Source organism: Bordetella tumbae (assembly GCF_054780995.1).
On record NZ_BAAGVG010000018.1, the window covers coordinates 1 to 230,686 of the forward strand.

The window sequence follows — 230,686 nt, forward strand, 5'->3', positions numbered from 1 at the left end:
TGGTCAACGTGACCAATCGTACCCACGTTCACGTGCGGCTTGGTACGTTCAAACTTGCCTTTTGCCATGGCTGACTCCTGACCTGGATTGAAGCTTCTGACTAAGAAGAGAAGAAAAAATTTGTGGTGCCCATGACGCGGATCGAACGCGTGACCTCTCCCTTACCAAGGGAGTGCTCTACCACTGAGCCACATGGGCAGCTTGGAGCGGGTGAAGGGAATCGAACCCTCGTCGTAAGCTTGGAAGGCTTCTGCTCTACCATTGAGCTACACCCGCGGGCTACCTTTCACCACTCTTCCCACATTTGCTACACCCTGCCACGTGATTAAACACAAACAGCAGGGCTTTACATCAAGAATCCAGGCAGCCCGCCTGGATTCAGAATATGGGTCTCTGGTGGAGGAGATTGGATTCGAACCAATGTAGGCGCAAGGCCAACAGATTTACAGTCTGCCCCCTTTAACCACTCGGGCACCCCTCCAGCGGAGAACTTGAGATTATGGACACTTTTAAATTGAAAGTCAAATACGACGAGGGTTTTTTCGTATATCCGAGGATTTTTTTGCCGCCGAGCCGCCCCAGGACAGAACTGACGTTCTTGGAGAGCAGCAAACCCAAGGCGTAGCGTGGGCTTAAAGCGAGCCTGGGAGCGTCGCGCCCGTGGATGCTCAGTACCGGTCGAAAAACTCTTGCAGCTGGTCCGGATTTGCAGAAATCAACAGGCCCAGCATCAATAAGATACGAGCTTTCTGAGGGCTGAGTTCGCCAGCAGCAATAAAACCTGCGGCATCATCATCGACCTCGACATTGCGCCCCACTCGACCGCTGCCTGCTCGGGTGGCACGGACAACGGCCACGCCTTGAGCGGCAGCGCGCTGTAAGGCGCGCATTGCTACATCGGTCGCATTGCCGTCGCCAACGCCAGCCAACACCAGGCCTTGCGCCTTCGTGGCGAGGAAGTCGATTACATCGCTGCCCATGTCCACGCCCGCATGGACAACGTCGACGCGAGGCCACACCACGGCATTGAGCATTTCAATCGAAAACTCGCTTGCGGTGCCGTACACCGTCTCGTTGCGGGAGAAAAACTGAGCGTACGCACCGCGCATCACCCCCGCCCTGCCCCGATTCGGCGAAGCAAAGGCATTCACCCCCGCACACGCAACCTTTTGAACCTCGCGGGCATAGTGAATGTCCTCGTTCATCACTACCAGCGGACCGCGCCCACGCGCCGCTTCACATCCAGCCAGGGCCACCGCGTGGAACAAATTCGCAGGCCCATCAGCGCCTGGCGCCGTAGCGGGACGCATTGCGCCAACGAGTACCAAGGGTTTGTCGTGCCGAATCACCAGGCTGAGAAAATAGGCGGTTTCCTCCAGCGTATCTGTTCCATGAGTGACGACGATACCGTCAACGGCCGGGTCCTGGCATAGACTTTCGATACGCTGGGCCAGTTTTGCCCAGACGGCGTGGGTCATATTTTGGCTGCCCACGCTGGCAACCTGCTCTGCCTGTATGTCCGCCAACTGGGCCAAGCCAGGTACGGCGTCCAATAATTGCTCTACCGCTAAAGCGCCGGCACGATAGGCATGCGAAGCCGTGTCGGCCTGAGCGCCGGCAATCGTCCCCCCTGTCGCCAATACCGCGATGACCGGCAAACGGCGTTCAGGCATCCAGGACTCCGGACAGCCCTTGACGCTCCAGCAGAGAATTCAGGTGTTCCCAACCGTGAAAATCGATGACGAGTTGGCCTTTTTCACGCGCTCCGACTTTCAGCGCCACGCGCGTACCCAATTGGTCGGAGAGCGCTTCTTCGAGCCGTGTCACATCGCGCGAGGCGCCGTTGCCTTTTTTCCGAGCAGAGACATCGACGTCTTTGGCTGCTTTCGCGACGAGTTTTTCGGCTTCGCGTACGGACAGGCGCTTGGCAATAATGAGGTTGGCCAGTTGAATCTGCATCGCGGCCTCGACCGCCAACAACGCGCGGGCATGCCCCATATCAATGTCGCCGGCCAACAGCATGGTTTGCACCGGCGCGGCCAGGTTCATCAGGCGCAGCAAGTTGCTAGTCGCGGAACGCGAACGGCCGATAGCCGTCGCGGCTTGCTCGTGGGTGAGACCGAATTCATCGAGCAAACGGCGTACGCCGTGGGCTTCTTCGAGCGGGTTGAGGTCTTCGCGCTGAATGTTTTCGATGAGCGCCATTACGGCGGCATTCTCATCGGCGACCTCGCGCACCAGGACCGGGACTTCTTTCAAGCCCGCCAATTGGGCCGCACGAAAACGCCGTTCGCCCGCGATGATTTCGTAATGCCCCGGGTCGTCGCTGAGCGCGCGCACCAGGATCGGTTGCATGATCCCTTGCGCGCGAATGGACTCAGCCAATTCGTTCAACGCGCCTTCATCCATGCGGGTACGCGGTTGATACTTGCCCGCGCGCATTTTGCCAACGAGCAATGTCGTCGGAGGTCCCTCTACCTGCTTGACGACTTCAGTCGTCTTTTTGGCGAAGGTATCGATCGCGGGCCCATCTGCGCCGAGCAGAGCGTCCAGCCCGCGACCCAGACCTTTGGGTTTTTTGGTGGCCATGTCGAAAAATCCTTTTTACAACTTGCTATGCCTGCTGTGGATATCTTGTACGCTGCATAGATGGCGCGAGTTCAAGCATGTCCTTGACGCGCAAACGGGAACAATACGCCCGATCACCACCATCTTGAACGTGTGGATAACCCCAGCACGGCATGATGAGTAGCCATGAAAAGATCAATCCATGGCTTCGACGCGTTTGACCATCTCGGCGCCGAAAGAAATATAAGCTTGAGCGCCACGTGAGGCCTTGTCATACACCACCCCCGGCAAACCATAACTGGGGGCCTCGGCAAGACGTACGTTGCGCGGAATCACCGTAGTGAATACTTTATCCCCAAAATGGGATTCCAGCTGTGCGGAAACTTGTTGTTGTAAAGTCATCCGCGGATCGAACATCACGCGCAGCAAACCGATAAAGCTCAGGTCTTCGTTGATGTTGCGATGCACACGCTTGATGGTATTGACCAAGTCGGAGAGGCCTTCGAGAGCAAAATACTCGCACTGCATCGGAATGATCACGCCATGCGCAGCGGCAAGGCCGTTCAAGGTCAACAAGGACAGAGTCGGCGGACAATCGATCAACACAAAATCATATTGCGACGCGACGGCGCCAATTGCTGCTTTCAACTGCCGCTCGCGAGCCTCCATGTTGACAAGATCGATCTCGGCACCAGACAGCTCGCGGTTAGCGGGCAGCACGTCGTAGCCGCCCGCATCGGAACGCACGCGGGATTGTTCAATCGATGCATCACCGATCAACACATCGTATAGCGTGGATTGCAGCGTGCTCTTGTCGATGCCGCTGCCCATGGTCGCATTGCCTTGTGGATCCAGATCTATCAACAGCACCCGTTTGCCATGTGTGGCCAAGCCCGCGGCCAGGTTGATGGCTGTCGTGGTTTTGCCCACGCCACCCTTTTGGTTGGCGATACAAAACACGCGCGTAGGACGTGTGCTAGACGTTTTGGTGTTCATAGAGTTCCTTGACTACGACGCATCCAGATCAGGCAGCGTTGTGCATCCAGCTGAGGCACCTGCAGCGCCTGGATATGTTCGACGTGCCATTCGCCCTGTTGATGCAAGGCTTGAATTTCATCTTCGGGGACCTTCCCCTTCATGCCAACGAGGGTACCATCGTTGCGCACGTGGCGGCCCGCCAGTGACGCAAAATCGTTAAGAGAAGCAAATGCACGCGAGATGACGATATCGCATTGCGCGGGCTCGAGGGTTTCGACGCGTCCGTGTATGGCGCGTAAATTGGGAAGAGACAACACGCCCGACATCTGACGCACAAACGCCATTTTCTTTTCCACGGCATCCACGCAGCTGACCTGCCATGCAGGCAACATGATCGCTAATACAACGCCAGGCAGGCCGCCGCCCGAACCGATGTCGTACACCGTGGTCGGCACGGCAGGATCGAACGTGCGGGCCAATGGGTTGACGACACTAAGGCTATCGAGCAAATGCTGCACCAGCATTTGTTCGGGGTCGCGAATCGCGGTCAGGTTGTAGGTGCGATTCCAACGCTGCATTTGTGCCAGATACGTCAGCAATTGATCCGTTTGTGCAGCATTAACCGGCAAGCCGAGGCTATCGCAGGCTTGCGTCAGGCGCTGTGCCAAATTGGCCTCAGACGCGGGGCTCATGCGGCTTGTTTGCGCGTGCCGTAATGCAGGCGCTTTAGGTGGATAAGCAATAGTGAGATTGCTGCAGGCGTGACACCGGAAATGCGCGCAGCTTGCCCGATCGTTTCCGGGCGGTGCGTTTTGAGTTTCTGGCGAACTTCGAACGACAGGCTGCTGACAGCGTCGTAATTCATATCCGTCGGGATACGTTGCTGTTCGTGCGACAAGTGCTTTTGCACCTCGTCCTGTTGTCGCGCGATATAGCCCGCGTACTTGACTTGTATTTCGACTTGTTCGGCCAGGATGTCATCGTCTGACACGCCAGGGCCGGCCAACAATGAACCATCGATATTACGGGCCGCCATGAGCGTGGCATAAGACACGGTAGGTCGCTTTAACAAATCTGATAGTGAGTACTCACGTTCAATTGCTTTGCCTAGCAGCGGCTCTGCCGCCTCGGCAGGGAAATTGCGCGGAGTGACCCAGGTAGATTTCAATCGTTCGATTTCTGCGGCTACTGCATCGCGCTTGCGGCTGAATGCATCCCAGCGGACATCATCGACTAAGCCTAATTTGCGGCCGATTTCAGTCAACCGCAGATCTGCGTTGTCTTCGCGCAAACTCAAACGATATTCAGCGCGAGAGGTAAACATGCGATAAGGCTCTGTCACACCTCGCGTCACGAGATCGTCGACCAACACGCCTAAATATGCTTCGTCACGACGAGGCGTCCACTGCTCTCGTTCTAATGATTGCAGTGCCGCATTCGCACCCGCTAATAGACCTTGTGCAGCAGCTTCTTCGTAACCCGTCGTGCCGTTGATTTGCCCTGCAAAATACAGGCCGGCGATGGCTTTGGTTTCCAGCGTTGACTTCAATCCGCGGGGGTCGAAGTAGTCGTACTCGATCGCATAACCGGGACGCAGAATGTGTGCATTTTCCAGCCCGGGCAAGGAATGGATCAAATCCCATTGGACATCAAATGGCAGGCTGGTGGATACGCCATTGGGGTAGACCTCGTGGGTATCCAGGCCCTCGGGCTCCAGGAAAACCTGGTGCGATGCCTTGTCGGCAAAGCGATGGATTTTGTCTTCGATGGATGGACAGTAACGCGGTCCTACCCCCTCGATGACGCCACTGTACATGGGCGAGCGATCGAGTCCCGCACGGATGATGTCGTGCGTACGGGAATTGGTGTGCGTGATCCAGCACGGCAGCTGACGCGGGTGCATGGACGTGTTGCCCAAAAAGGAGAACACGGGAATCGGATCGAGGTCGCCAGGTTGCTCTTCGAGAACGCTGTAGTCGATGGTGCGGCCGTCGATGCGAGGAGGCGTTCCGGTTTTCAACCGTCCTTGGGGGAGCTTCAGTTCTTTTAACCGTTGGCCCAAGGAGATCGCAGGGGGATCACCGGCACGGCCACCGGAGTAGTTTTCCATGCCTACATGAATCAGGCCATTGAGGAACGTACCGGCTGTCAGGACGACGCTGCGGGCGCGGAACTTCAACCCGATCTGGGTGACGGCACCTACGACTCGATCACCCTCGACCATGAGGTCGTCGACGGCCTGTTGGAACAGCCACAGGTTGGGTTGATTTTCTAAGCGATGACGAATGGCTTTGCGGTACAGCACCCGATCGGCTTGCGCTCTGGTTGCGCGTACGGCGGGGCCTTTTGAACCATTCAAAATACGGAACTGAATCCCCGCCTCGTCAGTAGCGATGGCCATCGCTCCGCCCAGAGCATCGACCTCTTTGACCAAGTGTCCTTTGCCTATTCCACCGATCGACGGGTTGCAGGACATTTGACCAAGGGTCTCGATGTTGTGGGTCAACAATAGCGTCTTGGCGCCAATGCGGGCAGCTGCCAACGCAGCCTCGGTGCCGGCATGGCCGCCGCCGACGACTATCACGTCAAATTCGCTGGGGTAATTCATGATGGGGGGATGGGAGAAAGAGCTTGTTGGGCTCCATTATAAAGGGGACCTTGGGGATGTTTCACGTGAAACATGAGGGGAAGTTGCAACGGGTGGCATCTTTTCGGGTTTTAGGCTGTTGGGTGTTGTGTTTCACGTGAAACGTTGAGGGGGCGTCGCTGCTATGGGGCGAATAAGTTCTGTTGGCGGTGAGGTGGGGTACTAGTGAGGGAGGGGCTTCACGTGGTCGGTCGGCCGCCTACGCGTCCGACACCGCTTCGTCAACCTCGTCGCTGCGCTCCTTCGGTTTCCCTCGCTCGACCACGAGGCGCCCCTCCCTCACTAGTACCCCACCTCACCTCACGGAATCTTGGATCGCTGCATTGCTGGGACGACTGTCTTGCTTAGGCTTCGTGGTGAAGCATATTGGCAAAGAGGAAGGTCTTGCAGGGCTGTTATCAGCGGGCGCCTACGGGCGCGCCCACTGATAACAATCGGGAGTCGATTGGTTGAGATATGGGGTGATGGTGAGTTTTGGGGAATGTTTCACGTGGAACATATGGGTCGGAGAGCCGCAGGGGTGTTGGGACAATCGAGGGAAAGGATCTTCTTTGCTATCGATTCTCCATGAACAGCTCTGGGGTCATGATTCAGTCTTCGACACTATCTCGCAGATGCTGGCTCACAGACATAATGTGTACCCTCCGTGCGAGAGATATTTGCAGCGAAACTCGGATGAACTAGGGGTACAGCGCACTCCTCGCAACTCACGCCATCTAGAAATAAGGTAATGTTTCACGTGGAACATAGGTTGGCTATGCCCCGGACCCGGTGGATCCCAAAATGCCCTTAGGTTTTATCGAAGACTCGGCCTTCAAGTGGGGGGCCTCTGTTTCACGTGGAACATTGCCTAGGTCCGGCGAACTTCAAGGCGTAGAGATGAGCTCTATCACGACAAAAATATCGAGTTCTAAGACCTGGTGACTCATATGAGTCATACACAGTGCTCGGTGCCATCGGTATGCCTCTAACGGTACAGTGGGCCAAAACCACATGGCAATCTACGACAGAGCCTAAGTGGGAAGGCAACTTGCCCGTGCCAACAGACACTTGTCAAAAGGATGCCTCCCTCTGGGCCAGCAGATACTGTGGCACTTTTCGCCCAACCCCCAACTAACCAATGAGCTGGATGAAAAATACCTCGCCGTAACTCCCGGATTCACTCGAGACGAGCACCCCGGCAGAGGGACTTATGCCTATATCCGACCCTAAATAAGTCGACAGATCGATTAATACCAGTCCTAGCCGTTACGAAGCGGCGCGCTAATTTCCTATGACCACCGCCAGGCAACGCCTTTCGCAAGGTTACTGAGCGGAATCAAGGAACTCTCCAACGGCTCTAGTGAGCTCATTGAGCTCCTGTTTCACGTGGAACAATGCGCGATAACGGTGATCGAATGTCGCAGTACACCTTCCGTTGGGAAGGAATGTGAACCTTGTCAGCTCTTTGACTCCTTATTGACGCTTCATCCTGACCTCGGATAGCCGACTGTTAACAACGAAAACGGCGCGCTACAGCACATCGAGTAAACGACGATGCGACAGCGACTGATACGCCGCACGACCACAATTAATCTGAGCTAAGCACCCCCGGGGCCAAGCAAGACTCCCATACCCCACATACGAGAGAGACTATCTACGCGCTATCCCCCTCCCAAACGCGCACTGCCGTCACTCCCCAATCCCCTTTCTCGACACCCAATCCCGACCAGGAGCCACTTAAGCTGCACAGAACCGAGTATCAGCCTCGCACAAGCCAGCCCTATCCCTGGCCGAAATACCTCCCTCAAAGCCCTACTCAGCACATGCCTGAGTCTCTAGCCTGGGGCTCTGCCTGGTCCTTGCCCAGTTCCTTGCCCAGTTCCTTGCCCAGTTCCTTGCCCAGTTCCTTGCCCAGCCTTTTTCCCAGCCTTTTGTCTAACCCGTCGTCTAGTCTCTGCCAGCCCCTTACGCACCTCCTTGCTTCGGCCTCTTACCCCGAGCCGCCGCCTTCCTACTCTCCTACCAGAGCTCATCTAATTAGCTGTTCTAGATCCGCACCTCAAAAAAAGCATCATCCCCTGAACTCTCCAATCGCTACGGTTGGGCGCGCCCGTAGGTGCCCAACCGTAGCAACCCTGTAAGACATTCTTCCGTGCCTCACCCTCTCCTACGAAGCCTAAGCAAGACAGTCGTCCCGCCGCTGTGGAAATACGAGATAACGCGAGTTGAGCGGGGGTAGAAGCCGTGTGGGGGCGCCTCGTGAACGAGCGAGGGAAACCGAAGGAGCGCAGCGACGAGGTTGACGAAGCGGTGTCGGACGCGCAGGCGTCCGACCGGCCACGTGAAGCCCCCACACGGCTTCTACCCCCGCTCAACGCCAAAAGAACTCTTATCCACAGCCAGCACCCCCCTTACTCCCCCAGAGCCTGCCAAACCAACCTATCCACACCCTGCCTCCCAAAACCACACTCACCAAACGTTATCCACAAACCCTCCACCCACAAGAAGCCCCCACCACTCACGCCCTGTTTCACCTGAAACTTGCCACCACAACTTGTCCACAAACTCCAACCTCCACGTTCAGCCCGCCTTATCAACCCAGTGGATATCTTTGCGACATCAAAGAATAAAAAAGCCGAGTTGAATAACTCGGCCCCTTATTCGAAAACAACCTCTCATCAAAACACCCGACCCATCGTTCCGGCACTGATAATCACAAATCTATCCACAAATAATCTCGCCCCTTATAAAGCCCAAAACCACACAGAAACCCCCCAAATAACCCCTGGGGATATCTTTGTGAACAACTGAGCTTTCGGCGCCCGAATCCTCGGCACACAAGCACAGAAAATATTGATTCTGATGGAACCTTTCCTGCGAACTCGTCACAGGCTTGCCGCCTTAAGCCTTGAAAAACCACGAAAAAATGCCTGAGCTCGGATAAACAGAATAACAATCAGCCTCGATAGCTTGAGCACTATGGGCCAAGATATCTATATAGTATTTCTGTGCAAAACCCAGGTTTCACGCCACCGAGGCGCCCTCTAGCCCGAAACTCGCCCCACCGCCAGATGCGAGCCTTATCCACAAACTTATTCCCAACATTATCCACAGGGTGACATTTACCCCGTTATCCCTGCCGGTCAGATTGCGAGCGCATCAAGTTCACACATACAAATGCGACAACGCCCCGGAGCCATACAGCCACGGGGCGTTGCAGCCAGGTAGAACCTGGCTCACGGGAAAAGCGGGATTTCCCGAATTAAAGCGGGCGAATTTCGGCCGCTTGAGGTCCTTTCGGACCATCCTTGACTTCGAACTCCACTTCCTGGCCTTCGTTCAGGCTGCGATAACCGCGTCCCTGAATGGCCGAGAAATGTGCGAATACGTCCGTACCGCCGGCGTCCGGCGTAATAAAGCCGAAACCCTTATCGGCGTTGAACCATTTGACTTTGCCCTTCTGAACCATTTGTGTAGCGTCCCGATAATAAAAATGAATGCTAGTGAATCAAGGACGCCGACTAGAAATAGGCTCGTACAACGCTTGAATCAACTGCGAGACTTAGCATACTCACGCATCTTTGACGAAACAAATAGTTGTTTACCCGTATGTCGCATTTTTTCCATATCTGCTTTGAGGCAATATATCGGTCATAAATCGGGACTAATCAAAACCGCATTCTCGAGTTAATGGGATACTTGCCCGTTCGCTTTTTATTTCACCCCTAGCTGCATTATTGCCATGATCCGATCCAAACTGCCTGATGTGGGCACCACCATTTTCACCGTCATGAGCCGTTTGGCTATCGAACATCAAGCCATTAATCTCGGACAGGGTTTTCCTGATTTTGACCCGGATGCCCGTTTATGTGATTTGGTATCGCGTGCCATGGCCGCAGGACATAATCAGTACCCCTATATGCCTGGGGTAGCACCATTGCGCCAGGCCATTGCGGAAAAGACCCTGGCCCTTTATGGTCACCGCTACGATCCGGAAACCGAGATTACCGTCACGAGCGGTGCCACTGAGGCCCTGATGGCCACCGTATTGGCGGCGGTCAACAGCGGTGATGAAGTCGTTGTCATCGAGCCCTGCTATGACTCGTACTTGCCAGCTATCCGTCTGGCCGGCGGCACGGCCGTACCGGTGCCCTTGCGTGCACCAACTGAGGCAGACCCGTATTACCGCATTGACTGGCAACGCGTGCGCGATGCGATCACGTCCCGCACCCGGTTGTTGATGTTGAATTTCCCGCACAACCCCACAGGCGTCGTGCTCGAGGAAAGCGATCTGGATGCCCTCGAGAGCATTGTTCGAGATACCGGTATCTTGCTGCTATCAGACGAAGTCTATGAACACATCGTGTTCGACGGAAAACCGCACGCCAGCCTGGCCACTCGGCCGTTGCTGGCGGAACATGCGTTTGTCATTTCCTCGTTTGGCAAGACCTATCACACCACGGGCTGGAAGATCGGCTATTGCTGCGCCCCGCGTCAACTCAGTGCCGAGTTGCGCAAAGTCCACCAATTCATGGTCTTTACCGTGTCGTCGCCCATGCAGTTTGCATTGGCGGAATTCATGCAGGATCCCAAGCCCTATACCGAACTGCCATCGTTTTACCAAGCCAAACGGGACCGGTTGACCGCCGGGCTGGCCAATACCCGCTTCAGACCTTTGCCCAGCCCCGGGACATTTTTCATGTTGGCCGACTACAGCGAGATCTCCAGGCAATCCGAGGCAGACTTCGCTCGAGATCTGACGGTGCAACACGGCGTCACCGTCATCCCGCTATCTGCCTTTTATCAACATCCCGACGCAGAGGCCTCTAATCACCACCTGGTGCGTTTTTGTTTCGCCAAGAAGGACGCAACCCTAGATCAGGCGATTGAACGCTTAGCGGGCGTTTAAATCGGTTTAGCCGCCATTGGCAAAGTGGCGGATGTGGCGATGGTTATATCGCCGCCCAAAATAAATGGGGTCGGAAGACACAGTGCCTTCCGACCCCATTTTACTTCCCGCGTCAGGCGCTGGCTTGTTCTACCTTGCGGCGCTCACGCAATTTGCGTAGCGACTGCGGAACCACCACCACAGCAATCGCGGCAATCCACAGGCCGATCGACACGGGGCTTTGATACAGCACGGCCACATCGCCGTTCGTGATCGACAACGCACGGCGCAGGTTCTGTTCCATCATGTCGCCGAGGACGACCCCGAGGACCAATGGCGCCATGGGCACGCCGAACTTGCGCAAGAAATAACCAATCGTACCGATACCGACCACCATCAACAGGTCAAACGTACCGGAGTTGATCGCATAGACACCGATGAAGCTGATGCTGAGGATACCTGGCACCATCAGCCAACCAGGTACGGACAGTACCTTGGAGAACACACGAACCATCGGTACGTTCATCACGAACAACAGGACGTTCGCAATGAACAACGAAGCAATCAGGCCCCACACCAGCTCGGGCTTGGTATCGAACAATACCGGGCCCGGCGTGATGTTGTAGAGCGTCAGCGCGCCCATCATGACGGCCGTCGTACCCGATCCCGGAACACCCAGCGTCAACATCGGCACAAAAGAACCAATCGCCGACGCCGTCGCGGCGGATTCCGGTGCAACCAGTCCACGCATATCGCCTTTGCCAAACTTGGCATTGGGATCTTTGCTTTCGATGATGCGTTTTTCCTGGGAGTAAGCCACGGCTGCGGCAACGCTGGCGCCAGCGCCAGGCAATACCCCTACGCCGAACCCTACCAGCGAGCTGCGCACGATGCTCCACCACGTGAACGCCAACTCTTTCAGGTTGAATAGCTTGCGACCGCTGGACTTGACCTCGACGCTGTGTCCGGCCACGACCTTTTCCAGCATCTCCAGCATCTCGGCCACGGCAAACAGCGCGATCACCACCACCACGAAGTCGATACCATCGGCCAGGTGCACCGAATCGAAGGTGTAGCGATACACACCCGAGTTGGAATCCACGCCGATCACTGCAATGCCCAAACCTATCATCGCAGCCAGTACGCCCTTGATGGGTTGTTTACCCAACAGACTCGTCAGGCAGCAGAACGCGAAAACCATCAGCACAAAGTATTCGGCAGGACCAAACGCCAATGCCCACTTGGCCAGCATCGGGGCCAGCAAAATGATGCCCGTCACGGACACGATCGCGCCGACAAACGCCGAACATGCAGACAACGACAATGCGACGTTAGCCAATCCTTGACGCGCCAGTGGATAACCATCCAATGTCGTCATGATGGCGCTGGCTTCGCCAGGCACATTCAACAGAATCGATGTAATACGTCCGCCGTATTCGGCTCCGACATACACCGCGGCCAGCAGGATCAAAGCGGTTTCAGGCGGCAGGTTCATCGCGAATGCAATCGGAATGAGCATGGCCACGCCGTTGATAGGACCCAGGCCTGGCAAGACCCCCACCATCGTGCCGATAAAAGAACCGATCGCCGCAACCAACAGATTTGTCAGCGAAAATGCGACGCCAAAACCAATGGATAAATGATCGACGATGCCGCTCATAGCAGATCTCCCAGCAGACCGGCGGGCAAGACAACATCCAGCGCTCTGTCAAACAAGAAAAAGAAGAAAACGCCCATAATCACGCCGCCGGTCACGCATTTCAGCCACGCGCCGCCAAACAAGCGGCCAACGTAAACCGTCATCAACGCGGTCGCAATGATGAAGCCCAACCACTGAAACAGAAACGCATAAGCCGCCGCGCCCAACACCATCAACGCAATACGCGAATTGGCGCCGGGAGGATTCCCCTCGACGGGGTTGCCGCCCTTGATTGCCAGACGCAGCCCGCACAACCCGATCATCAAGGCGATCAGCATCGGGAAGGCGCGCGGCCCGACAGGCTCGTAAGCGAAAGGTGCTTCGATACCCCAGCCGGCCCATGTCATGAAGGCAGCCAAGAGCAGGGCACAAATGCCCAGAGTTCGATCAGTCATGATCTCTTGTCCTGAAATCGGCGCGCCGGGGTTCACGCGGTGCATGCATGGCGACCAAGGCGGCGCAAAACAGGGCGTCGGATGCTGACGCCCCCAAAAAAGGTCGCCACGCTACGCCCTCGGCTTGCTGCTGCCTCGGGCGCTTGGCGGCAAAACCTACAAATTGCGTTTTACTTTTTGATCAGGCCGAAGCTATCAGCCAGCTCTTGGTATTTTTGTACTTGTTCTTTGACGTAGGCATCGAGCTCAGGCCCCGTCTTTTGGAACGGAAACAAGCCCTGTTGATCGCGCAGCTTGGCGTATTCCGGCGCGGCCATCGTCTTGTTGAAAGCATCGACCCAGAACTGGTAGTCCTTGTCCGAGACTTTCGGACCGACATAGAAGCCACGGATGATGGGCCAGGTAATGTCGTAGCCCTGCTCTTTCGCCGTAGGAACAGTATTGAGTTTGCCAGGCAAACGTTCGTCGTTAAACACCGCCAGCACGCGGATCGGCGCACCGCCTTCGAGCATGGTGAAAGCCTCGGCAGCGTCACCCATGTATGCCTGAATATGGCCGCCGCGCAATGCCGTTACGGCTTCGCCACCGCCTTCGAAGGCAACGAAACGCATTTTGCGGAAATCCACACCCGCGGCTTTGGCTGTCAGGGCGGCTTTCATCCAATCCTGGCTGCCTACCGTACCGCCTGCGCCCAGCACGATCTTGGTCGGATCCTGCTTGAAGGCTTCCATCAGGCTCTTCAGATCTTTGTAGGGGGAGTCATCGCGCACCACGGCCACGCCGTAGTCGGTACCGATGCCTGCCAACCAACGCACGTCATTGACGTTGTACTTGCCGAACTTGCCTTGCGCCAGGTTCAACAGCGAACCGCCCGAGAACGCCACGATGCTGCCAGGCTCGTCAGGATGTTGTGCAACGATGTTGTTGTACGCCACCGCGCCAATGCCGCCGGGCATGTAGACAATCCGCATGGCGGATTTCAGTGCGCCGCTTTGCTTGAGGCCTTCGGTGGCCAAACGGCAGGTCAGGTCAAAGCCGCCGCCAGGCTGAGCGGGAGCAATACATTCGGGCCGACGGGGTTCGTCGGCAGCGTGGGCAGTTGCCATACCCAAAGCCAGGGCACATGCCCCAAATGCTGCGGCCAGGCGGGCTTTCAGAAAGAGTTGCATCTTGCGGTCTCCGTGAATCGCTTTTTAGATGTCATCGTGAGCCGACCATGCCCACAAAACGGGACCATGGCCAACGGATCGCAACCGTACTCAATCCGGCCTTTCCGGAACCTTTCAATTTCCCGCAATTTCGTGCCGCAGTGCAGCATTCGGGAACGAACCTAGGGTAAACACTAATGCCGCACGCAGTCCTGGCTGCGGTTGCCGGTTCTCCAGCACGAATCGGCCACCATGAATTTCCACAATCGTTCCGACGATAGCCAACCCCAAACCGGCCCCAGGCTTGTTTTTGCCGGCGGCACCACGGCGGAAACGTACGCTGGCTTGGGAAATGTCTGCTGATGACATGCCTGGCCCGGAGTCTTCAACGGTCACCCGGGCATAGCGCTCGTCCGCGTAGACCCGTACGGTGACCTGGCTTGCGGGTGCCGTATAGCGGATTGCGTTGTCCACCAGATTGCTGAGGGCTTCACGCAGCAACCAATCAACACCTTGGATGCGAACGGGCAGACTCGAGGCCTCAAGTCCCAGATCAAGGTGGCGTGCTCGTGCAGCGGGCAGCAATGTGCGAATGACGTTCTGGGCGATATCCACCAGGTCGACGTCTTCGGGGACCAAGCCGGCTTCGCTCAGCGACGCATTTTTGGCGCGTGCCAGCGCCAGCATCTGGTTCGTGGTGCGCACCGCTCGATCCAGGCCCTCTTGCATGGCAAGCAGCGCTGTACGTATTTCGGTCGGGTCGGTTTCCCGCAGTGCATAAGCCGTCTGGGTCCGCAAAACGGACAAGGGCGTGCGCAATTGGTGCGAAGCGTCGTCCAGGAACTGCCGCTGGACCCTCGCCTGAGCCGTAAAACGGCTCATGTGCAGATTTACGGCATCGACCAAGGGGGCGACCTCACTTGGGATGTCCGGCGCGTCTACGGGGCTTAAATCGTCTGCTGAGCGCTTTTCCACATCCTGGCGTAACCGCTCGAGAGGACGCACCGCCCGAAAAACGCTCCAGACCACCACCAGCACCACAATCAGTATCACCACGATGTCGCGCTCGAGCGCACGTAATAACGACTGATTCAGAAAATTTTCACGGGTTTCCAGTGATTCGGCAACCTGCACGATGACCCGGCCACCGCGGTTGTTGTACAGCGGGGGATCCATCGGCCGGGCCAAGGCCGCGACACGCAACGATAGGCCTTGGTATTGCGCGTCAAAAAACTGCGGTTGCCCTGAAATCAAGGGCTTGCCCGGCAAAGGCAGGTCCTGGTTGCCGATTTCTGCCAAACCGTCTTCCGTGGCAATGCGGTAATACACGTTGCCGTTGGCAGTGAGCTCGAAAAATTCGAGCATCAAATACGGCTGCTCGAGACTTAGTCCACCGCTGGCTGTGGATATGTTGTGATCGATAGAACGCAGTGCTCCCGCAAGGGCACGGTCATATGCCTGATCCACCTGGTTGCGCAGTTGATAATTTGACAGCCACAAAGCTATCAACATGATGAAAACCAGGGCCGGAATCAGCCACCACAACAACAATGATTTCAGGGTGCGATGGCGAGGCCTAAGTTTCAAGAATCGCCTCCAGGCAGTATCCCATTCCTCTCAGCGTCACAATTTGCACGCCCGTATCGGCGAGTTTTTTTCGCAGCCTGTGTACAAGTACTTCGATGGCTTCCAGGTTGATATCTGAGTCATCTGTCTGAATGCGATCCAGGATTTGCTGTTTGTTGATCGGTTCGCCACTGCGTTGGATAAGTACGCGCAGCACAGCATGTTCACGGGGCGATAACTGTAACGGCTGACCGCGCACGGTAAATCGCTGTGCAGAAGTATCCAGCACCAGATCACCCAGTGCCAGCCGCGGATGTTCCCGCCCACGGCTGCGGCGGATCAACGCGATCAATCGTGCTTCGAGCTCCTCGAGCACAAAGGGCTTGGGCAAAAAATCATCGGCCCCCTCATGCAAGGTATCGACACGTTCGGCCAGAGAGTCGCGTGCAGTCAGTACCAGAACAGGAGTCCGGTCGTCGCGAGCCCGGATTTTCGCCAGCAGGGTATGGCCGTCCATACCGGGCAAGCCCAAATCCAAAATGACTGCATCGAACTCTTCCACAGCCAATCGTCTTTCGGCCACCAGGCCATCGTCAGCCCATTCAACAACAAAACCGGCATGCCGGGCCAGGCTGCGGGATAACCACCGAGCCAATTCGGATTCGTCTTCTATGAGGAGGATACGCATAGCTTATTTTTGCACCGCTTGGGCCTGGTGGGAGTGCATGTTTGTTTTTCTCTTTTCTTTTTCTTTATATAAAGACTAATGATTAATAGAGTCTGTGGATAACTGCATCAACTCAAAAAAGCCATTCTATTTCATGAGCTTGTAGCGGTTTTTGGCTGTGTAGCAGTTCTGTTTAGCGCTGCGGACCAAGTTGAACAACTTTTTGGTCCCGGCCAAAAAAGCCGGTTTGTTCAATTTACGTCCACACGCTGTGCACAGTCCTGCTTTCTAGAGGTTATCCACAGGGCGTTTTTGGGTCGAATGGGCTTCTGTGGATATGGTGTGAATACTTACTTTCACGAATTCTTGGCCACTAAAAAATTCAAGCGCAAGAATGAGATGTCTTGCGCTTGAATTCGGGTTTACAGTGAAATCCATTGCTTTGAATGGCGCTTTTTCCAGGTGAATCATGTCGAATTCGGCAGACCCATGCGATACAGGCTCATACACGACTGACCAGGCGCGTTGGCTGGCAGTACAGAACCGGGACCCCGTGGCGGATGCATATTTCGTCTATGCCGTACGCACCACTGGGGTGTATTGCCGGCCCAGTAGTTCGGCGCGTTTGCCGCGCCGTGAGAACGTGCTGTTTTTTGATACGCCCGAAGCAGCCGAAGCGGCAGGTTTTCGCCCCAGCCGGCGAGCAAGCGCAGATCGCACTACGGCCGCCAGCCGTAGGGCAGAACTCGTTGCCCAAGCCTGTCGCCAGATAGAACTAGCGGAAACACCTCCTAAGCTGGAAGCGTTGGCCATGCAGGCTGGTGTCAGCGTTTTTCACTTTCATCGCTTGTTCAAGGCTGAAACCGGCCTCAGTCCAAAGGCTTATGCGGACGCGCTTCGTGCCAGGCGACTACGCGACGAATTGGCGGGCGCGCCAACCATCACCCAGGCCATTTACGATGCTGGATTCAATTCCAATAGCCGTTTCTACGCAGCATCCGACCATCTGTTGGGGATGCGCCCCAAAGACTATAAGTCTGGCGGAGCCAATACAGGCATACGTTTTGCCGTTGGTGAATGCTCACTTGGGGCTATCCTGGTGGCTCGTAGCCAGCGAGGCATCTGCGCGATCTGGCTGGGCGACGACCCTGACCAATTGGTACGGGATCTGCAGGACCGTTTTCCATTTGCCCAAATAAGCGGCGATGACCCTGTGTTTGAACAGTGGGTAGCGCAAGTGGTGGGATTGGTAGAAGCACCCAGCCTGGGGTTGAATTTGCCGCTTGATGTTCGTGGAACGGCATTTCAACAACGTGTTTGGCAAGCGCTGCGGGACCTCGTGCCGGGCGCTACGGTGAGCTATGCGGAAATCGCCGAGCGTATCGGCGCTCCCAAGGCTGTGCGCGCGGTGGCGCAGGCGTGTGGCGCCAATCAATTGGCCGTGGCAATTCCCTGCCACCGTGTCGTCAGACGTGATGGGGACATTTCGGGATATCGCTGGGGCGTGGCGCGCAAGCGTGAACTGTTGCATCGCGAATCGCAGACGGCTGAAATAGGCGAATGAAGCCGGCTATTTCAGTTTTTATGTTCTAGACGAAAGCAGATACACTGCCCGCCTCTTTCGCTGACAGCACACCATGACGCCTTCAGAATTTTTCGTGGGTCTAGACGGGTTGCCCACATTGCGAGATCGCCTGCCTACCCGGGTGATCGCGAGCCTGTTGTTTTCTCTGGTCGTGGTCTTGATGTTGTTAGCGTGGATGCTGTCGCTATCGCGCGGGCTGGAACGCGCCGATGCTGCGACGAAAGAGATAGGCAATCTGCGCATGATGGCAAATCAAATTGCTATCGCGCTCATCCGCCCCGATGCGGACCAACATGCCGCATTGGATCAAGCGTTGCATGTGCAAGATCAGGCTCTAATGCTCTTGGCCAGCGGGAGCCCCTCCAAACCGCTACGATTGCCGTATGTCGCACATATTCGCGAGCAACTGACCACCGTTTCCCGACTATGGACCCAACATCTCAAACCGGCTGTTGCCGAGGCTGAAAAAAACGGCGAGACGAATACTTATCTGGACAGCCTGCCGGCGTTCATGACAGAGACAGATCGGCTGGCAGGCATGATTGAAATGGACAACGACAAGAAAAGAACGCTGCTGCGTTTTTTTCAAGGCGTCATTGCAGTGATTGGCAGTGTCGGTACGGGTCTGGCTATTTATCTGTTGTACGTCTGGATCATCCAACCGATGCTGCGTTTGCGGGAAGGGTTGCATCGGTTGACGGCGGGACAGTTCAATACGCGATTACCCGTTAAAACACGTGATGAATTCGGCGTGCTGGCCCACGGGTTCAACTTGATGGCAGACAAGTTGGAGCATCTGTACCTGGAGCTGGAAAACGGCGTACGCACCAAAACCGCCGAACTCGAAAAGCGCAATCGCGAGATTGCCTCTTTGTATGTCGTGACGGCCTTTCTGAACCTGCCTAACGACATCGAGTCAATTTGCCAGGGTTTCTTGCAACGGGTAATCAGAGAGTTTGCTGCTGCCGGCGGAACGGTCCGCCTGATTGAACGGCCCAACGAGCATGCACATGTGGTTGTGTCCGAGGGTATTGCCTCAGACGGCGACGAACTTGTGTCCGACACGATCAGCGCGCATGCCGACTTGGCGGTTTATCGCACTGATGCGCGAAGTATTGCGACGTTTCACATCATCGCCCGTGACGAGAACCTGGGATCGTTTACGTTGTACTTTGACGCTGAGCGCGAGTTGCTGCCCAGTGAAACTCAATTGTTGGAGACCCTCGGTCAACATCTGGGCGTTGCCTTGGATAATCGCCGCCTGGAGGCCAAAGCCCGGCAATTGGCAGTGATTCGTGAGCGCAGTCTGATGGCGCAGGGCTTGCACGACAGTATTGCGCAGGGTCTGAATTTTCTGAAGCTGCAATTGCAATTGCTCGAAGACGCCATGCAGCGCGCAGATTACGCAGATCTGCAGCAGATCGTGCCGTTGCTACGCACTGGAGTCGATGAAAGTTATCAGGATGTGCGTGAGCTGTTGGTGAACTTTCGTACCAAGCTCGATCAGGTCGAATTGTCGGTTGCCATCGAAGATACGATCGAACGATTTAAACGGCAGACCGGCATTGTGATCGATCTGGATACGCAGTACAAACGGGGACGTCCGTTATCGCCCGAGCAACAGTTGCAAGTATTGTTCATCTTGCAAGAAGCCTTATCGAACGTTCGCAAACATGCTCAGGCGGACCACGTGCACGTGACATTACGCAATGCCTGTGATTTTGCAATGAATATTGCCGACAATGGCGTAGGCTTTCTTATGGATGATATCCATCACGGTGACGAAAATCACATTGGATTGAATATCATGCGTGAGAGAGCTGCGCGGTTGCATGCTGAGCTGGAGATCTCATCCCAACCGGGAGCAGGAACCACCGTGCGGCTGGTATTGCCGCATTCCGAACGTTCAGTGGTCTGAATCTGCGACATTATGACTATCCGTATTATCTTGATTGACGATCATGCCCTGTTTCGATCGGGCGTGCGATTGCTTTTGCAACGGCAGCCCGATTTCGATGTCGTCGCAGAGGCGGCCGATGGCATCGAGGGAGTCAAGCGCGCCAAAGCGTTTCAGCCCAACGTGATTCTGCTCGATCTGAATATGCCTGGGCTGTCGGGTTTGGAAACGCTGAAGCTATTGGTCCAGGATGTGCCAGATGCTGCCGTGCTGATACTGACCGTATCCGAAGAAGCAGACGAACTGGCGCAGGCGTTGCGGGATGGTGCGCGTGGTTTTTTAATCAAAAATATTGATGCCACCACATTGGTGGCTGCCATTCGGCAGGCAGCCGAAGGTAAATTGGTGCATACGGGCGAAGCGTCCGGTCAACCGGACAAGGGGATTTCATGGCAGTAGAAGGCGACGCAAGCGAACTGGCCAAGGTGGTCGTGCTGCTGGGCGCGGCAGTCGTGGCGGTACCGATCTTTAGGCGTTTGGGTTTAGGATCGGTCTTGGGCTATCTGGCAGCCGGCCTGGTGATCGGTCCGTTTGGCCTGGGTCTGTTTCGGGATCCCCACACGATATTGCACACGGCTGAATTAGGCGTCGTGATGTTTCTGTTCATCATCGGTCTGGAGATGCGTCCATCGCACTTGTGGGGGCTGCGCAATGAGATATTTGGTCTGGGCAGTCTGCAGGTATTGATTTGCGGCTTGCTGTTGACAGGCGTAGGGGTCGCGTTCGGGTTTCCGCTGGCCGTGGCGTTCATCAGTGCCATGGGGTTTGTCTTGACCTCTACCGCCATCGTGATGCAGTTGCTCGGTGAGCGTGGTGATATCGCAAAACCTCGTGGGCAAAAAATCGTCTCCATCCTGCTACTGGAAGATTTACTGATCGTGCCATTGCTGGCATTGGTGGCGTTTATTGCGCCGCCCGGTGCGCATCAAGAAGTCGCGACAGCCGAATCGCGCTGGATCGATATCGGGATAGGGGTTGGTTCCGTCGCGGCATTGGTCGTCGCGGGCATATGGTTGTTGAATCCGCTGTTTCGCTTGCTGGCGCGTGCCAAAGCTCGAGAGGTCATGACCGCGGCGGCATTGCTCGTGGTGCTGGGCGCTGCATTGCTGATGCAATGGGGTGGCCTATCCATGGCGATGGGGGCATTTCTCGCCGGCGTCTTGTTGTCGGAATCGACTTTCCGTCATCAACTGGAAGCGGATATCGAACCTTTCCGCGGCCTGCTGCTAGGTCTGTTTTTCCTGGGTGTGGGCATGTCGCTGGACCTCACGGTCGTGGCGCAGAATGCCCCGCTGATCGTGGCCGGGGTGCTGTCCATGATGCTGGTCAAAGCATTGTGTATTTATTGGACCGCGCGATTGGCTAAAAGCACTCGTGCAGAGGCAATAGATCGCGCCATATTGATGGCACAAGGGGGCGAATTTGCTTTTGTCTTGTTTGCCGCCGCATTGGCCAATGGTGTCATCGATCCCATCGTCAATGCCAATATGACGGCCATCGTGGTGCTGTCGATGGCGCTGACGCCGTTGGTGGTGTTGATCCACAAACGCTGGATGCCGCGTACGAATCTATCCACTGACGATCTGGAGGCGCCAGAGGACCAGATCGGGAATGCCCTGGTGATCGGGTTTGGCCGTGTGGGACAAATTGCCAGCCAACATATGTTGGCGATGGGGGCTGAAATCACCATCATCGACAATGACCCGGAAATGATACGTAGCGCCGCCACGTTCGGGTTCAAGGTGTATTACGGTGACGGCACGCGTACCGATGTATTGCATGCTGCTGGAGCAAAGAACGCGCAAGCGATCTTGATCTGCGCGGACGGCAAGGACACGGTGACACAAATGGTCGAACGCATCAAGGCCATGTGTCCGCATTCTGTGGTGTTGGCGCGTGCTTTTGATCGTGAGCACGCACTGGATCTGCATAAAGTGGATGTAGATTTTCAGGTCCGCGAAACGTTTGAGTCTGCAATGGTGTTGGGCAGGCAGGCCACGCAGGCTTTGGGCGCGACACCTGAAGCCGCAGAAGAAATTGCGGATGAAATCCGTAAACGCGATGCCGAACGTTTCCAACTGGAAGTCAACGGCGGACTATTCGCAGGGCGTGCTTTATTGCTGAATAATCAGTCCAAAGAGTCGACACATTGAATGCACTGGCGATCGTGATCCACGGTGGTTCAGCGTAACGCCAACAACGCGATGATCACGATCGCCAGCATCAGGCTCAGGCCTTTCCAGAACGCCAGCGGATTGCGTTCAAGCAAAGGGACATACGTGTTGTCGATGCTGGCATGCGGGTGTTGCAAGGCATAGACGAACTCTGACAATTCCTGATAACGCGATTGTGGGTCGGGGTGGACTGCTTTGCTGAGAACGCGATCTACCCAGGTGGGAATGGCGCGGTGCTCGTCCAGCGCGGAGTCATACCGTAAATAGCGTTGTGCCGCGCGCGTCCGGGTTTTGGCGATTTGTGTGCCGTAGGGTAGACGGCCCGTCAGCATTTGATAAGTAATCACACCCAGGGAATAAATGTCGGAAACTGTCGAGCCGGACTCTCCCACAAAGTATTCAGGCGCAGTGTATTGAGCAGTACCCAATATGTGAGGCGTATCGTTGAGCGTGGCGATTTCCGCGATACCGGCAACCTGCGTCGAACCGAAATCAATGATTCGGGCGGTGTCCTGTTCGTCGATGAGTATGTTTTCAGGACGCAGATCCTGATGCACCATTTCCTGCCGATGAAAGGCCTGCAGGCCTTTGGCGATCTGTTCAACGATGTGGATAACTTGTTCGAGCGCGGGTTCGGGGTGGTTTGCCATCCATTGCGTCAACGTGATGCCGTGCAGATATTCACAGACGGTATACAGGTGTTGACGCGGATGCGTTTGTGGCCAGGCTTTGACCACGTGGCGGCTATCGATACGCCGGGCGATCCATTCCTCCATCAGCAGCCGTTCCAGATAAACGGGATCGTGACGCAAGTCTAACGAGGGTATCTTGATGGCGACGTGGTTTTCGGTATCGAGATCTATGGCACGATAGACGTGGCTGCGGCTGCTGGCGTGTAACTCTTCAATGATGCGAAAGCCCTCGAATAGCATGCCTGCCGTCAATAGAGGCGGACAGGGCAAGGTCCTGGCCTGAGAAGCCATTTCGCTGGCATCGGCCGCGGGCAGCGCATCTATCCGTACGATTTGGACCGTCAAGTTATCCACACTGCCGCAGGCATAGGCGAGTTCTGCCAGCGCTTGGGCAGCGTTATCCAGGGCATCGGGGTGGGTCGTGATGGCGTTGATGATGTTGTCGCTGTGGATATGTTCGTAGACACCATCTGTGGCCAGGACAAACACATCCCCTATTTCGAGACGCTGTGTGTGATAGTCGATCTCCACATGGGGAGACATGCCGAGTGCACGGCTGAGATAGCTCTTGTCGTGTGCGACCCAGATTCGATGATCCTCTGTGAGTTGTTCGACGGCGCCATGGCGCAAGCGAAGAATACGAGCATCGCCGATATGAAATAGATGCGCGGTTGTGGATTTCAGTATCAGTACGCTCATCGCGCATACGTAGCCGCGATCCTGATCGTGACGATGCTGACTTTGACGCGTCTGTGCATGCAGCCAGGCGTTCGATGCGTGTAAAACGCGCTGGGCGGATTTTTTGACAGACCAGGTTTCCGGTGTGCAGTAGTAGTCTTCGATGAAACTGGAGACAGCGGTTTCGCTGGCGATATGGCTGACGTCGCTGCTGCTGATGCCATCGGCCAGAGCGACCGCAATGCCCTTGGTGTGCAGCAAGGGCCGATCCGGAATACAGAGGCTGTGGAAATCCTGGTTACCGGATTTGCGGCCACGATCCGAATATTGGCCTGTCGTCACCTGCAATTGGGTGACGGCAGGACCTGTGTTCGCGCGATCCATGGGCGGTGAGCCGGTATCTTTGACGATGACGCGATTATCGGTATTGCGATCAATCAAAACGGCGTTTGGGGGCGGTTCTCATGTGGGTGGTGTATAGCGTCAGCCCAGTCAACGAAATCCCGCCGACCAGGTTACCCAGCACCACCGGAATTTCGTTCCAGATCAGATAATCCATGACAGAGAAATTTCCACCCAGGATCAACGCTGATGGGAACAAGAACATGTTGACCACCGAGTGTTCGAAACCCATATAGAAAAACAGCATGATGGGCATCCACATGGCGATGACCTTGCCGCTGACGCTGGTAGAGATCATGGCGCCAACCACGCCCAGCGACACCATCCAGTTGCACAGGATCCCACGGATGAAAATCGTCAACATGCCGGCCGCGCCGTATTCCTTGTAGCCCAGTGTGCGGTTTTCACCGATGTGCGAGATGACTTCACCGACCTTACCGGCAGGAATGGAAAACCCATAAGTAAAAATAATGGCCATGAGGACGGCGACGGTCAGTGCGCCGATGAAGTTGCCAATGAAGACGACGCCCCAGTGTTTCAGGATGACGCCGGGAGTCACCCCGGGACGCTTTTCCAACCAAGCCAGCGGGGTGAGCATGAAGACGCCCGTCAGCAGATCGAATCCCATTAAATACAACATGCAAAAGCCCACGGGAAACATGGCAGCTCCCAGCAGGGGAGAACCGGTTTGCACATTGATCGTCACGGCGAATACCGCAGCAATGGCGAGGATGGCGCCTGCCATGCAGGCGCGGATCAAGGCGTCGCGCGTTGCCATGTAGATCTTCGATTCGCCTGCATCCACCATCTTGGTGACGAACTCTGAAGGAGCCAGATAGGACATATTGGTTTCCTGTAGCGGACAAACGGATTCTGTCGTTTAAGAAGCATGCTCGGACCGCAAAGGCCAAGGTGCTATTGCTTGGGATAGGAACAAGCCGTGATGCCAAACGGTATTCGGCGTCAGAGATCAAGCAACAAGCGTGCCAGTGCGACGGAATTCATCCCGGCTATCGAAGAACCAATGTCACAAAAGACCTTGTCTGAAGGCATTCCTCAATGTGGTGCGCAGGACCACAAATGGTGCATCACGATGCACCGATGTGAGGCGAGTTCGGGACTGCACCCAGATGAGCGAGGAGGCTTCGCATCGGCGCAGACAATTCGCGCCAGTCCCGAAAGCACGCACACAGCTGCCGGCACGCCCAGTCTTCGGCTAGCACGACGGTGCGATAGTCGTGTTTGCGACGATAGCGTTGCGCAATCGTCTGCGGAACGATGCCCATGCCGACACCATGAGCCACCATCTCGCAGAGCCCCTCAAAGGTTTTCATACGGATCCGCAGGTTCAGGGGTTTACCTGCCGCCTGGGCATATTGGTTGATGTGGTCTTGCAGTGCGTTGCCTGGAGCCAGTCCGACAAAAGATTCATGCAGAATGTCCGTCAAGCGGAGATTGCGCTGGTGTGCCAGGCGATGTCCGGCAGGCATGATCAGAACGAGGTGGTCTTTTGCGATGGGTTGCCGTTGCAGGCCGGGGGCGTCTACGGCGTCGGATACGATGCCCGCCTCGGCGAGACCGGCAGTAATGGCGGTGATGATTTCGGTGCTGGTGCGTTCTTTCAGGTCGATATGCAATCGAGGACGTGCGGCGAGCCAGGGGGCGAGCCGTGGTGGCAGGAATTCGGTGAGCGCGGCCGTGTTGGCATAGAGATGCAAGGTGCCGCGCGCGCCTGTGGAAAAGTCTTTCAGCTCGGTTTTGAGCAGATTTTGTTGGCGCAGGATCAGGCGGGCGTGATGAGCCAGCGCTTCGCCTGCTTCGGTGGTGATCACACCGCGTGAATGGCGCTGCAGCAAGGGGACCTCCGCATCGGCCTCTATGTTGCGCAGCCGTTCACTGGCAGAGGCCAGCGCCAGATTGGCGTGTGCGGCGCCTCGGGTAATGCTGCCCGCATCCACGATGCAAAGGAATAGATGAAGATCCGCCAGATCGAGCCGCATGGTGTCTCCTGCTGTCTTTTTGCCTTCGGATAATCCGAAGGCAAGTACCCGAAAACCGCATTGTGCCAAGTTGCGAGTGAGACTCCAATAGGAGCATGAATGAATCTGCGAATTTCTATTTTTGGTTCACGTTGACCTTTTTGGCGGCTGGGCTGGTCAAGGGTGTTACAGGCATGGGACTGCCTACCGTAGCGATGGGCTTGTTGGGCACCGTTATGCCGCCTGCGGCAGCCGCCGCGATATTGGTCATCCCATCATTTGTGACCAATGTCTGGCAATTATTGTCCGGTCCGGCAACGGCACGCTTGCTGCGCCGGTTGTGGCCGATGATGCTGGCGATTGTGGTGGGGACAGTGGGCGGCGCTGCGCTATTGGTGCGGGTCGACCCATTGTGGTCCGCATTCTCTCTGGGTGTGGCGTTGATCGTCTATGCGTTATACGCCCTGCTCGGCCCTGCCCTGTCTGTCTCTGTGCGGGCAGAACCCTGGTTGTCGCCCGTGATCGGCGTTGTAACGGGAGCGATTACCGGCGCGACCGGAGTGTTCGTCATGCCGGCGGTGCCCTATTTACAGGCACTTGGTTTGGATAAAGACGAATTGGTTCAGGCCCTGGGGCTGTCCTTCACCGTGTCCACCATGGCTTTGGCGGCTGGCCTGATGGTGCATGGCGCATTTCATCTGAACCAACTCGGGGTTTCCACGTTGGCGATCGTTCCGGCGCTGATAGGCATGTGGGCTGGGCAGAAAGTTCGGGCACGGATCAGTCCCAAGCGGTTTAAACAATGCTTCTTGATGTTCTTGGCGGTGCTGGGGTTCGAGTTGGCATCGCGGCCGTTCTTTTGATCGGTGACATGCGGTTTGCGCCGTGATCTGCTAAGTCTAATTTTCGACAAGGAGATTTCCATGATCTCAGTATCGTTTCTCAATCGGACTGCACGTGACAGCCGATCGCGTCGAGTCCACGCGTTGATGCAATGGTGCTTGGCGGCGAGTCTCGCCTTGTACGCCGGAACGCACGCGCAAGCGGCCGAGCATACATCCGTTACACCAGAGCAGGCCTACCAGCTCGCCCTGGAAGCTAGGAGTGTGGGGGATTACCCTGCGATGTTGATATTGCTGCGACAAGCAGGCTATGCCGGAGACCTGCCTGCCCAGGAAATGTTAGCTAGCGTGTTGTTGGCGGGACCGGTGTTGTATGGGGATTCGATTTCGGGCGGTCTGTGTGAGGCGATTCATTGGAGCCGGCGGGCCACCGAGCAAGGCAGCGCGGTGGCAAAGCATCAGGACATGATCTTGAACGGTTTACGCGATCTCCCGCTGCAGCGGGAGATTTGTTTCGCCAGGGAAAGGTAGCCGAGCCCGCGATGGAGAGCGAGATTCGATTCGACCGGCCGGAAAGGCGAATCACTTTCCAATACAAAAACTGGAAAAAATCTCACCTAACAAATCATCGCTGGTAAACCGTCCCGTAATACTGCTCAGGCTGTCATGCGCCAGGCGCAACTCCTCGGCGAACAAATCCAATACGCGGTCATCCTGGGCCGCGTGTTCGGTGGCAGTGGTCAAGTGTTCGGCCGCGTCCTGTAATGCGCGTACGTGGCGTTCTCGGGCCAACCAGGGGGATTCTGCGCCGGGGTTCCAGCCGGCCAAGGCCAGCAGCTTGTCGCGTAGCGCGTCCAGCCCTACCCCTTCGCGGGCAGAGATACCTAACTGCTGAGGGCCCGCCACGAAAGGCGTATCGAGCAGGTCCACCTTGTTGAATACCGTCAACAAGGGTGTGCGTGCCGGCAGGCGGGCGACGATTTGCGCGTCGAGTTCGTCGGCCGGTTGGGTTGCATCCTGCAAATGCAGGATGACGTCGGCGCGTTCGATTTCTTTCCAGGTGCGGGCGATGCCGATGCTCTCGACGGTGTCGTCGGTCTCGCGCAGGCCGGCCGTATCGACGATGTGCAGGGGCACGCCATCGATATGGATTTCCTGCACGACCTTGTCGCGGGTGGTGCCGGCGATCGGCGTGACGATGGCGATGTCGTCGCCGGCCAACGCGTTGAGCAGGCTGGACTTGCCCACATTGGGCTTGCCCGCCAGTACGACGTGCAGCCCTTCGCGCAGGATGACGCCTTGGCGCGCCTGCGCGATCAATGTGGCGAGGTCTGCCGCCAGCGCCTCCAGCGTGGGACGTGCCTGGTATTTCTCTAGAAAATCGATTTCCTCTTCGGGGAAATCCAGTGTGGCTTCGACCAGCATGCGCAGGTGAATGATCCGATCCGATAGTGCATTGACCTGCGCCGAGAATTCCCCTGACAGCGAGGCCATGGCGCCGCGCGCCGCGGCTACTGATGAGGCATCAATCAAATCGGCAACAGCCTCGGCCTGGGCCAGATCCATGCGATCGTTCAGAAAGGCGCGGCGAGTGAATTCGCCAGGCTCGGCCAAACGCACGCCCATGTCCGCGCCCGCCTGCAGGCAGCGATCGAGGATGCGCCGCAATACGGCCGGCCCGCCGTGGCCTTGCAGCTCCAGTACGTCCTCGCCCGTATAAGACTGGGGAGCGCGGAAATAGATAGCAATGCCTTCGTCCAGGTGTTCGCCGGTTTCTGCGGTGAAGGGCAAATAATGGGCGTGACGCGGTGTGAGTTCGCGGTTGAACAGGCGGCGTGCCAGGGCCGATAAATCGGGGCCGGAAACCCGGACAACGCCAATGCCGCCGCGGCCTGGCGCGGTGGCGATGGCAGCGATGGGGACCTGTGTGGATAAGGACATGGGGGGATTCATTCAAGACGGCAATAAGGGAATATAACTGTTGCGCACGCGCCTGTTTGCTGGTTAATGTGCCCTAGGCAGTCCAACCTACAGCACAGGCTAGGGAGAGCACGATGGCGTCACATTGGTTACGTTTATTGGCGGGCGGGACATTGACGGCTGTAATGGCACTGGGGGCGATGAGTTCCGCTGTTGCGCGCGATCTGGTGGTGGCACTCAAGACCGAGCCCAGCTCGATGGATCCGCAATACCATGCGTTGACGCCCAATACGCAGATCTCTCAAACGCTGTTCGATCCTCTGGTGCGCTCGGATTCCAAGCTGCAGCCGATCCCTGCTTTGGCAGAGTCCTGGACGGTAGACGGGAACGTCTGGACCTTCAAGCTGCGCCCGAACGTCAAGTTCTCGGACGGCTCGCCGTTTACGGCCGACGATGTCGTGTTTAGCTATGATCGCATCCCAAAGGTTCCGAATAGTCCGTCGCCGTTTACTTTGTATTTGGGCTCGGTGGCCAAGACCGAAGCGGTGGATCCGCTGACGCTGCGCATCACGACGAAGTCACCTGCGCCAAATCTGCTGATCAACTTGGCGCAGTTGCCGATTCTGTCCAAGACGGCGGCATCCGGACCCGCTCCCGAAGGTAAAACCACGACAGAACTCAACGGCGGCAACGGGCTGGCGGGGACGGGCCCTTATAAATTCGTGTCGTGGAAGCGTGGTGCTGAGCTGGTCTTCGCCCGCAATGAAAATTACTGGGGCCCTGCGCCTGCATGGGATCGGGTGATCTATCGCCCGATGTCCAACGCGGCGGGCCGGGTGGCGGCGTTGTTGGCCGGGGATGTGGACTTGATCGAAGATCCTCCAACGGATGATCTGGCCAATCTGAAAAAGAACAAGAAGCTGTACATCGAAGAAACGCCATCGGTGCGCGTGATGTATGTGGCGATGGATCAATTCGCCGAACCTACGCCGGGCATCCCGGGCCTGCAGAAAAATCCGCTGAAAGACAAGCGTGTGCGCGAGGCGCTGTCGCTGGCCATCAATCGCGATGCCATCGTCGATCGCGTGATGGGCGGTGTGGCCAAGGCCGCGGGCAATATGCTGCCCTATCCCATGTTCGGTTCGTCTAAAGAGCATGCCGAGGCGCCGAAGGCGGATGTAGAGAAAGCCAAGGCCCTGTTGAAAGAGGCCGGTTATCCCGATGGGTTTGCGATCACCTTGGGTGCGCCGTCGGGCCGCTACGTGAATGACTCCAAGGTCGCGCAGGCCGTGGCGTCCATGTGGTCGCGCATTGGCGTCAAAACCAACGTCGAAGCCTTGGCGCCCTCGGTGTTTTTCAAGAAGCGCGACAGCTATGAATTCAGCGCCTATCTGGCGGGCTGGTCGGTAACCAGTGGCGAGATGTTGAACCCCTTGGCCTCGTTGCTGATGACGCGTAATCCCGATGCGGGCGAGGGTACGACCAACCGCGGGCGTTACTCGAACCCGGAGATGGATAAGTTGGCGCGTGAGGCCGCCGGGACGATGGATGACGCCAAGCGTTCGGCATTACTGCAACAGGCCAGCAATATGGCGATGGATGACTATGCCCTGCTGCCCTTGCACTTTGAGCTGTCCGTATGGGCGATGAAGGACGATGTCCGTTACCAGGGCCGGCCGGATCAGACTACCTTGGTGCAATACGCGACCGTAAAGAAGTAAGCCAGGAGTCGCATCGACGTGCTGGCCACTATTATTCGCAGGCTGTTGCAGACGCTGATCGTGCTGCTGGTCATGTCGGCGTTGGTGTTCACCGGGATTTATCTGGTGGGCGATCCGATTTCGATGTTGGCCAGCCCCGAGGCGACCGATGCGCAGCGTGAAGCAATCCGCGTATCGCTGGGCTTGGACAAGCCGTTGTGGATGCAGTATCTGGTGTTCATCGGTCATGCTGTGCAGGGCAATTTTGGCAATAGCTTTTTGACGGGCGAGCCGGCGATGCGCCTGATCCTGGAGCGCATGCCGGCCACGCTCGAGCTGGCCTGTGTGGCCATGCTGATGTCTGTGCTGATCGGTGTGCCACTAGGCATCGTCGCGGGCTTGCGGCCCAAGGCGGTAGGTTCTCGCGCCATCATGACGGGCTCGGTGCTGGGATTTTCCCTGCCTAATTTCTGGGTCGGCTTGATGTTGATCATGCTCTTTGCCGTCACGCTGGGGTGGCTGCCGGCGAGCGGGCGCGGCGACACGGTGTCGGTGTTGGGCGTGCCGCTGAGCGTGTTGACGCTGGATGGATGGGCGAGCCTGATCTTGCCGGCGTCCACGATTGCATTGGCCAAATGCGCCATGATTGTGCGCGTCACACGGGCGGCCACGCGCGAGGCGCTGCCCATGGACTACATCAAGTTTGCGCGTGCCAAAGGGCTCGCGGAAAAGCGTGTGCTAGGCGTGCATTTGCTCAAGAACATCCTGATTCCGATCGTCACCGTTGCGGGGCTGGAGTTTGGGCAGGTCGTGGCGTTTGCTGTCGTGACAGAAACGGTATTTTCCTGGCCAGGCATGGGCAAGCTGCTGATTGATTCCATCATCAATCTGGATCGCCCTGTGGTGGTGGCCTATCTGATGTTGATTGTATTTTTCCTGGTTATCCTGAATCTGGTGGTGGACATTATCTATACCGTGCTGGATCCGCGCGTACGTCTGGAGCGTCGAACATGACGACGCCGGTTTCCCCTGTCGAGACAACGACAACATCTGCGCCCGTCGCGCGGGTGGAAACGCCGCTGCGCCGGTTTCTGGCGGACTTCTGTGCCAGTAAATTGGCGCTGTTCGGCGTCGTGCTGCTGCTGTTGACGGTAGGCGCAGCGATATTCGCGCCATGGATCGCACCGCAGAATCCCTTTGATATTGCCACGTTGGATATCCTCGATTCCAAATTGCCGCCCGGCAGCGTGAGTGGCGATGGCAGCATGACCTATTGGTTGGGTACCGACGGTCAGGCGCGGGATGTGTTCTCGGCGATTCTGTATGGCATGCGCACGAGCCTGATGGTCGGTTCGATTTCCGTGCTGGCGGCATTTGCGATCGGCGCTACGGTCGGCTTGATCGCTGCATACTTTGGCGGCCGCATCGATGCATTCTTGATGCGGGCTGTGGATATCCAGTTGTCGTTTCCGGCGATTCTGGTGGCCTTGATTTTGCTGGCTATCCTGGGCAAGGGTGTGGATAAGGTCATCATTGCGCTGGTGGTGGTGCAGTGGGCCTACTTTGCACGCGCAGCGCGCGGAGCCGCGCTGGTCGAACGCGGCAAGGAATATGTCGAGGCCGCCCGTTGCATGTCATTGGGTTGGGGGCGCGTGTTGTTTCGCCACGTGTTGCCCAACTGCATGCCGCCGCTCATTGTGATTGCGACGATCGATTTGGCGCATGCCATTGCCCTGGAAGCCACGCTGTCGTTTCTGGGCGTAGGCGTGCCGGTGACGGAACCCTCGCTGGGGATGTTGATTTCCAATGGCTTTGAATATCTGCTGTCGGGACTGTATTGGATTTCTTTCTTTCCCGGCATCGCCCTGGCCATTGCGATTATCGGCATCAATCTGGTGGGCGATCATCTGCGTGATGTATTGAATCCGCATAACGCGGCTTGAGCAGCGGACGACTATGAGCTCTCAAACGACCATTGACCATCGCGATAGTGCTCCCATAGCGGCCCCTGTGAGTGCTGCGAACCGTGACGGCAGGACGGTGTTGGAGGTGCGTGGACTGAAAACGCATTTCTTCACCCGCGCGGGAGTGGTCAAGGCCGTCGACGGTGTGGATCTGTCGGTGGGAGCGGGTGAGATTCTGGGATTGGTCGGGGAGTCCGGTTCGGGCAAGAGCATCACGGGTTTTTCCTTGTTGGGTCTGGTTGATGCGCCTGGCCGGGTCGTCGAAGGCGAGATCCGTTTCAACGGCGAAGACTTGCGTCAGGCATCGGCACAACGCTGGCGCGAGCTGCGCGGCAACGATATCGCGATGATCTTTCAAGATCCGATGATGACGCTGAATCCCGTATTGCGCGTAGATACGCAGATGATAGAAACGGTGCTGGCGCATCGGCGCGTCAGCCGCACGCAAGCACAGGCCCGTGCATTGGAGGTCTTGACCAAAGTCGGCATCCCCTCGCCTCAGGAACGATTGCGTGCCTATCCTCATCAATTGTCGGGCGGTATGCGGCAGCGGGTGGCGATCGCGATTGCGTTGTTGAATGAGCCTCGCCTGATTATCGCGGACGAGCCGACCACCGCACTGGATGTGACGATTCAAGGACAGATCCTGTATGAGATGCAGAAGCTGTGCCGCGAGACGGGGACAGGACTGATCTGGATTACTCACGATCTGGCCGTCGTGGCAGGATTGGCAGACCGTGTGGCGGTCATGTATGCGGGCCGTGTCGTAGAAACCGGAACGACCGAGGCCGTGATCAGCCATGCCCTGCACCCCTATACGCATGGCTTGATTGCGTCTATCCCCACACCGAACACGCGCGGCCAGCCCCTGGACCCGATACCTGGCATGACGCCCTCGTTATTGAATCTGCCGCAAGGCTGTGCCTTTCGCACGCGCTGTCATCGCGCGACCGATGCCTGTACGCAGGCGCCCGAGGCGGTGGAACATCGGCCCGGGCATTGGGCACGTTGCTGGCATGCAGGAGAACGCTAGTGCAGACTGTTGAACTCGTGCCACCGGATTCCAGCGTGTCTGTCGCCAATACCGTGCCTATTTTGTCGTTGCGGCAGGTCGAGCAGCACTTTGTCCAGCCGGTCGACCTGGCGGGCCGTATTGCGAACTTGTTTGGCGCAGGCCTGAAAACGCTGGTGGTACAGGCGGTCGCTGGGGTGGATCTGGATGTTTATCCAGGCGAGGTGATCGGCATCGTGGGCGAGTCCGGCTGCGGTAAGTCGACCTTGGGCCGGATGGTGGCGGGAATTTTGCGGCCGACAGGGGGACAGATCGATTACCAGGGAACCCCTGTGACGCAGATGTCGGCGGCGCAACGGCGTGCGTACGAATTAAGCGTGCAGATGATTTTTCAGGATCCGTACGCCTCGTTGAACCCCCGTATGCGGGTGGTCGACATCATCGGCGAGGCACCTGTGGCGCATGGCCTGATCCGCTCGGGAGAGAAGGCCAGCTATGTCGCGGGCCTGATGAGCCAGGTGGGGCTGGACCCGACTTATGCTCAGCGTTATCCACACCAGTTTTCCGGAGGACAGCGCCAGCGTATCGGCATTGCGCGGGCGTTGGCGTTAAAGCCGTCGGTGATCGTGTGTGACGAGGCCGTGGCGGCCCTGGATGTGTCGATTCAAGCCCAGGTGTTGAATCTGTTCGCCCAATTGCGCCACGAGCTGGATTTGACCTATCTGTTTATCAGCCATAATCTGAGTGTGGTGAGCCATATCTCGGATCGCGTGGCCATTATGTATCTGGGGCGTATCGTCGAGATTGCTTCGACCGACGCGGTGTTTTCCCGGGCGAATCACCCCTATACGCAGGCGTTGCTGAAAGAACTGCCGGATTTGCGGCCCGGCCGGCGCGATTACCGGCCGATCAAGGGCGAACTACCCTCGCCGCTGGCGCCTCCGGCTGGGTGCGCCTTTCATCCCCGGTGCCCGCATGCGATGCCGCGTTGCAGCACGGAGCGGCCGCTGTTGCGTGCGGTGGCGCCAGGTCACGCCAGCGCCTGCCATTTGAATGACGCGCCAGCGGGCCATTTGCCGTCGGGATGATGGCTGGCCTCCGGTCGCAGTATGCCCGCCGTGCTGAAAATTTGATATCGGATGCGGATTCCTACGGGATCTAACCCCTTTTATTTTGTTTACCTTCTGCCATGAAAACTCTAGACGAAATCGAACGTGCCCATGCTGACCTGACCGCTTTGCGACGTGATATCCATGCGCATCCGGAATTGGCTTTCCAGGAAACGCGGACCTCGGCACTGGTTGCCGAGCGCCTGCGCAGCTTTGGGATCGAGGTGCATACGGGCTTGGGCAAAACGGGTCTGGTGGGCGTGCTGAAATCAGGCAACAGCGGCAAGACATTGGGGTTGCGCGCCGATATGGACGCCTTGCCGATGCCGGAGCACAACCGCTTTGAGCATAAATCGACGATCGCAGGCCGCATGCATGGCTGTGGCCACGATGGGCATACGACGATGTTGCTGGGAGCGGCGGAGTATTTGTCCAAGCATCGTAATTTCGACGGCACGGTACATTTTATTTTTCAGCCGGCCGAAGAAGGCGGCAACGCCGGCGCGCGCGCCATGATGGAAGACGGTCTTTTTGACCGTTTTCCGTGTGACGCCGTGTTTGGTTTGCACAATATGCCGGGCATGCCGGTCAATCAGTTCGGTTTTCGCAGCGGACCGGCCATGGCGTCGAGCAACCGCTGGGATATCACGATCCGTGGGGTGGGCGGCCATGCCGCACAGCCGCATAACGCGGTAGATCCCATCATCATCGCGGCCGACATGGTGCACGCTTTGCAGACCTTGATTTCGCGCAGCAAGGATCCTTTGGAATCGGCGGTGCTGACGATCACGCAGATTCACGCCGGAGACGCGTATAACGTAATCCCCGGCGATGCCGTATTGCGGGGCACCGTGCGCACCTATACCGTGGATGTGCTCGACAAAATCGAAGACGGAATGCGCCGCATCGCGACGACGCTGCCCCAGGTATATGGCGCCACCGGCGAGCTGGATTTCGTGCGCGCATATCCGCCGCTGGTGAATTGGGAAAAAGAAACCAAGTTTGCCGCAGACCTCGCACGCGAGGTGTTTGGCGACGAGCAGGTCAACTGCGATATTCCGGCGTTCATGGGCGCCGAGGATTTTTCTTTTTATCTGGAAAAAGTCCCGGGCTGCTACCTGTTTCTAGGCAATGGCGATGGGGACCACCGGATCGCCAGCTATCACGGCATGGGTCCATGCCAGTTGCATAACCCCAACTACGACTTTAACGATGCATTGCTGCCGGTCGGTGCAACGTATTGGGTCAAGCTGGTCGAGAAATTTTTGGCAAAGGCATAAGTTAATAACTCCAAACCCATATGACAAAGTGATCTGATTAAACTCCGATAACGTCGTTTGGGTTTGAATAAGCCTTTTGCATAATGGATTGCTCTGAATACCGGAGCAATCCATGTCTACACGTAGCAACGCGGCACGCCTTGATGAAGTCGACGACGCTGCGCAGGCATTCGAGGTTCGGCCTCTGCCCGGCGGGATCGGCGCGGAGATCGTTGGCATTGATCTAGGCTGCACGCTGAACGCCAGCGACTTTGCGCGTGTGCATCGCGCCCATCTGGATCACCATCTGGTGGTGTTTCGCGATCAACGCATTACTCCCCAGCAGCACATCGATTTCAGCCGCCGTTTTGGCAAGCTGATGATTCATGTACTGCATCAGTTTCACTTGTCCGGGCATCCCGAGATCCTGATCGTCTCGAACATCGTCGAAGACGGCAAACCGGTGGGCTTGGGTGATGCCGGCAAATACTGGCATTCCGATATCTCGTACAAGCCGCTGCCCAGCCTGGGCTCGCTGCTGCATGCGCAAGAGTTGCCGTCCGAGGGCGGCGATACGCTCTTTGCCGATATGCACGTGGCCTACGACTCGCTGCCTGCGCACTTGCGCGACGCTATCGATGGCCGTCAAGCGGTGCATTCGTATCTGGCCAAGTACGGCCAGATGCAGAAAGAGGCAAATTGGCGACCGACGCTCAGCCCAGAGCAGCTCGCACAGGTCAAGGAAGTCGCGCATCCCGTAGTGCGTACGCATCCTGAAACGGGGCGCAAAGCGCTATTCGTCAGCGAAGGCTTCACTACCCGCATCGAGGGGCTGCCTGAGGACGAAAGCCAACAGATCCTGGCAGAACTCTTTGCCCACAGCGTCAAGCCCGAACATATTTATCGCCATCAGTGGCGCGAACATGATCTGGTGTTCTGGGATAACCGGTCGCTGATCCATTTGGCGGCAGGCACCCCGACGCATCTGCGCCGCAAACTCTACCGAACCACTATTGAAGGCGACACGCCGTTCTGACCATGGCCATGACTCATATTCTTAAACAACGTGTGGGCCGCGCCGTCGGTGCAGGCTTGCTTGCCGTCGCGATCGCGATCATGGCGCTCGTTTCGCCCACGCCTGCGGTGGCGGAAGAAGGCCGCCTGCGGATTGCCGAGCAGTATGGCGTGGTGTATTTGCTGTTGAATGTCGCACGTGATCAGCAACTGATTGAGAAGCACGGCAAGGCAGCCGGTGTAGACATCAAAGTCGATTGGGTCAAATTATCGGGCGGTGCGGCGGTCAACGATGCACTGCTCTCGGGCGGTGTGGATATTGCTGCAGCGGGCGTGGGTCCGTTGCTGACGATCTGGGATCGCACGCATGGCCGGCAGAACGTCAAGGGCGTGGCGTCGCTGGGTAATTTTCCGTATTACCTGGTGTCGAACAACCCGGCCGTAAAAACTATCGCAGACTTTACCGACAAGGACCGTATCGCGGTCCCCGCGGTGGGTGTGTCAGTGCAATCGCGAGTCTTGCAGCTGGCTTCGGCCAAGCAATGGGGTAATGACCAATACGCCAAGCTGGATGCGATCTCGGTCGCCGTGCCACATCCTGATGCGACGGCGGCCATCATCTCCGGCGGAACGGAGATCTCTGCCCATTTTGGCAATCCGCCTTTTCAAGACCAGGAGCTGGCTGAAAATCCGAAGGCGCATATCGTGCTGAACTCATACGACGTATTGGGCGGCCCGGCATCATCAACAGTGTTGTTCGCTACGGAAAAATTCCGCAACGACAGCCCCAAGACGTATCGTGCCTTTCTGCAAGCTTTGCAAGAGGCAGCGACGTACGTGACGGCTCACCCTCAAGAGGCGGCCGACACCTATATCCGTGTCACGGGTGCCAAGCTGGATCGCGATTTCCTGATCAAGGTCATTACCAATCCCGACGTGAAATTCACGCTGCAGCCGAACAATACGCTGGGCCTGGCAAAGTTCATGCATCAGATCGGTGCGATCAAGAATGCGCCTGTGAGCTGGCGTGATTATTTCTTCGAAGATCCCGCCATTGGCGAGGGAAGCTGAATGTCTACCGCCCACGCTCCGTTGCTGCAGGTTCGCGATCTGACGCTGGAATACAAGACGCCGCAGCGCCGCGTGCGCGCTACGCACGAAGTCAGTTTCGATGTGTATGACGGCGATCGCTACATTTTGCTGGGCGCATCGGGGTGTGGGAAATCGACATTGCTCAAGGCGATTGCTGGCTTTGTACCGCCTGCAGCCGGACAGATATTGCTGGATGGCAAGGCTGTCTCTGGTCCGGGACCTGATCGCATCGTTGTGTTCCAGGAGTTCGATCAATTACCTCCCTGGAAGACGGTGTTGCACAACGTCGCGTTTCCGTTGGTCGCCACGCGCAAACTGGGCCGCGCAGAGGCGCGCGAGCGCGCGTTGCATTACTTGGACAAGGTAGGTTTGACGGCGTTTGCCGATGCCTATCCGCATACGCTGTCGGGCGGGATGAAGCAGCGCGTGGCCATTGCCCGTGCGCTGGCCATGCAGCCGCGTGTTCTGTTGATGGATGAACCCTTTGCTGCGCTCGATGCGTTGACGCGCCGCAAGATGCAAGAAGAACTGCAGGGACTCTGGGAAGAAGCAAATTTCACGCTGTTGTTCGTGACGCACTCCATCGAAGAAGCGCTGGTGCTGGGCAATCGGATACTGCTGTTGTCACCGCATCCGGGGCGCGTGCGCGCGGAACTGAACGCCCATCAATTTGCGTTGCATAGCCAAGGTTCGGCGGCATTTCAAACAGCCACGAGGCGTATTCACGATTTGTTGTTTGATGTGCCCTCACCTCAGCATGCCGAGCATCAAGCGCAGCGGCGTGCCGCTTGATCCACGAGGTGGTGTCGGCGGGTTGTCGGTTGCGAGGCGTCGCATCCCAGCGCTGATGGGCCTCGCGCCTTTATTGGATAAAAGGAATCTGCCATGACGCTTCGTGCGGATGGCGCCGTGGTGCGCCCCGAAGTTGAATATGTCTTGCCTCCTCTGCCGGGTTTAACGGCAGAAACCCCCCTGTCCTGGTTTGAGCGGCTGCGACAACATGCGGCGTTTCGCAAGACGCTGATCTTATTGGTGTTGGCCTTGGTATGGGAGGCTGCTGCGCGCTATACCGACAATGATTTGCTGTTGCCAGGCGCGTGGCAGACGGCTCAGGCCTTTGCACAGGGCATGATCGATGGTGAGTTGCCGGCCCGTGCGTTTCAATCGCTGGCCGTGCTTTTAAAGGGCTATGTTGCAGGCATTGTGTTGGCATTCCTGCTGACCACGTTGGCCGTGTCGACGCGCGTTGGACGGGATATCTTGTCGACCCTGACGGCCATGTTTAATCCTTTGCCTGCGATTGCCTTGCTGCCTCTGGCCTTGTTGTGGTTTGGCCTGGGCGAAGGCAGCCTGGTGTTCGTGCTGATTCATTCCGTGCTGTGGGCGCTGGCATTGAATATTTATTCGGGATTTCAGGCGGTGCCAGAAACCTTGCGCATGGCCGGGCGCAATTATGGCCTGAAGGGACCGAGGTATGTCCTGGGTATTCTGATTCCTGCGGCGCTGCCTGCGATTCTGGCTGGATTGCGCATCGGTTGGGCCTTTGCCTGGCGCACGCTGATTGCGGCGGAACTGGTGTTTGGTGCTTCTAGCGGCAAAGGCGGACTGGGCTGGTACATATTCCAGAACCGCAATGAGCTCTATACCGATCGCGTGTTTGCGGGCTTGGCCGCGGTGGTACTGATAGGGCTGGCCGTGGAGAATCTCGTGTTCAATACGTTGGAACGCGTCACGGTACGGCGTTGGGGCATGCAACGCTAGATCAATCAGTTTGCGGACGCCCCAGGCATGCGATTTGCTGTGGGCAGTCATGATTGAGCACAATACTATCCCGGGAGTAAGCTGCCGTACCAACCCGGGAAAATTTCATGCAAGCACTACTGAAGCAGGAAAAACTGCTGCTGCTGGCTGTCGTCGCCGTGGTTATTGCCTACGCGGCAGGCGACCGCTTGACCGTTCACGGCGCTATCACTGCTGCCGTCGCGACGGCACTGTTGGTGATAGCCATCATTTGCGCATCGCAGCGGGTGGCCTTTCATGCCGAGCAACTGGCGCATCGACTCGGCGACCCATATGGGACGATGGTGCTGACGTTGTCGGCCGTGTTGGTCGAGGTGGTTGTACTGGGTATTGTGATGTCGCACGACACCTCGCCCACCTTGGTACGCGACACCATCTATGCGGCGGTCATGCTCGATATCAACGGCATTCTCGGCCTGGCGGCGCTGATGGGCGGCATCAAGCATGGCGAACAGTCATACAACGACGACTCGGGCCGCGTCTATACCGTGATGATACTCACGGCCATGGCGATTTCCATGATCGTGCCCGAGTTCGTTCCGCGCGATCGCTGGCATCTTTATTCCGGCTTTACGATTTTCATCATGATCATGCTGTATGCGGTGTTTCTGCGTATGCAGACGGGACCGCACAGTTATTTTTTCAGTTATGCCTATCCCGAAAAACGGCGTCGAGCAGCTACGCCGCCGTCTCGTGGCCCCGATACGTTATGGTCGGTGGGGTTGTTGGTGGTAGGTGTGGTGATCATCGGCGCCCTGTCGGAGGTCATGGCCCAGTCGCTGAATGTCTCGCTCGAACATGTCGATGTTCCGCCGGCGTTTCCTGCCCTCGTGGTCGCGCTGATCTCGGCCAGCCCGGAAATTCTGACTGCGTTGCGGGCGGCATTGGCCAATCGCATGCAGTCGGTCGTGAACATCGCCCTGGGGGCGTCGTTGTCGACGGTCATTCTTACCGTGCCGCTGATGGAAGCGCTGGCGCTCTATACCGGCCAACCCTTCGAGATGGCCATGACGCCGATCCAGACCATGATGGTGCTGGTTACGCTGGTGGTGACCGCCATCAATCTGAACGACGGCCAGACCAATGCCATCGAAGGCATGACGCATTTCGCTTTATTCGCTACGTTCTTGATGCTGTCCGCCTTGGGTTTGTAGCAGAAACCTTGGCGGGCTCCGGTTTTCCCTCACTGCAGAGGAGCATGCCATGAACCACAAAATCAATAAGGCGCGACAGCGTGATACCGCGGCCGATCGTTTAACGGGCAGCACCGCGGCTCGAGAGCATAGACATCAGCAGACCGGATCCTCTCAATCGAGGATGGCCCGCCTGTTCGATCATTTCGCCAGCGCCGTTGCCCGGGCCACGGGTTCTCCCCTGGCCTTTGGCTGCGCTGTATTGATCATTCTGTTGTGGGCGCTGGCTGGCCCGTGGACCGGGTTTTCCGAAGTGTGGCAATTGGTCGTCAATACGGGCACGACCATCATTACTTTTCTGATGGTCTTTTTGATCCAGCAGAATCAGAACAAGGATAGCCGTGCCTTACACGTCAAGCTGGATGAGTTGCTGATGGCGCTAAAGGGTGCCAGCGACCAATTGGTCGATATCGAGGACATGGAAGAAGACGAAATCAACGAGATTGCCGAACGGTATCGCCGGCTGGCCATGGCCGCGCGCAAGCTCAAGGATTCGAAATAATGCGGGCTCATGACAAAAGCCCCCGGTGCTGGGCAGCAACGCGGGGGCTTTCGCCTGGCGACGCCGGACGTTAGCGGCTGGCCGCCTCAGCGGCTTTGCGCTCGATACCGCGCGTAATAGTCCACTGCTGTGCGATCGACAGCGTGTTGTTGACGCACCAGTACAACACCAGGCCCGCCGGGAAGAAGAACATCATCCCGCCGAACACCAGAGGCATGATCATCATGACCTTGGCCTGGATGGGATCCGGCGGCGTGGGGTTCAGCCTGATCTGCAGGAACATCGTAGCCATCATCACTGCCGGCAGGATGAAGTACGGATCACGTACCGACAGGTCATGTACCCACATGATCCACGGCGCACCGCGCATTTCGACGCTGGCCAACAGCACCCAGTACAAGGCGATGAACACCGGGATCTGTACCACCATGGGCAGGCAGCCGCCCAAGGGGTTGATCTTTTCGGTGCGATACATCTCCATCATGGCCTGATTGAGTTTCTGGCGATCGTCGCCAAACTTTTCTTTCAGGGCCTGCAGACGGGGCGCGACTTGTTTCATCCGTGCCATCGAGCGGTAGCTGGCAGCGGCCAGCGGGAAGAACACCGCTTTGATGATGACGGTCAGCGCGACGATGGCCCAGCCCCAGTTGCCCAGCAGGCCGTGCAGCCAGGTCAACAGCGAGAACAGCGGCTTGGCGATGATGCTCAGCCAGCCATAGTCGACCACTGTGTCGAGTCCGGGCGCCAGCGCGGCCATGGCTTTTTGGTCCTGAGGACCGACCCACAGGTGCGAGTCGACCTGGGTCGTCGCGCCGGGCTGCACCGTACCGACGGCTTCGATGCTGCGGGCCGCGTACAGGTTGGGTTGGACCTGCAGCAGTTCGTTCGTACGGGCCTTGCCTTCCGGCGGAATCCAGGCGGTGGCAAAGTAATGCTGAACAATCGCCAGCCAGCCATTGTCGGCCTGCTTGATATAGGTGCCCTTTTGTTTGGCGATATCCGAGAAGGTGACTTTTTGGAATTTGTCTTGTTCGGAGTAGACCGCGACGCCAGTGAACGTGTGATAGAAACTGGAGGTATCGGCCGGATCATTGCCGTCGCGCTCGAGCTGCAGGTACAGCGAAGGCGCCAGCGCCTGGCCCGAGACGTTGTTCAGGGCATGCTGGACGTCAATGTCGTAGCGGCCGCGGTGCAGCGTATAGGTCTTGGTGACTTTCAGGCCACCGGATTCGGCCTCGAAGGAGACGTTCAGGGCATCGCCCGACAGCTCGCGCTCGGTGGAGGTCAGACGGAACGGTGTCTGGTGATTGGGGAAGCTTTCGCCATTGGGCGCGCCCACCAAGCCGGACTGCACGACGTAGGTCAGCTCGGGAGAGCGATCGAGCAGCACGGTGGGCTTGTTGGGTTGGCCCGCGGTCGGGTATTTCAGCAACTCGGCACGGACCAGCTGGGCGCCTGCCGTATCGAAAGTCAGACGCAGCACGTCCGTCGTAATGACGACCTGCTCCGCGCGGGCGGGAGCCTGTGCTGGCGTTGCGCCGGGAACCGTGCTGGGCGCAGCGGCAGCAGGCGCGTTGGGCACCGACGGTGTCGCAGCCTGTCCGTTGGCACCGGCTTGCGCGCCGTTGGTGGATGATTCTGCGCTGGAGGAAGCGGGAGGCGTCCCGAAAAGCGACGGTTTGCCGCTATGGACTTGCCAGTTGTTCCACAGAAGCAACAGCGAGAAGGAAAAAATCATCCACAGGATGGTTCGTCGGATATCCATGGTGCCTACGGTAGGTATGCGGGCCGGCCAAAATCGGAGCGGCAAACCCGCAAGTTTAGCGTCAATTGGGATCAGTGCGGCGATGATGCGCGCAGCATGAGGCCCCATCGGGGTGATGCGAAGGCGGTACCGGGTCGTGTCCGCCTGGTGACCAAGGGTGACAGCGGCCAATACGGCGCGCCGCTAACCATAGACCACGCCAGGCACCATGTTGTTCAATCGCCTGGATTGCATAAGCCGAACAGGTCGGCGTGAACCGGCATTGCCGCCCCAGCCAGGGGCTGAGAAAAAAGCGGTAAAACCGGATGGGCGCAATGAGCAGGGCTTTGAGCATGGCGTCATTCCCGTGGCTTGAGGCGAGCAAAGTGAGCGTCCACTTCGGCGCGAGCCAGCCGTTTTAGTGCCGTCAAGGACATGGGTGCCACCTTGCTGTGCAAACGCAACACGTAGTCCTGGGGGGGCAGCTGCAGCCGGCGATGCCGGAAGGCCTCGCGAATGACCCGCTTGAGCGCGTTGCGCGTCGACGCATGCGCGGCGAAGCGCTTGGCGATGACCATGCCCAGACGTGCCTGAGCCGCTTGACCCGTGGGCAAGCCACTGGGCGCGGCGGCACTGAGAATGAAGAAAGCCCCTCGGGCCAGCCGTCGGCCTTTCAGGCCGATAGCAAACTCAGAGGGGCGATGCAGCCGCGCCTCTGGAGGAAGCGTGGCGCGCGGCATGAACAACCAGCGGTCGATGCGAGAAACGCAACAGACCCGGTGCTGACCTTAGACGGCCAGACGCTTGCGGCCCTTGGCGCGGCGAGCGTTCAGCACGGCACGGCCGCCGCGGGTTTTCATGCGCACGCGAAAGCCGTGGGTACGCTTGCGGCGGGTAACTGAAGGTTGGTAGGTGCGTTTCATGGACGATCCACAAAAAGAACAAGAGTCAGAAGGGACCTGCCCGACGGGTTCCTGGCCAGTGCATTGTGCGTTGGCCTACATAGTGGCTAAGGGGCGCGGGGCCTCTCAGGCGTAGTAGTAAAAGAACCTTCTGACAGACAGAATTCGGAAAAGCCCATCATTTCAGCAAGTTTTCTCTGCTTTGTCAAACAGTTACGGCAAAGGAGCCGTGAAGGGACCAGAATAGCCTGTGGATAACCTGCCCCTAACCAAGGTAGAATCGAGGTTTGAATAAGAGCGACATGAAAGAATTCTGGCAGACCTGCGTCAGTCGTCTAGAGCAGGAACTCCCCCCTCAGCAAATCAGCGCCTGGATACGGCCGCTGGTACCGCTTGCGTACGACGAAACGCAGGCAGTGTTGCGCGTAGCCGCTCCCAACCGCTTCAAGCTGGATTGGGTGCGCAAGAACTTTTCTCACCAGATCGAGGCATTGGCCGCTGAATGGTTTCAGCGGCCGGTACAGGTGGCGTTCGAGTTGCCCGCCAATGGCGCTGCAGCCCGTATTCCGACGGCCCCACGGGCGCCGGTACCCAGCGCCGCACCGCCGGGTCCAGTCGCGGTCGGCGCCGCGCTTGCCGCGGCGGCGCCGCCAGCCCCAGCGGCTGTTGCGCCTGTTCCTGCAGCACCCGCAGTCAATGTGGCAGCGGCGATGCAGGCTGATGCCGCTGGCGTGGTGTACGAACGTTCGCGCCTGAACACCGATTTGACCTTTGAAAACTTTGTCACCGGCAAGGCCAACCAATTGGCCCGCGCGGCGGCATTGCAGGTGGCTGAAAATCCCGGCATTTCCTATAACCCGCTGTTTTTGTACGGTGGCGTGGGGCTGGGCAAGACTCACCTCATTCACTCCATTGGCAACGCCATGGTGGCGGCGGGCACGGGTGTGCGCGTGCGCTACGTCCATGCGGACCAATATGTGTCTGATGTGGTCAAGGCCTATCAGCGCAAGGCGTTTGACGACTTCAAGCGCTATTACCACTCGCTGGACCTGCTGCTGATCGACGATATTCAGTTTTTCTCGGGCAAAAGCCGCACGCAGGAAGAATTCTTTTATGCGTTCGAGGCGATGGTGGCGCAGCGCAAGCAGATCATCATCACCAGCGACACCTACCCTAAAGAACTCGCTGGTATCGACAGCCGTTTGATTTCGCGTTTTGATTCCGGCCTGACGGTGGCGATCGAGCCGCCCGAGCTGGAAATGCGCGTGGCCATTCTGCTGCGCAAGGCCGAATCCGAAGGCGTGCCGATGCCCGAAGAGGTCGCCTTCTTTATCGCCAAACACTTGCGCAGCAACGTGCGTGAGCTCGAAGGCGCCCTGCGCAAGGTCCTGGCCTACGCCCGTTTTCACGGGCGCGATGTGGTATCGGTCGATGTGTGCAAAGAAGCGCTTAAAGACCTGTTGTCCGTATCGAATGGCCAGATCACGGTGGAAAATATCCAGAAAACCGTGGCGGATTTCTACAAAATCAAGGTCGCCGACATGTATTCGAAACGGCGGCCGGCCAATATTGCTTTGCCCCGTCAGGTCGCGATGTACCTGGCCAAGGAGCTAACCCAAAAGAGCCTGCCCGAAATCGGCGATCTATTCGGCGGCCGCGATCACACGACCGTGCTGCACGCAGTACGCAAGATCTCTGATGCCCGCGCCAAGCAGGCAGAGCTGAACCATACCCTGCACGTGTTGGAACAAACTCTAAAAGGATGAACATGCAACTCGTACAAACCACGCGCGATGCATTGCTGAAACCGCTGTCGACAGTGGCGGGAATCGTCGAAAGACGCCATACCCTGCCCATCCTCGCGAACATCCTCATGCGCAAAGAGGGCAGCAAGGTTGCTTTCATTGCCACCGATCTTGAAGTGCAAATCACCACGCACGCGGATTTTGGTGTGGGCGAGGATAACGAGTCCACGACGGTGGCCGCGCGTAAGCTGCTGGACATCCTGAAGGCGCTGCCCGATACGGGCGAGGTAAAACTGGCATTGGCCAGCAACAAGCTGTCGGTGCAATCGGCAAAGAGCCGTTTTGCTTTGCAAACGCTGGCTGCCAGCGAGTTTCCTACCGTGGCTCAACCTGAGAAATGGGATGTGTCGCTGACGCTGCCGCAACGCACCTTGCGTCATTTGCTGAACATGGTGCACTTTGCCATGGCGCAGCAGGACATCCGCTATTACCTGAACGGCATGTTGCTGGTGTTTGAAGCCGGCTGCGTACGTGCTGTGGCGACCGATGGCCACCGTCTGGCGCATTGCGCGACCGAGGCCGAAGGCATTGCCCAACGTCACGAAGTCATCGTGCCGCGCAAGACTGTGCTGGAAATGCAGCGCTTGCTCGAGGACTCGGACGAGCCGGTATCCATCGACGTGGCGCCGGGCCAGATTCGTTTCCGTTTCGGCGAAGTCGAACTCGTGTCCAAGCTGGTCGAGGGCAAGTTCCCCGATTTCACGCGCGTGATCCCATCGAACTACACGCGCCAGTTCCTCATCAGCCGCGAGGCGCTGCAAGGCAGCTTGCAACGTGCCGCGATTTTGACGACGGACAAGTTCAAGGGCGTGCGCCTGCAGTTGGCGCAAAACCTGATGAAGATTTCTTCTTCCAACGCGGAACAAGAAGAAGCCCAGGAAGAACTCGATATCGATTACGGCCATGAGCCCTTGGATGTCGGTTTCAACGTCAGCTACTTGTTGGACGTGTTGTCCAACGTCAAGGCTGAAAACATTCAGTGGTCGGTGATGCCGGATGCCAATGCATCGGCGTTGCTCACCCTGCCCGATGACGACCAGTTCAAGTACGTCGTCATGCCCATGCGGATTTAATTTTTGCCCATGGGTTGATGCCGTGGGGGCGTGTAGCTCTACCGTCCGCCGCGCTCTGGCCGTGAGGCCGTTTTTTGAAGTGTTAGCGATATAAACATGTCAGATCAGCAGAACAGCAATCCCGAGAACACCGGCTATGGCGCCGATTCGATCAAGATGCTCAAAGGGCTGGAGGCCGTACGCAAACGCCCGGGCATGTACATCGGCGATACCTCCGACGGCACGGGCTTGCATCATATGGTGTTCGAGGTGGTGGACAACGCCATTGACGAAGCCTTGGCGGGTTATTGCGACGACATCGTGGTGACCATCCATACGGATAACTCGATTTCCGTCTCTGATAACGGTCGTGGCATTCCTACCGACGTCCATAAGGACGATGAGTTCGGCCGCAGCGCTGCCGAAATCGTCATGACCGAATTGCACGCGGGCGGTAAGTTCGACCAGAACTCGTACAAAGTGTCCGGCGGCCTGCACGGTGTGGGTGTGTCGTGCGTGAACGCCTTGTCCGAGTGGTTGCGATTGACGATTCGCCGCAATGGCGAAGTGCATCAGATGGAGTTTCGCCAAGGTGAGCGCGTCGCGCCCCTGGCGGTGACCGGTACGACCGACAAGCGTGGAACGGAAGTCCGTTTCCTGGCCGATCCGATCATCTTCAACAACATCGAATATCACTACGAGATCCTGTCCAAGCGCTTGCGCGAGTTGTCGTTCCTGAATAACGGGGTGAAGATCCGTTTGGTCGACCAGCGCCAGGGCAAAGAGGAAAACTTCGCGTTTTCCGGCGGGGTGCGTGGCTTTGTGGAATACATCAATCGTTCCAAGACGGTGTTGCATCCGAACGTATTCGCGGTGAGCGCCGAGTCCAGCGCCGGTGGCGTGCCGGTGACTGTCGAGGTCGCCATGCAATGGAACGATTCGTATAGCGAAACCGTGTTGTGCTTTACCAATAACATCCCCCAGCGCGATGGCGGTACCCATATGACGGGTCTGCGCGCGGCCATGACGCGCATCATCAACAAGTACATCGCCGACAACGAGCTGGCCAAGAAAGCCAAGGTCGACACCTCGGGCGATGATATGCGCGAAGGCCTGGCTTGCGTGTTGTCGGTCAAGGTGCCCGAGCCCAAGTTCAGCAGCCAGACCAAAGACAAGCTCGTGTCCAGCGAAGTCCGCCCTGCCGTCGAAGACGCGGTGGCGCGTACGCTGGAGAGCTGGTTGTTGGAAAACCCCAATGACGCAAAAGCCCTCTGCGCCAAGATCGTCGAGGCTGCACGTGCTCGCGAGGCTGCCCGCAAAGCGCGTGAAATGACGCGCCGCAAGAGTGTGCTTGAGGGCGCCGGCCTACCCGGCAAGCTCGCCGATTGCCAGGAAAAAGACCCCGCATTGTGCGAGCTGTACATCGTCGAGGGTGACTCGGCAGGCGGCTCGGCCAAGCAAGGCCGCGACCGTAAATTCCAGGCTATCCTGCCGCTGCGCGGCAAGGTGTTGAACGTGGAAAAAGCGCGCTTTGACCGCCTGATCGCCAGCGAACAGATCGCGACCTTGATCACGGCATTGGGCACCAGCATCGGGCCGGATTTCAATGCGGAAAAGCTGCGCTATCACCGTCTCATCATCATGACTGACGCGGACGTTGACGGTGCGCACATTCGTACGCTGTTGTTGACGCTCTTGTATCGTCAGATGCCCGAGCTGCTTGAGCGCGGTTATGTGTACATCGCGCAGCCGCCGCTCTACAAGGTCAAGGTCGGCCGCGAAGAGCGTTATCTGAAAGACGACCAGGAAGAAGCGCAATTCATGCTGCAGCTGGCGTTGAAAGACGCGCAGCTAACGCCCTCGCAAGACGCCGCGCCTATCACCGGAGAGGCCCTGGCTGAACTCGCACGTCAATACGTGTTGGCCGATGCGGTGATCGCGCGCTTGTCGCGCCTGTTCGATGTGGATGCCTTGTCGGCGATGGCCGAAGGCGTGGAAATCGATTTGTCCTCGGCTGATGCCGCTAACGCATCGGCACAACGTTTGACCGAAGCATTGCGTGGCGCCGTCGCAGGCAACGGTGTGGAAGTCGTCGCCGAGTTCGACGAAGCGCACGAGCAATACCGTCTGATGGTGCGTCGCATGCATCACGGTAATGTGCGGGTCAGCGTCATCGATGCGGACTTTGTGCAGGGCGCGGATTATGCAGTGCTGGCCAAGTCGGCCAAGACCTTCATGGGCTTGATCGGCGCGGGCGCACTGGTAGCGCGTGGCGAAGGCGACAAACGCAAAGAGCAATTCGTGTCGGATTTCCGCGAGGTCATGCAATGGCTGCGCAGCGAGGCCGAGCGCGGTATTTCGAAGCAGCGCTATAAAGGCCTGGGCGAGATGAACCCCGAGCAATTGTGGGAAACCACGATGGATCCCAAAGTCCGTCGTTTGCTGCGTGTGAAGATCGAAGACGCGATCGCGGCCGACGAGGTGTTTACGACCTTGATGGGCGACGATGTCGAACCGCGTCGTGCGTTCATTGAAACGCATGCGTTGTCGGCATCGAATATTGACGCTTGATGCTCTAGGGTCTTGTGGGGCGTCAGATTTGTCTCGGATGACCTAGATTTTTCGATGAGGGGCTGCTGAATGAGGCAGCCCTTTATTTCTTTAGAGGGCCTGCAGTACCGCGTCGGCCTGTGGGTATCCAGCACTTCGGCCTAAGCGCCTTGCTGGCGCATGTCTGTGATCTGGGTCGAGATGTGCAAGTGGATTAACGGGCTTCGCGGCATGACTTCCTCTCGGCTCATCCGGCCGACCGGACTCATCTAAAATCGATCTTTATGCCATATGCGCTCAATTTTACGAGCATATAGCCCCTACGGCATCTTTTGCTGTACAGTGCATCTTAAATCGAACTGTAAGGGGCTTATAGGTGATTTCCCGATCATGAAAATCTCTCAATCCTCTACGATTTCTCCCGAGCTGGCCGAGCAATCAAGGCATGTCGGACATCTATTGGCTCGGCTGCGCTTGGCTCGGCACATTAAGCAGGCGGATGCTGCGTTGCGCGCGGGTCTTTCCCGCAATACAGCCTATCGTCTGGAAAAAGGCGATCCAGGCCTAGCATTCGGACAGATTCTCCGGTACCTGGATGCAATCTCTCCCGGTGCTACCCTGGCCGACCTTTTGGCCGAGTCTGACCCGGCGCTCAAATCGCTTGCGTCCCGCGAGGCTACGCGTCGCGTTCGCGATCTACCTTCTTCTGAGCTGGCAAAGCTCGACTTCTAAGGACTATTTCAGATGGCCAAAGACCGGGAAGTCGTCGCCTTTGCCTATTTGGATGAAGGTTGGGCGCCATGTGGGCTGTTAACCATGACGGAGGAAGGTTCGACTCTGCTTGCCTCGCGCTTCTCCTATGGGACCAGGTATCTCGACAGACTAAATGCTGTGGAGGTAGACCCTGTGAGCTTGGGTTTGCACGGTGACTCAGTCAAAGGCAAAGTCCTGTTGCCCGTGAACGAGTTAACCAGCTTTGGCGGCATTAGAGATGCAGCGCCAGACTCTTGGGGACGGCGCGTTATAGAGGCCAAACTTAAGGTACCCGCAAACAGCTTGCGCGAGTCCGACTATCTCCTCCATGCCGGCAGCAACAGGGTGGGTGCCCTCGATGTACGACTGACGAGAGACTCGGAGCCCGCAGAGGGTTCGACTGGTGGTGTCCACGAGTTGGAGCATCTGCTGGACGCCGCAGAGCGAATTGACGAAGGTCTGCCAGTACCGGCCCATCTCGAGCAAATTTTCATTCAAGGTACAGCGTTGGGCGGCGCGAGGCCAAAAGCTACAGTGAGAGATGAATCGGGTCGTTTGATGTTGGCGAAGTTCGCTACGAGGAAAGACTCCTTTGACATTCCTGCTGTCGAGACCGCGACATTGCGGTTGGCTGGGGCGGCGGGCCTCCGCGTGCCGGCGGTACAGACGCAGATGCTGGGTGATCGACGAATTATGATGATCCGCAGATTCGACCGGTATTGGCTCGACAAGGGAGTCATGCCGGACGGCGAGACTGACCTCACTCTGGCGCCGAAGGCCGGTCGTTCCGAGCGTCGGATGGCATTCGTAAGCGGTCTGACGCTAGTCGGATGTGATGAGTCGGAGTCCAATGCAAAGGCATACTCGGACTTGGCTGCGGCAGTACGAAAATATTGTCACCCAACGGTGATCCGCCAGGACAGTGAGGAGTTATTCAAACGCATGGTGTTCAACGTTATGGTGAACAACGATGACGACCACCTGCGCAATCATGGGTTTATTTGGGATCCGACTCTGTCAGGATGGCGCCTTAGTCCTTTGTATGATGTACTGCCTAGACCGTCGCTTGCCACCGATAGATACCTGCATCTGGGAGTCGGGCCTGACGGTCGAATTTCAACGGTCGACAACGCCTTGGCGGGTGCTGGTCAGTTCTCCATCAACCCGGCTCGTGCGGGTCAATTGGTCGCGGAGGTGTGGGCCGTCGTTCGGGAATGGAAGGTGGCCTTCGACGAGTTTGGCGTGAGCTCGCAGGATATCGAGAAAGTCGCGCCAGCATTCCGGCACATTGATGACATAAGCAGTGTGGAAGCTCGTAAATTGATTGGATGATTCGATCCTTCTATGTAAGTCCAGAGGCAAATGCACCCCACAGACGAGAACGCTGTCGATGAAAATCTAGTGCTTTCTCCGTAACACTAGATTCCGTGAAAAGAGCCGCTGACAGCGGCTTTTTATCGTCAGTTGTTCGCATATCGCTGTAGATCTGCCGCTTGATCCCAGCGGCCTGACATCGCTTTATAGAGGGCGATGCTTGAACGCACGGCATTGATCTGGCTTTCAGCCGCGATGTCTTGTGCGTCCAGTTGTTCGCGTTGGGCATCGAGGACTTCGAATAAACCCAGGGTGCCGCTCTGGTACATGCGTTGAGCGAGATGTTCTGCTTTGTTGCGCTGTTGTACAGCGGCCTGCAGCGTTTGCAGTTCGTCTCTATTTCTATTCAAGCGTACGAGGGCGTTTTCTGTTTCCTCTAACGCACCCAGCACGGTTTGTTGATAATTGGCCAGCGCCTCGGCAGCACCCGCCTCGCTGGCAGCGATGCGGGCGCGCACGCGGCCGATGTCGAGAAATGACCAATCTACGCCCAGAAAAACATTGCTGGTCGCTGTGCTGGCGTTAAACAGATTATGTCCGCTCAAGGCGAAACTGCCTAACAGACCTCCGAGCGATAAACGCGGAAAGAGATCGGCAGTGGCAATGCCGATGCGGGCGGTGGCCGCGTGCAGACGTGCTTCCGCCGCGGCAATATCAGGCCGGCGGCGCAGCAATTCGGCAGGTGTGCCTGGATCCAGCATGGACGGTACTTGTGGCAAGGGCCGTACCGCGTCCAGGTGTGCAATGAGGCTCTCTGGGGACTCGCCCAGCAACACTGCAAGCCGGTGCTGCAGCACGGATATTTGTGCCTGCAACGCGGGCAGGCGCGCCAGCGTGCTTTGTAATTGCGCCTGTGCGCGACTTTGGTCCAGGTCTGTGCCCATTCCGGCATGTAGCCGGCGATCTACCAGACGTGCCGTATCGCGTTGGTTCTGCGCGTGCGACAGCGCGATCTGCATGCGCAGTTGTGTACCGCGCAGCTGTGTATAGGTATCTGCGACTTGAGCGGCGATGACGACTTGCAATGCGGCCAAGTCGGCTTGGGTCATCTGTTGCTGCGCCTGCTGTGCCTCTACCGTACGCCGTACGCGGCCATACAGATCCAATTCCCAACTTGCCTGAATCTGGGCGTTGTAGTTGCGTGCAGAGCGCGGCTGACCAGGGCTGAGTTGGTCCTCACTGAGTTTTTGCTGAGCGGCTTCGCCGTTCATGGTCACCGTGGGAAAACGATCCAGCCGGGCCTCGTTCAACATGGCATCGGCGCCTTGCAAGCGGGCGAAGGCTGCATGCAAGTCGCGATTGCCGGTCAAGGCTTGTTGCACGAGAGCGGTCAGCTGCTCGTCGCCGAACTGAGTCCAGAAGTCCGCGTCGCGCACATCGAAGACGGGTAAGTGCAAGCTGCCGGATGGTTTGACGTCGCCGGCCTCGTAGCGTGCGAACTGCGCCGAGGTGGGCACGGAGGCCGCCGGGCTATGGAAGTCCGGCCCCACTGCGCAGCCCGTTACGATGAGACTGCACGCGACGGCCAGGCTGCGCAGCGTTAGGGACTTAGCCATGAGCTTGCTCCGGTGATTCTGGATGATGGCGTTGGGTTGCTGCGCCTGGCGTGGCGGCATTGTCGTGCGGCCTGAGCTGAGTGCCGCTGAGTTTGCGTAGCGTGACATAGAACACGGGGGTGAGAAACAGACCAAAGAGCGTTACGCCCAGCATGCCGGAGAACACGGTGATGCCTGTCGCCGCGCGAACCTCGGCGCCTGCGCCTTGCCCGATCAGCAACGGCACTGCGCCAGCGATAAAGGCAATGGAGGTCATGACGATGGGGCGCAGGCGCAAGCGGCAGGCAGTGCGGGCGGCATCCCAGATACTGGCGCCCTGCATTTCCAGTTCACGCGCGAACTCCACGATCAAGATGGCGTTCTTGCACGCCAATCCCATGAGGACGACCAGGCCGACTTGCACAAAGATGTTGTTGTCGCCCCCAGATAACCACACACCGAAAAGCGCTGCGCAGATGCACACAGGGACAATGAGGATGACAGCCAGCGGCATGGTCCAGCTCTCGTATAGTGCGGCGAGTACGAGAAAGACCAGCATCACCGCCAGCGCGAATACGACGGCCGCCGCATCGCTTTGTTCAACCTGTTGATAACTCATTTCTGTCCACGCCAGCTCAATGCCGCGCGGTAATGTCCTCTGCGCAATGTCTTGCAGCTTGGCCAGGACTTCAGCCGAAGACAGGACCCGCGGATCGGCGTCTCCTATCAGGTCCGCCGCAGGAAAACCGTTGTATCGCATGACCGGATCGGGGCCGTAGGCGGGAACCACGGTCACCATGGACGCGATCGGCACCATTTGCCCATCGCTGTTGCGCGTTTGCAGTTTGCCGATGTCTTCGGCGGTCTGACGGTAGTCGGCATCGGCTTGCAGCATCACGCGATAGACGCGCCCGAAAGCGTTGAAGTCGTTGACGTAGACGGACCCCAGATACGTCTGCAACGTTTGAAAGAGATCGTTGAGCGCTACGCCTTGTGCTTTCGCTTTGGTGCGATCGACTTTGACTTCCAGTTGAGGGATGTTGGATTGATAGGCGCTAACGGGGTAGCTCATGCCTGGCGTTTTGACGATCTCGGCTTGAAAGGCATTCATCGCCTGTTGCAAAGCCGCGTAACCCAGGCCTGCGCGGTCCTCCAGAAACAAGGAGTAGCCCGATCCATTGCCCAGGCCTTGTATGGGAGGCGGCATGAGCGCGTAACCGAAGCCGCCTTCCATTCCTGCCAATGCACTGTTGAGTTCTGCACTGATCTCCGTGGCGTCACGGCTGCGCTCGCCAAATGGTTTTAGGGTGACATAGGCGCTGGTCAGATTCGGGGTGTTGGTGGTTTGCAGGGCGTTCAGACCTGCGAATGCCGAGACGGATTGCACACCGTCTATTTGAAATGCGCGACGCGTGAGTTCTTGCGTGACTTCGTCGGTGCGGCGCAACGAGGCACCTTCGGGTAGCTTGGCGCCTGCAAACAGGTAAAGCTTGTCCTGCATCGGGATGAACCCGCCGGGCACGCTATTAAAAAGTACCGCTGTGCCTGCGAGCAGCGCGATGTATACGGCAAATACGATCCCTCGTTTTTTGAACGAACGGCCAACCGTGTGCTCATAGGCCTGCGCGCTGCGGTCAAACCCGCGGTTGAAGCGTTTGAAGAACCAACCCAGACTCCAGTCTATGACGCGCGCCAGTCGATCCTTGCGTGCGCCGTGGCCTTGCAGCAGCTTTGCGGCCAATGCTGGCGACAGCGTGAGAGAGTTGATGGCGGAGATCACGGTGGAGATCGCAATCGTGACTGCAAACTGTTTGTAGAACTGCCCAGTGATGCCGTCCAGAAAGGCCATCGGTACAAATACGGCGCACAGTACCAACGCAATGGCGATGATCGGACCGGACACTTCTTTCATCGCCAGGTGGGCTGCATCGCGCGGGCTGTGACCCTTTTCGATAAATCGTTCTACGTTTTCCACGACAACGATGGCGTCGTCGACAACGATACCGATGGCCAGGACCAGACCGAACAAGGTCAACGTATTGATGGAATAGCCGAGCAGCAGCAGCCACGCGAATGTGCCTACGATAGACACGGGCACGGCCAACAGTGGGATGATCGATGCGCGCCATGTCTGCAAAAACACGATGACGACCAACACGACCAGGATGACTGCCTCTATCAGGGTATGCTGAACCGCCGTGATGGATTCGCGTACGAACACGGTGGGGTCCCACAGGTATTCGAACGAGGCCGCCTGGGGCAGATCGCGAGATAAGCGATCCAAGGTCTGGTACACCTCTTCTGCCACCTTCAGGGCATTGGCGCCGGGCGTGAGGAAGATACCAATTGCGGCCATATTCTGGCCATTCAACGAGGCGCGCAAGGTGTAGTCGCTCGCGCCCAGCTCGATGCGAGCTACATCTGACAGACGCACGACTTGTCCGTCTGCGCCGGTTTTCAGAATGATGTCGCCGAATTCGTGTTCGGTTTTCAATCGGCCTTGCACGTTGATGGACAGGAGTTTGTCCGTGTTCTTGGTGCTGGGCTCTGCGCCGAGCTGGCCGGCAGAGACCTGCACGTTTTGCTCGCGTACGGCGGCAATCACTTCGCTTGCGGTGAGTTGCCGGGCAGCGATTTTGTCGGGGTCCAACCACACACGCATTGCATAATCGCCCGAGCCATAGACGCCGACATCGCCAACACCCTGGATACGAGCGAGCTCATCTTTGACTTTGAGCGTGATGTAGTTGCGCAGGTACAGGGTATCCAGGCGTTCATCGGTAGAGGCCAATCCCACATACATCAGCGGCGTTGCCGTCTGTTTTTGTGTCGTGATACCGAACTGGCGTACTTCTTCTGGCAGGCGGCTTTGCGCCTGGCTGACGCGGTTTTGTACGCGTACGGTGGCATCGTCGGGATCAGTGCCGGGGCGAAAGGTGGAGACTACTTGCAAGGTGCCGTCCGACGCCGCGACGGACTTCATATACATCAGCCCTTCTACACCGTTGATGGCTTCTTCTAACGGTACGGCGACGGATTCGGCGATTTCTTTGGGATTGGCGCCCGGATAGGTGGCGCGCACGACGACGCTGGGTGGGACGACTTCGGGATATTCGCCAGAGGGCAGCAGCGGGATGGCAATCAAGCCCACGGCGAACATGATGATGGACAACACGATCGCAAAGATCGGCCGATCGATGAAGAATTTTGAGAAATCCATGGCGGCCTCGATTTACGGCCGATGCACGGCGGCGGTTTGTTCTGTGTACGGCGTAACGTCTAACTGCGCGACGGAGTTTCGCGTTTGATCTCGATCTGTCGAAGCGGGTTTTTCTGGCTCTTTGTCGTTGCGTGTGGTGGGCGCCAGTGGCATGCCTGGGTAGTAGATCCGCTGCATGCCTGCGACGACCACTTGGTCTCCCGGCTGGAGTCCTGATTCCACAATGCGCCGGCCCTCGAACAGACGGCCCAGTTGCAGTTCGCGACGTTCAGCGCGGTTGCCCTGACCCACCACGTAGGCATATTTGCGGTCTTGGTCCGTCAAGACGGCTTTGTCGTCGATCAGGATGGCGTTGGATCTGGCAGGGCTCTGCATCTGTACACGTGCAAACATGCCGGGCGTGAACAGGCCCCGAGGATTGGGAAGGGTGGCGCGCACGCGGAGGGTGCCGGTCTGCGGATCGAGGCGGTTATCGGTAAAGCTCACCGCGCCTTGGTGCGGAAAATGATCTTCGTTTGCCAGGCCGATCCGTACGAGTGTGGCGTTTGTGCCGCGATTGCCGGCCGTGCGGGCGATCTGTTTATTACGCAACAGACTTTGCTCGTCCGCATCGAAATAAACATAAACGGGATCCTGTGACACCAGTGTGGTCAGGACGCTCGTATTGGCCTGTGCCAGATTGCCGGCCGTCAGCATTGCACGACCGACCATACCGTCGATCGGCGCGCGTACTACGGTAAAGTCCAGGTCCAGCTGCGCGGTGGCAAGGGCCGCCTCTGCGGCCTGTACGTTGGCGAGGGCCTGCGCCAAGGTGCTGGCACGGTTGTCCGCTTCTTCTGCGGAGATCGCCCGATCCGGTAATAGCGCACGGGCACGCTTGTCCTGTGTGCGGGCCAAGGCCGCCGCCGCTTTGGCGTGCTGCAGCTGTGCCTGGGCGCTGGCAAGCGCGGCCTGATAGGGTCTTGCGTCGATCGTGAACAAGAGTTGGCCTTTGCGTACCGGCTGCCCATCCTGGAAGTTCACGGCGTCAATGTAGCCGCTGACGCGGGGGCGGATCTCCACGCTTTCCATGGCGGCAATGCGGCCGTTGAACGTGTCCCATTGTTGTATTTGACGTTGTTCCACGGGTTCGACGGTTACCTGGGCGGGGGGAGGTTCCGCGGCCTGCTCCTTGCCTCCGGCAGCCTGTTCGCAAGCGCTCAAGCCCAATAGTGCGGCCATGGTCATGGCCGCTGTACCCAGTCGCATAAACCAGCGCTGGCTGATCGTCGATGTCATCTTCACATTCCAGGAATGAGCGTGGCCGCAACGGCCACACGGGGCAAGGCGCCCCGATTTACTCGTTGAAGGAATGTATTTTCAAAGTTAAAGTCAACTTTAAGTCAAGTGACAAAATGGAGTTTGCGACATGGACGAGCGGGATGATGCCTTGCTTCCAATAGGGTTTATCGCGCAGCGCAGCGGGGTCAATGCCTCGGCCCTGCGCTATTACGAATCGCTCGGCCTGATCGAGTCCACTCGCAGCGGATCCGGTCATCGCCGCTATCGCCGCTCGACGCTGCGGCGAGTGGCCTATATCGTGTTTGCCCAGCGATTGGGGTTTCAACTGGACGAAATCGCTGCGCAGCTCGACGGGCTACCCAAACATCATGCTCCTACCGGTGAAGAATGGAGCCGTCTCTCGCCTGTCTGGATCAGCCGCGTGGACGAGCGCATACGGGAGCTGAAGCAATTGCGCCGCAACCTCGAGTCCTGCATAGGATGCGGTTGCTTGTCGATGAAGGTCTGCAATGTGTTCAACCGCGCCGACTGTATTGGCCGCAAGGGACCGGGGCCCAGATTGTGGTTGGGTGACCAGTTGACGCCTGCTGGTGATGAGGCGTGAAGCCGTTGCGAATCGTCGGTAGCGCACCGCCCGAGGGTTCCCGCCGGGCGGTGCAATAAGCTGATTATTTCGCCTGCGTCAGCGTGTTGTAGCTGGTGATCAGGTTGCGATAGTCAGGAATGTGGTTCGAGAACAATTCGGCCAGGCCTTCGATGTCGTTGCGCCAGTCGCGATGCAGTTCGCATGCTGCGCCGAACCAGGTCATCAGCTGGGCGCCCGCGGCGCTCATGCGGTCCCAGGCGGCATCGCGGGTGAGCGGGTTAAAGGTCCCGGATGCATCGGTGATGACGAATACTTCGAAGCCTTCTTCCAGGGCTGACAGCGCAGGGAATGCGACGCAGACTTCGGTGACGACGCCGGCGATGATCAGTTGCTTTTTACCGGTGGCCTTGATGGCTTTGACGAAGTCTTCGTTGTCCCAGGCGTTGATTTGGCCGGGACGCGCAATGTATGGGGCATCGGGAAACTGGGCCTTCAGTTCGGGTACGAGCGGGCCGTTCGGGCCGGTCTCGAAGCTGGTGGTCAGAATCGTGGGCAGTTCGAAATACTTGGCCATGTCGGCCAAGGCCAGCACGTTGTTCTTGAATTTGTCAGGGTCGATGTCGCGTACCAGGGACAGCAGACCGGCTTGGTGGTCTACCAGCAAAACGGCAGCGTTGTTCTTGTCCAGACGGGTGTAGGGTTTGGTCATGATGGTCTCCAATGGCACTCAGGTGGCGCCCGGGTGGGCAGGGTCAAGCATGGCTCGCATGGGCGAGGGGGAGGCGATGCACGCCGTCGGATCGAGGACGGCGCGCATCGGTCAAGACTAATGCGTCATCTGGCCAAAACGGCCCCGGTTGAAATCGTCGATGGCCTGACGGATTTCGGCGTCGCTATTCATGACGAAGGGACCGTAGCCCACGATGGGCTCGTCGATCGGTTCGCCGCTGAGCAGCAGCAGCGTGGCGTCGTTATTGGCCTCGACCTGGACTTGGGTGCCATCGCGCTCGAGATGGACCAGCTGCGCTTCGCGAACGATTTCAGCGCCGTTGACCATCACTGTGCCGCGCAGCACCACCAACGCCAGGGTGTGGCCTTCTGGTACGTCAAACGTCGCGACACCTTGCTGGTTCAGACGCACATCCCAGACATTCATGGGGGTATGGGTCTGTGCCGGGCCGCGATGGCCATCGAATTCGCCTGCAATGACACGGACCTGGCCTGCACCGTCGGGCAGCGCTACCGAGGGAATGTCGCGATTCAACAGGGTTTGATAGCCTGGCGCGGACATTTTGTCGCGTGCTGGCAGATTGACCCAGAGTTGCACCATTTCCAGTGCGCCACCTTGGCGGGTGAACGCTTCGGAATGAAATTCCTCGTGCAGAATGCCGCCGGCCGCCGTCATCCATTGAACGTCGCCCGGACCGATGTGGCCGCCGGCGCCGGTGGAGTCGCGGTGGTCGACTTCGCCCTGGTACACGATGGTGACGGTTTCAAAGCCGCGATGCGGATGCTGGCCTACGCCACGGGGACGGGCGGCTGGCGCGAATTGCGCCGGGCCGGCGTAGTCCAGCAGCAGAAACGGGCTGAGATGCTTGCCGTGGCTGTCGTAGCCGAACATCGAACGAACCGGAAAGCCGTCGCCAACCCAGTGGGGACGCGGAGCGCTGTAAACGCCGAGGACTTTCTTCATCATCTTTCTCCAGTGCCGGCTGCGAGCTATGTGTCGCAGCGCCATGACTAGAACTATAGATTCGGGACAATTTTGGCGGTAGTAGGCAAAATTCGTTATCACTGTTCTATTATGAGAACACTGGGCCAGGAGTGAGGAGCCACCATGCAGGATTTGAACGATCTCTATTACTTTGTACAGGTGGTGGATTACGGGGGCTTTGCACCCGCCGGACGTGCACTGGGCGTGCCCAAGTCCAAACTGAGCCGGCGTATTGCTTTGTTGGAAGCCAGGCTGGATACGCGATTGCTGATGCGTACGACCCGCCATTTTGCGGTGACGGAGATCGGTCAGACGTTCTATACCCATTGCAAAGCGATGCTGGTCGAGGCGGAGGCAGCGCAGGAAGCCGTGGCGCTCACGCAGGCCGAGCCGCGCGGTACGGTCCGGGTGACTTGTCCCGTGGCGCTGTTGGACGCGCAGGTGGCCGAGATGCTGGCGGCTTTTATGGTGCAGTATCCCCTGGTCCAGATTCACCTGGAGGAAACGAATCGCCGTGTGGATGTGGTAGCCGAAGGCATCGATGTCGCGATCCGCGTGCGGCCGCCACCATTGGAAGACAGCGATCTGATCATGCGGGTGTTTTGCGAGCGGGGGCAGTGCCTGGTCGCCAGCCCGGCGCTGCTGCAGCGTGTCGGCAAGCCCGCCGCGCCTGCGGATCTGACGAATCTGCCCAGCCTGGGGCTGGGTTTACCGCAGAGCGAGCATGTGTGGAATTTATTCGGGCCGAATGGTGCACATGCCGCCATCCGTCATCAACCACGCTTGATTACGCGCGGCATGCTGGCGCTGCGGGCTGCAGCGGTAGCAGGCGTGGGAATTGTGCAATTGCCCACCATGTTGCTGCGCGGGCAATTCGAGCGCGGCGAGCTGGTGACGATATTGCCTGATTGGGCGCCACGCCGCGAGATCGTGCACGCGGTGTTCGCTTCCAGGCGTGGGCAACTGCCGGCGGTCAGGGCGCTGATCGATTTCATGGCCGATCATTTTGCGGTGTTGCCTGACGATTGATCTTTGCCCGCCGTGGCTTGGTGAATCCAGATCGGGGGCGATTGCCGGCTACAGCTGTTCAAAGCGGACGTAGCGTTTGTCGGCGTAGATGCGTTCGGTAATCAGCTCACGTACGAGAGCAGCGGGCGGGCCGCGGCGCAGCCATTCCAGCATGTGATCGACCTGATCAGGGCTGCCTTGCACCATGGCTTGTACGGTGCCGTCTTCCATGTTTTGCACCCATCCGGTGACACCCAGCATATGGGCGCGGCGCACGGTGGCGTGCCGGTAGCCCACGCCTTGTACGACCCCCTTGATGATGGCGTGTACGGTTTCGTGTTGAGGGACTTGCATGAGAATCCTTTGATACCTGGTTGATCTGGTGTCGAGGCTGCGGGAGCGACGCGTATACTTTCGGAGCCCTCTATTTTGCAATAGTGTCCTATGACCCAGAATCTTGCCAAGATGACCTGCATCGAAGACCTGCGTGTATTGGCGCAGAAACGCGTGCCACGCATGTTCTATGACTATGCCGATTCGGGGGCATGGACCGAGAGCACGTATCGTGCCAACGAAACTGATTTTCAGAAAATCAAGCTGCGCCAGCGGGTCGCCGTCAATATGGAAGGCCGTTCATTGCGCACCACGATGGCGGGCGCCGATGCCATCATGCCGGTGGCGATCGCGCCTACGGGCTTGACAGGCATGCAGCACGCGGACGGCGAAATGCTGGCGGCGCAGGCGGCGGCCGAGTTCGGTGTGCCTTTTACGCTGTCGACGATGAGCATCTGCTCGCTCGAAGACGTGGCGCGCGCGACGGGCAAGCCGTTCTGGTTTCAGTTGTATGTGATGCGTGATCGCGATTTTGTCGGGAATCTGATTGATCGCGCCAAGGCGGCGAATTGCTCGGCGCTAGTGTTGACGCTGGATTTGCAGATCATGGGGCAGCGCCACAAAGATATTCGCAATGGTCTGTCGACGCCGCCCAAGCCGACCTTGGCGAATCTGATCAACCTGGCGACCAAACCGCGCTGGTGCCTGGGAATGCTGGGCACGCCACGCCGTACGTTCGGCAATATCGTTGGTCATGCCAAAGGCGTCGCCGATATGTCGTCGCTCGCGTCGTGGACGGCAGAGCAATTTGACCCTTGCTTGAGCTGGGACGATGTCGAGTGGATCAAGCAGCGCTGGGGCGGGAAACTGATTCTGAAAGGCGTGCTGGACGTTGAGGATGCGCGTTTGGCCGCCGATAGCGGCGCTGACGCATTGATTGTCAGTAATCATGGCGGGCGTCAATTGGATGGCGCGATGTCGTCAATCGCGGCGTTGCCCGCTATTGCGGAGGCGGTGGGATCACGGATCGAGGTCTGGATGGACGGCGGCATTCGATCGGGCCAGGATGTGCTGAAGGCCGTGTCCCTGGGCGCGAGCGGCACCATGATCGGGCGTGCTTTTTTGTATGGCCTGGGGGCATATGGAAAAGCGGGCGTGACCCGCGCCCTGGAAATCCTCTACAAGGAGCTGGACGTGACGATGGCGCTGTGCGGGCGCAAGTCGTTGACGCCGGGCGATCGAAGCATGTTGCTGCCGGGGACGTATCCCACGTAGCACCCTCCAGGCCTCGCAAAACCGCAAAATCTGCAAATGGGTCCTCGTTACAGTGCAAGCACTGGAGAACGAATGAAAGCCAAAACCCGCATTCATTACGCCAAGCGGCTGGAACCCGTGTTGCAGTGGTTGGCGTCGCATCCTGATGCGACGCCGGACTTGTACCTGCTGGCCGACTTGGCGTGCCTGTCGCCTTATCATTTTCACCGTGTCTATCGCGCGTTGATGGGGGAGACGGTGAACGCCACGATGTCGCGCTTGCGTATGCATCGTGCGTCGACAGATCTCGCGGGGGACCGGTCCATGCAGCAGGTGGCGCAACGTGCGGGATATACATCGCAAGCGGCGTTCAACCGGGCTTTCGGGACAACGTTCGGCGTACCGCCGGGGCGTTACCGGCATGCGCGCTCCAGGCCCTTTAATCCTCAGGAGCTTGGTATGTATCCCACTAGCATCGAAACTTTCGCGGGCGCATCGTTGGCAACGCTGGCACATCATGGCGATTATCAACACATCGGAACCACGTTCGATCGCCTGTTCTTGTTGGCGTCCAGCCGGGAGCTGATCGAGCCCGCGACACGGTCGTTTGGCGTGTATTTCGACGATCCGCAACAGGTGCCGGCTGATCAGTTACGCGCGCTAGCGGGTTTTACGTTGCCCGATGGGGCGGTCGTGGATGCGGTGTTTGAACCATTTGCGTTGCCTGCCACGCGTTGCGCCGTATTGGAATATACGGGACCGTACAGTGAGCTGGAGTCGGCGTATAACTGGTTATTCGGGCAATGGCTGCCGGATAGCGGCTACGAAACGCGGGATTTTCCCATGTGGGAAGAATACGTCAATGATCCGAAGACAACCCCTGCTTCGGATCTAAAAACGCGTATTTATTTGCCGCTCGCCTGAGTCGGTGAGTGGCCGGCCGGGGGCAGTGGCGCGTCGTTGAGTTTGATGGTGAAGCGCCCATCGAGCATGGTTTGCTGGCGAGCCTCTACGCGAGCGATCAGTGCGCTGGGGACTTTGTCTTGAAAGGTCCCTAGCGGCGCCAGCATCGCGCCCTGATAGCGCATTTGCGAGTATTTGCCGTAGTCGTCTGCTTTGAACGTGCCTCGCCTGACCATGGTCAACGCGCGTTCGATGGTGGGTACCATGTCCCATATGGCCGATGCGACAACGGTATCGGGATATTGAGCCTGCATATCCACGGTGTTACTGATGATCAGCTTGCCGCGTTGTTCGGCAGCCTCGGCTGCGCCGACATGTTCTGCGTAAAGGACATCGGCACCCTGGTCGATTTGAGCAAAGGCCGCTTGTTTGGCTTTGAGTGGATCAAAGCGTGAGTGGATGAACGTGACGAGAAATTTTGCGTCAGGGTTGATTTCGCGTACGCCGTCCATAAAGGCATGCAACAAACGGTTGATACCCGGGATGGGGTCGCAGGCAACCAGGCCGATGGTGCCGGATTGGCTCATGCCGCCGGCAATCATGCCGGCCAGATAGACGGGTTCCTGGATGTAGTTATTGAAAACCGAGAGGTTGGGTTGCTGTGGACGGTTGGTCGAGCCGACCAGGAATGCGATATTTGGATAGTCTTTGGCAACCCGATATATGCCGGACTCGCCTGCGAAGGCTTCACCGATGATGAGTTGTACGCCCTGCTGGGCGTATTTGCGCATTGTTGCCTCGTACTTTTCGGGAACGACGTTTTCCGAATAGAGGTAGTCGATCTCACCGCGCGACCGCGCCAGCACCAATGCTGTGTGCACGCGTGATACCCAAGGCTGCACTATCGGAACGGTGTAGACGGCGGCGACCTTGATCTTGACGCCGGTTTGCGCCTGGAGTTTTCCTGCTATCAGGATCGCGCCCACGGCTGCGCCGAGCTGCAGTAGCGCGCGTCGTCGGGTTTGTTCGGTTGTTGGCAAAGAAGCACCAATAGTCATGGGTGAGGTTCCTGATCGCCCAGTAACATTGCGGCATAAGATCGCACCATGCGCATAAGTCACGCAGTGCAACATGACGGGCTGGCGCTGTCGTGTGTCGTTACTGCGCGTAGCGATGATTATAGGCAGCTTGTGCCCGGTGTGAGGCCTGCATGGGTGCATAATTTCAGATTACGCGCCCGGCCTGAAGCGGTGCGCAGCATTCACTGGAGAAACACATGAGATTGTTGTTCCTAGGCGCGGGCGGTACTGGCGGCTATTTCGGCGGGCGAGCCGCACAAGCGGGCGCCGATGTGACGTTTCTGGTACGAGAGGCGCGCGCCCAAAAGCTGCGGGCAGAGGGGTTGAAAATCGAAAGTCCGCGTGGCGATGCCGTCGTGCAGCCGCAGTTGGTCACGGCGGACGAATTGACCGCGGCCTATGACGTGGTGGTGGTCAGCTGCAAGGCTTATGACCTGACCAGTGCGATCGAGGCAATTCGCCCTGCGGTCGGGCCGGATACGGCGATCTTGCCGATCATGAATGGGGTGCTGCAATACGATGCCCTGGACGCGGCGTTTGGCGCATCGCGCGTATTGGGCGGGCTCTGTCAGATCAATGCGACGCTGGGGGCGCAGGGTCAGGTCAAGCATCTGGGACAACATGCAGTGTTTGTGTATGGCGAACGCGCCGGCGAGCCGCGCAGTGCGCGTTGTACTGCACTGGAGGCCGCATTGGCCGATGCGGCGTTCACCAGCCGACTGAGTGCGGAGATACAGCAGGACGTTTGGGAAAAGTACGTTTTCCTGACCACCATGGCGTCGGCGACGTGTTTGATGCGCGGGCCTATCGGACAGATCGCGTCGACGGATTCGGGAGAGGACATTCTGCGCAGCTTGCTCGGGGAATGCCAGCAGGTGGCTGCGGCGTCCGGGCATGCCGTGCGTGCCGAGGCGGACGAGTCGGCACTGAAGATCCTGACGGACCGCCAGTCACCCATGACGGCATCCATGTTCCGCGACCTGAGCTTGAATGGCCCGGTCGAGGCCGATCACATCATTGGCGATATGGTGCGGCGTGCTGGCGTATTGCAGCTGGACGTGCCGTATCTGCGAGTGGCTTATACCCATCTGCAGGTCTATCAGGCACAGCGCGCAGCGAGCGTGTAGGCTGCGCGGGCCTGGGCGGCGTGGGGTGTGGACACCGATAAGGTAACCGATGAAGAAGATCTATCTGGCGGGTTTTGATGTGTTTCGTGCGGACTCGCTGGCTCACGGTGCATGGTTGAAACAGCAATGCCGCCAGCATGGCTTTGAGGGGTCGTACCCCCTGGATAACCAGGCGCCGGCCGATCTCTCGGGACGGGCTTTGGCACAGTGGATTTATGAGGCCAATGTCGTGCTGATTCGCCAGGCCGATGCGGTGATGGCGAATCTGAATGCGTTTCGCGGCGCCGAACCCGATTCGGGGACGGCGTTTGAGGTCGGCTATGCCACGGCGCTGGCCAAGCCGGTATGGGCCTATGTGGATGAGGCGGATTCGTTGGTACAGCGCCTGGCTGTGGCGCAACGTAATGATCCGCCGCGCCATGTTGATCGCGACGGCTATACCGTCGAGGATTTTGGCCTGAATCTGAATCTGATGCTGGCCTGCAGTGCGACGGTGGTCGTAGGGGATGCAGCGCAGTGCCTGGCTCGCATGGCGCAGGCACTGCGTGATACAGAGGGCGCCTGACGGATCAGACGCAGGCGCATCTCAGGCAGCGACAGCATCCGGCGCTGTTGCGCTTGCCTGCTCCAATTGACGGCGATGATCGGCCAGCTCGGCAATGGTCAAGGCGACCAGGCCATGTTCCGCTGCGTAGCGTGCGATGGCCGGGCCCCGCATCATGGTGCCGTCGGGATTCATCAGTTCGCACAGTACGGCGGCCGGACGCATACCTGCCAGCACGGCGAGATCGACCGAGCCTTCGGTGTGTCCGCGCCGTGTCAGCACGCCACCGGGCTGCGCACGCAAGGGAAACACATGGCCGGGGCTGACGATGTCTTCGGCCTGCGCGCCGGAGGCGATCGCGGCCCGGATGGTGGTGACGCGGTCGGCGGCCGAGACGCCTGTGGACACGCCATTGCGGGCCTCGATGGACACGGTAAAGGCGGTGCTGAACCGGCTTTCGTTGCGCGTCACCATGGGAGGCAGTTGCAACTGGTCCAAGGTTTCATCAGTCAGGCACAGGCAGACGATGCCGCTGCAGTCGCGGATCAGCTGTGCCATGATGGGGACAGTGAGCTTGTCGGCAGCGACGATCAGGTCGGCCTCGTTTTCGCGATCGAAGTCGTCCATCAAGATGACGGGACGGCCCAGGCGCAGATGATGCAACGCCCGCGTCAGCCGCGTCTGGAATGGCTGCGCGTAGAGATCGGGAGGGGAATACGGTGAGGCAGGGATACCGGCGCTGTGGCTGGTGGGAGTTGCGGTAGAAGTGACACTAGACATTGAAACGCTCTCGCAGAAAAGGTGGCGAAAAACGTTTCAGGGCACATGATAGCCATCTTTGCCCGTACAACGGCCAAGCAGCACGCGACGGCCTATGGCCGAGACGAATTGCCCGCGATTGGGTGGGTTCAGCTGGCACATCTTCTCTCATCCGGACTGTGACCGTCGGCTCTGGAATTGCACCAGATCTGCTGACCCCGGCTGCCATGAGACAGACCGGGCGCTCGCGGGCTCGCCAAGTGTGGCTTACCGCCGGTGGGGAGTTTCGCCCCGCCCTGAAGACGTACTGCTATGCCGCAACACGCGGCACGAAGGACATTGTACGCCTAGTCCGAGGAGGCCTGATTTTCCAGGTCCTTTTTGTCTTTTTTGTTTTTCTTTTTCTTTGTCTTGACCGCCAGCATGGTGCCGCGGCAGGTCGGCGCCCCGCACAGGCAAAGATAAGCTGCCTTGAGCTTTTTGGTGATCTTGTCCTCGAGCACCAGGCCGTAGTCGTAGAACAGCTCTTCGCCACGCGCGATATCGCGCAGTGCCGTGATGAAGACACGTTTGCCGCCTGCGCTTTCCTGCGATTCGCAGTTGGGCTCGCAGGCGTGGTTGATCCAGCGTGCATCATTACCATTGTCGCCGCCATCGATCACGCGGCCCGAGCTCAGCGAAAAGAAGAACGTGTGGAACGGATCGTCGGGATTCGTAGGATGACGGCGATCGGCTTCCTTGGCGCTGATGCGTGCGCCTTGGTATTCGATGATCTGGGTACCGGCGGGGATCTTGCGGGCAGCAAAGACACCATTGCCGTGCAGCTTGGAGCGGCGCACGACGTGCCAGGGCTTGGGGGATTCTGCAGTGGTCATGAAGGCAAAGCCAGGTAGCGGGCCAGCGGGGATTATAGGTGCAATGGATGACAGTCCCTAGGCAATGCGTTTTGCCATATCCGCGTGGCCCTTGGAGGGCAAGCGCATTGGGCAAGGCAACGCGTTCTGCGCAGGCATCATGTGGTGATCTCGGTATTCAACGGCAACTGCGTTTCCTTCAGCCGGCGCAGTACGAAACAGGACTTGCTATGGCGAATGCCTGGAATGCGATAAAGCTGTTCGCGCAATAGCCGTTCATAGTCGCGCGTGTCGCGCACGGCGATGCGGATGTAGTAGTCATAGTCGCCCGATACGAGAAAGGCCTCCAGGACCTCGGGAATCTGCGCCAGCGCGCGGCCAAATTCGTAAAGGGTTTCTTCGCTGTGGCTTTCCAGCGTGATGTGCACGATAACGGTATCCATGAAGCCGAGACTGGCGGGATCCAGGTCCACCGTATAGCCGCGAATGACGCCCGCAGACTCCATGCGTTTGATGCGATTCCAACAGGGCGTCGAAGACAGGCCGACCTCGGCGCCGATCTCGTTGAGGCTGGCGCGGGCGTTCTGCTGTAAGGCCCTCAAAATGGCAAGATCAAATTTGTCTAGTTTCATTTTCCGGGTTTCCTTAAAAACAAAGATTAATTTACTGGAAAATCCCGGAATTTGGAGAAAATAAGAGAAATCTTCTGGGCGGAAAGGCATAAGATATCCACTATGAACGATCGACTCCACGCCAGCGCCCTCGCCGCCTTGAACTCCGATACCCGCCCCGCCCGCAACGGGGCGCAAATTTTGCTCGACACGCTGATTGCTCGTGGTGTCGATACCGTGTTCGGTTATCCGGGGGGCGCCGTACTGCCGCTTTACGATGCGCTGTACGCCGAGCCGCGCTTGCGTCACGTGCTGGTGCGCCATGAGCAGGCGGCGGTCCATGCTGCTGAAGGCTATGCACGCACCACCGGCCGGCCCGGCGTGGTGTTTGTGACCTCGGGTCCGGGGATGGCGAACACGACATCCGGTTTGCTGGACGCCATGTGCGATTCGATCCCGGTGTTGTGCATCAGCGGCCAAGTAGCGACCACCGCAATTGGCACGGACGCTTTCCAAGAGTGCGACGCCATGGGGATCTCGCGCTCTGTGACCAAGTGGAATACCCAGATTCGCACCGTCGACAACGTGGCCGACGTGGTCGGGCGCGCCTTTGATCTGACACGCCAGGGACGGCCGGGGCCTGTGCTCGTGGATTTTCCGAAAGACGTGCAGTTGACCCCGTTACCCTCATCACCAGAGACCGCAGAGCCCTCAGAAGGCTCGCGTGTCGCCGCATTGCGCGCGCGCCGGCAGGCGGGCAAAGCCCCGTTGAAACTGCCGCAGACCGCGGTGCGCCGTGCTGCGGCCCTGATCGCACAGGCGCGTCGCCCGGTTTTTTATGGTGGCGGCGGCCTGATCAACTCTGGCCCGCAGTCCTGCCAGGCATTCACCGACCTCGTGCGTCACACAGGGGCGCCCTGCACGCTGACGTTGATGGGCCTGGGGGCGTTTCCTGCATCGGACCCGCAATTCGTGGGCATGCTCGGCATGCACGGCACGCTAGAGGCCAACATGGCCATGCACGAAGCCGACCTGGTGGTATGCATCGGAGCACGCTTTGATGACCGCATCACCGGCAAACTCGCTGAGTTTTGCCCCCATGCCCGCAAGATCCATATCGACATCGATCCTGCATCCATCAACAAGGTGGTGCGCGTCGACGTTGCTCTTGTTGGCGATTGCCTACCTTTGATCGATGCGCTGCGCAGTGCGCTGAACGAGCATCCCTTGCCGGCCGCGAGACTGACGGATTGGTGGCGGCGGATCGACACATGGCGCGCGAAAGATTGCCTGGCCTATTCGTCCACGCCGGAAGCGATCTTGCCGCAGCAGTTGATGCAGCAGTTGAACACTGCGTTGGCCAGCCACGATGCGATCGTTTCCACCGATGTGGGCCAGCACCAGATGTGGGCCGCGCAGTATCTACGTTTCGACAAGCCGAATCGTTGGCTGACCTCGGGCGGTGCTGGGACGATGGGCTATGGGCTGCCGGCTGCGATCGGGGCGCAGGTCGCGCATCCAGATAAAACGGTGGTGTGTGTCAGTGGCGATGCTTCGGTGTTGATGAACATCCAGGAGTTATCCACAGCCATGCAGCATGACACACGTGTGAAGGTCGTGTTGTGCAATAACGGCTATATGGGGATGGTGCGTCAATGGCAGGAATTGATTCACGGTGGACGTTATAGCCACAGCTACAACGCATCTCTGCCCGATTTCGTTGCGCTTGCCAAAGCGTTTGGCTGGGGAGCGGCGCGAGTGGATGATCCGGCGCAGTTGGATGAGGCGTTGGCGCAATGTCTGGCGCATCCTGGACCGTACTTCTTGGACGTTGCGGTGGCTGCGCAGGAGAACTGTTTTCCCATGATGCCTGCTGGTGAGGGGCATCATCGGATGATGTTGGCTGAAGGGGTTTGGTATGAGGATGACAGTGTTTGATGGCGTAGGTTTTCGCTGTTAACACGTCGCGGCCGGTTGCCATGGGCCACGCTGGCCTAATCGCCGCGACTCGGCCCATGACCAGGGGCCTCGGCCCGCTTCGCGGGCTAAATCGCGGCTCAAAAGGCCAGCGTGGCCCATGGCAACCGGCCGCGACTCACAGTGATGGCATGCCACCGCAATCCCCCACCGCAACCCTGCCGTCATTCAGATCACGCCATCAAAGCATCCGTAACCTGCAGACATTGCGAGCCGGTGTTCGTCGCGTATAGGCGCTGCTGGCCCGTAGAGCCCGCCGAACCTGCCTTGTCAGGCGGGGGGCAGTCGGCTGGGCATGTCTGAGTGGAGCGCAGCGGAGCGAGTTTGCCCAGCCGCCCCGCCTGACGAGGCAGGTGAAGGGAAGTCTGGCCGCGCAGGCGGCCAGACCGGGCGATAGGGCCGGCAGCGCCTATACGCGACGAACACCGGCGCCTAAAGAACTCAGTACGATGAATTGATCCGAACTCAGTGCGATGAGTCGATCCCATGGGCAACGGTAAAAATCTCAACTCACCCGCACTGACAACACCACCACCTATCAATCGTGCTTAATAGAAATCGTCTTCAGCACCGTAAACCCATACAGCGCCTCAAAGCCCTTCTCACGCCCATGCCCGCTGGCCTTGACACCACCGAACGGCAGTTCGATGCCGCCCCCCGCTCCGTAGTTGTTGATAAAGACCTGCCCACTGCGCACCTTGCGCGCGATCCGCAGTTGGCGCGCACCATCGCGAGTCCAGATGCTGGCGGCCAGGCCATATTCCGTGGCGTTGGCAATACGCACTGCATCGGCCTCGTCATCGAACGGCATGGCCGCCAACACCGGACCGAAGACTTCCTCTTGTGCCAGACGATGATCGACCGGCACATCGCGCAGCAGCGTCGGAGCCTGGTAGTAGCCTTCAGCGGGCGCACCATCGGCGACTTTGCCCTGTGCGGCGGTAGCGATGCCGTCTTGCGCGGCAGCTTTGAGAAAGCCCTGTACGCGTTCCTGCTGCGTTTTACGGATCAACGGACCGCAATCCAAGTCCATCGTGGCGGGACCCGTACGCAGCGCCGAAAACGCCTGAGACAAGCGTTCGAGCACACGGTCGTAGGCACTGCGTTCGATCAGCAGACGACTGCCTGCCGAACACGTTTGTCCCGAGTTCTGTACGATGGCATTCACAGCCACGGGAATCAATGCATCGATATCCGCATCGCCGAACACGATCTGCGGTGACTTGCCACCCAGCTCCAGCGTCACCGGAACGTGGCGTTCGGCAGCGACCTGGGTGACCAGCACGCCGATGCGAGGCGAGCCCGTGAACGAGATGTGGTCAATGCCGGGGTGACGCGTCAACGCATCGCCTGCCTCATGACCGTAGCCCGTGACGATATTGATTGCACCCGGCGGGAACCCCACGTCCGCTGCTAGCTCGGCCAAGCGCAGCAGCGACAGGCAAGCGTCTTCGGCGGGCTTGACGACGCAGGCATTGCCCGCTGCCAGCGCACCGCCTACACTGCGGCCGAAAATCTGCAGCGGGTAGTTCCACGGGACCACGTGGCCAGTCACGCCATGCGGCTCGCGCAGCGTCAGGACCGTGTAGCCGTTTTGATAGGGCAAGGTTTCACCGTGCAGCTTGTCCGCCGCGCCACCGTAGTATTCGAAATAGCGCGCCACGGCCGTGACGTCGGCGCGGGCTTGTTTGGTGGGCTTGCCGCAATCGCGCGATTCGATCTCGGTCAGTTCGTCGATGTGATCGAGGATTTTCAGCGACAGTTTCAACATCAGCCGGCCGCGTTCGGCCGCGGTGAGTTTGCCCCAGGCGCCTTCGTCGTAGGCCTTGCGCGCCGCGCGCACGGCGACGTCGATGTCGGCCGCATTACCGCGTGGGATGGCCTCGTATTCCTGCCCCGTAGAGGGATCGATGACGGGAATGGTTTCGCCCGAGAGACCGGGTACGGAACGGTTATCAATGAAATGCTGCTTCATGCCTGAGAACCTCTAGTGTGTCGTTGCAGAAAATGCCGGCGGGGTGGGCGCCGGGCAGCTAAAACAAGATGGAAAAACCCCCGTCCACCGCCAGCACCTGGCCGTTGATGTACGAGGCTGCAGGCGATGCCAGGAATACGGCAGCGCCGGCGATTTCTTCGGGTTGGCCCCAGCGTCCGGTCGGGTTGCGGGCACAGATGCGTTCGTTGATCGCAGGGTCCGCCACCATGGCGGCATTGGTTTCGGTGGCGAACGTTCCGGGCGCGATGGCGTTGCTGGTGATGCCCATCGGGCCGAACTCGACGGCCAGCGCGCGCATCATGCCGGTCAGGCCTTGCTTGGCCGCAGGGTAGACGGCGTCCCCGGGGCGTGCCAATTCGCCCACCACGGATGTGATGGTGATGAGACGGCCTGAACCTTGGCGCACCATGCGTTCGGCGGCGAGTTTGGCCAGCACCATGCCAGCGACCAGATCGGTGTCGATCAGGGTACGAATTTCCGCTGCGGTAATGGCTTGCAGTGTCTTGCGGTTACGGGCCCCGACGTTGTTGACCAGGATGTCCAGGCGGCCATGTTCACGGTCGATGCGGTCGAATGCGCGGGCGACGGCGTCGTCGTCAGATACATCAAATGGGAGAGCCGATGCGGCCAGGCCTTGTCCGCGCAGCGTATGCGCCGCGGCCTCGGTGGCGTCGGCGCTGCGGCCATTGATGAGGACATGCGCACCGCTACCGGCCATGGCGCGTGCCATGCACAGGCCCAGGCCACGCGCGGATCCCGTGATCAGGGCGACGTGGCCGGCCAGGGAAAAGCGCTGTAGATAAGCTTGCGAGGCAGTCGGGGTATTCATGGCTGGATATCAATCAATCGCGGAACTCGGGCGCCCAATGCAACAGTCTGCGCTCAATCCACGTTACAGCATAGACTAACGCAATACCGACGAGGGAAAGCAAGGTGACTGCGGCAAACATGTCGGTCGCGTTCAGCGTGGCCAAGGCGGTGACCATCAGATAGCCCATGCCGGTGGTGGATCCAACGAATTCGGCCAGTACGACGCCGATGAGTGCGAAGCTGATGGCGTTGGGCAGCGCGGCAAAGGTCCAGGCGGCGGCCGTGGGGACACGTACGCGCCACAGGATCTGGCGCGGCGAGCCGCCCAGCGTGCGGCAGAAATCGACGAGTTCGCGTTCGACGCTGCGTCCCCCTTTGTAGGTGTTGAAGAACACCAGAAAGAACACCACGAACCACGACGTCACGACTTTGGATGCCAGGCCCAATCCGAAAAACATGGTGATCAGGGGAACAAAGGCAATGCGCGGCATGGAATTGAATGCCACGATAAAGGGGTTGAAAACATCCGCCAGCATGCGGCTGCGGCTGAGCACCATGCCTACGAGGAATCCGCTGCCCACGCCGACGACTAGGCCTACCAGGGTGGCTTGCAGGGTCAGCCACAAGTGCGGCCAGACGGAACGAGGGCCGGGTTGCACCCATTCCCACAGCCGCACGGCGATGCGCGAGGGTTGGCTGATGAAAAATGGGTCAAAGATGGTGTTCTGCGCGAACCAGGGGATACGGGTCAGGATTTCCCAACCCCCGATGATGATGGCCAGGATCAGGATTTGCCACGCAGTGATGCGCAGCCGGCGTTGTACCTGAGCCCGCCGGTCTTCGCGCAGTTGGTCTTGCAGGGTGGAAACGTCGGAAGCAGTCATGGATATCAGAGCGGTCAGGCAGCCGTACGGAATTGCTCGCCCAGCACGCTCCAGAGGCTTTGCACGTGGGAGACGAACTGCGGGGTTTCACGCAGCACAAAAACATCGCGCGGATGCGGAATCTGAATGCGTTCATCGAGCAGGACACGGCTCGGCGGCCCCGACAGCACGATGACGCGATCCGAGAGCGTGATGGCTTCGTCGAGATCGTGGGTGACCATGACGACGGTTTGGCCGAGCTTGCGCCAGATCTCGATGAGCTCGCGATGCAAATGCGTTTTGGTGTGCGTATCCAAGGCGCCGAAGGGCTCGTCGAGCAACAGGATACGAGGCTCGACGGCCAGGCTCATCAAGAGCGCGACGCGACGGCGCATGCCGCCGGACAATTGATGAGGATAGGCTTGCGCGAAAGCACTGAGGTGGCCCAGTTCGAGCAGCTCGGCGACGCGGCGGTCGATTTGTGCGGCGGGCATGCCCAGGAATTTCAAGCCTAGCGCGACATTTTTACGCACGTTGTACCAGGGCAGCAGCGTGTCTTTTTGAAAGATATAGCCCAGGGCGGGCGGTACCTGCCCATTGACGGGTGCGCCCGCCACCCGGATGCTGCCGGTGGTGGGGGCGAGGAAGCCCGCCATCATGTTGAGCAAGGTGCTTTTGCCGCAACCAGACGGCCCGACGATAGAGACGAATTCGCCTTCGGCAATGGATAGCGATACGTTGCCCACCGCATGTACGGTGCCGCCGCGCGCCTGGTAGGCTTTACCGACCTCGTTGAGTTCGATCATCGGCGATTCAAGACGCCTTGCGGGCCTGTTGGACGAATGACATGTCGACGCAGGTCGCGTAGGGGACTTTTTTCATTTCCTCGTTCGAGAACTGGCGTCCGTCGCCCATGATGGCCGCCATCCGGTTGTAGGCGTCTTCGGTGATGAGGTTGTCTTTCAGAAAGACGGTTTCCTTGTAGATGCCCAGCGTTTTTTCGATGGCGGGACGGGGAAAGGCGGCCAGGTAGTCGTCATAGATCGCGTCTGTGACGGCCTGAGCGCTGTTGGCGGTGATGAAGTCCTGCGCCTTGACCAGCGCCGTCACAAAGGCTTGTACGACTTCGGGGCGCTTTTGAATGGTGTCCTGCAGGGTCAGGGCGGCGATGCCCGGGACATCGCCTCCCATGAAGGCATTCCATGAGGCTTCGGTGGTGGCGTCGAAAATCGGTACGCCCCACCCTTCGGCCTGCGCCTGTTCCATCATGGACATGGTCGCCATGCTGGCCGATATCGAGCCGGTTTTCAGGGCGCCCAGCATCGTGGCCAGGTCCCCCAGCGGACGGATGTCGACCTGGTCGGCGATGCCTGCCTGTTGCATCAGATAAACGGCCATGAGCCAGGTGCTGGATTGCGGCTGCGTCGCGCCCACGCGTTTGCCTGCCAGGTCTTTCAGGGTCTTGATTTTGCCGCTGTCGAAATCCTCGCGCCGTACGATGACATTGGCGTAGGTGAGTTTGCGGTCAAAGCCAAAGACCAGGCTGGCGGGCTTGCCGGCCAGCGTCAAGGCCGGGGCGGCGGTCGCAGCCGTGGCGCCAAAGAGGATCTGTCCTGCCGCCAGCATCTGCATGGTGCGGGGACCGCTTTGCGAGTTCAGGTATTCGACCTCCAGGCCGCCTTCGCCAAAATAGCCTTTCTTGAAGGCGACGTAAGCGGCGGCGAAGAAAGGATCAATGCTGCCCAGGCCAAACGCGGCCTCGCCGAGTGCGGTCCGGCCCAACGCCGGCGCGCCGAGCAGACTCGTTCCCGCAAGCGCGGCGGAGCAGGCAAGAAAATGGCGGCGGGTGTAAGAACCCGATTTCAAGGGAGAGCGCTGCATTGTCGTCCTGAAATGTTGTAGTGACACGGCTGTTTGAGGACAACGATACTGCAAATGCGCAAAGACCGTGGTGGACCACGGTCTTTGCGGGACGGGAAACGCGTTATCGGGTGTGGATAACTTGTTTCCCGCGGAATTGACCTGCGGAGAGTGCGCGAGCGCGCCCTTAGCCGGTCGTCTTGCTTGCGGCTTTTTTGGCTGCCGTTTTCTTGGCCGCGGCCTTTTTGGGGGCGGCTTTTTTCGCTGCGGTCTTCGTTGCGGTTTTGGTCGCCGTCTTGCCGGCAGTTTTACCCGCCGCCTTGGCCGGCGCGCGGCCGGGTTTGGCGGCGCGGGGCTCGAACTCAAAGCCGGTTTTGCCATCGGGTTGGCGCACCAGGAACGCCTTGAACTTGCGGTTCGTGCGGCTGGAGACAAATCCCTCGAGCAAATCAGTGCGGCCGTCGGTCAGCAGCTTGTGCATTTGATCCCGTGAGATCTCTTGCTGCAAGATGATTTTGCCCGAACGGAAATCGCAAGTCTTGTCGGGACCGACCGATTTCTCGCACACATAGCTCAGGCCATGTTCGAACACGCGCGAGTTGCATTTGGGGCAGTTGCCCACCGGCGTATGGCCCGAAAAGTCGACGGCCTCGTTGTCTTCTTCGTCCTTTTGGCCGAAGTCGAATTCGAGTTTGTATTCGTCGCTGATACGCAGGATGGCGGCAAAAGGCCGGCCCATTTTGCTGATGAAGCCTTGCAAGGGGCCGATCTCGCGTTTGGCGAGCAGCTCTTCGACTTCGGGCAGCTCAAAGGTGCGGCCGCCAGGATGCTTGCCGATAGAGAACTCACACTGGGTGCAAGCGTAACGGCGGTAGTTTTCCTTGACGACGCCGCCGCATTTCGGGCACGGGGTTTTCAGGGTGGCATAGTCGCCAGGCACCGTATCGCGCTCGTATTCTTTGGCACGCTTGACGATGACCTGGGTCATCTGCGCGATCTCGCGCATAAAGGCCTCGCGGCCCAATCCGCCCTGCTCGATCTGCTTGAGCTTGTGTTCCCATTCGCCGGTGAGTTCGGGCGAGGTCAATTCCGTGACGTCCAGTCCGGACAGCAGCGTCATCAATTGGCGGGCTTTGGCGGTGGGCACCAGGTCGCGGCCCTCGCGGCGCAGGTAACTCTCGCTCAACAGGCCTTCGATGATGCCTGCCCGGGTGGCCGGCGTGCCCAGGCCGCGCTCGGACATGGCCTCGCGCAGCTCTTCGTCGTCCACCAGTTTGCCGGCGCCTTCCATGGCGGACAGCAGTGTGGCTTCGTTGTAGCGGGCCGGCGGTTTGGTCGATAGACCGATTGCCTCGACGTCTTCGGTACGGACGGTTTCGTTGTCGGCAACGGGAACCAGGTTGGCGTCTTCGCCCTGGGCTTCTTTGCCATAAACGGCCAGCCAGCCCGGCGCGACCAGGACTTTGCCCTCGGTCTTGAAGCGATGGCCCTGGACTTCGGTGATACGGGTGGTGACGCGGTACTCGGCCGCGGGGAAAAACACGGCCAGGAAACGTTTGAGCACCAGGTCGTACAGCTTGCCTTCGGCCTCGCTGAGATCATGCGGGATCTGCAGCGTGGGGATGATGGCAAAGTGATCCGACACCTTTTTATTGTCGAAAATTCGGCGGTTGGGCTTGATCCAGTTTTGCGTGACCACGGTGCCGGCGTGGCGCGACAGCTGTCCCACCGCGTTGGAACCGCCCTTGGCCAGAGCTTGCATGGTGTCGCGTACGGTGCCTAGGTAGTCTTCGGGCAGATAGCGCGAATCGGTACGCGGGTAGGTCAAGGCTTTGTGGCGTTCGTACAGCGTCTGCGCCAGCGCCAGGGTGGTTTTGGCCGAGAAGCCGAAACGGCCGTTGGCCTCACGCTGCAACGACGTCAGGTCGTACAGGGCCGGCGACATCTGGGTCGAGGGTTTGGATTCCTCGGTGACGGTGCCTGGCTGCTCGCGGCAAGCCGCTACGACGCTCTGGGCGGCGGCCTGTGACCAGAGGCGCGATTCGCGTTTTTCGGGGTCGCGTTCGTCTTTCTTGAAGTCCGGATCGATCCAGCGGCCCTGATAGAGCCCCGCAGCGGCGACAAAGGTGGCGTGGACTTCCCAGTAGTCGCGCGGCACGAAGCTGCGGATGCGTTCCTCGCGCTCGGCGACGATGGCCAGCGTGGGGGTCTGCACACGGCCCACGGGGGTTTTGAAGAAGCCGCCGTCCTTGCTGTTGAAGGCCGTCATGGCGCGGGTGCCATTGATGCCCACCAGCCAGTCGGCCTCGGCGCGCGAGCGCGCGGCGGCCTCCAGCGGCTTGAGCTGGGTGTCGTCGCGCAGGTTCGAAAAGGCCTCGCGAATGGCGGCCTGGGTCATAGACTGCAGCCAGAGCCGTTTAATGGGCTTTTTGACCCCGGCGTACTGGATGATGTAGCGAAAGATCAGTTCGCCCTCACGCCCGGCGTCACAGGCGTTGATGAGGCTGTCCACGTCCTTTCGCTTGGCCAGCTTGACCAGTAGTTTGAGGCGTTCGGCCGATTTCTTGTCGGCAGGGCCGAGTTCGAATTCAGGCGGAATGACGGGCAGGTGCGTGAAGCTCCATTTTCCCTTGACGGGATCATTGGGCGCGACCAAGCCCAGCAAATGTCCGATACTGGAGGCCAGTACGTAACGTTCGCTTTCAAAATAATCACCCTCGCGCGCGAAGCCTCCGAGGGCGCGGGAAATATCAAGGGCGACCGAGGGTTTCTCGGCAATAATCAGCGTTTTGCTCATGGGTATCCATTGGCGGTAGACCCGCCGGTGTAGCGCGGATAATACGAGGGGAGATTCGCCGCATGCAAGTCAAGCCGGAAATTAAGGTGGGATCGGAATTGCACGCTTGGCGTCAATTTTTGTCTCGCGGCACCCTGTGGCTGGGCATTTGGCTGCTCGGGAGTGCGGTAATTTGCGGGGTGGCGGCCAATTGGGAGGCGCTCTCGAAAACCCAGCGTTTTGCGGGGGCGCAGGTCTTGTTGGCCGTCTGCGTGGTGGCGGCCGCCTGGCTGGGGTGGCGGCTGCGTGCGGCTGACGGCGCCCGCCGATATGGGCCCGATGCCCTGCTGGCGCTCGCGGGGTTGCTGCTGGGTGCGCTTTTGGCCTTGCTGGGGCAGACATATCAGACGGGGGCCGATACCTGGGAGCTTTTCGCCTGGTGGGGAGTATTGCTGCTGCCCTGGGCGCTGGTGGCCATGAGTCAGGCGGTTTGGCTGCTGTGGCTGGTGGTCGTCAATGTTGCCATGGTGCTCTACGTGCAAGAGGGCAGTATGTTTCTGTGGATCCTGGTGCCTGCCCAGCAGATGTTGGCCGTGGCGGTCGTGAATCTGCTGTTCCTGGCCGGCTGGGAGGCCGCCAGCTGGCGCTGGCGCGCCAGTACGGTACTGGGACCCAGGGTGCTCGTAGCATGGGCTGTCGGCCTGCTCGGGATCGCGATGTTTTTTGATTACGCTCCTCTGTACGGACTCGGGTCCAGTGCGGGGTTGCTCTGGATCCTGACAACGCTGGGACTCGGCTACTACTATCAACATGTGCGCCGCGACCTGGTTATTTTGGCTCTGCTGGCAGCGGGCGTTATCGGGATGTCGCTACGGGTCGTCGGCGAGTTGCTGGTGGAGATCGCCAATGACTCCTGGGCTGCATTGCCCCTGGCAGCCTTGCTGATAGGCGAGGCCGTGATTGCGGCCGGCTGGTTGCGCCGTCTGGCGGCACGGCCGGCACCAGTGTGGCCGCCGGCGAGAGCCGCGGTTAACGATGCTGCGTCACCGGGTCAGGCGGCGACAGCGGCAAGTCATCTGCAAAAAAGCGAATCGGCGGAGGACGCCGCGCAGAGGGCCGGGACACCAGGGGCTGACGACGCCGGTCATGATGCCGGTGCGGCAGCGAGTGATGCTCGCGCGGCAAGTATCAAGGTCGAGCGAGACGTCGGCATTCAGCATCAGGCGAATCCTCCCTGGTATGTGCAAGGGTTGTTGGCCTTGAGCGCATGGCTGGCGACGCTGTTGCTGCTCTTGTTTTTGCTGGCGTCTGAGCTGATTGTCTCGGGAACGGGGGCGAAGATTACCGGGGTGGTGTTGTGCGCGCTGGCTGTGGGCGGATTGCGTGTTCCGGCGGGACTGTTCTGGCGGCAGTGTCTGACGGCGTTGGGATTTGCGGGCCAGTTGTTGGTGCTGTTCGGCCTGCTCTATCCCGATTCGTCTTCCTATTTTGAGTCCGGCACGTGGTTCTATGTTCTTGTGCTGGGGGCCGTGGTGTATGCCTTGGGCGCCGAGACGCTGTTGCGTTTCTTGAGCGCGGGCATGATGGCCACCGCGCTGGCGGGATTGATCGTGCAGTATCTCGTGCCCGGGTTTTTGCAGTCTGACCGGATGTGGGATTGGCTGGACTACGAGGCCATCGGCGCGACGAGGGTGTGGCTGCCTGTGGCAGTGGCCGGTGCCTGGACGGCGGCGATTGCGTTTTACCTGAGTTACGCCCCCGCGTTGGGGCTGTTTCGCGTGCAGCCGGGCACGATGCCGGGATCGCTTGGTAGCACGGTCGAAGCTTCCGTTCATGACGCCGTGCCCGACAGGGATATCGTGTCTTTCGAGGCACCGGTGCACGCCAGGTTCGAGGCCTTGAAGCCGTTGGCTTGGGCTTTCGCATTGGCAGTGCAGACCATGGTGTGGCTGGCGGGCGGCGTGTCATTGATGCGATTGCCCGCCTTGTGGCGCGCAGACGCGTTTGTGGCGCTGATCATGGTTCTGGGCGTACTGCTGCCGGTGGCGTGCGCGTGGGCGGTGCTGTGGCCGCGCCGTCGTGCGTTGACCTCGGGTGTGGTGTGGGGTGTGCCGCTGGGGCTGTTGGCGTTGGCGTTATTTTGGCTGCCCAGCCCTGGTGTGGCGTTCGCATTGGCCTGGATGTTGCTGGGTTTCGGGTTGCGTGAACCGCGCTTGACGATGGTGGGCGGCCTCAGCTTGCTGGTGTATCTGTTGGTGTACTACTACCAATTGGAAATTCCGCTGCTGGATAAGGCATTCTGGCTGGGCGGCGCCGCATTACTGTTGTTTGTCCTGCGTGCGTTGGTGTATCTGGTGCCTCGCTGGATGAAGACGATTGAATTGCCTGCGGCGACGCGGCCTGCTCCTGTGACATCGGCGTTGCGCTGGCGTACGGCGGTGGTGTTGGGTGGGCTGATCCTGGTGCTGGCCGTGGTCAACCACACGATTTGGCAACGAGAGAACTTGCTCACTCAGGGGCGAGTGGTCGTTCTTCAGTTGGCGCCGGTCGATCCGCGTTCGTTGATGCAGGGCGACTACATGGCGTTGAATTTTGCGGTGGGTGATCAGCTGAGGCCCAGTTTCGATTCCGAGGAGGCCGCCCAGCAGCCCACCGATGGTTATGTGGTGTTAGTGCCGGATGGCGATGGCGTGGCGCGATGGGTACGGACGCAAGCCGATGCACAACCTGTGACGGGCGACGAAATTGCATTGCGCTATCGCATCCGCGATCGCGACGTGCGGATTGTCACGAACGCGTATTTCTTTCCGGAAGGCCAGGCCGATCGCTATGCGCGGGCGCGTTACGGCGAAATACGGGTGGGAGACGACGGGACAGGGTTGTTGGTGCGTATGCTGGGCGAAGATCGTCAGCCGTTGTAGGGAAAGCGCTGGGCCCATTGCGGGATCGCTTGGGCGAGGAGCATTTCCGGTGTGCTTGCGGCGATGGGGGCGAAGCCCAGCGCCTGCCAAGCCTGCGTCAGCATCGCCAAAGGCTGTGCCGTATCCAGCGGCGCGGCGCCATTCTGTTTGGACAATTTCAGGCCGCTGTCGGGATCGGTGATCAACGGCACATGCATGACGCGCGGGGGTTCGGCGCCCAACAGCCGAGCCAGGATGCGTTGGCGGGCGGTGGAACTGAGCAGGTCCGCGCCGCGCACGATATCGGTGACGCCTTGCTCTGCATCGTCCACCACGACGGCCAGTTGATACGCCCACAGGCCATCCGCACGGCGCAGGACGAAATCGCCCACTGCCTGTGCGACATTCTGCTGCTGAGGGCCCAGCCAGCGGTCGACAAAGGTCTCGATGCCTTCGGGGACACGTAACCGCCAGGCACGCGCCTGACGGCCTGGTGGCAGGCCATGACGGCAGGTTCCGGGATAGGGGCGTTCGCCGTCTAGTGCCGGCAAGGTTCCGCGCAATGCGGAGTCCGCAATTTCCCGGCGCGTGCAGCCGCAACCATAGACCAGTCCTCGCGCTGTCAGCGCGTCAAAGGCCTGTTGATAAGTGCTGTTGCGCTGAGATTGCCACAGGATATCCCCATCCCAATGCAGGCCCATGGCGCGCAGTTGGCTCATGATGGTCTGTGCGGCGCCGGGGACGGTGCGAGGCGTGTCGACGTCTTCGATACGCAGCAGCCAGCGCCCGGCCTGGGCGCGTGCGTCCAGCCAGCTGGCCAAGGCGGCGACTAGCGAGCCCAGGTGCAGGGGCCCGCTGGGGCTGGGGGCAAAGCGGCCGACGTAGTGCACGGCTCAGTGGAGCCGGCGTGCACCGTCGTCGTCGAGCAGCTCTTCCAGGACAAGGTTGTCGATGTCGGCTTCCTGGCTCCAGAGCACCATCAGGGCGATGATTTTGATCTTGGCCAGAGGTACCGGGGTTTCGGGGGCCGCCAATGCACGGTCGATGACGATTTCTCGCAAGGGGGCGGGCAGAACGCCGGCCGATTCGAGAAAGGCGATGAAGCCGATGGACTCGGACCCCAGTTGCCGGTATTCGGAATCAGCGTAGATGCGCGTGCCGGTGCTGGGCACCTGGGCCAGATCAACGCAGCGTTCGGTGGTTTCGGCCAGACCGTATAGCCAACCCAGGGCGTCGTCTATGTCGTCGTGCTCGAAGCCGGCCGCGGCAAGGCGTTTGGCCAGGATGTCAGCCGCGGGACAGGCTTGCGGCGTGTAGTAGTTTTCGAACAAATAAACGAGGATATCGAACATATGGCGCAAAGTAGTGCCTGTTTGCCCAGTCGGCCCGCATATCGGCAAACCAGCAAACGTGAATTTAAATGTACGCTGAATTGTCATTGGGGGCAACTTGGGGGGCTGCTGGCCATGGTGGGTGCGCGGAGGCGTTTCTTTATTGCCACGGTATGTCGCCAAGGCGGGGATTGGGTATTGCTCCCGGTGGAGTTCTTTAGGCGCCGGGGTCCGTTGTGTAAAGGCCGCACCGGCCCTATCACGCGGGCTCGGCCCCATGACCAGGGGGCCTCGGTCCCTGCGGGACTTCCCCGCGCTCAACGGGCCGGTGCGGCCTTTACACAACGGACCCCGGCTCGCAACGGTTGCTTGCCATGGTTGATTGGGCCAGGGGTGACTGTTCGTGCCGGGATCTTGCGTTGCGATTGATGAGAGTGGCGAGGGATGGTGGCCGAGGTTACGTGGCGGGGAGTGCCTTATCTGTTTTTTCGGCCTTCAACTGCGCCAGTTGGCGAATGAATACCGGGATGCAGACGGCCAAACCGACGAGGCCACTGGTGAAGCCCGGAATAATGGTCAGCAGTGCACCGATGGTGCATAGCCAACGTTCCCACGATTTCATGCTGACCAGCATGTAGCGCGAAAAGGCAGCGGACAGCAATACCAGGCCGATCATGCAGCCGATCAGCGTTTCCAGGAAGGCAAACCACGTGAAGCCTTGCACCGAGATCAGCAGCGACGGGGAAAAGACGAATACAAAGGGCACGATCAGTTTGGTAATGCCCAGCCTGAAGGCGGTGACGCTTGTTCGCAACGGATCACTGCCCGCCATGCCCGCCGCGGCATAGGCGGCGAGCGCGACGGGCGGAGTGATGTCTGCCAGGATGCCGAAATAGAACACGAAGAAGTGCGCGGCAATCGGTTGGACACCCAGTTGCACCAGGATGGGCGCGGCGATGGCAACCATGATGAGGTAGTTGGCGGTGGTGGGTACACCGCAGCCCATCAGCACGCACACAATGCCGGTCATGACGAGGGCGGCCATCAAGGTCAGGGTTTGTGCCGACGCCAGGAATTCCGGAATGACGGTATGCAGCCCGCCCGAGATGAACTGGGCTGCCGAGATCACGATGTACGACACCTTGAAGCCCACGCCCGTCAGGGTGACGACGCCGATGACCAGGCCTACTGTGCCGGCGGCCGCACCGACGGCCAACGCGTATTTGGCGCCGGTTTCGAAGGAGTCGTACAGGTCCCGCCATTTCAGGCGTTGGAGCGGGTTGAGCAGGCCTACCAGGATGCAGCCTGTGATGCCGGCGAACGCGGCCAGATAAGGGGTGCGGCCGCTGGCCAGTACCGAGATCAGGGCGATGAGTGGCAGCAGGGTTGGCCACCGGCGTTTGAACGAGTCGCGCAGATTGGGCATTTCGTCTTCGCGCAGGCCGCGCAGCCCCTCGCGCTTGGCCTCGAAGTGCACCTGCATGAACATGCCGAAGAAATACAAAAAGGCCGGGCAGATACCGGCCATGATGATCTGTTGATAAGGGATGTCCAGGAATTCGATCATCAGGAAAGCCGCGGCCCCCATGATGGGCGGCGTGATCTGGCCGCCGGTGCTGGATGCGGCTTCGACGCCTGCGGCGAAGTGGCGCGGGTAGCCGATACGGATCATGGCCGGGATGGTTAGCGATCCCACCGTGACGGCATTGGCGACAGACGAGCCCGACAGCATGCCGAACATGGCCGAGCCAAAGACGGAAACTTTGGCTGGGCCTCCGGCATAACGGCCGGCGATGGTCGAGGCGACATCCAGGAATAATTGTCCCAGGCCGATACGGCTGGCCAGCACACCGAACAGCACAAAGTGAAAAACGTAGGTGGCGACCACGCCTACGGCGACGCCATAAATGCCCTGGCTGGTCAGGTACATGTGGTTGACGATCTGCGGCCAGGTATTGCCGGCGTGCTTGAGCAGGCCGGGAAACCAGGGCCCGAATGCGGCGTAGGCGAGAAAGACCAGTGCAATGATGGGCAGGGGCCAACCCATGGCGCGGCGCGTGCCTTCCAGCAGGCCGATGATCAAGACCGAACCCATGAATACGTCCATGGGCAGTGGATTGCCGACGCGGAACGCCAGGTCCTCGAAGATGTACGGGATATACAGCACACTGAAGGCCAGCACGATGGCGATGATCCAGTCGTACAACGGCACGCCGCCCGGCGATAGCAGCGTCGAACGGGGCTCGCGCTGATAATGCGATTTGCTGAAACCGAACACCAGGAAAATCAGGCTCAGTACAAAGGCCAGGTGCACGCCTCGGTGCGTGGCCTCGCGCAGCAGGCCAAAGCCCGCCGTGTAATAGTGAAATATCGATAGCGATACGAGCAGGACCGACACGATCGCGGTGGCGGTTTTGGCCAGTGGCCGGAAGCGGATTTCGGAGTCGAATTTTTCCGCGAGTTGCTGGGTTTTATCGTGATCGATTTCCATCGCCAGGCCTATCAAAAGAAACGCAGCGCGCCGGGGTGCGTCCCGGCGCGCTGAGGGGGGTACTGCAAGCGATACGGCTTACTTCAGCAGGCCGGCTTCTTTGTAGAACTTCTCGGCGCCCGGATGGAACGGGATGCCGGCGCCTTTGACGGCGTTTTCCTTGGTGATCAGCTTGCCTTTGGCGTGACCGTTGTCGAGCACTTTACGGGTTTCCGCGCTGTAGAGAGCTTTGGTGATGTCGTAGATGGTCTCGTCGGACAGTTTGGCGGACGTCACCATTTGCGCATTGACGGAGATGGTCTTGATCTCGCCCACACCCTGGTACATGCCGGCGGCGATGGTGTCGGGCGTGAAGAACTCTTGTTCGCTGCGCAGTTTGTCGATCTCGGGGCCGACCAGAGGGACGAGTTCGATGCCTGCGCCGCTGGAAGCCAGTTCGGCAATCGCACCGGCGGGGGCGCCGCCCACAAAGAAGAACGCGTCCAGGCCGCCGTCGCGGATCTTGTCGCCGGCTTGGTTCGGTTTCAGGTACTCGGCTTTGATGTCCTTGTCGGTCATCCCGTAGGCGCCGAGAATCAGGCGAACGTCTACCAGGGTGCCGGAGCCGGGCTCGTCCATCGAGACACGCTTGCCGCGCAGATCGGCGACGGACTTGATGCCCGAACCCTTGTGTGCGACCAGGTGGATGCTTTCGGGATAGAGGGTAGCGATCAAGCGTAGATTTTCAGCCTTGGGTTTGCCGTCGAACGTGCCTGTGCCGGTGTAGGCCCAGTAGGCGACGTCAGATTGCGTGAAGCCGGCTTCGAGCGAGCCGCCCAGGATGCCGTTGATGTTGGCAACCGAACCGTTCGAGGCAACCGCCGTCGCGATGAGCTTGCCGGGTTGCGAAATCGCGTTGGCGATCATGCCGCCTACAGGATAGTAGGTTCCCGCGGTGCCGCCGGTACCGATGCGGAAAAATTGCTGTGCGTGCACAGTCCCGACACTGCCGGCGACGGCCAGCGCGAGGGTCAGGGTCTTGATCCAGTTTTTCAACGACATGAAGCTTCTCCAGGTGCGGGTGTTTTCGATCCCCACGCGATTTTGTCACGGGGGTGATTCCAGGAGGCATAGGGTTTGCCTGGGGGATACACTATGTGCTTCTCGAGTACGCCAGATTCGATGGCGTGCATGTTCGTTCGAAAAGGAAACGCGCATCCATGGCCGCCATCCCTGCCGCCCCGATTTTGACGTTGCCGCCTGCCGCAGTGCCAGGCGATTTGCTCGCGCATGTCGACACTCCCAGCCTGGTGCTGGATCTGGATGCGTTCGAATCGAATCTGCGTGCGATGCAGGCCTGGGCGGATCGTCATGGCGTGAACCTGCGGCCGCACGGCAAGGCCCACAAATGCCCGGAAGTCGCGCGGCGTCAGATCGCATTGGGTGCGCGCGGGATCTGCTGCCAAAAGGTCAGCGAAGCGCTGCCGTTTGTCGAGGCAGGGATTGACGACATCCACATCAGTAACGAGGTCGTGGGTCCGGCCAAGCTGGCCCTGTTGGCGCAATTGGCCCGCGTGGCGCGTGTCAGCGTATGCGTCGATGATGCAGGGAATCTGGCCGATATCTCGGCCGCCATGGTGCAGGCCCAGGTACAGGTCGAAGTGCTGGTCGAGGTCGATGTGGGCCAGGGGCGCTGCGGCGTGTCGGATGCCGCCTTGGTGCTGGCCCTGGCACAACAGGCTCAAACCCTGCCTGGCGTGAGTTTTGGCGGTCTGCAGGCCTATCACGGCTCGGTGCAGCACGTGCGCGGCCATGGCGAGCGCGCCGCCGTGGCGGCTCGGGCCGCACAGGCTGCCGCAGACTATGCCAAGCATCTGCGCGCAGCCGGCATCGCCTGTGATCGCATTACGGGTGCAGGGACCGGCAGCGCCGAGTTTGATGCCGCATCGGGCGTCTACACCGAGTTGCAAGCCGGTTCGTACGCGTTCATGGACGGCGACTATGGTGCGAACGATTGGTCCGATGCGTTGGCTTTTCGCAACAGTTTGTTTTTGCTGACCACGGTGATGAGTGCGCCCGCCGCCGACCGTGTGATCGTGGATGCGGGCCTGAAATCGACGACCGTGGAGTGTGGTTTGCCCCGGATCGCGGAATCGGTTGGGTTGCAATACACGGCCGCCAATGATGAGCACGGCGTGTTAAAGACGTCTCAGGCCGTCTCGACCCCGGAGCGTCCTGACGCCAAATCAGCCTCGGGTGAGGCGTATTCCCAGGGCGCAGACGTGCGTCTGGGCGATAAGCTGCGTTTGATCCCGTCTCATGTGGACCCGACATTCAATCTGCATGACCAGCTCGTGACCTACCGCAACGGCGTGGTCGAGGGCGTGTGGGAAATCGCTGCCCGAGGGTTGAGCCGATAACTTACAGGCGGGAGGCACCGGCCCGTCTGTGTCGATTGCCGGGCGCGTACTGCGCCAGCGGCAACAATACGGTGCTAAATTCTTTAGTTCTTCCTTTTTCTTTAGTTTTCCCATTCCGTAGGAACCGCCATGGAATTCAGCCAGTTCAACGTCAACGCCCTCATGGAGATCACCTCCCGCCCGGACCTCGTGTTCGTGCGCGGTCAGGGCTCGTGGCTGGAGGACCATACCGGGAAGCGATATCTGGACTTTATTCAGGGCTGGGCCGTCAATACGCTGGGCCACTGCGATCCGGCAATGAAAAAAGCGCTGCTGGAGCAATCCGACAAGCTGATGAACCCCTCGCCGGCGTTCTACAACCAGCCGTCCATTGATCTGGCGCTGCGCCTGACCGGCGCATCGTGTTTCGATCGCGTGTTCTTTGCCAACAGCGGCGCAGAGGCCAACGAAGGCGCCATCAAACTGGCGCGCAAGTGGGGCCGCGTGAATCGCAATGGCGCGTACAAGATCATTACGATGAACCATGGGTTCCATGGCCGTACGCTGGCGACGATGTCGGCTTCGGGCAAGCCCGGTTGGGACACGATGTTTGCGCCGCAGGTCGAGGGTTTCCCCAAGGCCGAACTCAACGATCTGGACTCAGTACGTGCGCTGATCGATGACAAGACCGTGGCCATCATGCTCGAGCCGGTACAAGGCGAGGCAGGTGTCAACCCGGCGACGCGCGAATTCATGCAAGGCCTGCGCAAGCTGGCCGACGAGCACAAGCTGCTGTTGATCGTCGACGAAGTCCAAACCGGCATGGGCCGTACGGGCTCGATGTTTGCGTATCAGCAATTCGACGTGGTGCCGGACATCATGACGCTGGCCAAAGGCATTGGCGGCGGCGTGCCGTTGGCCGCATTGCTGGCGCGCCAAGACGTTTGCGTGTTCTCGCACGGCGACCAAGGCGGTACTTACAACGGCAATCCTCTGATGGCTGCCGTGGGTGTCGCGGTGTTCGATACCTTGGTATCGCCGGGCTTCATGGAGTCGGTACAGGCGCGTGCCAAGCAGTTGTCCGAAGGCCTGTTGGCGTTGTCGGCCAAATGGGGCATGGGCGGCGAGCGTGGCATGGGTCTGCTGCGCGCCTTGGTGCTGGATCGCGATGATGGGCCTGCGATTGTCGAAGCCGCTCGCGTCCTGGAGCCGCAAGGCATGTTGTTGAACGCACCGCGCGCTAATTTGCTGCGCTTCATGCCGGCGTTGAACGTCAGCGAGCAGGACGTCGCGCAAATGCTGACTCTGCTGGATCAGGTGATTGCGTCCGTACGCAAGAACTGATCAGAGCTATCGCTATGATGCAAAAGGGGCGCGGTTGCGCCCCTTTTGCATTGATGCTCATGAATCGGTAGGTATTCAGCACGGCATTGGTTTTATAGCACCGCATCGGACGGGTCCAATTAGCCGCTTTCACCGTTCGTCGACTTCAACGCAGCGGCTTGATCACGTAAAACGAATTTCTGGACTTTACCGGTCGCGGTTTTGGGCAGCTCGCAAAAGACCACCGTGCGTGGCACTTTGAATCGTGCGAGATGTTCGCGGCAATAACGCAGTACATCGTCTTCCGTGCACGTTGCCCCCGCTTTTAGCGTGACAAAGGCGCATGGCGTTTCTCCCCATGTCGCATCCGGCTTTGCTACTACCGCCGCTTCCAATATGTCGGGATGCCGGTACAGCACGCTTTCGACTTCTACGGTGGAAATGTTTTCTCCGCCCGAGATGATGATGTCTTTGGCGCGATCCTTGATCTCGATATAACCGTCGGGGTGCATGACACCCAGGTCGCCGGAGTGAAACCATCCGCCCGCAAAGGCCTGTGCGGTGGCATCGGGATTGCGTAGGTAGCCTTTCATGAGCGTATTGCCACGCAGCACGATTTCCCCCATGGTCTTGCCGTCGGCCGGTACGGGGCGTAGTTCGTCGTCGACGACTTGTACGTGCTCGACGTTGAGTTTGCGCACGCCGATGCGTGCCTTGAGCGCGGCGCGTTCGGCCAGGGGCAGTTCATCCCATTCATCATGCCAGGCACAACTGATGGACGGCCCGTAGGTTTCCGTCAGTCCATACAAATGCGTGACCCCGATACCGAGTTGTTCCATCGATTCGATCACGGCGGCCGGCGGTGCGGCGCCGCCGGTCAAGACTTGTACAGGATGCGTGGCGCGATACTGGACTTGCTTGGGCGCATTGATCAGCATGCTGAGTACCACGGGAGCCGCGCAAAAGAAGCCGACATGATGACGCCGGATGGCCTCGAAAATCGCAGCAGGTTCGACGCGGCGCAAGCAGACGCTGGTACCCGCCAGCGCCGCGAGCGTCCACGGAAAGCACCATCCATTGCAGTGGAACATGGGCAATGTCCACAGGTAGACGGCATGAGGCGGCATGCCGCAGGCCAGTACGTTGCCCGTGGCATTGAGATAGGCGCCGCGATGGTGATAGACCACGCCTTTGGGGTTGCCGGTGGTGCCGGACGTATAGTTCAGGCAGATGCTTTGCCATTCGTCGGCAGGCCATTCCCAAGCATGATCCGAGGGCTGCGCCGACAGCCAGGATTCGTACTCCGCGTCGCCCAATGTGCCGTGATCACCGTGGTATTCGCGGTCTTCGATGCGGACGGTGCGCGGTGGGGTGGAGAGCCTGGAGAGCACATCGCTCACGAGTTCTGCATATTCACTGTCGTACAGGAACACGGTGGCGCGGCCGTGTTCCAGGATGAACGCCAAGGTGGCGGCATCCAGCCGGGTATTCAAGGCGTTGAGCACCGCACCGGCCATCGGCACGCCAAAATGAGCCTCGTACAGCGCGGGCGTGTTCGGCGCCAGAATGGCAACCACGTCACCGCGGCGAACGTCCCAGGCCTGCAATGCTGCCGCCATCTGCTGGCAACGTTCGCGTGTGGTTTGCCAGTCCTGGCGGTAGTCGCCATGCAGCAGCGCTGGTCTCTGTGGATAAACGTCCGCAGCCCATTGCAGAAAACCTAGCGGTGTCAGCGCAACATGATTGGCGGCATTGGGTGGCAAAGCATCATTCGGATCAGTCATCGTGGTCTCTTTTGATGCAGCGCCGACATTCAATGGTGTGTCTCCTGCCATGTCAGCGCAACTCGGGTTTCTAGGACGAAAAACCTGCACGCCCTATTTATACCTCGTGAGGCCCACGTAGTAACGGTAACCATGCATCGGGAACCTCCAATTCGAAACGTAATACCGCGCTGGCGAGCGCTTTACCGTAGTTGTCGATCGCGAGGCTGCGCGACACGCCGCCGCCCAATGCGCCCTCCAGTACAAAGTTCAATACGCCCAAGCCATCGACGTCATAGCGGGTGATGGCGCCGCGCACCGCTGTGTCGTTATAGATCGTGCGCATTGCGTCGACCGTCAGGGTTTGTTTTATCAGTGGATAAAACACAGGCTCATAGGCGATGACGGCGATGTTCGAGGTGTTGCCCTTGTCGCCCGAACGGGTGTGGGCGATACGTCGCAAGTTGACTTTCATGTTGTCTCCTTAGACGAATTCAATCGTGCAATGAACCGAGTCGCGTGGCACCAGTGTGGACCACAGGCCGATGACCTCGCGTACACGGTCTTGATGCGGCACGCGCTTGCCTGTCGATGCCAGACCGCACACCGCCATGCCGTCGACCTCGCGGCCGATTTTTTCTGCTTGCGCGCGAGACGCGCAACGCGCGGCGATACGCACGGCGATTTCCGCCGGAACATGATCTTGAGAGGGCGGCGCGGAGGCCGTGCCATGCACTGCGTTCAAGCCGATGAAATCAATGCGCAGATCATCGGCTTGCAGATTGGCCATACGCAACCGCTCGCGCAAGATCGTATCGGCCAACCGGGCTTTCTCCAGGCATCCGGGGCCCGCAAAAAAGAACATGTCCTCGCCGATATAACCCTCGGTGCATCCCACCGAAACCTTGAGGGTCGGGGTGCGGGGGCGTCCCGAAATTCCGCTGAGCGTGACGCGGTTTTCACCCGTTTGCTCCAGTCGTGCGGTCGTGAAGTCCACCACCACATCAGGGGTGATATAGCGCGCAGGGTCGTGGACCTCGTAGAACATTTGCTCTTTCACGGTACGCAGATCGATGCAGCCGCCCGTGCCGCTGACCTTGCCGATCTCGGCAGTGCCGTCCGCGTCGACATCTGCATAAGGAAACGCGAGATTCCAGGGCTCGGGCACATCTTTGTAGCCGGGGTCGCCAAAATAGCCACCGGTGACTTGGGCGCCGCATTCGAGCAAATGGCCGATGCCGCTGCCCTGCCCCAGTTTGTCCCAGTCATCATGACGCCAACCGTAGTGATGCATCATGGGTGCGAGAAATAGCGAAGGATCGGCAACACGGCCGGTGATGACGATATCGGCGCCCTGGTCCAACGCTTGCACGATGGCCTCGGCCCCCGCATAGGGTTCGGCCGAGATCAAGGTATCGCGCAGCGATGCGATCGGCGCGCCGCTTTCCATGATGGACAGGCCGCTGGCGGCGATGGTGCTGCTGAGGTCCGTGGCCGTGATGGCGGCAACCTTGGCGTTTTTCCAGCCGGCTTCCGCACACAACTCTGCGACGCGCCGGGCCGCGGCTTGGGGATGAATCCAGCCCTGGTTGGAGATGATGCGTGTACCGTTGGCCATGCAATGCGGCAGTACCGCACGCATGCGATCGTCCAGCCAGGTGTCGTAGCCGGGAAAGCCCGGATCGCGGCGTTTGCGGACCTGCGCGGCGGAGACCGTGGCTTCGGCCATGGTTTCAAAGCACAGAAAATCCAACTCGCCGCGTTCGGCATTCCAGCGCGCGGGATCGATGCGATCGCCCCACCAGCCAGCGCCGGAGCCGATACGCAATTTGTTCGAGTTGCGGGACATTGATCTCTCCTGATGAGTATGGCTATATGAGCGTTGTGGTGCGTGCCGCCATCATTGCGGTTTGATTCCCGCGTTGCGGATGACTTGCTGCCACTTGTCGGTATCGGCGCGGATGATGTCGCCGAACACCTGTGGCGTGCTGGCAACCGGGATGGCGCCCAGGGCCTCGATCTGGCGGCGTACGGCGGGCTCGGCCACCGCGTTGGCGACGGCCGAATAGATACGGCTCACGATGGCGTCGGGTGTCCCGGCAGGGGCGAGTAAGCCAAACCATGCGTTGACCTCATAGCCCGGGAGCCCGGCTTCGGCAACCGTGGGCACATTGGGCAATAGCGGCACGCGTTCGGGAGTCGTCACTGCCAAGGCCCTTACCGTACCGGCCTGGATCTGCCCCATGGCCGACGGTAAGTTGTCTATCATCATCTGCACTTGGCCGCCGAGCAGGTCAGTCATCGCCGGGGCGGATCCCTTGTACGGCACATGACGAATATCGACCTTGGCCATGCTGTTGAACAGCTCCCCGGATAGATGAGGCGAGCCTCCCAGGCTTGTGGACGCAAAGTTCAATGCGCCTGGCGTACGTCGTGCGCGCTCGAGCAATTCCGCGACGGTGGAGATGCCCAGCTTGGGACTGACCAACAAGACGTTCGGAGAGTTGGCAACCAATGTGACCGGCGCAAAGTCCCGCGCCGAGTCGTAAGGCATCTGCGCATAAATGAATTGATTGGTGACCTGCGTGCCTAGCGTGCCCATCACCAACGTGTAGCCATCGGGCTGTGCACGTGCGACGGCCGCAGCACCAATGCCGCCGCCAGCGCCGGGGCGGTTTTCGACGACCATGTTTTGGCCCAGACGATTGCCGGCTTCGCGGGCGACGAGGCGCGCCAGAAGATCGGTCGTGCCGCCGGGAGGAAACGGCACGATCAAGGTGATGGGGCGTGTCGGCCAATCCGATGTTGCCTGGGCATGAACTGCCGGTGCAAAAGGTGTTGCCAGTATCAACACCATGGATAAGAGCAAACCGCGCATGGGTGTCTCCTGATAGTTGTGGTGCTTCAGGTTTCAGAGGAGTTTGACAGCTCGACTAATGCATCCAGTGCGATCGCGCCTTGACCTTGCGCACGCACCAGGACAGGGTTGATGTCGATCGAGGCAATTTTTCCGTTGGCAGCCAACGCACACTGACCGAGCCGCACGGCCTGTTCGGCGAGCGCCTCCATATCGGCGGGCGGATCGCCGCGCACACCTGTCAGCAGCGTGCCGATGCGCAGGCCCTGCAGTTTGCGGATGACGTCTTCGGTGTTGAACGGCGGCAGCAGCAGTGCGACGTCCTGCATGGCTTCGACATATTTGCCGCCACTGCCGATCATGATCACGGGGCCAAAGACCGGATCATGCCGCATGCCCAGCGCGCATTCGTGCAGGCCGCCCTGCATGCGCGCAACGATCCATGTGGCGTCGTGGACGTTCAAGTCTTTTAGCGTTTGCGCTTGCCGATGCAGTGCCTCGCGCAGATCGTGTTCGCTGTTCAGGCGCAGCGCGACGAGGCCGTGTTCGGATTTATGGGGCAACTGCGCCGAGCAGGCTTTCAATGCGACTGGCGCATTGATCGTGCGCCAGGCCGCCACGGCGGTGTCTGCATCGGTGCAACAACGGTAGTCGGCCACGGTCAAGCCGTAGTCCGACAACAGTGCGAGGCTTTGCGATTCGGAAAGAAAGCGTGATGGCGATGACAATTCGTCGAACGAACTCGGTGTGCCCTGTTCGGCGTCATGGCGTGGCGCAGTGTCGCGCGCCTGCCATTGATGCAGGCGATACAAGCTCGCCATCGCATTGGCCGCCTGTTGTTCATCGGCGTAGACCGCGACACCGCGCGCACGAAACGTGGCGGCTACGTTCTCTTGCCAGGCGACAACGGCGACGGGTTTGCCAGAGGCTGCGGCAAACTCGGCCGTGTCTGCCGCAAACGTCTCGACGTCATAGCCACGCCCCGCGACCGGAATATCGATCAGGAACATATCGGCGGCCGGGTCGTCAGCGATAACGGGCAGGACTTGGCCGAACAGACCATTGTTCGATAGCAGCGCCGCCGTGATGTCGATCGGGTTGGTCGTGGTTGCATAACCCGGCAGGCGATCGGTCAATGCCTGCTGAGTACGATCGGCCAGCGGCGTAATCTGCAGGCCATGCTCAACAGCGGCATCCGATGCCAGCACGCAGCTCGCACCGGAATTGCTGACGACGACGACTCGCGGGCCCCGAGGTAATGGGCCGCGCAATGACAGCTCTGCCCAGCGCACCAGTTCATGTGGATCGCGCGCACGCAAGATCCCGTGATGTTCGAAGTACGCATCCACCACGCGGTCCTCACTCGCCATGGCGCCCGTGTGCGACGCTGCCGCGCGTGCTCCGGCCTCGGAACGGCCGGATTTGACGGCAATCAATGGGACGCCACGTTCACGTGCGAGTGCGGCTGCCCGCGCCAGAACGTCTGCGTCCTGCAGGGACTCGAGATACAGCAACACCATGCGTACCTGCGGGTCGCGCAACACGGCGCAGGCCAGTTCCGATACGGTGACATCGGCCTCATTGCCGGTGGCATGCATGTGGCGTACACCAATACCGCGTTGTCGCAACAACCCATATATCATCGCGCTCATGCCGCCGCTTTGACTGATGACGGCGACGGGCCCATCGGCCGGTTCGACCTCCAGGAACATGGTCGAAAAGCAAGCGATTGCGCCATTGCCAAAATTCGCGAGACCTTGCGAGTTAGGACCCACGATGCGCATGCCCGCCGCGCGTGCGCGCGCAGTCATGGCATCCTGCAAGGCTTTTCCTGCGCTGCCCGTTTCAGAAAATCCCGCCGAGATCACGATGGCTGTGGATACACCAAGCTCTGCGCATTTATCCACAGCTTGCACGGCTTGTTCACCGGCGACTGCCACGATGGCCAGATCGGGCGTCGCGGGCAGTGCATCCAGACTGGGCCAGGCGCGTTCGCCTTGCACCTCGGCGCGTTGCGGATTGATGGGATATATCGTGCCCGCATAGCCGTGCCGGCGCATATAAAAAATGGGCCGTCCGCCGATTTTGTCGGGATTATCCGAGGCGCCCACGATGGCAACGGATGCCGGCTCGAGCAAGGTGTTCAGGTCGTCATGGCGAGAATTAAAGCCCATGGAGGTTCCTATGCTGTGATGGTATTCAGTTGACAGTGGCGCCCGACGTCTTGACGACGTCCGCCCATTTCTTGATTTCGTTGTCGACGAACCGTTGATAATCCGCGGGGCTCATCCACTGCGCGTCGAACCCTTGCTGGGAAAATTGCTGCTGTAGCGCCTTGTCTGCCAGGACCTTTTGCAACGTGGCGCTGAGCTTTTGTACGACCGCATCGGGAGTTCCTGCGGGAGCCATGAGGCCGTTCCACGCGGTCGCCTCATAACCGGGCAAACCGGATTCCGCGACGGTAGGGATTTCTGGTGCTGCAGGCGACCGCGCCGCGCTGGTCACTGCGAATGCTTGCAGCTTGCCGTCCCGCACATAGGGCATCGATGACAGCATGGTGTTGAACATGACATCGGTTTGACCACCCATCACATCCGTCATGGCGGGCGCGCTGCCCCGGTACGGGACATGCACCATGCGCGTTCCCGCCATGGCGTTGAACAGCTCCGCTGCCAGGTGCGTCGATTGCCCGTTTCCAGACGAGGCAAAGGTCAGCTTGCCCGGCGTGGATTTCGCCAGCGCGATCAGTTCACGCACGTTGTGCGCGGGCAGATCGGGGCGCGCCACGATGACCAGCGGACCTTGTGTCAGCAGTGACAGGGGAACGAAGCTCTTGCTGGTGTCATAGCTCAGGGTTTTGAACAGCGACATGTTGATGGCATGAGCCGTCGTGGCCAACAGCAGCGTATAGCCATCGGGAGCGCTCCTGGCGACGAGCTCCGCACCGATGTTGCCGCCCGCGCCTGAGCGGTTGTCGATGATGACGGTTTGCTTGAGTTCGTCGCCCAGGCCTTTCGCCACGGACCGCGCCACGATATCGGTGGGCCCTCCTGGTGGATAGGGCACCACCAAGGTAATCGGTTTAGCTGGCCAGTCGGTCGAGGCAGCATGGACAGAGATCGTCGCGGTGAATAGCGTCAACGCGGCGAATGCGCCACGCCATAGCGTTTTGATAGGCATGAGTGTCTCCTCCGTCCTCTGGGGACGTGTTGTGGATGCGGTTCGTTTGGATGTGATGCCGTGAATACGGCTAGCATCACGGCGGGGAGCGGGCTTCGAACTTCAGTAGCAGGCGGCTGTTGATTTCTACGGCGCGGCCGTGCACGTGCTGGCCGACGGTGATGGTGGCGTCTGCATGCCCCATCAGCGTGACGTGTTCATGCAATTTAACGAGCACCAGCGTATAGGGTGTCAGTGCTTTCCATTGCGCATCCGGGGCACGATGCACCTCGCTGCGCGCGATGACGACCCCCTCGCCTGTCGCGCGTTGCCATGACAATGCGGTGCCGCCACAGGCGGCGCAGGCGTAGGGTCGCAGCGCCCACCATGTGCCACAGTGTTCGCAACGTTGGATATCCAGGGGATGCTGTGTAGTCACCTTGTGCTCTCCGCTTGCAGTACCAGGCTGACATGGGCAGAGAGCACGCCGCCGTCGGCATGCACCAGAGCTCGCCGCCGTGGGGTGATCTGCCGTTCGCCAGCGCGGCCTGCCAGTTGAGTCCAAGCCTCGACGAGGTGTGCCAAGCCACCCGCCACGCCTGAATGGCCGAATGACAGCAATCCACCGTGCGTATTGAGCGGCAACTCACCAGACGCTGCAAAATCTCCGTGACGCAGCCGGGCGCCCGCGCTGCCACGCGGCGCGTATCCCAGCTCCTCAAGCAACATGACCAGCGTAATCGTGAAAGAGTCGTAGATCGCCAGATAATCGATGTGCTGCGATTCCAGCTTTGCCTCGGCCAAGGCTCTGGCACAAGCGCGCGCGGCGCCCGTGTCCAGCACGTCGCGCATCGCTGACAAATGCTGGTGGCGATGCGCCTGGCCATCGCCAATGACCTGGACAGGTCCTTCGTCGGCGCTGAGCACGAGCGCTGCTGCTCCATCCGATATCGGGCAGCAATCCAACAGATTCAATGGTGTTGCGATCGGCTTGGACGCCAGCACTTGATCGACCGCAATAGGGTCGCGCAGATGTGCATGAGGGTGGCTTGCAGCATGCTCGCGCATCAGCACGGCAAATTCGGCCAAGGTCTCGCGATCGAGTCCGGTCTGATGCATATAGGCCGAGGCCAGCAATGCATAGTAGGCCGGCACGGATGCGCCATTGGGAACTTCGGTATCGGGCTCGCCGACTTGGGCCAGGGTCTGGATGGACGTATCCACGGCTTGGCCGGTCAATCGATTTTCCCCTGCGACCACCAGAATGCGCCGGCAGGTGCCTGCTCGCAGGAGCGTACGAGCCAGCATGACCATGGCGGCCCCGGTGGCCCCGCCCATTTGCATGCCGTGCGCATAGTGGGGCTGCAAGCCCAGCTTTTCGCTCAGCAGATCGGCCAGCATCAAATGCGGAAAGGTCGTCGCGTAGCCGCACAATACGCCGTCGATATCGTCGCGTTGCAGGCCGGATTGCGCCAAGGCCTGATTCGCAGCTTGCGCCATGAGGTCCAGCGCGCTGCTGCCCTCGTGGCGGCCATAGCGGGTCGTGGCGGCGGCGTGGATATAGGCGCGGGGATAGCGGATATCAGGCATGAGGCCACCACGAGCGTTCGATGTCGCGAGCCTCTTGCGAGAGGGCTTGTGCGAGTTCCGCTTCGCGAGACTCTATGCGTTCGTTCAACGCCGCGATGCTGAGCGCGGCGATCGCGCGCCCGCTGGGGCCCCGCACGGCGACACCCAGGCCGCCCATTTTTTCGACCACTACGTCCAGCAGCATGGCGTGCCCCAGGCCTCGTGCACGTTGTGCCGCCGTGATCAAATCCGATTCAGGAAAGCGGGGATACTTGGCGGTCAGGCGTTGCCGCACCATGGGCATGACCGCCTGCGTTTCAACCTCGCCCAGTGTTGACAGCAGCGCCAGGCTGCCTGCTCCCACGCCCAGCGGGCGACGGCTGCCTACCTGCAGATAGTTGGCGCGAATGGGGTAGTCGCCAAAGCACAGATCCAGGCAGACCGACTCCCAGCCCATCGGTAACGACAGAATGACGGTGTCGCCAAAACGGCGTGCCAATCGGATCAGGGCCGGCCGTGCGAGCCCGCGCAGATCCAGCCCGTCCACCATTGCATGATGCATGGCATAGACCTGGGGCCCCAGCATGTAGTGCTTGTTGACCGGGTCCCGTTCGACGAAGCCTTCTGCCTCCAGGTCCTTCAGGATACGCCGCGCGGTAGAGATATCCAGCGCGGCGCGTTGCGCGATATCGGTCAGCCGCTGGACGCAAGGGTCAGACAGGCTGGCCAGTACTCGGCAAGTTTTCTGGGTGGCTGATAAGGCGTTGGCGTCTGGCGTTGGCATGAATGTGGGGCAGCCCGATGGGGGAACACCGCCACAAGATAAGAACGCGTGCCACGCCGGTAAAGTTGCATCGCAACAAATTTTCGTCCAGCGACAATCGAACGAATCCGCGTAAGCCCGTCCGGGCCCCTCTCATAGAGGCAGGACCCGGGCCGTCAGAGGCGCTACGCGACGATCGCGACCAGCTCGGCTCCCTCGCCGACCTGGTCTCCGATGGCGTAAAACACCTCTTGCACTTCGCCATCGCCCGGTGCCGAGATCGTGTGCTCCATCTTCATGGCCTCCATGACCAGCAGGGCTTGTCCCTTTTTCACTTTGTCGCCCGCCTGGACGGCAATCGAAATGATCTTGCCGGGCATGGGGGCTGTCAATCCGCCTGCATGTTCACCCTCGCCATCCTGGGCGTGGGCCAATGCATCATGCAGGCCCAGCATCTGGGTGCGGCCCTCACGAAACACATAAGCTTTATCACCGTGCAATACCACCGTGCCCGTGCTTTCGCGTCCGTCCAAGGTCACGCGCAGCCCATAGGCCAGGTTCGGGTTCGCCCCCGTATGGGCGCGCCAGGAAAAAGCCCACGATGTTTGATCGCTGCGTAATGTCCAGGCCTGTCCATCACGCGCGATCGTGACATCACGCAGGGTTTCATGATCGAGCCATTGCAGCGTTTGCTGATACTGTCCACCCAAACGCCATCCATCGCGCACGTCCCACGGGTCGGTGACTGATACGCGCGTTGAGGCTGTCGCGGCTACCGAGCTTGGCAACGATGTATCGCCTGCGGGCGCCAAGCCCTGGCGTACCAGCACTGCAGCGGTGGCCAGCGCCACATCGGTGGCATCTGCTGCCGCCGGCGGCGGCAGCAACGTGTCGCGCTGACGCTCGATCAAGCCCGTATCCAGATCCGCCGCGGCAAAGGCCGCATCCTGCATCAGCCGCGTCAGAAACGCCACGTTGGTCTGAACGCCGACAGCGTGCGTATGCGCCAAAGCCTGAATCATGCGTGCGCGGGCCTGATCGCGATCCGCACCGTGCACAATCAGTTTGGCGATCATCGGGTCGTAATAAGGCGTGATGGTATCGCCCATCCGCACCCCGCCATCCACCCGCACATCGCCGTTGGTAAATGCGACATGAGGCGGCAACTCCAGATAGGCCAGCGTGCCGATCGAAGGCAAAAAGCCTTTATCGGGGTTCTCTGCATAAATGCGCGCTTCGATGGCATGGCCATGAATGTGCAGGTCTTCTTGTTTGGCAGGCAGAGGCTGGCCAGCGGCGACACGCAACTGCCACTCGACGAGATCGTGGCCGGTGATCATTTCCGTGACCGGGTGCTCCACTTGCAGACGCGTATTCATTTCCATGAAATAAAAACGTCCGTCTGGCTCGGCGATGAATTCCACCGTCCCCGCACCAACATAACCTACTGCGCGCGCGGCCGCGACGGCGGCGTCGCCCATCGCTTGCCGGCGCTCTGCGGTCATGCCGGGGGCGGGGGCTTCTTCGATGACTTTTTGATGGCGGCGTTGCACCGAACAATCGCGTTCGAACAAGTATACGCAGTTGCCATGCGTATCGGCAAAGACCTGGATTTCGATGTGCCGCGGCTTTTGCAGATAGCGTTCAATCAGCACGCGGTCATCGCCAAAACTCGATGCCGCCTCGCGTTGGCAGGACGCCAGCGCCTCGATAAAGGCACCAGAGGACTCGACTACACGCATCCCTTTACCGCCACCGCCCGCACTGGCTTTGATCAACACGGGATAGCCGATGCCATCGGCTTGCGATTTCAGAAACGCGGGGTCCTGGTTGTCGCCGTGATAGCCGGGCACCAGCGGCACCCCGGCTTTTTCCATCAAGGCCTTGGCAGCCGACTTACTGCCCATGGCGGCGATAGCCGATGCAGGCGGCCCGACAAAAGCAATCCCCGCATCTGTGGCAGCCTGAGCGAACGCCTCGTTCTCCGACAGGAACCCATAGCCCGGGTGAATAGCCTGTGCACCCGTATCGCGCGCCGCTTGCAAAATAGCCTCTGCCCGCAAATAACTCGCACGCGGCTCAGGCCCCCCTATATGCACCGCGACATCGCAAGCCGCCACATGCCGCGCACCTGCGTCGGCATCGGAATACACCGCCACCGTCCGTATGCCCAGACGGCGCGCCGTCGCCGCGACACGGCAAGCAATCTCACCACGGTTAGCTATCAGCAGAGTATCGAACATGTTGTCTTCCACACAAAATTTGTTGTCACCGCGACTAATTCAAATCCAGTTGGCGATGCATCATCACCGAAATGTTCCCCCTCGACCCACAGTGCCCCTCCAGCGGGAAAGTCACAGATCCGGCTCCGCCGGTCTGTAGACTTTGCCCCCTTGAGGGGGCGCGCGCAGCGCGTAGGGGGTGGGGTTTTTTCCTACATCCGGAATACGCCAAAGCGCGTGTCTTCGATAGGCGCATTCAATGCCGCCGACAGCGCCAAACCCAGCACACGGCGGGTATCGGCCGGTGCGATGATGCCGTCGTCCCACAAACGCGCGGTAGCGTAATACGGATGCCCTTCGCGCTCGTACTGATCGCGAATCGGCGCCTTGAAGGCTTCCTCGTCTTCTGCCGGCCACTGCCCGCCTTTGGCTTGAATCCCATCGCGGCGTATCGTGGCCAGCACACTCGCGGCCTGTTCGCCACCCATGACGGAAATGCGCGCGTTGGGCCACATGAACAACATGCGTGGCGAATACGCGCGTCCGCACATGCCGTAGTTGCCCGCGCCAAACGAACCGCCGATCAAGACCGTGAATTTAGGCACATTGGCCGTCGCAACGGCGGTGACCATCTTGGCGCCATGCCGCGCAATCCCTTCATTCTCGTATTTACGGCCCACCATGAATCCGGTGATGTTCTGCAAAAACACCAGCGGGATTTTGCGTTGCGCGCAGAGTTCGATAAAGTGCGCGCCCTTTTGCGCCGACTCTGAAAACAGGATGCCATTGTTGGCCACGATGCCTACCGGCATGCCATGAATATGCGCAAAGCCCGTCACCAGGGTCGTGCCGAAACGCGCCTTGAACTCGTCAAAATCCGAGCCGTCGACGATGCGCGCGATGATTTCCCGTACGTCATAGGGTTTGCGCGTATCGGAGGGGATGATGCCGTTGAGCTCCGCTGGGTCATATCGCGGCTCGCGGATGGGGGCCAGCGCCAGCGGCGTGGGCTTTTGACGATTGAGCCGTGACACGGCGTTGCGCGCGAGTTGCAAGGCATGCAGGTCGTTGACGGCCAAGTGATCGACGACGCCGGATAGCCGTGTATGCACGTCGCCGCCGCCGAGATCTTCGGCGCTGACTTCTTCGCCTGTCGCTGCCTTGACCAGCGGCGGGCCTCCCAGAAAAATCGTGCCTTGGTTGCGCACGATGATGGATTCATCGCTCATCGCCGGCACGTACGCGCCGCCCGCTGTGCACGAGCCCATCACGACAGCAATCTGCGCAATGCCTTGCGATGACATCACCGCCTGGTTGTAGAAAATACGGCCGAAGTGATCGCGATCGGGAAACACCTCGTCTTGACGCGGCAAATTCGCCCCGCCCGAGTCCACCAGATACACACACGGCAGACGATTCTGCGCGGCGATTTCTTGTGCACGCAGATGTTTTTTGACGGTCATGGGATAGTACGTCCCACCCTTCACCGTCGCGTCATTGCAGACGATGATGCACTCCGTGCCGGCGATGCGGCCGATGCCGGTGATGACTCCCGCGCCAGGCGCCTCGCCCTCGTACATGCCATGCGCCGCCAGCGGCGACAGTTCTAAAAAGGCGCTGCCCGGGTCGATCAAGCGTTCGACGCGCTCACGCGGCAGGAGCTTGCCGCGCGCAACATGTTTGGCGCGCGCGGCGTCGTTGCCGCCCAATGCGGTCTGGGCCAAGTGCCGAGCCAGATCGTCCAGCAGTGCCTGCATGGCGCGTGCGTTGTCGGTGTAGTCTTGTGAACGCGGGTTGATGCGAGATTCGATAGTGGGCATAGCGGGCCGTTGTCGTGCAAAGTGATCGACAGGCACTGCGGATGCAGGCCGTTGTGTTTATCAGAGGCTCTGGAACGTTCGACGTCTAGTACATGGAGCCGTCAACTTGCGTAAAGGCTGATGCCTCAACGCTCGGATACCTGATCGAAATGCAATGGTCTTGCTCAGGATGCGTCAGTCGCGGTGTGTCGGATCACATGGGCGATCCGACACACGCACAGACTCGTTAAATCATTTCGATGGCCATGGCTACGGCTTCGCCGCCGCCAATGCACAGCGTGGCCACGCCGCGCTTGCCGCCGGTCTTGCGCAGCGCGCCAATCAGCGTGGTGACCAGACGGGCACCCGATGCGCCGATAGGATGGCCCAGCGCAGTTGCGCCACCATGCACGTTGACTTTGTCGTGAGGCAGTTTGAAGTCATTCATGGCGGCCATGGTGACGACGGCAAAGGCCTCATTGATTTCATACAGATCGACATCCTCGGCTTTCCAACCCGTTTTGGTGAACAGGTTTTTCAGCGCACCGACGGGCGCGGTCGTGAACCAGTTGGGTTCTTGCGAATGCTGGCTGTGGGCCACGATGCGCGCCAGCGGCTTGAGGCCGAGCTCTTCGGCGGTCGAGGCGCGCATGAGCACCATGGCGGCCGCGCCATCGGAAATCGACGACGAGTTGGCAGCGGTGACGGTGCCGTCTTTTTTGAACGCAGGTTTCAGCGTCGGGATTTTCTCCGGCATGGCTTTGGTCGGCGCCTCGTCGGTGTCGATCACGGTATCGCCTTTACGGCCAGCGACAGTGACGGGGGCGATTTCCCATTTAAAGCTGCCGTCTTCGCTGGCGGCACGTGCGCGGCGCAGCGACTCCAGCGAAAACGCATCTTGCTGTTCGCGCGTGAAGCTGTATTTGGCGGCGCAGTCTTCGGCAAAGACACCCATGGCCTTGCCGCGATCGTAGGCGTCTTCCAGGCCGTCCAAGGCCATGTGGTCATACACCGTGTTGTGGCCGTAGCGATAGCCTTGGCGGCCCTTGAGCAGCAGATAGGGGGCGTTGCTCATGCTTTCCTGACCGCCCGCGACCACAATGCGCGCCGAGCCGGCGCTCAGCAAGTCATGGCCGAACATAGCGGCCTTCAGGCCCGAGCCGCAGACTTTGTGGACGGTCGTGCATGCGACACCCAATGGCAGGCCGGCACCCAGTGCGGCTTGACGCGCGGGGGCTTGGCCTTGGCCCGCCTGCAATACATTACCCATGATGACTTCGTCGACCTGGTCCGGTTTGATACCGGCGCGTTCGACGGCGGCTTTGATGGCGACGGAGCCGAGCTCGTGGGCGGCCAGGCCTGACAGGCTGCCCAGCATGCCGCCCATGGGGGTGCGAGCAACAGAAACGATAACGACGGGATCAGACATGATGGGCGCTCCTGAAAATCAGAGATAAATTGGATTGTTACGACGCGAAAACAGGCGGCGTTGCGCCAATGCGCAGCCGTCTGTCCTTATCGTAAGGGAAAAATTCTTCAATTTGACCTTGTGCAACATGGTTACGGCAGGCCTGCCACCACTCGGCTTGTAACAGCTCGGCGTGGTGCCGTAGAAAGGCTTTGCGTATGCGGGTATCCCCCAGCAAAAAGCGGTCGAATTCCTCGGGGAAAACATCATTGGGACCGACGGCGTACCACGGTTCGCTGGCCATCTCGGCCTCTTCATTCGGCGCGGGCGGAATCCGGCGAAACTGCATCTCGGTCATGCGCTGGATTTCGTCGTAGTCGTAAAACACCACACGGCCCAGACGAGTGACGCCGAAATTCTTGTACAGCATGTCGCCAGGGAAAATGTTCGCACTGGCCAACTGACGGATCGCGTCCCCATATTCGCGTATCGCATGATCCACCATCGGCTCGCTGGCGTGTTGCAAATACAGATTCAACGGTGTCATACGGCGTTCGATGTACACATGCCGGATGACGATCGAGTCGTGGTTTTCCTCGAGCAGACTAGGGACGCGTTGCCGCAGTTCGTCCAGCAAGGCCGATGAAAAACGCGCGCGCGGCAACGCGACTTGCGAGTATTCCCAGGTGTCGGCCATGCGGCCCACACGGTCATGCAGTTTGACCATCTGGTATTTGCGCCGCACGGTAGCGTGATCGATGCCGTCCTTGTCGATGTGGTCCTTGATCAATTTGAACACGTACGGATAGGACGGCAACGTGAACACGCACATCACCATGCCTTTGATGCCCGGTGCAATGTCAAAGGCATCGCGCGAATGCGCCAGATGATGCAGGAAATCCCGATAGAACAGCGTCTTGCCCTGTTTCTGCAGGCCGATCATGGTGTAGAGCTCGGCCTTGGGTTTGCGTGGCAACAAGGTCGACAGAAAACTCACCACGGCGGCCGGCGTTTCCATGTCCACCAGAAAATAGGCGCGGGTAAAACTGAACAGCGTGCTCAGATCGTCCGCACCCAGCAATAACGCATCCAGCTCAATCTGGCCCGCGGCGTTGCGCGTCAGCGCAATGGCAAAAGGCAGCAGGCTGCTCTGATTGATCAGGCGGCCGACGATGTAGGCGCCCTTGTTGCGAAAGAACAGCGTACCCAGTACCTGGATCTGGCAGTCTGGCGCGAGCCGCCGGCCCTGATGCCGAGGCCATTGTGCGCGCAACTGCCGCACAGCAGCACGTGCCAGCAAACGTGTATCGCGCGGCAGGTCTGCATACGGCGCGGCCAGTCCGAAATCGGCCGCCATGCGAATCAGGCCGTTGCGCAATCCCTCGGACAAGGGGTAATAAACGCGGTACGACGGAATGCGGCTATCGAGATAATCCGTCGCAACGGCCGGCCGGACAAACAAGAAATCGTTATGAAAATAGTCGCGATGCAGAATGCGGCACGACACCGAATTAAAAAACGTTTCCGCACATTCGGGTTGACGATGTTCTGACAACAATCCGACGAATTGCTGTTTGACGTCTTGCCAGAACGTCGTTTGCTTGGGCGTCAGACTGGTTTCGCTATCTGCTGCGGCCAAACCGTGCAAAGTCCGTTGCAGCTGATTGGCGCACTCGCGCACGCGCATGTCGTAGTACTCGATGCGTTCGCGCGAGAGCTGCTGGATACCATGCCAATCGCCCGATTCAAACAAGGCCTTTGCACGTTGTGCGCTGTAGCGAAATAGCGCGTAATGCCGATCAAAACCCGCCAGGATCTGCCGGGCGACATCCAGCGGCAGTGGCGCGGTAGCTGCCACTGGCTCGATATGCTGGACGTCGCCGGTGTAGATCATGATGGCAACAGATCAGGCGGTTTCCGCAAACAATTCGCGGCCGATCAACATGCGGCGGATTTCGCTGGTGCCAGCGCCGATTTCGTACAGCTTGGCATCGCGCCACAGGCGGCCCGTGGGGTAGTCGTTGATGTAGCCGTTGCCGCCCAGGATCTGTACCCCCTCGCCGGCCATCCAGGTGGCTTTTTCGGCGGTGTACAGGATGAGTGCTGCGCAGTCTTTACGGACTTGCCGCACGTGCTCCGCGCCGAGTTGATCCAGGTTCTTGCCGACGGCATAGCAAAACGCCCGGCTGGCCTGCAGTGTGGTGTACAGGTCTGCGACCTTGCCCTGGATCAATTGAAACTCGCCAATGGCCTGGCCGAATTGCTTGCGGTCGTGGATGTACGGTACGACGACGTCCATCACCGCCTGCATGATGCCCAACGGCCCGCCCGAGAGTACGGCACGTTCGTAGTCCAGGCCGCTCATCAGGACTCTCACGCCGCCGTTGACCTGACCCAGGACGTTTTCCTCGGGGACCTCGCAATCCTGGAACACCAGTTCGCCCGTGTGGCTGCCGCGCATGCCCAGTTTGTCCAGCTTTTGCGCGATCGAGAATCCCTTGAAGTTCTTTTCCACCAGAAAGGCGGTAATCCCGCGCTGGTGGGCCTCCGGGTCGGTCTTGGCATAGACCACCAGGGTATCGGCGTCCGGACCGTTCGTGATCCACATTTTGGTGCCGTTCAGCACATAGCGGTCGCCCTTTTTCTCGGCGCGCAGCTTCATGCTGACGACGTCCGAGCCTGCGCCCGGCTCGCTCATCGCCAGTGCGCCCACATGTTCGCCGGAAATCAGCTTGGGCAGATAGCGGGCTTTCTGGTCTGCCGTGCCATTGCGGTGGATCTGGTTGACGCACAGATTGGAATGCGCCCCATACGACAGGCCGATGGAAGCACTGGCGCGCGAGATTTCCTCCATCGCGACCATGTGCGCCAGGTACCCCAGGTTGGCGCCGCCGTATTCCTCGCTGGCAGTCATGCCCAGCACTCCGAGCTCGCCGAACTTGCGCCACAAATCCATCGGGAATTGATCGCTGCGATCGACTTCGGCGGCGCGCGGCGCAATTTCGGCCTGTGCAAAAGTACGCACCGCGTCGCGCAGCATGTCCAGGTCTTCGCCTAGATTGAAGTTCAAGCCGGGAAGGTTCATCGCGATCTCCGTGAGAGTATGTACTTACATTTGGTGGTGCTGCATGCATGAATCCGCTTGCCGGATCCATCATGCTCCACCGTCGATGGCTAAGCAATGTAGAAGGTTGATATTACGTTTACGTAAACGTAAAGTAAAACACGGGTTTACCCCTAAGAAAAACGTGACGACGGCTTGTCAGACCATGCCAGAATTTGCCTGGAACTTGTCTGACCAATCCATTGCTGGCCCGAGCGGGCCTCTGGAGGGACTGTCGTGATAGAACTCGCCGATCTGGACGAGATGATTGCTTTGCGGCGCGATATCCATGCGCATCCTGAGCTGGCGTATGACGAGCATCGGACTGCCGCCCTCGTGGCCGAGCGCCTGCGGTCCTGGGGGATCGAAACCCATACCGGCATCGGTCGCACCGGGGTGGTGGGCGTGCTCAAGGCAGGGAGCGCATCGCGAGCCATTTTGTTGCGGGCAGACATGGACGCCTTGCCCATCCAGGAAGCCAACACCTTTGACCATCGCTCGCGCCATGACGGCAAAATGCACGGCTGTGGCCACGATGGCCATACGGCGATGCTGCTGGCCGCGGCCCGCCATTTAAAGCAGGCGGGCGGCTTTGACGGTACCGTCTATGTCTGCTTTCAACCGGCCGAGGAAAACGGCGGTGCGGGTGCCCGGGCCATGATCGAGGACGGCTTGTTCGAGCGTTTTCCATGTGAAGCCGTATTCGGCATGCATAACTGGCCCGGGATGCCAGCGGGTAGTTTCGGCGTGTGTAGCGGACCGATGATGGCGGCCGCGAATGCCTTCAAGATTACGGTGACCGGACGTGGCGGGCATGCCGCGGCCCCGCAGGATTGCGACGACCCTGTACCGGCGCTGTTTGCGATCGGCCAGGCGCTGCAAACCATACTGACACGTAGCAAACGCCCGCTGGACGCTGCGGTCGTGTCCATCACTCAAGTGCAGGCGGGTGGCGAGGTGACCAACATCATTCCCGGCAGTGCGTGGTTGGGCGGTTCTGTGCGAGCTTACAGCACGGGTGTCGTGGACTTGATCGAGCGGCGCATGAACGAGTTGGCCGAGCCGATTGCTGCGGCGCATGGCTGTCAGGCAGAGGTCTATTTCGAGCGCCGCTATCCCGCTCTGGTGAATACGCCTGATGAAACGGCCTTTTGCCTGGACGTCATGCGCGACGTCGTCGGATCCGATCAATCGCGAGTGATCGAGCCCGTGATGGCATCCGAGGATTTTGCCTTCATGCTGCAGGCCAAACCCGGCTGCTACGTGTTTCTGGGTAACGGAGATGGCGAGCATCGCCTGGCAGGTCACGGGCTGGGGCCGTGCATGCTGCACAACACCAGCTACGACTTTAACGACAGTTTGATCCCTGTCGGCGCGTCCTATTGGATTCGTCTGGCTCAGCGTTACCTGGCTTGAGTGTTTTGCCTCGCGGTGTCGCGAGGCACCTTCTTTTTCATTGGTGTTCATCGACAGCCATCGTGATGGCTTTTCCCCGGCATGAGCGGCGGGGATTTTCGGAGCGTTGATATGATCAGAATGGCAGCACTTTCGAAGTTCACCCGTAGCGTGGCGATGATGGCCGTAGCGGCAATGGCCATGGCCGCTCATGCTCAGCCTGCGTGGCCAGGCAAAACACTGACGCTCGTCGTTCCCTACACTGCCGGCGGTACGAATGACACCTTGGGTCGCACGCTGGGCGACATTTTCCGTCAGGCTTATGGCACGGCGACCATCATCGAAAACAAACCTGGCGCGGGCGGCAGCGTGGGGACCGAGGCCGTTGCGCGAGCCAAGCCTGACGGGACGACATTGCTCCTGGCATCGACCAGCCCGCTGACGATTTTTCCGAATCTGGTGAAGACCTCGTATGACCCGATGAAAGACCTCGTTCCGGTTGCCAGTGTGGCAGTCGGGCCGGTCGGCATCTTGGCCACCAAAGCGCTGCCTGTGAGCACGTTTGCCGAGTTGGTGGACTATGCCAAGCAGCACCCCGGCAAAGTCACGTTCGGCATCCCTGGGTTGGGTTCCGTCGCGCATATAGGCATGGCAGCGCTGAATAAGCAGGTGGGCATCGAGATGCTGCAGGTGCCGTATCGCGGCGGCAGCCAGGCCGTGTCGGATGGTCTGGGTGGCCAAGTCGATCTGCTGGTCGTCAACACCGATATCGTGCTGCCTCACGTCGCCGCTGGCACGCTCAAGCCCCTCGCGGTGATGGCGCCGCAACGGCTGGCCCCGTGGCCCGATGTGCCGACCATGGCAGAGCTGAAGTTGCCGAACATCCGCTATTTCTCGAACTTTTCGCTGTTCGCGCCGGCCGGCGTGCCACCCGAAGTGTTGAAAACCATGCGTGATGAAATAGCAAAAGCGCTCGCGAATCCGCAGTATCAACAGATGCTGGAGAAAAACTCCATGCAACCTGGAACCGGCATCGGCGAGGATTTCGCAAAACAAGTTCGCACGGACTACGAAAACAATCAGCGCATCATTCGCGAAAGCAAGATTCAAGTGCAGTAGTTCATACGTGACGAAAACGGGGGATTTCCTTTGGAGCATCTGATGACGCGTACGCTGGTCTTTTTGTTTGTATTGTTGACGACGGCCCTGAGTCCCGGACTATCCCGTGCGGAATCCAACCCCGCCCTGGCGGGCCAGAGCGTGACCAAGGACATTGACGGCGGCCGGCACACCAAGGAATACGCGCGCAATGGGACATTGATCTATGAGGTCATCGAGCGCGAGGTTGCGCAGGGAGGTACCAAGACGATTCAAGCCACTGAACGCGAGTGGCTGGACAACGCAACGCCGGTACGTGAACAGGAATTTCTGGGTGGTAGAGAAATGAAGGCCACGTTCTGGTACATGAATGGCAAGGTCAAGGAAACCCGGGCGGATCAATCGATTCATGATCCCAAAGGCGCGCCGGGCGTTTATGTAGAGCGGTTTTCCGATCTTGGAGTCTTGCAATCGGCTGGCGTGTTTCAGGGGCAATACCGTCACGTTGGTGTGCATCGCTACTATGACGAGGCTGGTAAATTAACCAGCGAAATCACCTACGGACCTGATGGCACGAAGCTTTCCAGCAAGACATTCGATGCGAGCGGCGCAGCCAAAGACACAGCGCAGTATTACCCCGATGGATCGCGCAAGACACCATAGCGGTACAGGATCGCTGTCGCGGTACGGGATGTCGCTGTGCTGCGCGAATTTTCTGCAGCAACAAAGAACAGCGGTTGAGACACCACGCCAACGCGTCGAACAGGATACGTCGTGACGCCCGCTATTCCGAGCGGGGGCCGAGCACGATGAGGGCCATACCAGCCAGGCAGAGTCCGACACCGGCCCAGTCAGTCAGCGCAGGACGCACGCCGTCGACGGCCCATAGCCATATCAGCGCCATGGTGACGTATACCCCGCCATAGGCCGCATAGACCCGCCCCGACGCCGCGGGGTGCAACGTCAATAGCCAGACAAATAGCGCGAGGCTCAAGGCCGCCGGCAACAATAGCCACGCGGAATGGCCCTGCTTTAACCAGAGGTACGGCAAATAGCAGCCGAGGATTTCGGCGAGCGCCGTCAACACGTACAGGCCTAATGTGGGCAGCAATGTCATCGTCTGTTCCGAGAAGTCTCGGTATTGATGCGCGAGGACAGCGGCACGGTCAAGGCTTTTGTGCCATCAACATCTGACACTGCTGTTCCTGTTCCGCGATTTCCGACAGCGTGTCTTCGATATCGCGGCGTTGTTGTTCCAGGGCCGCGCGATGCTTGGCCAGGACATCCAGATACTGCCGTAATTGCATCGCGTTGTCGCTTGGGCTGTCGTACATGTCGATCAACGCGCGGATTTCCGACAATTGCAATCCGAGCCGTTTGCCGCGCAAGGCGAGCTTCAGGCGAGTGCGATCGCGTGGGCTATACACACGGTTGCGGCCATCACGCGCAGGGCTGACGATGCCCTGATCCTCGTAGAACCGGATGGTGCGCGGCGTGATGTCGAACTCACGAGAGAGTTCGGAAATCGTCCAGGTGGGCGGCATGCGATATTTGGCAGTTTACGTAAACGTAAATTATGATGGTCTGGAACAATCGTCAAGCTTATTTCTAAACGCCGGCGCGGTTCGGCGGTTTAACCGAGAACAAGAGATGAATCCTAACGAGCATCAACTGCAGTATCCCTGGGGCGATACACAGCCCGAGCCAGGTGTTGCACTAGAGGTCGCACCAGGCGTGAAATGGATCCGCATGCCGCTGCCTTTTGCGCTGGATCATATCAATCTATGGTTGCTGCGCGACGAGATCGACGGACGCCAGGGTTGGACCATCGTCGACTGTGGCATCAGCCGTGACGAGGTGCGCACGCTGTGGGAACAGGTCTTTGCCCAGGAGCTGGACGGACTGCCGGTGTTGCGCGTGCTCGTCACCCATATGCATCCTGATCACGTCGGGCTGGCCAATTGGTTGTGCGAGCGTTGGGATGTGCCGTTGTGGATGAGCATGACCGACTACATGGTGGCTGTGCTGTGGTCATCGCGTTCGACGGGCTCGGGCCCCAATGGCGAGGCGGCCGTGGCGCATTTTGCGCGCCATGGAATGACGGACCCCGATGCCCAAGAGCAGATTCGCGAGCGTGCGGGCTATTACCCGAATCTGGTGCCGGCCATGCCGACACGTTACACCCGCATGCTGCATGGCGATCAAGTCGCCATCGGCGGCCACGATTGGCGTGTCATCGTGGGTTATGGGCACGCGCCTGAGCATGTCTCGCTTTATAGCCCTGACTTGAACGTCGTGATCTCAGGCGATATGGTGCTGCCGCGCATTTCCACGAACGTCAGCGTGTTCGCGTTCGAGCCGGACTCGGATCCTCTGCGCTTGTATCTGAGTTCGCTGGATGGTTATGGCGATCTGCCGGCTGATGCCCTGGTATTGCCGTCGCATGGACGCCCTTTCAAAGGCCTGCACGAGCGGATTGCCCAGCAGCATCAGCACCACGCGGATCGGTTGGCAGAGGTGCTGCAGGCTTGCGTCACGCCGCAATCCACGATGGATATCGTGCCCGTGCTGTTCAAGCGCAAGCTCGATCTGCACCAGATGACTTTTGCCATGGGCGAGGCGCTCGCGCATCTGCATACGCTGTATTTCGAGGGCAAGCTGACTCGCAAGACCGATGAAGACGGGATCGTGAGATTTACCGTGCGCTGAGCGTTAACGGCTGGCTGTTGCCAGCCGGATGGCCAGGCCCAGAAAAACAATACCCGTCACGCGATTCAACCAGCGTGACGCGGTGGGCGAGCGTTGCAGCAGTTGCCCGAACGCGCCCGAGAAAAATGCGATGGCGCTAAATACCAATAACGCGGCCAGCATGAACAGCACGCCCAGCACGGCCGTTTGCAGGCCTACGGGGCCGTACTCGGGCTTGGGCGAGGTGAATTGCGGCAAGAACGCAAAAAAGAACAGCAGCACCTTGGGATTGGTCAGGCTCATGATGACGCCGCGCCGATAGAGTGCGCCCGGTGTCATCGCAGGCGGACGCTCGGCATTGGCCGGACCGCCACGTGAGCGCAGCGCCTGCCACGCCAAATAGGCCAGATAGGCGGCCCCCGCGAGCTTGAGGACGGTAAACGCATGCGATGACGCCGCAAAAACCGCCGCCAACCCGGCGGCGACGGCGGCCGTATGACCGAGTACGCCGGTGCATAATCCCAACACCACGCACATCCCTGCAGAACGGCCCCACAGGGCCGACTGCATCAAGACGAACAGATTGTCGGGACCGGGCGTGAGAGCCAGCACAATCGCGATACCGAAAAAAGCAAGCAATGTGTCAAAGGGCAGCATGGCGCGGCGGCCGCAGATACGGCCAGAGAGACGTGACGTCGACGGGTTCCAAGGGTACAGCGCGCAGCCTTGGCGAGCAATGCGTCGGCGCCGGATGGCACGTGCCCATCTCGGCACGAATGCGGCGAATCTCCTAATATCGAGGTTCTGACCGTTTTCTGTCCATCCTCACTGCATTCCTATGGCCAAAGATCCCGTCTCGCATATCGACACGCTGTTGCAGCATACCGGCACGGCGCCATTCAACCCGCAAACGGGTTCGGCCCCCGTCAACCTGCCGTCGATGCGGGCCAGCACAGTGCGTTTTCAGAATCTGGACGCGCTCGAGGCCACCCAGCGTCGCAAGGCTTCCGGCCAGCGTGCCGCAACCTATGGCCGCATGGGCATGGATACGCATGCGGCGTTGGAGCAGGTGTTCTGCGAGCTCGAAGGCGGCACGCATGCCTATCTGGCGTCCTCGGGGATGTCGGGCATTACCTTGGTGATGCTGTCGCTGCTTTCCGCCGGCGACCACGCGCTGGTAGCCGACTGCGTCTATGGCCCGGTATATGAACTCGATGCGGCGTTACTCAAGCGTTTGAATATCGAGATCACTTATTTCTCGGCGGATGACGATCTGGAATCCTTGGTACGCCCGAACACCCGGCTGCTGTACGTCGAATCCCCCGGTTCGTTGCTGTTCCAGATGCTGGATATTCCCGCATTGGCGGCGTTTGCGCGTAGCCATGATCTGGTGCTGGCTTGCGATAACACGTGGGGATCGGGGTACATCTATCAGCCGCTGAAATTGGGCGCACACGTCTCGGTCGTGGCCGGCACGAAATACGTGGGTGGACACTCTGACCTGATGCTGGGGGCGGTCGTCACGAATGATGCCGAGGTTGCGCAGCGTTTGAATCGCACGCAGTACGCCATGGGATATTCGATCAGTGCGGACGATGCCTGGCTGGCACTGCGAGGGGTACGGACCTTGCCCATTCGCATGGCGCAACACGCCAATCATGCGCTGCAGGTGTGCGAGTTTCTTGCGGGACGCCCTGAGGTCGCGCGCATATATCACCCTGCCTGGCGGGACGACACGGGCCACGCGTTGTGGCAGCGCGATTGCACCGGTTCAAACGGCATGTTGGCTGTCGAGCTGCGTCTTTCCCCCGAGGCCTCGCGCCGCTTTGTGGACGCGTTGCAGCTATTTGGTATCGGCTTTTCCTGGGGGGGCTTTGAAAGTCTGGTGCAGTGGGTGACGCGCGGCGAGCTTGCGCGGCATCGCTATTGGACAGGCGGCGATCATGCATTGGTGCGGCTGCATATCGGGTTGGAAAACCCGGCGGATGTGATCGCTGATCTGGCGCAGGCGTTGGATCAAGCGAGCGTGTGACAACAACAGCAAAACGGTTGCGTTTCTAGGCAACAGAAAAGCCCTCCACGGTTGTTGTCTATGGCACGCGTAGTGCGGAGTTCTTTTGGCGCAGGAGGTCGGCGTGTAAAAGCCCTGCCGGGCCTATCGCCGCGACTCGGCCCATGAGCAGGGGCCTCGGCCCGCTTCGCGGGCTAAATCGCGGCTCAACGGCCCGGCGGGGCTTTTACACGCCGACCTCCTGCTCGCAATGTCTTCCGGTGACGGATGTCATGCGCTTTGCTGCATCAACTCTGTTGAGTTGCGTTCACGACAGCCGGATGGCGCGAGCTCAACCCATCGCATTGCCAAAGTCGGCTTCAAAAAACAGCTGATGGCCATCAGCCTCGTTGCATTCCCTCATCATGAGTCCCTGTCGCGTGCCTGGGCGTGGTGCCGGGCCGTTGAGCACGGATTTAGTCCGCGCAGCGGACCGAGGCCCCTGGTCATGGGCCGAGTCCGTGCGATAGGCCCGGCGCCACGCCCAGGCACGCGACAGGGACGCCTTCATAGAGACAATCAAGAGCAGCAAACGCCCACCACACCAACAGCGATAAAAAATGCCCCCACGCTGCGCCTTCGGCTTGCTGCCCCCCAAGGGGGCGTTTTTATCTTGGGGCGGCCCGGCAACAAAAAAACCGCCTGATGATTCAGGCGGTTTGGTCGCGTACTTACTTGCGCGCCATCGGGATCAAGCGATCGATCTCTTGGATCGCGCCTTCGTAGCTGTTGCCGGCCAGGCTGGGCGAGGTGATGAACTTGCCGCCCACGCTGAAGGTCGGCGTGCCGTCGATCTTGTATTCCTGAGCCAATTGATCGGCGCGTTGTACTTGGGTCTGCACACTGAACGAATCGAAAACCGAATCGAACTGGGCACGATCGACACCCTGCTCGGCCGCCCAGTCGCCCATGGCTTTCTTGTCGAACAGGCGCTTGCGCTCGACGTGCATGGCCGTGAACACCTTGGTGTGCAGGTCGGGGCGATTCAGCGTTTGCAGCGTGTAGTACAGCTGCTGCAGCGGCTTCATGCTGGCGTTAAAGGCGATGGGAACTTGCTTGAGCACGACATCGTCCGGCTTGGTCTTGGCCCAGCTCTCGACCATGGGTTCCATCGTGGCGCAGTGAGGGCAGGTATAGGCAAAGAACTCCAGGACTTCGATTTTGCCCGGGGTGTCAGACGGCAGCGGCGGATTGACGGCCACATACTGCTGGCTGCTTTGTGCCTGGCTGGCGGGGGCGAACAAGGTGGTGGCGGCCAGCGCGGCGGCGGCGGCAAAGCGGGTGAGCATGGAGAACTGCATCGTGCGTATTCCTGAGTAAATAAGTTACTAGTTACGGTGACAGACCAATCGTACCGGAGATAAGTTCCGGGCGTTACCAGGTGCAACGGCCGGTGGGTTCGACTGTCGGCGCCAAGTGATGCGTCACATGACGCTCACTATTGCCGCACCACGGCTGTTTCGATCTTGTTTTCGCCTAAACGGCCTCGGGCGCGATTCATGTCGTCCAGCCGGGCAAAGGGGCCGACACGTACGCGGTTGATCTGTTTGCCATTGACCTCGGCACGTTGCACGGCCACAGGCAGGCCTAACAACAAGATGCGGGCTTTGACCGCCTCGGCATCCGCTGCCCCCTGGTAGGCACCCGCCTGCAGGAAATACTTGCCGCTGGATGTGGCTGTAGCGGGGGCCGTGGCAGGGGCCGTCGCCGGGCGTTTTTGCGTGGCCGCGGGGGCCGGTGCCGGTGCTGCAGCGGGCGCTTGGGCCCCACTGGGCGGCAACGTGGCAATCAACGCGCCTAGCTCGTCTGACGGCTTGCTTGCGGGTGTGTCAGGCGTAGGCGTCGGGATAGCTGGCTGCAAATTGGGCAAGGGCGCAGGCGCCGTGGCCGTCGGGCCGCTGGGCGGTATGCCTGCGGCGCCATCACGTCCATACAGTCCCAGATTGGGATCCGGGGCCAGGCGCGGATCGGGCTGCTCGGTCCGGTCGGGATCGCGTGTGGCGCGGTCCACAAAGGGCATCGGGGCCTTGGTGACGTAGAACGCCACGATGGCCGCGATGATGAGGCCGATGAGCAATCCGGCCAGCGCACCGTACATGGTGCTGCCGCGTTGTTGGGGCTGACGGGAAGTTGATTTGCGTTTGGTTGCCATGAAACTGCTTACATTCGTTGCGGGGCCGACACGCCCAGCAGCGCCAGCCCGTTGGCCAGGACCTGCCGGGTGGTGGCGGCCAGACGCAGACGGGCTAATTTGAGAGACTCATCGTCGACCAGGACACGTTCGGCGTTATACCAGGCGTGGAAGTCAGAGGCACAATCACGCAGCCAGAACGCGATGTGATGGGGCGAGAGTTCCTGTGCAGCGAGCGCTACGACCTGGGGGAACCCGGCCAGACGTTGCATCAGCGCGAATTCCGAGGGCGCGGTCAGCAGTGCCACGTCGGCCTGCGCGATCTTGGCGTCGTCGGCGTCCGCATTCGTGATCATCGAGCAGATGCGGGCGTGGGCGTATTGGATGTAGTAAACCGGGTTTTCGTCGCTCTTGGACAGCGCTAGATCGATATCGAAAACGAATTCGGTATCGGCGCGGCGCTGAATCAGGAAATAGCGCACTGCATCGCGGCCCACCCAGTCGATCAGGTCGCGCAGGGTGACATAGCTGCCGGCGCGCTTGGAGATCTTGACCTCTTCGCCGCCTCGCATGACCTTGACCATCTTGTGCAGCACATACGACGGGTAGTCTTTCGGGATGCCTTCTTCGAGGGCCTGCAGGCCGGCGCGCACGCGCGCTACCGTACCGTGGTGATCGCTGCCCTGGATGTTGACGGCGCGATGAAACCCGCGCTCCCATTTGGCCTTGTGGTAGGCCACATCGGGGACGAAGTACGTATAGCCGCCTTCGCTTTTGCGCATGACGCGGTCTTTGTCGTCGCCCGTACCCAGCTCGGTCGTGCGCAGCCACAGGGCGCCGCCTTCTTCGTAGGTATGGCCTTTGGCGATCAGGGCCTGGACGGTCTGCTCGACCCGGCCAGACGTATACAGCGAGCTTTCGAGATAGTAGTTGTCGAAAGCCAGGCCGAACGCTTGCAGGTCCAAATCCTGTTCACGGCGCAGATACGCAACGGCGAACACGCGGATGTCATCGAGGCTGTCGACGTTGCCCGTGGCGGTGACTGCCTGGTCATCGGCGGTTACCGTTTTGCCGGCGACGAAATCCTGGGCGATCTCGACGATATAGTCGCCCTTGTAGCCGTCGGCGGGGTAATCGGGCGAGTCGGGGGCAATGCCGCGGGCGCGCGCCTGTACGCTGATGGCTAGGTTCTGGATCTGGTTGCCGGCGTCGTTGTAGTAGAACTCCCGCGTGACGTCCAGGCCGGTGGCTTCGTACAAGCGGCAAATGGCGTCGCCCAGCGCTGCCTGGCGAGCGTGGCCTACGTGCAGGGGGCCTGTCGGGTTGGCCGAGACGAATTCGACCAGGACTTTTTCGCCATTGCGAGGTGCGCGGCCAAAGGCCTCGCCCTGCTCGGCTACCGCCTGGATCACGGCTTGCCGGGCGGCTGCGGTGATGCGGAAATTGATGAACCCGGGACCTGCGATCTCGGCGCTTTCGATGAGTGCTCGCGCCGGGGTTTCGGTCATCAGGGCATCGACGATCCCTTGAGCCAATTCGCGCGGATTACGGCGGGCGGGCTTGGCCAGCTGCATGGCGACATTGGTCGCGACATCGCCGTGCGCGGCGACTTTGGGACGCTCCAGCAGCACCTGGGCTTGGGCATCGGGCAGGCAGCGCGCGACAGCAGCCTGAATCAGCGAAATGAGTTGTTGTTGTTGCTCAGGGAGCATGAGAGAAATCAGAAGAAAGTTTTAAGTATCAGTGACGAGATGCCCGCCAACACCAAGCCGGATGCCCATTTCAGAAAGGTCACATCGGCCTTGAGCGCCGCCAGTTCGATTTTTATGCCAGTTACATTGCTGGATAAATCTTCCTTGGTGACAATTTGGGCAAGATCGGCTTGAGTGACCAGGCGCGTATCGATAAGGCGCGCCTGCTCGTCGGCCAAAACTTCAGCCTGCCCGATGGGCATACCTTCGGCGGTCAGTCGTTTGACGAAATTATGCGTATCAAAAACCATGGCATTCACGGGAATTTCCTAGATCATAGCGTGATTTGGCTGGATTTCCCTTGTAACGGCAATGTAGCGGTCTGTCTTGCCCTCAGGCTCAAGGCGGGAAATCCGTACTATGTATCTTGCCAGTGGCAGTGTGCGCTACATTGCGGTAGTGTATGGAAATGTCCATTGTGGAAATCTGCAACATGCTTATCAAATTTCACTCTAAAACCGTCGCTGAAGTCCTGATGTTGTCGCCCAATGCCGCGCCATTGCTGCGTGCAGCGGGCAAGTCGATTGGAGATCAGGTTCCCGAGCGTGGCGTTTTTACGGTCGAGCAGTTGCCTGCCGCCATTGCGGGTATCGAGGCGGCCATCAAGGCCGAGGAGCGCGTTCACCCTTCAAAGGCGAACGCTGCCGACGAAGACGAGGAAAAATCGGTACCCGCCATGGCTCAGCACGTGGACTTGCACCAGCGCGCGTTCCCCTTGGTGGACATGATGCGCCGTTCGCTGGCCGATGGCGAGGATGTCACCTGGGAAGCCACCAAGGGTTGGTGAGGGACGGATGGAGGGCGCCATGCGCAGCGATGTGACAGTCATTTTCGATACCCGTCGTACGGTCAATCTGTCCGTCGATGTTGAGCCCTCTGCGCAAGCCGCCAGCGATGCGCGGGATTGGTTCGAGGCGGCCTGGGATACCCTCGGATGCGAACCGCTGCGCCCCAGTGGCAAGGTGCTGCTACTAGACAAGATCATGGGCGTGGCCGATGCCCTGGGGTATGAAATCCTGACCTCCGACGCCAAGGAAAGTCAGGAATTCGCTCAGCATGCCGCGTTGGCCTTGGACAAGCCCCGCGTCATCGTGGACCTGCCGGGGCTGTCGGTCGGCTATTAAATTGATAGTCTCGGTGGCCGCGTTTGGCTTCGTTGCCGCGCTAACGGATTCCTGCCCGCATAAACGACTGCACGAATTGCCGCTGGAATAGCAAAAACGCGATCAGCAGGGGCGCGGCAGACAACAAAGTCGCTGCCGTGATCACGGACCAGTCGATGCCTTGGTCCGTGGACGAAAACACCTGCAATCCCACCGTCAGCGGCCGAGACTCCACCGAATTGGTGATGATCAACGGCCACAGGAAATTATTCCAGTGGTGGCTGACCGACACCAGCCCATACGCGACATAAATCGGCTTGGCCAGGGGCACATAGACTTTCATCAGGATCTGCAGCGGCCCGGCGCCTTCGACGCGTGCGGCCTCTTCCAGCTCGCGCGGCACGGTCTTGAACGTCTGCCGCAGCAAAAAAATGCCGAACGCCGAGGCAAAATACGGCAAGCCCACCGCGAATACCGTATCGCGCACGCCCAACAGACTCATCGAGCGGTAGTTCTCCACCAGCAACACATCGGGCATGATCATCAGTTGCAGCAGCACCAGCATGAACGCCACATCGCGGCCGCGGAATTCAAAGCGCGCAAAGGCATAGCCGGCCAGTGTGGACAACACCAACTGCGCCGCCAACACCATGGTGACCAACAAAAAGGTATTCAGGAAATACTGTGGAAACGGTGCGGCATGCCAGGCGCGGCTGAAGTTTTCCAGCGTCAGCGGCGCCAACAGATCGAAACGCGTGGCATAGGCCGGCGGATGAAACGCTGCCCAGACGGCATAGGCCAGCGGCAAAATCCACAGCAGGCCCAGCAGCCAGGCACCCAGAGTGTCGAGTTTGTGGGTCATTGGTAGTGCGTCTTTCTATCGAGCCAGCGGAACTTCACCAATGCGGTGATGGCCAGGATCAGCAACAACACGACGGTCAGCGTGGCGGCATACGAGGTGTCCCAGAAACTGAAACCCACTTGGTAGATGTAGTACAGCAACAGGGTGCTGGCATTATCGGGGCCGCCCCGTGTCATGACGACCACATGATCCACCAGCCGGAATGCGTTGATCAGCGCATTGACCAGCACGAATAGCGTTGTGGGCATCAGCAGCGGCCACAGCACGCGGCGGAAATATTGCCAACGCGATGCGCCCTCCAGCAGTGCCGCTTCACGCAGCGACGGCGATACCGTCTGCAATGCGGCCAGGTAAAAAATCATGAAAAAGCCGGCCTCTTTCCAGATCGTCACGACCATCAACGCCGGCAGTGCGGTATCACGGCTACCGAGCCAGTTCGGACCGGACGTGCCAAACATCTGCAGCACCTGCGCGATCAAGCCGTACTGCGGGGTATAGAAAAACAACCAGATATTGGCCACGGCCACCATCGGCAGGACCGTGGGTGTGAAGTACGCCATGCGCAGAAAGCCGCGCCCCGCCAGATTGCGATTGACCCACAAGGCCATGATGAGCGCAATCGCGATCGATGTGGGAATAGTACCCAAGGCAAACCACAAGTTGTTCCACAGCGATTGCCAGAACACCGGATCATCGCGCATCAATGCGTAGTTCTCGAGCCCCACGAAGCGTGCGGGACGGCTGCCCCGCGGGGTCGAGAAAAAGCTGTGCCACAACGTAGCCAGCGCAGGATAGTGCGTGAACGCGGCCAGCAATACGATCGCCGGCAGCAGCAGCAGCCAACCGTAGACAGCTTGCATGGACTTGTTCATCGCACAGCGCCTTAACGATAGCTGCGCAGCACGCGATCGGCTTCGCGTTGCGCGTCGCCAAGCGCTTGCTCAGGAGTCTTGGAGCCCGTCAGCATGGCTTGCAGTGCATCGTTCAGCGTCTTGGTCACACGCTGATTGTCGTGCGTGGAGAACTCAGCCACGCTGACATCCAGTTGATCACGCGCGACCGTCGCGGCGGGAACCTCCTCGGCATATTTTTTCATCTTGTCGGTGGCCCAGGCCGCAGGCGTGACGGCTACATAACCTGTTGCAATACTCCAGTCCGCCGCGCGTTCCGGGGTCGTGGCCCATTGCGCGAATTTCAGCGCCGCGGCTTGTTGTTCCGGCGTGCCGCTCTTGAACACATAGAAATTGCCGCCGCCCGTCGGGCTGCCGCCGCGTTTGGCCTTGGGCATCATGGCGACACCGAACGGAAAGCTCGCGTTCTTGCGGATGTTAGTCAGGTTGCCTGTGGTGGTCCAGACAATGGCCGCTTTCTTTTCCAGGAAATCTTTAGGCGTGGTGCCCCAATCGATCGTGCCGCGCGGCATGACGCCGTGCTTGGCCGACAAATCGTTCCAGAACGTGGCGGCTTCGATGACGCCAGGCTTATCCAGATAGACTTCGTTGCCTGCTTCGTTCATCAAGATAGCGTCGTTGGGCGTCGTCAGTGCCTGGAACAACCAGTATGCAAAGGCCCCACCCGACGGGATCTCCAGGCCCCACTGCGTGACGTTGCCGGAGGCGTCTTTCTTGGTCAGCTTCTTGCTGTATTCGACCAGCTCGTCCCAGGTCGCGGGCGCGCGTTCAGGGTCCAGGCCGGCTTCCTTGAACAGATCCTTGTTGTAGTACATCACGATGGTCGAGCGTTGAAACGGTACGCCCCATACGTGGCCGCCGGTGCGGCTGTTTTGCATGAACGCATCGTAAAAACTGCTCAGCCATTTCTTGTCGGCGTCGGATTTTGCGAGGCCGTCGATGGGCACAATGGCGTCTTCATCGATCAGCGTGAACATGTCGGTCGATAACAGCACCGCCAACTGCGGTGGCGTGCCGCCCTTCAGCGCCGTCAATGCCTTGGCGATCGAGTCTTGATACGAGCCCGCGTAGATAGGTTTGATGTCGATGTCCGGATTTTCTTTTTCGAACGCGGCCACCATATCGTCGACGATCTTGGTGATCGGACCGCCGACCGCAACCGGGTAATAGAACTCGACTTCGACAGATTTCGCTTGCGCGTAGATAGGGAGTGACAGAACGGCGCCAGCCAGACCGGCTGCAAGGGCTTTGAGAGCGGTGCGTCGCATGATGGCTTTCCTAAAGGGATGGAGAGTCGGCGCCTGAGCGCCCAGAGGGGGAAATAGCGGCCGCGTCGGCGGCGAAAAAATGCTGGTGCTCGGGTTGCCACGTCAGCCTCACCGCATCGCCTGCCGTGGCCCGTAAATGGCCTGGCGCACGTACGGCAATACCGCCACAAGCACCGATCCGGCACACCACAATGGAGTCTGCGCCAAAATATTCGACGCTTTCGACGAGGGCAGGACGGCCATCGCCGTCAATCCGAATATGTTCCGGCCGAACGCCTAGACGCTTCGCTTGAGCAGGGGCTGCGACGACCGGCAGGCTTTCTGTGCCGGCGATGCCGAGGCCATCGCCTTGTGTGGACAAGTCCATCAGGTTCATCGGCGGCGTGCCGATAAAACGCGCCGCAAACTCGGTGGCAGGCCGCGCATACAGGCCGTCGGGCGTATCGCGTTGCTCGATGTGTCCATCACGCAGCAACACGACCTGATCGGCCATGCTCATGGCCTCGGTCTGATCATGCGTGACATACACCATCGTGATCCCGAGCGACTGTTGCAAAGCGCGGATCTCACGCCGCATCTCATGGCGCAACTGTGCATCCAGATTCGAAAGCGGTTCGTCCATCAGGCATACCGGCGCCTCTGAAATGACTGCACGACCCAACGCCACCCGTTGTTGTTGCCCGCCAGACAACTGCGAAGGCTTGCGATCCAGCAGGGCCGTCAAGCCCAGCAAATCCGCCACGCGCTTGAGCCGGCGAGGATAGTCGGCAGACGGTTCTTTGCGGACCTTCAGGCCAAACAAAATATTCTCGCGCACCGATAGATGAGGAAACAGCGCATACGACTGGAACACCATCGAGATGCGCCGCTGCGATGGCGGCAACTGCGTGACATCGCGATCACCGATACGAATGTGGCCCGAGGTCGGCGTGTCGAGTCCTGCGATCATGCGCAGCGTGGTCGATTTGCCGCAACCCGACGGTCCCAGCAGCACCGTAAAACTCCCCGCAGGCGCGGTGAAGCTGACGCCCTGGATGGCAGCCGCATCGCCGTACTGTTTGGTCAGGTCTTCCAGGATGAGCGTGGACATAATGATCGTTGGGTAGAGTCGGATCTGCGTGCGGCGGGGTGAACCCCTTGGGGCATGAACCTCGTATTCTGGCGGTAAATGAAATCCTTTTCATTCTGCGCTGCAAACATGACGTGGCCGTGTCAGGTCCACGCCCTGCAGCACGAATCACTCATCGATCAGGACGCCGCCCTCTTCGTGAAACGGATAGGGACCGGGATAGTCGCCGATGTAGGCGTGGTGCGTGACCAGGGCGCCATTGCGCCATTCATGTAGGTGGAAACCCGGTGGTTCCATGACAAAGGCGGACGGACCATCTGGCCGCAAATCCAGTGCGACTTGATGTGCCGGACTCGGGCAAGTCGATGCGATAGTGCCGCCAAAACGCTGAAAAATGGTGCGGTGCAGATGGCCGCACAGAATGCGTTCTACATTGGGATGTGCTGCGACGATCTGCTCCAGCTCGGGCGCACCCGCGAGCAAGCCGATAGCGTCCATGTGAGCAATGCCGGTAATGAATGGCGGGTGATGCATGGCAATCGCGGTAGGTCGCCCAGGCTGTTCCGCCAGGCGTTCGCGCAGCCAATCCAGCCGTTGCGAACACAACGTGCCGTGGCTTTGCATCGGCACGACCGTGTCCAGCATCAACAGGCGCAGAGGATAATCCTCGACTGCGTATTGAACAAAGCCGTTTGCACCCTGTAGATAGGTGTGCGTGGGAAAGGCCGCCAATAATGCCTCGCGCGCATCGTGATTGCCGGGCATCAAAAAATACGGCGCATGCAAAGCATCCAGCATGTTCTTCAGATGAGCGTATTCCTGTTGCCGGCCAAAATCGGTGAGGTCGCCACTGATGATGACCAGATCGGGCGCAGGATCGAGGCGGTTCAATGCTTCGATGGCAGGCGGCAGATAACGGTCGGTTTCGACCACGCGATAGGCCTTCTGGCCCGGCATGCGGATATGCAAATCAGTAATCTGTGCGATGAGCATGATGAGTGTGTAGGTGAGAGTCGTTAAATATGGCCGGCAGCAGGCGACGCAATCGCGGACCTTGCCAGCACAATGCTGACGTGATCGCCTGTGGCATGTTGACTATGTGCGGGCGCAACCACAGGAAATCGCTGACCATCGTCCAGACCGATTTCGTAGCGCACTGAACTGCCGAGAAAAAAACGGGCCAGCACACGGCCTGTCAGTGCATTGTCGCGAGGAACCTCGAGCTGCGCCTCATGCGGACGAAACGCGACCGCATCATCACCGGCGATCAATCTGCCATCATGCAGGCGTGCACGGACCCGGCACAAGGTGCCGAGAAACTCCGCGACGAAATCGCTGGCCGGCTCTCGATACAAGGTCTCGGCGGTGCCGACTTGCTCCAGATGTCCCGCAGACATGACGGCAATGCGGTCACCCAACATCATCGCTTCGTCCTGGTCGTGCGTGACGATGACCGTGGTGATGTGTAATTCGCGCAGCATCTGAGCCAACTCCACACGCAGATGCTCGCGCAGTTTGGCATCCAGTGCCGTCAACGGCTCGTCAAGCAACAGCACACGCGGCTCGATAGCCAGGGCACGGGCCAGGGCTACGCGCTGGCGCTGGCCGCCAGACAACTGATTGATGCGCCGATCAGCATAGGCCTCCAGGCGCACCAGCGCCAGCAGTTCGCGTGCGCGCCGTTCGCGCTCGCCTGCGTTGATATTGCGCACGCGCAAACCATAAGCCACGTTCTGCACGACCGTCATGTTGGGAAACAAAGCATAGCTTTGGAACACTACGCCCACGCCTCTATCTTCTGGCGAGAGCTGTGATACTTCGTCATTGCCGAAACGAATAGACGCGCCGGCATCGGCCTGCTCCAGGCCACAGATCAGACGCAGCAGCGTCGTCTTGCCACAGCCTGACGGACCCAGCAATGCCAGGGTTTCGCCGCCCTGCACGTGCAGATCAATGGGATGCAGGGCACGCGTTCCATCTGGCCAGGTCTTGGCGCAGCCGCTGAGCGTAATGGCGACGGGATCGGTCATGATGAAGAAGTCCGGGTAACAGATGTTTGGGCGGGGCGATCTCCCCGGGCAGCCAGCCATTGCAGGCCTACCAGTAGCGGGATCAACATCAACAGGAAGACCAGGGTATACGCCGATGCGATTTCCAATCGCATCGAGGCATAGCTGTCGGCCAGGCCAACAGGCAAGGTCTTGGTCAACGGTGTGTGCAGCAACCACGTCAGATTGAATTCACCGATCGACAGCGTCAGCACGGTCAACGCGCCCGTGACGATGCCGGGTGCGGCATTGGGCACGACAATGTGCAAAAAACGCTGTATGCGTGTTGCGCCCAACGTCGAGGCGGCCTCGTCCAGCGTTGCCAGGTCAGCGCCTTGCATGCTGGCGCGCGCCGCACGCACCATGAATGGCAGTGTGAACAACACATGTCCAATCACAATGAACCAGACACTGCCGCGCAACCCGCTGATCGTGCCCCACGATACGATCAAGGCCAGCGCCGACGCCAGGCCCGGCACCGCTACGGGCAAGGTCAATAGTTCTTCCAGCGCGCGAGCCAGACGGCCGCGATGCAGGGTCAGCACCCACGCAGCAGGGACACCGACGAGCGTACAGATCGCCAGCGTCAACAACGCTACCGCAAATGAACGCCAGATCGTATCGGCATAGAGTGCCCAGACTTCTGCAACCCAGCGCAAAGTCAGTCCGCTGGAAAGCCCGACAAAATAATTGTTGGTGAGGCCCGCCAGGACGGACAGCACAACGGGGCCGATCAAGAACGCCGCGACGGCCAACGTGACGGTCAGTCCCAAGCGCGTATCAAATTTAGAAGCATGCATCATGGACCTCATCACGCAGCCGCACCTGCGCGGGCGCCCGCCAGACTATGAGCGAGATACAACACCGCCCATGTGGCCAGGCCCAACACGATAGATAGTGCCGCAGCGACCGGGATATTCGCGTAGTTGGTGAACTCGTTATAGATAGTGATGGGCAGCACGTCGATTTGCGTTGCCAATGTGAACGCCGTACCGAACGCGCCCATGCTGGTCGCAAAACTCATCGCACCTGCGCCGATCAAGGCGGGCGTCAATGCCGGCAATTCAATATCCATGAAGCGGCGCCAGGGGCTCGCGCCCAATGTCCGTGCGGCCTCGAGCAAGCTCTGATCGATCTGTTCGGCCGCGGCCGTCAATACCCCCACACAACGCGGCAGCGAAAAATACAGATAACCCAGAAACAATCCCGCCATGCCATAGGCAAACACCACGGTATCGCCAGTGAGCCATTTCGTGAGTGCGCCGATGATGCCCTGACGTCCCGCCAGCAGGATAATCAGAAAGCCGACCACCACACCGGGAAAGGCCAATGGAAACATCAGCAAGGAGATCAGCAGGCGGCGTCCGGCAAAGTGTCGATGGCGGGCGAGAAAGCGGCCCACCGGCAACGACACCAGCAGCGTTGCTACCGTCGCAGCGAGCGATAATGCGACGGTATTGAACAGACTGATCCAATACTGCGTGCCTGTCAGCACCGTCCAATAGGCCGATTGTCCGTTGCGGCTTTCTGCGCCTGCCAGCGCCAGCCCTGCCATGGGCAGCAGCCAGAATGCCAGAAACAGCGTGGCAGCAGGCGCCGCAAACCAAATCCATCCACGGCGTCCCATGTCAGTGCACCCCCAGGACAATGCCAACACGCACGCAGAACATCAGTTCACCTCTTTGGCGTACCGTTGCGAGAACGCGCGCTGGCCTTCGGCCATTTTGACGTAGTCCACCGTACCGGCGCGTGCATACTCTGCCTCAGGCAAGAATTTTTTCTGCGCTTCGGCCGACATGGCTTCCGGCCGCACTGGACGCAGGAATGCATTGGCCCAGATGGCCTGACCCTCATCCGACAAGGTGAAGTCCAGCACTTTCTTGCCATTGTCGGCATGCGGTGCGTTGGCCACCAGACTCATGACGTAAGGCACGGCGATTGTGCCTTCGGCGGGGATCACGAACTCAACGTTGCTGTGGTCTTTATATTTGGCCCGATACGCGTTGAAGTCGTAGTCGATCAAGATCGGGATTTCGCCCGACAAGACGCGTGCATACGCGGTTTGTTTGGGCACGATGGGTTGATTGGCCTTCATGTCCTTGAACCACTTGAGCGCGGGGTCGAAGTTATCCGGAGTGCCTCCCAGCGCGCGGTTGATGGCGACGGCGCCGACATAGCCGACAAAGGCCGAAGCCGGATCCAGATAGCCAACCATGCCTTTGTACTCAGGCTTGAGCAGATCGGCCCATGAGCGCGGCACGGGCTTGCCATCGAGCGCGTCGACGTTGACCATCAGGCCCAACGTACCCGAATGAATGGCGAACCATTTGCCGTCGGGGTCCTTCATGCCGGCGGGGATTTGATCCCAGTGTTGCGGCTTGTAGTTTTGTACCAATCCGTCCTGGGCGGCCTGAATGCCGAACGTGACGCCGTAATACACGACATCGGCCACGGGATTGCCTTTTTCCGCCGCGATGGAGGCTAGCGACTGTCCCGAGTTTTTGTTGTCTGCGGGCACGGTAATGCCGGTGGCTTTTTTGATGGCTCGGAGCTGTGTGCCCCAATCCGCCCACTCTGGCGGACAGTTGTAGCAGATCGCATTTTGCGCGTAGGCTGATGCGCCCGTCAGAGTCAGCGCCAGTGTGGCAGCGCGTAACACGCAGTGGACGAGGGATTTCATGGCGAGTGTTTCCTTGGCGAGGGGTGAAAAGAATGGGTCGCCACGCTTGCTGCAACGCGGCGGCGTTGCCCTTCAACAGGGCGTTTTTCTGCTTCGGGCGGATCGCCGATGCAAGACGCGGTTGCCGTGCCGCCGTCGGAAATACGGTGTGGCAATCTGACTGATGTGGGGCGGCCTCCCTCCAGGCACGCTAGCAATAAGGCGCACGCTGTTGCGCCTATCTCGCGGCTGGGTTGTGCCACCGTAGTCAATGACGGGACCATCAGCGCACCAATGCTCGCCCCGTCGAATCCGCAGACAGCGACGTCATCGGGCACGCGTATCCCGAGCGAAGCCAGTTGCGCGATCACAGAGATTGCCAGCAGATCGTTGGAGCAAAACAGGGCACTGGGGGCATCCGGCCGCGCCAGCATGTCACGCAACATCGACGCGCTGGACTCGGTGTGTGCCGGCATGACCCAGTGCGCCACTGCAGGCAAGCCCGCTGCTTTCGCACAGGCTTGCGCGCCTTGCAGACGGCGCCGTGCGCGATCCGATGCTGTCAATGGACCGCTGACAAAGGCAATGCGCCGGTGGCCCAGTGTGCTCAGACGCGACACCATATCGTGTGCGGCGGCTTTGTTATCGACCGAGACAAATGGGTGCGAGTTTGATTCGTTATAGGCCAGAATGTGCGGCATGCCTGCTTCATCCAACGCGCGCAATGTTGCATTACGCGAGGGATTACCCACCGTCAGGATCAAGCCATCGATCTGATGGTCGATCAAGGCCTGCACACATTCCGATTCCACCGATGGGTCGTAGCTCGTGATCCCCATCATGACGCTATAGCCCGCTCTGCGGGCGTGTTGCTCAGCACCTTCGAAACAGTCTGCAAATACCGGATTGGCCAACGTCGGCAGCAACAAGCCGATGGTACGCGTACGGCCCGCGCGCAAACTGCGGCCTACCCGGTTGGGGCGAAATCCGATGCGTTGCGCCACAGCCGCGATATGTGCACGCGTTTCAGGGCGCAGCAGCTCGGGCTGATTGAATGCGCGCGAGACCGTCGCGGGCGATACGCCAGCCTGCTTGGCAATCTCCAATATCGACGGTCGGTGCGGTGTTTTTGCAGTCACGGCAGGCTCGGCAATGAAAACGATTTCATCTTAGGGGTAATACATGACAGCCAGATTTCACGAGATACGGTATCGTGCTTATATGGCAGTGCCAATGAAAATCGGTGTTGCGATGCGGCACGAGTTCATGATCACGACATCTTTTTGTTGTATGAACTTATAGAAAAACAGTTGTGCGGCAATGCAATACGGATGATGTGCCTGTGCTACATCTGTAGGACGAAAAAATTGAGGATCATCCCGGGGAAGGGACATGGGTTTGCAGCAAAAAAAAACGATTGAACTGAATCGCTTGAGTGCAACGCGTGCAGCGCAGCTATTGGCGCGCCGCGAGTTGAGTGCCGAGCAATTGCTACGGGCGTGCTTTGCGCGCATCGAGCAGCGTGAGGGGGTCGTACGTGCATGGGCGGCTCTGGACAAGGAGCTCGCGCTGACCCGTGCCCGCGAATTGGATAGGTCAAGCACACAAGGTGTCCTGCACGGGTTACCGATCGGCGTGAAAGACATTTTCGCGACCAGCGATTTACCGACGCGCTACGGTTCGCCCATCTATGACAATCACCAGCCGTCCATCGATGCCGCCGTGGTCGCCTCGTGCCGCGAGGCCGGTGCAGTGGTAGCGGGCAAGACCGTCACCACGGAGTTCGCAACGTTTCAACCGGGCCCGACGCGCAATCCCCATAACCCGGCTTATAGTCCGGGCGGATCATCCAGCGGCTCTGCGGCTGCCGTGGCCGATCATATGGTGCCCCTGGCCTTGGGCACACAGACTGCCGGTTCGATCATTCGCCCTGCCGCCTATTGCGGCGTCGTCGGATACAAACCTTCATTTGGTCGGATTCAACGTGCCGGTTTAAAGACCATCGCCGATTCATTGGACACCATAGGCGGGTTCGGACGTAGCGTCGACGATGTTGCGTTGCTCGCCTCGGTGTTGATGCGTGATCGTGAATTACGTGAGCTCGATTACGATGCCAAGCCCCGTATTGGCATGTATCGAACCTCGCAATGGCGGCATACGGATCATGCGACACGCGATGCCTATGCGCAGGCTGCGAGCGTGCTGTCGCGTGCGGGCGCGCAGATTGATGAGGTGGAGTTACCGCCGATACTGTGTTCCCTGGTTCAGGTGCATGCCGATATCATGGGCTTTGAGATGGCGCAGTCATTGGCTTTCGAGCGCACACGTCATCGCGCCGGTCTGAGCAGCTCGCTACAGGCTTTGTTGGATGCAGGATCCCAGATCACTGCAGAGGAACATCGTGCCAACCTGATTCGTGTCGAAGAAGGCCGCCAACGTGCGCATAGTTGGTTTGAACAGTACGACGTCGTGTTGGCGCCCAGCGCCAGCGGCGAGGCGCCTTTTTTTGATCAAGGTACGGGCGACCCGTTATTTTGCCGCGTGTGGACGCTGTTCGGTGCGCCTTGCGTGCATCTGCCATTCTACACAGGGCCGCAGGGCCTGCCTGTGGGATTGCAGGTGGTCGGACGCAGCGGCGATGACCGGCGTACGCTGGCCATCGCCCGGTGGCTCCTGGGGGTCCTGCGCCCCGATGACGGGGACTGATCAGTTCGATAGCATGGGTCGTCGCGCGCACTGCGCCACGATGGCCGTCATCAACGCATCGCCGCCCAGCTAAAAGGCCTGAGTCCGACTCTATATCGGACTCAGGCCTTTTTCATGCTGCCCGGCTTTTAATGTCAACTTCCTTGTGGGCAGTTCAAGTAGACGGGCTTTTCATTGTTGCCAGGGCCACGGATCACGCCGCCTGGACAGCCTCGCTTTCGATCTGCGTCGCGGCACCATTGGTCAGGTGACGGTTGACCGCGCTGAGTACGGCGCGGAACGAGGCGGTGACGATATCGCGATCGATCCCGACGCCGAAGCCGGTTGCGGAGTCTCCGACGCGCAGTTCAACATAGCTGGCGGCGCGGGTATCCGTGCCGGTGCCGATAGCGTGTTCGTGGTAATCCATGATGCGCACCGGAATATCCAACGCATTCACAAAGGCCGAGATCGCACCATCACCCGAGCCCGTGACGACGCGGCGTTCGCCGTTGTAGTCGAGTTCAACCTGAATGTTGAATTGCTTGCCTTCACCGGCAGACGGATCGCCCTCGATGCGGTGACGCACCAGTTTCCAAGGCGTATGTTGTTCGAGGTACTCGCGGTTGAAAATCGTGTGAACGTCGTCGGCCGTGACTTCGCGGCCGGTTTCATCGGTGACCCGTTGGATGGCGCGGCTGAATTCGATTTGCAGGCGGCGCGGCAAGACCAGGCCGTGTTCCTGCTCGAGCAGGTACGAGACCCCGCCCTTGCCCGATTGGCTGTTGACGCGGATGACGGCGTCGTAGCTGCGGCCGAGGTCGGCCGGGTCGATAGGCAGATAGGGCACTTCCCAAACGGCATCGGCTTGCTGTTGAGCAAAGCCCTTTTTGATGGCGTCCTGGTGCGAGCCGGAAAAGGCCGTGAATACCAGGTCGCCGGCATAGGGATGGCGCGGGTGCACGGGCAACTGATTGCAGTACTCGGCGCAACGGCGCACTTCATCGATATCGGAAAAATCCAGGCCTGGGTGCACGCCTTGGGTGTAGAGGTTCAGCGCGAGCGTGACCAGGTCCACGTTACCCGTACGTTCACCGCTGCCGAACAGGCAGCCTTCGATACGATCGGCGCCGGCCATCACGGCGAACTCGGCGGCGGCAACGGCAGTGCCGCGGTCGTTATGCGGGTGCACGCTGACGATGATGCTGTCACGGCGAGCCAGGTTGTTGTGCATCCACTCGATCTGGTCGGCGTACAGATTCGGCGTGGTCGCCTCGATCGTTGCGGGCAGGTTCAGCACCATTTTGTTCTGCGGCGTGGCGCCCCAGGTCTCGGCCACGGCGTTGGAGACTTCCAGTGCGAATTCCGGTTCGGTGGTGCTGAAGACTTCGGGAGAGTATTCGTAGCGCCATTGCGTTTCCGGATACTTGGCCATGTGTTGCTTGATCAATTGCGTACCGGTGACGGCGATTTGCTTGATCTCGTCTTTGCTCATGTTGAAGACGATCTTGCGAAAGGCCGGGGCGCACGCGTTGTACAAGTGCACCATGGCTTGCTTGGCGCCAGCGGCCGATTCGACCGTACGGCTGATCAGGTCTTCGCGTGATTGGGTCAGGACGATGATGGTGACGTCATCGGGAATGCGTTTTTCGTCGATCAGCTTGCGTACGAAATCGAAATCCGTTTGCGAGGCCGACGGAAAACCAACTTCGATTTCCTTGAAGCCGATCTTGACCAGTTGCTCGAAGAAACGCAGCTTGCGGTCGATGCTCATCGGTTCGATCAACGACTGGTTGCCGTCGCGCAAATCGGTGCTCATCCAGATGGGCGGCTGCGTGATGCGGCGGCTGGGCCAGGTGCGTTCAGAAAAATCACGCGCGAACGGAGCAAACGGTACGTATTTGGTAGCGGGGTTGGCAAGCATCATTACACCTTGATCAGTAGTCCCGAGGGTGGCGGGATAAAGTATTTCCGGTTTTTGTTACCGGCATGCTCTGTTCGGCTGGTCAGGGTTCTAGGCCTGGACCGTCAGTGGACCGTGGATGGGTCGACTGGAATCAATAAATGAACAGAGAAAAAACTTGTGGCGTACGAGGCTGCCGAGCTACCACAGGCGCGAGGCCCGGCAACCGATCGGTAGGTGTAGCGATAGCGCGAGGGGGGAAATACGAGCGCGCAGGCCGGCACCCGGTGCGCTGAAGCGTCCGGAGGCAATCGCGAGGGGGATTCGGATATCGGCCATAAGTCGCTAGTCAAACACATTTTTGGCCAAGATGCAACGGACACGGGCGCAATGAGCTCAAAAAGACGCATGCGGCGCTTGCAGCGCGCTCCTCAGCCTGGTGGTGGATAAGCCTCTCGGATTTGCCACGGACAGGCCGCCCGTGGGCTGATCTGCCGGGGGGCATCCTTGGGTGTCAGGGCGAAAAAAATCGCCTCGAGAGGCGATTTTTCTAAATGGGCGACGCCGCGTACTACAGGTTGGGTTCGATGCGTCCCGAGGCCGGGCGCGTCTCGGCGGTGGCCGCCGGTGTCGTCAGGACGGCGGCCTGGGCGGGCGCTGCAGACGGTGCACTCGTAGCGGGCTGGGAACGTGTCGCGGCAGCCGTTTGACCGTCAAGAATGTTGCCTTGCTCTCGGACCAGATCGATCTTGTCGATGCGGCCATGGCGCAATTCGATATGCGCCTGGCGCAAGTCGCCGAGCGTAAAGGGCTCTTCGCGATTGCCCCAGACCCAGCGCAGGACATTGATGACTTCGTCGCAGAGCTGGGCAGTCAAGGCGGACAGATCCCTCGGGGCGACCGGTTTGGCGCGCGCGGCGTCAATGTCTGAGGCCACCCAGGCGCGTACTGCGAAAAATACAATCAGTGACCAGATGACGACGACACCCCACCATAGGTAGGGATTGACGCGCGTCAATAGGTCGATCGCCTGCTGGCCAAAAGCCTGCAAGCCCTCAAAGCTCAGGCTGCGGCCAAAATCCAGCAACCACGAGGCGACTAATAGCCATATGATGGCGGCGATGACCAGCACCACCCCCCGGACTATGAGTCGAGGCAGCGCTAATTTCAGCAGCGTTTGGCCGATCAGTCGGCGATCTTGGCGTACGCGTTCGGGCGAGGCGGCATTCATCATGCAAAATATTGTACCTATGACTCGGCCCGCATTAGAACTTCGTACTGGTCAACATTTGACGTTGACCCCTCAACTGCAGCAATCTATCCGATTGTTGCAGCTTTCGACGCTGGATTTGCAAGCCGAAATCTCGCAGGCTTTGGCCGATAACCCAATGCTGGAGCGCAGCGAAGAGCGGGCAGAGGCCGAGCCAGAGGCGCCTGCGGAACGCGAAACGTCGATGGATGACGAATCTCTGCGCGACACGGAGCCCCGTGCAGAGGAAATGCCCGGTTCGGGAGGCGTCTATCCGGATGATCGTATGGACGGCCCTGATCGCGCGCACAGCGATACTTTACGTGAGCACTTACTTTCTCAGTTAGGCCTTACCCGAGCTGGAAGCCGCGATGCCGCCCTGGTGGCTTTGCTGATCGATGAACTCGATGACAACGGTTATCTCGGGTCGCCTCTGGAGGAAATTCTGACCTGGATACCGCCTGAGGCCCAGGCGGATCTGGACGAGTTGCGGGCGGCGCTGACGCTGTTGCAATCATTCGACCCGCCCGGGATCGGCGCCCGGGATATGGCGGAATGCCTGGTGTTGCAATTACGCAACCCTGACGTGCAACATTTGCGCGAGGCCGCCGACCCTGCAGTGCTGGCCTGTGCCCGTCGCCTGTGTGCCGAGCATTTGCCGTTGTTGGCCACCGGCAATGTGACGCGGCTGCGCGATGCCCTGCATTGCGATGAGGCAACCGCGCGTGCGGCGCAGGTCTTGATTCGGAAACTGGACCCCCGCCCTGGCCGCGCCTGGACGGTGCCCGCCGCCGATTATGCGGTGCCGGATGTGATTGTGCGCAAGGCCCGCCAGGGCTGGCTGGTGGTGCTCAATACTGCGGCTGTCCCGCGTTTGCAGGTCAATGCGCTGTATGCCCAGTTGCTGGGCAACCAGCGTGAGGCCAGCCATGCAGGCCTGCATGCCCAGTTGCAGCAGGCACGCTGGATGATCCGCAATGTGGAGCAGCGCTTTGACACGATCCTGCGTGTGGCGCAGGCCATCGTGGCGCATCAGACCGCGTTTTTCAGCGAAGGCCCTGCCGCGATGCGCCCCTTGATCCTGAAGGATATTGCCGCAGAGCTGGGCTTGCACGAATCCACCATTTCACGGGCGACGACGCAGAAATACATGCTGACCCCGTTCGGGACCCTGGAGCTGAAGCATTTCTTTGGAACGGGGGTGGCGACGGACGGTGGCGAGGTGGCCTCGGCAACGGCTGTCCAGGCCGTGATCCGCCAGATGGTGGCCGACGAAGACCGTGGCAAGCCTTTGTCGGACAGTCAGCTGACAAAACGCTTGGCCGATCAAGGTATCGTGATTGCGCGCCGCACGGTGGCCAAGTACCGCGAGGCCCTGCGGATTGCACCTGCCAGCCTACGCAAGGCGCACGCGGCACGGTAATCCGGTACCCGCGGCGTTGTGAGCCCGCCAAAATGGGTTTCCAGGCCAAGCCGGGTGGAGATAGTTTTGTCCCTATTTTTCAATGACTTGGGGACAGCGGATTGCAGTTTGATCCGCTTGCTTTTGCGAGAATAAATCACGATAATTATTCTCATGTACATTTGCATATGTAATGCCGTCACTGAACGCCAAGTTCACGCCGCCGTCGACGCGGGCGCTACTACATTGTCCGATTTGCAGTTTGAATTGGGAGTAGCCTCGTGCTGCGGTTGCTGTGCAGAGATGGCTCAAGAATATCTGCCAGGTGGCCGCTGTTCCAGCGTGTGTCAGGGCAAGTCGATGGCCGTGGATCTCACGGCCTCTGCTCCCATGGTCGACGCCCAGCCCGCTGCCAATAGTTTCCCGATCACGCTGGTTGCCGCAGCCTGAGCCGTTGCGCCGTGGTGCGGGCGAGCGGCGCCTGTAGGTAGCCTGCTTCGTGGCAGCAGCGTGCAGGCGCGTGCGTTGTAGTTCTCCAACATCATGCCTTGTCGAGATTTGAGCCGATTTGTCTTCGTACGGCGCTCATAATTCGATATTCGGCGTGCATTTTCTCCCCGGATTTTCGTCATCGGCTTGCTTCAATGGCAAGCCTGGCGTCACGCTATGTGCGGATAGTCCGAAACGCATACTCATTCTCATTTTGTTGTCGCTTTCGGATTGCGCTCGCAAAGCCATTTATCAAATGCAGCGCGGCTCTAGCCCTGACCCTGCCAGCGGTGTTAGCCTGCGATCGTTGCATACGCGATAAGGCGTACGCAGGGTCGCGGGCGCCGCGTCCCGGGATCGTAAGGAGTACACCATGAAAGGCGATAAAACCGTCATCCAGTTTCTGAACAAGCAACTGACCAATGAGCTGACGGCCATCAATCAATACTTCTTGCATGCCCGCATCTTGGGGCATTGGGGCCTGAAGAAGCTGGGCAAGCACGAATACGAAGAATCGATCGGCGAGATGAAGCACGCCGATCGTTTGATCGAACGCATCTTGATGCTGGACGGTCTGCCGAACTTGCAAGACCTGCACAAACTGCTGATCGGCGAAGACGTTCCCGAGTTGCTGGCCTGTGACCTGAAGGTCGAGCAAGGCGCGCAAGCTACCGTGAAAGAAGCCATCGCTTACTGCGAGTCAGTGCGTGATTACGTGTCCCGCGACCTGTTCCAGGACATTCTGGACGATACCGAAGAACACATCGACTATCTGGAAACCCAGATCGAGCTGATCGACAAGGTCGGCTTGCAGAATTACCTGCAAAGCCAGATGGAAGTCGAAGGCTGATTCATTTCAGGCGGCGTCGATACGCTGACGCCCGCATTGCCGCTGTGTTGAGCCCGTACAGACCGGCTGGTCTGTACGGGCTCAATGCATTTGAGGGCCAGTCGTGTACATCGCCACTGCCTCATTGCCACTCAGGCCGTCAGAGGCCCTTATCGTTCAGGGCTTGACGATATGCCAGACCTCTTTGACGTTGTCGCCAGTTTTGTCGCCCGGATTTTTGTCTTTCACGAACAGGTACAGGGGCTTGCCTTTGTAGGCCCATTGTTTGGCGCCATCGTCGCGGGTGATGATGCTTAGATCGCCTTGCGCTTTGGCATCGGCGGAGGCCATCACGGGTGGCCAGGCCTTGGCGCACTGGTCATAGCAGGCGCTCTTGCCATCTGTGTCCTTGTCGAAGGTGTAGAGCGTCATGCCGGCGTTGTCGACCAGCATGCCGTCCTGGGTCTTGACTGCCTGAGCGTGGGCGCTGGCCGAGAACAGGGCGGCGCAGGAAACGAGCAGGGTTGCAGCGATTCGAGTGTGCATGGCGTGTCATCCAGTATGAGAAAAGGGGACTGCTTGCTATAGACGTCGCTGGCATCTACTTTATTCCACTTCCGATAAAAAATAAGCAATGAAAAGAGCCCCCCACGCTCAATGCCGGTTAGTTAAGCGCTGACTGGCATCTTTTATCGGTGTTGGTGTTGTTGTGGGCGTTTGCTGCTCGTGGTTGTCTCTCTGAAGGCGTCCCTGTCACGTGCCTGGGCGTGGTGCCGGGCCTATCGCACGGACTCGGCCCATGACCAGGGGCCTCGGTCCGCTGCGCGGACTAAATCCGTGCTCAACGGCCCGGCGCCACGCCCAGGCACGCGACAGGGACTCATGATGAGGGAATGCAACGAGGGCTGATGGCCATCAGCGGTTTTTTGAAACCGACTTTGGCAATGCGATAGATTGACCTATGCGCCGAGTCCTATTGACGCGCCGGACACTCCGAGATGGTGCCCCAGGCGCGATTCGGGCCACAGTACTTGTTGCGGGCGTTCCAGGAGCACGTGGGGCGTTGGAAGAAGCCCTCGTTGGCGCATTGGGCCAGTTCTCGTTTCAGGGCGTCCTGCCAGTGGCCGGCAGGCGCAGGAGCCGCGCCTTGTGGTGCGGCGCTTGGCGCGGTGTTTGCCGCGGTGACTGCATAGCCGTCCTGATTGGCGGGTGGTGGCGCGGTGGTCGTCGGCGGTAGCGCTTGCAGGTCCAGCGTGGTGACGTCGGAGGTCCCGGATGGCAGCGGCACGTTGGACGTCGCCGCGAGCTGGCGAGCCTCGTCCATGCTGATGTTGTCACGGGATATCTGTATCGACGGGTCCTTGGTGGTCTCGAACAACGAGACCATCGGTACCGCCCAACTCGAGCCGTTGGGTTTGTCAGGGACGCCGAGACTGCCGTCCACCCGAGGCTGGGGCGGTTGGGCTACATAGGGGCGACCATTGGCGTCCAGGATGGGTTCTTGAGACGCCAGGGCTTCTTGGCCCGGTGCAGCCGAGGCTTTGGGGGCGTGTGCAACCAGCCAATCACCTAGTTGGATTCCACCCCACGCCGCGGCGCCCAGTGCCAGCAGAAGCGTCGCGATTAATACTCGCCAAGACATTGCTACCCTCATTTTTGCGGCGCCCTGTTCAGTTTAAGCATGACTACCAAAGACCTGGCCACCGTGCTCGCGCATGGCGTGGAATTTCACATCCGGATACAGGTCCTCGGCCACGCGCAGCTGAGCAGGCGAACCAATCAAAAAAGCCGCCGCATCAACCACATCATAGGCGATGTGCGCCGCGTTGGCATCCATGAACTTGCGCAGCGCGCGTGGATTGTCTGACGTGATCCACCGGGCCATGGTGTAGCGCGACGGTAACATCCGGGCTTCGACGCCGTATTCGGTTTTCAGGCGATGGGCGACGACCTCAAACTGCAGTTGACCGACTGCACCGAGCAGCAGCGTGCCGCCAGCCGCCTCCGGGCGAAAGACCTGAATCGCGCCCTCTTCGCCCAGTTGGGTCAGGCCGATGCGCAGCTGTTTGGTGCGTAAAGGATCTTTGACTTCAACAGCCTGGAAGAGTTCAGGCGCAAAGAACGGTAAACCCGTAAACCGCAGGCTCTCGCCTTCGGTGAGTACATCGCCCAACTGTAATACGCCGTGGTTCGGGATGCCGATGACGTCGCCGGCATAGGCCTCGTCCAGCAATTCGCGGCGCTGGGACAGGAACGACACCACGTTGTTGGGCCGCATTTCCTTGTTGGTGCGGGCGACCTTCAGGCGCATGCCGCGCTCAAAGCGTCCTGAGCTGACGCGTACGAATGCCACGCGGTCGCGGTGGGCGGGGTCCATGTTGGCCTGCACCTTGAATACGACGCCGGTGAATTTGGGCTCTTGAGGCTCGACCAGGCGTTCCAGCGCCTGGCGCGCGCCGGGCGCGGGGGCTTGTTCGACCAACGCATCCAGGACCTCCTGGACACCGAAGTTGTTGATGGCCGAGCCGAAAAATACGGGGGTCTGCTTGCCGGCCAGGAAGGCGTCGCGGTCAAAGGCCGGCGCCGCCTCTTGGATAAGCTCGATTTCGCCGTTGGCCTGCTCGAAGGCGGAGCCGAAGCGTTGGGCGATTTCCGGGTTGGACAGTCCATTGATGATGTCGTCGTCGTCCGAACGGCGCTCTTGGCCGGGGCGGAAGACGCGCATACGATCGCGGCGGATGTCGAATACGCCGCCAAAGGCCTTGCCCATGCCCACCGGCCAGGAGAACGGCACGGCGTCCATGCCCAGATGGCCCTCGATCTCGGAGAGCAGCTCCAGGGGCTCGCGGACTTCGCGGTCCATCTTGTTGATGAACGTGATGATGGGGGTGTTGCGGGCGCGGCATACCTGCAGCAACCGGATGGTTTGCGGCTCTACCCCGTTGGCAGCGTCGATCACCATGAGCGCTGCGTCTACCGCCGTCAAGACCCGATAGGTGTCCTCGGAGAAGTCTTGGTGGCCCGGGGTGTCCAGCAGGTTGATGACGCAATCGCGGTATTCCATCTGCATCACGGACGATGCGACCGAAATGCCGCGCTGTTTTTCGATTTCCATCCAGTCGGACGAGGCGTGGCGCGAGGCCTTGCGAGCCTTGACGCTGCCGGCGATCTGAATCGCGCCTGCGAATAGCAGGAGCTTTTCGGTCAGCGTGGTTTTGCCCGCGTCCGGGTGGGAGATGATGGCGAAGGTACGTCGCCGGGCGACTTCTTGGGAAATATTCATGATTGATGCGATTTTACTGACGCGAATCGTACGCCGGTAACCGGCCCTGTTACATAGGCTTTGTTACGTGTGACGACGAAAAGTGGCCAGGAAGGCGCCCGCCACGATGAAGAGAGAACCGAAGATGCGGTTCATCCAGCGAATATGGCGAGCACTGCGCAGCAGGCGTAGGACCTTGGCGGCCAACAGGGTATAGACGCCCATGGCGACCAAGTCGGTGAATACCAGTGTCCCGGCCAGGGCCAGGTACTGCGGCGTCAGCGATGCCGCAGGGTTCACAAACTGGGGCACCACGGCCAGCAGGAAAACCGTGCCTTTAGGGTTCATCAGATTGACCAGGATGCCACGCAGCACCAGATCGCGCACGGAAAAGTCGGCGGGGTTGCCGGCATCGACGGCGACCGGCGCCGCATCGGTACGAATCTGGCGTATGCCTAGATAGACCAGATAGGCTACCCCCAGGTATTTCACGATCGAGAAGGCGAGCTCGGACGTGGCCAACACCGCGCCCAGGCCCACCGCAACAATCACGAACTGCGCCATGATCCCGATGATCAAGCCCACAGTGTTCCAGTACCCGCGTGCAAAACCGTATTTCAGGCCCGAGGTCATGGCCGAAATGGCGCCCGCGCCCGGCGAGAAGGAAATAGCCCATGAGGCCACAAAAAAGGTCAGCCAGGTCGAGAGCGTCATGATGATTTACAGACAGAATGACACGGGTGAAAGGAACAAGAGGGTGATATTACTTGCCCAGCAACGCTGCGCGGGGTGCACCGGCAGAGCGATTGGACCCGGCAGCGGGGCGGCCAGCGCCTGCGGGACGGCCCGACGGACGGCCGTTGCCCTCGGTGCTGCGGGGACCTTGCGATTGCGGGCGGCTGTCTTGGCGATGGCCGCCGGCTGGGCGGTCGCCGCGAGCGGCTGACGGTTGGCGTGGATTACCTGCCTGGCTCTGACCTGCCGGGCGGCCTGCTCCCGCGCCATGCCGAGGTGCTAGCCCCGCGCCGCGGCCTGTGCGGTGTTCCGCGCCGGTGCCGCCATGAGGCTCGCCACCATTGCGTGTGGCACGAGATTCGCCATTTGCGCCGCGAGCGTCGTTGGCGCGATGGCTGCTCGTACCGGCCCCGCGGCTGCCGCCTGGACGTTGGCCGCCCTGGCGTTGCTCGCCACGCGGGCTGCCTTGGCGGCGCGGTTGGCGCGAGTCTTCGTCGCGTTCTTGGCGGGCGTAAGCGGCAGCGGTGTTGCCGGCGGACGGCGTCCAGCCCTTTACGGGCAGGCGCTCGATGGTTTTGCCGATCAGGCGTTCGATGCCCTTGAGCAGTTTGATTTCGCTTTGATCGACCAGCGAGACCGCCGCACCCGTCGCTCCTGCCCGGCCCGTGCGGCCGATGCGGTGCACATAGTCCTCGGGAACATTCGGCAGCTCGAAATTCACGACCTGTGGCAATTGATCGATATCCAGGCCGCGCGCGGCGATATCGGTGGCCACCAGGACGGCCACGTTGCCGTCCTTGAAGCCAGCCAGGGCGCGCGTGCGCGCTGCCTGGCTCTTGTTGCCGTGGATGGCGGCGGCGCTCAGGCCGTCTTTCACCAGTTTTTCGGCCAATCGATTGGCACCGTGTTTGGTACGAGTGAAAACCAACACTTGGTACCAGCCGCTTTCGCGGATGATGTGGCTGATGAGGTCGCGTTTGTGATGTTGTTCGACCAGGTGCACGGTCTGCTTCACCAACTCGGTCGCGGTATTGCGCGGGGTGACGGAGACTTCGCCGGGATTGTTCAGGACGCCGCGGGCCAGACCCCGGATCTCGTCCGAGAATGTTGCCGAAAACAGCAGGTTCTGGCGTTGTTTGGGCAGCAGCGCGAGGACTTTGCGGATATCGCGGATAAAGCCCATGTCCAGCATGCGGTCGGCTTCGTCCAGCACCAGGATCTCGACGCCGGACAGATCCACGGTTTTCTGGCCGCAGTGATCCAGCAGGCGGCCGGGCGTGGCCACCAGGATGTCCACCGGCTTTCTCAGCGCGCTGATTTGCGGATTGATGTTGACTCCGCCAAACATCACCATGGAGGTCAACGGGGTGTGTTTGCCGTAGGTCTGCACGGATTCGGCGACCTGCGCGGTGAGTTCGCGCGTCGGGGTCAGAATCAGGCAGCGCGGGCGGCCCGCGCTTTTCAGGGCGGGCTTGTTTTGCATCAACAGATGCAGGATGGGCAGCGTAAAGCCGGCGGTCTTGCCGGTGCCCGTCTGGGCTGCAGCGAGCAAATCGCCGCCTTTCAATACCTGAGGAATGGCTTGCGCCTGAATCGGGGTGGGTGCGGTGTAGCCGGTTTCGGCGATGGCACGCAAAAGGGGATCAGCCAGCCCGAGGTCGGCAAAAGAAACAGTGGCAGTCAAAACAACTCCAGCAACAGCCAGTCGCTCTAGTTGAGAGACTCCAATCCAGGCGGTCGAATGAGGAGATAAAGGAAAGGCCCGGCTCGTGTCGGGCCTGGCGTGGCGGCCTAGCGCCAGCGATGTGTGCTGATTGGCTAAGCACACGGCGCGTATTGTAGCCCATGCCCAGGCGGTTTCGCGTAACAAGAGATAGGGGACGTTACACCGCGCCCTGGGCAAAGCAGGCTCAACCTGCTGTAATGTCCCTCTCTTTGTTGAAAGGATTGAGACGCGATGAACATCCCCCGTTGGCTGGGTCTTTCTTGGTTGGCGTTGACTGCCGCTTTGTTGTCGGGCTGCGGCTACAACAGCATTCAGGCGGCAGACGAGGAGGTCAATGCCTCGTGGTCCGAAGTCCTGAACCAATATCAACGGCGTGCCGACCTCGTGCCGCAGTTGGTGAAATCCGTCGATGCCTATATGACGCACGAGCGCGATGTGCTGACCCAGGTGACTGAGGCGCGCAGTAAGGTCGGCACCTTGCAGATTTCTGCGGATCAACTGGATGACCCCGCTGCGCTGGAGCGTTTTCAACAAGCGCAGGGTCAGTTGACGTCCGCGCTGTCGCGTCTGATTGCCGTGTCTGAAAATTATCCGCAGCTCAAGGCGGATGGCTTGTTTCGCGATCTGATGACGCAACTCGAGGGTACGGAAAACCGTATTTCGGTGGCGCGCGGCCGGTATGTGAAATCGGTGCAGGCGTATAACGTGCTGGTGCGTCAGTTCCCTGCCGTGATTACTGCCAAGGTGTTCGGCTATGCGCCCAAGGCCAATTTCACTGTCGAGAACGAGGCGGCCATTTCGCAGGCGCCGAACATCCAGTTCAGCAACCAGGCTCCGTCTTCTGCCCCGGCAACGACTGCGCCTGCCCCGGCTCAGTAAGCCGGTGATGGCAAATCTCGTGTCGTTGTGTATGGTCTGGCGCAAACATGAGTCCTGGTTCGCCCGCGGGTGGGCGTTGATGCTGTCCGGCATGCTGGTTGGCATGCCGGTGAGCGCGCAGGTCGCGCCGGCCGCGCAGCATGATGCTGTGCCCCCTGTAATACGGACGATTCCGCCTGTTTCATCGGCAGCACCTGGTACGGGAACGGCCCCCGGTGTTCCCCTTGCACCCGCGCCAGAGACGCCGGCGTCTACGCCATCGAGGGCGCCGACGGCTTCGCCAGCCGATGGCTCGACAATGGATGCTCCCGCCGGCGTGCCGACGTTGCAGGCACGTGTCACAGATTTGACGGGCACGCTGGATACGGCACGCCGTCAAGGGTTGGAGCAACGCCTGGCAGCACTGGAACAACGCAAGGGTGCGCAGGTCGCCGTATTGATTGTGCCGACGACGGCGCCGGATACGATCGAGCAATTTGCCACGCGTGTGTTCGATGCCTGGAAACTGGGGCGCAAAGGCACCGATGACGGCGTGTTGCTGATCATGGCCAAGAATGACCGCACATTGCGTATCGAAGTCGGCTATGGCTTGGAGGGCGCCATTCCAGATGCGATCGCGGGCCGCATTATTCGCGAACAGATCGTGCCCCGCTTGCAGGCGGGTGATTACGCTGGGGGCATCGAGGCCGGCGTTGCGGCGATCGAGAAATTGGTCGATGGAGAGACGTTGCCTGCTCCGTCGGCGCAGAGCAATTCCGACGAATTCATGTTCAGCGGTTTCGATGTGTCGGAAATGGGTTTGGCGTTTGTGTTGGGAATGATTGTCTTGGTGTTGGGAGCCTCTACTCTGATCGCAGGATTGGGGGCGGCTGTCGCTTCATGGTTTGTTTTCGGCACGTGGTGGGCTGCCATCGCGGGTGGTGTGGCGGGCCTGTTGCTGAGCGGCGTGCTGGGGGTATTGGGGGTCAAACGCCTGTTTCGGGAATGGCTCGGCCGGGGTGGCGGTGGAGGCGGCGGGGGTTTTGGTGGTGGATTTGGGGGTGGCCGAGGGGGCCGTGGCGGTTTCGGGGGCGGTGGCGGATTTCGTGGGGGCTTCGGGGGCGGCGGGGGCCGCAGCGGTGGCGGGGGCGCTTCGGGGCGTTGGTAGGCTATGCCGTCGTTGCTTTGGGGGCGCTCTGTTGGGTTCTTAAGACGTCCCGGGCGCGTGCCGGCCTGCTGCGCCGGGCCTATCGCACGGACTCGCCCCGTTAGCAGGGGGCTCGGCCTCGCTGCGCGAGGCTAAATCCGTGCTCTACGGCCCGGCGCAGCAGGCCGGCACGCGCCCGGGACTCGCGATTGAGATGAACAACGGATGCTGGTTCAAAGGCGGCGGGTATGGACTTTGTCTGGCGGGCTGGCGAGTTTGTGAGATCGTCGATGTGTCGGCTGCAGGTGTGTGCTCTCGGGCAATCGTGTCAGACGGTGGTTGCCTCGATCTCCAGGGATTCCCGGGACATGGCTTGTAATTGCGGCATCAGGTTCAATAGGTGGCGGGTGTAGTCGTGCTGCGGGGTCTTGAATAGGGTTTCGGTGTCTGCGACCTCTAGTAGTTCTCCGTGACGCATGACGCCTACACGGTCGCACATCTGGCGGATGACCGGGAGGTCGTGGCTGATGAACAGCATGGTCAGGCCCAGTTGTTCCTGCAGGTCTTTGAGCAGATTCAGGATCTGCGCCTGGATGGATACGTCCAATGCCGAGGTAGGCTCGTCGCAGATCAGAAAGCGCGGGCGTGTTGCCAACGCGCGGGCGATACATATGCGTTGGCGCTGTCCGCCGGAAAACTCGTGTGGATAGCGGGGCGCAGCGTTCGTGCCGAGTCCGACTACATCGAGCAAGTCGGATACAACACTACGCACCTGTGTTTCGTTATCGGCCAGTTTGTGAAATCGAATCGGCTCTGCGACGATGTCGAGTACGCGCATGCGTGGGTTGAGCGATGAAAACGGGTCCTGGAACACCATCTGGATTTGGCGTCGAAAGGCGTTCATACGTTTTTCGTCTTTTAACGCGGTGAGGTTGGTGCCATTGAAAGTCACGGATCCGCTGCTGGGGGTATATAGCCCGCTGATCAATCGTGCTACGGTCGATTTGCCTGAGCCCGATTCGCCTACCAGGCCAAAGACTTCGCCCTGTGCAATGGATAAGTTGACTTGCTTGACGGCATCCAGCGTGCGGCGATTGCGCGCCAGAAAGGCGCTTTTGAGCACGAAGCGCATGCCGATGTCTTGCACCTGCACCAGTGGCCCATCGGTACGTTCGCCAAAATCACGCCGTTGGCCTAACCAGTGCGTGGCCACGTCCATCGGTTTGACCGGAGTCTTGACGTCTTCGATGTAGGTCACCAAGGGGAAACGCCGCAGTTTGATATCGGGGCGAGGAACGGCCGATATCAAACTGCGTGTGTAGGCGTGATCGGGGTTGCCCAGGATTTTTGCGGTGGGGCCATGCTCGACCAGTTTGCCGCGATAGAGCACGGCGACACGATCGGTGATGTCTGCGATCACGCCCATGTCGTGCGTGATGATGATCATGCCGACCTGTTTTTCTTTACATAGCTTGCGCAGCAGATCGAGGATCTGGGCTTGAATCGATACGTCCAGCGCCGTGGTGGGTTCGTCGGCAATGATGATCTCGGGTTCGCAGCACAAGGCCAGCGCGATCACCACACGTTGACGCATTCCCCCCGAGAACTGATGCGGATACTGTTTGACGCGCAGTTCTGGCTGGTCGATGCCGACTTGCCTGAGCAGATCAACCGCACGTTGTTGAGCTTGTGCGTGGCTTAAATCCAGATGCACGAGCATGGTTTCCACTAACTGGCTTTCTACGGTTTGCAACGGGTCCAGCGATGTCAGCGGGTCTTGAAAGATCATGCCGATGCGACGTCCTCGCACTTTGCGTTTTTCGGATTCGGACAAGGTATCGATGCGTTGTCCATCCAGATGCACCTCGCCGCCGGCCAGGCGGCCTGGATATTCCAACAGGCCGATGACGGCGTTGCCAATGGTGGATTTTCCCGCGCCGGACTCCCCGACCACGCCGAGAATTTCGCCACGATCCAGCGAGAGCGATACGCCATCGACGGCGACCAGGGTACCGCGCCGGCTGGCGAATTCGATGCGCATGCGGGCAATATCAAGTAATGCCATGACAGTCCTTTAGCGCAATTTGGGATTGAGTGCGTCGCGTAGCCAATCACCCAGCAGGTTGACTGACAACACCAATGCGACCAGGGCAATGCCTGGGAAAATCGATATCCACCACATTCCGGAAAACAGATAGCTGTTGCCGATACGAATCAAGGTGCCCAGCGATGGCGCGGTGGGCGGAACCCCAACGCCCAGGAACGACAGCGTGGCTTCGGTGATGATGGCAATGGCCAGATGGATGGTGGCGATGACCAGTACCGGGCCCATGACATTGGGCAAGATATGCCGGCGCAAAATCGTCAACGGACCAATGCCTATCAGTTTGGCGGCCTGCACGTATTCTTTGTTGCGCTCGACCATGGTCGAGCCGCGCACCGTTCGCGCGTACTGCACCCAACCCGAAATACCGATGGCAAAGATCAACACATACAGCGCCAATTGATCGTGCATGTCGCGCGGCAAGAGACCGCGTGCCACGCCGTCGATCAATAGCGCGATCAAAATCGCGGGGAATGATAGTTGTACGTCGGCGATACGCATGATGATGCTGTCGACACGGCCGCCAACGTAACCGCTGATCAAACCCAGCGAGACGCCCAGCACCATGGAAAACAGCACCGATGCAAAGCCAACAAACAGTGATACGCGAGAGCCATACAGAATCGCCGACAAAATGTCGCGGCCCTGATCATCGGTACCGAGTAAAAAGTCGGCCGTGCCATCGGGGTTCCACGCCGGTGGTGTGTTGGCATCCATGATATTCAACGATGCCAGATCGAACGGATTGTGTGGTGCGATGATCGGTGCGCAAAGTGCACCGATCACGATGACCAGAGTGATGACGGCAGAAATGACGGCGCTGGGTGTGCGTTTGAAGCTATACCAAAGGTCGCTGTCGGCCGCGCGTGCAAACAATGGGGCCATGCGGGCAATCATGAATGCTCCTTCACTTGCTTTGCACGCGCAGGCGCGGGTCGACGACGACATACAGAATGTCGACGATGAGATTGATCAGCACAAAAAAGAACGCAGTCAATACCAGATAGGCGGCCATCACCGGGATATCGACGGTGCTGATGGCCTGGATGAAGAGCAGCCCCATGCCGGGCCACTGGAACACGGTTTCCGTAATGATGGCAAAGGCGATGATGGAGCCCAACTGCAGGCCCGTAATGGTGATCACGGGAACCAGCGTGTTTTTTAATGCGTGGCGGAAATTGATCAAGCGCTGCGGCAGGCCGCGTGCACGGGCGAATTTGATGAAGTCCGCGCGCAGGATCTCCAGCATCTCGGCGCGTACCAGACGCATGATCAGCGTCATTTGAAACAAGGCCAGCGTGATCGCCGGCAGGATCAGTGCAGCCAGACCCGATGGCGTGAGCAGACCCGTCGTCCAGCCGCCGATGGCGATGACTTCACCGCGCCCGAAGCTGGGCAGCCAACGCAACTGCACGCTGAATACCAGGATGAGCAAAATGCCGATCAGAAAAGTCGGCAAGGAAATGCCTGCCAACGATAAGGCCATGAAAGCCCTGGACAGTACGCCGTGGCGGCGCAGCGCGGTATAGATGCCCATGGGAATGCCAAAGGCCAAGGCCATCAACGCAGAGACAAAAGATAGCTCCAACGTGGCAGGCAGGCGCTGCTCGATGAGGTCGCTGACAGGTTGGCGCTGCCGATACGAGATGCCGAAATTTCCCTGTGCAGCGTTGCTGACAAAGCGCGCATACTGTACGACGAATGGATCATTGAGTCCTAAACTTTCGCGCAGCTCGGCGCGTTGAGCCTCGGTGGTGTCTTGCCCTACCATGCTGACGATCGGGTCGCCAACATAGCGGAACATGGCAAAGGCAATGAGCGCGACGGTCAACATGACCAGGACCGATTGCAGCAGGCGTCGCCCGATAAAAGCCAGCATGAGCGGATTCCGTGAGGGGAAAATCAGATACGTGGGATGTGACGGTTCGTGCGTATCGTGTTTTCGTAAGCGGTGCATCGCGCAGCAGGGATCGAGCCTGCCGCGCGAGACATGAATTCAGCTTGTCCCGCGCTGCGCAAAGATGCGAGATAACCAGCGAGTCTTGTCCTGATCAGTCTGCTCATCCTCGCGCAGCGGTTCGTCAAGGCATGACGACGTTGCGTAGGTCCAATACATCGTCGGCGCGTTGCACGACTTGGAGCGAATCTTTGATACCCCATGACATCGGTTGCTGATGCAAGGGCAGGTAGCCGTAGTCTTTGCGCACGATCTCAAAGGCTTCTTTGATCATGGCATTGCGTTTTGCCTGATCGGTTTCCACGCCGATCTTGTTGGTGAGCTCGTCGACTTTCGGATTGCAATAGCCGCCGAGATTGAACTGGCCTGCTGCTGTCTTGCTGTCTCGGCACGACGTCAGGTTCAACAGCACGTTGTGGGCATCGGTGGAGCTCGGCGTCCAGCCGAGCATGTACATGCTGGTGTCGTTGCCGGCTTGCAGCAGAATTTTTCCGAAGTACTTGGACTTGGTCTGCGCGAGCAGATTGATCTTGATGCCGATGCGCGCCAGCATGCCGGCGACAGCCTGGCAGATCTTTTCGTCGTTGACGTAGCGATCGTTGGGGCAGTCCAGTGTGACGGTAAAGCCATCGGGATAGCCGGCATCGGCCAGCAGTTTCTTGGCCTGGGCGGGATCGGGTTTGTAGGGTTCGCCATAGGAGGCATCGTAGCCGTTGACCGAGGTCGCAACTAACGAGCCCAGGGGTTTGGCAGCGCCGCGCATGATCTTTTGGTTGATGGCATTGACGTCTACTGCCAGAACGACTGCCTCGCGCACGCGGGCATCTTTGAAGGGGTTTTTACCCTTGATGTTCGAGTACAGCAGTTCGTCGCGATGTTGGTCCATCCCGATGAACACGGTACGGGCCTCGGGCTCGGTCAAGGGTTTCACGCCGGGGGCGTCTTCCAGGCGTTTCCAATCCTGTACCGGCACGGGCTGCACGATGTCCATCTCGCCCGAGATCAGTGCCGCGACACGCGTGGCCTCTTGCGTGATCGGTTGGAAGACGACTTCGTCGATGTTGGTCTTGATGTCCTTATTCCAATAGCCGTCAAAGCGTTTGAGCGTGGTTTTTACATCGGGTTGGCGCTCTACCAGGACGAATGGTCCGGTGCCATTGGCATGCAGGTTGGCGTAGTTGCCCTGGTTGTCCCCTTTGACGTTCGTGGCCTCGGTGGTTTTGTTTTTCTCGGACCATGATTTGCTCATGATGTAGAGAAAGGTCCATTCGCGCGGCAAAATCGGGTTGGGGGTAGGCGTTGTGACCTCTATCGTGTAGTCATCGATTTTCTTGACTTCGGAAGCTTTGGCGCCGTAGCCCTTCATGTCCGAGCCCGGCGTCATGCTGCGCTTCCACGAGAAAATCACATCGTCTGCCGTAAAGGGCGAGCCGTCATGAAACTTGACTCCCTTGCGGAGCTTGAACACCCATTTCGTCGGCTCGGTATTTTCCCAACTCTCCGCCAATAGCGGGACGAGTTTCATGTCGCCGTCGTAACCGGCGAGCGTCTCGTAGATGTTGCCCTGAAAGCCCAGCGTAAAGGTTTCGTTTAACGCCATGGGGTCCATCGACGTGGCATCGCCCTGATAGGCCCAATGCAAGGTCTTGGCATGTGCGGCGCCCGCAAATGTCGCGGCGCAAATGGCCAGCGCCAGCGCCGAACGCTTGATGATAGGTGTGATACGCATAGCCCTTTGTGCTCCGTGTAATGCGCGGATTGCGCGACAGAAGTAACAGGGCCCCCGCCCCTAGGGTTTGTGCAGGCCGGGGGCTCGGCATATTGCTTATGACGATGCGAGGCCTCGCAGGGGACGATGGACGGCGGCGTGCGCAAGGTGGTGCGCAACGGTGACGGCGATCACTGCGTAGGACGTCGTGTTCACGATAGACCTGGCCTCGGGTGATTCGGTTGCCTGGCGTGGGATAAGTGCTGCCAAGGTACGTCGAATCTTATAGAGGCAGTGATTTAAGCGTCAACTGTTTTGGCTTGGGGTTAGTACTCGGTTGCGGCTAGTGAAAAACCCGGGTGTATGTGGGCGTGAGGCGATTGGCAAAGCCTGGGCTGGGCGGCAGATTTCCCCAGATGCACTGGCTCAGGATGTGCCATCCTGCGCCGCCAGAATGCGTGCCAGCTCAGCCACGGTGCGCTTGCGGCGTTCGTCGTCCTCGTGGCCCTTGTTCAATGCGGACCACTCGGGGCGGCTGCGGGCTTCTTTCAGGACGTCGGGCAGGCGGCCCGAGCGCCATGCGTCGTCGGCAGGCCGATCCAGATGGACGGGATCGCGTGCGGCATGGCCGCGGCGCTCCAATGCGTTGATCAGCTGACGTTGCCGCATTGCCAACAGGCGTAATACTGCATCGTCAATGGTGATTTCGCGATAGCCGCGCAGTTTGCCCATCAGCCGCCCGCCAAAGCGTTCGACGCCCTGCCAGAGGCCTCCTGCGGCCGCGCCGATCAGCATGCCGGTACCCAGGCTCAGGCCTGCGCTGAGCATATCGACGGCGGCGCCAGCCATGGCGCCCGCGGCCATGCCGGTACCTAGCTGGATCCCCATGTCTTTCAGAGCCTGTGGGTGAAACAGATCCATGCCCCACCGGGTGTCGGTCAATGGCAGATCATCGTCGGCATAATCGCTGCGGTGAAAGTTGTATAGCGCGAGCAAGGCATCGACGCAGGCCTGTTCGCGACGCCGCACTTGGTCACGTAGCGTGGCGGCGTGTGTCTGCAGGGCCTCGTCATCGGGCGGGCTGGCTGTCCGTAGCGCGGCTACGTCTATCAACAGGTCCGCGGCCAATTGCCAGGCGGCTTGGCTGCGTTCGGTGCGCTGGCGTACCAGCGCATCCGAGAGGCGATGAAGTGTCGCAGCATGACGATCGAGCAAGACCGCCAATTTGGCATACAACTGGCGTTCGCCATCGAGAGGAGGCGCCACCGTGTCGAACTCCAGGGCTGCATGCAACCCCAGACGCGACATCGCCTCGCGCCATTCATCGGCACGGTGTGCCGGCGCATTGACGAAATTCAACACCGGCAACAGGGGCCTGCCGCATGCCGCCAGCAGGGCCAATTCGTCCCGATGTTTGCTCAGCACAGGATCGCGTGCGTCGATCACGTACAGGGCTGCATCGCAGTCCAGCATTTTGGTCAATACGCGAGCTTCTTGTTCGTAGCGCCGGTGCGCCTCCGGCGAATCCAGAAAACGGCGAATGCGTGCGGGACCATCGCGACGCGTATCGGGGTCGTCGAGTCTTTCGAGGTACTCCAGCAAGGCGATGCTGTCTTCCATGCCTGGGGTGTCAAACCATTCCAGCACAGGCCTGCCATCCAATTTCAGGCGTGCGCCCTCGACATGGCGGGTGGTGCCAGGACTATCTGCGACCTGACCGAATTCGCTATTGCGCGTCAGCGTGCGCAGCAACGACGTCTTGCCGGTATTGGTGTGTCCAACGACTGCGATTTTCAGCATCGGATCAGTCATTGCCCGTCTCCAGCCAGCGCAGGGGATGGTCGGTATTTTGCACTATGGCAGTCGGCGCCATGCCTGCCGCCATGAGGCGTTCGCGCCATGTTTGCAGGCGGCTCGATGACGAGGAATGCGCCTGGTCTGTGTATAACCATACGCGCGTCTGACTGGCCTTGTCCGTCAGCGAGGCGATCAGTCCCAGCGTGCCACGATCAGGCGTCTGGCGGGCGTCGCACGCGACCAGCAGACGCGGGGTATGGCTTTGGGCCAATGCATCCTGCAAACGATTGCGTTGCTCGCGGGAATCCAGATTGCCTGCGTCGACCACGCCGACGGGGACGTCCTCAGGCGGCCAGGGCAGATCGGCGGGCAGTTCCAAACCGACTAACAGAGGCTGAGTGTCCAATGCGTCCAGCGCGTCTGATCCGATGATGCGCCCGCTGCTGATCTGCGGTTGATGTAAAGGATCGACCGGCCGGTCGATGCCGCTGGACTGTATTGCCGGCAGCAGGCGATCACGCAATGCGGCGTAGCCAGGCAACGACGGATCGATATGCAGACGCCGCTGTGCACGGATCGTTTGCGTCAGGCACATCAGCCAGGCAACGAGCCGGGGCAGCAAGCCATACACGACGATCACGCCGATGAGCCAGATAGACCATTGCGCCTGTGCCGCTGCAGGCAGAACCTGACTGTTGTCGCTGGCTCGCACGATGTCGTCGGCCGGGATGGCGAAGCCCAGTTGCGCGGGTAACCAGCCGAGCGCGCGCGTCAGAAAAACGAAGGTGTCAGGTTGCAGTAGCGTTGTCGCCCAGACAAAGCGATAACTGGCAGTAGACAGCATCACCAGCAAGGTGATCAGCGCTGCGCCCAGCCCCGCCAGCCACAGGGTGTGGCTGATCGTACCGAATAAGCTGCGCAAGGCCCCTGCCCGTGCCAGCAGGTTCATCAACGCTTGCGGCACAAGTGCCGCGTCGGGGCCGCGCGCAAATTTGCGGGTTGCCCAGAGCCACAGGCGTCCTAACCCGGTGGCCTGGCTGGGACGCAGCAAAAATGACGCCAGCCAGAGCAAAAACGTCAACGCATGCAGGCCGAGCAGCGCACCGACTGCCCACAACACATTAACGGGGCGCGTTCCATCGCCTAGTGTGCCCGCTGCTGAACCGATGCCGGCCAGGACAGCGATCAACAGCAATAGCAGCAGGCTGATGACTGCGCCTTGGCGCCAGCGTCCAATCAGCCCATCCAGACCCTCGCGGCGGCCGAGCCATTGTGCGCGCAGCAAGACGCGGTCTTGCAACGCGTCGGGCCCATTGCGGGCGTGGCGTACGGCGTCGGCGTCCTCGAGAGGTCCCCAGTGTTCTTCGCGCAGACGTATGGTTTCGGCCAGCCAGTGAGTTTGCCACGGCGGGTTGTTCTGGAAAGCCGTCGTAGGGGCGGCAGGGGGAACCATCAATGAGTGGGTGGCGCGTCGGTCTTGTCTGAGGTGCCAAACCAGTCCTGCAGCTTGGCGCTGGCTTGCTGTTTGACGTCGTCATTGATGTAGAACGCCACGGTCGCCAGCGCCGCGGTCATGACGCTCAGGTCATCGGTGTAGCCAACGAGTGGCGCCAAGTCCGGGATGGCGTCCAACGGCAGCACGAAATAACCCAGTGCGCCATAAATGACCCGGCGCGCCCATTTGGGCGTGTCGGGGCTTTTCACGGCGTAGTACAGCCATAGAGCCTTTTCCACTGCCTGCCGGCCCGCAGCCGACGCATGGCGCGTCGCCTTGCGCCAGAAGCGCTGGTCGGAATAGGCCTTTTCGTAGGTGGGATTCGCAGTTGACATGGTGCGTCGGGCATCAGGCCCAATGTGATCAGGTAACAGCCCATTGTAGACCCCCCGGTAGAGCTCGGGGGGCAGGCAACTAGGAAGGATTATTTCGCATAAAAACAAAAATAATTAAAAATTGTGTTGATTAATTTCTGAAGGAAGCGCTAAATTTCAGATTATTGTCTCAATAAATGTCTATTAATTTCATTAACTCATTGATCGTGGCTCCCGATGCCACCCTTCCCTGCGGAGAGACTCATGATGTTCAGCAAAAGATGGATAGCCGTTTGCGCAGTAATGACCACGTTCGGTCAGATGTCGATTGCGAACGCGGGTTCGATATCTGGGCAGATCGGCGTGCAGATGGTCATCGAGCCAAGTTGCATGGTCACCAGCGGGAGCGATGCCAGTAGCGGGACAGAACAATGGGGGACCCTGGATTTTGGCACTCACAGCGATTTGGTCAATACCAAGAACGCTCAATTTGTCGGTGTGTCAGGTAACGCCGCGCTCGAGATCTCATGCAGTCAGGGGCTGACGTCGGCCGTCCTGACCATCGACGGCGAGATGGACGGCGATCTGCGCTATATGACGAATACGAGCTCGTCATCCAGCAGAATCGCGTATCGATTGTATGCGGATTCCGCATTTAATCTTGCCATCTCAGCGGGCGTCGCAGTGGAGAGCAATGGCCCGTCAGCCGATAAGCCTCGCTATATGCTCTTCGGCCGAGCGCAGCCTACCGAGCAGTCAATCGTAATGCCCGCTGCGGGCACGTATACCGACACGCTGCTGGCGACGTTGACCTGGTAGCCGAGCGCTCCATGCCCCCGGTGGGGGAGCGCCACCCTCCTGCGGCTCGTGTACCGACACCGAGGTGAGTCATGCGGATGCTGCCATGGCTGCTAGTCTTCGTTACCGCTCAAAGTGCCGCTGATCTCTCCCCCGTCAGCCGCGCGTTTCAGGTGCAGGCGGTGGTGATCAACGGTTGCGTATTCGGTACCAGTGCCTCGAGCGCCGTGAGCGATTTGGGGACCATCGATTTCGGTACCGCCACGGACCTCTCCAGCGGGCGGGATGCGGTGAGTACGGCTGGCAATGGCTCCGTCACACTGACCTGCACGCCAGGCATGAGTGTGAGCGTGGCGTTGGGCAGCGGTTTGCATGGAGCAAGCACCAGCGCGCGTTATCTCAAGCGAGTGAATGGTGCCGAGTTGTTGGCCTATCAGCTATATCAGGACACGCAGCGTACGACCGTGTGGGGTACGGGCGCACAGGCGTTGACGATCAACAATTTTCCGCCATCCACCCAGACCTATACGGTCTATGCGCGGATGCTCAATCGCAGTGGTTTTCCGGTTGCTGGCGAGTATCGCGACACCGTCGTGGTCGAGCTGAGTTATTGAGTTCTATATGAGAACAATCGCACCGTGAGGCGGATCGAGGCGTTCGTAATAGCACATTGCACGGAGTGTGAGATGGTTGGATTATTTCGCTGGTTGCTATGGCGATGGTGTTTGTCGTTGTCGATGTTGGTGTGCGGTGTGGGACACGCAGCGAGTGCGCTCCTCATCTGGCCGGTCAATCCCGTGCTGGAATCGGATCAGTCGGCGACGGCGCTATGGCTGGAAAATCGCGGCAAGCATCCCGTTACGATGCAAGTGCGTTTGATGGCCTGGAGTCAAGCCGACTACGAGGACCACTACGCCGCACAGAAGGATATTGTGGCCAGTCCTCCCTTTGCGCGGATCGAGCCCGGCAAGCGGCAGCTGGTGCGCTTGATCCGCCAAGGCCCGCTGCCCACGCGCGCCGAGGACTCCTACCGATTGTTGATTGACGAGGTTCCGGACGCGGCCGCCCAACCACAGCCGCAGAGTATAGGCGTGAGGTTTCAGATGCGTTATTCGCTGCCCTTTTTTGTTACGGGCTCAGGCGTGTGGACGCAGCCACGCAGCGATATGGAGCGAGACCCCGCCAGTGCGACGTTGCCAAAATTGAGTTGGCAATTGACGACCGTGCATGGCATGCGCTATCTCGATGTGAGCAATGAGGGGACGGTGCACGCGCGTCTGAGCCAGGTAAGTTGGTCCGGCAATGGTGCGAAAGTCACATTCAACAATGGTCTGTTGGGATACGTGCTGGCCGGGCAGCGCATGCGTTGGAAACTGCCAGACCATGTGATGACGCCTGCACCCGGTATGCAATTGTCGGCGCAATTGGCGGACAACGCTCCTCCTGTCGACATTCCCGCACAGTGAATCGATGTCTCGAGTGCCGTGGGTCATTGTCGCTGCAGGGGCGGCATGGATGGTGTGTACGGCCAACGCCGCACATAGCGCTAAAGGGTTGCCGCCCGCGCCCGAGGCAATGCAATCGGACGTTGTGCTGAATTACTATCTGGGCGTCACCGTGAATGGTCAGGACCGTGCTCGCGTTGAACCCATGCAACAGCGGGATGGCCATTATTGGATGCAGGCCGACACCCTGCGTAGCCTGGGCCTGCAAGTGCCCGCCAGCGCTGCAGGGCCTGTGGCAGTTGATCAACTCGCGGGGGTGACGGTCGATTACGACGGCGCGAGTCAGATGCTGCATCTGACCGTGCCTGGCGATTGGCTGCCTATGCAATACGTGGGCGCGACAAACCCGATCGCGCCAGTACAGGCGCGCAGCAGCTTCGGGGCGCTGTTCAACTATGACGTCTATTACTCCGATCCGGCAAATGGCGGGCTGAGGTATATGTCGGCATTGACTGAGCAGAGGCTGTTTGATGGTTTCGGCATGATCTCGAATACGGGAGTCTATACGCGTTACCTAGGCTCTGGTACCGAGTCTGGCGGAGCGCGGGACAGTTATATGCGCTACGACACGTACTGGCGGTATAACGATCAACGCAATATGTTCAGTTATCAGTTGGGCGACTACGTCAGCGGTTCGCTCAACTGGAGCAACTCCGTGCGTCTGGGAGGCTTACGTTTTTCGCGCGATTTTTCCGTGCGCCCCGATCTCGTGACATATCCGATGTTGAATTTCAGCGGCGATGCGGCGGTGCCCAGCGCTGTGGACCTTTTCATTAACGGCGCCAAGGCCAGCAGCACCGAGTTGCAGCCAGGTCCGTTCACGCTGTCTAACGTACCGTATATCAACGGCGCGGGCCAGGCCACGGTGGTGACGACGGATGCTTTGGGCAGGCGGGTGACAACGAGCGTGCCCTTTTATGTGTCGAATACGCTGCTGGCGCCGGGGTTGAGCGACTTCGATCTGTCTGTGGGAAAGTTGCGGCGGGATTATGGCGTGCGCAATTTTTCATACGGCACTACGGCGGCGAGTGGGATTTATCGCTACGGCGTAAATCCGTATTTGACGCTCGCCGCCCACGGAGAAATTGCGACCGGTCTTAAACTCATCGGTGCGGGAGCCGATATTGGTGTGGGCGTATTGGGCACATTGAGTCTGGCGGCCAGCAACAGTCGCAGCAATAGCAGCCCTGATGCAAACGGCCGGCAGTATCTGGCGGGCTATTCCTATTACTCGGGCCGCTTTGGTCTGGCCCTGCAGCGCGTGCAACGTGTTGGAGACTATGACGATCTGAGTACATTAGGCACGATGTCGCGCCTGGCTCGGCGCAGCGATCAAGCGACTGCGACGATTAATTTGAACAGTCTGGGCTCCGTAGGAACGGGTTATTTCGACGTTCACGCCGATGATGGCAGCCGTACGCGTTTGCTTAATCTCTCGTACAGCCGTTCGCTGTGGGGCAATAGCAGCGTTTATTTATCGGTCAACAAGGAGCTCGGCGCCAAGGGCTATAGCGCGCTGCTGCAGCTTGTGATCCCGCTAGACCGTTACGGCATGATGAGCTCGGCGGTGACGCGCGATTCCGAGCACAACTACACCGAGCGCGTCTCATGGAGCCGCGCAGTACCGAGTCAGGGTGGTATTGGGGCAAACGTGAGTTATAGCGGTGGCGGTCAGCATTATCAGCAGGCGGATATGACTTGGCGCACGCAAATTATGCAACTGCAAGGCGGCCTGTATGGCGAGCGCGGAAATTACACCCGCTGGGCAGGACTGAGCGGCTCGCTAGTGTGGATGGACGGCGCGGTTTTCGCCAGCAATCAAATCAACGATGCGTTTGTGGTCGTCAGCACACAAGGCTATGGCAATGTGCCCGTGCGTTATGAAAATCAGCTCATGGGGCAGACCAATGATCGCGGGCAATTGCTCGTTCCTTGGGTCACGTCTTACACCCCGGCAAAGTTCGCGATCGATACATTGCAATTGCCTGCGAATGTGCGCGCCGGTGATACCGAAAAGCGAGTGGCCGTCAGTCAGGGCAGCGGATTTCTATTGGATTTTTCTTTGCAAACACGAGTGTCCGCCACCGTGACGTTGGTGGATACCGATGGCCAGCCGCTCTCGTTGGGTAGTCGTGCGACAGAACTTAATAGTGGTGTCAGCAGTGTGGTCGGCTGGGACGGCCAGGCCTATTTTGAAGGCTTGCAACGCGACAACCGCGTAAAGGTCGTTACGCCCGAGGGACGGCAATGTCAGGTCGCCTTTACGCTCGATCCGAAGCAGACACAGATCGCTCAGGTCGGGCCCTTGAGCTGTGCATTGCGCGCGCTGGAGGGCTCACCATGAAACATGTATTGCTGGTCTGGTTTGCCATCATTGCGATGCTGACCAGCTCGATAGCGTGGGCGGCGACATGTACCGCATCGAACGGTACGGTCAACTTAGGGACATTGAGTTCGTTCGCCGCGGCTAGCCCATCCACCTCGACGCAAGGCAGTACGGGCTTTAAATGCACGGGGAACTCGTCGTCCCTATCAAGCACCAACACTATCGATGCCACGTTAAACACGAATAGCAATGCGCTGGGAACAACGCCCCGCCTGCGTAACGCCGAAGCGGGCGCCTATCTGCCCTATGCGATTTGTGCAGATGCAAGCTGTGGGACGATTTATAACCTCGGCTCGACCGTGAAGTGGAATGCCTCGACGGTGACGGGCCTGCTGAGTCTTTTCACCGCCCCAGGCGGCGCGTTGCCTCTGTATGTGAGACCCGAGGCGGGCATTCAATTGCCCAAAGGGATTTATACCGACACGATCAACGTGGGCTGGTCATGGAGTGTTTGTTCTCAGGAGATCCTTGGCCTCTGTCATAACGAAACCAAAAGCGATGCGAAAGCGATCAACGTGACACTTGAGGTATTGAACGATTGTTTTATCGACAGTGCGCCAGATTTAAGTTTCGGCAGTGCTGCGCTGATTTCGGCTTTCACGCCTGTCACTCAGAATGTCCAGGTGCGTTGTACGCCGCAGGCTACTTATAGCGTGGGCTTCGATATGGGAAATAATCCGGCGGACGGTTGGCGCAGGATGTTGAGCGGCGCCAATGCGCTGCAATACAACATCTACATTCCTGACACTTCGACAGTATGGAATACCACGACCATGGTGGTTGGCACGGGTAACGGTGCTGCTCAGCTAATTCCCTATCGCGCGATTATCAATCCTGCGCAAAATAATGTGCCCGCGGGGGGCTACACGGATACGGTGCGCATGATTTTGAGCTATTGAATGCCTCGCTCGGACCCCCTGCACCACGATCGCCTGTGACGGTTGCTTGTTAGGCGCGTTGACCGACCTAGATTTATTCGTGTGTTCATACTCATTCATACGCGAGCCCGATTACCGAGCGGCCATTTGGGAGGGCCGGATGGATCCAACCCTCGTCTGAGGATTATCCGCTAATAGGATCGGTCGGATTCGACTGGATGCTTGGCGAGAATGCAGAATTTCAGGATTTAGGCGGATAGGCTGGCGGACCGTATCGATTATGGTCCGGGTTATCGGGTGTATTACATTCCGCGTGGATCTGTGTTGGTGATATTGCTGTGTGGTGGCGATAAGAGCACACAAAAGGCCGATATTGCGCGAGCTAAAGTTATTGCCAATTCGCTTGATTTGGACTGATTTGCCATGACCAAAATACAAACGCGCCCGTGGGACTCTGCCGCCCATCTCCGTACCGATGAGGAAATGGCTGCCTACCTTGATGCGGCACTTGAAGAGGCGGGGGACGATCCGCGATTCATTGCGCACGCGCTCGGTGTAATTGCCCGTGCGCGTGGCATGAGTCAACTTGCCCGTGATACAGGCGTTAAGCGGGAGAGTCTTTACCGGGCGCTCTCGGGTGACGGTAATCCCGAATTTGCCACCATTTGGAAGGTCGTACGAGCGCTGGGTATTCGGTTGCATGCCGAATTGGCGTGATCGCAAGGAAGACACGGCGCTGACGGCATCAAATTGCTGTGTGAACCCTAGTACTGCGTGTGGTGCGGTGAAAGGAATGGAACAAAGTTCGGAGACCCGCATAAACACTCGATATTCTGTTATTTAAAGTTCATTGCGCCCCCAAAAGCGCCCCCAAATTTATGGCATTGGAGGGAGACGACCATATACGTTCGTAGACTATTCCGGCCTGACGAACGGTCAAAGGGGTGAGGTGCTATTTCCGCACCCCATCGCTGTGGTTACTTCGGGCAGTCTTTGTCCGGGTGCGGTTGCGAAACACGACGTCATCATTGAGGTGCACAGACACGGTGTTGATCCCGATGACCTCGCGTTTCGTTAGGTCATCTACGCGGAATTCCTGCGTTGCCGTCATTCTGATAGTCTGAGTTATCCACAGGCCCCCTCCTTTAAACGGTACTGTTCCGTTTTCGGGACTCTTGGGTTGAGCAAAGGGCGGAATTTTCACCCGAGAATTTGTCGCCTCTAGATGCCGGGAATTACCGGAATCGAGATTGCTGGAATTCCGGCAATGCACCGTGGCTCAATTCCTCATATCTGAGGAATTCTCTACCCAGACGGGACATAGTGTCGGGCGCTGAAAGCCGGGTACCTAGTTGCATACCGTGTGCGCATTTGCGAAAGACGGTTTTCCGTCTATCCCTGTTTTGCCATGTCGGCGGCGAGCGCAGCTCTCAGGCCCACGGTTGTCGGCTCCACTTCCGAAGGGAGTGGAAATACTAAGAAATCTCGAAACCCGAGAGGAAGCCAATCGCATCGAATATGCGTATTTCTGCTCTTCTTTTGATTAAGTTGCTCATCCCCAGAGAGTGTGCACCTTAATATTTTTTCGCCCGGCTCATCGCCCGGAAACCCGCATGAATACTGGCTTTGATTAAGATTCTCAAGGTTGGGATTTTTAAGATGTTCATCCCCCCTTTGATCACCTAAATAACATTGGCCAAACAGGGCGGAAATCCGCCTTCTGAGGCGATCTACCGTCGCTGCGCAACAGTCGGTTTTTTGGTTCTTGGCCAGCCGTCCGGACATGAATTACCGCATTAACAATTTTCGCGGGCCTTGCTGTGAATACGTCCAGTATCATCTATATGAATATAGATTCGTCTATGCCAGCACCTAACCCGACGGGGTGAAAAGCCGGAACGTCTACCGGCCTGGTGCTGGCTTCAAATTTGGACGGCATAGGACGATGCAGAATGGGTAAGGCTTTCTCGTTTGATGACTCAGTTGATCCCTCAGGAGATTTGGTGTGGTGTATCAATGTGCAGCCGGAAAACGCTTGGTACCGGGAAGTGTTCGACCTCTACATTGAAACTAGATGTCGATTTGCGGGCCAGAGCCTAAGCATGGAGACGGTAACTAAGTTGTCGGATCAACTAGCGAATAACTGCGAGCAAGAGATCTCCAGAAACAGGCGTGAGCTGCTAGACGGTTTGAGAAGTGGAGATCCGGAGCGCCGTCTCCAGATCTCCAGGACTTTGCATCAGGGGGGCGTTGGGTTATCACTGGATGAGGTTTTGGAGGAACTTAACGATGAGTCGGATTGGATTCCGCCCGCACAAGGAACGGCTGAAGGCTTGTTCGTTGTGTTAAGAATTTTTGATGTCGACGATCCACCGCGACCTATCTATAAACGATATTTGTCATCTGACATGGATATCAGTCCCGTATCTATGATGGCTGCTTTCGTATTGAATAGATTGAACGATGTGCTGTGGGCGCAGGCACATGATGTTTTGGATATCGATCAGAACAATTTGCGACAAGCGCTTGAGGGTTTGCGGTACCTTGGAATGCTTCAGGAGGAGGAGGGAAAGCAATCCTTGTTCGCTGATGCGGGGGCGCCAGCTTCTAATGGCTTAGGGCGGCTAGGCGGAATTGGTCGGAGTCAAAAATATCTGGTAATTGCCAAAGAAGCGAGACGATTGGCCACCGAGATGCTCCCGGATAGTGGTCAATGGAAAAGTCGACAGCAAGCTGTACGTACCATTCTTCCGTCAGTATTAGAGTTCGCTCGCAAGAACAACACTATCTATTCAGATATGCAAGCGGAATCAACTATTTATGGCTATTTGAAGCCTCTGCCAGATAGCATGTTTGCTAGCAAAAATAGGTCGCCTGCCTAGCAAAAGGGGCGTGCCAGCTGGTAGCTGCCCTATCTTGTATTACGTAGGTCCAGCATCCTGACTCCATGATCAATGACATGGAGCGCATCCGGGATGCACGCCACCACGATAAGTCCGGGTCGTACCGCACCGTCTACCAAGCCGGTACACTGCACAGAAACCTACACCGCCGCTTTGCCCGCTACAGGCTACGTTCGTTTGCCTGTGGTTGCAGCAGTCAGCGGGCTGGCCAAGTCAACAGTATGGAAATGGTGTGCTGAAGGTCGACTCCCGAAGCCGCTAAAACTCTCCCCGCGTGTCAGCGCCTGGCTGGTATCGGATATCCGTGCATGGTTGGCGGATCCCGCTGGATGGCAGGCTGCTAACGCCTCCAAGGTGGAGGGCTAAGCGATGCCTCTTGCCGGGAATAGCGCAGAGGCGCAACGAGGGCGTTTACTAGCTGCGCTGAAGCGCGGGCCGGTAGATACCGTTCACGCATACCGCCATCTAGACATTCTCCATGTGCCGCGCCGAGTGTTCGAGCTCCGTAAACAGGGCTACGACATCAGCACTCATTGGACGCAACGCTACACCGAATCCGGTAACTCGCATCGTGTGGGTGTGTATGTGCTTGGGGGCGAGGCATGATTACGCTTGCGCTGCTGACGATACTTCGCCATAATTTGGCCGTCGCGAAAACAAACGCGACCTGGTTTGGCGACCAGATTTTCGATAGGCGGATGACCGCCGCCAGGCGGTTTTTTTACGTCCGCACGCTATTGCGCACCCTCTTTGGGCGGGCGATTGCGGGGAGGGCTCACGCCCTGCCGGTGTCCTATCGAGCCGGTTCGCCAACCCTGCTTTCTGCCCGCCCACCTCATTTGGCGATGAGGAGCGGGTCTAACGACTCGATAGGAGGCGCTATGCGTGCCAATGCCCTCGCTCGTTCTGAGCAAACGTCTTTCCCCTTTACAACTACTGAAGCCGTACACGCTGCTCATCGCTGGTTTGCTGATGCCAAGCCCTCGATGACGTTGGCCGCATGGCGTGACCACCTGCTTGCGTTGCATCTGGCGGGTGTACGCGCTACCGATCCGCGCGAATGCACGGCACGTACGAATGTCTGGAACCAGGCTTTTTGCACCGGTGTCGCTCAAGCCATCTCGGGGGCGCATCATGGTTAATCAGACTCAGCACACTGATCCGCTCGAAACAGAGAACAACGCCGCGCAGTTGTCGTCTTTGCTGATGCTGCTGCATGGCAATGGCCAGGAGAGCTTTAACGCGCTGTCCGAACGTGATCGAGACAACATTCTTTGGCTCGCGTCCGATCTGGCGTGCAAGATCGATGTTGCCGTCAACGGTGAGGTGGCCAAATGAGTGCGCCTACTTATATCGACACTGCACAGCATTTCTTTAGCGACCGGGTACACCAAGAGGCCGCACGTCGCAGGGCTGGACCGTTCGTGACGTTCTCTGAAAACGCTGTTGATGCAGCCGCTGGTATCGAGACGGTGTCTGGCATTCTGCTCAGCCATGCTGTGGACACGGAGTCGGATAGCAATCATCGAACGCTTTCGCCTCAGGACGTGATGTCGTTGCTGGGCCTCATCAAGTTTGCAGCTAAGTCGCTGCGGTTGGAGGCATGTGGGCTCAGCGACTGGGCCGAAAAGCACTTCGTTCCGGAGGCTGATCAATGACCATCACTATGTCTATTGAGGAACAATTTTCGGGGGCGCTGCACGCAGTCGGGCTGATGCCGAAAGTCATTGTGGCCGACGGCAAGCTGCATCGCTTTGATACGAACAAGCCAGGGCGCAAGAGCGGTTGGTATGTTTTGCACGATGATGGTCTTGCTGCTGGCGCTTATGGCGACTGGGCCACGGATCTGCAAGAGACCTGGTGCGCAAAGGCGGAGCGTCAGCTTTCAGAGCATGAAAGGCAGGCCCACCGAGAGCGCATCAAGGCCGCACGTATGGCCGCTGCGAAGGAGCAGGCCCGAGAGCATCAGACTGCTGCTGAAGCTTGCGCAGCTATTTGGGATAAGGCGCGGGATGCTTTGGCCGATAACCCCTATTGCACTGCGAAGGAGATAAAACCGATTGGGCTGCGTGAATTCCACGACAAGCGAACCCTGTTAGTCCCCCTGAGGGATGCGGCCGGCAAACTGTGGAATTTGCAGTTCATTGATGCGCATGGCCACAAGCGTTTTAAGACACATGGCAAGGTGCGCGGCTGCTATTACGCATTCGGTGGTAAGCCGGTCGATGTGCTGCTGCTGGTGGAGGGCTACGCCACCGGTGCGACCCTCTATGAGGCAACGGGCCACCCAGTTGCAGTGGCATTTAACGCCGGGAACTTGGGCTCGGTGGCCACCGCATTGCGCGCCAAGCTGCCCCATGTGCGCATTGTGGTGTGTGGGGATGTGGATAACTCGGGCACGGGTCAGAAAGCGGCGATTGCGGCCGCGGGCGCCGTCAACGGTCTGGTAGCCCTGCCCACGTTCGCCACTGGATCCGAGATAGATGGAAAGCTGCCATCTGATTTCAACGACATGGGGCGCTTGTCCGGCTTGGACGCCGTGCGGCAGCGCGTACAGGAGGCGATAGCTGCATCACCCGCTACCGAACGCCCCAAGGATGTGTCAGCTGGGAGTGTGTCGCTGATGTGTGCGGCCGACGTCGAGGAAAAGCCTATTCATTGGTTATGGGATGGATGGGTAGCGCGAGGGAAACTGAGCTTGTTGGCTGGCGCTGCGGGTACAGGCAAGACCACATTGGCCCTCGGACTGACGGCAACGGTCACCACCGGGGGAATCTGGCCCGACGGACAACAGTGTGTCGAGCCGGGGAATGTCCTGATTTGGTCGAGCGAGGATGACCCTGCCGACACGCTTAAACCGCGCCTGATGGCATGTGGCGCAGACGTACGCCGCGTGTTCTTTGTTCAGGGCGTCACGGATCCAATGACTGGCGACATGTTGCCATTTGATCCGGCGCGGGATATCCCGACCCTCACGGCGGCTGTCTCGGCGATCGGGGGCGCATCCTTACTTCTGGTAGATCCGATCGTGAGCGCCGTGGCTGGTGATATGCACCGCGCTAATGATGTACGCCGGGGATTGCAGGCTGTTGTGGACTTCGCTGCCGCACATAACTGCGCCGTGCTGGGTATTACACACTTTTCCAAGGGGTCGGCAGGGACGACCCCACAGGAACGCGTTATAGGCTCTCAGGCTTTCGGTGCATTCGCTCGGGCAGTGTTGGTCGCTGCCAAGCAGGATGGCCACGAGGGTCGAGTTCTGGCGAGGGCCAAGAGCAACATATCCGTAGATGACGGGGGCGTTACCTACTTCATCGAACCGGCCAGTCTGGACAGCGGCATCCAGACCACTCGCGTCGCGTGGGGTGACAAGATCGAGGGCTCTGCCCGCGACATCCTGGGGGCGGTGGAAGGGCCTGAGTCTGAGGACGATGAAGCTACGGCGTTAAAGGAGGCTACCCAGTTCTTGCGCGACATGTTGGCCGCTGGCCCCATGACCGTCAAAGCAATCAAAGCCGAATCGTCGGACGCGGGTCATTCGTGGGCAACCATTCGCCGCGCATCCGCGGTACTCAAGGCCGAGTCTTATCGTGAAGGCGAAAAAGGCCGTCGCGGTGGCGGTATGTGGCTATGGCGTATCCCGAGTTATTTAGGTGTTCAAGGGGGTGATGATTACCTTAAAAATCCCAACCTTGAGAATCTTAATCAAAGCCAGTATTCATGCGGGTTTCCGGGCGATGAGCCGAGCGGAAAAATATTAAGGTGCACACTCCCTGGGGATGAGCAACTTAATCAAAATAACGCCGATATTGTGACCTCAGAGGGCACTAATCGGGCGGTTTTGCCTGCCCCTGATGCCGCTGCTACGGCGAGCAAAGAGGAGGAGTTTTGATGGACTCCCTACTCTCTCCGCTCTACAAGGCTGGCCTGCACGTCGAGGTACGTCCGCCCAGCAGGCTCATCGTATCGGGCGATTTAACCGACGAACTGAGGCGCTACATCCGCACCCACAAGGCGGAAATCCTCCTGGCATTGGAGGACAGCAATTGTCAGCGGTGCATACATCTGCGCCGACCGGGGGCGGCTTATGGCTACTGCTCGATCAGAGACGATTTGCCGCCCGCCTATGGTGATACGCATCCGCTCCGTATATGCCCCGCAGATGGCGGGGCATCGTGCGCCGTGGTGTGTTTCATCCGACCTCACTGAGCAATAGCGCAAAGCAAAACATGTTCCGTGCGAAATGTCAGACCCAATCGGCCAAGCCGGTACTGGGCGGGCATCGCGCACTTAACCGCAGCCTGAATCTATGGAGTTTGCATCAGGCTGCAATCAGCCCTAAGAGGGCAAGGAGTAAGGCAATGGGACAGGTCAACAAGCCTGAAAAAACCCGGTCAGATATTCACGCTGAGTTTATGGCGAAGCTCAGTCCGGCATTGATCGACAAGGTGAGTCGTCTCGTCAGTCAACGTAAAGCGGCACATGCGGCATTGATGTCCGTATCGGACGAGTATCTCCAGGTGCACGCCGAGATTAAAAACATGGAGAACGATCGTGAACGCGTTCGGAAAAGCAGCGCGAATGATGGACGCAGCGATTGGAATATTCTCGGCCATCGTATCGAGGCGGCAAAACTCCGTCGGGCTCAGATTGAAGCGCAGAAACAGCGTATGGAGGAGTCCTGGCAAGTCGCAATCTCGGTCGGCGAGGGGGTTGTTAAGGCTGTAGCTGACGAGTTTGGGGGCGGTGTGTATCAGACCGAACTGTTTGAAACCTTGGGATGGAGATAAGAGACCATGTCACAAAAGCTGAACAAGATCCGCACACAAATCGCAGCCCTCAAGGCCGAAATTCGCGAGGTAAAAGGAGCGGCGCTGGACGATGCTGGAATAGCCGCTCGTGTCGATCGCTGGTTGAACGCAAAGGAAAAGACCAGCGAGCGCAATTTCTCGGATCTTGCCTATGAGCTCGCTTATGAACCTCGTCATACTGGGGGTACTGAGTGGCCGTTGCTAGATGAGCGTGTCAAGCTGGTCCCCGATCTCGCGCTTTCGTTGTTGGTCAGCACCAACCGCGAAGCCTTCCGTTCCATACTCATTAACGCTGCGAAAGCGGGCGTAGAGGGCCGACAAGTGGCGGACAAGGGGGCGGAGCTTGCTCGCCTAGAGGCGCAGCTCTATGAGCTGGAACTGGCAGAAGAGGCCGAGTTTGAGCGTCTAGAGGCTGCGGGCGAGACGGTCTTGCGTCGTGCTGATGCCAATCCCCGCGCCATTCTCGGATTCCCTCTTTGAGCTACTAGCTATCAAGCAGCGCGGCCGTTACGCAGTTTGACGATCGCGCTGCGATTTAAGGAAATGGTTTTATGAGTATGAACAAGCAACCCTGGTACACCATTAAGAGCAGTGTCAATGCCAGAAATTCCCGTGTTGAAATCCGCATTCACGATGAGATAGGCGCGGGAGGCATTACCTCAGAGACTTTCATTAAGGATCTTGAGCGCCTTGCTCCTGGGGGAAAGGATTTTGTGCTGTCCATTAACTCGCCTGGCGGTGATGTTTTTGCGGCGAACGCCATCTATAACGAACTGACCCGTTATAAAGGGAAAATTACGGGTCGTGTGGAGGGTATTGCGGCGTCTGCTGCGTCGTTAATCCTGATGGCGGCGGATAGGATCGTCATGCCTGAAAATGCCATGATCATGATCCATAACCCATGGACCGTGACGGGTGGCGAGGCAAAAGACCTTCGCAATCTGGCTGACATGATGGATGAGCAGCGGAAAAACTTTGTGAAGGCTTATGCTAAGAGAAGTGGCCAACCCGCCGCCGAAATAGAACGCATGATGGATGAGACAACATGGATGGGCGCGGATGAGGCCATGCGCTTGGGGTTTTGTGACGAGGTAGAGGACCCCGTACGTTTGGTGGCCTCAGCTGACGCGATTGCAATGCTGGCCAAGCACAAATCCATACCAGAAGATCTGATCGCCAGTATGAGGCGCGGGGCACAGCGCCAGCAGAAAGACAGCGTGGTCGACACCGCTCAAACGGTCGAAGAATACGTTCGTGCAGAGTGCCGTACTCGCAATCTCTCGCATTTAACGGATGCGGTGCTTTTGAAAGCATCAAACGGTTCACGTGAGGTTGCACAGCGCCATATCCAGTTTGCATCAGATGTTCAGAGTCTGTGTACCGCTGCTCGTTTTCCCAGGCTCAGATCTATCGAATTCGTCAAATCCGGGCTCGATCTCGAAAGCATCAGGGAACGCATCTTCGATGAGATCGTGAGTGCGAGTGACGCTGATGTTCTCAATAATAGACCACCTGCAGGCGGCCCCTCTGTGCTGGAGCAATTGCCGAAAGACGTCTATGCAAGGCGACGTCAAGAACAATCCGACGGGCGCTCACACCATCTCGTTAACAAACAATAGAAAGTGAGTTTGCATTTGAGAGTAACGCTTACCTGCGACAGCAGCGATCGGCGACGACTCCCCATATAAGTGAGCGCCCCATTGCTACTATGGAGCAGTGGGGCGTTGCACTTCGGCCCACCCGCCGATGGCGCAGTCAAGCTCTTGACCCGGCGGTATTTTTGAGCAATCGAGTAGCTGCTTCTTAAAGGCTTTCGCATTATCAAACAAACGCCGGGCTGCCTCAGGAGTGCAGTCGGACCTCCATCCATACTTCATCGCCGCATCAAGCTCGGCTTTGGAGCTGGCTTCGGAAACAGAATGGTATGGCTTGCCGTGGGCCAAAGCGTTGCGAATAGCTTGGAGTCTTTGAATCGACTGGACGGGTTGTCTACCAGCGTCGTACTCCATTCCAACGGACTCGCAGAGAGACTTCAAACGCCGGGGAAATTTATCGCCAGGGTTTTCTTTATAGTCTGTTTCTTTGGCGACAAAATTGAGAAGGGCTTCGACGGCGAAGGCCGTAAACACGATGCAGCTCACACAATCTAAAGTCAGGCCATCAGGCGTGTCATCTTGTACTTTATCCTCTGCAGTGCGCAGATGATAAAAGGCAATATTGAAGAGCGTGTTGTGCGGGTTCATCTTGATTCGAAAGCCCATGATGCATTGTCCCTAAATATTGTCGAGGTTAGCGCAAAGCCCGGGGGCCCCTAGGAGAAAGGGCGAGATAAGGGTAATTCGAACCCCGAGCGCTCGCTAGTCACGGGGACTCTATAGGGGGTAATAATAATTTTAGATCAACCTATTGATCTAAAAGGGCTTTCTGGCTTGTTTTATAGTGTGCAGGCTGAGGGGGGTTATATCCTTTATAAAAAACAGCTTTGCTGCGCCTTCTGCCGATTTTCCCAATGGTGCTGACGCCATAATTGATGCTATTTCCTTTGCTCACGAAGAAAGCCGCCCGAAATGGGCGGCAATGAGCTTACTTCTGTCTAGAGGCTACTTATGCGGCTTCGGTGGCTTTTACGGCTCGGAATGAGTGTGGGGCGCGGCGCTGCAGATAGGGCCGGGTGGCGATCCAAATAAACTAGGCTACCAGGGTCTTTACTTTTGAAGTATTTGACGCCATTCACAGGCAACCACACAGTACGAAACCATGTCCGAAAGTCCGCAAGCATGACGTCGGGGTAAAGATTGGCTTTGACGATGCGCCCGTCCTGATAGTCATGCATATATGTTGGTAGCTCATCGGTATCTATGCCTTTTTCGTCGCGTAGCCATTTGCAGAATCCCTTGCCCACCGAGATATCGGGCACCCATCCCTGGGGGATCTGAAATCCGATGTTGTGCATCGGCCCAAATAGATTAAGAGCCGTTTCCTGCAACACAGAAAAATACCCGGGCGAAACTCGCACATCGTTAGCCAGATAGCGTTGCAGATGATACGGCAGAGGCGCCGGCTCATTTGCTGCGCCCTTTCCGGACATCCAGCTGTGAACCCATTCTGATACCTGAACCGCAAAGTCCGCTGACAGCCACTGGCCCAGATTAATCGCAATGTGAGGATGTATCCAAGTGCTAGCCACTCCATCTGAGTTCCTAACCCTTTGAATTAAAAGCAATACCGGTTTTCCGGTTTTGCGTGCAAGGGCTTCAAAGAAGTCTTGACTACGCTTGGGCTCAAAATAGTCGTTCCAGCGCTTGCCTGCTGCTCGGCAGAGTTCGGTCGCGTTAATGTATCCATCGCTTGCTCGTTGCTGTACGATGGAGCTGCCCACATGATGTGGGATCAGGGATAGTGAGTACTGATGCTGTGGCTTGACCATTCCGCATACCTTTTTTGTAAATGCGGTTGACTGGACCGTCAGCAATACGCAGAATGCGCTCTGTCACAAGTGAGTCTGCATAGCTGTCACGGCGTGGAGTCTCAAAAGGGCTCGTCTATTGGTAGTAGGCGAGCCTTTTTCCTTTGGGACAGAGCTATTTTCGCGGTAGCCGATAGCGGTTACAAGCGGAAAGTTAAAGGCATTTTTGGTTATTTTGTAACCATCAGAACGCATTATGAATTACATGCGTTTATGCGATAGTGAGCGGACACTATTTTTTTGAAAATCCACAACATCTTGTGCGCAGTGATGCTAATTCTAGTTTTTCCGCACAAGATATAGTAGAGATATCGTGGCCCTGATTTGTGTCTCTGCGTAGAACATTGATTCACACATGAGTGTCATTTTTCAGCCTTGGTAGTCATATCGGGGAAATATTGTCTGTCCGGTTGGCAGTTGCTCTACGACGCTCGCGCAAGGGGAATGACATGCCCACCTACTTTGATAGAGTCCAGATAGTCCGCCCATATCTGCATCATGGCGCGTCGTTCCTTGATGAATTTGGTACGGTTATAGGCGGCTCCCAGCATGTCCGGCACGGCGTGGGCTAACTGATGTTCGATGACTTCGGGCTTTTGTCCTAGTTCCTCATGCAGGATAGTGCGCGCCATAGCTCGGAAACCGTGGCCTGTTATTTCGGTGCGTGTGTCATACCCCAGCCGTCTTAGTGCGGCATTGATCGCTGCTTCCGACATGGGGCGTTCGTGGCTACGTGCTCCTGGGAACACATATCGGCCGTGACCGGTCAGCGCATGAAGTTCGCGCAGGATGGATACCGCTTGGGTAGCCAAGGGCACTAGATGATCAGTTCCGGTCTTACTCACCCGATAGCGCCATTCGGCCTTGTCTAAGTCAATGTGCGCCCACTCGGCGGTACGGAGTTCGCCGGGCCGTACGAATAGCACAGGGGCGAGCTTGAGGGCGCACTGGACAGCGAACGTTCCGGAAAAGCCTTCGAACGCTCGGAGCATCTCCCCTACCTTGGCCGGATCCGTGATTGAGGCAAAGTGGGTTGTTTTCGGTTGAGGGATGGCGCCGATCAGATCGCGTGCAGGATCTGATCGGCAATACCCGTGACGGATACCGTACCGGAATACTAGGCTGATTTTGCTCCGTACTTTGTGGGCGGTATGTCGAGCGCCACGCCCATCAATACGCTTGAGCACGTCCAGAATCTCGGGGGCGTCGATTTCGGCTAAGGGTCGACGGCCTAACCACGGGAATACGTCGTTCTCCATCCACGCCTTGGCGTGGTCATAAGTGCTCCCTGTAACGGTTGGCCCGTACTCGGCTAGCCATTCTTTTGCGACTGCTTCAAAGGAATTGGCTGCTGCCATTTTGGCCGCTCGTTTATCAGCTTTCCTTCTCTCGCCGGGGTCTATCCCTTCGGCAAGCAGCTTACGGGCCTCCTGGTGCCGTTCTCGAGCTTGGGCAAGGGTGATTGTCGGGTACTGCCCATAAGTTGACCGCTTTTCCTTTCCAGAGATCCGGTACTTTGCATTCCATGATCGTCCGCCGGCGGGTGTGAACAGCAAATACAAGCCTGCGCCGTCAGCCAACTTCTGTGGCTTGCCGGTGTCCTTGGCCAAGGCGTGCAGAGCCCTTGTCTTGGCCTTGATAACTGCGTCTGTCAGCTTCATCTGGGGGCGTTTTTTATTGATGGGGGCGGAATATCGTCCGACGCCCCCAATAATGCCCCCACGTGGGGGCGTCTTGCAATAGATTCTATTGGACTATCGTAGACAACAAAAAACCCGCATAGCTTTAGCTGGTGCGGGTTTCGTAGACTTTCTGATACTGTTGTGTACTGCTAAATGGTGCCGGTGAAAGGAATCGAACCCTCGACCTTCTCATTACAAGTGAGCTGCTCTACCAACTGAGCTACACCGGCAGACGCGCCGCCATGGCTGGCATGGCGGGCGAAGGGTTTGCATTGTATAGGAAACTAAGGGCGTGCATGTGCCTACCCGGGTTTCCGTCGGCAAATCCAAAGAATTTACCGATAACGAACGGCATTATCGCCCTACTTGACGATGGTCAAGCGGGGACGTTTGGGTTCGTCGTCGTCACCGCCGTCGCCATTGCCGTCATCGGCAGCGGCGGGGGCCAATTCGCCTGGTTCGACGCCTGAGGCGTCGGCAGGCACAGCGGCGTCATCCGCACTGGGAACCTCGTAAGGCTGGACTTCGAAGCCCATGCCGGCACCTGTTTCGCGCGCGTAGATCGCACTGACGGCGGCTACGGGTACCCAGACGTTTTCCGCGACGCCACTGAAGCGGGCTTGGAATTCGATGAATTCGTTGCCCAGCACCAGCTTGTTGGTGGCCAGGGTGCCCACGTTGAGCGTGATCTGGCCATCGCGGACATGTGCCATGGGCACACGGGTATGCTCGTCGACTTGCACGGTGATGTACGGCGTATAGCCGTTGTCCGTGCACCATTCGTGCAAGGCGCGCAACAGATACGGTTTGGTGGAAGTTTCACCCATCGTACACAGCCCTCCGCTTAGCGACGCATCACTTTTTCAGAAGGCGTCAGTGCCTCGATGTAGGCAGGACGCGAGAAGATGCGTTCAGCGTACTTTTGCAGCGGTGCGGCGTTCTTGGGGAGCTCGATGCCGTAGTGATCCAGGCGCCACAGCAAGGGGGCGACTGCCACGTCCAGCATGGAGAATTCTTCACCCAGCATGTATTTGTTTTTCAACAGCAACGGGGCCAACTGAGCCAGACGGTCGCGGATGCTCTGGCGCGCGGTGGCGAGCTTCTTTTCGTCGGGCTTGCTGCTGCGGTCTTCCAGGGTGGAGACGTGCACGAACAGCTCTTTTTCGAAGTTGTACAGGAACAGGCGGGTGCGCGCGCGCATGACCGGGTCGGCCGGCATCAATTGCGGGTGCGGGAAACGCTCGTCGATGTATTCGTTGATGATGTTGGACTCGTACAGCACCAGGTCACGTTCGACCAGGATGGGCACTTGGCCATACGGGTTCATGACAGAGATGTCTTCGGGTTTGTTGTACAGGTCGATGTCGCGGATTTCGAAATCCATTCCTTTTTCGAAGAGCACAAAGCGGCAGCGTTGCGAAAAAGGGCAGGTGGTTCCGGAATAGAGCACCATCATGGCGGTGAGTCCTTGTATGAAAAGCGAAAGGCCAGCGCCGCTAATCTAGCAAACGCTGGCCCCGATTACCAGGGTGGGGCAGGCGGACAGCAGCCCGATCGGGATTAGGGTGCCGGCCCCGAAGTGTATTGCATAGTCCAACTGTTCGGTGGGGCGAACTTCAGCGAACGTGTTTCCAATAGGAAGCGTTCAGACGCCAAGCCACCAGCAGGAACAGGCCCAGGAACAACAGCACCCAGACCCCCAATTGCTTGCGGAACAGCTGTTGGGGTTCGGCCATCCAGGACAAAAATGCGGTCAGATCGGCCACATCATTGTCGTAGCTGGCCACTTTGGCCGGGTCCAGAGCCTTGAACTTAGCCTCAAGTGTAGCGTGTCCGTGGAAATTCGCGACTGGCTCGGTCTTGACCTGGGCGTAACCCTGGCTGTCGTAGGTGGTGGTGACGCGTTCCCAGCCGCCGCCCGAGGCCTCGTGCATGGCCACGGTGGTGAGCTCGCGCGGGCCTTGCAGTTCCCAGAGTACGTGCGGCATCCCCACGTTGGGAAAGACCAGGTTGTTCCAGCCGGTGGCCCGGGCCGTGTCCCGGTAGAACGTGCGCAGATAGGTATAGATGTAATCGGCGCCGGTGGGGCCCGCGTTGACCGATTTGGCGCGGGCAATGACGGACAAGTCTGGCGGCATGGTGCCGAACCATTTTTTGGCGTCCTGGGGCGTCATGGCGACATGCATCAGATCGCCGACTTTTCCGCCGGTAAATAGCAGGTTTTCCTTGATCTGCTCGTCGGTCAGGCCGATGTCCTGGAGCTTGTTGTAGCGCATGGAGGAGGCGCTGTGGCAGTTCAGACAGTAGTTGACGAATAGTTTGGCGCCATTTTGCAGGGCTGCCACGTCATTGACGCGGTTGGGGGCGGTTTCCAGGGGGTAGCCGCCCTCGGCGGCGTAGGCGCCAGTGCACGCGAACATGAACGCGACAGCACCAATCAGCTTCTTGATCATGGTCATTCCGTTTTCGGTTCGTGGGTCAATGGGCATGGAACGTCACGCGGTCAGGCACGGGCTTGAAGGTCCCCAGCCGGCTCCATACCGGCATCAGGAAGAAAAAGCCCAGATAGATCAGCGTGCCGATTTGCGACATGAGGTTGTACACGTCGTTGGGCGGTTGCGTACCCAGGAAACCCAGCACCAGGAAATTGACGATGAAAATGCCGTAGAACCATTTATGCCACGTGGGGCGATAACGGATGGATTTGACGGGTGAGTGATCCAGCCACGGCAGGAAAAACAGGATGACCACCGCGCCGCCCATGGCGACCACGCCCCAGAACTTGGCGTCGATCGTGCGCAGCAGGACGGCGACGATGATCAGCAAGGCGGGGATGGCGATGCGCAGGATGCCTTTCAGGCTGCTCTTGAACAGCAGTGCGATTGCACCCAGGACGGCAGCACCGGCCAGAATCCATGTGAATTCGGCCGTGGTGGCGCGCAGCATGGAGTAGAACGGCGTGAAATACCAGACCGGGGCGATGTGCGGCGGTGTCTTGAGCGGGTCGGCAGGAATGAAGTTGTTGTATTCCAGGAAATACCCGCCCATTTCCGGGGCAAAGAACACAATCGCGGCAAAGACGATCAGGAATCCGGCGACGCCCATGATGTCGTGCACGGTATAGAACGGATGGAATGGAATGCCGTCTTTCGGGCGGCCGTATCTGTCTTTGGGACCTTGCTTGATCTCGACGCCGTCGGGGTTGTTGGAGCCGACTTCGTGCAGCGCGACCAGATGCGCTGCCACCAGGCCGATCAGTACGAGCGGAATGGCGATGACGTGGAACGAGAAGAAGCGGTTCAGGGTGGCGTCGGACACGACGTAGTCGCCGCGGATCCAGATCGACAGTTCAGGGCCGATGAAGGGAATGGCCGAGAACAGGTTCACGATGACCTGAGCACCCCAGTAGGACATCTGGCCCCAGGGCAGCAGGTAACCGAAGAACGCCTCACCCATCAGGCACAGGAAGATGGCGACGCCAAAGATCCAGACCAGCTCGCGCGGCTTGCGGTAGGAACCGTAGAACAGCCCGCGCAACATGTGCAGGTAGACCACGACAAAGAACATCGAGGCGCCGGTGGAGTGCATGTAGCGCACCAGCCATCCCCATGGAACCTCGCGCATGATGTATTCGACCGACTGGAACGCGCGTTCGGCGTCGGGCTTGTAGTGCATGACGAGGAAGATACCGGTGACGATCTGGATGACCAGCACCAGCAGGGCCAGGGACCCGAAGAAATACCAGAAATTGAAGTTCTTGGGCGCGTAGTACTCGGAAAGATGCGCCTTCCAGGTTGAGGTTACCGGAAAGCGCCGGTCCAGCCAGCCCAGCAGCCCTGTTGTCTCGACGGTTTTTTCGCCAGCCATGAATGGCTCCTTCTATACGAGGCGTATTTTGCTAAGGTCGGGTAAAGCCGCGCGCAGCGCGCGTCAGGCCTTGTTGTCTTCGTCAACCCCGACGATGATGCGGGTGTCGCTCAGGTATTGATATGGCGGAACTTCGAGGTTGTCGGGCGCGGGTTTGTTCTGGTACACGCGACCGGCCAGATCGAAGGTCGAGCCGTGGCAGGGGCACAGAAAGCCGCCTTCCCAGGATGCGGGCAGGCCGCCACCGCCACCGGTTTCGAAGTGCGCAGTGGGAGAACAGCCCAGATGGGTACAGATGCCGACACAGACGAATAGATCGGGTTTGCGCGACCGGTCTTCGTTCTTGGCGTATTCCGGCGTAAAGCCAGGCCGCTCGGAATTGGGGTCCGCGAGATAGGGGTCTTGTTTTTTGATGCCGGCGAGCTGGGCGTCGCTGCGACGCAGGATCCAGACCGGCTTGCCGCGCCATTCGACGGTGCGCATTTGACCGGGGGTCAGATCGGCAACGTCGACCTCGACGGGGGCACCCGCGGCGCGGGCTTTTTCGGATGGGGCAAAGGTACTGACTAATGGAATGGCGGTCGCCACACCGGCCACACCGCCCACCGCACAGGCCGTCGTGACCCAGAAGCGGCGAGAAGGATCTGGTGGCAGGTTGGGATCAACCGCACCGTCTTCGTCATGCAACAACGTATCCTGACTCATCTTCCCATCCTTATTGATGCGCATGCATTACCTGTATAGCATCAGGATTCACGCACGCAGCACCTGTTGTGTGAAACATGTAACAGTGTCGCAACCGCTTATTATAGCGCCTGCCCAGTCACGGGCGAACGACCTAAGGAGTATTCATGAGCAAGGCATCGGGTTTTCTCAAAGAGTTTCGCGATTTCGCGGTCAAAGGTAATGCAGTAGATCTGGCGATTGGTGTCATTATCGGGGCGGCATTTGGCAAGATCGTGGACTCGATAGTGAAAGACTTGATCATGCCGTTGGTGAATTTCATCCTCGGCGGCTCGGTTGATTTTTCCAACAAGTTCCTCGTTTTGTCTATGCCCGAGGGCTACACCGGCCCCATGACCTATGCCGATTTGAGCAAGGCAGGCGCCAATGTGTTGGCTTGGGGCAACTTCTTGACGATCCTTATCAATTTCATTCTGTTAGCGTTTGTTGTTTTCATTATCGTCAAGATGATCAACAAGGCACGTCGCAAGGAAGAAGAAGCGCCCGCCGCGCCTGAAGCTCCCCCCGAAGACGTGGTGGTCCTGCGCGAAATCCGCGATTTGCTGAGGAAGTAAGCCCCGATGATGCTGCCCCGAGGCACACCGGGCTCGCAATGACGCATGCCCCTGGCCGAGTTGGTCAGGGGCATGCGTCATTTGGTTTGCGGTGAAACCTCGGGCTGGTTTCGGACGTGCGGCGCCGGTTTATACCGGGTTGTCGATGTCGATGAATTCGACTCGGATGCCGAATTGTTTTGCTACGGCTTCACCCAATGCCTGGGCGCCATAGCGCTCCGTGGCATGGTGGCCGGCGCCAATAAATCCTGTGCCGGTTTCGCGTGCCAAGTGATAGGTGGGCTCTGAGGCCTCGCCGGTGATGTAGGCATCGGCGCCGGCATCGATGGCATCGGCCAGCATGCTTTGTGCGCCACCTGTGCACCACGCGATGCGGCGCAGGGGTTGATCGGGGTCGCCAATGACCAGGGGCTGGCGTCCGAGGCGTTGCTGCACGCGTGTGGCCAATGCGCCCAGTGTGCTCACGTCTGGCGCATTGCCGAGCCAGATCAGGTCGCCGTGGCCGCACGTGAGGGGAGCCCCTGTGTCGTCGCGTTCGGGGGTCAATCCCAGCACACGTGCCAGTTGGGCGTTGTTGCCCCATTCCGGGTGGGCATCCAGTGGCAAGTGGTAGGCGAACAGATTGAGGTCGTGCGCCAGTGTGAGGGCCAGGCGAGTGCGGCGAGGGCCTCGTACGCGAGGATCCTCGTTTTTCCAGAACCAGCCGTGGTGTACGAGCACGGCATCTGCGTTACGCTCGATGGCGGCGCGTATGAGCGCCTCGGAGGCAGTAACTCCGGTGATAATGTGGCCTACGCGCGGTTTGCCTTCGACTTGCAGACCGTTGGGACAGTAATCTTTGAATCGCGGCGCTTGCAGCGTGGCGTCCAGCCACGCAGCCAGTTCGCGGGTGTCGATCGTTTTCATTGCCCTACCTTGTCAGGATTATGCGTCGCTATTGGCTGATATTTGCTCAGGCCGTCACGGTGTGTCTGGCCATTTTATTCGTCGTGACTACGTTGCGGCCCGATTGGCTGCGTCTGTCTGCGCCTGCGCCGGCATCGGATTCGGCCAGGCAAAGCGCTCCTGCCGCGCCTGTGACGGGTGCAGGCGTGCCTGCCGTCATTGAACCTGGTGTCTCGTCGTACGCGTATGCCGTGTCGCGTGCGACGCCGGCGGTGGTGAATGTGTACACCAGCAAGCACGTGAATGTACCAGTCGTGCCATTGCCCGAGGATCCGATTCTGCGGCAGTTGTTTGGCCAGGTCCCGGGCTTGAGCCGCCGCCAGGCGTCCACCAGCCTGGGGTCCGGCGTGATTGTGAGCAGTGAAGGCTATGTGCTGACGAATTATCACGTGGTCGAGGCGGCCGATGCGATCGAGGTGGCGCTGGCCGATGGCCGCGCCGGGACCGCAAAGGTCGTGGGAGCCGACCCGGATACCGATCTGGCGGTGCTGAAACTGGCGGATAACTTGCGTCCGCTGCCGGTGGCGGTGTTGGCCACTGACCGCAGCCTGCATGTCGGCGACGTGGTCCTGGCGATTGGTAACCCGTTTGGCGTGGGACAGACTACGACGCAAGGTATCGTGTCGGCATTGGGCCGCAATGGCCTGGGCATCAATACGTATGAGAATTTCATCCAGACGGATGCCGCGATCAACCCTGGCAACTCTGGTGGTGCGCTGATCGATACACAAGGCAATCTGGTGGGGATCAATGCGGCGATTTATTCCGAGACGGGCGGCTCTCTGGGGATCGGATTTGCGATTCCGGTGGATACGGCGCGCAAGATCATGGAAGAAATCATCAAGACCGGTGCGGTACGGCGGGGTTGGCTAGGAATCGAACCGCAAGACATCACCCCTGATTTGGCGCGTGCCTTCAGTCTGCCGACGAATACGAAAGGTGTGGTGATCGCCGGGGTGATTCGTGATGGTCCTGCAGGCAAAGGCGGGCTGCGTGTCGGCGATATTGTGCAGACGGTAGATGATGCGGAGGTGCAGGATACGATGACGCTGCTGCGTTTGATCGCGGCATTGCCGCCCGGAGAAAAAGCCACGCTGGGCGTGATGCGCGGCGGCAAGTTGCGCGATATGTCGGTGACTATCGGCATGCGGCCGACACAGCCACGTTGAATCTGGCGAGCTATCGGGGCGTCTGTGTAACGGTTAGCGTTGTTCGGTGAGGCTGCCCGTATCGTCTGAATCGGTGTCTTTGCTGTTGGGCGTGACCATGCGCGCCACGATCAAGCCGACTTCGTACAACAAGCACAGCGGGACGGCCAGCATGAATTGGCTGACGACGTCGGGCGGGGTGACGACCGCAGCAATGACAAAGGCGCCGACGACAACGTAGCCGCGCGCGCTGCGCAGTTTGCTCAATTCGACGATGCCGGTCTTGACCAGCAAAACCACTGCGACCGGGACTTCGAACGTGATGCCGAATGCCATGAACATCGTCATGACGAAGCTGAGATAGGCCTCGATATCCGGCGCGGGCGTGATGGATTGCGGGGCGAAGGTCGCAATGAAGTGAAAGACCGTACGAAAGACGAAGAAATAGCAGAACGCCATGCCCAATATGAACAGCAGCGTGCTGGACACGATGAGCGGCATAGCCAGGCGTTTTTCGTGACGGTAGAGGCCGGGCGCGACAAAGGCCCAGGCCTGATACAGCACGACCGGCAACGAGATGACAAAGGCGGCCATCAAGGTGACCTTGACCGGCACCATGAACGGCGTAATGACGCCCGTGGCAATCATACGTGTGCCTTCGGGCAGCGAAGACAGCATGGGTTGCGCCAGGATGTCGTAAATGACCGAGGCGCCCGGATAGAGAAACAGCACTACGAAGACGCCGATCACGGTGATGGCGGCCTTCATGAGGCGGCTGCGTAGCTCGACCAGGTGCGAGATAAAGGTTTCTTGCGGCTGATCCTGGTCCAGCTCGTCGTGCTTGGCGTTCTGGGTCACGGCGTGGTCGGGGTTTTCGGTTGGGGGGCGGTCGCCGAGTCAGGGGAGACGGCCGCGGTATCGGTGGTGGGTGCTGAGGCAGATGGTGCCGTGGGAGCAGACGGCTGCGTCGCGGTGGCGGCCGGTGCCGGTGTGCTGGCCGCTGCCGTATCGGCTGCGACGGACTGGCCTGCATTCAGCGCGGGAGTCTCTGCTGCTGTCGGGCTGCCAGCGGGAGTCTCGACTTCTTTTTTCAGGTCCGAGATGCCTTGCGTGGCCTCGCGGGCGGTGTCATTCAGGTTGGTGCGCAGCGAGTTTTCGGTGTCCCGCAGAGAGGTTTTCACGCTGCTCGCGGCATCGTCCATCTCGCTTTTGAACTTGCGCAGTTCGTCGATTTCGATCTCGCGTTGGATGTCGCTTTTGACGTCATTGACGTAACGTTGGGCACGGCCGAGCAAATGTCCGACGGTGCGTGCCACTTTGGGCAGCCGTTCCGGCCCGATGACAATCAGCGCAATGACGCCAATCACCATCAGCTCAGTGAAACTGACATCAAACATGCGACATCTGCTCGCTTAAACAAAGAGACTAGGAACGCGGCAAGGCAACGCCCGGGGACGTTGCCTGAGGGGGGTTAAACCCGAGCCACGCGGATTAGGAGTTGTTGGTCTTTTCTTTGGCCTGGACGTCGATGGTGTCGTCGGCGACTTTTTGCTGCGAGACCTGTTCGGGCTTGGTATCGCTGTTGGCTTCTTTCATGCCTTCCTTGAAGCCTTTGACGGCGCCGCCAAGATCTCCGCCGATATTGCGCAGTTTCTTGGTGCCGAATACGAGTGCCACGATGACCAGGACGATCAACCAATGCCAGATGCTAAAGCTACCCATGATGACGGTTCTCCGGGGTTATGCGTTGGGAGCCACGCGCCCTTTCCAGGGACGCTGACCGCCGATGATATGGAAATGCAAATGCGGTACTTCCTGGCCGCCCTCGGTGCCGGCGTTGGCAACGAGACGAAATCCCCCATCGGGGCCCGGTCGGCAGCCATTTTCCGCTGCTAGGCGGGATGCCAATACTGTCATTTTACCTAACCAGCCCGCATCGTCTGCGCTGACGTCCTGCAGCGAGACAATGTGTCGGCGCGGGATGAGCAGCAGATGGACGGGCGCGGCTGGGTTAATGTCGTGAAACGCAACGAATTCCTCATCTTCGTAAACGATTTTTGAGGGAATTTCGCCGCGGGCGATTTTGCAGAAGATACAGTTGTCGCTCATGGTTGTTCCGTACTCAAGACGCGGGGCGCCGTGCTTTTTCTTCGAGGCCCGAGAGGCCTTCCCGTCGTGCCAGCTCGGCCAACACGTCTTCGGGGCGCAGATTGTAGTGAGTCAACGTGACGAGACAATGAAACCACAGATCGGCAGTTTCGCTGATGATGCGCTCCGGCACGCCGTCCTTGGCGGCCATGACGAGCTCGGTGGCTTCCTCGCCGATTTTCTTCAGAAAGGCATCGGGGCCTTTGGCCAGCAGTTTGGCGACGTACGACGATTGCGGATCGCCGCCGTTTTCGGGGCGGCGGGTTTCCAGGGTGTCGGCGATACGCGCCAGCGTGTCGGTGCCGGATAAGGACGGGCTCATTTGTAAATGTGCTCCGGGTCTTTCAGGACAGGGTCGACGGTCACCCAGGAGGCGCTGTCGGCTGGGCCCTCCAGGCGGCGGAAAAAGCAACTGGCCCGACCGGTATGGCAGGCGATACCGCCCTCTTGGTGCACCTTGAGCAGGATGACGTCGCCGTCGCAGTCCAGGCGCAAATCGTGCACGGTCTGTGTGTGGCCGGATTCTTCGCCTTTGCGCCAGAGGCGTTGGCGCGAACGCGACCAATAGACAGCACGCCCCGTGGCGGCTGTTTCGGCCAGGGCGTCGCTGTTCATCCAGGCCACCATCAGGATCTGGCCGTTTTCGGCGTCTTGGGCGATGGCGGGAATCAGGCCGTTGTCGTCAAAAACAACCTCGGCCATCCAGGCGGGATCGGTATTCATAGGCACAGTCTAATCTAGTCTGACGGCGATGCCTTGGTTGGCCATGAATGTCTTGCATTCGCGCACCGTGTGTTGGCCAAAGTGGAAAATGCTGGCTGCGAGCACTGCACTGGCGCGCCCGGCGGTGACGCCGTCGGCCAAGTGCTGCAGGCTGCCGACGCCGCCTGAAGCAATCACGGGAACCGGTACCGCGTCCGATACGGCCCGGGTGAGCTCGATATCAAAGCCTGATTTGGTGCCGTCCCGGTCCATGCTGGTCAACAGGATTTCGCCTGCACCATAGGCCGCCATCTGGCTGGCCCATTGCACGGCGTCCAGGCCGGTCGATTTGCGGCCGCCGTGGGTAAAGACTTCCCAACGGGCGGGCTCGCCAGGCGCGGAAACTCGGCGGGCATCGATGGCGACCACGATGCATTGCGAGCCGTGGTAACTGGCAGCGGCGCGTACCAACTCGGGGTTGGCGACGGCCGCGCTGTTGATGCTGATCTTGTCGGCACCGGCATTGAGCAGGCGCTGCACGTCGGAGACCTGGCGTACGCCACCGCCGACGGTCAGAGGGATGAATACCTGCGAGGCGACCTGCTCGATGATGGGCAGAATCAGATCGCGATCATCGCTGGTGGCGGTGATGTCCAGGAACGTGAGTTCGTCGGCGCCCTGCTCGTCGTAACGGCGGGCGATTTCAACAGGATCGCCCGCGTCGGTCAGGTTGACGAAATTGACCCCTTTGACGACGCGCCCGGCTGTGACATCCAGGCAAGGAATGATGCGGCGGGTCAGCGCACCGGATAGTCCGGCGATATTCGAGGACGTTACCGGCGTCGTGGCTGTCGTGGCAGTAGGCGTGTTCATGGATTGAGTTCGTCGGCGCGGGCCTGGGCGGCTTGAAAATCAAGCGTGCCTTCGTAGATGCTGCGGCCCAGAATGGCGCCCTCGACGCCTTCGTCTTCGACTGCGCACAGGGCTTCGATGTCTTTCATGTCGGCGATGCCGCCCGAGGCGAACACGGGGATGCGGACATGTTGCGCGAGCTTGACCGTGGCATCAACGTTGACGCCCGAGAGCATGCCGTCGCGGCTGATGTCGGTGTAGATGATCGATTCGCAACCGTAGTCTTCGAACTTTTTGGCCAAGTCCAGCACGTCGTGGCGGGTGAGCTTGCTCCAGCCGTCAGTGGCGATCTTGCCATCCCGGGCGTCCAGGCCCACGATGATCTTGCCGGGAAAGGCGCCGCAGGCGTCTTGCAGGAATCCCGGGTTTTTCACAGCGGCGGTGCCGATGATGACGTACGAGATGCCGGCATCCAGATACGACTCGATGGTGTCGAGGTCACGGATACCGCCGCCGATTTGCACGGGAATCTCGTCGCCTACGGCCTCCAGAATGGCCTTGATGGGAGCGTCGTTCTTGGGCTTGCCGGCGACGGCGCCGTTCAGGTCGACCAAGTGCAGGCGGCGTGCGCCCAGGTCGAGCCAGTGCGAGGCCATGGTGGCGGGTTCTTCAGAGAATACCGTTACCTCGTCGAGGTCTCCCTGGCGTAGGCGTACGCAGCGCCCGTCTTTGAGATCGATGGCGGGGATCAGCAGCATGGTGAATAGCGAGCGTTGAAAAAAGGTTGAAAGAGGTCCGGCCCGAGGCTCGTACGGGAGTTATGGGTTCCAGTCTACAAAATTGCGATACAGGCGCAAACCGTGCGCCGCACTTTTCTCGGGGTGAAATTGCACCGCGAAAATGTTAGCGGCTGCGACAGCGCACGTAAACGTGCCGCCATAGTCGGTTTCCCCGATAGTCAGCGCGGGATCGGCGGGCGCGGCGTAGTAGCTGTGCACAAAATAAAAGTGTGTCAGGTCTGGAATCCCGTCCCACAAAGCATGGGAGCGCGTCTGGCGGACTTGGTTCCATCCCATGTGAGGGACTTTCAGGCGCTCATCGCCTGAACGGGACGGGGTGCCGTCCGCAAACTGGTCGCCCGAGAATCGGCGTACGGTGCCGGGGAACACGCCCAGACACGGGGTATTGCCCTCTTCGCTGCTCTCGAACAGCATTTGTTCGCCTACGCAGACACCTAATAGCGGTTTGGTGTGCGCGGCGCGCACGACGGCGTCGCGCAGCCCCGATTCGTTCAGGGTGCGCATGCAATCGGCCATGGCGCCCTGGCCTGGAAATACGACGCGATCGGCCGCATCAATATCGGCGGCACGGTTGCAGATGCGGATGTCGGCATCGGGCGCAGCGTAGCGCAGCGCGCGCGCCACGGAATGGAAATTGCCCATTCCGTAATCGACGATGGCAATAGTGGTCACTGAATTCTGCCTGCGGGTGGGGTTACAGCACGCCTTTGGTGGAGGGCACGGCGTCGCCCACGCGCGGGTCGACTTCCAGCGCCATGCGCAGGGCACGGCCGAATGCCTTGAAGACGGTTTCGCATTGGTGATGGGCGTTGAAGCCGCGCAGGTTGTCGATGTGCAGCGTGGTCAATGCGTGATTGACGAAGCCCTGGAAAAATTCGCGGGTCAGGTCCACGTCGAAATTACCAATGCGCGCCCGCGTAAACGGGATGTGATATTCCAGGCCTGGCCGGCCGGAAAAGTCGATGACCACGCGCGAGAGGGCCTCGTCCAGCGGTACATAGGCGTGTCCATAGCGGCGCAGGCCGGCCTTGCTGCCTACGGCCTTGGCGACGGCCATTCCCAATGTGATGCCGACGTCTTCGACGGTGTGGTGCGCGTCGATGTGCAGATCCCCCTCGGCCTTGATGTCCAGGTCGATCAGGCCATGCCGGGCGATTTGGTCCAGCATGTGGTCCAGAAACGGCACGCCTGTGTCCAGGGTTTGCTTGCCGGTGCCGTCCAGATTGACGGACACGCGGATGCGCGTTTCGTTGGTGTTGCGGGTGATATCGGCGGTACGCATAAAAAGAAGGGGCGAGCCTAATGGGAACGGAGAATGTCTTGTAGAGCGGATAGCAGTGCGGCGTTTTCGGCGGGCGTGCCTATCGAGATTCGCAGGCAGTTGGCCAGCAACGGGTGTGCGCTGGAAACGTTCTTTACCAGTATTTTGCGCGTTTTCAGCGCAAGATGCACAGTGTTACCGTCCAGCTCACCGGAAAAGCGCGCCAGAACGAAGTTTCCGGCGCTCGGAAAGACGGTGACGCCCGGCAGATCGGCCAACGCACGGGCCAGCGGCTCGCGATCGGCACGCAACTGGGCTGCCTGCTGGTCGAGAACGGCCTTGTGACGTAATACCACGCGCAACGCAGCCTGCGTCAGGACGTTCAAGTTGTACGGAGGACGTACTTTGTCGAATTGTGCGATCCAGTCGGGGTGGCCGGACAGATAACCGAAGCGCAGACCCGCCAGGCCGATCTTGGAGACGGTACGCAGGATCACGGCATGGGACAGCGCCGGCAGACGTGTCATCCAGGTATGGTCGGCAAAGGGCTGATAGGCCTCGTCCAGGACGACCAAGCCGGGCGCGGCATCGATGATTGCCTGTACGGCCTCGTCGGGCCATAGACCGCCGGTGGGGTTGTTGGGCAGGGCTAAAAAGACGACCTTGGGACGATGCTGGGCGATGGCCTGCAACATCGCGGGCAAATCCAATTGCAGATCCGCAGTCAGCGGTACGCCGACGAAACGCGCGTGATCAAAGCGTGCCGCCATGTCGAAATAGACAAACGATGGCCACGGCGACAGTACGGTGTCGCCGGGCTCGCAACAGGCTTGAACGATCAGATGAATGAGTTCGTCGGATCCGTTGCCAAACAACAATCCGGATTCGGCAGGAATGCCGAACGCCTGACGTACGCCATGGGCGAGTTCGGTGGTGTCACCTGCCGGGTAGCGATTGAGCGCGGTATCGCGCACGGCGCGGGCGATGTCGTCGCGTACGGCATCGGGCAGCTCGTACGGGCACTCCATGGCGTCGAGCTTGATGCCGCCCGCGGCAGGCGGCACCGGATAGGCGCTCAGCGTCCTGATATCCGCCCGGACCGTACCGGCGATGCGGTCGGCCACGGTGCGCGACGTCATGGCTTGTCCAGCCGGTATTGCGCGCTGGCTGCGTGGGCCTGCAGGCCCTCGCCCAGCGCGAGCTCGGCGGCAATGCGGCCCAGGGTCTGGGCGCCCTGTTGGGATACCTGGATCAGGCTGGAGCGCTTTTGAAAATCGTACACACCCAGCGGCGAGGAAAACCGGGCCGTGCGGGACGTGGGCAATACGTGGTTGGGGCCGGCGCAATAGTCGCCCAGCGATTCTGAGCTGAAGCGGCCCATAAAGATGGCGCCGGCATGCCGGATGCGTGCCGTCCAGTGTTCGGGCTGCTCGGTCGAGATTTCCAAGTGCTCGGGGGCGATGTCGTTCGCAATGGCACAGGCTTCGTCCAGATCCCGCACCAGAATCAAGGCCCCGCGATTGGCAAGGCTCACGCGCAGAATGTTGGCGCGCGGCATGGTGGGCAACAGACGCTCGATGGCGGCCTCGACCTCGTTGATGAAGGCAGCATCGGGGCACAACAGGATGGATTGCGCCAATTCGTCGTGCTCGGCCTGCGAAAACAGGTCCATGGCGATCCAATCTGCCGGGGTATTGCCGTCGCAGATGACCAGAATCTCGCTGGGGCCCGCGATCATGTCGATGCCGACGGTGCCGAATACGCGGCGTTTGGCGGCCGCGACATAGGCGTTGCCCGGACCGACGATCTTGTCCACTGCCGGCACGGTCGCCGTGCCGTAGGCCAATGCACCGATGGCCTGGGCGCCGCCGATGGCGAAGGCGCGATCCACACCGGCAATGGCGGCGGCGGCCAGGACGATCGGATTGCGTACGCCGTCAGGCGTGGGCGTAACCATGATCAACTCGGGGACACCCGCGACTTTGGCCGGGATTGCATTCATCAGGACTGACGAGGGGTACGCAGCCTTGCCGCCGGGCACGTACAAGCCCACGCGGTCCAGCGGGGTGATCTGCTGGCCCAGCAGGGTGCCCTCGGCATCGGTGTAGGTCCAGGTCTCGCCGCGTTGGTGCTCGTGATAGGCGCGCACGCGGTCGGCAGCGGTTTCCAGCGCATTACGCTGCGCGGCGGGCAAGGCCGCCAATGCGGCATGCCAGTCGGCCTTGGGAATTTCGAGAGCGTCGGCCGACGACTCGGCAACGCGATCAAAGCGCTGGGTGTATTCCAGCAGCGCCGTATCGCCGCGATGGCGGACGTCCGCCAGAATGCCGGCCGCGGCGCGGTCGACGGATTCGTCTTCGGTGGCTTCGAAAGCCAGCAGTTTGGACAGCGCGGCAGCAAAATCCGGCTGACGGGAATCGAGGCGATTGATCAGAGCCATGGCGTCATGGTGAAGCAAAGAGACCCCCGGCGGCGCCGTATATCAGCGCGGCCACCGGAGCAGGTAAAGACATAGTGTAGCGGGCGCAGGCCGTGTCAGGCCGCGGTGCCGGCATTTGCCGCCCGTTGGAACGCGTCCAACAGGGGCTGCAGCCGCGCGCCGCGCGTCTTGAGCGAGGCCTGGTTGACGATCAGGCGCGACGAAATGGCCATGATGTCTTCTACGGCGACCAGGTCATTGGCGCGCAGCGTACCGCCTGAGGACACCAGGTCGACGATGCAGTCGGCCAGCCCGACCAGCGGGGCGAGCTCCATCGAACCATAAAGCTTGATGATGTCGACGTAGACGCCTTTGGCCGCAAAGTGCTCGCGTGCCGATTGCACGTATTTGGTGGCTACGCGCAGGCGTGCGCCTTGGTGGACAGCGGCCTCGTAGTCGAATCCATTGCGCACCGCGACGCACAAGCGGCATTTGGCGATGTTCAGGTCGATGGGCTGGTACAGGCCGCCAGGATGCTGGGCTGCGTGCTCGATCAGCACGTCTTTGCCGGCGATACCGAGATCGGCGGCGCCGTACTGGACGTAGGTGGGTACGTCGGAAGCACGAACAATGATCAGGCGCAGGCCGGGGTCGCTGGTAGGCAGAATCAGCTTGCGCGAGCTCTCCGGATTTTCGGGGACTTCGATGCCGGCCTCGGCCAGCAACGGCAGCGTTTCCTCGAAAATGCGGCCCTTGGATAACGCCAGGGTAATGGGAGCGTTGGCGACGGGACTCATAGGGATTCCTTGCCGCTCAAGCGCTGAATGTCAGCGCCCAGCGCACGTAGTTTGACTTCCATGCGGTCGTAGCCGCGATCCAGGTGGTAAATGCGGTCGATGGTGGTTTGCCCTTCGGCAGCCAGGCCGGCGATGACCAGGCTGGCCGAGGCGCGCAGGTCGGTGGCCATGACGATGGCGCCCGACAGGCGTTCGACGCCGCGCACCACGGCGGTGTGGCCGTCGATGTCGATGTCCGCACCCATGCGGCGTAGCTCTTGTACGTGCATGTAGCGGTTTTCAAAGATGGTCTCCACGATCACCGAGGTGCCTTGTGCAATGGTGTCCAAGGCCATCAGCTGGGCTTGCATGTCTGTGGCAAAACCGGGGTATTCATGAGTGCGAAAGCCGACTGCGCGCGGCCGGCCGTGCATGGCGCCGCGAATCCAGTCCGGGCCGGTTTCCAGCGTAAGGCCGGCTTCGGTGAGCTTGTCCAAGGTCGCGCCCATCATCTCTGGGGCGACATTGCGCAAAACGATGTCGCCGCCCGCCGCTCCCACGGCGCAGAGAAAGGTTCCTGCTTCGATCCGGTCGGGGCTGACACGATGTTCGGCGCCATGCAGGCTGTCCACGCCATCGATCACGATGCGGTCCGTACCATGACCCTGGATCCGCGCGCCCATTTTGATCAGCAACTCGGCCAGATCGACCACCTCGGGTTCGCGGGCAGCATTCTCGAGAACGGTCTGGCCCTCGGCCAATACGGCGGCCATCAGCAGGTTTTCCGTGCCCGTGACGGTGACCATGTCTGTGAGAATGGACGCGCCCTTTAGCCGTGGAGCTTTGGCGATGACGAAGCCGTGTTCGATGCGAATGTCGGCGCCCAATGCGGCCAGGCCCTTGATGTGCTGGTCGACCGGCCGTTGGCCGATGCTGCATCCGCCGGGCAGGCTCACGCGAGCCTCGCCAAAGCGTGCAAGCAGCGGCCCGAGCACCAGGATCGAGGCACGCATGGTCTTGACCAGATCGTAGGGGGCCTCCAGGTTGTCAACCTGGTTGGCCTGCAGGGTCACGATGCCATCGGCGCCGCGCTCAGCCTTGACCCCCATGCGGGCCAGCAGGCGCAGCATGGTGGACGTGTCGTTCAGCGCTGGCACGTTGGCCAGGGAGACGGTGTCGGCAGTAAGCAGGCCTGCGCACAGAATGGGCAATGCCGCGTTCTTGGCGCCGGAGACGGTGACTTCGCCGCGCAGGGGTGCGCCGCCGGTGATGCGTAGCTTGTCCATCAGTTGCCCGCCTTGGAGTATTCGTCGGGTGTCAGGGTGCGCATCGAGAGCGCGTGGATTTCGGCTTTCATGCGGTCGCCCAGTGCGGCGTAGACCAGCTGATGGCGTGCAATCAGGCGTTTGCCTTCGAACGCAGGGCTGACGATGACTGCGTCAAAATGGGAGCCATCGCCCTGCACATCCAGATGATCGCAAGGCAGCCCGTCGGCGATATATTGGCGAACCTGCTCGGGGGTAGGCAGCATGGCGTCAATTCCTGAGTTTGTAGCCGCTGGCCAAGAGCCGCAAGGCACAGATCACCAAAACGGCGAAGACCCCCGTCACGACGGCCAGGCTGTGCCACGGCGATACGTCCGATACGGAGAAGAACCCGTAGCGAAAGCCATCGATCGTATAAAAAATGGGGTTCCAGTGCGACACGGTTTGCCAGAACGGCGGCAGTGTGTGAATGGAGTAGAACACGCCGGACAGAAATGTGGCCGGCATGATCAGAAAGTTTTGAAATACGGCGAGTTGGTCGAATTTCTCTGACCACAAACCGGCAATCAGGCCCAATGTGCCCATGATGCCGCAGGCCAGAATGGCGAATACGACGATCCAGCCCAGATGCACCAAGGGCAGCGGCGTGAAACAGATGGCCACCAGCCACACACAGGCGCCTACTGCCAGACCACGCACGATCGCGGCCAGCAGATAGGCCGAAAAAATCTCGCGGTGCGATAAGGGCGGCAGGAGCACGAACACCAAATTACCGGTGATACGGCTCTGGATCAACGATGATGAGGGATTGGCAAAAGCATTTTGCAGCATGCTCATCATCATCAATCCTGGAATCAGGAATGCGGTGTACGGCACGGTGTTGTACACCATGACGCGCCCTTCCAGCACGTGAGCAAACACCAGCAGGTAAAGCAAGGCTGTGACGACCGGGGCGGCAATGGTCTGGAACGCGACTTTCCAGAAGCGCAGGAGCTCCTTGCGCAACAGCGTGGGAAAGCCGGAGCCCGCATCCAGGCGAGGCTGCACCAAGGGTTGTTCGGTCGGGGTCAGCGGCGGGGTCACGAAAGAGCCTCTTCAGGTTCGAGTTCGGCCGACAACGGCGTGTCCTGGTGCATGATGCGCACAAAGGCGTCTTCGAGATCCACGCCGCCCACGCGCGCCAGCAAGGCCTGCGTGGTATCCAGTGCCACGATGCGCCCGCCTTTGAGCATGGCGATACGTCCGCACAAGGCCTCGGCTTCTTCGAGGTAGTGCGTGGTCAGCATGATGGTGTGGCCAGCCTTGTTCAGCCGCGAGATGAATTCCCACAGGGTGCGGCGCAGGTCGACATCCACGCCCGCGGTGGGCTCATCCAGCACGATGACTGGCGGGCGATGCACCAGCGCCTGGGCGACCAGGACGCGCCGCTTCATCCCGCCCGACAAGGCGCGCATATTGCTGTTGGCCTTGTCTGCCAAACCTAAATTGAACAGGATTTCGTCAATCCAGTCGTCGTTTTTTCGCAGGCCAAAATAGCCCGACTGGATGCGCAGCGTTTCGCGCACGGTGAAAAACGGGTCGTAGACCAGCTCTTGCGGCACCACGCCCAACGCGCGACGGGCCATTTTATAGTCGGTGGTGACATCGTAGCCACAGACACTGGCACTGCCACTGGAGGCACGCGCCAAGCCCGCCAGAATGGAAATCAGAGTGGTTTTGCCGGCCCCGTTGGGACCTAGCAAGCCGAAAAACTCGCCGGGCTCGATGCGCAGGCTGACGTCGTTCAGGGCCTGAAACCCCTGGCCGGGGGTACGCCCAAGCCATTTTTTCCAACCCGCCTGGCGTGGTGGATAAATCTTGGATACGTGTTCTAGACTGACTGCAGACATGGCAACGGCGAAGGCCCGGAAAAGAGCGAATCGCCCATTATAAATGGCGGCCCCTCCGGGACGGCTTTGTCCCGGTCGCCGCTTGGGTTTATTGGTTGCGCTGGTTCAGTGCCTTGATCAGCCCGTCAATGCCGGATTGCTCGATCTGCTGCGCGAATTGATTGCGGTAGTTCTGGATCAGCCAGATACCTTCGACGTTCATGTCGTAGATGCGCCAGCCTTGCTGGGGGTCTTTTTCGAGGCGATAGTCAACGCCGACGGGCTGGCCGTTTGCCTGCGTAATCAGGCTGCGTACGACCACGTCGTCCGCGTTCGGATCATCCCGGAACGGCAGCAGCTTGATGGAAGTGTTTTGGGTCACGCCGGTCAGCGCACCGCTATAAGTGCGGACCAGGGTGCCGCGAAAGGCGTTGGCCAGGGCCGTTTGTTGCTCGGGCGTGGCTTGGCGCCAGTAACGGCCGGCAGACAACTGCGTGGTTTTGCGGAAATTGACGTACGGCAGGATGTACGTGTCGACGACCTGGTTGATGTGGGCGAGATCGCCGGATTTGACCTTGGAGTCGGCCTTGAGCACATTCAGGGCCTCATTAGCGGCGTCAAGTACGAACTTGTCGGGCGCGCCATGGGCATCGGGCTTGGCTTGGGCCGCGGTGGCGGCCATCAGGCCGATCGTCGCGGCCAGGAACAGACGTTGCAGCAAGGAAAAAGCAGAAATTCGCATGAGAGCTCCTTTTGAGTGGGGCATCCTGGTTATTGGGTGGGCGTGGGCGCAGGGGCGGCAGGTTGAGCCGGCGCGGCGGCTGCGTCGTCATCGTCATCGATGTCGTAATCGGGCAGATTGCCCTCGCCCTCGGCGCTGCCACGTACCATGGCGGCGCGGCGTTGCAGGTAGGCGTCACGGATAAAGCTGTAGGGATCCAGCGCCACCCGGTCGACCATATCGGTGGTGTCGAGCAAGCTGGCACGCGTGTCGACGAGATCGAGGCCCCACAAGCTGTTGCGGATCGGCACGTTGTCGATCGAACCCGGGCTGCTGTAGGTGTAAATGCCGCCTTGCCAGTCGCCGATCAGGCCGGCGCCGTCACGCACGCTGCTCGAACCAAAGAACGGCAGCACCAAATAGGGGCCCTGGCCAAAGCCCCATACGCCCAGCGTCGTGCCGAAGTCGTTGGGGATCTTGCGGGCGCCATTGGCCGACGCGACGTCAAAGCAGCCGCCTATGCCCATGGTGGTGTTGAACAGGAATCGTCCCAACGTGTTGACGAAATCGTGGCCGCGGCCCTGCAGGAAACTGTTGGTGGCCGACCAGAGATCGCCCACGTTACTGAACATGTTGTGGACGCAGCTACGTACCGGCTCAGGCGTGACGTAGGTATAGGCCTGCGCGACAGGCTTGAACAGAGCCCGGTCGACCGTGTCGTTGAATTTGTATACGCCGCGGTTGAAGCCTTCCCAGGGATCGCGGGGATCCGGGTTGCCTGGAGCGGCGCAACCGGCGGTCAGCGCGCAGACGGCCAGGGCAGAGGCAAATCGAGCGTAGGTGGGCATAGTCATGATGGGGTCAATGCCAAGCAAAGGTTCTGTTCACAAGTCGCCTGCCGGAGCAGGTTGGGCAAAGGTGTTCGGTCAACGGCCGCCAGTGCGGTATTTCAGTTCGTTGGCGGCGCACTGGGTTGTTCGCCGGATTTTTCCGAATTGGACCCTTGGTTTTGCGCGCTGTTGTAGAGGAATTGGCTAATCAGGTTTTCCAGGACAACGGCGCTTTGGGTATAGCGGATTTTGCCTCCATCGGCAAAATTTTGCTCGTCGCCGCCCGCCGTCAGCCCTACGTACTGCTCGCCCAACAACCCCGAGGTCAGGATGGAGGCCGACGTATCTTTGGGGAATTGGTAGCCTTCTTCGAGATTGAGCGCGACAACGGCCTTGAAAGAACGGTCGTCGAAGGTGATGTTACTGACGCGACCCACCACCACGCCAGCGCTCTTGACGGGCGCGCGCGCTTTCAGGCCGCCAATATTGTCAAAATCGGCGGTCAGCGTGTATGTCGGCGCAAACGAGAAGCTGCTGAGGTTGCCGGCGCGCAAGGCCAGAAACACCAGGGCGGCTGCGCCGAGCAGCACGAAGAGCCCTACCCAAAAATCGGTTTTTTCGCGTGACATGATGCAAATCCGTATTAGTTGCCAAACATCAGGGCGGTAAGCAGGAAATCCAGGCCCAGCACGGCGAGCGAGCCTACGACGACAGTCCGGGTGGTGGCCCGCGCCACGCCCTCTGGGGTGGCGCGGGCGTGCCAGCCCTCGTAGAGCGCGACGAGCGTGACGGTGACCCCGAACACAATGCTTTTCAGGACGCCATTGGCGACGTCATTCCAGACATCGACGCCATTTTGCATTTGCGACCAGAATGCGCCGGCATCTACCCCAATGAGCAGTACGCCGACAATCCAGCCGCCCAGGATGCCTACCATTGAAAACACGGCGGCCAATACCGGCATGGCGATGATGCCGCCCCACAAGCGCGGCACGAGCACCCGGCGCATCGGATCGACGGCCATGACCTCCATGGCCGAGAGCTGCTCACCCGCCTTCATGAGACCGATCTCGGCGGTCAGCGAGGTACCGGCGCGGCCGGCAAACAGGAGTGCCGTCACCACGGGGCCCAGTTCGCGAACCAGGGACAGGGCGACCAGCAGGCCGAGGGCTTCTTCGGAACCATAGCGGTTCAGCGTGTAATAGCCCTGCAATCCCAGCACGAAGCCGACAAATAGGCCCGATACGACGATGATCAGCAGGGAATAGTTGCCGATGAAGTGCACTTGCTGGGAGACCAGCCGGGGACGCGACACGACGATGCCGCTGCGCGCCAGGAGGCTGTTTACAAAGCGGGTAAACCCGCCGACGCCGCTGATGCTGTCGCGCACCCAACGGCCCACGGCGCTGACCGCTCGAACTGGCCCGATCATGATTTTCGGCCTCCGAGGGAAGACTGGGCTGCGCCGGCTTGTTTGGCCAGCCAGGCCTGAAACGCCGGCGTGTCGGGATACTGAAAGGCGACCGGGCCATCGGGCTCGCCACGCAGGAATTGCTTGACGTACGGGTCTTGCGATTCGGACAGGGATTGCGGTGACCCGGAGATGACCAGACGGCCCTGGCCGACCAGGTAGACCTGATCGGCAATGGAAAATGATTCCTGCACGTCGTGGGTGATCAGCACTGATGCGCAGTGCAGCCGGTCGGACAGGTCGCGGATCAGGCGGGCGGTGATCCCCATCGAGATCGGATCGAGCCCCGCAAAGGGTTCGTCGTACAAAATGAGTTCGGGCTCCAGTACCACTGCGCGAGCCAGGGCCACCCGCCGGGACATGCCGCCAGAGATTTCCGCTACGCGCAGATGCGCCGCCGCACGCAGCCCGACCGCGTCGAGCTTGTCCAGCACGCGTGACACAATCTCTGCCTCAGGCAATCGGGTGTGCTCGCGCAGGGGAAAAGCGACGTTTTCAAAGACATTCAGGTCCGTAAACAGCGCGCCCTGCTGGAAAAGCACGCCCATGCGCTTGCGCAACGCCTGCAGCTCATCATGGCCGATTTGGCCCAGATCAGTGCCGAATGCATGGACTTGGCCGCGCAAGGGCCGAAGCTGCCCGGTCGCAGCGCGTAGCAGCGTGGTTTTGCCAGAGCCGGAGCCGCCCATGATGGCGACGACCTGCCCGGGCTGAACGGTCATGGTGATGTCTTGCAGCACCGTGAATTCGCCATAGCCAAGCGCCACTGCGTCCAGTGACAGAACAGGGGGCGGGCTATCGGGCGTGTGATCGGGCATAGGCAACAGTGTGGGCCTGGACAGGTAAACAGTGTCCGACAAAGGGGACGACCATAGAGTTTTTGGCCGAACCGGTCAAGGCGTCGACCTCGGGTACTGTACCTGTCAGACGACCGTGATTATTGCGGCGGCATGTTTCAGGCAAATGCCATTGTAACTTGCCGCCTCACGGTGATTGTCGCCGCAAACGTGTCGTTATTGCAGCGTAATGTTGCCTTTCTGGATCACTTCGGCCCATTTCCGGGTTTCGCTGGCGATGAATTTGGCGAAATCCTCGGGGGTGCCGCCTCCCGCTTGGCTGCCTGTATCAGCAATGGCTCGTTGCACTTCCGGGTCTTGCAGGATGTTGTTCAACTCGGTGTTCAGCTTGGCAATGATGGGGGCGGGCGTCCCTGCGGGCGCAATGATTCCCTGCCAGTTATATGACTCGAACCCAGGCAGTCCTGCCTCGGCCAGGGTGGGGACATCGGGCAGCACCGCGAGGCGTTTGGCCGACGTCACGGCAATCGGATGAACCTTTTTGCTCTGAATGGCGGGCAACGCCGCATATCCCATTTCGAACATCATCGAAATATGCCCGCCCATCAGGTCCGCAGAGGCCGGGCTGCCGCCTTTATACGGTACATGCACGATGTCGATGCCTGCCTGTTCGCGGAACATTTCTCCCGACAAGTGGTGAGCGCCGCCCACACCCGAGGAGCCAAAAGTCAGTGTCCCTGGTTTTTGCTTGGCCAGATCAATCAATTCCTGCAGGTTTTTGACCGGCAATGCGTTCGTCACACTGAGCACGAGAGGGCTGTTCTCGACCAGGATGATGGGCGCCAGGTCTTTGTCCGCCTTGTAGGGCATCTGAGCCATCAGACTGGGATTGACCGCCAACGGAGCCAGATTGCCCGCGCCGATGGTGTAGCCGTCGGGAGTCGCTTTGGCGACCAGGTTGGTGCCGATGACACCTCCGGCGCCCGCCTTGTTTTCGACAACGACGGTCTGCTTGAGCACATCGCCCAGCTTGCGTGCGATGAGACGCATGCGAGTATCGGCAAAGCCGCCGGGCGCGTAAGGCACGATGAAGGTAATCGGTTTGGACGGCCAATCACCGAGATCTTGGGCGCGGGCCTGCGACGCGCCGGCCACCGTGGCGATCGCCAACAGGCTGGCGAGCAAGGGACGTAAAGATTTCATGCGCGGGCTCCTCTTTTCTTAGACATAGCGCGGGTCAACTATTATGACCGTTATGACCTCTTCGCGCCCACTGCCGCGCTGGCGTTAAAAGCGATAACCCACCGCCAGGGTCGTGACCCACGGGTCAATGCGCGCAGTGCCGATGCGTTGGCCGTCGAGTTTTACCTTCGACGAAATGTCGATATAACGAATATCTGCGTTCATAAACCAGCGGTCGCTGAGTTTGATATCAACGCCAAGCTGTCCGGCGAATCCCCAGGAGTCGCTGAGTTTCAGGCTCGAGCCGGCGAGTGGGCCGCGTGTGTGCGTGTCAAAGAAATGGGTGTAGTTCAGCCCCACGCCGACGTAGGGTTGTACCGTGTGATCCGGCAGGAAATGCCATTGCACGCTGAGCGTGGGGGGCAGTTGTTTGGTTGTGCCGATTTTTCCCAGCCCGGCGTCGCCGGATACGTTGTGCTGAAAGGGCAACGCGCCCAGCAGTTCGATACCGATGTGCCGAGTGGCCATATAGGTCACCGTGAAACTCGGCCGCACGTTGCTGCTGACGTCGAGATCGACTGTGCCATCGAGCACGCTGCCATTATTGGATTTCGGGCTGACCTGGGTGACGCCCAGTTTGAAAAGCCAATCGCCGGCCTCGTGGGCGTGGGCCGGGATGGCGCTCAGGCTGACCAGGCAGAATGCGGCCGCCAAGGTACTGCGTAATGACATGACTTCTCCGTAAAGACCGAGAGCTATCGGCACGGAGATGGTGGCAGGGTCTATCGATATCTGGCTTGATCCATATCAAGCACGGCAGCATTGCGCGAAAAATTGATGCTGATCGTCAGGGCTAGGCGCCCTGTTCGATGACACATCGCGCGGCGTCGAGAAAACGGCGGCCGAGCAGCGGCAATGGGGCTAGCGTGGAGTGGGTGGCCCAGATTTCCACATGGGCTTCTGGATGAATGGGCCGGATGGCCACGCGTTCAGCTAATTCTGGCGTGATGCACCAGCGATCTACGAGGGCCGGCCCCAAACCCTGCAGTACGAAAGCACAGGCCGTGACTGGCGAATGGACTTCGACCGCGGCAGGGCACGGCTGCGTATTGCCAAAGAACCCGGTGAGTGCGTGACTGAGGGGCGTGCCAGCGGGATAACCTATCCATTGCGCAGAGCCGAAATCATGAGCGTGCACGATGTCGTGGCTTGCCAACGGGTGATCGTTCGGCGCGATACAGACAATGGGTACCGTTCCCAGCCGCACCGAATTCAGATGCGGGTGTTGAGGTGGGGACATGGATAGACCGACGTCGGCGCGCCCTGTCAGAAAGTAGCCCGCGAGTTCGTCAAAAGTAACGCTGCGGTAGTCGACCCGGCTGCGTTCCGTGCGTCCGCGCATGGCCAGTAGCGTGCGCGGCACCAGGCGCTGCCCGTAGCTGGCGGAGCATACGACGCGCAACACGCCTGCGCCTGCCTCGCCCAACGCAATCGCGAGATCGTTGACGCGCTGAATCCCGCCATAGACCTGCTCGACCTCTGCGTAGAGGCGTAGCGCTTCTGGAGTAGGCGTCAACCGGCTTTTCGCGCGCTCGAAAAGCGGATAGCCCAGGCGCGATTCCGTGAGCGACAGCACGCGGCTGACCGCGGGTTGCGAGACATGCAGTAATCGGCCCGCTCCACTGATCGAGCCCGCCATCATGATGGCGCGAAAGACTTCGATCTGGCGCAGATTCAGAGGTCTCGCGGCGGGGTGGGCCGAGGCACCTGTGTCAGTGATCGCGTCGTCCTGCATCGCGGTTTTCCTGTCTGGGGCAATAACGGCGGATTATAGGTCTGGGACATTTTTCGATGAGGGCTCTGGCGGGTCCCGGTGATAACCTGATTTGCTAGAAAACGCCGGGCCATTCCACGTTTTCTTGCTCCCCGGATCCGGGCCGGTAACGCCTGGTCCCGAGGAGTGCAGCAATGAAACCAAACCACATATATCCAGGGGAATTACATGTATCGAACTCTTGCCCGCTATTTGAGCGTCCTAACTGTTGCCTGCACGGCCACGGGCGCTGCCGTCAGCGCTCATGCCGCTTTTCCGGACAAGCCGATCACCTTCATCGTGCCATCTGCCGCAGGCGGATCGCCCGACGTGTTGTCGCGCTTGATCACGACGCAGATCGCCAAGGACACTGGCGCGACGCTGGTGATCGAGAACCGTCCTGGTGCGGCGGGCAACATCGGCGTGTCGCTGATCAAGCGCGCAGAGGCCGATGGCTACACCATCGGCTACGGCAATATCAACACCTTGGCCGTGAACCGCTCGCTATTTAAAAAGCTGCCTTACGATGTGGATAAGGATCTGGTCCCGGTAGGTCAGATGTTCAATATTTATAACGTGCTGATCGTGCCGGCTGATTCGCCGATCAAGTCGGTGCAGGACCTGGTCGCCCGTGCCAAGGCCGAGCCGGGCCGCCTCTCGTATGGTGCCTCGGGTGTCGGCACCACGGGTCACATGGGTGGCGAGCTTTTCAAAAGCATGGCTAAAGTCGATGTCATGTTCATTCCCTACAACGGTGGCCCGGCCGCGATGCAGGATCTGATGGGCGGACGGCTCGACTTTACCTTTGCGAATACGTCAGAGGCTGTGCCGCTGATTCAAAGCGGAAAAGTGCGCGCCCTGGGCGTCAGCAGCCTCAAACGTTTGGCCTTGCTGCCCGATGTCCCGACGCTGGACGAAAGCGGCCTGAAGGGCTACGAGACGATCGCCTGGGGAGGCGCGGTGGCGCCTGCAGGCACGCCGGCCGACGTCATCAAAAAGCTCAATGCTGACTTGAACAAGGCGCTGGAAAATCCCGAGGTCCAAAAATCACTGGCAGCACTCGGCGCCGATCCTGCCGGCGGCAGCCCCGAGGATTTCAAGCGGCTCATGGACGCAGAAACTGCCAAATGGGGCAAACTGATCGAGAGCGCCGGCATCGAGAAGCTGGACTGACCAACATAACCATCATCATTCTATGCAAGCTGATCTGATCATTACGAATGCCCTGCTGGTTGACGGCAGCGGCGCAGAACCCGTGCAGGGCCATCTGGCTATTAAAGGCGAACGTATTGCCGAGCTGGGCGATTTCCCGTGTCCGGACGGTGTGCCGGTCCTGGATGCCGCCGGGCGTGTGTTGGCGCCGGGTTTTATCGACTCGCATACGCATGATGATGGCTATCTGCTGGCACATCCGGAAATGACGCCCAAGGTGTCGCAGGGCATCACGAGTGTGGTGACGGGTAACTGCGGCATCAGCCTGGCGCCGCTGACGCGGCAGGATATGCCGCAACCGCTGGATCTGCTCGGCCCTGCCGAGTTGTTCCGTTTTTCCACATTCGCGCAGTGGCTGGAGGCCCTGCGCGAGGCACCAGCCGCCACCAATGTGATTCCGTTGGTGGGGCACACGACATTGCGTGTGGCGGTGATGGGTGATGCGGTCGATCGCGCTGCCGACGCGGGTGAACGCCAGGCTATGCGTGAGTTGCTGGCCGAGGCGTTGGCCGCAGGCGCTTTCGGGGTATCGACCGGTACGTTCTATCCCCCTGCTGCCGCGGCTCCCACCGACGAGATCATCGATGTTTGCGCGCCGATGACTGGACGTCATGCCATCTACGCGACGCATCTGCGCGATGAAGCCGATCACGTCGTGCCGGCGATGGAGGAGGCGCTGGCCATCGGGCGTGCCGTCGATGCCCGGGTTGTGTTCTCACATCACAAAGTGGCGGGCAGCCGCAATCATGGCCGCACCCGCGAAACGCTGGACATGATCACCCGAGCCGCGGCCAGTCAGCCCGTCTGCCTGGATTGCCACCCGTACCCTGCGACATCCACGATGCTGCGCCTGGACCGTGTGCGCATTGCCAGCCGCACCATGATCACTTGGTCCAAAGGGTATCCGGCTGCCACGGGGCGTGATTACGCCGATGTACAGGCCGAACTGGGCCTGGACGACGAAGCCATGCTGGCACGGTTGGCGCCAGCAGGCGCGATCTATTTTCTGATGGACCCCAACGATGTGCGGCGTATTTTCGAACACCCGCTCACCATGGTTGGGTCCGATGGCCTGCCCTTTGATCCGCATCCGCATCCGCGTCAGTGGGGCACCTTTCCCCAGGTATTGCGCCGCTTGGTGCGCGAAGAAGGCGTGTTGACGCTCACAGCGGCGATTCACCGCATGACAGGCTTGGCCGCAACGCAATATGGCCTGGCGCAGCGAGGCCTGCTCAAGCCCGGTTATTATGCGGACTTGGTTTTGCTGGACCCCGAGCGCGTCAACGATCTGGCGACTTTTGAGAAACCTGTCCAGGTCAGTCAGGGCATTGACGGCGTCTGGGTCAACGGCTGGTCTGTCTGGGATGGCAGTCAAGCCAGCGGCGCACGGCCCGGCCAAGTGTTGCGCCCCGGAGTGCCGGCATGAGGCCGTAGGGGCTGGCGCAACAAGCAGGATTGGAATGTAGCGCTCCGCGGGCGCTCAAATGTGCATGGAAACGAAACATATGTTGGGTGTATTGGGTGGGATGGGACCGCTGGCAGGCGCAGCCTTTGCGATGCGAGTGGCGGCGCTGACGCCGGTCGACAGGGATCAAGAACACATTCCCACACTCTTGTTGAATGATCCGCGGATACCCGACCGCAGCACCGCGCGGCTGGCTGGCGGCGAAGACCCGTTGCCAGCGATGCGCGCAGGTATCGAGTTCTTGAATGCATCGGGAGCGGATCTGATCGCCATTCCCTGCAATACGGCGCATCTCTGGTATGACGAACTAGCTCAGGCCTCGCAATGTCCCGTGTTGCATATCATCGAGGCCGTTGCCGCAGACCTGCGCCGCCAAGGGGTGACGCGGGGCCGAATCGGATTGATGGGTACCGCGGCGACATTGGCGTTGGGCCTGTATCAGCGTACGTTGGAGCAACATGGCTACGAATGCATCGTGCCGCAGGACGACGAGGTAGAGTCTTTGTGCATGACCTCTATTCGCGCGGTGAAAGCCAACCGGCTGGATGATTCCTTGGCGCCTGCTGTGGAATGCGTGCAGCGGCTACGCGCACGCGGCGCTGATGCCGTTGTGTTGGGGTGCACCGAGCTGCCGCTGGCTATTCCTCATGCGGTGCGGCCATCGTTGGGCGTGGTGACGACCGATTCGATTGACGCGCTTGCCCTGGCTGTCATTGAGTATTATCAACAGGCGGGCAAGCTCGCGACGCATCGCGATTAGGAAATAAAAAGCCCCCACGCTGCGCCTTCGGCTTGCTGTCCACCTCGCGGCTAGCACGCCGCTCGGATTCGTCAGGCACAGGGCAGTCCGCAGGGACTGCCCTGTGTCCGGGCTCATCCCCCCGAGGAGCGTTCTTGTTTTGGGGCAGCCCGGCAACAAAAAAAGGCCAGTCCCCGCAGGAGCTGGCCGTTTGATGGAATGACGGTGCCAATCAGCGCGGCAATTCGCTGGCGCCCATCAGATACTCATCCACCGAGCGAGCGCATTGACGTCCTTCGCGAATGGCCCAGACCACCAGCGATTGGCCGCGGCGCATGTCGCCAGCTGCAAAGACTTTATCGACATTGGTGCGATAGTCGTCGGTGTTCGCGCGCACATTGCCGCGTGCATCGCGATCCACGCCAAAGGCGTCCAGCACCTGCTGCACCGGCGAAACAAAGCCCATCGCCAACAGCACCAGGTCCGCCTGGATTTCAAATTCGGAGCCTTCGACCTCACGCATTTTCATCTGGCCGGTGGCTTCGTCTTTGAACCATTCGACACGAGAGCCAACCAGCTTTTCGACTTTGCCGTTGCTGCCTTTGAGCAGTTTGGTCGTCACCGACCAGTCGCGATCGCAGCCTTCTTCGTGCGACGACGAGGTACGCATCTTCAGGGGCCAGTACGGCCACACGAGCGGCTTGTTTTCCGACTCGGGCGGTTGGGGCATCAGTTCGAATTGCGTGACCGAGGCCGCGCCATGGCGGTTGCTGGTGCCTACGCAATCCGAGCCCGTATCGCCGCCGCCGATCACGACGACATGCTTGCCCTTGGCCAGTGTTTGTTTGGTCAGGCGATCACCTGCGACGGCCTTGTTCTGCTGACGCAGGAAGTCCATGGCAAAGTACACACCCTCGAGCTCGCGGCCCGGCACCGGCAGATCGCGCGGCGTTTCCGAGCCACCCGTCATGACGACGGCATCGAACTCATCGGTCAATGATTTCGGGGTGCGCACGGTCAGGCCGTCGGCCACGGAATCGCTGGCGTTGCCGACATACGTGGACGGCGCGAACTCGACGCCTTCGGCTTCCATTTGCGAAATACGGCGGTCGATTTGCGATTTCTCTAACTTGAAGTCAGGGATGCCATAACGCAGCAACCCGCCGATGCGGTCGCTTTTTTCGAACACGGTCACGGCGTGGCCCGCGCGCGCCAATTGCTGTGCGCACGCCAGGCCGGACGGGCCAGAGCCTACGACCGCGACTTTCTTGCCAGTCTTGCGGGCAGGGACTTGCGGTACGACCCAGCCTTCGGCCCAACCTTTGTCGATGATGGCGTGCTCGATCGACTTGATACCCACCGCATCGCTATTGATGTTGAGGGTACAGGCCGCCTCGCAGGGGGCCGGGCAAATGCGGCCCGTGAACTCAGGAAAGTTGTTCGTCGAGTGCAGGACATGCAGCGCGCGGCGCCATTCCTGACGGTAGACCAGGTCGTTCCAGTCAGGAATGATGTTGTTGACCGGGCAGCCGCTGTTGCAAAACGGGATGCCGCAGTCCATGCAGCGAGCTGCTTGTTGCTTGGACTGGTCATCGCTCAGGTGCAGGACGAATTCGCGCCAGTTTTTCAGGCGTTTTTGCGGAGCTTCAGAGGCTTCCTGCAGCCGCTGATATTCCATAAAGCCAGTGATTTTTCCCATGATCGGTCCTTAGGCCTTACGCAGCCAATTGTTCAGGATTGGCTGCACGCCACATTTCGCCCAATGCGCGGCGGTATTCCGTCGGCATCACTTTGATGAACTTGCCGCGCGAGGTTTCCCAGTCGCCCAGGATTTCCCGGGCACGGAAACTGCCGGTATAACGGAAGTGATCTTCGATCAGCTTGCGCAGGATCGCTTCGTCGGTGTCGCGTTCGCCACCGCGCTGAGCGCTGTGCCAGCCCGATTGATCGTTTTGCGCGAGTTGTTCCGCGTGCGGCGCGATGCCTTCCAGTTCGACCATCGACAGGTTGCAGCGGTGTTTGAAGCTGCGGTCCGGATCCCAGACGTAGGCCACGCCGCCCGACATCCCGGCCGCGAAGTTACGGCCGGTCTCACCCAGCACCACGACCGTGCCGCCGGTCATGTATTCGCAACCGTGGTCGCCGGTACCTTCGACAACGGTGGCTGCGCCCGAGTTACGCACGGCAAAACGCTCGCCCGCCACGCCATTAAAGAAAGCCTCGCCAGCCAGCGCGCCGTACAGCACCGTATTGCCCGCGATGATGTGATCAGGGCCAAAGCCACGGAAATCATTGGGCGAGCGCACGATGATGCGGCCACCCGACAAGCCCTTGCCCACGTAGTCGTTGCCTTCGCCGACCAGATCCAGCGTGATGCCATGCGCCAGGAACGCGCCGAAGCTCTGTCCTGCCGTGCCATTGCACTGAATGTGGATGGTGTCATCAGGCAGACCATCGTGACCGTAGCGTGCCGCGACCGCGCCGGACAGCATGGCGCCGATCGTACGATTGCGGTTGCGCACCGGCGTGATGAACGAGACCTTTTCGCCGCGTTCCAGCGCGGGCTTGCTGCGTTCGATCAACAGGTGATCCAGCGCACCGGCCAGGCCGTGGTCTTGCGTTTCGGTTTGACGTTTTTCCGTATCGATCTGCGGTTGGTAGAACACGCGGCCGAAATCCAGGCCTTGCGCTTTCCAGTGTTCGATGCCGGCACGCATATCCAGCAGATCCGAGCGGCCGATCAGGTCGTCGAATTTACGGATGCCCAGTTGCGCCATGATTTCGCGGACTTCGTCGGCGATAAAGAAGAAGAAGTTCACCACGTGCTCAGGCTTGCCCTGGAACTTGCGGCGCAAGACCGGGTCCTGCGTAGCCACGCCCACCGGGCAGGTGTTCAGGTGGCACTTGCGCATCATGATGCAGCCTTCCACGACCAGCGGTGCGGTCGCAAAGCCGAATTCGTCAGCGCCCAGCAGCGCGCCGATGACGACGTCACGGCCGGTTTTCATCTGGCCGTCGGCCTGCACGCGAATGCGGCTGCGCAGGCGGTTGAGCACCAGCGTTTGCTGCGTTTCGGCCAGGCCCAGTTCCCAGGGCGTGCCCACGTGCTTGATCGACGAGACGGGCGATGCGCCGGTGCCGCCATCATGGCCGGCGATCACGACGTGATCGGCTTTGGCCTTGGCCACACCCGCGGCCACGGTTCCCACCCCGACTTCGGACACGAGCTTGACCGAGATCGACGACTTGCTGTTGACGTTCTTCAGATCGTGGATCAGCTGAGCCAAGTCTTCGATCGAATAAATGTCATGGTGCGGCGGGGGCGAAATCAGGCCGACGCCCGGCACCGAGTAACGCAGCTTGGCGATGTAGTCCGTGACCTTGTGGCCGGGCAATTGACCGCCCTCGCCGGGTTTGGCACCCTGCGCCATTTTGATCTGAATCTGATCGGCGCTGCTCAGGTATTCGGCGGTGACACCAAAACGGCCCGACGCAACCTGTTTGATGCGTGAACGCAGCGAGTCGCCGGCCTTCAGCGGGACGTCGGCTTCGATGCGGTCGGTGCCCAGGACGGACGACAGCGTATCGCCGTCTTTGATAGTGCTCTTGCCATCGCGCATTTCGGCGCGATAACGCAGTTCGTCTTCGCCGCCTTCGCCTGTGTTCGATTTACCGCCGATGCGGTTCATCGCCACAGCCAGCACCGAGTGAGCCTCCGTCGAGATGGAGCCCAGCGACATGGCGCCGGTGGCAAAGCGCCGGACGATTTCCTTGGCCGGCTCGACGTCTTCCAGGGGAATCGCGCGCGACGGATCAAAACGGAACTCGAACAAGCCGCGCAGCGTCATGTGGCGGCGCGTTTGATCGTTGATGATCTGCGCGTATTCCTTGTACGTGCGGTAATTGTTCGCGCGCGAAGCATGCTGCAGCTTGGCGATCGAGTCCGGCGTCCACATGTGCTCTTCGCCACGGATACGGAACGCGTACTCGCCGCCTGCGTCCAGGTCGTTGGCCAATACCGGGTCGGCGCTGAAGGCCGCGCGATGCTGGCGCAGGGCTTCTTCGGCGACTTGGAAAATGCCGATGCCTTCGACGTTCGAGGCGGTACCGGTGAAGTATTTATCAACCAGGCTGCGTTGCAGGCCGACGGCTTCGAAAATCTGCGCGCCGGTATAGGACATGTAGGTCGAGATGCCCATCTTGGACATGACCTTGTTCAGGCCCTTGCCGATGGCCTTGATGAAGTTCTTGACCGCCTTTTCCGGATCGGCCATGCGTCCCAGCGATTCCAGTGCCAGATAGGGGTGGATCGCTTCGGCGCCGTAGCCGCCCAACAGCGCGAAATGGTGCACTTCGCGGGCCGAGCCGGTCTCCACGACCAGGCCGGTTGCAGTGCGCAGGCCCGAACGGATCAGATGCTGGTGGACAGCCGACGTCGCCAGCAGCGCCGGGATGGCGACGCGCTCGCTGTCGACCAGGCGGTCAGACACGATCAGAATGTTGTAGCCGCTTTGTACGGCATCCACTGCACGAGCGCACAACGCGGCCACGCGGGCCTCGATGCCCTCGGAACCCCAGGCAGCAGGGTAGGTGATATCCAACTCGTAGCTGCGGAATTTCTTGCCCGTGACTTGCTCGACGTCGCGGATCTGCGCCATGGCCGCGAAATCCAGCACCGGCTGCGAGACTTCCAGGCGCAGCGGCGGATTCACGTTGTTGATGTCCAGCAGGTTCGGCTTGGGACCGATGAACGACACCAGCGACATCACCATCTGTTCGCGGATGGGGTCGATGGGCGGGTTGGTCACCTGGGCGAACAACTGGCGGAAATAGTTGTAGAACGGCTTGGCGCGGTTCGACAGCACGGCCAGCGGGGCGTCGTTGCCCATCGAGCCGATGACTTCCTCGCCGGACGTCGCCATGGGTTCCAGAATGAACTTGTAGTCTTCCTGGGTCCAGCCAAATGCTTGTTGGCGATCGAGCAGCGAAATCGACGACTCGGGCGCTTGTGCCGCCTGGCGCGGCGTGGGCAGGGCTTCCAGCTTGAGCTGCAGGCGCTCGATCCATTGGCGATACGGGCGGCTGTTGGCCAGCTGCAGCTTGATTTCCGTATCGTCGATGATGCGGCCTTGTTCCAGATCGATCAGGAACATCTTGCCCGGCTGCAGGCGCCATTTTTTGACGATGCGGTTTTCGGGGATCGACAGCGTGCCGGCTTCGGACGCCATGATGACCATATCGTCATCGGTAATCAGGTAGCGTGCAGGACGCAGGCCGTTGCGGTCCAACGTGGCGCCGATCTGGCGGCCGTCGGTGAACGCCACGGCGGCGGGACCGTCCCACGGTTCCATCATGGCCGCGTGATATTCGTAGAACGCGCGGCGGCTCGCATCCATCTGCGTATGCTGTTCCCAGGCCTCGGGGATCATCATCATCATCGCGTGCGACAGCGAGTAGCCCGAGTTCACGAGCAGTTCCAGGCAGTTGTCGAACGTCGCCGTATCGGACTGCCCTTCGTACACGATGGGGTACAGTTTTTTCAGATCATCGCCCAGCACGGCCGATTGCATCATGCCTTCGCGAGCGCGCAGCCAGTTGAAGTTGCCCTTGACGGTGTTGATCTCACCGTTGTGGGCAATCATGCGATAGGGGTGAGCCAGCGGCCAGGCGGGGAACGTGTTGGTCGAGAAACGTTGGTGCACCAGCGCCAGCGCCGACACCGTGCGCGGATCCGCCAGGTCGCGGTAATAGCGGCCGACCTGATCGGCCAGCAACAAGCCCTTGTACACGACGGTGCGCACCGAGGCCGACGGCACGAAATATTCTTTGCCATGCGCCAGTTTCATTGCCTGGATGGCGTGGCTGGCGGTTTTACGGATGACGTAGAGCTTGCGTTCCAGCGCGTCGGGCACCATCACGTCGGCGCCACGGCCAATGAACAGTTGGCGGATGACAGGTTCGACCGAACGCACGGTCGGCGACATCGGCATGTCGACGTCCACCGGCACATCGCGCCAGCCCAGCACAATCTGGCCCTCGGCGCGCACAGCGCGTTCGAGTTCCTGCTCACAGGCCAGTCGCGAGGCGGTTTCCTTGGGCAGGAACATCATGGCCACACCGTATTCGCCCGGCGCCGGCAGTGTGATGCCTTGCTGGCTCATCTCGTCGCGATAGAGCGCATCGGGAATCTGGATCAGAATGCCGGCGCCATCGCCCATCAGCTTGTCGGCGCCTACGGCACCGCGGTGATCCAGGTTTTCCAGGATCTTCAGGCCTTGTTGAATGATGGCGTGGCTTTTGCGCCCTTTAATGTGTGCGACAAACCCGACGCCACAGGCATCGTGCTCGTGCTGAGGGCTGTACAGACCCTGTGCGGCGGGAATGCCGATGCGGGTTGCATCAATAGGCGTCGCCACCGGGCGACAGGAATCGGTTTGAGAATTCGAGGACATAGCGCGCTCCGCAGAGAACTGCGTCGGAATGTTGCAGTGCAAGGTCTCGACGATACTGCGGTACGAGTTGGGGTGCAACAAAAATAAATGTGGTGCGTCCCTAATTTATATCAGGCACCGTTTCGGTGCGCATATATGGGGACATATTAAAATTTTATGAAAATCAAATAGATAGAATTTCCCCATAACTTGCGCCAGATAAATTCACTAGGGTCTAGGTAGAAAACTTCATTATATGTCCCTGTTTTAACGGGGCTTATTGTTGTGAATCTGCGGCGCAGATTGGCCGAGAGGACGTTCGAAAGTCCTCGCCGCCATCTTATGGTGCGGCGCATGAAGGCCTGTTGATGCGGATGCGTTGGGTCCGAAAGGACCTATGAAGTTTTCGCCTCGACGGGCGTTTTGCGAGGGCGGCCTCGCCGGCCTGGTGCAACACGGCGGCTGGCGGTATGGGTCAGGCTGGCAATGAAATCGGCGCCGCCCAGTGCCCACTGGCCGGACACTGCCTGGTCGATACGCTGGCTTTCCTCGCGCGACAGGCCGTCTTGCAGGCGCCGCCGGTAATTCGCCTGGCGGTCAAAAGGGGTATTGCCGCAGGCCCAGTAGTCGGCGTGATCGGACTGCCAAGGCGATGGCGGCGTGGCAGCTGCCGTATTGCCCGTATGACTGCCTGCGGACGACCACGGCCAGGAGTCGGGATCATGTGCCGCACCGCTGCGTACGGGATAAGTCTCGAGCCAGACCAATGCGGGCAACACCCAGACACCTGGCTCCAGCAGGGCCGATCGATAACGTCCGGCAAAGACCCGGCCACCGCGCAAACGAGCCGCCAGATTGCGGCCCAGGGTCTGCATCAGGCGTGGCAGACCCTCCTCGTCACTGGGGGTCGCCAGTAGCAGGATGCGATCGTTGGCCAATACCCATCCATGCACCGCAACGCGGTGCCGCTGGGCAGAATCGCCAAGCCAGGCGGCCAATTGGTTGAGCACTTCTTGTGGCGCTGGTTGCGAAGGCGTCGCCAGCGGCTGAACGAAGTTGGCCTGTACCAATTGCGGTAACCCGGGGGCGTACAAACGGGGCAGTCGAGCCATAGCGTGTAGGGGCACCAAGCCACAAAGAACGGTGGTGTTGACCACTATATATAAATAGTGCCACAGCCGTCGAGAGGGGATGGTACCCGTAGACAATTGTGTCTCTCTCTGTCAGCGCGGCCAGACACGCAGGTTAACATCGGGCGTGTACGCAACCAGTAAGGAAAACCCTGCGCCATGGCAGACTTGGAATTGATCTCCCAGCACCGCTGTTTCGGCGGATGGCAACGCTATTACCGCCACGACTCGGCTCAGATCGGCTTGCCCATGAGGTTCTCGGTATATGTGCCGCCCCAGGCGGAACAGGGGCCCGTACCGGTGCTGTTTTATCTGGCAGGGCTGACCTGCACCGAGGAAACCTTCATGATCAAGGGCGGCGCGCAACGTCTGGCTGCCGAATATGGCCTGATGCTGGTTGCACCGGACACCAGCCCTCGCGGCGCGGGTATTGCCGGTGAAGATCAAGATTGGGATTTCGGCACCGGAGCGGGTTTTTATCTAGACGCTACAGCGCAGCCCTGGAGCACGCATTATCGGATGGAAAGCTATGTGACCGATGAGCTATACGGCATCGTTACTCAGGACCTGCCTGGTGATGCCCAGCGGGTAGGGATTTTTGGTCATTCCATGGGCGGGCACGGTGCGCTGGTGCTGGCATTGCGCCATCCTGACAAATTCCGTTCCGTCTCCGCCTTTGCGCCGATCGCGGCACCGACCCGTTGTCCATGGGGCCACAAGGCCTTTAACGGCTATCTGGGGCCCGATACAGACGCCTGGAAGGCCTACGACGCCAGCGAGCTCATGTCGCGCGCCCGGCAGCCGTTCCCGCGCGGCATTTTGGTCGATCAGGGGCTGGCGGACGGTTTCCTGGCCGAACAGCTGTATCCCGAAGTATTCGAGCAGGCCTGCCAACAGGCCGGTCAGCCGCTGACGTTGCGACGTCATGCCGATTACGACCACGGGTATTACTTTATTTCTACTTTCATGCAGGATCACGTGCGGTTTCACGCTGATCAACATTGTTAACGGTACGCCAGCAAATCGAGCTATTGTTGACGGCGGCTGCTTTGCCGTCCCTTTGGCAGGGCCGCCCTCGCCCCCAAACGTGAGGATTGCCTAGTGATCAATGGTTTTGCCCCCTTTGTCTGGATGGCCCTGGCGGCCTTGGTCGTGTTGATACCGGGGATGGCCCTGTTATTCGGGCGCGGCGGGCCGCGGGATGCTTCCGGGCGCCGGGTATTCAGGCTGCGGCCGATACGGCGCCTGTTCGGCGTTCTGCTGATCGCCCTGGCAGGCGCATCGGCCATGCTGGCATTGACGCTGGTTCAGTTCGTCCGATTGACTACCGATGTGCCTGTTGCGACGGTAACCATGCATGAGCAGACGCCAGGACAATTCCTGGTCACGACGGACGTTCCCGGCAAAGGCGAGCGTATTTATCCACTTTCGGGCGATCAGTGGCAGATCGACGCCAAAGTCGTACGCTGGCGTCTGCCCGCCCTGCTCGCGGGTGCGCCCCCCTTGTACGCGTTTGAGCGCCTGTCTGGCCGCTATCGCGACGTCGAGCAGGAAAAAACGGCGGCGCGCAGCGTTCATGATTTATCCGATTGGCCTGTACCCGACCTGGCCCAGATGAAAAAGGTGTTCCCCAACTGGCTGCCGTTTGTCGACGTTCAATACGGCAGTGCCGCCTATATGCCCATGATCGACGGCGCGCGCTATCAGGTCTATATGGATCCCCGTGGCGGCGTCGTCATCCGGCCCGACGGCCAGGCGACCGAGGACGCGCTACGCCAATCGGGTTGGTAACGCAGGCTACGGCGCGATAAAAACGGGACCAATCCTACCGGACGGCGGGAGCTGTCAGCGCGGCGGTTGGCGATTCTCGTGCGAGACCTCAAGCACGTGTTCGCGCAGTTTTTGCGCGGCCGGTGATAACGGCCGGTGGCGCAAGGTCAGCAGGAAGTACGGTGGCACGCGCATTTCCCGGTCCACTGGAAGCACGGCAAAGGCATGCCCCATGCCGTCCTGCATGAGTAATTCGGCCACTTCTTCGGACAGGGCGACGATGGCATCGGTCGTACGCAGATAAGCAATGGTAAAGACCAGGGACGGCGAATTCATGATGTTGCCCGGCTCGGGCAAGCCGAGTTGGCCAAAACACTCGAGCACGGTTTCCCGGATTGGATTGCCGCGCGCCTGCATGATCCACTCATAGTGCGCTAACTCGGCCAGCGAGGCCGGGCCCTGCCGCGCCACGGGATGCGAGGCGCGTACTAGCAACACGATTTTCTCATCACGCATGGGCTGCAGGTCGAATTCGCGGCTATCAAATTCTGGCAGCAGCCGAGCCAACGCGAAATCCAGCTCGCCCTTGGCCAATTGCTGGACCAACTCGCGCGAAGGCAATACCTCGACGGTGATGGCTGCAGCGGGACTCGTCTGTTTGAAGGCTCGAACGGCACTGACCAGGACGCCTGCGGCAGGGCCGGTCACCGCGCCAATCTTGACCTCGCCGCCGCCGCCCGAGTGGTAGGCCTCGATGTCCTCTTGCAAGCTACGCAACTCGCGCAGCAACGCACGCACGCGCCGAATGACGAGCAGGCCGAGTTCAGTGGGCACCATGCCCTTGGCGTGTCGATGAAAAAGCGTCCCGCCGGCCGCGGTCTCGATGTCGGCCAGCATCCGGGACGCGGCCGGTTGTGACATGGCAATTCTCTGAGCGGCAAGCTGAAGCTGGTCCAGGTCGGCGATTGCCGCGAGTAATTGCATCTGCGCGGGTTTGAGTAGAAAGCGAGATCGCATATTCCATACCTTTATTGGTATGTGAAAGTCAGAAAATAGAATTTTACTGTTATGTTTTGAGCGGCGTAGCATGCATGCGCTGACCCTAGATCGAGGGTTGTGCAGGTCCGGGGAGCACCAGTCCGGCCTGAAATCAAAGATCAAAGGAGACAAGACAATGTTCAAGAAAATCGTGACCGCCGTGCTGGCGGCAGCGGCGGCGTGCGTGGTTTCGGCTGCTGCTGCCGAAACCGTTGGCATTGCGATGCCAACTAAGTCCTCTCCGCGCTGGATCGCGGACGGCAATGCGATGGTCAAACTGTTCCAGGAAGCTGGTTACGACACGCAGTTGCAGTTCGCCGAGGATGACATTCCGAATCAGTTGGCCCAGATCGAAAACATGATCACTCGGGGAGTGGATGTGCTGGTCATCGCTGCCATCGATGGCAGTACGCTGACCAACACGCTCGAGAATGCTGCGGCGGCCGACATCAAGGTCGTTGCCTATGATCGCCTGATCCGCGGCACCGAACATGTCGATTACTACGCCACGTTCGACAATTTCAAAGTGGGCGTAGAGCAAGCGCAGTCGCTGATCAGCGGGCTGAAGCAGCGCTTTGGCGGCGTCAAACCCTGGAACGTGGAGTTATTCGGCGGCAGTCCCGACGACAACAACGCCTATTTCTTCTACGACGGTGCCATGTCCGTGCTCAAACCGTTGATCGATGCTGGTGACATCAAGGTCGTGTCGGGTCAGACCGGCATGGATCGGGTGGGCACCTTGCGCTGGGATGGCGCCGCGGCCCAAGCCCGTATGGATAACCTGCTGTCCTCGAGCTATACCAAAGAGCGCCTGCATGGCGTGCTGTCGCCGTACGATGGCATGTCCATTGGAATTCTCTCGTCGCTCAAAGGCGTGGGATATGGCTCGGGCGGGCAGAGCATGCCCGTGGTCACCGGTCAGGATGCGGAGTTGCCGTCGATCAAATCCATTCTGGCCAACGAACAGTATTCCACGATATTCAAGGACACCCGAGAGTTGGCACGCGTCACGGTAGGCATGGTCGACGCCATGCTCAAGGAAGGCAAACCGCAAGTCAACGACACCAAGACATACAACAATGGCGTGAAAGTCGTTCCCGCCTTCCTGCTGCAACCCACGGTGGTCAACGCAGACAATTGGGAGGCGGTGCTGGTCCAGTCGGGCTATTACCAGAAATCGGATATCCAGTAGGTCGCATCCATGACCTATCTTCTGGAAATGCGCGCCATCACGAAGACCTTTCCAGGCGTGAAGGCGCTGAATCGGGTCGATCTGGCGGTCAGACATAACGAGATCCACGCCATTTGCGGCGAGAACGGTGCGGGCAAGTCCACGCTGATGAAGGTCTTGTCGGGCGTCTATGCCCACGGCAGCTACGACGGCGAGATTGCCTACGATGGCGAGATCATGCGTTTTCGCTCCATCCGCGATAGCGAGGCGCGCGGTATTGTCATCATCCACCAAGAGCTTGCATTGGTGCCGCAGTTGTCCATTGCCGAGAATATCTTTCTGGGCAATGAGCGCGCGTCAGGTGGCGTGGTGTCGTGGCACGAAACCTTTCGTCAGGCGGGAGAATTGCTGCGCAAGGTCGGTTTGACGGACGCGCCCGGCACGATGGTCGGGACGCTGGGAGTGGGCAAACAGCAACTGGTCGAGATTGCCAAAGCGCTCGCCAAGAACGTGCGGCTGCTCATTCTGGACGAACCGACGGCAGCTTTGTCAGAGTCGGACAGTCAGGCCTTGCTGGACTTGCTGCTGGAGTTGAAGGCGCAGGGCGTGACCTCCATCATCATCAGCCACAAGCTCAACGAAGTACGCCGCATCGCCGACCGGGTCAGCGTGATACGTGACGGATCGACGGTCTCGACGCTGGACGCCGCGACCGAGGCCTTATGTGAGGACCGCATCGTGCGCGACATGGTGGGACGGGACATGTCGCAGCGCTATCCGCCGCGCGAACGCCGTGCCGGCGAGGCGGTACTCGAGGTGTGCGACTGGAACGTCTGGCATCCTGAGCAGAGAGGCCGGCAGATGGTCAAGGACGTGTCCTTCACAGTCCGCGCCGGTGAGGTGGTGGGTATAGCCGGACTGATGGGAGCGGGCCGAACCGAACTTGCCATGTCGATTTTCGGGCGTGGATACGGCCGCCATATTTCCGGCCAGGTGCGGATGCGGGGCAAACCGGTCGATGTTTCGGACGTGCCCAGGGCCATCAAGGCAGGTCTGGCCTACGTCACCGAAGACCGTAAGTCGCTGGGCCTGCTGCTGGAGGACACGGTGCTGCGTAACGTGACCCTGGCCAGCCTGGAGCGCGTAGCTCGTGCGGGGGTGATCGACCGCCGACGTGAAATCGAGATATCGGAAAAATACCGAACGGCCATGCGTATCCGCACACCTTCGGTATTTCAGACGGTCGCCAATCTGTCCGGCGGCAATCAGCAGAAGGTGGTTTTGTCCAAATGGCTTTTTACCGAACCGGACGTGCTGATTCTGGATGAACCCACGCGCGGCATCGATGTCGGTGCGAAATACGAGATATACGGGATCATCAACGGGCTGAGCGAACAAGGTAAAGCCGTGGTCATGATTTCTTCGGAGCTGCCCGAGTTGCTGGGCATGTGTGACCGCATCTATGTGATGAACGAGGGTGCGTTCATCGGCGAGCTCGATGCCGGGCAAGCCACCCAGGAACGCATCATGTCGCTCATTGTCAGCGACGAGGAGCAGAGCATATGAATACCTCGACGTCCCTGCCAACATCGGGCGGCAACAGCAACAGCGTCGGCGCCTATTTTGCGAAGCATATGCGCGAATACGGCCTGCTGATCGCGTTGGTCGCCATCCTGATCATGTTCCAGGTACTGACCGATGGCACGCTGATGCGGCCGGTCAACATTACCAACCTGCTGCTGCAGAACAGCTACATCGTCATCATGGCCCTGGGCATGTTGATGGTGATCGTATCGGGGCATATCGATCTGTCCGTGGGATCAGTGATGGGCTTTGTCGGCGCGCTCGCCGCCGTGCTGATTGTCCAACTGGGCTGGCCGGTCTGGACCGCGGTACCGGCATGCCTGCTGGCCGGCATGGTTATCGGCGCGGCCCAGGGGTACTTCATTGCATTCTGGAAGATCCCTGCGTTCATCGTGACGTTGGCTGGCATGCTGATATTCCGCGGGCTGTCGCTGTGGCTGTTGCAAGGCCAATCGGTCGGTCCGTTTCCTCGCGACTTTCAACTGCTGTCCACCGGTTTCGTGCCTGACCTCTTTGGTGCGGGCAAGCCCAATTTCACCGCGCTGATAGTGGGAGTCGTGGGTGTGGCGCTGCTGATGTACTCATCCTGTCGGGCATGGTCGCGTAACCGCCGATATGGCATTGATGCCGAGCCGCTGGGGTTTTTTGTGGGACGCCTGGCCATCATCTCGATGGCGATCCTGTTCTTCACCTGGAAGCTTGCGGGTTTTCGCGGTTTGCCAAACGTGCTGCTCTCCATGGGAATACTGACCGCGATTTACGTCTTCATCACCGAGAAGACAACGCTGGGTCGACGCATCTATGCGCTGGGCGGCAACGAGAAGGCCGCGCGTATCTCAGGCATCAAGACGGAACGGCTGACCTTTCTCACGTTTGTGAACATGGGCTTCCTGGCGGCGCTGGCGGGGCTGATCTTTGCCGCGCGCCTGAATACGGCCACACCCAAGGCCGGCTTCGGACTCGAACTGGACGTCATTGCGGCAGTGTTCATCGGCGGAGCGTCGGCCTCGGGCGGTACCGGCAAGATCATCGGCGCGGTGGTGGGGGCTTTCATCATGGGCGTCATGAATAACGGAATGTCCATTCTCGGCATCGGTATCGACTACCAGCAAGTCATCAAGGGATGCGCTCTGCTGGCCGCTGTTTTTTTCGATGTCTACAACCGCCGCAGGCAAGGCTGATCCCGATCCGGATCAAATCACTACAAAGAAAGAGAAGGGAGACTCCATGGCTTTCAAACCCGCGCCCTGGCCACGTTCGTTGCGTTCGCAGCACTGGTATGGAGGCAATACGCGCGATGTCATCTACCACCGCGGCTGGCTCAAGAATCAGGGCCATCCGCACGACCTGTTCGACGGCCGCCCGGTCATTGGCATCCTGAATACGTGGTCTGACCTGACGCCGTGCAATGGGCACTTGCGCGAATTGGCCGAGAAGGTGAAGGCCGGCATCTGGGAGGCTGGCGGCTTTCCCGTCGAGGTACCGGTGTTCTCGGTATCCGAGAACACCTACCGGCCGACCGCGATGCTGTATCGCAACCTGGCCGCGCTGGCGGTCGAGGAGGCGATGCGCGGTCAGCCCATCGATGGTGCCGTACTACTGGTGGGCTGCGACAAAACCACGCCGTCCTTGCTCATGGGAGCGGCGTCCACCGACTTGCCCTCCATCGTCGTGACGGGCGGTCCGATGCTCAACGGCTACTTCCAGGGCGAGCGCGTCGGATCCGGTACGCATCTGTGGCGTTTTTCAGAGGCCGTCAAGGCGGGAGAAATGACGCAGGAGGACTTCCTCCAGGCAGAGCAGTCGATGTCGCGTTCCTCGGGTACCTGCAATACCATGGGTACGGCCTCGACCATGGCATCCATGGCCGAGGCGCTGGGCATGGCGCTGTCGGGCAATGCAGCGATTCCTGCCGTCGACAGCCGTAGACGCGTGCTGGCGCAGTTATCGGGCCGGCGCATTGTTCAGATGGTCAAGGATGACTTGAAACCGTCGGACATCATGACCCGAGTGGCTTTCGAGAACGCCATTCGCACCAATGCCGCGATAGGCGGTTCGACCAATGCCGTCATTCACCTGCTGGCAATCGCCGGGCGCATTGGGGTCGATTTGACGCTGGATGACTGGGATCGTTTCGGGCGGGACGTGCCCACCATCGTCAACCTGATGCCGTCGGGCGAGTACCTGATGGAGGAATTCTTCTACGCGGGCGGATTGCCCGTGGTGCTCAAGCGCCTGGGCGAAGCCGGCCTGCTGCATAAAGACGCATTGACGGTCTCTGGGGGCGCGCTATGGGACGAGGTCAAGGACGTTCGCAACTGGAACGAGAACGTGATTTTTCCTGAAGGCAAGGCGCTGGCGGCCTCGGGCGGCATTGTCGTGCTCAAGGGTAATCTGGCGCCGAACGGGGCAGTGCTCAAGCCCTCCGCCGCCAGCCCCCATCTAATGGTGCATCGAGGACGCGCGGTCGTTTTCGAAGATATCGATGATTACAAGGCGAAGATCAACGACGAGGCGCTCGATATCGACGAAACCTGCATCATGGTCCTAAAGAACTGTGGTCCTCGAGGCTATCCAGGCATGGCCGAAGTCGGCAACATGGGTTTACCCCCCAAGGTGTTGCGCAAGGGGATTACCGATATGGTGCGCATCTCGGATGCGCGCATGTCCGGGACGGCCTATGGCACGGTGATCCTGCATGCCGCGCCCGAGGCGGCAGCGGGCGGCCCGTTGGCTGTGGTGCGCACCGGCGACATGATCGCGTTGGACGTGCACGCTCGATCGCTGACGCTGGAGGTGTCGGACGTCGAACTGGCCGAGCGGCTGGCGGCCTGGCGCCCGGTGCATCAGCCCGTATCTACCGGCTATATTTGGCTGCACCAGCAGCATGTCGGCGGCGCCGATACCGGCGCCGACCTCGATTTTCTGAAAGGCTGCCGAGGTTCGGCGGTCGGCAGGGAGTCTCACTGATGAAAATCGCGCTCGTAGGGGTGGGAAAGATCGCCCAGGCCCAGCATGTGCCTGCCTTGCAAGCCTCGCCGCATTGGCGTCTGGCGGCGACGGTCTCGCAGGAGGGCAGTGTGAATGGCGTCAAGGCCTACACGGATTTCGACCGCTTTCTGGACGAAAATCCCGATATCCCTGTTGTGTCCTTGTGCGTGCCACCCGCGGCGCGCTTTGACTATGCGTACCGGGCATTGCAGGCAGGACGCCATATCATGCTCGAAAAACCGCCTGGTGCGACCCTGGCAGAAGTCGAGATCCTATCCGCCCAGGCTCGGCAGCGCGGGTTGACGATCTACACAACCTGGCATTCGCGCCTCGCGCACGCCGTCGCGCCAGCCAAGGTGTGGCTGGCCGGCAAGACTGTCAGTGCCGCGCGCATCATCTGGAAGGAAGACGTGCGGCACTGGCATCCGGGCCAGGTCTGGGTGTCGCAGCCCGGGGGCATGGGCGTGTTCGATACGGGTATCAATGCTTTCTCCATCCTCACCGAGATCCTGCCTGTGCCCGTGTATCTGCAGTCAGCCTCGCTTGAGGTGCCCGAGAACTGGCACGTGCCTATTGCCGCGCGCTTGCAGTTTTCCGGCAACGTGTATGCAGAGCTGGATTGGCGTCAGACTGGGCCGCAGACCTGGGACATGGAGATCGATACCGACCAGGGTGAGCTTGCCCTGCGCCTGGGCGGCAATGTACTGGAGATCGACGGCAAGGCAGTCGCCGGACAGGACGACATCGCGGGAGAGTACCCCGCGCTGTATGCACGCATGGCCGAGCTGGTGGCCAACGGCGAATCCGAGGTCGACCTGATGCCTATGGTGCATGTGGCCGACGCGCTCAGCCTCGGCAAACGTACGGTGATTCCGCCGTTCGATCTGTCGTCCTCTGCCCACGCATCCGCCGTTACAGGGCTCTCGGCATGAGCACGGTTTTCGACAGCCGTCCTTGTCATCTCGGCGAGGGCGCACTCTGGCATCCCCGGCGCGAAATGCTGTTCTGGTTCGACATTCTGGACAATCGTTTGTTGGGGCGGGGAGCGGATGGTATCTACCAGGCCGAGCTTCCCGAACGGCATTCGGCCGCTGCATGGATCGATGCCGATCGGCTGCTGCTGGCCTCCGAGACGGGTCTGTGGTGCTTTGATCTGGATAGCCGGCAGCGTGTCCGCGTGGCGGAAATCGAAGCACACGACGCCACGACACGCTCCAACGACGGCCGTGCCGACCCATGGGGTGGTTTTTGGATCGGCACCATGGGCAAGCAGGCCCAGTCTGGCGCTGGGGCCCTTTACCGCTTTTTTCGGGGCCGATTGGTACGCCTGAGGGCCGGGCTGACGATACCCAATGCGATATGCTTTGCGCCGGATCGCAGTCTTGCGTATTTTGCAGACACGGCGATTCAGCGGGTGTGGCAGTGGCAACTGGATCCTGAGGGCTGGCCGATGAACGACCCACAGGTGTTCATGGATTTCGCCGCGGCAGGGCTGTATCCGGATGGTGCCGTGACCGACGCGGACGGCGCACTCTGGATTGCGCATTGGGGTGCGGGTTGGGTCGGCCATTATGACGTAGCGGGGACTTGCCTCGCGCGCCGAGATTTGCCTTCACCGCAGCCTACCTGCCCGGCATTCGGGGCTGGCCGCCTGTATGTGACGTCGGCGTGGGAAGGCATGTCGTCACCGGCGCGCGAAGATTACCCGCTGGCCGGCCAGACCTTTGACCTAGGGCCGGTTGCGGGGGCGCGCGACGAGCCCTCCTTTTGCCTGTAATTCTGACCGCCCTGCTGCCGATAGGCCGGAGAACGGTATGACACCGGCATGCCGCCGTGTTGTATGACCCGAAAGGCGTGACTCGCATGGAACTTTGATGCACTGCGGCAGTCGAATTAGCACTCGTATAGATAGAGTGCTAATATCAACTGATGCCCCTGTCAATTTCCCCCTTGGAGGACGCAACCATGAAGCAACCCAGTAGCTCGTTGGCCCTGTCCGGCAACGCCCTGGCGTTGGCCGTTGCCAATCCAGGTTCACTAGGTACGATCGAAGCCTACATCTCGGCCGTCAACCATCTGCCGGTGCTGACCGCCGAGCGCGAAACTGAGCTCGGCCGTCGTTTGCGCGACCAGGACGATCTCACGGCCGCCCGCGAGCTGGTGCTGTCGCACCTGCGTCTGGTGGTATCCGTGGCGCGTCAGTATCTAGGCTATGGCTTGCCCCATGCCGACCTCATCCAGGAAGGCAACGTCGGCCTGATGAAGGCCGTCAAGCGCTTTGACCCGGAACGCGGCGTGCGTTTGGTATCGTTCGCCGTGCACTGGATCAAGGCTGAAATTCACGAGTTCATCATCCGTAATTGGCGCATGGTCAAGGTGGCCACCACCAAGGCGCAGCGCAAGCTCTTCTTCAATCTGCGCAGCATGCGTCCTGATGGCCATACGCTCGACCCCGAGCAGGTCGATCGCATTGCTCAGGAACTGAACGTGCGTCGCGAAGACGTCAGCGAAATGGAGATCCGCCTGTCAGGTCGCGATCTATCGCTGGAAAAGCAGGATGACGAGGACGAGGCCTATGCGCCTATCTCGTATTTGTCCGACGAGGGCCATGCAGAGCCGACCCGCGTGCTTGATCGCCGCGAACACGATGATCTGCAAGGCCAAGGCTTGGCGAACGCCTTGCAAGCCCTGGACGCACGCTCGCGCCGCATCATTGAGGCGCGCTGGTTGCAAGATGAGGGCGGAACCACGCTGCAAGAGCTCGCCCAAGAGTTCGGCGTTTCTGCAGAGCGCATTCGCCAAATCGAATCCGCTGCGCTAAAGAAAATGCGTGGCGCCTTGGCTGCAGCCTGACAGTCGATTTTGTGGTGCAGAAAGCCCCGGCATCGCGATGCCGGGGCTTTCGCGTTTTGGCGCCGGCTTATTGTTGCAGCATAATTTTTATAATAGACACATTTTGATTCAATTTTCTGCCGCGGTAGACCCCTGCCGCAGGAAACTTATTCGACGCGCCAGAGACTAAATACCTGTAGACCGCAATTGCCGCATCCCGGCGTGTAGTCTTGCATCCGTTTCGGCTTCTCCTCTTCCCCTCCCCTATGAAACGGATGCTTGCAGGGCACCTCGCATATCGGTGCCCTATTTTTTTGCCTGCAGCCAGGCGGCGTCACTCAGGCGGCGCACCCCGGTCGCCAGCGATCCATCCCGATACAGCTTGAGCCATCGGTACCCCGGCGGGGAATCGTCCAGCACATGCTGGCCGTCACGAATGCTGAACTGAAAGCACGTCGAGGGGGTGGCTAGCAGGCGCATGTGATGGCGGCGCCGGTCAAATGCCTGATGGACATGGCCCCACAACAGCACGCGTGCGCGCGGCAGGTTGGCCAGACGCTGAAACAGCGTTTGGGCATTGTCGACCATCATCTGGTCAGGAAAACTGCTGTCCATCTGTACCGGGTTATGGTGCAACGCCACGAGTATGTGCCGATCTCCCGCCAACGCCGATGCTTGTTCCAGCAGATCGAACTGCTCATCACTGATATGGCCCGCGTTCGAGCCAGGTACCGTGGAGTCCAGCAAAATGATGCGCCAGGCGCCGATGTCCGTGACGGGCTGGGCCCAGAGTCCCATGGTTTCACGCAGGGCGTGCACATCGTCATGATTGCCCGGCAGGCAGCGCACCGGCCAGTCCGTCTGCTCCAGCAGCTCGCGCAGGCGTTGATAGGCCTGCACAGAGCCGTCCTGCGACAGATCTCCGGTCGCCAGCAATAGGTCGGGGCGGTGTCCGTTGGCGCGAACCAGATCCATCACCGCGCGTAAACTGGCATCGGTGTTGACCTGGCACATGACGCTTTCTGGTTCGGCCATCAGATGTAAATCCGTCAGCTGTACCAGCAGTGTGGGGGCGTCGGCGCGGCCCGCGCTGGAAGTCGAAGCCGGCAAGAGGCCTCCTGAATATCCAATAAAGCTCAGTACCATACCCAAAAAGCGCCCCACCGGACCATTTGAATAAGCAAGACCCGTAACGAAACGTGCGCGGCAGCAGCACGTCCGCAGGAAGGCCGTAAAAAAAGCTATCCTTGTTCTCTGTCTGATACGTTTGCGGCTTGTGCACCCTTCATGGATATAGGTTTTATTGTTTTCGGTTTATCCGGCCTACTCACATTGGTGTGCTTCATGCCGCCCTTGGCCGGCCGCGTCAAGCTGCCCTATTCGGTCCTATTGGCCATTGTGGGCTGCTTGTTGGGTATCGGGCTGCACTTGCATGGTTGGGCTCCCCCCGTGCTGGGGGATCTGTTCGACACGATCGAGCGTTTCGAGATTTCGTCCGAAACCTTTTTGATGGTGTTCCTGCCTGTGCTGTTGTTCGAAACCGCCCTGGCCATGAACGTGCGTCGCTTGATGGACGATATCGGTCCTATTTTGATGATGGCCATCGTGGCGGTGGTGGTGTGTACCGTCGTGGTCGGTTTTGCCGTCAATGCCGTGTCGTCATACGGGCTGGTGGCTTGCCTGCTGCTGGGGGCTATCGTGGCCACGACGGATCCGGTGGCCGTGGTGGGGATATTTCGCGAGGTGGGGGCGCCCAAGCGGTTGACTACGCTCGTCGAGGGCGAAAGCCTGTTCAACGATGCCGCGTCGATCGCGCTGTATTCCGTGCTGCTCGCGGTGCTGGGGGGCACAGGTACGCTGTCAGTCAGCGGCATATTCACTGACTTCATCGTGCACTTTGTCGGCGGCGGGTTGGCGGGCTATGTCATGGGCCGTGGGGCATGTTTTCTATTTGCCTGGTTGCGCGGGTTCCCGACCGCCGAGATCACGCTGACGCTGACGTTGGCCTATCTGTCTTTTTTCATTTCCGAGCATTATCTGGGCGTCTCGGGTGTGGTCGCCACCGTGATTGCGGGGCTGGTTGTGGGCTCGACGGGACGGACCCGCATGTCGCCCGTGACGTTCGAGCATCTGGCCAGTTCCTGGGAGCAGTTCGGGTTTTGGGCGAATTCGCTGATCTTTATTTTTGCCGCGATGCTGGTCCCCAAGCTGATGGCCGCGACCGATCTGCAAGAGTTGCTGCTGGTCGTGGTCGTCTTTGTGGTGACGCTGCTGGCACGCGGCATCGTCGTGTTCGGCCTATTGCCGCTGCTCGGATTGACGCCGCTGGGGACGAAAGTCAGTACGCCTTACAAGCTTGTCATGATGTGGGGAGGCCTGCGAGGCGCCGTATCATTGGCTTTGGCGCTGGCCGTGACAGAGCAGGCGGCAGTGCCCGAGGACGCGCGGCACTTTATCGCAGTCGTCACGACGGGCTTCGTGCTGTCGACCTTGTTTGTTAATGGCATGACCTTGCGTCCGTTGATTCGCATGCTGGGGTTGAACCAGCTGTCGATGGTCGAACGCACGATCCGCAATCAAGCACTGGTCGTCGCACTCGAGAGTCTGCAGGACAAGTCTGATGACATCGCCAAAACAGACCATATCAGCCCCGAGGCCCGTGATCGTATTCACGCGGTGTTCGATGCGAGCCTGGCCAGCGTGCACGATGGTCAGGTGAGTCAGATGACCGACGAGCAACGCGTTGCGGTGGGGTTGGTCATCCTGGCACAGCGCGAGCAGGAAATGTTCTTTGATATTCTGAAAGCGCAGATTGTGGATTGGCGCATGGCGGAATCCTTGCTGGCCCGGTCCGAGCGCCTGGAGGATGCTATACGCTCGGGAGGCTTGGAGGGCTTCGAACGCGGCATTGTGGCGGACGTGCGTTATTCGCGAGCATTTCGCCTGTCTCTGCGCATGCATTACACATTCGGCTTTCAAAGCTGGCTGGCCTATGAATTGGGGCAGCGTTTTGCTAGCCTGTTGACTAAGCAATCCGTGGCTCAGCGGCTGATTGTCTTTTCGCGAGAACAGATCGCACCGTTATTGGGTGAGACAGCCGCTCAACAGATCGTGGCGGTACATCAGCGGCGCCTGGATCTGATTGCCCATGCATTGCAGGCTCTCAACCTGCAATACCCTTCATATGCTTTGTGGCTGCAAGAAAGTTATTTGGGCCGCACGGCGCGCGAGCTCGAGCGCATCCGCTATCACGACATGTTGGAACAATTCCTCATCAGCGGCGAGGTCTATGCCGATTTGATGAACCAACTGAAGAGCCGTTGGCGTCACATCGATAAACATCCCCCCTTGGATATGGAGCTCGGCGCTGCGGAATTGATTACTCGGGTGCCCTTGTTCGAGGGTTTGAGTGCGGATTCATTACGTGCCATCAGCCGGCTTCTGAAACCGCGTCTGGCCTTGCCCGATCAGCCTGTCTTGACGCGTGGCCGGCATGGTCTGGAAATGTGTTTTGTGGCCTCTGGTGCGGTGGCCGTACAGTTGCCTGACGGTACGGCGATCGAGTTGGGCAGTGGTGAGTTCTTTGGCGAGCTGGCGCTATTGGGCGAGCAGCAAATCACACCCGATGTGTATTCGTTGGGCTACAGCAAGCTGCTGATGTTGTCGTTGCGCGATTTCGAGGCCCTCTTGGCGCGGGACGTGAATCTGCGCGAAAGAGTCCAGGTCGTGGCCAAACAGCGCTTGCGCGCCATCGAAGTCTGGCGGCAGTTTTCCCAGACTGGGACGACGTCGCCCTCGGCGACACCCGTGCCTCAGGTGACTGCGCCACTGCCTGAGACGCCTTCCGCGTCCGCCACGGCAACGTCGTCAAATCCGGCGTCTACAGCGGTATCCGAGGAGGCCCCATCGTCGAAACCCGCGCCTGGGGCTGGGCCCGTGGACGAGGCGCGGCCAACACCGCCGTCGCCCCCTGCCGCTGCACCAGAGGCCTGAGCGTCAGATTTCGCCGTGAGCGCGGCGCTGCGTGACGTCTTCGAGGATCACCAGTGCCGCTTCGACGGTGAATTCACCATCGGCGATCTGACGCACGGCATCGGCAACCGTGATTTGGGCGATTTCCATGACTTCACCATCCTGGTTCGCCGGTTGTGTGCCAACCGGCAGGACGCAGGTGCTGGTCAACAGGTCCTCGACCTGATACCCCTCCGGCAAACGCCGCTGCACGCGCAGTATCGTGCGCAGCGGCGTGCGTGTTGTCAGGGACGCGGGCGCGAGACCGGCCTCCTCTGCGCACTCTCGCAACAATCCTTGTTCCAGATCTTCTTCGGTGCTGACCAGGCCGCCCACCAATGTGTCCCACATGCCGGGATCCGTGGATTTGCTGAGGGCGCGTCGCGCCACCCACAACCGGCCATCAGGGGTCCAGGCATTCAGGTGTACCGCGCGCGTCAACAACCCGAGCGGACGCATTGCCGCTCGCTCGATGATGCCCAGGCATCCCTCGGGGCCGATGACATCCATCAACTCGTCGCGCCAGCCGCGCAGGCAGTCCGCCTCGCGCAGCGTTTGCGCAACGTGGGCCAGCAAGCCGTTCAGTTCGGGGCCGACGGATAAGCCCGCACCGATACGCAGCGCATCGGTTTCTACCCGCACGTGCGCCAATTGTCTGAGCGCATCACAGGCGGCATGCGTCGCCCAGCCGCAACACTGGTTGGCGATGTACAGTGGCCGGGCCAACTCGGGGGGCGGCTCTTGTACACGTTGCTTGAATTGCGTGTACAGCGCGGCCATATGGGCCGGTTCGTCATGAAAAGAGGTCGTCAACATGAGGGGATTTTAGTGCACCGCGCGTGCCGCGGACGGGCCGATCGCGCACAGTTGTGTATGATGCTAGAGCGCTGGATAACATCGGCGGTGGTGCGTCCGCTATAATTCCGCGGTTCTTTGTGATTCGAGTGGGGTAAACCGACTTCGAGTCTGTTTCGCACCTGCCGTCTTAAATAATTGCGTGCATTCCGCCCTCTCGCGGCTAAGCGGGCGCGGAAGAGCCCGCGACATGTTTCGGAGTAAGCATGAAGAAGTGGTGGAGAGGGATACTGGGCGCCTGTGTATTGCTGTTTAGCTGTGCCGTTGGTGCGCAGGTACAAGACATGCCCGGCGGCCCAAAAGTTGATCAGCTGAATCTGCACGAAGGCGTTACTCAGATAGCACAGGATGTCATGTGGCTCCATTGGCTGCTGCTGATAATCTGTGGTGTGATTTTCATTGGCGTCTTTGGCGTCATGTTCTACTCCATTTGGGCGCACCGAAAATCACGCGGCCATAAAGCGTCCACCTTTCATGAGCATCTGGGCGTCGAAGTCGCCTGGACTGTCATCCCGTTCATCATCGTGATTGCCATGGCGCTGCCGGCTACCAAGACGGTCGTCGCCATGAAAGACACGTCCAGCCCCGACCTGACCGTCAAGGTCACGGGCTATCAGTGGAAATGGGGCTACGAGTACCTCGATGGCCCCGCCGCCGGCGTCAAGTTCCTGGCGACATTGTCCACGCCCCGCGCCCAGATCGAGGGTCGCGAGCCCAAGGGCCAGTACTATTTGATGGAGACCGACAACCACCTGGTGGTGCCGGTTGACAGAAAAGTCCGCATCGTCCTGACGGCGGGCGATGTCATCCATTCCTGGATGATTCCCGACTTTGGCGTCAAACAGGATGCCATTCCCGGATTCCTGCGCGACACCTGGTTCCGTGCACAAAAACCTGGCATTTACCGGGGCCAGTGCGCAGAACTCTGTGGCAAGGATCACGCCTTCATGCCTATCGTGGTCGAGGTTCTGCCTCAGGCCGAGTACGAGGCCTGGGCCGAAGACCAGAAAAAGAAACTGGCTGCCAACGCCGATGATCCCAACAAGGAATGGACCAAAGAAGAGCTCATTGCCCGCGGCGAGAAAGTCTTTGGCGCCAACTGTGTGGCCTGTCACCAGGCCAACGGCAAGGGGGTGCCAGGTTCATTCCCTGCACTTGACGGCGACAAGACCGTGCTAGGTCCCAAGGACGCGCAATTGCAGACGGTGTTGCACGGCCGTCCCGGTACGGCGATGGCGGCCTTTGCCGGCCAACTGAACGACGTTGAAATCGCCGCCGTCATTACCTATACGCGCCATGCCTGGAGCAACGCGGGCAAGGGCCAAGACCCCGTGGTACAGCCCAAGGATTCGGTGGCAAAGCGCTAGTCGCCAGCCCCGGCCCTTGTTGTAGTCGCACCCGTTACGAGACACGACCGGCCCCGTCAAACGAGGCCGGCACATAGCAGGAAGGAGTCGATCATGAGCAGCGTCACTGTAGACCACGTGTCGCCAGGCCACGGACAGGGCCACGACCACGGCCACGATGACCATCACCACGCGATCCCCACGGGATGGCGCCGCTGGCTATTTGCGACCAACCACAAAGACATCGGGACGATGTATCTCATCTTCTCGTTTGTCATGCTGCTGGAGGGAGGCACGCTGGCGCTGTTGCTGCGTACCGAACTCTTTGAGCCCGGGCTGCAGTTCTTTCAGCCTGAGCTGTTCAATCAGTTCACCACCATGCACGGTCTGATCATGGTGTTCGGCGCGATCATGCCGTCATTCGTGGGCTTTGCAAACTGGATGATTCCGATGCAGATCGGCGCGTCCGACATGGCTTTTGCCCGCATGAACAACTTCAGTTTCTGGTTGCTGCCGGTGGCGGCCATCATGCTGACGACATCGTTCTTTGTCCCGGGCGGCGCGACGGCCGCCGGCTGGACGCTGTATGCCCCGCTGTCGGCTCAGATGGGCCCTGGCATGGATCTGGCTATTTTTGCCGTGCACATCATGGGTGCGTCGTCCATCATGGGCGCGATCAACGTCATCGTCACGATCCTGAACATGCGTGCGCCGGGCATGACGCTGATGAAAATGCCCATGTTCTGCTGGACCTGGCTGATCACCGCGTTCCTGCTGATTGCCGTGATGCCTGTGCTGGCAGCCGCTATCACCATGGTGCTGACGGATCGCCATTTCGGCACTGGCTTTTTCAATGCGGCCGCGGGGGGTGACCCGGTGCTTTATCAGCACGTGTTCTGGTTCTTCGGGCATCCCGAGGTCTACATCATGATCTTGCCGGCGTTCGGCATCGTGTCGGCCATCGTGCCCGCCTTTGCCCGCAAAAAGCTGTTCGGCTATGCCTCCATGGTGTATGCGACCTCGGCGATCGCGGTGCTGTCATTCATCGTGTGGGCTCACCACATGTTTACGACCGGCATGCCTGTCACGGGCCAGTTGTATTTCATGTACGCCACCATGTTGATTTCCATCCCGACCGGGGTAAAGGTCTTCAACTGGATCGCGACCATGTGGCGCGGCTCGATGACCTTTGAAACCCCGATGCTGTTCGCGGTGGGCTTTATCTTCGTGTTCACCATGGGCGGTTTTACGGGTCTGATCCTGTCGGTCGCGCCCATCGATATCCAGGTGCACGATACCTATTACGTGGTGGCGCATTTCCATTACGTGCTGGTGGCGGGCTCGTTGTTCGCTCTGTTTGCAGGCGCCTATTACTGGGTGCCCAAGTGGACGGGCCGCATGTACAACGAAAAGCTCGGCAAATGGCATTTCTGGTCGACGCTGATTTCGTTCAACGTGACGTTCTTCCCGATGCACTTCCTGGGTCTGGCCGGCATGCCGCGCCGCTATGCGGACTATGCGGCGCAGTTCACGACGTTCCACCAGATCGCGACCATCGGCGCATTCTGGTTCGGCCTGTCGCAATTGCTGTTCCTGTACGTCATCCTGCGTTGCTACCGTGGCAAAGGCGAGGTTGCTGCCGCCAAACCCTGGGAAGGCGCCGAAGGCCTGGAATGGACCGTGCCGTCGCCGGCGCCGTTCCACACCTTTGAAACGCCGCCCGAGGTCAAGTAAATCGATTCGCAGGTTGTCATGACTCCACAACAACGTCGCCGTAACCGGATTGTCGGGTTGATTTTGCTGGCGCTGGTGCTTGCCATCTTTGCCTGGACCTTCTTTCGGGGCTCGGCGACGCTGGGCGGCGTAGCCGTCAAGTAGGTAACCATGACACACGACATCCGGGATGCCTCGCGACGCAAGCTGAATTTCCTGCAGACGCTGAAAGCGGTGTTGTGGGGCATGTTCGGTGTGCGGCGCGGGGCAGGCTACCAAGAGGATGCGGGCAAACTGAATCCCGTGCATCTGATTGTGGCCGGGCTGTTGGCAGGCGTGATTTTTGTATTGGTGCTAGTCGCTATCGTGCGATGGGCCGTGGCTAGTTTGAGCTAAGGAGAAGACCATGAGTGCAAGCCACTCGGTTCAAGGAAAAGAGGCACCGTACTACTACGTACCGGCGGATTCTGCTCATCCCGTGCGCAGCGCTGTGGCTTTGCTGGCAACGGGGATAGGCGCGGCTGCCTGGGTCAACGATGTCAGTTGGGGAAAGTGGCTGGTCCTGGCCGGGCTGCTTAGTCTGATAGTCGTGTTGTATTTCTGGTTCGGCGACGCGATACACGAGTCCGAGACGGGAATGAACAGCAAGCGCATCGACCTGTCGTATCGCTGGGGCATGAGCTGGTTCATCTTTTCCGAGGTCATGTTCTTTGCAGGTTTTTTCGGCGCGCTTTGGTACGTGCGCACGATCACGACGCCCTGGCTGGGGGATCTGGATCACAAGCTGATGCTATGGCCGGATTTCCAGGCGGCATGGCCGAATTTCGGGCCGGCAGGCGTCGTCGAGCATTTCCAGACCGTCGGCCCGTTCTGGCTGCCCACCATCAACACCGCTCTGCTGCTGTCCTCGGGCGTGACACTGACGATTGCGCACCATGCGTTGCGTGAAAACCATCGCGGCAAAACCATGTTCTGGTTGTTTGCCACCGTGGTGTTGGGCTTTGTGTTTGTGGCCTGCCAGGCCTATGAATACCATCACGCCATCACCGAGCTGAATCTGAAATTCAACTCAGGCGTGTATGGATCGCTGTTCTACATGTTGACCGGGTTCCACGGCTTTCACGTCATCATGGGCGCGACCATGCTGACGGTGATCCTGATTCGCTTGATGCGCGGCCACTTTACGGCCGATCATCATTTCGGTTTCGAGGGGGCGGCCTGGTATTGGCACTTTGTGGACGTGGTCTGGCTCGGCCTGTACTTGTTCGTGTATTGGTTCTGAACGATCTGAGCGACCGCGAATGCCCCCGTCAGGGGGCATTCGCACACCAGCGATTGTGATTTGCTACGAGGGATAGCACCATT

The 230,686-nt window shown here is 59.5% G+C and carries 206 protein-coding genes, 4 tRNA genes, 3 pseudogenes and 1 riboswitch; of the genes and pseudogenes, 84 read left to right on the forward strand and 129 right to left on the reverse strand.

All coding sequences use genetic code 11. The features are described 5' to 3' along the window. From ACYVI2_RS14850 to ACYVI2_RS14895, 10 genes and pseudogenes are all read right to left on the reverse strand, one after another. Positions 1 to 68: pseudogene (locus tag ACYVI2_RS14850) on the reverse strand (GTP-binding protein); the annotation flags it as partial. A 55-nt stretch (positions 69 to 123) separates the two neighbouring features. Beyond that, a tRNA-Thr gene (locus ACYVI2_RS14855) sits at positions 124 to 198 on the reverse strand. Positions 199 to 202: 4 nt separating this feature from the next. Then, positions 203 to 276, reverse strand: a tRNA-Gly gene (locus tag ACYVI2_RS14860). Positions 277 to 394: 118 nt separating this feature from the next. Further along, positions 395 to 481, reverse strand: a tRNA-Tyr gene (locus ACYVI2_RS14865). 187 nt (positions 482 to 668) lie between these two features. Beyond that, entirely contained in the window at positions 669 to 1,673 is a 1,005-nt protein-coding gene (locus ACYVI2_RS14870; RefSeq protein ID WP_415821033.1) for an asparaginase, read from the reverse strand. Continuing rightward, positions 1,666 to 2,589: a ParB/RepB/Spo0J family partition protein gene (locus ACYVI2_RS14875; protein ID WP_415821032.1), complete on the reverse strand. Its 924-nt coding sequence runs from the start codon at positions 2,587 to 2,589 to the stop codon at positions 1,666 to 1,668. The genes ACYVI2_RS14870 and ACYVI2_RS14875 overlap by 8 nt, the downstream gene beginning before the upstream one ends. Positions 2,590 to 2,763: 174 nt before the next feature. Then, positions 2,764 to 3,564 (reverse strand): ParA family protein, encoded by an 801-nt coding sequence (locus tag ACYVI2_RS14880; protein WP_415821031.1) that lies wholly within the window; start codon positions 3,562 to 3,564, stop codon positions 2,764 to 2,766. Further along, positions 3,561 to 4,238, reverse strand: a complete 678-nt coding sequence (rsmG, locus tag ACYVI2_RS14885) for a 16S rRNA (guanine(527)-N(7))-methyltransferase RsmG (RefSeq protein WP_415821030.1) — start codon at positions 4,236 to 4,238, stop codon at positions 3,561 to 3,563. Before rsmG ends, ACYVI2_RS14880 begins: the two co-directional genes overlap by 4 nt. Beyond that, the gene (gene mnmG / locus ACYVI2_RS14890) at positions 4,235 to 6,154 is read right to left on the reverse strand and encodes a tRNA uridine-5-carboxymethylaminomethyl(34) synthesis enzyme MnmG (RefSeq protein ID WP_415821029.1); all 1,920 of its coding nucleotides are present in this window, start codon (positions 6,152 to 6,154) and stop codon (positions 4,235 to 4,237) included. Before mnmG ends, rsmG begins: the two co-directional genes overlap by 4 nt. Positions 6,155 to 9,437: 3,283 nt before the next feature. Then, positions 9,438 to 9,644: a cold-shock protein gene (locus tag ACYVI2_RS14895; protein WP_094823955.1), complete on the reverse strand. Its 207-nt coding sequence runs from the start codon at positions 9,642 to 9,644 to the stop codon at positions 9,438 to 9,440. 273 nt (positions 9,645 to 9,917) lie between these two features. Here ACYVI2_RS14895 and ACYVI2_RS14900 point away from each other — a divergent pair, with 273 nt between their 5' ends. Next, complete coding sequence (locus tag ACYVI2_RS14900; RefSeq protein ID WP_415819879.1) at positions 9,918 to 11,084, forward strand: pyridoxal phosphate-dependent aminotransferase; 1,167 nt, start codon at positions 9,918 to 9,920, stop codon at positions 11,082 to 11,084. 112 nt (positions 11,085 to 11,196) lie between these two features. Here ACYVI2_RS14900 and ACYVI2_RS14905 read toward each other — a convergent pair whose 3' ends face one another. The 5 genes from ACYVI2_RS14905 to ACYVI2_RS14925 all read right to left on the reverse strand — a co-directional run bounded on the left by ACYVI2_RS14905 (position 11,197) and on the right by ACYVI2_RS14925 (position 16,559). Continuing rightward, positions 11,197 to 12,723, reverse strand: a complete 1,527-nt coding sequence (locus tag ACYVI2_RS14905) for a tripartite tricarboxylate transporter permease (RefSeq protein ID WP_415819880.1) — start codon at positions 12,721 to 12,723, stop codon at positions 11,197 to 11,199. After that, positions 12,720 to 13,157: a tripartite tricarboxylate transporter TctB family protein gene (locus ACYVI2_RS14910; RefSeq protein ID WP_415819881.1), complete on the reverse strand. Its 438-nt coding sequence runs from the start codon at positions 13,155 to 13,157 to the stop codon at positions 12,720 to 12,722. The genes ACYVI2_RS14905 and ACYVI2_RS14910 overlap by 4 nt, the downstream gene beginning before the upstream one ends. Positions 13,158 to 13,327: 170 nt before the next feature. Further along, entirely contained in the window at positions 13,328 to 14,326 is a 999-nt protein-coding gene (locus ACYVI2_RS14915; protein WP_415819882.1) for a Bug family tripartite tricarboxylate transporter substrate binding protein, read from the reverse strand. Positions 14,327 to 14,440: 114 nt separating this feature from the next. Continuing rightward, positions 14,441 to 15,856, reverse strand: coding sequence for a sensor histidine kinase (locus ACYVI2_RS14920; protein ID WP_415819927.1), 1,416 nt, complete (start codon positions 15,854 to 15,856; stop codon positions 14,441 to 14,443). A 25-nt stretch (positions 15,857 to 15,881) separates the two neighbouring features. After that, positions 15,882 to 16,559: a response regulator gene (locus tag ACYVI2_RS14925; protein ID WP_415808232.1), complete on the reverse strand. Its 678-nt coding sequence runs from the start codon at positions 16,557 to 16,559 to the stop codon at positions 15,882 to 15,884. 448 nt (positions 16,560 to 17,007) lie between these two features. Between ACYVI2_RS14925 and ada the strand changes: the two genes are divergently transcribed. The 4 genes and pseudogenes from ada to ACYVI2_RS14945 all read left to right on the forward strand — a co-directional run bounded on the left by ada (position 17,008) and on the right by ACYVI2_RS14945 (position 22,233). Continuing rightward, positions 17,008 to 18,102, forward strand: coding sequence for a bifunctional DNA-binding transcriptional regulator/O6-methylguanine-DNA methyltransferase Ada (gene ada / locus ACYVI2_RS14930; RefSeq protein ID WP_415819883.1), 1,095 nt, complete (start codon positions 17,008 to 17,010; stop codon positions 18,100 to 18,102). A 73-nt stretch (positions 18,103 to 18,175) separates the two neighbouring features. After that, complete coding sequence (locus ACYVI2_RS14935) at positions 18,176 to 20,041, forward strand: HAMP domain-containing protein (RefSeq protein WP_415819884.1); 1,866 nt, start codon at positions 18,176 to 18,178, stop codon at positions 20,039 to 20,041. Positions 20,042 to 20,053: 12 nt separating this feature from the next. Continuing rightward, a pseudogene (locus ACYVI2_RS14940) lies at positions 20,054 to 20,428 on the forward strand (response regulator); the annotation flags it as partial. A gap of 41 nt (positions 20,429 to 20,469) precedes the next feature. Further along, positions 20,470 to 22,233: a monovalent cation:proton antiporter-2 (CPA2) family protein gene (locus ACYVI2_RS14945; RefSeq protein ID WP_415819885.1), complete on the forward strand. Its 1,764-nt coding sequence runs from the start codon at positions 20,470 to 20,472 to the stop codon at positions 22,231 to 22,233. 29 nt (positions 22,234 to 22,262) lie between these two features. Here the strand turns inward: ACYVI2_RS14945 and ACYVI2_RS14950 are convergent, their stop codons facing one another. The 3 genes from ACYVI2_RS14950 to ACYVI2_RS14960 form a co-directional block, all read right to left on the reverse strand. Next, entirely contained in the window at positions 22,263 to 24,008 is a 1,746-nt protein-coding gene (locus ACYVI2_RS14950) for a protein kinase domain-containing protein (RefSeq protein ID WP_415819886.1), read from the reverse strand. Between the two features lie 49 nt (positions 24,009 to 24,057). After that, positions 24,058 to 24,870: a formate/nitrite transporter family protein gene (locus ACYVI2_RS14955; RefSeq protein ID WP_415819887.1), complete on the reverse strand. Its 813-nt coding sequence runs from the start codon at positions 24,868 to 24,870 to the stop codon at positions 24,058 to 24,060. 244 nt (positions 24,871 to 25,114) lie between these two features. Beyond that, positions 25,115 to 26,026, reverse strand: a complete 912-nt coding sequence (locus ACYVI2_RS14960) for a LysR family transcriptional regulator (RefSeq protein ID WP_415819888.1) — start codon at positions 26,024 to 26,026, stop codon at positions 25,115 to 25,117. Between the two features lie 95 nt (positions 26,027 to 26,121). Here ACYVI2_RS14960 and ACYVI2_RS14965 point away from each other — a divergent pair, with 95 nt between their 5' ends. After that, positions 26,122 to 26,868, forward strand: coding sequence for a sulfite exporter TauE/SafE family protein (locus ACYVI2_RS14965; protein ID WP_415819889.1), 747 nt, complete (start codon positions 26,122 to 26,124; stop codon positions 26,866 to 26,868). Positions 26,869 to 26,928: 60 nt separating this feature from the next. Further along, positions 26,929 to 27,378, forward strand: coding sequence for a sel1 repeat family protein (locus ACYVI2_RS14970; RefSeq protein WP_415819890.1), 450 nt, complete (start codon positions 26,929 to 26,931; stop codon positions 27,376 to 27,378). Positions 27,379 to 27,429: 51 nt separating this feature from the next. Here the strand turns inward: ACYVI2_RS14970 and mnmE are convergent, their stop codons facing one another. Beyond that, on the reverse strand, positions 27,430 to 28,788 hold the full coding sequence (mnmE, locus tag ACYVI2_RS14975) for a tRNA uridine-5-carboxymethylaminomethyl(34) synthesis GTPase MnmE (protein WP_415819891.1): 1,359 nt from the start codon (positions 28,786 to 28,788) through the stop codon (positions 27,430 to 27,432). 113 nt (positions 28,789 to 28,901) lie between these two features. Between mnmE and ACYVI2_RS14980 the strand changes: the two genes are divergently transcribed. The 12 genes from ACYVI2_RS14980 to ACYVI2_RS15035 all read left to right on the forward strand — a co-directional run bounded on the left by ACYVI2_RS14980 (position 28,902) and on the right by ACYVI2_RS15035 (position 41,412). Continuing rightward, entirely contained in the window at positions 28,902 to 30,488 is a 1,587-nt protein-coding gene (locus ACYVI2_RS14980) for an ABC transporter substrate-binding protein (protein WP_415819892.1), read from the forward strand. Between the two features lie 18 nt (positions 30,489 to 30,506). Then, on the forward strand, positions 30,507 to 31,481 hold the full coding sequence (locus ACYVI2_RS14985; RefSeq protein WP_415819893.1) for an ABC transporter permease: 975 nt from the start codon (positions 30,507 to 30,509) through the stop codon (positions 31,479 to 31,481). After that, positions 31,478 to 32,410: an ABC transporter permease gene (locus tag ACYVI2_RS14990; RefSeq protein ID WP_415819894.1), complete on the forward strand. Its 933-nt coding sequence runs from the start codon at positions 31,478 to 31,480 to the stop codon at positions 32,408 to 32,410. Before ACYVI2_RS14985 ends, ACYVI2_RS14990 begins: the two co-directional genes overlap by 4 nt. A gap of 13 nt (positions 32,411 to 32,423) precedes the next feature. Then, a complete protein-coding gene (locus tag ACYVI2_RS14995) occupies positions 32,424 to 33,464 on the forward strand; it encodes an ABC transporter ATP-binding protein (RefSeq protein WP_415819895.1) in 1,041 nt (346 codons plus the stop codon). Beyond that, on the forward strand, positions 33,464 to 34,531 hold the full coding sequence (locus ACYVI2_RS15000) for an ABC transporter ATP-binding protein (protein WP_415819896.1): 1,068 nt from the start codon (positions 33,464 to 33,466) through the stop codon (positions 34,529 to 34,531). Before ACYVI2_RS14995 ends, ACYVI2_RS15000 begins: the two co-directional genes overlap by 1 nt. A gap of 101 nt (positions 34,532 to 34,632) precedes the next feature. Continuing rightward, positions 34,633 to 35,832, forward strand: a complete 1,200-nt coding sequence (locus tag ACYVI2_RS15005) for a M20 aminoacylase family protein (RefSeq protein ID WP_415819897.1) — start codon at positions 34,633 to 34,635, stop codon at positions 35,830 to 35,832. A 112-nt stretch (positions 35,833 to 35,944) separates the two neighbouring features. Then, positions 35,945 to 36,847 (forward strand): TauD/TfdA dioxygenase family protein, encoded by a 903-nt coding sequence (locus ACYVI2_RS15010; protein WP_415819898.1) that lies wholly within the window; start codon positions 35,945 to 35,947, stop codon positions 36,845 to 36,847. 2 nt (positions 36,848 to 36,849) lie between these two features. Beyond that, a complete protein-coding gene (locus ACYVI2_RS15015) occupies positions 36,850 to 37,896 on the forward strand; it encodes an ABC transporter substrate-binding protein (RefSeq protein ID WP_415819899.1) in 1,047 nt (348 codons plus the stop codon). Next, positions 37,897 to 38,709 carry an ABC transporter ATP-binding protein gene (locus ACYVI2_RS15020; protein WP_415819900.1) on the forward strand — a complete coding sequence of 271 codons (813 nt, stop codon included), beginning with the start codon at positions 37,897 to 37,899 and terminating at the stop codon, positions 38,707 to 38,709. It begins immediately after the preceding gene. Between the two features lie 93 nt (positions 38,710 to 38,802). Continuing rightward, on the forward strand, positions 38,803 to 39,678 hold the full coding sequence (locus tag ACYVI2_RS15025) for an ABC transporter permease (protein WP_415819901.1): 876 nt from the start codon (positions 38,803 to 38,805) through the stop codon (positions 39,676 to 39,678). Positions 39,679 to 39,785: 107 nt separating this feature from the next. Continuing rightward, positions 39,786 to 40,871 (forward strand): calcium:cation antiporter, encoded by a 1,086-nt coding sequence (locus tag ACYVI2_RS15030; protein WP_415819902.1) that lies wholly within the window; start codon positions 39,786 to 39,788, stop codon positions 40,869 to 40,871. 49 nt (positions 40,872 to 40,920) lie between these two features. Further along, positions 40,921 to 41,412 (forward strand): low affinity iron permease family protein, encoded by a 492-nt coding sequence (locus ACYVI2_RS15035; protein WP_415819903.1) that lies wholly within the window; start codon positions 40,921 to 40,923, stop codon positions 41,410 to 41,412. Positions 41,413 to 41,482: 70 nt separating this feature from the next. On the opposite strand, the gene yidC is transcribed toward ACYVI2_RS15035, so the two are convergent. From yidC to rpmH, 4 genes are all read right to left on the reverse strand, one after another. Further along, entirely contained in the window at positions 41,483 to 43,177 is a 1,695-nt protein-coding gene (yidC, locus tag ACYVI2_RS15040; RefSeq protein WP_415819904.1) for a membrane protein insertase YidC, read from the reverse strand. A gap of 61 nt (positions 43,178 to 43,238) precedes the next feature. Next, entirely contained in the window at positions 43,239 to 43,511 is a 273-nt protein-coding gene (gene yidD, locus ACYVI2_RS15045) for a membrane protein insertion efficiency factor YidD (protein WP_415808211.1), read from the reverse strand. 4 nt (positions 43,512 to 43,515) lie between these two features. Further along, positions 43,516 to 43,896, reverse strand: a complete 381-nt coding sequence (locus tag ACYVI2_RS15050; protein WP_415819905.1) for a ribonuclease P protein component — start codon at positions 43,894 to 43,896, stop codon at positions 43,516 to 43,518. A 48-nt stretch (positions 43,897 to 43,944) separates the two neighbouring features. Further along, positions 43,945 to 44,079, reverse strand: coding sequence for a 50S ribosomal protein L34 (gene rpmH / locus ACYVI2_RS15055; protein ID WP_003800771.1), 135 nt, complete (start codon positions 44,077 to 44,079; stop codon positions 43,945 to 43,947). Positions 44,080 to 44,360: 281 nt separating this feature from the next. Here rpmH and dnaA point away from each other — a divergent pair, with 281 nt between their 5' ends. The 5 genes from dnaA to ACYVI2_RS15080 all read left to right on the forward strand — a co-directional run bounded on the left by dnaA (position 44,361) and on the right by ACYVI2_RS15080 (position 51,550). Then, positions 44,361 to 45,824, forward strand: a complete 1,464-nt coding sequence (dnaA, locus tag ACYVI2_RS15060) for a chromosomal replication initiator protein DnaA (protein WP_460490321.1) — start codon at positions 44,361 to 44,363, stop codon at positions 45,822 to 45,824. A 2-nt stretch (positions 45,825 to 45,826) separates the two neighbouring features. Further along, positions 45,827 to 46,936, forward strand: coding sequence for a DNA polymerase III subunit beta (dnaN, locus tag ACYVI2_RS15065; protein WP_415819907.1), 1,110 nt, complete (start codon positions 45,827 to 45,829; stop codon positions 46,934 to 46,936). 96 nt (positions 46,937 to 47,032) lie between these two features. Further along, positions 47,033 to 49,486: a DNA topoisomerase (ATP-hydrolyzing) subunit B gene (gyrB, locus tag ACYVI2_RS15070; RefSeq protein WP_415819908.1), complete on the forward strand. Its 2,454-nt coding sequence runs from the start codon at positions 47,033 to 47,035 to the stop codon at positions 49,484 to 49,486. Positions 49,487 to 49,855: 369 nt separating this feature from the next. Beyond that, on the forward strand, positions 49,856 to 50,197 hold the full coding sequence (locus tag ACYVI2_RS15075; protein WP_415819909.1) for a helix-turn-helix domain-containing protein: 342 nt from the start codon (positions 49,856 to 49,858) through the stop codon (positions 50,195 to 50,197). 12 nt (positions 50,198 to 50,209) lie between these two features. Continuing rightward, positions 50,210 to 51,550: a type II toxin-antitoxin system HipA family toxin gene (locus tag ACYVI2_RS15080; RefSeq protein WP_415819910.1), complete on the forward strand. Its 1,341-nt coding sequence runs from the start codon at positions 50,210 to 50,212 to the stop codon at positions 51,548 to 51,550. Positions 51,551 to 51,678: 128 nt separating this feature from the next. Here ACYVI2_RS15080 and ACYVI2_RS15085 read toward each other — a convergent pair whose 3' ends face one another. The 3 genes from ACYVI2_RS15085 to ACYVI2_RS15095 are packed head-to-tail and all read right to left on the reverse strand — an operon-like array spanning position 51,679 to position 57,595. Continuing rightward, positions 51,679 to 53,148, reverse strand: a complete 1,470-nt coding sequence (locus ACYVI2_RS15085; protein WP_415819911.1) for an efflux transporter outer membrane subunit — start codon at positions 53,146 to 53,148, stop codon at positions 51,679 to 51,681. Beyond that, positions 53,141 to 56,347 (reverse strand): efflux RND transporter permease subunit, encoded by a 3,207-nt coding sequence (locus tag ACYVI2_RS15090; protein WP_415819912.1) that lies wholly within the window; start codon positions 56,345 to 56,347, stop codon positions 53,141 to 53,143. The genes ACYVI2_RS15085 and ACYVI2_RS15090 overlap by 8 nt, the downstream gene beginning before the upstream one ends. Before the next feature lie 12 nt (positions 56,348 to 56,359). Beyond that, entirely contained in the window at positions 56,360 to 57,595 is a 1,236-nt protein-coding gene (locus ACYVI2_RS15095) for an efflux RND transporter periplasmic adaptor subunit (protein WP_415819928.1), read from the reverse strand. A 160-nt stretch (positions 57,596 to 57,755) separates the two neighbouring features. Here ACYVI2_RS15095 and soxR point away from each other — a divergent pair, with 160 nt between their 5' ends. Then, entirely contained in the window at positions 57,756 to 58,232 is a 477-nt protein-coding gene (soxR, locus tag ACYVI2_RS15100) for a redox-sensitive transcriptional activator SoxR (protein WP_415819913.1), read from the forward strand. Between the two features lie 64 nt (positions 58,233 to 58,296). On the opposite strand, the gene ycaC is transcribed toward soxR, so the two are convergent. Together ycaC and ACYVI2_RS15110 are read right to left on the reverse strand one after the other, a co-directional pair. Next, positions 58,297 to 58,923 (reverse strand): isochorismate family cysteine hydrolase YcaC, encoded by a 627-nt coding sequence (ycaC, locus tag ACYVI2_RS15105; protein WP_415819914.1) that lies wholly within the window; start codon positions 58,921 to 58,923, stop codon positions 58,297 to 58,299. A gap of 117 nt (positions 58,924 to 59,040) precedes the next feature. Continuing rightward, complete coding sequence (locus ACYVI2_RS15110) at positions 59,041 to 59,907, reverse strand: pirin family protein (protein ID WP_094823990.1); 867 nt, start codon at positions 59,905 to 59,907, stop codon at positions 59,041 to 59,043. A 144-nt stretch (positions 59,908 to 60,051) separates the two neighbouring features. Between ACYVI2_RS15110 and ACYVI2_RS15115 the strand changes: the two genes are divergently transcribed. Further along, positions 60,052 to 60,957: a LysR family transcriptional regulator gene (locus tag ACYVI2_RS15115; RefSeq protein WP_415819915.1), complete on the forward strand. Its 906-nt coding sequence runs from the start codon at positions 60,052 to 60,054 to the stop codon at positions 60,955 to 60,957. Positions 60,958 to 61,005: 48 nt separating this feature from the next. Here ACYVI2_RS15115 and ACYVI2_RS15120 read toward each other — a convergent pair whose 3' ends face one another. After that, complete coding sequence (locus tag ACYVI2_RS15120; RefSeq protein WP_415819916.1) at positions 61,006 to 61,290, reverse strand: acylphosphatase; 285 nt, start codon at positions 61,288 to 61,290, stop codon at positions 61,006 to 61,008. A 90-nt stretch (positions 61,291 to 61,380) separates the two neighbouring features. On the opposite strand from ACYVI2_RS15120, the gene ACYVI2_RS15125 reads away from it, so the two are divergent. Together ACYVI2_RS15125 and ACYVI2_RS15130 are read left to right on the forward strand one after the other, a co-directional pair. Then, complete coding sequence (locus tag ACYVI2_RS15125) at positions 61,381 to 62,544, forward strand: alpha-hydroxy acid oxidase (protein ID WP_415819917.1); 1,164 nt, start codon at positions 61,381 to 61,383, stop codon at positions 62,542 to 62,544. Positions 62,545 to 62,616: 72 nt separating this feature from the next. Continuing rightward, positions 62,617 to 63,447 carry an AraC family transcriptional regulator gene (locus tag ACYVI2_RS15130; protein ID WP_415819918.1) on the forward strand — a complete coding sequence of 277 codons (831 nt, stop codon included), beginning with the start codon at positions 62,617 to 62,619 and terminating at the stop codon, positions 63,445 to 63,447. Here the strand turns inward: ACYVI2_RS15130 and ACYVI2_RS15135 are convergent. After that, positions 63,429 to 64,484: a BMP family protein gene (locus ACYVI2_RS15135; RefSeq protein ID WP_415819919.1), complete on the reverse strand. Its 1,056-nt coding sequence runs from the start codon at positions 64,482 to 64,484 to the stop codon at positions 63,429 to 63,431. The genes ACYVI2_RS15130 and ACYVI2_RS15135 overlap by 19 nt on opposite strands. A 218-nt stretch (positions 64,485 to 64,702) precedes the next feature. Between ACYVI2_RS15135 and panE the strand changes: the two genes are divergently transcribed. Together panE and ACYVI2_RS15145 are read left to right on the forward strand one after the other, a co-directional pair. Then, on the forward strand, positions 64,703 to 65,632 hold the full coding sequence (panE, locus tag ACYVI2_RS15140) for a 2-dehydropantoate 2-reductase (protein WP_415819920.1): 930 nt from the start codon (positions 64,703 to 64,705) through the stop codon (positions 65,630 to 65,632). A 49-nt stretch (positions 65,633 to 65,681) separates the two neighbouring features. After that, the gene (locus ACYVI2_RS15145; protein WP_415819921.1) at positions 65,682 to 66,197 is read left to right on the forward strand and encodes a nucleoside 2-deoxyribosyltransferase; all 516 of its coding nucleotides are present in this window, start codon (positions 65,682 to 65,684) and stop codon (positions 66,195 to 66,197) included. Positions 66,198 to 66,218: 21 nt separating this feature from the next. Here the strand turns inward: ACYVI2_RS15145 and ribB are convergent, their stop codons facing one another. From ribB to ACYVI2_RS15160, 3 genes are all read right to left on the reverse strand, one after another. Next, positions 66,219 to 66,956, reverse strand: a complete 738-nt coding sequence (gene ribB, locus ACYVI2_RS15150; RefSeq protein WP_415819922.1) for a 3,4-dihydroxy-2-butanone-4-phosphate synthase — start codon at positions 66,954 to 66,956, stop codon at positions 66,219 to 66,221. Positions 66,957 to 67,091: 135 nt separating this feature from the next. Continuing rightward, a riboswitch (FMN riboswitch) is annotated at positions 67,092 to 67,243 on the reverse strand. Between the two features lie 39 nt (positions 67,244 to 67,282). Next, positions 67,283 to 67,810, reverse strand: coding sequence for an SET domain-containing protein (locus tag ACYVI2_RS15155; protein ID WP_415819923.1), 528 nt, complete (start codon positions 67,808 to 67,810; stop codon positions 67,283 to 67,285). A gap of 137 nt (positions 67,811 to 67,947) precedes the next feature. Continuing rightward, complete coding sequence (locus ACYVI2_RS15160) at positions 67,948 to 68,421, reverse strand: Lrp/AsnC family transcriptional regulator (protein WP_094824000.1); 474 nt, start codon at positions 68,419 to 68,421, stop codon at positions 67,948 to 67,950. A 93-nt stretch (positions 68,422 to 68,514) separates the two neighbouring features. On the opposite strand from ACYVI2_RS15160, the gene ilvB reads away from it, so the two are divergent. Next, positions 68,515 to 70,338 carry a biosynthetic-type acetolactate synthase large subunit gene (gene ilvB / locus ACYVI2_RS15165; protein ID WP_415819929.1) on the forward strand — a complete coding sequence of 608 codons (1,824 nt, stop codon included), beginning with the start codon at positions 68,515 to 68,517 and terminating at the stop codon, positions 70,336 to 70,338. A gap of 577 nt (positions 70,339 to 70,915) precedes the next feature. Here ilvB and ACYVI2_RS15170 read toward each other — a convergent pair. The 6 genes from ACYVI2_RS15170 to ACYVI2_RS15195 all read right to left on the reverse strand — a co-directional run bounded on the left by ACYVI2_RS15170 (position 70,916) and on the right by ACYVI2_RS15195 (position 78,703). Further along, entirely contained in the window at positions 70,916 to 72,352 is a 1,437-nt protein-coding gene (locus ACYVI2_RS15170; protein ID WP_415821840.1) for an aldehyde dehydrogenase family protein, read from the reverse strand. 58 nt (positions 72,353 to 72,410) lie between these two features. Continuing rightward, positions 72,411 to 73,202, reverse strand: a complete 792-nt coding sequence (locus tag ACYVI2_RS15175) for an SDR family oxidoreductase (RefSeq protein WP_415821839.1) — start codon at positions 73,200 to 73,202, stop codon at positions 72,411 to 72,413. 13 nt (positions 73,203 to 73,215) lie between these two features. Then, positions 73,216 to 74,067 carry an ABC transporter permease gene (locus tag ACYVI2_RS15180; RefSeq protein ID WP_415821838.1) on the reverse strand — a complete coding sequence of 284 codons (852 nt, stop codon included), beginning with the start codon at positions 74,065 to 74,067 and terminating at the stop codon, positions 73,216 to 73,218. Positions 74,068 to 74,081: 14 nt separating this feature from the next. After that, positions 74,082 to 74,852 (reverse strand): ABC transporter ATP-binding protein, encoded by a 771-nt coding sequence (locus ACYVI2_RS15185; RefSeq protein WP_415821837.1) that lies wholly within the window; start codon positions 74,850 to 74,852, stop codon positions 74,082 to 74,084. A gap of 7 nt (positions 74,853 to 74,859) precedes the next feature. After that, positions 74,860 to 75,927, reverse strand: a complete 1,068-nt coding sequence (locus ACYVI2_RS15190; protein ID WP_415821836.1) for an ABC transporter substrate-binding protein — start codon at positions 75,925 to 75,927, stop codon at positions 74,860 to 74,862. Positions 75,928 to 76,093: 166 nt separating this feature from the next. Beyond that, a complete protein-coding gene (locus tag ACYVI2_RS15195) occupies positions 76,094 to 78,703 on the reverse strand; it encodes a DNA topoisomerase III (RefSeq protein WP_415821835.1) in 2,610 nt (869 codons plus the stop codon). A gap of 62 nt (positions 78,704 to 78,765) precedes the next feature. Between ACYVI2_RS15195 and ACYVI2_RS15200 the strand changes: the two genes are divergently transcribed. After that, entirely contained in the window at positions 78,766 to 81,603 is a 2,838-nt protein-coding gene (locus ACYVI2_RS15200) for a GDYXXLXY domain-containing protein (RefSeq protein WP_415821834.1), read from the forward strand. On the opposite strand, the gene gluQRS is transcribed toward ACYVI2_RS15200, so the two are convergent. The 4 genes from gluQRS to ACYVI2_RS15220 form a co-directional block, all read right to left on the reverse strand. Next, on the reverse strand, positions 81,591 to 82,472 hold the full coding sequence (gluQRS, locus tag ACYVI2_RS15205; RefSeq protein ID WP_415821833.1) for a tRNA glutamyl-Q(34) synthetase GluQRS: 882 nt from the start codon (positions 82,470 to 82,472) through the stop codon (positions 81,591 to 81,593). The two genes, ACYVI2_RS15200 and gluQRS, sit on opposite strands and share 13 nt — an antisense overlap. A gap of 3 nt (positions 82,473 to 82,475) precedes the next feature. After that, a complete protein-coding gene (locus ACYVI2_RS15210) occupies positions 82,476 to 82,934 on the reverse strand; it encodes a Smg family protein (protein ID WP_094824010.1) in 459 nt (152 codons plus the stop codon). 436 nt (positions 82,935 to 83,370) lie between these two features. After that, complete coding sequence (locus ACYVI2_RS15215) at positions 83,371 to 85,404, reverse strand: TRAP transporter permease (protein ID WP_415821832.1); 2,034 nt, start codon at positions 85,402 to 85,404, stop codon at positions 83,371 to 83,373. A 78-nt stretch (positions 85,405 to 85,482) separates the two neighbouring features. Then, positions 85,483 to 86,445: a TAXI family TRAP transporter solute-binding subunit gene (locus ACYVI2_RS15220; protein ID WP_415821831.1), complete on the reverse strand. Its 963-nt coding sequence runs from the start codon at positions 86,443 to 86,445 to the stop codon at positions 85,483 to 85,485. A gap of 158 nt (positions 86,446 to 86,603) precedes the next feature. Between ACYVI2_RS15220 and ACYVI2_RS15225 the strand changes: the two genes are divergently transcribed. After that, a complete protein-coding gene (locus ACYVI2_RS15225; protein ID WP_415821830.1) occupies positions 86,604 to 87,803 on the forward strand; it encodes a DSD1 family PLP-dependent enzyme in 1,200 nt (399 codons plus the stop codon). Positions 87,804 to 87,932: 129 nt separating this feature from the next. Beyond that, positions 87,933 to 89,126, forward strand: coding sequence for an acetylornithine transaminase (locus ACYVI2_RS15230; RefSeq protein ID WP_415821829.1), 1,194 nt, complete (start codon positions 87,933 to 87,935; stop codon positions 89,124 to 89,126). 119 nt (positions 89,127 to 89,245) lie between these two features. Here the strand turns inward: ACYVI2_RS15230 and ACYVI2_RS15235 are convergent, their stop codons facing one another. From ACYVI2_RS15235 to ACYVI2_RS15300, 14 genes are all read right to left on the reverse strand, one after another. Continuing rightward, positions 89,246 to 90,889 (reverse strand): acyl-CoA synthetase, encoded by a 1,644-nt coding sequence (locus tag ACYVI2_RS15235; RefSeq protein WP_415821828.1) that lies wholly within the window; start codon positions 90,887 to 90,889, stop codon positions 89,246 to 89,248. Positions 90,890 to 90,986: 97 nt separating this feature from the next. Continuing rightward, on the reverse strand, positions 90,987 to 91,343 hold the full coding sequence (locus ACYVI2_RS15240; RefSeq protein ID WP_415821827.1) for an AtuA-related protein: 357 nt from the start codon (positions 91,341 to 91,343) through the stop codon (positions 90,987 to 90,989). Positions 91,344 to 91,352: 9 nt separating this feature from the next. Beyond that, complete coding sequence (locus ACYVI2_RS15245) at positions 91,353 to 92,717, reverse strand: acyclic terpene utilization AtuA family protein (protein ID WP_415821826.1); 1,365 nt, start codon at positions 92,715 to 92,717, stop codon at positions 91,353 to 91,355. 51 nt (positions 92,718 to 92,768) lie between these two features. After that, positions 92,769 to 93,746, reverse strand: coding sequence for a Bug family tripartite tricarboxylate transporter substrate binding protein (locus ACYVI2_RS15250; RefSeq protein ID WP_415821825.1), 978 nt, complete (start codon positions 93,744 to 93,746; stop codon positions 92,769 to 92,771). Between the two features lie 26 nt (positions 93,747 to 93,772). Further along, entirely contained in the window at positions 93,773 to 95,899 is a 2,127-nt protein-coding gene (locus ACYVI2_RS15255) for an acetate--CoA ligase family protein (protein WP_415821824.1), read from the reverse strand. Positions 95,900 to 95,924: 25 nt separating this feature from the next. Beyond that, positions 95,925 to 96,905 (reverse strand): tripartite tricarboxylate transporter substrate binding protein, encoded by a 981-nt coding sequence (locus tag ACYVI2_RS15260; protein ID WP_415821823.1) that lies wholly within the window; start codon positions 96,903 to 96,905, stop codon positions 95,925 to 95,927. Positions 96,906 to 96,981: 76 nt separating this feature from the next. After that, the gene (locus ACYVI2_RS15265) at positions 96,982 to 97,323 is read right to left on the reverse strand and encodes a Zn-ribbon domain-containing OB-fold protein (RefSeq protein ID WP_415821822.1); all 342 of its coding nucleotides are present in this window, start codon (positions 97,321 to 97,323) and stop codon (positions 96,982 to 96,984) included. Then, complete coding sequence (locus tag ACYVI2_RS15270; RefSeq protein ID WP_415821821.1) at positions 97,320 to 98,474, reverse strand: thiolase family protein; 1,155 nt, start codon at positions 98,472 to 98,474, stop codon at positions 97,320 to 97,322. The genes ACYVI2_RS15265 and ACYVI2_RS15270 overlap by 4 nt, the downstream gene beginning before the upstream one ends. After that, a complete protein-coding gene (locus ACYVI2_RS15275; protein ID WP_415821820.1) occupies positions 98,467 to 99,237 on the reverse strand; it encodes an IclR family transcriptional regulator in 771 nt (256 codons plus the stop codon). Before ACYVI2_RS15275 ends, ACYVI2_RS15270 begins: the two co-directional genes overlap by 8 nt. A gap of 164 nt (positions 99,238 to 99,401) precedes the next feature. After that, entirely contained in the window at positions 99,402 to 101,459 is a 2,058-nt protein-coding gene (locus ACYVI2_RS15280; RefSeq protein ID WP_415821819.1) for an acetyl/propionyl/methylcrotonyl-CoA carboxylase subunit alpha, read from the reverse strand. A 191-nt stretch (positions 101,460 to 101,650) separates the two neighbouring features. Continuing rightward, complete coding sequence (locus ACYVI2_RS15285) at positions 101,651 to 103,258, reverse strand: carboxyl transferase domain-containing protein (protein ID WP_415821818.1); 1,608 nt, start codon at positions 103,256 to 103,258, stop codon at positions 101,651 to 101,653. Positions 103,259 to 103,484: 226 nt separating this feature from the next. Continuing rightward, positions 103,485 to 104,666, reverse strand: coding sequence for an acetyl-CoA C-acetyltransferase (locus ACYVI2_RS15290; protein WP_415821817.1), 1,182 nt, complete (start codon positions 104,664 to 104,666; stop codon positions 103,485 to 103,487). Positions 104,667 to 104,703: 37 nt separating this feature from the next. Then, positions 104,704 to 106,539, reverse strand: coding sequence for a bifunctional isocitrate dehydrogenase kinase/phosphatase (gene aceK / locus ACYVI2_RS15295; protein ID WP_415821816.1), 1,836 nt, complete (start codon positions 106,537 to 106,539; stop codon positions 104,704 to 104,706). Between the two features lie 12 nt (positions 106,540 to 106,551). Next, complete coding sequence (locus ACYVI2_RS15300; RefSeq protein ID WP_415821815.1) at positions 106,552 to 107,730, reverse strand: isovaleryl-CoA dehydrogenase; 1,179 nt, start codon at positions 107,728 to 107,730, stop codon at positions 106,552 to 106,554. A gap of 255 nt (positions 107,731 to 107,985) precedes the next feature. Between ACYVI2_RS15300 and ACYVI2_RS15305 the strand changes: the two genes are divergently transcribed. The 3 genes from ACYVI2_RS15305 (at position 107,986) to ACYVI2_RS15315 (ending at position 110,904) form a co-directional block, all read left to right on the forward strand. Continuing rightward, entirely contained in the window at positions 107,986 to 109,164 is a 1,179-nt protein-coding gene (locus ACYVI2_RS15305) for a M20 aminoacylase family protein (RefSeq protein ID WP_415821814.1), read from the forward strand. A gap of 120 nt (positions 109,165 to 109,284) precedes the next feature. Beyond that, on the forward strand, positions 109,285 to 110,262 hold the full coding sequence (locus tag ACYVI2_RS15310) for a Bug family tripartite tricarboxylate transporter substrate binding protein (protein ID WP_415821813.1): 978 nt from the start codon (positions 109,285 to 109,287) through the stop codon (positions 110,260 to 110,262). Positions 110,263 to 110,304: 42 nt separating this feature from the next. After that, complete coding sequence (locus tag ACYVI2_RS15315; protein WP_415821812.1) at positions 110,305 to 110,904, forward strand: toxin-antitoxin system YwqK family antitoxin; 600 nt, start codon at positions 110,305 to 110,307, stop codon at positions 110,902 to 110,904. 121 nt (positions 110,905 to 111,025) lie between these two features. Here ACYVI2_RS15315 and ACYVI2_RS15320 read toward each other — a convergent pair whose 3' ends face one another. Both ACYVI2_RS15320 and ACYVI2_RS15325 read right to left on the reverse strand, forming a co-directional pair. Then, positions 111,026 to 111,358 (reverse strand): YnfA family protein, encoded by a 333-nt coding sequence (locus ACYVI2_RS15320; RefSeq protein ID WP_415821811.1) that lies wholly within the window; start codon positions 111,356 to 111,358, stop codon positions 111,026 to 111,028. A gap of 49 nt (positions 111,359 to 111,407) precedes the next feature. Further along, positions 111,408 to 111,785, reverse strand: a complete 378-nt coding sequence (locus ACYVI2_RS15325; RefSeq protein WP_415821810.1) for a MerR family transcriptional regulator — start codon at positions 111,783 to 111,785, stop codon at positions 111,408 to 111,410. A gap of 106 nt (positions 111,786 to 111,891) precedes the next feature. Between ACYVI2_RS15325 and ACYVI2_RS15330 the strand changes: the two genes are divergently transcribed. Next, on the forward strand, positions 111,892 to 112,950 hold the full coding sequence (locus ACYVI2_RS15330; RefSeq protein WP_415821809.1) for an MBL fold metallo-hydrolase: 1,059 nt from the start codon (positions 111,892 to 111,894) through the stop codon (positions 112,948 to 112,950). Positions 112,951 to 112,953: 3 nt separating this feature from the next. Here ACYVI2_RS15330 and ACYVI2_RS15335 read toward each other — a convergent pair whose 3' ends face one another. After that, positions 112,954 to 113,586 carry a LysE family translocator gene (locus ACYVI2_RS15335; protein WP_415821841.1) on the reverse strand — a complete coding sequence of 211 codons (633 nt, stop codon included), beginning with the start codon at positions 113,584 to 113,586 and terminating at the stop codon, positions 112,954 to 112,956. Positions 113,587 to 113,767: 181 nt separating this feature from the next. Here ACYVI2_RS15335 and metC point away from each other — a divergent pair, with 181 nt between their 5' ends. Beyond that, complete coding sequence (gene metC / locus ACYVI2_RS15340) at positions 113,768 to 114,961, forward strand: cystathionine beta-lyase (RefSeq protein ID WP_415821808.1); 1,194 nt, start codon at positions 113,768 to 113,770, stop codon at positions 114,959 to 114,961. Positions 114,962 to 115,650: 689 nt separating this feature from the next. On the opposite strand, the gene ACYVI2_RS15345 is transcribed toward metC, so the two are convergent. From ACYVI2_RS15345 to ACYVI2_RS15360, 4 genes are all read right to left on the reverse strand, one after another. After that, on the reverse strand, positions 115,651 to 116,280 hold the full coding sequence (locus ACYVI2_RS15345; RefSeq protein WP_415822205.1) for a thiol:disulfide interchange protein DsbA/DsbL: 630 nt from the start codon (positions 116,278 to 116,280) through the stop codon (positions 115,651 to 115,653). Between the two features lie 137 nt (positions 116,281 to 116,417). Then, positions 116,418 to 117,131, reverse strand: a complete 714-nt coding sequence (locus tag ACYVI2_RS15350; RefSeq protein ID WP_415822203.1) for an SPOR domain-containing protein — start codon at positions 117,129 to 117,131, stop codon at positions 116,418 to 116,420. A gap of 8 nt (positions 117,132 to 117,139) precedes the next feature. Beyond that, positions 117,140 to 118,822, reverse strand: a complete 1,683-nt coding sequence (gene argS / locus ACYVI2_RS15355) for an arginine--tRNA ligase (RefSeq protein ID WP_415822202.1) — start codon at positions 118,820 to 118,822, stop codon at positions 117,140 to 117,142. Positions 118,823 to 118,830: 8 nt separating this feature from the next. Next, positions 118,831 to 119,121: a CCDC90 family protein gene (locus tag ACYVI2_RS15360; protein WP_415822201.1), complete on the reverse strand. Its 291-nt coding sequence runs from the start codon at positions 119,119 to 119,121 to the stop codon at positions 118,831 to 118,833. A 173-nt stretch (positions 119,122 to 119,294) separates the two neighbouring features. On the opposite strand from ACYVI2_RS15360, the gene ACYVI2_RS15365 reads away from it, so the two are divergent. Next, complete coding sequence (locus ACYVI2_RS15365) at positions 119,295 to 119,648, forward strand: DUF1840 domain-containing protein (RefSeq protein WP_415822200.1); 354 nt, start codon at positions 119,295 to 119,297, stop codon at positions 119,646 to 119,648. Between the two features lie 19 nt (positions 119,649 to 119,667). Further along, entirely contained in the window at positions 119,668 to 119,985 is a 318-nt protein-coding gene (locus ACYVI2_RS15370; protein ID WP_415804774.1) for a hypothetical protein, read from the forward strand. 40 nt (positions 119,986 to 120,025) lie between these two features. Here the strand turns inward: ACYVI2_RS15370 and ACYVI2_RS15375 are convergent, their stop codons facing one another. From ACYVI2_RS15375 to ACYVI2_RS15420, 10 genes are all read right to left on the reverse strand, one after another. Then, positions 120,026 to 120,826, reverse strand: coding sequence for a carbohydrate ABC transporter permease (locus ACYVI2_RS15375; protein WP_415822198.1), 801 nt, complete (start codon positions 120,824 to 120,826; stop codon positions 120,026 to 120,028). Next, positions 120,823 to 121,698 carry a carbohydrate ABC transporter permease gene (locus ACYVI2_RS15380; protein ID WP_415822197.1) on the reverse strand — a complete coding sequence of 292 codons (876 nt, stop codon included), beginning with the start codon at positions 121,696 to 121,698 and terminating at the stop codon, positions 120,823 to 120,825. The genes ACYVI2_RS15375 and ACYVI2_RS15380 overlap by 4 nt, the downstream gene beginning before the upstream one ends. Before the next feature lie 11 nt (positions 121,699 to 121,709). Further along, positions 121,710 to 123,005, reverse strand: coding sequence for an ABC transporter substrate-binding protein (locus ACYVI2_RS15385; protein ID WP_415822196.1), 1,296 nt, complete (start codon positions 123,003 to 123,005; stop codon positions 121,710 to 121,712). Between the two features lie 10 nt (positions 123,006 to 123,015). Then, positions 123,016 to 124,095 (reverse strand): ABC transporter ATP-binding protein, encoded by a 1,080-nt coding sequence (locus ACYVI2_RS15390; protein ID WP_415822195.1) that lies wholly within the window; start codon positions 124,093 to 124,095, stop codon positions 123,016 to 123,018. A gap of 147 nt (positions 124,096 to 124,242) precedes the next feature. Continuing rightward, complete coding sequence (locus ACYVI2_RS15395; protein ID WP_415822194.1) at positions 124,243 to 125,067, reverse strand: phosphodiesterase; 825 nt, start codon at positions 125,065 to 125,067, stop codon at positions 124,243 to 124,245. A gap of 23 nt (positions 125,068 to 125,090) precedes the next feature. Continuing rightward, positions 125,091 to 126,104, reverse strand: a complete 1,014-nt coding sequence (locus ACYVI2_RS15400; RefSeq protein ID WP_415822193.1) for an ABC transporter ATP-binding protein — start codon at positions 126,102 to 126,104, stop codon at positions 125,091 to 125,093. After that, positions 126,101 to 126,925 carry an ABC transporter permease gene (locus tag ACYVI2_RS15405; RefSeq protein WP_415822192.1) on the reverse strand — a complete coding sequence of 275 codons (825 nt, stop codon included), beginning with the start codon at positions 126,923 to 126,925 and terminating at the stop codon, positions 126,101 to 126,103. The genes ACYVI2_RS15400 and ACYVI2_RS15405 overlap by 4 nt, the downstream gene beginning before the upstream one ends. Before the next feature lie 8 nt (positions 126,926 to 126,933). Beyond that, positions 126,934 to 127,749, reverse strand: coding sequence for an ABC transporter permease (locus ACYVI2_RS15410; RefSeq protein ID WP_415822190.1), 816 nt, complete (start codon positions 127,747 to 127,749; stop codon positions 126,934 to 126,936). Between the two features lie 42 nt (positions 127,750 to 127,791). Beyond that, positions 127,792 to 128,802: an ABC transporter substrate-binding protein gene (locus tag ACYVI2_RS15415; RefSeq protein WP_415822189.1), complete on the reverse strand. Its 1,011-nt coding sequence runs from the start codon at positions 128,800 to 128,802 to the stop codon at positions 127,792 to 127,794. Continuing rightward, the gene (locus ACYVI2_RS15420; RefSeq protein WP_415822187.1) at positions 128,799 to 129,920 is read right to left on the reverse strand and encodes a LacI family DNA-binding transcriptional regulator; all 1,122 of its coding nucleotides are present in this window, start codon (positions 129,918 to 129,920) and stop codon (positions 128,799 to 128,801) included. Before ACYVI2_RS15420 ends, ACYVI2_RS15415 begins: the two co-directional genes overlap by 4 nt. A gap of 277 nt (positions 129,921 to 130,197) precedes the next feature. Here ACYVI2_RS15420 and ACYVI2_RS15425 point away from each other — a divergent pair, with 277 nt between their 5' ends. Further along, complete coding sequence (locus ACYVI2_RS15425; protein WP_415822207.1) at positions 130,198 to 131,487, forward strand: amidase; 1,290 nt, start codon at positions 130,198 to 130,200, stop codon at positions 131,485 to 131,487. A gap of 193 nt (positions 131,488 to 131,680) precedes the next feature. On the opposite strand, the gene leuA is transcribed toward ACYVI2_RS15425, so the two are convergent. Together leuA and ACYVI2_RS15435 are read right to left on the reverse strand one after the other, a co-directional pair. Continuing rightward, a complete protein-coding gene (gene leuA, locus ACYVI2_RS15430; RefSeq protein ID WP_415822186.1) occupies positions 131,681 to 133,393 on the reverse strand; it encodes a 2-isopropylmalate synthase in 1,713 nt (570 codons plus the stop codon). 547 nt (positions 133,394 to 133,940) lie between these two features. Beyond that, on the reverse strand, positions 133,941 to 134,603 hold the full coding sequence (locus tag ACYVI2_RS15435; RefSeq protein ID WP_415822185.1) for a hypothetical protein: 663 nt from the start codon (positions 134,601 to 134,603) through the stop codon (positions 133,941 to 133,943). Between the two features lie 16 nt (positions 134,604 to 134,619). Here ACYVI2_RS15435 and rpoN point away from each other — a divergent pair, with 16 nt between their 5' ends. The 3 genes from rpoN to bfr all read left to right on the forward strand — a co-directional run bounded on the left by rpoN (position 134,620) and on the right by bfr (position 137,359). After that, a complete protein-coding gene (rpoN, locus tag ACYVI2_RS15440) occupies positions 134,620 to 136,041 on the forward strand; it encodes an RNA polymerase factor sigma-54 (protein WP_460490339.1) in 1,422 nt (473 codons plus the stop codon). A 135-nt stretch (positions 136,042 to 136,176) separates the two neighbouring features. Next, positions 136,177 to 136,470 carry a (2Fe-2S)-binding protein gene (locus ACYVI2_RS15445; protein ID WP_415822206.1) on the forward strand — a complete coding sequence of 98 codons (294 nt, stop codon included), beginning with the start codon at positions 136,177 to 136,179 and terminating at the stop codon, positions 136,468 to 136,470. Between the two features lie 412 nt (positions 136,471 to 136,882). Then, the gene (gene bfr, locus ACYVI2_RS15450; RefSeq protein ID WP_415822182.1) at positions 136,883 to 137,359 is read left to right on the forward strand and encodes a bacterioferritin; all 477 of its coding nucleotides are present in this window, start codon (positions 136,883 to 136,885) and stop codon (positions 137,357 to 137,359) included. A 156-nt stretch (positions 137,360 to 137,515) separates the two neighbouring features. On the opposite strand, the gene ACYVI2_RS15455 is transcribed toward bfr, so the two are convergent. The 5 genes from ACYVI2_RS15455 to ACYVI2_RS15475 all read right to left on the reverse strand — a co-directional run bounded on the left by ACYVI2_RS15455 (position 137,516) and on the right by ACYVI2_RS15475 (position 143,019). Beyond that, positions 137,516 to 137,884 carry a COG4315 family predicted lipoprotein gene (locus ACYVI2_RS15455; RefSeq protein WP_415822181.1) on the reverse strand — a complete coding sequence of 123 codons (369 nt, stop codon included), beginning with the start codon at positions 137,882 to 137,884 and terminating at the stop codon, positions 137,516 to 137,518. A gap of 427 nt (positions 137,885 to 138,311) precedes the next feature. Beyond that, complete coding sequence (locus ACYVI2_RS15460) at positions 138,312 to 138,992, reverse strand: hypothetical protein (protein WP_415822180.1); 681 nt, start codon at positions 138,990 to 138,992, stop codon at positions 138,312 to 138,314. Positions 138,993 to 139,013: 21 nt separating this feature from the next. After that, positions 139,014 to 140,621, reverse strand: coding sequence for a peptide chain release factor 3 (locus tag ACYVI2_RS15465; protein WP_460490322.1), 1,608 nt, complete (start codon positions 140,619 to 140,621; stop codon positions 139,014 to 139,016). A 63-nt stretch (positions 140,622 to 140,684) separates the two neighbouring features. Further along, a complete protein-coding gene (locus ACYVI2_RS15470; RefSeq protein WP_094824058.1) occupies positions 140,685 to 141,314 on the reverse strand; it encodes a LysE family transporter in 630 nt (209 codons plus the stop codon). Between the two features lie 49 nt (positions 141,315 to 141,363). Next, positions 141,364 to 143,019 (reverse strand): DEAD/DEAH box helicase, encoded by a 1,656-nt coding sequence (locus tag ACYVI2_RS15475; RefSeq protein ID WP_415822178.1) that lies wholly within the window; start codon positions 143,017 to 143,019, stop codon positions 141,364 to 141,366. A 273-nt stretch (positions 143,020 to 143,292) separates the two neighbouring features. On the opposite strand from ACYVI2_RS15475, the gene ACYVI2_RS15480 reads away from it, so the two are divergent. Continuing rightward, positions 143,293 to 143,940, forward strand: a complete 648-nt coding sequence (locus ACYVI2_RS15480) for a LemA family protein (RefSeq protein ID WP_415822176.1) — start codon at positions 143,293 to 143,295, stop codon at positions 143,938 to 143,940. Positions 143,941 to 143,947: 7 nt separating this feature from the next. Beyond that, the gene (locus ACYVI2_RS15485) at positions 143,948 to 145,087 is read left to right on the forward strand and encodes a TPM domain-containing protein (protein ID WP_460490323.1); all 1,140 of its coding nucleotides are present in this window, start codon (positions 143,948 to 143,950) and stop codon (positions 145,085 to 145,087) included. Between the two features lie 307 nt (positions 145,088 to 145,394). Here ACYVI2_RS15485 and ACYVI2_RS15490 read toward each other — a convergent pair whose 3' ends face one another. The 7 genes from ACYVI2_RS15490 to ACYVI2_RS15520 form a co-directional block, all read right to left on the reverse strand. Continuing rightward, the gene (locus ACYVI2_RS15490; protein ID WP_415815154.1) at positions 145,395 to 147,131 is read right to left on the reverse strand and encodes a dipeptide ABC transporter ATP-binding protein; all 1,737 of its coding nucleotides are present in this window, start codon (positions 147,129 to 147,131) and stop codon (positions 145,395 to 145,397) included. 9 nt (positions 147,132 to 147,140) lie between these two features. Continuing rightward, positions 147,141 to 148,067 (reverse strand): ABC transporter permease, encoded by a 927-nt coding sequence (locus tag ACYVI2_RS15495; RefSeq protein WP_415815156.1) that lies wholly within the window; start codon positions 148,065 to 148,067, stop codon positions 147,141 to 147,143. A 10-nt stretch (positions 148,068 to 148,077) separates the two neighbouring features. Then, on the reverse strand, positions 148,078 to 149,049 hold the full coding sequence (locus ACYVI2_RS15500) for an ABC transporter permease (RefSeq protein WP_094824062.1): 972 nt from the start codon (positions 149,047 to 149,049) through the stop codon (positions 148,078 to 148,080). Between the two features lie 202 nt (positions 149,050 to 149,251). Next, positions 149,252 to 150,856, reverse strand: coding sequence for an ABC transporter substrate-binding protein (locus tag ACYVI2_RS15505; RefSeq protein ID WP_415815157.1), 1,605 nt, complete (start codon positions 150,854 to 150,856; stop codon positions 149,252 to 149,254). A 405-nt stretch (positions 150,857 to 151,261) separates the two neighbouring features. After that, the gene (locus ACYVI2_RS15510; protein WP_415815159.1) at positions 151,262 to 152,647 is read right to left on the reverse strand and encodes a GTPase/DUF3482 domain-containing protein; all 1,386 of its coding nucleotides are present in this window, start codon (positions 152,645 to 152,647) and stop codon (positions 151,262 to 151,264) included. After that, positions 152,640 to 154,085, reverse strand: a complete 1,446-nt coding sequence (locus tag ACYVI2_RS15515) for a DUF2868 domain-containing protein (RefSeq protein ID WP_415815161.1) — start codon at positions 154,083 to 154,085, stop codon at positions 152,640 to 152,642. Before ACYVI2_RS15515 ends, ACYVI2_RS15510 begins: the two co-directional genes overlap by 8 nt. After that, positions 154,085 to 154,462: a YkvA family protein gene (locus ACYVI2_RS15520; protein WP_415815163.1), complete on the reverse strand. Its 378-nt coding sequence runs from the start codon at positions 154,460 to 154,462 to the stop codon at positions 154,085 to 154,087. The genes ACYVI2_RS15515 and ACYVI2_RS15520 overlap by 1 nt, the downstream gene beginning before the upstream one ends. A 243-nt stretch (positions 154,463 to 154,705) precedes the next feature. On the opposite strand from ACYVI2_RS15520, the gene ACYVI2_RS15525 reads away from it, so the two are divergent. The 17 genes and pseudogenes from ACYVI2_RS15525 (at position 154,706) to ACYVI2_RS15605 (ending at position 169,341) form a co-directional block, all read left to right on the forward strand. After that, positions 154,706 to 155,260, forward strand: coding sequence for a Csu type fimbrial protein (locus ACYVI2_RS15525; protein ID WP_415815165.1), 555 nt, complete (start codon positions 154,706 to 154,708; stop codon positions 155,258 to 155,260). 71 nt (positions 155,261 to 155,331) lie between these two features. Beyond that, positions 155,332 to 155,853 carry a Csu type fimbrial protein gene (locus tag ACYVI2_RS15530; RefSeq protein WP_415815167.1) on the forward strand — a complete coding sequence of 174 codons (522 nt, stop codon included), beginning with the start codon at positions 155,332 to 155,334 and terminating at the stop codon, positions 155,851 to 155,853. Positions 155,854 to 155,925: 72 nt separating this feature from the next. After that, a complete protein-coding gene (locus ACYVI2_RS15535) occupies positions 155,926 to 156,705 on the forward strand; it encodes a fimbrial biogenesis chaperone (RefSeq protein ID WP_415815169.1) in 780 nt (259 codons plus the stop codon). A gap of 4 nt (positions 156,706 to 156,709) precedes the next feature. Continuing rightward, positions 156,710 to 159,088, forward strand: coding sequence for a fimbria/pilus outer membrane usher protein (locus tag ACYVI2_RS15540; RefSeq protein WP_415815171.1), 2,379 nt, complete (start codon positions 156,710 to 156,712; stop codon positions 159,086 to 159,088). Then, entirely contained in the window at positions 159,085 to 160,029 is a 945-nt protein-coding gene (locus ACYVI2_RS15545; RefSeq protein ID WP_415815173.1) for a Csu type fimbrial protein, read from the forward strand. Before ACYVI2_RS15540 ends, ACYVI2_RS15545 begins: the two co-directional genes overlap by 4 nt. A 249-nt stretch (positions 160,030 to 160,278) precedes the next feature. After that, a pseudogene (locus ACYVI2_RS15550) lies at positions 160,279 to 160,425 on the forward strand (type II toxin-antitoxin system RelE/ParE family toxin); the annotation flags it as partial. Between the two features lie 6 nt (positions 160,426 to 160,431). Next, on the forward strand, positions 160,432 to 160,725 hold the full coding sequence (locus ACYVI2_RS15555) for an addiction module antidote protein (RefSeq protein WP_415815175.1): 294 nt from the start codon (positions 160,432 to 160,434) through the stop codon (positions 160,723 to 160,725). Positions 160,726 to 161,960: 1,235 nt separating this feature from the next. After that, entirely contained in the window at positions 161,961 to 162,890 is a 930-nt protein-coding gene (locus ACYVI2_RS15560) for a hypothetical protein (RefSeq protein ID WP_415815177.1), read from the forward strand. A gap of 93 nt (positions 162,891 to 162,983) precedes the next feature. Continuing rightward, positions 162,984 to 163,277: a helix-turn-helix transcriptional regulator gene (locus tag ACYVI2_RS15565; RefSeq protein ID WP_415816461.1), complete on the forward strand. Its 294-nt coding sequence runs from the start codon at positions 162,984 to 162,986 to the stop codon at positions 163,275 to 163,277. A 3-nt stretch (positions 163,278 to 163,280) separates the two neighbouring features. Then, complete coding sequence (locus ACYVI2_RS15570) at positions 163,281 to 163,517, forward strand: helix-turn-helix domain-containing protein (protein WP_415815179.1); 237 nt, start codon at positions 163,281 to 163,283, stop codon at positions 163,515 to 163,517. 275 nt (positions 163,518 to 163,792) lie between these two features. Further along, complete coding sequence (locus tag ACYVI2_RS15575) at positions 163,793 to 164,053, forward strand: hypothetical protein (RefSeq protein ID WP_415815181.1); 261 nt, start codon at positions 163,793 to 163,795, stop codon at positions 164,051 to 164,053. Then, positions 164,046 to 164,249: a hypothetical protein gene (locus ACYVI2_RS15580; protein ID WP_415815183.1), complete on the forward strand. Its 204-nt coding sequence runs from the start codon at positions 164,046 to 164,048 to the stop codon at positions 164,247 to 164,249. The genes ACYVI2_RS15575 and ACYVI2_RS15580 overlap by 8 nt, the downstream gene beginning before the upstream one ends. Continuing rightward, positions 164,246 to 164,569 (forward strand): hypothetical protein, encoded by a 324-nt coding sequence (locus ACYVI2_RS15585; RefSeq protein ID WP_415815185.1) that lies wholly within the window; start codon positions 164,246 to 164,248, stop codon positions 164,567 to 164,569. The genes ACYVI2_RS15580 and ACYVI2_RS15585 overlap by 4 nt, the downstream gene beginning before the upstream one ends. Then, a complete protein-coding gene (locus ACYVI2_RS15590) occupies positions 164,566 to 166,803 on the forward strand; it encodes an AAA family ATPase (protein ID WP_415815187.1) in 2,238 nt (745 codons plus the stop codon). The genes ACYVI2_RS15585 and ACYVI2_RS15590 overlap by 4 nt, the downstream gene beginning before the upstream one ends. A gap of 469 nt (positions 166,804 to 167,272) precedes the next feature. Then, positions 167,273 to 167,701, forward strand: coding sequence for a hypothetical protein (locus tag ACYVI2_RS15595; protein ID WP_415815189.1), 429 nt, complete (start codon positions 167,273 to 167,275; stop codon positions 167,699 to 167,701). A 6-nt stretch (positions 167,702 to 167,707) separates the two neighbouring features. Next, on the forward strand, positions 167,708 to 168,202 hold the full coding sequence (locus ACYVI2_RS15600; RefSeq protein ID WP_415815191.1) for a hypothetical protein: 495 nt from the start codon (positions 167,708 to 167,710) through the stop codon (positions 168,200 to 168,202). Positions 168,203 to 168,273: 71 nt separating this feature from the next. Next, complete coding sequence (locus tag ACYVI2_RS15605; RefSeq protein WP_415815193.1) at positions 168,274 to 169,341, forward strand: head maturation protease, ClpP-related; 1,068 nt, start codon at positions 168,274 to 168,276, stop codon at positions 169,339 to 169,341. A gap of 87 nt (positions 169,342 to 169,428) precedes the next feature. Here ACYVI2_RS15605 and ACYVI2_RS15610 read toward each other — a convergent pair whose 3' ends face one another. The 9 genes from ACYVI2_RS15610 to petA all read right to left on the reverse strand — a co-directional run bounded on the left by ACYVI2_RS15610 (position 169,429) and on the right by petA (position 177,442). Then, positions 169,429 to 169,983 (reverse strand): hypothetical protein, encoded by a 555-nt coding sequence (locus tag ACYVI2_RS15610; RefSeq protein WP_415815195.1) that lies wholly within the window; start codon positions 169,981 to 169,983, stop codon positions 169,429 to 169,431. A 332-nt stretch (positions 169,984 to 170,315) separates the two neighbouring features. Next, positions 170,316 to 171,149, reverse strand: coding sequence for a KilA-N domain-containing protein (locus ACYVI2_RS15615; RefSeq protein ID WP_415815197.1), 834 nt, complete (start codon positions 171,147 to 171,149; stop codon positions 170,316 to 170,318). 461 nt (positions 171,150 to 171,610) lie between these two features. Further along, positions 171,611 to 172,849 (reverse strand): tyrosine-type recombinase/integrase, encoded by a 1,239-nt coding sequence (locus ACYVI2_RS15620; protein ID WP_415815199.1) that lies wholly within the window; start codon positions 172,847 to 172,849, stop codon positions 171,611 to 171,613. Between the two features lie 175 nt (positions 172,850 to 173,024). After that, positions 173,025 to 173,100: transfer RNA gene (locus ACYVI2_RS15625), tRNA-Thr, on the reverse strand. 132 nt (positions 173,101 to 173,232) lie between these two features. After that, the gene (locus ACYVI2_RS15630) at positions 173,233 to 173,697 is read right to left on the reverse strand and encodes a ClpXP protease specificity-enhancing factor (RefSeq protein ID WP_415815201.1); all 465 of its coding nucleotides are present in this window, start codon (positions 173,695 to 173,697) and stop codon (positions 173,233 to 173,235) included. Between the two features lie 17 nt (positions 173,698 to 173,714). Continuing rightward, positions 173,715 to 174,326 (reverse strand): glutathione S-transferase N-terminal domain-containing protein, encoded by a 612-nt coding sequence (locus tag ACYVI2_RS15635; RefSeq protein ID WP_415815203.1) that lies wholly within the window; start codon positions 174,324 to 174,326, stop codon positions 173,715 to 173,717. Positions 174,327 to 174,486: 160 nt separating this feature from the next. Then, positions 174,487 to 175,329, reverse strand: a complete 843-nt coding sequence (locus tag ACYVI2_RS15640) for a cytochrome c1 (RefSeq protein ID WP_415815205.1) — start codon at positions 175,327 to 175,329, stop codon at positions 174,487 to 174,489. A 19-nt stretch (positions 175,330 to 175,348) separates the two neighbouring features. Continuing rightward, complete coding sequence (locus ACYVI2_RS15645; protein WP_415815207.1) at positions 175,349 to 176,737, reverse strand: cytochrome b; 1,389 nt, start codon at positions 176,735 to 176,737, stop codon at positions 175,349 to 175,351. Positions 176,738 to 176,800: 63 nt separating this feature from the next. Continuing rightward, the gene (gene petA / locus ACYVI2_RS15650; RefSeq protein ID WP_415815209.1) at positions 176,801 to 177,442 is read right to left on the reverse strand and encodes a ubiquinol-cytochrome c reductase iron-sulfur subunit; all 642 of its coding nucleotides are present in this window, start codon (positions 177,440 to 177,442) and stop codon (positions 176,801 to 176,803) included. Positions 177,443 to 177,588: 146 nt separating this feature from the next. Here petA and mscL point away from each other — a divergent pair, with 146 nt between their 5' ends. Then, a complete protein-coding gene (mscL, locus tag ACYVI2_RS15655; protein ID WP_415815211.1) occupies positions 177,589 to 178,035 on the forward strand; it encodes a large conductance mechanosensitive channel protein MscL in 447 nt (148 codons plus the stop codon). Between the two features lie 129 nt (positions 178,036 to 178,164). Here the strand turns inward: mscL and ACYVI2_RS15660 are convergent, their stop codons facing one another. After that, on the reverse strand, positions 178,165 to 178,941 hold the full coding sequence (locus ACYVI2_RS15660; protein WP_415815213.1) for a Nif3-like dinuclear metal center hexameric protein: 777 nt from the start codon (positions 178,939 to 178,941) through the stop codon (positions 178,165 to 178,167). Between the two features lie 20 nt (positions 178,942 to 178,961). Between ACYVI2_RS15660 and ACYVI2_RS15665 the strand changes: the two genes are divergently transcribed. After that, positions 178,962 to 180,149 (forward strand): trypsin-like peptidase domain-containing protein, encoded by a 1,188-nt coding sequence (locus tag ACYVI2_RS15665; protein WP_415815215.1) that lies wholly within the window; start codon positions 178,962 to 178,964, stop codon positions 180,147 to 180,149. Positions 180,150 to 180,182: 33 nt separating this feature from the next. Here the strand turns inward: ACYVI2_RS15665 and tatC are convergent, their stop codons facing one another. The 25 genes from tatC to ACYVI2_RS15790 form a co-directional block, all read right to left on the reverse strand. Next, a complete protein-coding gene (gene tatC, locus ACYVI2_RS15670) occupies positions 180,183 to 180,986 on the reverse strand; it encodes a twin-arginine translocase subunit TatC (protein ID WP_415815217.1) in 804 nt (267 codons plus the stop codon). After that, the gene (tatB, locus tag ACYVI2_RS15675; RefSeq protein WP_415815219.1) at positions 180,983 to 181,525 is read right to left on the reverse strand and encodes a Sec-independent protein translocase protein TatB; all 543 of its coding nucleotides are present in this window, start codon (positions 181,523 to 181,525) and stop codon (positions 180,983 to 180,985) included. Before tatB ends, tatC begins: the two co-directional genes overlap by 4 nt. 94 nt (positions 181,526 to 181,619) lie before the next feature. Continuing rightward, positions 181,620 to 181,850, reverse strand: coding sequence for a Sec-independent protein translocase subunit TatA (tatA, locus tag ACYVI2_RS15680; RefSeq protein WP_094824085.1), 231 nt, complete (start codon positions 181,848 to 181,850; stop codon positions 181,620 to 181,622). 18 nt (positions 181,851 to 181,868) lie between these two features. Then, the gene (locus ACYVI2_RS15685) at positions 181,869 to 182,237 is read right to left on the reverse strand and encodes a histidine triad nucleotide-binding protein (RefSeq protein WP_415815221.1); all 369 of its coding nucleotides are present in this window, start codon (positions 182,235 to 182,237) and stop codon (positions 181,869 to 181,871) included. A gap of 13 nt (positions 182,238 to 182,250) precedes the next feature. Beyond that, the gene (locus ACYVI2_RS15690) at positions 182,251 to 182,598 is read right to left on the reverse strand and encodes a phosphoribosyl-ATP diphosphatase (protein WP_415815223.1); all 348 of its coding nucleotides are present in this window, start codon (positions 182,596 to 182,598) and stop codon (positions 182,251 to 182,253) included. Next, positions 182,595 to 182,999, reverse strand: coding sequence for a phosphoribosyl-AMP cyclohydrolase (hisI, locus tag ACYVI2_RS15695; protein ID WP_415815225.1), 405 nt, complete (start codon positions 182,997 to 182,999; stop codon positions 182,595 to 182,597). Before hisI ends, ACYVI2_RS15690 begins: the two co-directional genes overlap by 4 nt. A 9-nt stretch (positions 183,000 to 183,008) precedes the next feature. Then, positions 183,009 to 183,851, reverse strand: coding sequence for an imidazole glycerol phosphate synthase subunit HisF (gene hisF, locus ACYVI2_RS15700; protein ID WP_415815227.1), 843 nt, complete (start codon positions 183,849 to 183,851; stop codon positions 183,009 to 183,011). Then, positions 183,848 to 184,588, reverse strand: a complete 741-nt coding sequence (gene hisA, locus ACYVI2_RS15705; RefSeq protein ID WP_415815229.1) for a 1-(5-phosphoribosyl)-5-[(5-phosphoribosylamino)methylideneamino]imidazole-4-carboxamide isomerase — start codon at positions 184,586 to 184,588, stop codon at positions 183,848 to 183,850. The genes hisF and hisA overlap by 4 nt, the downstream gene beginning before the upstream one ends. A 60-nt stretch (positions 184,589 to 184,648) precedes the next feature. Next, positions 184,649 to 185,302, reverse strand: coding sequence for an imidazole glycerol phosphate synthase subunit HisH (gene hisH, locus ACYVI2_RS15710; RefSeq protein ID WP_415815232.1), 654 nt, complete (start codon positions 185,300 to 185,302; stop codon positions 184,649 to 184,651). Between the two features lie 22 nt (positions 185,303 to 185,324). Next, positions 185,325 to 185,912 (reverse strand): imidazoleglycerol-phosphate dehydratase HisB, encoded by a 588-nt coding sequence (hisB, locus tag ACYVI2_RS15715; protein ID WP_415815234.1) that lies wholly within the window; start codon positions 185,910 to 185,912, stop codon positions 185,325 to 185,327. Positions 185,913 to 185,929: 17 nt separating this feature from the next. Beyond that, a complete protein-coding gene (gene hisC, locus ACYVI2_RS15720; RefSeq protein WP_415815236.1) occupies positions 185,930 to 187,030 on the reverse strand; it encodes a histidinol-phosphate transaminase in 1,101 nt (366 codons plus the stop codon). Further along, entirely contained in the window at positions 187,027 to 188,331 is a 1,305-nt protein-coding gene (gene hisD, locus ACYVI2_RS15725; RefSeq protein WP_415815238.1) for a histidinol dehydrogenase, read from the reverse strand. Before hisD ends, hisC begins: the two co-directional genes overlap by 4 nt. A 95-nt stretch (positions 188,332 to 188,426) precedes the next feature. After that, complete coding sequence (gene hisG / locus ACYVI2_RS15730) at positions 188,427 to 189,107, reverse strand: ATP phosphoribosyltransferase (RefSeq protein WP_415815240.1); 681 nt, start codon at positions 189,105 to 189,107, stop codon at positions 188,427 to 188,429. Further along, entirely contained in the window at positions 189,104 to 190,372 is a 1,269-nt protein-coding gene (murA, locus tag ACYVI2_RS15735) for a UDP-N-acetylglucosamine 1-carboxyvinyltransferase (RefSeq protein ID WP_415815242.1), read from the reverse strand. The genes hisG and murA overlap by 4 nt, the downstream gene beginning before the upstream one ends. Beyond that, complete coding sequence (locus ACYVI2_RS15740; protein ID WP_415815244.1) at positions 190,372 to 190,617, reverse strand: BolA family protein; 246 nt, start codon at positions 190,615 to 190,617, stop codon at positions 190,372 to 190,374. The genes murA and ACYVI2_RS15740 overlap by 1 nt, the downstream gene beginning before the upstream one ends. Before the next feature lie 4 nt (positions 190,618 to 190,621). After that, positions 190,622 to 191,434 carry an ABC transporter permease gene (locus ACYVI2_RS15745; RefSeq protein ID WP_415815246.1) on the reverse strand — a complete coding sequence of 271 codons (813 nt, stop codon included), beginning with the start codon at positions 191,432 to 191,434 and terminating at the stop codon, positions 190,622 to 190,624. Next, positions 191,431 to 192,240, reverse strand: coding sequence for an ABC transporter ATP-binding protein (locus tag ACYVI2_RS15750; RefSeq protein WP_415815248.1), 810 nt, complete (start codon positions 192,238 to 192,240; stop codon positions 191,431 to 191,433). Before ACYVI2_RS15750 ends, ACYVI2_RS15745 begins: the two co-directional genes overlap by 4 nt. An 88-nt stretch (positions 192,241 to 192,328) precedes the next feature. Next, positions 192,329 to 192,961, reverse strand: coding sequence for an MlaC/ttg2D family ABC transporter substrate-binding protein (locus ACYVI2_RS15755; protein WP_415815250.1), 633 nt, complete (start codon positions 192,959 to 192,961; stop codon positions 192,329 to 192,331). A gap of 29 nt (positions 192,962 to 192,990) precedes the next feature. Then, entirely contained in the window at positions 192,991 to 193,794 is an 804-nt protein-coding gene (locus ACYVI2_RS15760; RefSeq protein ID WP_415815252.1) for an MlaA family lipoprotein, read from the reverse strand. Between the two features lie 95 nt (positions 193,795 to 193,889). Continuing rightward, on the reverse strand, positions 193,890 to 194,399 hold the full coding sequence (gene mlaD, locus ACYVI2_RS15765) for an outer membrane lipid asymmetry maintenance protein MlaD (protein WP_415815254.1): 510 nt from the start codon (positions 194,397 to 194,399) through the stop codon (positions 193,890 to 193,892). Between the two features lie 14 nt (positions 194,400 to 194,413). Continuing rightward, on the reverse strand, positions 194,414 to 195,202 hold the full coding sequence (gene mlaE / locus ACYVI2_RS15770; RefSeq protein ID WP_415815256.1) for a lipid asymmetry maintenance ABC transporter permease subunit MlaE: 789 nt from the start codon (positions 195,200 to 195,202) through the stop codon (positions 194,414 to 194,416). Continuing rightward, on the reverse strand, positions 195,199 to 196,059 hold the full coding sequence (locus ACYVI2_RS15775) for an ABC transporter ATP-binding protein (protein WP_415816463.1): 861 nt from the start codon (positions 196,057 to 196,059) through the stop codon (positions 195,199 to 195,201). Before ACYVI2_RS15775 ends, mlaE begins: the two co-directional genes overlap by 4 nt. Positions 196,060 to 196,254: 195 nt before the next feature. Then, positions 196,255 to 197,241 carry a Bug family tripartite tricarboxylate transporter substrate binding protein gene (locus tag ACYVI2_RS15780; RefSeq protein ID WP_415815258.1) on the reverse strand — a complete coding sequence of 329 codons (987 nt, stop codon included), beginning with the start codon at positions 197,239 to 197,241 and terminating at the stop codon, positions 196,255 to 196,257. An 84-nt stretch (positions 197,242 to 197,325) separates the two neighbouring features. Beyond that, positions 197,326 to 197,952 carry an OmpW/AlkL family protein gene (locus ACYVI2_RS15785; protein WP_415815260.1) on the reverse strand — a complete coding sequence of 209 codons (627 nt, stop codon included), beginning with the start codon at positions 197,950 to 197,952 and terminating at the stop codon, positions 197,326 to 197,328. A 121-nt stretch (positions 197,953 to 198,073) separates the two neighbouring features. Beyond that, on the reverse strand, positions 198,074 to 199,015 hold the full coding sequence (locus ACYVI2_RS15790; RefSeq protein WP_415815262.1) for a LysR family transcriptional regulator: 942 nt from the start codon (positions 199,013 to 199,015) through the stop codon (positions 198,074 to 198,076). Positions 199,016 to 199,222: 207 nt separating this feature from the next. Between ACYVI2_RS15790 and ACYVI2_RS15795 the strand changes: the two genes are divergently transcribed. The 3 genes from ACYVI2_RS15795 to cuyB are packed head-to-tail and all read left to right on the forward strand — an operon-like array spanning position 199,223 to position 202,470. Further along, positions 199,223 to 200,206, forward strand: a complete 984-nt coding sequence (locus ACYVI2_RS15795) for a Bug family tripartite tricarboxylate transporter substrate binding protein (protein ID WP_415815264.1) — start codon at positions 199,223 to 199,225, stop codon at positions 200,204 to 200,206. A 22-nt stretch (positions 200,207 to 200,228) separates the two neighbouring features. Next, positions 200,229 to 201,671: an N-acyl-D-amino-acid deacylase family protein gene (locus ACYVI2_RS15800; protein ID WP_415815266.1), complete on the forward strand. Its 1,443-nt coding sequence runs from the start codon at positions 200,229 to 200,231 to the stop codon at positions 201,669 to 201,671. Between the two features lie 58 nt (positions 201,672 to 201,729). Next, on the forward strand, positions 201,730 to 202,470 hold the full coding sequence (gene cuyB, locus ACYVI2_RS15805; RefSeq protein ID WP_415815268.1) for a cysteate racemase: 741 nt from the start codon (positions 201,730 to 201,732) through the stop codon (positions 202,468 to 202,470). Positions 202,471 to 202,681: 211 nt separating this feature from the next. Here the strand turns inward: cuyB and ACYVI2_RS15810 are convergent, their stop codons facing one another. The 3 genes from ACYVI2_RS15810 to ACYVI2_RS15820 form a co-directional block, all read right to left on the reverse strand. Next, positions 202,682 to 204,148 (reverse strand): glutamate synthase subunit beta, encoded by a 1,467-nt coding sequence (locus ACYVI2_RS15810; protein WP_415815270.1) that lies wholly within the window; start codon positions 204,146 to 204,148, stop codon positions 202,682 to 202,684. Positions 204,149 to 204,164: 16 nt separating this feature from the next. Then, positions 204,165 to 208,901 carry a glutamate synthase-related protein gene (locus tag ACYVI2_RS15815; RefSeq protein WP_415815272.1) on the reverse strand — a complete coding sequence of 1,579 codons (4,737 nt, stop codon included), beginning with the start codon at positions 208,899 to 208,901 and terminating at the stop codon, positions 204,165 to 204,167. A gap of 374 nt (positions 208,902 to 209,275) precedes the next feature. Beyond that, entirely contained in the window at positions 209,276 to 209,992 is a 717-nt protein-coding gene (locus ACYVI2_RS15820) for a transposase (protein WP_415815274.1), read from the reverse strand. 177 nt (positions 209,993 to 210,169) lie between these two features. On the opposite strand from ACYVI2_RS15820, the gene fghA reads away from it, so the two are divergent. Together fghA and ACYVI2_RS15830 are read left to right on the forward strand one after the other, a co-directional pair. Next, entirely contained in the window at positions 210,170 to 211,018 is an 849-nt protein-coding gene (gene fghA / locus ACYVI2_RS15825) for an S-formylglutathione hydrolase (RefSeq protein ID WP_415815276.1), read from the forward strand. 93 nt (positions 211,019 to 211,111) lie between these two features. After that, positions 211,112 to 211,801 carry a hypothetical protein gene (locus tag ACYVI2_RS15830; protein WP_415815278.1) on the forward strand — a complete coding sequence of 230 codons (690 nt, stop codon included), beginning with the start codon at positions 211,112 to 211,114 and terminating at the stop codon, positions 211,799 to 211,801. Positions 211,802 to 211,855: 54 nt separating this feature from the next. Here ACYVI2_RS15830 and ACYVI2_RS15835 read toward each other — a convergent pair whose 3' ends face one another. Further along, positions 211,856 to 212,797, reverse strand: coding sequence for a LysR family transcriptional regulator (locus tag ACYVI2_RS15835; RefSeq protein WP_415815280.1), 942 nt, complete (start codon positions 212,795 to 212,797; stop codon positions 211,856 to 211,858). A gap of 157 nt (positions 212,798 to 212,954) precedes the next feature. Between ACYVI2_RS15835 and chvE the strand changes: the two genes are divergently transcribed. The 7 genes from chvE (at position 212,955) to rpoH (ending at position 221,417) form a co-directional block, all read left to right on the forward strand. Continuing rightward, positions 212,955 to 214,010: a multiple monosaccharide ABC transporter substrate-binding protein gene (gene chvE, locus ACYVI2_RS15840; protein WP_415815282.1), complete on the forward strand. Its 1,056-nt coding sequence runs from the start codon at positions 212,955 to 212,957 to the stop codon at positions 214,008 to 214,010. A 9-nt stretch (positions 214,011 to 214,019) separates the two neighbouring features. After that, the gene (mmsA, locus tag ACYVI2_RS15845) at positions 214,020 to 215,555 is read left to right on the forward strand and encodes a multiple monosaccharide ABC transporter ATP-binding protein (protein ID WP_415815284.1); all 1,536 of its coding nucleotides are present in this window, start codon (positions 214,020 to 214,022) and stop codon (positions 215,553 to 215,555) included. Then, complete coding sequence (gene mmsB, locus ACYVI2_RS15850; RefSeq protein WP_415815286.1) at positions 215,552 to 216,754, forward strand: multiple monosaccharide ABC transporter permease; 1,203 nt, start codon at positions 215,552 to 215,554, stop codon at positions 216,752 to 216,754. The genes mmsA and mmsB overlap by 4 nt, the downstream gene beginning before the upstream one ends. Before the next feature lie 46 nt (positions 216,755 to 216,800). Then, the gene (araD, locus tag ACYVI2_RS15855; RefSeq protein ID WP_460490324.1) at positions 216,801 to 218,543 is read left to right on the forward strand and encodes an IlvD/Edd family dehydratase; all 1,743 of its coding nucleotides are present in this window, start codon (positions 216,801 to 216,803) and stop codon (positions 218,541 to 218,543) included. After that, positions 218,543 to 219,496 (forward strand): Gfo/Idh/MocA family protein, encoded by a 954-nt coding sequence (locus ACYVI2_RS15860; RefSeq protein WP_415815288.1) that lies wholly within the window; start codon positions 218,543 to 218,545, stop codon positions 219,494 to 219,496. Before araD ends, ACYVI2_RS15860 begins: the two co-directional genes overlap by 1 nt. After that, positions 219,493 to 220,341, forward strand: a complete 849-nt coding sequence (locus tag ACYVI2_RS15865) for an SMP-30/gluconolactonase/LRE family protein (protein WP_415815290.1) — start codon at positions 219,493 to 219,495, stop codon at positions 220,339 to 220,341. Before ACYVI2_RS15860 ends, ACYVI2_RS15865 begins: the two co-directional genes overlap by 4 nt. 152 nt (positions 220,342 to 220,493) lie before the next feature. Then, a complete protein-coding gene (gene rpoH, locus ACYVI2_RS15870; protein WP_415815292.1) occupies positions 220,494 to 221,417 on the forward strand; it encodes an RNA polymerase sigma factor RpoH in 924 nt (307 codons plus the stop codon). Positions 221,418 to 221,702: 285 nt separating this feature from the next. Here rpoH and ACYVI2_RS15875 read toward each other — a convergent pair whose 3' ends face one another. After that, positions 221,703 to 222,506: a phosphodiesterase gene (locus ACYVI2_RS15875; RefSeq protein ID WP_415815294.1), complete on the reverse strand. Its 804-nt coding sequence runs from the start codon at positions 222,504 to 222,506 to the stop codon at positions 221,703 to 221,705. A 177-nt stretch (positions 222,507 to 222,683) separates the two neighbouring features. On the opposite strand from ACYVI2_RS15875, the gene ACYVI2_RS15880 reads away from it, so the two are divergent. Continuing rightward, positions 222,684 to 225,389: a cation:proton antiporter gene (locus tag ACYVI2_RS15880; RefSeq protein WP_415815296.1), complete on the forward strand. Its 2,706-nt coding sequence runs from the start codon at positions 222,684 to 222,686 to the stop codon at positions 225,387 to 225,389. A gap of 3 nt (positions 225,390 to 225,392) precedes the next feature. Here ACYVI2_RS15880 and ACYVI2_RS15885 read toward each other — a convergent pair whose 3' ends face one another. Continuing rightward, the gene (locus ACYVI2_RS15885) at positions 225,393 to 226,220 is read right to left on the reverse strand and encodes an NUDIX hydrolase (protein WP_415816467.1); all 828 of its coding nucleotides are present in this window, start codon (positions 226,218 to 226,220) and stop codon (positions 225,393 to 225,395) included. 248 nt (positions 226,221 to 226,468) lie between these two features. Between ACYVI2_RS15885 and coxB the strand changes: the two genes are divergently transcribed. The 5 genes from coxB (at position 226,469) to ACYVI2_RS15910 (ending at position 230,603) form a co-directional block, all read left to right on the forward strand. Continuing rightward, positions 226,469 to 227,629, forward strand: a complete 1,161-nt coding sequence (gene coxB, locus ACYVI2_RS15890) for a cytochrome c oxidase subunit II (RefSeq protein WP_415815298.1) — start codon at positions 226,469 to 226,471, stop codon at positions 227,627 to 227,629. A 93-nt stretch (positions 227,630 to 227,722) separates the two neighbouring features. Further along, a complete protein-coding gene (gene ctaD / locus ACYVI2_RS15895) occupies positions 227,723 to 229,342 on the forward strand; it encodes a cytochrome c oxidase subunit I (RefSeq protein ID WP_415815300.1) in 1,620 nt (539 codons plus the stop codon). Between the two features lie 18 nt (positions 229,343 to 229,360). Then, the gene (locus ACYVI2_RS15900; RefSeq protein ID WP_415815302.1) at positions 229,361 to 229,486 is read left to right on the forward strand and encodes a cytochrome oxidase small assembly protein; all 126 of its coding nucleotides are present in this window, start codon (positions 229,361 to 229,363) and stop codon (positions 229,484 to 229,486) included. Between the two features lie 6 nt (positions 229,487 to 229,492). Further along, positions 229,493 to 229,717, forward strand: a complete 225-nt coding sequence (locus ACYVI2_RS15905; RefSeq protein ID WP_415815304.1) for a DUF2970 domain-containing protein — start codon at positions 229,493 to 229,495, stop codon at positions 229,715 to 229,717. A gap of 10 nt (positions 229,718 to 229,727) precedes the next feature. Beyond that, entirely contained in the window at positions 229,728 to 230,603 is an 876-nt protein-coding gene (locus ACYVI2_RS15910) for a cytochrome c oxidase subunit 3 (protein WP_415815306.1), read from the forward strand. The last annotated feature ends 83 nt before the right edge of the window (positions 230,604 to 230,686 follow it).

Coding starts and splice junctions, on each gene's coding strand:
- ACYVI2_RS14995 (WP_415819895.1), top strand. CDS start 32,424: ATGAGCTCTCAAACGACCATTGACCATCGCGATAGTGCTCCCATAGCG.
- ACYVI2_RS15025 (WP_415819901.1), top strand. CDS start 38,803: ATGACGCTTCGTGCGGATGGCGCCGTGGTGCGCCCCGAAGTTGAATAT.
- ACYVI2_RS15505 (WP_415815157.1), bottom strand. CDS start 150,856: ATGCGTATCACACCTATCATCAAGCGTTCGGCGCTGGCGCTGGCCATT.
- ribB (WP_415819922.1), bottom strand. CDS start 66,956: ATGTCTAGTGTCACTTCTACCGCAACTCCCACCAGCCACAGCGCCGGT.
- coxB (WP_415815298.1), top strand. CDS start 226,469: ATGAAGAAGTGGTGGAGAGGGATACTGGGCGCCTGTGTATTGCTGTTT.
- rpmH (WP_003800771.1), bottom strand. CDS start 44,079: ATGAAACGCACCTACCAACCTTCAGTTACCCGCCGCAAGCGTACCCAC.
- ACYVI2_RS15175 (WP_415821839.1), bottom strand. CDS start 73,202: ATGAATACCCCGACTGCCTCGCAAGCTTATCTACAGCGCTTTTCCCTG.
- ACYVI2_RS15020 (WP_415819900.1), top strand. CDS start 37,897: ATGTCTACCGCCCACGCTCCGTTGCTGCAGGTTCGCGATCTGACGCTG.
- ACYVI2_RS15035 (WP_415819903.1), top strand. CDS start 40,921: ATGAACCACAAAATCAATAAGGCGCGACAGCGTGATACCGCGGCCGAT.
- ACYVI2_RS15455 (WP_415822181.1), bottom strand. CDS start 137,884: ATGCACACTCGAATCGCTGCAACCCTGCTCGTTTCCTGCGCCGCCCTG.
- ACYVI2_RS15590 (WP_415815187.1), top strand. CDS start 164,566: ATGACCATCACTATGTCTATTGAGGAACAATTTTCGGGGGCGCTGCAC.
- ACYVI2_RS15690 (WP_415815223.1), bottom strand. CDS start 182,598: ATGAGCCCGTCCTTATCCGGCACCGACACGCTGGCGCGTATCGCCGAC.
- ACYVI2_RS15145 (WP_415819921.1), top strand. CDS start 65,682: ATGAAGAAGATCTATCTGGCGGGTTTTGATGTGTTTCGTGCGGACTCG.
- ACYVI2_RS15580 (WP_415815183.1), top strand. CDS start 164,046: ATGGTTAATCAGACTCAGCACACTGATCCGCTCGAAACAGAGAACAAC.
- ACYVI2_RS15565 (WP_415816461.1), top strand. CDS start 162,984: ATGCACGCCACCACGATAAGTCCGGGTCGTACCGCACCGTCTACCAAG.
- mscL (WP_415815211.1), top strand. CDS start 177,589: ATGAGCAAGGCATCGGGTTTTCTCAAAGAGTTTCGCGATTTCGCGGTC.
- ACYVI2_RS15540 (WP_415815171.1), top strand. CDS start 156,710: ATGTCTCGAGTGCCGTGGGTCATTGTCGCTGCAGGGGCGGCATGGATG.
- ACYVI2_RS15820 (WP_415815274.1), bottom strand. CDS start 209,992: ATGGCTCGACTGCCCCGTTTGTACGCCCCCGGGTTACCGCAATTGGTA.
- ACYVI2_RS15490 (WP_415815154.1), bottom strand. CDS start 147,131: ATGGCATTACTTGATATTGCCCGCATGCGCATCGAATTCGCCAGCCGG.
- ACYVI2_RS15160 (WP_094824000.1), bottom strand. CDS start 68,421: ATGAAACTAGACAAATTTGATCTTGCCATTTTGAGGGCCTTACAGCAG.
- ACYVI2_RS15600 (WP_415815191.1), top strand. CDS start 167,708: ATGTCACAAAAGCTGAACAAGATCCGCACACAAATCGCAGCCCTCAAG.
- ACYVI2_RS15810 (WP_415815270.1), bottom strand. CDS start 204,148: ATGGGAAAAATCACTGGCTTTATGGAATATCAGCGGCTGCAGGAAGCC.
- ACYVI2_RS15110 (WP_094823990.1), bottom strand. CDS start 59,907: ATGAAGAAAGTCCTCGGCGTTTACAGCGCTCCGCGTCCCCACTGGGTT.
- ACYVI2_RS15330 (WP_415821809.1), top strand. CDS start 111,892: ATGAATCCTAACGAGCATCAACTGCAGTATCCCTGGGGCGATACACAG.
- ACYVI2_RS15385 (WP_415822196.1), bottom strand. CDS start 123,005: ATGCGACGCACCGCTCTCAAAGCCCTTGCAGCCGGTCTGGCTGGCGCC.
- ACYVI2_RS15290 (WP_415821817.1), bottom strand. CDS start 104,666: ATGTCTGATCCCGTCGTTATCGTTTCTGTTGCTCGCACCCCCATGGGC.
- mlaE (WP_415815256.1), bottom strand. CDS start 195,202: ATGATCGGGCCAGTTCGAGCGGTCAGCGCCGTGGGCCGTTGGGTGCGC.
- ACYVI2_RS15535 (WP_415815169.1), top strand. CDS start 155,926: ATGGTTGGATTATTTCGCTGGTTGCTATGGCGATGGTGTTTGTCGTTG.
- ACYVI2_RS15010 (WP_415819898.1), top strand. CDS start 35,945: ATGTCTACACGTAGCAACGCGGCACGCCTTGATGAAGTCGACGACGCT.
- ACYVI2_RS15395 (WP_415822194.1), bottom strand. CDS start 125,067: ATGCTCATCGCACAGATTACTGATTTGCATATCCGCATGCCGGGCCAG.
- ACYVI2_RS15270 (WP_415821821.1), bottom strand. CDS start 98,474: ATGCCTGATATCCGCTATCCCCGCGCCTATATCCACGCCGCCGCCACG.
- ACYVI2_RS15520 (WP_415815163.1), bottom strand. CDS start 154,462: ATGTCAACTGCGAATCCCACCTACGAAAAGGCCTATTCCGACCAGCGC.
- ACYVI2_RS14960 (WP_415819888.1), bottom strand. CDS start 26,026: ATGCGGCTCGATCTGGCGGATCTTCATCTATTCCTTTGCATCGTGGAT.
- hisB (WP_415815234.1), bottom strand. CDS start 185,912: ATGCGTACCGCCGATATCACCCGCAACACCAACGAAACGCGCATCCGC.
- ACYVI2_RS15250 (WP_415821825.1), bottom strand. CDS start 93,746: ATGCGCGGTTTGCTCTTATCCATGGTGTTGATACTGGCAACACCTTTT.
- ACYVI2_RS15125 (WP_415819917.1), top strand. CDS start 61,381: ATGACCCAGAATCTTGCCAAGATGACCTGCATCGAAGACCTGCGTGTA.
- ACYVI2_RS15465 (WP_460490322.1), bottom strand. CDS start 140,621: ATGAATATTTCCCAAGAAGTCGCCCGGCGACGTACCTTCGCCATCATC.
- aceK (WP_415821816.1), bottom strand. CDS start 106,539: ATGATCTACACCGGCGACGTCCAGCATATCGAGCCAGTGGCAGCTACC.
- ACYVI2_RS14950 (WP_415819886.1), bottom strand. CDS start 24,008: ATGGATCGCGCGAACACAGGTCCTGCCGTCACCCAATTGCAGGTGACG.
- ACYVI2_RS15500 (WP_094824062.1), bottom strand. CDS start 149,049: ATGCTGGCTTTTATCGGGCGACGCCTGCTGCAATCGGTCCTGGTCATG.
- ACYVI2_RS15215 (WP_415821832.1), bottom strand. CDS start 85,404: ATGGAAATCGATCACGATAAAACCCAGCAACTCGCGGAAAAATTCGAC.
- ACYVI2_RS15280 (WP_415821819.1), bottom strand. CDS start 101,459: ATGTTCGATACTCTGCTGATAGCTAACCGTGGTGAGATTGCTTGCCGT.
- ACYVI2_RS15585 (WP_415815185.1), top strand. CDS start 164,246: ATGAGTGCGCCTACTTATATCGACACTGCACAGCATTTCTTTAGCGAC.
- mlaD (WP_415815254.1), bottom strand. CDS start 194,399: ATGTCACGCGAAAAAACCGATTTTTGGGTAGGGCTCTTCGTGCTGCTC.
- ACYVI2_RS15390 (WP_415822195.1), bottom strand. CDS start 124,095: ATGTCCACGCTCATCCTGGAAGACCTGACCAAACAGTACGGCGATGCG.
- ACYVI2_RS15210 (WP_094824010.1), bottom strand. CDS start 82,934: ATGTTCGATATCCTCGTTTATTTGTTCGAAAACTACTACACGCCGCAA.
- ACYVI2_RS15345 (WP_415822205.1), bottom strand. CDS start 116,280: ATGCAGTTCTCCATGCTCACCCGCTTTGCCGCCGCCGCCGCGCTGGCC.
- ACYVI2_RS15785 (WP_415815260.1), bottom strand. CDS start 197,952: ATGTCATTACGCAGTACCTTGGCGGCCGCATTCTGCCTGGTCAGCCTG.
- ACYVI2_RS15800 (WP_415815266.1), top strand. CDS start 200,229: ATGCAAGCTGATCTGATCATTACGAATGCCCTGCTGGTTGACGGCAGC.
- ACYVI2_RS15135 (WP_415819919.1), bottom strand. CDS start 64,484: ATGACTATTGGTGCTTCTTTGCCAACAACCGAACAAACCCGACGACGC.
- yidC (WP_415819904.1), bottom strand. CDS start 43,177: ATGGATATCCGACGAACCATCCTGTGGATGATTTTTTCCTTCTCGCTG.
- ACYVI2_RS15275 (WP_415821820.1), bottom strand. CDS start 99,237: ATGCCAACGCCAGACGCCAACGCCTTATCAGCCACCCAGAAAACTTGC.
- dnaN (WP_415819907.1), top strand. CDS start 45,827: ATGCAACTCGTACAAACCACGCGCGATGCATTGCTGAAACCGCTGTCG.
- hisD (WP_415815238.1), bottom strand. CDS start 188,331: ATGGCTCTGATCAATCGCCTCGATTCCCGTCAGCCGGATTTTGCTGCC.
- mmsB (WP_415815286.1), top strand. CDS start 215,552: ATGAATACCTCGACGTCCCTGCCAACATCGGGCGGCAACAGCAACAGC.
- ACYVI2_RS15755 (WP_415815250.1), bottom strand. CDS start 192,961: ATGCGAATTTCTGCTTTTTCCTTGCTGCAACGTCTGTTCCTGGCCGCG.
- ACYVI2_RS15545 (WP_415815173.1), top strand. CDS start 159,085: ATGAAACATGTATTGCTGGTCTGGTTTGCCATCATTGCGATGCTGACC.
- ycaC (WP_415819914.1), bottom strand. CDS start 58,923: ATGACCAAACCCTACACCCGTCTGGACAAGAACAACGCTGCCGTTTTG.
- murA (WP_415815242.1), bottom strand. CDS start 190,372: ATGGACAAGCTACGCATCACCGGCGGCGCACCCCTGCGCGGCGAAGTC.
- ACYVI2_RS15900 (WP_415815302.1), top strand. CDS start 229,361: ATGACTCCACAACAACGTCGCCGTAACCGGATTGTCGGGTTGATTTTG.
- soxR (WP_415819913.1), top strand. CDS start 57,756: ATGGACGAGCGGGATGATGCCTTGCTTCCAATAGGGTTTATCGCGCAG.
- tatB (WP_415815219.1), bottom strand. CDS start 181,525: ATGTTTGATGTCAGTTTCACTGAGCTGATGGTGATTGGCGTCATTGCG.
- ACYVI2_RS15525 (WP_415815165.1), top strand. CDS start 154,706: ATGATGTTCAGCAAAAGATGGATAGCCGTTTGCGCAGTAATGACCACG.
- ACYVI2_RS15195 (WP_415821835.1), bottom strand. CDS start 78,703: ATGAGCAAAACGCTGATTATTGCCGAGAAACCCTCGGTCGCCCTTGAT.
- metC (WP_415821808.1), top strand. CDS start 113,768: ATGGCCAAAGATCCCGTCTCGCATATCGACACGCTGTTGCAGCATACC.
- ACYVI2_RS15180 (WP_415821838.1), bottom strand. CDS start 74,067: ATGACTGCTTCCGACGTTTCCACCCTGCAAGACCAACTGCGCGAAGAC.
- ACYVI2_RS15835 (WP_415815280.1), bottom strand. CDS start 212,797: ATGCGATCTCGCTTTCTACTCAAACCCGCGCAGATGCAATTACTCGCG.
- ACYVI2_RS15245 (WP_415821826.1), bottom strand. CDS start 92,717: ATGTCCCGCAACTCGAACAAATTGCGTATCGGCTCCGGCGCTGGCTGG.
- ACYVI2_RS15220 (WP_415821831.1), bottom strand. CDS start 86,445: ATGTCGTTGAAAAACTGGATCAAGACCCTGACCCTCGCGCTGGCCGTC.
- ACYVI2_RS15380 (WP_415822197.1), bottom strand. CDS start 121,698: ATGAACAAGTCCATGCAAGCTGTCTACGGTTGGCTGCTGCTGCTGCCG.
- ACYVI2_RS15780 (WP_415815258.1), bottom strand. CDS start 197,241: ATGAAATCTTTACGTCCCTTGCTCGCCAGCCTGTTGGCGATCGCCACG.
- ACYVI2_RS15120 (WP_415819916.1), bottom strand. CDS start 61,290: ATGCAAGTCCCTCAACACGAAACCGTACACGCCATCATCAAGGGGGTC.
- ACYVI2_RS15260 (WP_415821823.1), bottom strand. CDS start 96,905: ATGCCTATCAAAACGCTATGGCGTGGCGCATTCGCCGCGTTGACGCTA.
- ctaD (WP_415815300.1), top strand. CDS start 227,723: ATGAGCAGCGTCACTGTAGACCACGTGTCGCCAGGCCACGGACAGGGC.
- ACYVI2_RS15435 (WP_415822185.1), bottom strand. CDS start 134,603: ATGATGAATGCCGCCTCGCCCGAACGCGTACGCCAAGATCGCCGACTG.
- hisI (WP_415815225.1), bottom strand. CDS start 182,999: ATGAATACCGATCCCGCCTGGATGGCCGAGGTTGTTTTTGACGACAAC.
- ACYVI2_RS14900 (WP_415819879.1), top strand. CDS start 9,918: ATGATCCGATCCAAACTGCCTGATGTGGGCACCACCATTTTCACCGTC.
- ACYVI2_RS15615 (WP_415815197.1), bottom strand. CDS start 171,149: ATGGTCAAGCCACAGCATCAGTACTCACTATCCCTGATCCCACATCAT.
- ACYVI2_RS15480 (WP_415822176.1), top strand. CDS start 143,293: ATGAACATCCCCCGTTGGCTGGGTCTTTCTTGGTTGGCGTTGACTGCC.
- ACYVI2_RS15860 (WP_415815288.1), top strand. CDS start 218,543: ATGAAAATCGCGCTCGTAGGGGTGGGAAAGATCGCCCAGGCCCAGCAT.
- ACYVI2_RS15200 (WP_415821834.1), top strand. CDS start 78,766: ATGCAAGTCAAGCCGGAAATTAAGGTGGGATCGGAATTGCACGCTTGG.
- ACYVI2_RS15660 (WP_415815213.1), bottom strand. CDS start 178,941: ATGAAAACGATCGACACCCGCGAACTGGCTGCGTGGCTGGACGCCACG.
- ACYVI2_RS15645 (WP_415815207.1), bottom strand. CDS start 176,737: ATGGCTGGCGAAAAAACCGTCGAGACAACAGGGCTGCTGGGCTGGCTG.
- ACYVI2_RS14880 (WP_415821031.1), bottom strand. CDS start 3,564: ATGAACACCAAAACGTCTAGCACACGTCCTACGCGCGTGTTTTGTATC.
- ACYVI2_RS15240 (WP_415821827.1), bottom strand. CDS start 91,343: ATGAAAGTCAACTTGCGACGTATCGCCCACACCCGTTCGGGCGACAAG.
- hisG (WP_415815240.1), bottom strand. CDS start 189,107: ATGAGTCCCGTCGCCAACGCTCCCATTACCCTGGCGTTATCCAAGGGC.
- ACYVI2_RS15155 (WP_415819923.1), bottom strand. CDS start 67,810: ATGACCACTGCAGAATCCCCCAAGCCCTGGCACGTCGTGCGCCGCTCC.
- ACYVI2_RS15665 (WP_415815215.1), top strand. CDS start 178,962: ATGCGTCGCTATTGGCTGATATTTGCTCAGGCCGTCACGGTGTGTCTG.
- ACYVI2_RS15185 (WP_415821837.1), bottom strand. CDS start 74,852: ATGATCGAACTCAACGAGGTCGGTAAAGCCTACCAGGCGCGCGGCGGC.
- ACYVI2_RS15815 (WP_415815272.1), bottom strand. CDS start 208,901: ATGTCCTCGAATTCTCAAACCGATTCCTGTCGCCCGGTGGCGACGCCT.
- ACYVI2_RS14970 (WP_415819890.1), top strand. CDS start 26,929: ATGATCTCAGTATCGTTTCTCAATCGGACTGCACGTGACAGCCGATCG.
- ACYVI2_RS15610 (WP_415815195.1), bottom strand. CDS start 169,983: ATGGGCTTTCGAATCAAGATGAACCCGCACAACACGCTCTTCAATATT.
- rsmG (WP_415821030.1), bottom strand. CDS start 4,238: ATGAGCCCCGCGTCTGAGGCCAATTTGGCACAGCGCCTGACGCAAGCC.
- ACYVI2_RS14875 (WP_415821032.1), bottom strand. CDS start 2,589: ATGGCCACCAAAAAACCCAAAGGTCTGGGTCGCGGGCTGGACGCTCTG.
- ACYVI2_RS15905 (WP_415815304.1), top strand. CDS start 229,493: ATGACACACGACATCCGGGATGCCTCGCGACGCAAGCTGAATTTCCTG.
- argS (WP_415822202.1), bottom strand. CDS start 118,822: ATGCTCCCTGAGCAACAACAACAACTCATTTCGCTGATTCAGGCTGCT.
- ACYVI2_RS14990 (WP_415819894.1), top strand. CDS start 31,478: ATGACGACGCCGGTTTCCCCTGTCGAGACAACGACAACATCTGCGCCC.
- ACYVI2_RS15310 (WP_415821813.1), top strand. CDS start 109,285: ATGGCAGCACTTTCGAAGTTCACCCGTAGCGTGGCGATGATGGCCGTA.
- ACYVI2_RS15350 (WP_415822203.1), bottom strand. CDS start 117,131: ATGGCAACCAAACGCAAATCAACTTCCCGTCAGCCCCAACAACGCGGC.
- ACYVI2_RS15190 (WP_415821836.1), bottom strand. CDS start 75,927: ATGCAGCGCTCTCCCTTGAAATCGGGTTCTTACACCCGCCGCCATTTT.
- araD (WP_460490324.1), top strand. CDS start 216,801: ATGGCTTTCAAACCCGCGCCCTGGCCACGTTCGTTGCGTTCGCAGCAC.
- ACYVI2_RS14910 (WP_415819881.1), bottom strand. CDS start 13,157: ATGACTGATCGAACTCTGGGCATTTGTGCCCTGCTCTTGGCTGCCTTC.
- ACYVI2_RS15005 (WP_415819897.1), top strand. CDS start 34,633: ATGAAAACTCTAGACGAAATCGAACGTGCCCATGCTGACCTGACCGCT.
- mmsA (WP_415815284.1), top strand. CDS start 214,020: ATGACCTATCTTCTGGAAATGCGCGCCATCACGAAGACCTTTCCAGGC.
- ACYVI2_RS14980 (WP_415819892.1), top strand. CDS start 28,902: ATGGCGTCACATTGGTTACGTTTATTGGCGGGCGGGACATTGACGGCT.
- tatA (WP_094824085.1), bottom strand. CDS start 181,850: ATGGGTAGCTTTAGCATCTGGCATTGGTTGATCGTCCTGGTCATCGTG.
- ACYVI2_RS15015 (WP_415819899.1), top strand. CDS start 36,850: ATGGCCATGACTCATATTCTTAAACAACGTGTGGGCCGCGCCGTCGGT.
- ACYVI2_RS15555 (WP_415815175.1), top strand. CDS start 160,432: ATGACCAAAATACAAACGCGCCCGTGGGACTCTGCCGCCCATCTCCGT.
- ACYVI2_RS14925 (WP_415808232.1), bottom strand. CDS start 16,559: ATGCGTATCCTCCTCATAGAAGACGAATCCGAATTGGCTCGGTGGTTA.
- ACYVI2_RS15570 (WP_415815179.1), top strand. CDS start 163,281: ATGCCTCTTGCCGGGAATAGCGCAGAGGCGCAACGAGGGCGTTTACTA.
- ACYVI2_RS15230 (WP_415821829.1), top strand. CDS start 87,933: ATGGAATTCAGCCAGTTCAACGTCAACGCCCTCATGGAGATCACCTCC.
- ACYVI2_RS15415 (WP_415822189.1), bottom strand. CDS start 128,802: ATGAAATCCCTCGTCCACTGCGTGTTACGCGCTGCCACACTGGCGCTG.
- ACYVI2_RS15865 (WP_415815290.1), top strand. CDS start 219,493: ATGAGCACGGTTTTCGACAGCCGTCCTTGTCATCTCGGCGAGGGCGCA.
- ACYVI2_RS15095 (WP_415819928.1), bottom strand. CDS start 57,595: ATGCGACTGGGTACAGCGGCCATGACCATGGCCGCACTATTGGGCTTG.
- ACYVI2_RS14905 (WP_415819880.1), bottom strand. CDS start 12,723: ATGAGCGGCATCGTCGATCATTTATCCATTGGTTTTGGCGTCGCATTT.
- ACYVI2_RS15410 (WP_415822190.1), bottom strand. CDS start 127,749: ATGGGACGCCGTGGATGGATTTGGTTTGCGGCGCCTGCTGCCACGCTG.
- ACYVI2_RS15575 (WP_415815181.1), top strand. CDS start 163,793: ATGCGTGCCAATGCCCTCGCTCGTTCTGAGCAAACGTCTTTCCCCTTT.
- bfr (WP_415822182.1), top strand. CDS start 136,883: ATGAAAGGCGATAAAACCGTCATCCAGTTTCTGAACAAGCAACTGACC.
- rpoH (WP_415815292.1), top strand. CDS start 220,494: ATGCCCCTGTCAATTTCCCCCTTGGAGGACGCAACCATGAAGCAACCC.
- ACYVI2_RS15080 (WP_415819910.1), top strand. CDS start 50,210: ATGGCCAAAGACCGGGAAGTCGTCGCCTTTGCCTATTTGGATGAAGGT.
- ACYVI2_RS15470 (WP_094824058.1), bottom strand. CDS start 141,314: ATGACGCTCTCGACCTGGCTGACCTTTTTTGTGGCCTCATGGGCTATT.
- ACYVI2_RS15335 (WP_415821841.1), bottom strand. CDS start 113,586: ATGCTGCCCTTTGACACATTGCTTGCTTTTTTCGGTATCGCGATTGTG.
- ACYVI2_RS15515 (WP_415815161.1), bottom strand. CDS start 154,085: ATGGTTCCCCCTGCCGCCCCTACGACGGCTTTCCAGAACAACCCGCCG.
- ACYVI2_RS15795 (WP_415815264.1), top strand. CDS start 199,223: ATGTATCGAACTCTTGCCCGCTATTTGAGCGTCCTAACTGTTGCCTGC.
- ACYVI2_RS15640 (WP_415815205.1), bottom strand. CDS start 175,329: ATGACCATGATCAAGAAGCTGATTGGTGCTGTCGCGTTCATGTTCGCG.
- ACYVI2_RS15315 (WP_415821812.1), top strand. CDS start 110,305: ATGACGCGTACGCTGGTCTTTTTGTTTGTATTGTTGACGACGGCCCTG.
- ACYVI2_RS15325 (WP_415821810.1), bottom strand. CDS start 111,785: ATGCCGCCCACCTGGACGATTTCCGAACTCTCTCGTGAGTTCGACATC.
- mnmE (WP_415819891.1), bottom strand. CDS start 28,788: ATGTCCTTATCCACACAGGTCCCCATCGCTGCCATCGCCACCGCGCCA.
- ACYVI2_RS15910 (WP_415815306.1), top strand. CDS start 229,728: ATGAGTGCAAGCCACTCGGTTCAAGGAAAAGAGGCACCGTACTACTAC.
- ACYVI2_RS15685 (WP_415815221.1), bottom strand. CDS start 182,237: ATGAGCGACAACTGTATCTTCTGCAAAATCGCCCGCGGCGAAATTCCC.
- ACYVI2_RS14935 (WP_415819884.1), top strand. CDS start 18,176: ATGACGCCTTCAGAATTTTTCGTGGGTCTAGACGGGTTGCCCACATTG.
- rpoN (WP_460490339.1), top strand. CDS start 134,620: ATGACTCGGCCCGCATTAGAACTTCGTACTGGTCAACATTTGACGTTG.
- ACYVI2_RS15075 (WP_415819909.1), top strand. CDS start 49,856: ATGAAAATCTCTCAATCCTCTACGATTTCTCCCGAGCTGGCCGAGCAA.
- cuyB (WP_415815268.1), top strand. CDS start 201,730: ATGTGCATGGAAACGAAACATATGTTGGGTGTATTGGGTGGGATGGGA.
- ACYVI2_RS15790 (WP_415815262.1), bottom strand. CDS start 199,015: ATGCAGGACGACGCGATCACTGACACAGGTGCCTCGGCCCACCCCGCC.
- hisA (WP_415815229.1), bottom strand. CDS start 184,588: ATGCTGCTGATCCCCGCCATCGATCTCAAAGACGGGCGCTGCGTACGC.
- ACYVI2_RS15760 (WP_415815252.1), bottom strand. CDS start 193,794: ATGACTATGCCCACCTACGCTCGATTTGCCTCTGCCCTGGCCGTCTGC.
- ACYVI2_RS15405 (WP_415822192.1), bottom strand. CDS start 126,925: ATGATGCATGCTTCTAAATTTGATACGCGCTTGGGACTGACCGTCACG.
- ada (WP_415819883.1), top strand. CDS start 17,008: ATGTCGAATTCGGCAGACCCATGCGATACAGGCTCATACACGACTGAC.
- ACYVI2_RS15365 (WP_415822200.1), top strand. CDS start 119,295: ATGCTTATCAAATTTCACTCTAAAACCGTCGCTGAAGTCCTGATGTTG.
- ACYVI2_RS15235 (WP_415821828.1), bottom strand. CDS start 90,889: ATGACTGATCCGAATGATGCTTTGCCACCCAATGCCGCCAATCATGTT.
- mnmG (WP_415821029.1), bottom strand. CDS start 6,154: ATGAATTACCCCAGCGAATTTGACGTGATAGTCGTCGGCGGCGGCCAT.
- ACYVI2_RS15130 (WP_415819918.1), top strand. CDS start 62,617: ATGAAAGCCAAAACCCGCATTCATTACGCCAAGCGGCTGGAACCCGTG.
- ACYVI2_RS14965 (WP_415819889.1), top strand. CDS start 26,122: ATGAATGAATCTGCGAATTTCTATTTTTGGTTCACGTTGACCTTTTTG.
- ACYVI2_RS15485 (WP_460490323.1), top strand. CDS start 143,948: ATGGCAAATCTCGTGTCGTTGTGTATGGTCTGGCGCAAACATGAGTCC.
- ACYVI2_RS15560 (WP_415815177.1), top strand. CDS start 161,961: ATGGGTAAGGCTTTCTCGTTTGATGACTCAGTTGATCCCTCAGGAGAT.
- ACYVI2_RS15495 (WP_415815156.1), bottom strand. CDS start 148,067: ATGATTGCCCGCATGGCCCCATTGTTTGCACGCGCGGCCGACAGCGAC.
- ACYVI2_RS15255 (WP_415821824.1), bottom strand. CDS start 95,899: ATGGGCTTTAATTCTCGCCATGACGACCTGAACACCTTGCTCGAGCCG.
- ACYVI2_RS15635 (WP_415815203.1), bottom strand. CDS start 174,326: ATGATGGTGCTCTATTCCGGAACCACCTGCCCTTTTTCGCAACGCTGC.
- ACYVI2_RS15460 (WP_415822180.1), bottom strand. CDS start 138,992: ATGAGGGTAGCAATGTCTTGGCGAGTATTAATCGCGACGCTTCTGCTG.
- dnaA (WP_460490321.1), top strand. CDS start 44,361: ATGAAAGAATTCTGGCAGACCTGCGTCAGTCGTCTAGAGCAGGAACTC.
- hisF (WP_415815227.1), bottom strand. CDS start 183,851: ATGAACACGCCTACTGCCACGACAGCCACGACGCCGGTAACGTCCTCG.
- ACYVI2_RS15620 (WP_415815199.1), bottom strand. CDS start 172,849: ATGAAGCTGACAGACGCAGTTATCAAGGCCAAGACAAGGGCTCTGCAC.
- ACYVI2_RS15300 (WP_415821815.1), bottom strand. CDS start 107,730: ATGAACCTTCCCGGCTTGAACTTCAATCTAGGCGAAGACCTGGACATG.
- ACYVI2_RS15750 (WP_415815248.1), bottom strand. CDS start 192,240: ATGTCTGCAGTCAGTCTAGAACACGTATCCAAGATTTATCCACCACGC.
- ACYVI2_RS14955 (WP_415819887.1), bottom strand. CDS start 24,870: ATGTCCTATCTGGCTCCTTCAGAGTTCGTCACCAAGATGGTGGATGCA.
- chvE (WP_415815282.1), top strand. CDS start 212,955: ATGTTCAAGAAAATCGTGACCGCCGTGCTGGCGGCAGCGGCGGCGTGC.
- fghA (WP_415815276.1), top strand. CDS start 210,170: ATGGCAGACTTGGAATTGATCTCCCAGCACCGCTGTTTCGGCGGATGG.
- yidD (WP_415808211.1), bottom strand. CDS start 43,511: ATGCTCAAAGCCCTGCTCATTGCGCCCATCCGGTTTTACCGCTTTTTT.
- ACYVI2_RS15285 (WP_415821818.1), bottom strand. CDS start 103,258: ATGCCCACTATCGAATCTCGCATCAACCCGCGTTCACAAGACTACACC.
- ACYVI2_RS15630 (WP_415815201.1), bottom strand. CDS start 173,697: ATGGGTGAAACTTCCACCAAACCGTATCTGTTGCGCGCCTTGCACGAA.
- ACYVI2_RS15050 (WP_415819905.1), bottom strand. CDS start 43,896: ATGCCGCGCGCCACGCTTCCTCCAGAGGCGCGGCTGCATCGCCCCTCT.
- ACYVI2_RS15115 (WP_415819915.1), top strand. CDS start 60,052: ATGCAGGATTTGAACGATCTCTATTACTTTGTACAGGTGGTGGATTAC.
- ACYVI2_RS15510 (WP_415815159.1), bottom strand. CDS start 152,647: ATGACTGATCCGATGCTGAAAATCGCAGTCGTTGGACACACCAATACC.
- ACYVI2_RS15085 (WP_415819911.1), bottom strand. CDS start 53,148: ATGGCTAAGTCCCTAACGCTGCGCAGCCTGGCCGTCGCGTGCAGTCTC.
- ACYVI2_RS15530 (WP_415815167.1), top strand. CDS start 155,332: ATGCGGATGCTGCCATGGCTGCTAGTCTTCGTTACCGCTCAAAGTGCC.
- gyrB (WP_415819908.1), top strand. CDS start 47,033: ATGTCAGATCAGCAGAACAGCAATCCCGAGAACACCGGCTATGGCGCC.
- hisC (WP_415815236.1), bottom strand. CDS start 187,030: ATGACGTCGCGCACCGTGGCCGACCGCATCGCCGGTACGGTCCGGGCG.
- ACYVI2_RS15225 (WP_415821830.1), top strand. CDS start 86,604: ATGGCCGCCATCCCTGCCGCCCCGATTTTGACGTTGCCGCCTGCCGCA.
- panE (WP_415819920.1), top strand. CDS start 64,703: ATGAGATTGTTGTTCCTAGGCGCGGGCGGTACTGGCGGCTATTTCGGC.
- ACYVI2_RS15370 (WP_415804774.1), top strand. CDS start 119,668: ATGCGCAGCGATGTGACAGTCATTTTCGATACCCGTCGTACGGTCAAT.
- ACYVI2_RS14870 (WP_415821033.1), bottom strand. CDS start 1,673: ATGCCTGAACGCCGTTTGCCGGTCATCGCGGTATTGGCGACAGGGGGG.
- ACYVI2_RS14915 (WP_415819882.1), bottom strand. CDS start 14,326: ATGCAACTCTTTCTGAAAGCCCGCCTGGCCGCAGCATTTGGGGCATGT.
- ACYVI2_RS15170 (WP_415821840.1), bottom strand. CDS start 72,352: ATGAAGCAGCATTTCATTGATAACCGTTCCGTACCCGGTCTCTCGGGC.
- ACYVI2_RS15400 (WP_415822193.1), bottom strand. CDS start 126,104: ATGACCGATCCCGTCGCCATTACGCTCAGCGGCTGCGCCAAGACCTGG.
- petA (WP_415815209.1), bottom strand. CDS start 177,442: ATGAGTCAGGATACGTTGTTGCATGACGAAGACGGTGCGGTTGATCCC.
- ACYVI2_RS14895 (WP_094823955.1), bottom strand. CDS start 9,644: ATGGTTCAGAAGGGCAAAGTCAAATGGTTCAACGCCGATAAGGGTTTC.
- ACYVI2_RS15375 (WP_415822198.1), bottom strand. CDS start 120,826: ATGACCCACAAACTCGACACTCTGGGTGCCTGGCTGCTGGGCCTGCTG.
- ACYVI2_RS15595 (WP_415815189.1), top strand. CDS start 167,273: ATGGGACAGGTCAACAAGCCTGAAAAAACCCGGTCAGATATTCACGCT.
- ACYVI2_RS15740 (WP_415815244.1), bottom strand. CDS start 190,617: ATGCTGCCTACCCCCGAGCAGGTTCGCCAATATATCGCCGACGGGCTG.
- ACYVI2_RS14945 (WP_415819885.1), top strand. CDS start 20,470: ATGGCAGTAGAAGGCGACGCAAGCGAACTGGCCAAGGTGGTCGTGCTG.
- ACYVI2_RS15880 (WP_415815296.1), top strand. CDS start 222,684: ATGGATATAGGTTTTATTGTTTTCGGTTTATCCGGCCTACTCACATTG.
- ACYVI2_RS15090 (WP_415819912.1), bottom strand. CDS start 56,347: ATGGATTTCTCAAAATTCTTCATCGATCGGCCGATCTTTGCGATCGTG.
- ACYVI2_RS15605 (WP_415815193.1), top strand. CDS start 168,274: ATGAGTATGAACAAGCAACCCTGGTACACCATTAAGAGCAGTGTCAAT.
- leuA (WP_415822186.1), bottom strand. CDS start 133,393: ATGATGCTTGCCAACCCCGCTACCAAATACGTACCGTTTGCTCCGTTC.
- ACYVI2_RS15775 (WP_415816463.1), bottom strand. CDS start 196,059: ATGCCCGATCACACGCCCGATAGCCCGCCCCCTGTTCTGTCACTGGAC.
- ACYVI2_RS15320 (WP_415821811.1), bottom strand. CDS start 111,358: ATGACATTGCTGCCCACATTAGGCCTGTACGTGTTGACGGCGCTCGCC.
- ACYVI2_RS15030 (WP_415819902.1), top strand. CDS start 39,786: ATGCAAGCACTACTGAAGCAGGAAAAACTGCTGCTGCTGGCTGTCGTC.